Origin of the sequence: Kribbella sp. NPDC049584, assembly GCF_040675555.1 — a bacterium.
Lineage (GTDB): Bacteria > Actinomycetota > Actinomycetes > Propionibacteriales > Kribbellaceae > Kribbella.
On record NZ_JBFAPF010000013.1, the window covers coordinates 108,469 to 277,646 of the forward strand.

163 protein-coding genes, 3 tRNA genes and 1 riboswitch (1 of these 167 running past the window's edge) are annotated in these 169,178 nt (G+C 67.9%); of the genes, 89 read left to right on the forward strand and 77 right to left on the reverse strand.

Annotation, left to right across the window (positions count from 1 at the left end; translation table 11 throughout):
* Window positions 1–533 carry the 5' portion of an N-acetyltransferase gene (locus AB0J62_RS34720; protein ID WP_363880552.1) on the reverse strand. The gene continues 202 nt to the left of window position 1, outside the view, so only the first 533 of its 735 coding nucleotides appear in the window; its start codon is at window positions 531–533; the stop codon falls past the left edge of the window.
* 55 nt (window positions 534–588) lie between these two features.
* A complete protein-coding gene (locus tag AB0J62_RS34725) occupies window positions 589–1,986 on the reverse strand; it encodes a PLP-dependent aminotransferase family protein (protein ID WP_363880555.1) in 1,398 nt (465 codons plus the stop codon).
* A gap of 95 nt (window positions 1,987–2,081) precedes the next feature.
* Between AB0J62_RS34725 and AB0J62_RS34730 the strand changes: the two genes are divergently transcribed.
* Genes AB0J62_RS34730 through AB0J62_RS34740 form a run of 3 tightly spaced genes read left to right on the forward strand, consistent with a single transcriptional unit; the run spans window position 2,082 to window position 4,255 of the window.
* Window positions 2,082–3,368, forward strand: coding sequence for an FAD-binding oxidoreductase (locus tag AB0J62_RS34730; protein WP_363880558.1), 1,287 nt, complete (start codon window positions 2,082–2,084; stop codon window positions 3,366–3,368).
* A gap of 16 nt (window positions 3,369–3,384) precedes the next feature.
* Window positions 3,385–3,744, forward strand: a complete 360-nt coding sequence (locus tag AB0J62_RS34735) for a DUF1622 domain-containing protein (protein WP_363880561.1) — start codon at window positions 3,385–3,387, stop codon at window positions 3,742–3,744.
* A 7-nt stretch (window positions 3,745–3,751) separates the two neighbouring features.
* Complete coding sequence (locus AB0J62_RS34740; RefSeq protein WP_363880564.1) at window positions 3,752–4,255, forward strand: tetratricopeptide repeat protein; 504 nt, start codon at window positions 3,752–3,754, stop codon at window positions 4,253–4,255.
* Window positions 4,256–4,318: 63 nt separating this feature from the next.
* On the opposite strand, the gene AB0J62_RS34745 is transcribed toward AB0J62_RS34740, so the two are convergent.
* The 3 genes from AB0J62_RS34745 to nhaA form a co-directional block, all read right to left on the reverse strand.
* Complete coding sequence (locus AB0J62_RS34745; protein WP_363880567.1) at window positions 4,319–5,167, reverse strand: SAM-dependent methyltransferase; 849 nt, start codon at window positions 5,165–5,167, stop codon at window positions 4,319–4,321.
* A 114-nt stretch (window positions 5,168–5,281) separates the two neighbouring features.
* Window positions 5,282–5,719: a rhodanese-like domain-containing protein gene (locus tag AB0J62_RS34750; RefSeq protein ID WP_363880570.1), complete on the reverse strand. Its 438-nt coding sequence runs from the start codon at window positions 5,717–5,719 to the stop codon at window positions 5,282–5,284.
* 65 nt (window positions 5,720–5,784) lie between these two features.
* A complete protein-coding gene (nhaA, locus tag AB0J62_RS34755) occupies window positions 5,785–7,671 on the reverse strand; it encodes a Na+/H+ antiporter NhaA (protein WP_363880573.1) in 1,887 nt (628 codons plus the stop codon).
* A gap of 245 nt (window positions 7,672–7,916) precedes the next feature.
* Here nhaA and AB0J62_RS34760 point away from each other — a divergent pair, with 245 nt between their 5' ends.
* From AB0J62_RS34760 to AB0J62_RS34770, 3 genes are all read left to right on the forward strand, one after another.
* Window positions 7,917–8,615, forward strand: coding sequence for a GAF and ANTAR domain-containing protein (locus AB0J62_RS34760; protein ID WP_363880576.1), 699 nt, complete (start codon window positions 7,917–7,919; stop codon window positions 8,613–8,615).
* 249 nt (window positions 8,616–8,864) lie between these two features.
* The gene (locus AB0J62_RS34765) at window positions 8,865–10,010 is read left to right on the forward strand and encodes an ROK family transcriptional regulator (protein ID WP_363880579.1); all 1,146 of its coding nucleotides are present in this window, start codon (window positions 8,865–8,867) and stop codon (window positions 10,008–10,010) included.
* A 36-nt stretch (window positions 10,011–10,046) separates the two neighbouring features.
* Entirely contained in the window at window positions 10,047–10,697 is a 651-nt protein-coding gene (locus AB0J62_RS34770; protein WP_363880582.1) for a GNAT family N-acetyltransferase, read from the forward strand.
* On the opposite strand, the gene AB0J62_RS34775 is transcribed toward AB0J62_RS34770, so the two are convergent.
* Entirely contained in the window at window positions 10,641–11,177 is a 537-nt protein-coding gene (locus AB0J62_RS34775; protein WP_363880585.1) for a CGNR zinc finger domain-containing protein, read from the reverse strand. The genes AB0J62_RS34770 and AB0J62_RS34775 overlap by 57 nt on opposite strands.
* Before the next feature lie 148 nt (window positions 11,178–11,325).
* On the opposite strand from AB0J62_RS34775, the gene alr reads away from it, so the two are divergent.
* The 9 genes from alr to AB0J62_RS34820 all read left to right on the forward strand — a co-directional run bounded on the left by alr (window position 11,326) and on the right by AB0J62_RS34820 (window position 20,958).
* Window positions 11,326–12,456 carry an alanine racemase gene (gene alr / locus AB0J62_RS34780; RefSeq protein ID WP_363880588.1) on the forward strand — a complete coding sequence of 377 codons (1,131 nt, stop codon included), beginning with the start codon at window positions 11,326–11,328 and terminating at the stop codon, window positions 12,454–12,456.
* A complete protein-coding gene (locus AB0J62_RS34785; RefSeq protein ID WP_363880591.1) occupies window positions 12,453–13,418 on the forward strand; it encodes a D-alanine--D-alanine ligase family protein in 966 nt (321 codons plus the stop codon). Before alr ends, AB0J62_RS34785 begins: the two co-directional genes overlap by 4 nt.
* A complete protein-coding gene (locus AB0J62_RS34790; RefSeq protein WP_363880594.1) occupies window positions 13,415–14,035 on the forward strand; it encodes a M15 family metallopeptidase in 621 nt (206 codons plus the stop codon). The genes AB0J62_RS34785 and AB0J62_RS34790 overlap by 4 nt, the downstream gene beginning before the upstream one ends.
* Window positions 14,036–14,106: 71 nt before the next feature.
* Window positions 14,107–14,601 (forward strand): NAD(P)H-dependent oxidoreductase subunit E, encoded by a 495-nt coding sequence (locus AB0J62_RS34795; RefSeq protein WP_363880597.1) that lies wholly within the window; start codon window positions 14,107–14,109, stop codon window positions 14,599–14,601.
* The gene (locus tag AB0J62_RS34800) at window positions 14,598–16,109 is read left to right on the forward strand and encodes an NADH-ubiquinone oxidoreductase-F iron-sulfur binding region domain-containing protein (protein WP_363880600.1); all 1,512 of its coding nucleotides are present in this window, start codon (window positions 14,598–14,600) and stop codon (window positions 16,107–16,109) included. The genes AB0J62_RS34795 and AB0J62_RS34800 overlap by 4 nt, the downstream gene beginning before the upstream one ends.
* Window positions 16,106–18,928: a formate dehydrogenase subunit alpha gene (fdhF, locus tag AB0J62_RS34805; RefSeq protein WP_363880603.1), complete on the forward strand. Its 2,823-nt coding sequence runs from the start codon at window positions 16,106–16,108 to the stop codon at window positions 18,926–18,928. The genes AB0J62_RS34800 and fdhF overlap by 4 nt, the downstream gene beginning before the upstream one ends.
* On the forward strand, window positions 18,925–19,146 hold the full coding sequence (locus tag AB0J62_RS34810) for a formate dehydrogenase subunit delta (RefSeq protein ID WP_363880606.1): 222 nt from the start codon (window positions 18,925–18,927) through the stop codon (window positions 19,144–19,146). The genes fdhF and AB0J62_RS34810 overlap by 4 nt, the downstream gene beginning before the upstream one ends.
* 68 nt (window positions 19,147–19,214) lie before the next feature.
* Window positions 19,215–20,420: a molybdopterin molybdotransferase MoeA gene (locus tag AB0J62_RS34815; RefSeq protein ID WP_363880609.1), complete on the forward strand. Its 1,206-nt coding sequence runs from the start codon at window positions 19,215–19,217 to the stop codon at window positions 20,418–20,420.
* Between the two features lie 37 nt (window positions 20,421–20,457).
* On the forward strand, window positions 20,458–20,958 hold the full coding sequence (locus tag AB0J62_RS34820) for an SRPBCC family protein (RefSeq protein ID WP_363880612.1): 501 nt from the start codon (window positions 20,458–20,460) through the stop codon (window positions 20,956–20,958).
* Here the strand turns inward: AB0J62_RS34820 and AB0J62_RS34825 are convergent.
* A complete protein-coding gene (locus tag AB0J62_RS34825; protein WP_363880615.1) occupies window positions 20,942–21,367 on the reverse strand; it encodes a MerR family transcriptional regulator in 426 nt (141 codons plus the stop codon). The two genes, AB0J62_RS34820 and AB0J62_RS34825, sit on opposite strands and share 17 nt — an antisense overlap.
* 27 nt (window positions 21,368–21,394) lie before the next feature.
* Window positions 21,395–22,429, reverse strand: a complete 1,035-nt coding sequence (locus AB0J62_RS34830) for an aminotransferase class V-fold PLP-dependent enzyme (RefSeq protein WP_363880618.1) — start codon at window positions 22,427–22,429, stop codon at window positions 21,395–21,397.
* Between the two features lie 65 nt (window positions 22,430–22,494).
* On the opposite strand from AB0J62_RS34830, the gene AB0J62_RS34835 reads away from it, so the two are divergent.
* From AB0J62_RS34835 to AB0J62_RS34865, 7 genes are all read left to right on the forward strand, one after another.
* Window positions 22,495–22,695 carry a hypothetical protein gene (locus tag AB0J62_RS34835; protein ID WP_363880621.1) on the forward strand — a complete coding sequence of 67 codons (201 nt, stop codon included), beginning with the start codon at window positions 22,495–22,497 and terminating at the stop codon, window positions 22,693–22,695.
* Window positions 22,696–22,732: 37 nt separating this feature from the next.
* Window positions 22,733–23,743, forward strand: a complete 1,011-nt coding sequence (locus AB0J62_RS34840) for a LacI family DNA-binding transcriptional regulator (protein WP_363880624.1) — start codon at window positions 22,733–22,735, stop codon at window positions 23,741–23,743.
* 212 nt (window positions 23,744–23,955) lie between these two features.
* Complete coding sequence (locus AB0J62_RS34845) at window positions 23,956–25,245, forward strand: extracellular solute-binding protein (protein WP_363880627.1); 1,290 nt, start codon at window positions 23,956–23,958, stop codon at window positions 25,243–25,245.
* A gap of 13 nt (window positions 25,246–25,258) precedes the next feature.
* A complete protein-coding gene (locus AB0J62_RS34850) occupies window positions 25,259–26,140 on the forward strand; it encodes a sugar ABC transporter permease (RefSeq protein ID WP_202871793.1) in 882 nt (293 codons plus the stop codon).
* On the forward strand, window positions 26,137–27,036 hold the full coding sequence (locus AB0J62_RS34855; RefSeq protein WP_363880632.1) for a carbohydrate ABC transporter permease: 900 nt from the start codon (window positions 26,137–26,139) through the stop codon (window positions 27,034–27,036). Before AB0J62_RS34850 ends, AB0J62_RS34855 begins: the two co-directional genes overlap by 4 nt.
* A 25-nt stretch (window positions 27,037–27,061) precedes the next feature.
* Entirely contained in the window at window positions 27,062–28,564 is a 1,503-nt protein-coding gene (locus AB0J62_RS34860; RefSeq protein ID WP_363880635.1) for an alpha-N-arabinofuranosidase, read from the forward strand.
* Window positions 28,565–28,671: 107 nt separating this feature from the next.
* Window positions 28,672–29,289, forward strand: a complete 618-nt coding sequence (locus AB0J62_RS34865; protein ID WP_363880638.1) for a TMEM175 family protein — start codon at window positions 28,672–28,674, stop codon at window positions 29,287–29,289.
* Here the strand turns inward: AB0J62_RS34865 and AB0J62_RS34870 are convergent.
* Both AB0J62_RS34870 and AB0J62_RS34875 read right to left on the reverse strand, forming a co-directional pair.
* Entirely contained in the window at window positions 29,273–29,818 is a 546-nt protein-coding gene (locus AB0J62_RS34870; RefSeq protein WP_363880641.1) for a response regulator transcription factor, read from the reverse strand. The two genes, AB0J62_RS34865 and AB0J62_RS34870, sit on opposite strands and share 17 nt — an antisense overlap.
* Window positions 29,819–29,899: 81 nt before the next feature.
* The gene (locus AB0J62_RS34875; RefSeq protein WP_363880644.1) at window positions 29,900–30,571 is read right to left on the reverse strand and encodes an ATP-binding protein; all 672 of its coding nucleotides are present in this window, start codon (window positions 30,569–30,571) and stop codon (window positions 29,900–29,902) included.
* A 236-nt stretch (window positions 30,572–30,807) separates the two neighbouring features.
* On the opposite strand from AB0J62_RS34875, the gene AB0J62_RS34880 reads away from it, so the two are divergent.
* Both AB0J62_RS34880 and AB0J62_RS34885 read left to right on the forward strand, forming a co-directional pair.
* Window positions 30,808–32,643, forward strand: a complete 1,836-nt coding sequence (locus AB0J62_RS34880; RefSeq protein WP_363880647.1) for an ABC transporter ATP-binding protein — start codon at window positions 30,808–30,810, stop codon at window positions 32,641–32,643.
* 108 nt (window positions 32,644–32,751) lie between these two features.
* Complete coding sequence (locus tag AB0J62_RS34885; protein ID WP_363880650.1) at window positions 32,752–33,585, forward strand: serine/threonine-protein kinase; 834 nt, start codon at window positions 32,752–32,754, stop codon at window positions 33,583–33,585.
* Here AB0J62_RS34885 and AB0J62_RS34890 read toward each other — a convergent pair.
* Window positions 33,533–34,012, reverse strand: a complete 480-nt coding sequence (locus tag AB0J62_RS34890) for a GNAT family N-acetyltransferase (RefSeq protein ID WP_363880653.1) — start codon at window positions 34,010–34,012, stop codon at window positions 33,533–33,535. The genes AB0J62_RS34885 and AB0J62_RS34890 overlap by 53 nt on opposite strands.
* 10 nt (window positions 34,013–34,022) lie before the next feature.
* Window positions 34,023–34,727 carry a siderophore-interacting protein gene (locus tag AB0J62_RS34895; RefSeq protein ID WP_363880656.1) on the reverse strand — a complete coding sequence of 235 codons (705 nt, stop codon included), beginning with the start codon at window positions 34,725–34,727 and terminating at the stop codon, window positions 34,023–34,025.
* Window positions 34,728–34,816: 89 nt separating this feature from the next.
* Between AB0J62_RS34895 and AB0J62_RS34900 the strand changes: the two genes are divergently transcribed.
* From AB0J62_RS34900 to AB0J62_RS34910, 3 genes are all read left to right on the forward strand, one after another.
* The gene (locus tag AB0J62_RS34900) at window positions 34,817–37,417 is read left to right on the forward strand and encodes a GNAT family N-acetyltransferase (protein WP_363880659.1); all 2,601 of its coding nucleotides are present in this window, start codon (window positions 34,817–34,819) and stop codon (window positions 37,415–37,417) included.
* 108 nt (window positions 37,418–37,525) lie between these two features.
* Window positions 37,526–38,260 carry a Type 1 glutamine amidotransferase-like domain-containing protein gene (locus tag AB0J62_RS34905; protein ID WP_363880662.1) on the forward strand — a complete coding sequence of 245 codons (735 nt, stop codon included), beginning with the start codon at window positions 37,526–37,528 and terminating at the stop codon, window positions 38,258–38,260.
* Window positions 38,261–38,389: 129 nt separating this feature from the next.
* Entirely contained in the window at window positions 38,390–39,181 is a 792-nt protein-coding gene (locus tag AB0J62_RS34910) for a phosphotransferase (protein ID WP_363880665.1), read from the forward strand.
* Here AB0J62_RS34910 and AB0J62_RS34915 read toward each other — a convergent pair.
* Entirely contained in the window at window positions 39,178–40,014 is an 837-nt protein-coding gene (locus AB0J62_RS34915) for an aminoglycoside phosphotransferase family protein (protein ID WP_363880668.1), read from the reverse strand. The genes AB0J62_RS34910 and AB0J62_RS34915 overlap by 4 nt on opposite strands.
* A gap of 71 nt (window positions 40,015–40,085) precedes the next feature.
* Here AB0J62_RS34915 and AB0J62_RS34920 point away from each other — a divergent pair, with 71 nt between their 5' ends.
* The gene (locus AB0J62_RS34920) at window positions 40,086–40,925 is read left to right on the forward strand and encodes a nucleotidyltransferase domain-containing protein (RefSeq protein WP_363880671.1); all 840 of its coding nucleotides are present in this window, start codon (window positions 40,086–40,088) and stop codon (window positions 40,923–40,925) included.
* A gap of 42 nt (window positions 40,926–40,967) precedes the next feature.
* Here AB0J62_RS34920 and AB0J62_RS34925 read toward each other — a convergent pair whose 3' ends face one another.
* From AB0J62_RS34925 to glgX, 5 genes are all read right to left on the reverse strand, one after another.
* Complete coding sequence (locus tag AB0J62_RS34925; protein ID WP_363880674.1) at window positions 40,968–41,783, reverse strand: SAM-dependent methyltransferase; 816 nt, start codon at window positions 41,781–41,783, stop codon at window positions 40,968–40,970.
* Window positions 41,784–41,963: 180 nt separating this feature from the next.
* Window positions 41,964–42,155, reverse strand: coding sequence for a hypothetical protein (locus tag AB0J62_RS34930; RefSeq protein WP_363880677.1), 192 nt, complete (start codon window positions 42,153–42,155; stop codon window positions 41,964–41,966).
* A 156-nt stretch (window positions 42,156–42,311) separates the two neighbouring features.
* Window positions 42,312–44,039, reverse strand: coding sequence for a malto-oligosyltrehalose trehalohydrolase (treZ, locus tag AB0J62_RS34935; RefSeq protein WP_363880682.1), 1,728 nt, complete (start codon window positions 44,037–44,039; stop codon window positions 42,312–42,314).
* A 1-nt stretch (window position 44,040) separates the two neighbouring features.
* Window positions 44,041–46,437 carry a malto-oligosyltrehalose synthase gene (gene treY / locus AB0J62_RS34940; RefSeq protein ID WP_363880685.1) on the reverse strand — a complete coding sequence of 799 codons (2,397 nt, stop codon included), beginning with the start codon at window positions 46,435–46,437 and terminating at the stop codon, window positions 44,041–44,043.
* On the reverse strand, window positions 46,434–48,551 hold the full coding sequence (gene glgX / locus AB0J62_RS34945) for a glycogen debranching protein GlgX (protein ID WP_363880688.1): 2,118 nt from the start codon (window positions 48,549–48,551) through the stop codon (window positions 46,434–46,436). Before glgX ends, treY begins: the two co-directional genes overlap by 4 nt.
* Window positions 48,552–48,810: 259 nt before the next feature.
* On the opposite strand from glgX, the gene AB0J62_RS34950 reads away from it, so the two are divergent.
* The 3 genes from AB0J62_RS34950 (at window position 48,811) to AB0J62_RS34960 (ending at window position 52,254) form a co-directional block, all read left to right on the forward strand.
* Window positions 48,811–49,260 (forward strand): hypothetical protein, encoded by a 450-nt coding sequence (locus AB0J62_RS34950; protein WP_363880691.1) that lies wholly within the window; start codon window positions 48,811–48,813, stop codon window positions 49,258–49,260.
* Window positions 49,257–51,389, forward strand: coding sequence for a glycosyltransferase (locus AB0J62_RS34955; RefSeq protein ID WP_363880694.1), 2,133 nt, complete (start codon window positions 49,257–49,259; stop codon window positions 51,387–51,389). Before AB0J62_RS34950 ends, AB0J62_RS34955 begins: the two co-directional genes overlap by 4 nt.
* A 103-nt stretch (window positions 51,390–51,492) precedes the next feature.
* A complete protein-coding gene (locus tag AB0J62_RS34960; RefSeq protein ID WP_363880697.1) occupies window positions 51,493–52,254 on the forward strand; it encodes a serine protease in 762 nt (253 codons plus the stop codon).
* 6 nt (window positions 52,255–52,260) lie between these two features.
* Here the strand turns inward: AB0J62_RS34960 and AB0J62_RS34965 are convergent, their stop codons facing one another.
* Entirely contained in the window at window positions 52,261–52,482 is a 222-nt protein-coding gene (locus AB0J62_RS34965; RefSeq protein ID WP_363880700.1) for a hypothetical protein, read from the reverse strand.
* A gap of 67 nt (window positions 52,483–52,549) precedes the next feature.
* Here AB0J62_RS34965 and AB0J62_RS34970 point away from each other — a divergent pair, with 67 nt between their 5' ends.
* Complete coding sequence (locus AB0J62_RS34970; RefSeq protein WP_363880703.1) at window positions 52,550–52,945, forward strand: cupin domain-containing protein; 396 nt, start codon at window positions 52,550–52,552, stop codon at window positions 52,943–52,945.
* Here AB0J62_RS34970 and AB0J62_RS34975 read toward each other — a convergent pair.
* On the reverse strand, window positions 52,911–53,330 hold the full coding sequence (locus AB0J62_RS34975; RefSeq protein ID WP_363880706.1) for a VOC family protein: 420 nt from the start codon (window positions 53,328–53,330) through the stop codon (window positions 52,911–52,913). The genes AB0J62_RS34970 and AB0J62_RS34975 overlap by 35 nt on opposite strands.
* Window positions 53,331–53,582: 252 nt before the next feature.
* Between AB0J62_RS34975 and AB0J62_RS34980 the strand changes: the two genes are divergently transcribed.
* Window positions 53,583–54,836, forward strand: a complete 1,254-nt coding sequence (locus tag AB0J62_RS34980; protein WP_363880710.1) for a hypothetical protein — start codon at window positions 53,583–53,585, stop codon at window positions 54,834–54,836.
* Window positions 54,837–55,302: 466 nt separating this feature from the next.
* Here the strand turns inward: AB0J62_RS34980 and aceB are convergent, their stop codons facing one another.
* The 6 genes from aceB to AB0J62_RS35010 are packed head-to-tail and all read right to left on the reverse strand — an operon-like array spanning window position 55,303 to window position 63,421.
* Window positions 55,303–56,868: a malate synthase A gene (gene aceB, locus AB0J62_RS34985; RefSeq protein ID WP_363880713.1), complete on the reverse strand. Its 1,566-nt coding sequence runs from the start codon at window positions 56,866–56,868 to the stop codon at window positions 55,303–55,305.
* 11 nt (window positions 56,869–56,879) lie between these two features.
* Window positions 56,880–58,886 carry an alpha-amylase family protein gene (locus AB0J62_RS34990; protein WP_363880716.1) on the reverse strand — a complete coding sequence of 669 codons (2,007 nt, stop codon included), beginning with the start codon at window positions 58,884–58,886 and terminating at the stop codon, window positions 56,880–56,882.
* Between the two features lie 20 nt (window positions 58,887–58,906).
* A complete protein-coding gene (locus tag AB0J62_RS34995; protein ID WP_363880719.1) occupies window positions 58,907–60,370 on the reverse strand; it encodes a hypothetical protein in 1,464 nt (487 codons plus the stop codon).
* Complete coding sequence (locus AB0J62_RS35000) at window positions 60,367–61,182, reverse strand: carbohydrate ABC transporter permease (protein WP_363880723.1); 816 nt, start codon at window positions 61,180–61,182, stop codon at window positions 60,367–60,369. The genes AB0J62_RS34995 and AB0J62_RS35000 overlap by 4 nt, the downstream gene beginning before the upstream one ends.
* Window positions 61,179–62,114, reverse strand: a complete 936-nt coding sequence (locus AB0J62_RS35005) for a sugar ABC transporter permease (RefSeq protein ID WP_363880726.1) — start codon at window positions 62,112–62,114, stop codon at window positions 61,179–61,181. Before AB0J62_RS35005 ends, AB0J62_RS35000 begins: the two co-directional genes overlap by 4 nt.
* Window positions 62,115–62,119: 5 nt before the next feature.
* Window positions 62,120–63,421, reverse strand: a complete 1,302-nt coding sequence (locus tag AB0J62_RS35010) for a sugar ABC transporter substrate-binding protein (protein WP_363880729.1) — start codon at window positions 63,419–63,421, stop codon at window positions 62,120–62,122.
* A 136-nt stretch (window positions 63,422–63,557) separates the two neighbouring features.
* Here AB0J62_RS35010 and AB0J62_RS35015 point away from each other — a divergent pair, with 136 nt between their 5' ends.
* The gene (locus tag AB0J62_RS35015; RefSeq protein ID WP_363880732.1) at window positions 63,558–64,562 is read left to right on the forward strand and encodes a LacI family DNA-binding transcriptional regulator; all 1,005 of its coding nucleotides are present in this window, start codon (window positions 63,558–63,560) and stop codon (window positions 64,560–64,562) included.
* On the opposite strand, the gene AB0J62_RS35020 is transcribed toward AB0J62_RS35015, so the two are convergent.
* The 3 genes from AB0J62_RS35020 to AB0J62_RS35030 form a co-directional block, all read right to left on the reverse strand.
* The gene (locus AB0J62_RS35020) at window positions 64,559–65,416 is read right to left on the reverse strand and encodes an LLM class F420-dependent oxidoreductase (RefSeq protein ID WP_363880735.1); all 858 of its coding nucleotides are present in this window, start codon (window positions 65,414–65,416) and stop codon (window positions 64,559–64,561) included. The genes AB0J62_RS35015 and AB0J62_RS35020 overlap by 4 nt on opposite strands.
* Complete coding sequence (locus AB0J62_RS35025; protein WP_363880738.1) at window positions 65,413–65,976, reverse strand: TetR/AcrR family transcriptional regulator; 564 nt, start codon at window positions 65,974–65,976, stop codon at window positions 65,413–65,415. The genes AB0J62_RS35020 and AB0J62_RS35025 overlap by 4 nt, the downstream gene beginning before the upstream one ends.
* A gap of 95 nt (window positions 65,977–66,071) precedes the next feature.
* Window positions 66,072–68,954, reverse strand: coding sequence for a S8 family serine peptidase (locus AB0J62_RS35030; protein ID WP_363880741.1), 2,883 nt, complete (start codon window positions 68,952–68,954; stop codon window positions 66,072–66,074).
* A 437-nt stretch (window positions 68,955–69,391) separates the two neighbouring features.
* Here AB0J62_RS35030 and AB0J62_RS35035 point away from each other — a divergent pair, with 437 nt between their 5' ends.
* Together AB0J62_RS35035 and AB0J62_RS35040 are read left to right on the forward strand one after the other, a co-directional pair.
* A complete protein-coding gene (locus AB0J62_RS35035) occupies window positions 69,392–70,462 on the forward strand; it encodes a glycosyltransferase (RefSeq protein WP_363880744.1) in 1,071 nt (356 codons plus the stop codon).
* Window positions 70,446–71,609: a hypothetical protein gene (locus tag AB0J62_RS35040; protein WP_363881023.1), complete on the forward strand. Its 1,164-nt coding sequence runs from the start codon at window positions 70,446–70,448 to the stop codon at window positions 71,607–71,609. The genes AB0J62_RS35035 and AB0J62_RS35040 overlap by 17 nt, the downstream gene beginning before the upstream one ends.
* Here the strand turns inward: AB0J62_RS35040 and AB0J62_RS35045 are convergent.
* Window positions 71,580–72,149 carry a TIGR03086 family metal-binding protein gene (locus AB0J62_RS35045; protein WP_363880747.1) on the reverse strand — a complete coding sequence of 190 codons (570 nt, stop codon included), beginning with the start codon at window positions 72,147–72,149 and terminating at the stop codon, window positions 71,580–71,582. The genes AB0J62_RS35040 and AB0J62_RS35045 overlap by 30 nt on opposite strands.
* A 164-nt stretch (window positions 72,150–72,313) precedes the next feature.
* On the opposite strand from AB0J62_RS35045, the gene AB0J62_RS35050 reads away from it, so the two are divergent.
* Window positions 72,314–73,261: an aldo/keto reductase gene (locus AB0J62_RS35050; protein ID WP_363880750.1), complete on the forward strand. Its 948-nt coding sequence runs from the start codon at window positions 72,314–72,316 to the stop codon at window positions 73,259–73,261.
* A 22-nt stretch (window positions 73,262–73,283) separates the two neighbouring features.
* Complete coding sequence (locus AB0J62_RS35055; protein ID WP_363880753.1) at window positions 73,284–73,628, forward strand: YciI family protein; 345 nt, start codon at window positions 73,284–73,286, stop codon at window positions 73,626–73,628.
* On the opposite strand, the gene AB0J62_RS35060 is transcribed toward AB0J62_RS35055, so the two are convergent.
* The 9 genes from AB0J62_RS35060 to AB0J62_RS35100 form a co-directional block, all read right to left on the reverse strand.
* On the reverse strand, window positions 73,625–74,056 hold the full coding sequence (locus AB0J62_RS35060; protein ID WP_363880756.1) for a GNAT family N-acetyltransferase: 432 nt from the start codon (window positions 74,054–74,056) through the stop codon (window positions 73,625–73,627). The genes AB0J62_RS35055 and AB0J62_RS35060 overlap by 4 nt on opposite strands.
* Window positions 74,053–74,340, reverse strand: a complete 288-nt coding sequence (locus AB0J62_RS35065) for a hypothetical protein (protein ID WP_363880759.1) — start codon at window positions 74,338–74,340, stop codon at window positions 74,053–74,055. Before AB0J62_RS35065 ends, AB0J62_RS35060 begins: the two co-directional genes overlap by 4 nt.
* 10 nt (window positions 74,341–74,350) lie before the next feature.
* Window positions 74,351–75,499, reverse strand: a complete 1,149-nt coding sequence (locus AB0J62_RS35070; RefSeq protein WP_363880762.1) for a VWA domain-containing protein — start codon at window positions 75,497–75,499, stop codon at window positions 74,351–74,353.
* Window positions 75,496–77,664 carry a DUF5682 family protein gene (locus AB0J62_RS35075; RefSeq protein WP_363880765.1) on the reverse strand — a complete coding sequence of 723 codons (2,169 nt, stop codon included), beginning with the start codon at window positions 77,662–77,664 and terminating at the stop codon, window positions 75,496–75,498. The genes AB0J62_RS35070 and AB0J62_RS35075 overlap by 4 nt, the downstream gene beginning before the upstream one ends.
* Window positions 77,661–78,755 (reverse strand): AAA family ATPase, encoded by a 1,095-nt coding sequence (locus AB0J62_RS35080; protein WP_363880768.1) that lies wholly within the window; start codon window positions 78,753–78,755, stop codon window positions 77,661–77,663. Before AB0J62_RS35080 ends, AB0J62_RS35075 begins: the two co-directional genes overlap by 4 nt.
* On the reverse strand, window positions 78,752–80,155 hold the full coding sequence (locus AB0J62_RS35085; protein WP_363880771.1) for a DUF5691 domain-containing protein: 1,404 nt from the start codon (window positions 80,153–80,155) through the stop codon (window positions 78,752–78,754). The genes AB0J62_RS35080 and AB0J62_RS35085 overlap by 4 nt, the downstream gene beginning before the upstream one ends.
* A 22-nt stretch (window positions 80,156–80,177) precedes the next feature.
* A complete protein-coding gene (locus AB0J62_RS35090; RefSeq protein ID WP_363880774.1) occupies window positions 80,178–81,461 on the reverse strand; it encodes an SWIM zinc finger family protein in 1,284 nt (427 codons plus the stop codon).
* A 177-nt stretch (window positions 81,462–81,638) separates the two neighbouring features.
* On the reverse strand, window positions 81,639–84,098 hold the full coding sequence (locus AB0J62_RS35095) for an MDR family MFS transporter (RefSeq protein WP_363880777.1): 2,460 nt from the start codon (window positions 84,096–84,098) through the stop codon (window positions 81,639–81,641).
* 269 nt (window positions 84,099–84,367) lie between these two features.
* Window positions 84,368–85,240, reverse strand: a complete 873-nt coding sequence (locus AB0J62_RS35100) for a LysR substrate-binding domain-containing protein (RefSeq protein ID WP_363880780.1) — start codon at window positions 85,238–85,240, stop codon at window positions 84,368–84,370.
* Between the two features lie 78 nt (window positions 85,241–85,318).
* On the opposite strand from AB0J62_RS35100, the gene AB0J62_RS35105 reads away from it, so the two are divergent.
* Both AB0J62_RS35105 and AB0J62_RS35110 read left to right on the forward strand, forming a co-directional pair.
* Complete coding sequence (locus tag AB0J62_RS35105) at window positions 85,319–86,218, forward strand: TIGR03564 family F420-dependent LLM class oxidoreductase (RefSeq protein ID WP_363880783.1); 900 nt, start codon at window positions 85,319–85,321, stop codon at window positions 86,216–86,218.
* Window positions 86,219–86,257: 39 nt separating this feature from the next.
* The gene (locus AB0J62_RS35110) at window positions 86,258–87,319 is read left to right on the forward strand and encodes a serine hydrolase domain-containing protein (protein ID WP_363880786.1); all 1,062 of its coding nucleotides are present in this window, start codon (window positions 86,258–86,260) and stop codon (window positions 87,317–87,319) included.
* A 29-nt stretch (window positions 87,320–87,348) separates the two neighbouring features.
* On the opposite strand, the gene AB0J62_RS35115 is transcribed toward AB0J62_RS35110, so the two are convergent.
* The gene (locus AB0J62_RS35115; protein ID WP_363880789.1) at window positions 87,349–87,525 is read right to left on the reverse strand and encodes a hypothetical protein; all 177 of its coding nucleotides are present in this window, start codon (window positions 87,523–87,525) and stop codon (window positions 87,349–87,351) included.
* A 127-nt stretch (window positions 87,526–87,652) separates the two neighbouring features.
* On the opposite strand from AB0J62_RS35115, the gene AB0J62_RS35120 reads away from it, so the two are divergent.
* Window positions 87,653–88,144: a DNA polymerase ligase N-terminal domain-containing protein gene (locus tag AB0J62_RS35120; protein ID WP_134105855.1), complete on the forward strand. Its 492-nt coding sequence runs from the start codon at window positions 87,653–87,655 to the stop codon at window positions 88,142–88,144.
* Here AB0J62_RS35120 and AB0J62_RS35125 read toward each other — a convergent pair whose 3' ends face one another.
* The 4 genes from AB0J62_RS35125 to AB0J62_RS35140 all read right to left on the reverse strand — a co-directional run bounded on the left by AB0J62_RS35125 (window position 88,145) and on the right by AB0J62_RS35140 (window position 90,933).
* Window positions 88,145–88,792, reverse strand: a complete 648-nt coding sequence (locus AB0J62_RS35125) for a nitroreductase family protein (RefSeq protein ID WP_363880793.1) — start codon at window positions 88,790–88,792, stop codon at window positions 88,145–88,147. It abuts the gene before it with no gap.
* 32 nt (window positions 88,793–88,824) lie between these two features.
* On the reverse strand, window positions 88,825–89,442 hold the full coding sequence (locus AB0J62_RS35130) for an L-threonylcarbamoyladenylate synthase (protein ID WP_363880796.1): 618 nt from the start codon (window positions 89,440–89,442) through the stop codon (window positions 88,825–88,827).
* A gap of 19 nt (window positions 89,443–89,461) precedes the next feature.
* Window positions 89,462–89,986 (reverse strand): class F sortase, encoded by a 525-nt coding sequence (locus AB0J62_RS35135; RefSeq protein WP_363880799.1) that lies wholly within the window; start codon window positions 89,984–89,986, stop codon window positions 89,462–89,464.
* Between the two features lie 131 nt (window positions 89,987–90,117).
* A complete protein-coding gene (locus tag AB0J62_RS35140) occupies window positions 90,118–90,933 on the reverse strand; it encodes a DUF4397 domain-containing protein (RefSeq protein ID WP_363880802.1) in 816 nt (271 codons plus the stop codon).
* 340 nt (window positions 90,934–91,273) lie between these two features.
* Here AB0J62_RS35140 and AB0J62_RS35145 point away from each other — a divergent pair, with 340 nt between their 5' ends.
* A complete protein-coding gene (locus AB0J62_RS35145; protein WP_363880805.1) occupies window positions 91,274–91,939 on the forward strand; it encodes a hypothetical protein in 666 nt (221 codons plus the stop codon).
* A gap of 4 nt (window positions 91,940–91,943) precedes the next feature.
* Window positions 91,944–93,437 (forward strand): MFS transporter, encoded by a 1,494-nt coding sequence (locus AB0J62_RS35150; protein ID WP_363880808.1) that lies wholly within the window; start codon window positions 91,944–91,946, stop codon window positions 93,435–93,437.
* A gap of 15 nt (window positions 93,438–93,452) precedes the next feature.
* Here AB0J62_RS35150 and AB0J62_RS35155 read toward each other — a convergent pair whose 3' ends face one another.
* Window positions 93,453–94,226, reverse strand: a complete 774-nt coding sequence (locus tag AB0J62_RS35155) for a DNA alkylation repair protein (RefSeq protein WP_363880811.1) — start codon at window positions 94,224–94,226, stop codon at window positions 93,453–93,455.
* Window positions 94,178–94,921 carry an SDR family oxidoreductase gene (locus tag AB0J62_RS35160; protein WP_363880814.1) on the reverse strand — a complete coding sequence of 248 codons (744 nt, stop codon included), beginning with the start codon at window positions 94,919–94,921 and terminating at the stop codon, window positions 94,178–94,180. Before AB0J62_RS35160 ends, AB0J62_RS35155 begins: the two co-directional genes overlap by 49 nt.
* Window positions 94,922–95,116: 195 nt before the next feature.
* Here AB0J62_RS35160 and AB0J62_RS35165 point away from each other — a divergent pair, with 195 nt between their 5' ends.
* From AB0J62_RS35165 to AB0J62_RS35210, 10 genes are all read left to right on the forward strand, one after another.
* Window positions 95,117–95,500, forward strand: coding sequence for an STAS domain-containing protein (locus AB0J62_RS35165; protein WP_363880817.1), 384 nt, complete (start codon window positions 95,117–95,119; stop codon window positions 95,498–95,500).
* A 52-nt stretch (window positions 95,501–95,552) separates the two neighbouring features.
* Complete coding sequence (locus tag AB0J62_RS35170; RefSeq protein WP_363880820.1) at window positions 95,553–97,283, forward strand: MBL fold metallo-hydrolase; 1,731 nt, start codon at window positions 95,553–95,555, stop codon at window positions 97,281–97,283.
* Between the two features lie 10 nt (window positions 97,284–97,293).
* Window positions 97,294–98,952 (forward strand): hypothetical protein, encoded by a 1,659-nt coding sequence (locus tag AB0J62_RS35175; protein WP_363880823.1) that lies wholly within the window; start codon window positions 97,294–97,296, stop codon window positions 98,950–98,952.
* Window positions 98,953–98,962: 10 nt separating this feature from the next.
* Window positions 98,963–100,021 (forward strand): LacI family DNA-binding transcriptional regulator, encoded by a 1,059-nt coding sequence (locus tag AB0J62_RS35180; RefSeq protein WP_363880826.1) that lies wholly within the window; start codon window positions 98,963–98,965, stop codon window positions 100,019–100,021.
* A gap of 130 nt (window positions 100,022–100,151) precedes the next feature.
* Window positions 100,152–101,522 (forward strand): extracellular solute-binding protein, encoded by a 1,371-nt coding sequence (locus tag AB0J62_RS35185; RefSeq protein WP_363880829.1) that lies wholly within the window; start codon window positions 100,152–100,154, stop codon window positions 101,520–101,522.
* A gap of 5 nt (window positions 101,523–101,527) precedes the next feature.
* Window positions 101,528–102,496, forward strand: a complete 969-nt coding sequence (locus tag AB0J62_RS35190) for a sugar ABC transporter permease (protein ID WP_363880832.1) — start codon at window positions 101,528–101,530, stop codon at window positions 102,494–102,496.
* Complete coding sequence (locus AB0J62_RS35195) at window positions 102,496–103,326, forward strand: carbohydrate ABC transporter permease (RefSeq protein WP_363880835.1); 831 nt, start codon at window positions 102,496–102,498, stop codon at window positions 103,324–103,326. Before AB0J62_RS35190 ends, AB0J62_RS35195 begins: the two co-directional genes overlap by 1 nt.
* Window positions 103,327–103,328: 2 nt before the next feature.
* A complete protein-coding gene (locus AB0J62_RS35200; RefSeq protein WP_363880838.1) occupies window positions 103,329–104,273 on the forward strand; it encodes an ROK family protein in 945 nt (314 codons plus the stop codon).
* On the forward strand, window positions 104,270–104,863 hold the full coding sequence (locus tag AB0J62_RS35205) for an SIS domain-containing protein (RefSeq protein ID WP_363880841.1): 594 nt from the start codon (window positions 104,270–104,272) through the stop codon (window positions 104,861–104,863). Before AB0J62_RS35200 ends, AB0J62_RS35205 begins: the two co-directional genes overlap by 4 nt.
* Entirely contained in the window at window positions 104,860–107,313 is a 2,454-nt protein-coding gene (locus AB0J62_RS35210; RefSeq protein ID WP_363880844.1) for a glycoside hydrolase family 38 C-terminal domain-containing protein, read from the forward strand. Before AB0J62_RS35205 ends, AB0J62_RS35210 begins: the two co-directional genes overlap by 4 nt.
* Window positions 107,314–107,362: 49 nt before the next feature.
* Here AB0J62_RS35210 and AB0J62_RS35215 read toward each other — a convergent pair whose 3' ends face one another.
* Window positions 107,363–108,208 carry an aldolase gene (locus tag AB0J62_RS35215; RefSeq protein ID WP_363880847.1) on the reverse strand — a complete coding sequence of 282 codons (846 nt, stop codon included), beginning with the start codon at window positions 108,206–108,208 and terminating at the stop codon, window positions 107,363–107,365.
* On the reverse strand, window positions 108,205–109,548 hold the full coding sequence (locus tag AB0J62_RS35220) for an FGGY family carbohydrate kinase (protein ID WP_363880850.1): 1,344 nt from the start codon (window positions 109,546–109,548) through the stop codon (window positions 108,205–108,207). The genes AB0J62_RS35215 and AB0J62_RS35220 overlap by 4 nt, the downstream gene beginning before the upstream one ends.
* Window positions 109,549–109,606: 58 nt before the next feature.
* On the opposite strand from AB0J62_RS35220, the gene AB0J62_RS35225 reads away from it, so the two are divergent.
* Complete coding sequence (locus AB0J62_RS35225) at window positions 109,607–110,332, forward strand: polyprenol monophosphomannose synthase (RefSeq protein WP_363880853.1); 726 nt, start codon at window positions 109,607–109,609, stop codon at window positions 110,330–110,332.
* 15 nt (window positions 110,333–110,347) lie between these two features.
* On the opposite strand, the gene AB0J62_RS35230 is transcribed toward AB0J62_RS35225, so the two are convergent.
* Window positions 110,348–110,695, reverse strand: a complete 348-nt coding sequence (locus AB0J62_RS35230) for a metallopeptidase family protein (protein ID WP_363881026.1) — start codon at window positions 110,693–110,695, stop codon at window positions 110,348–110,350.
* Between the two features lie 20 nt (window positions 110,696–110,715).
* Window positions 110,716–111,636 (reverse strand): hypothetical protein, encoded by a 921-nt coding sequence (locus AB0J62_RS35235; RefSeq protein ID WP_363880856.1) that lies wholly within the window; start codon window positions 111,634–111,636, stop codon window positions 110,716–110,718.
* Window positions 111,637–111,755: 119 nt separating this feature from the next.
* Between AB0J62_RS35235 and AB0J62_RS35240 the strand changes: the two genes are divergently transcribed.
* From AB0J62_RS35240 to AB0J62_RS35255, 4 genes are all read left to right on the forward strand, one after another.
* The gene (locus AB0J62_RS35240) at window positions 111,756–112,937 is read left to right on the forward strand and encodes a hypothetical protein (protein ID WP_363880858.1); all 1,182 of its coding nucleotides are present in this window, start codon (window positions 111,756–111,758) and stop codon (window positions 112,935–112,937) included.
* A gap of 178 nt (window positions 112,938–113,115) precedes the next feature.
* A tRNA-Glu gene (locus AB0J62_RS35245) sits at window positions 113,116–113,188 on the forward strand.
* A gap of 59 nt (window positions 113,189–113,247) precedes the next feature.
* A tRNA-Asp gene (locus tag AB0J62_RS35250) sits at window positions 113,248–113,324 on the forward strand.
* Between the two features lie 46 nt (window positions 113,325–113,370).
* Window positions 113,371–113,443 (forward strand) — tRNA-Phe (locus AB0J62_RS35255).
* Between the two features lie 327 nt (window positions 113,444–113,770).
* On the opposite strand, the gene AB0J62_RS35260 is transcribed toward AB0J62_RS35255, so the two are convergent.
* The gene (locus AB0J62_RS35260; RefSeq protein ID WP_363880861.1) at window positions 113,771–114,031 is read right to left on the reverse strand and encodes a hypothetical protein; all 261 of its coding nucleotides are present in this window, start codon (window positions 114,029–114,031) and stop codon (window positions 113,771–113,773) included.
* A 174-nt stretch (window positions 114,032–114,205) separates the two neighbouring features.
* Here AB0J62_RS35260 and AB0J62_RS35265 point away from each other — a divergent pair, with 174 nt between their 5' ends.
* On the forward strand, window positions 114,206–114,724 hold the full coding sequence (locus tag AB0J62_RS35265) for a hypothetical protein (RefSeq protein WP_363880864.1): 519 nt from the start codon (window positions 114,206–114,208) through the stop codon (window positions 114,722–114,724).
* A 120-nt stretch (window positions 114,725–114,844) separates the two neighbouring features.
* Here the strand turns inward: AB0J62_RS35265 and AB0J62_RS35270 are convergent, their stop codons facing one another.
* Both AB0J62_RS35270 and AB0J62_RS35275 read right to left on the reverse strand, forming a co-directional pair.
* Window positions 114,845–115,156 (reverse strand): hypothetical protein, encoded by a 312-nt coding sequence (locus tag AB0J62_RS35270; protein WP_363880867.1) that lies wholly within the window; start codon window positions 115,154–115,156, stop codon window positions 114,845–114,847.
* A 420-nt stretch (window positions 115,157–115,576) separates the two neighbouring features.
* On the reverse strand, window positions 115,577–116,047 hold the full coding sequence (locus AB0J62_RS35275; RefSeq protein ID WP_363880870.1) for a hypothetical protein: 471 nt from the start codon (window positions 116,045–116,047) through the stop codon (window positions 115,577–115,579).
* A gap of 1,259 nt (window positions 116,048–117,306) precedes the next feature.
* On the opposite strand from AB0J62_RS35275, the gene AB0J62_RS35280 reads away from it, so the two are divergent.
* The 5 genes from AB0J62_RS35280 to AB0J62_RS35300 all read left to right on the forward strand — a co-directional run bounded on the left by AB0J62_RS35280 (window position 117,307) and on the right by AB0J62_RS35300 (window position 120,857).
* The gene (locus tag AB0J62_RS35280; RefSeq protein WP_363880873.1) at window positions 117,307–118,083 is read left to right on the forward strand and encodes a hypothetical protein; all 777 of its coding nucleotides are present in this window, start codon (window positions 117,307–117,309) and stop codon (window positions 118,081–118,083) included.
* A gap of 698 nt (window positions 118,084–118,781) precedes the next feature.
* Window positions 118,782–119,087, forward strand: coding sequence for a hypothetical protein (locus AB0J62_RS35285; protein WP_363880876.1), 306 nt, complete (start codon window positions 118,782–118,784; stop codon window positions 119,085–119,087).
* Window positions 119,088–119,468: 381 nt separating this feature from the next.
* Window positions 119,469–120,218: a hypothetical protein gene (locus tag AB0J62_RS35290; protein WP_363880879.1), complete on the forward strand. Its 750-nt coding sequence runs from the start codon at window positions 119,469–119,471 to the stop codon at window positions 120,216–120,218.
* A gap of 106 nt (window positions 120,219–120,324) precedes the next feature.
* Window positions 120,325–120,615 carry a DUF6247 family protein gene (locus AB0J62_RS35295; RefSeq protein WP_363880882.1) on the forward strand — a complete coding sequence of 97 codons (291 nt, stop codon included), beginning with the start codon at window positions 120,325–120,327 and terminating at the stop codon, window positions 120,613–120,615.
* Window positions 120,612–120,857, forward strand: a complete 246-nt coding sequence (locus AB0J62_RS35300) for a hypothetical protein (RefSeq protein WP_363880885.1) — start codon at window positions 120,612–120,614, stop codon at window positions 120,855–120,857. Before AB0J62_RS35295 ends, AB0J62_RS35300 begins: the two co-directional genes overlap by 4 nt.
* A 40-nt stretch (window positions 120,858–120,897) precedes the next feature.
* On the opposite strand, the gene AB0J62_RS35305 is transcribed toward AB0J62_RS35300, so the two are convergent.
* Complete coding sequence (locus AB0J62_RS35305; protein WP_363880888.1) at window positions 120,898–121,635, reverse strand: phosphotransferase; 738 nt, start codon at window positions 121,633–121,635, stop codon at window positions 120,898–120,900.
* A gap of 333 nt (window positions 121,636–121,968) precedes the next feature.
* Here AB0J62_RS35305 and AB0J62_RS35310 point away from each other — a divergent pair, with 333 nt between their 5' ends.
* Both AB0J62_RS35310 and AB0J62_RS35315 read left to right on the forward strand, forming a co-directional pair.
* Entirely contained in the window at window positions 121,969–123,099 is a 1,131-nt protein-coding gene (locus AB0J62_RS35310) for a hypothetical protein (RefSeq protein WP_363880891.1), read from the forward strand.
* Window positions 123,096–124,325, forward strand: a complete 1,230-nt coding sequence (locus tag AB0J62_RS35315; protein WP_363880894.1) for a hypothetical protein — start codon at window positions 123,096–123,098, stop codon at window positions 124,323–124,325. The genes AB0J62_RS35310 and AB0J62_RS35315 overlap by 4 nt, the downstream gene beginning before the upstream one ends.
* Here AB0J62_RS35315 and AB0J62_RS35320 read toward each other — a convergent pair.
* From AB0J62_RS35320 to AB0J62_RS35340, 5 genes are all read right to left on the reverse strand, one after another.
* Complete coding sequence (locus AB0J62_RS35320) at window positions 124,260–124,748, reverse strand: GNAT family N-acetyltransferase (RefSeq protein WP_363880897.1); 489 nt, start codon at window positions 124,746–124,748, stop codon at window positions 124,260–124,262. The two genes, AB0J62_RS35315 and AB0J62_RS35320, sit on opposite strands and share 66 nt — an antisense overlap.
* An 88-nt stretch (window positions 124,749–124,836) precedes the next feature.
* Window positions 124,837–125,175, reverse strand: coding sequence for a hypothetical protein (locus tag AB0J62_RS35325; protein ID WP_363880900.1), 339 nt, complete (start codon window positions 125,173–125,175; stop codon window positions 124,837–124,839).
* A gap of 12 nt (window positions 125,176–125,187) precedes the next feature.
* Window positions 125,188–126,264 (reverse strand): serine hydrolase domain-containing protein, encoded by a 1,077-nt coding sequence (locus AB0J62_RS35330; RefSeq protein WP_363880903.1) that lies wholly within the window; start codon window positions 126,262–126,264, stop codon window positions 125,188–125,190.
* 78 nt (window positions 126,265–126,342) lie between these two features.
* Window positions 126,343–126,960, reverse strand: coding sequence for a tyrosine-protein phosphatase (locus tag AB0J62_RS35335; protein ID WP_363880906.1), 618 nt, complete (start codon window positions 126,958–126,960; stop codon window positions 126,343–126,345).
* 40 nt (window positions 126,961–127,000) lie between these two features.
* The gene (locus AB0J62_RS35340; RefSeq protein ID WP_363880909.1) at window positions 127,001–128,425 is read right to left on the reverse strand and encodes an MFS transporter; all 1,425 of its coding nucleotides are present in this window, start codon (window positions 128,423–128,425) and stop codon (window positions 127,001–127,003) included.
* A 92-nt stretch (window positions 128,426–128,517) separates the two neighbouring features.
* Here AB0J62_RS35340 and AB0J62_RS35345 point away from each other — a divergent pair, with 92 nt between their 5' ends.
* On the forward strand, window positions 128,518–129,180 hold the full coding sequence (locus AB0J62_RS35345) for a TetR/AcrR family transcriptional regulator C-terminal domain-containing protein (RefSeq protein ID WP_363880912.1): 663 nt from the start codon (window positions 128,518–128,520) through the stop codon (window positions 129,178–129,180).
* A 95-nt stretch (window positions 129,181–129,275) separates the two neighbouring features.
* Window positions 129,276–129,461, forward strand: a complete 186-nt coding sequence (locus AB0J62_RS35350) for a YegP family protein (protein ID WP_363880915.1) — start codon at window positions 129,276–129,278, stop codon at window positions 129,459–129,461.
* 86 nt (window positions 129,462–129,547) lie between these two features.
* Here the strand turns inward: AB0J62_RS35350 and AB0J62_RS35355 are convergent, their stop codons facing one another.
* Window positions 129,548–129,910 carry a YciI family protein gene (locus tag AB0J62_RS35355; protein ID WP_363880918.1) on the reverse strand — a complete coding sequence of 121 codons (363 nt, stop codon included), beginning with the start codon at window positions 129,908–129,910 and terminating at the stop codon, window positions 129,548–129,550.
* Window positions 129,911–130,010: 100 nt separating this feature from the next.
* Between AB0J62_RS35355 and AB0J62_RS35360 the strand changes: the two genes are divergently transcribed.
* The 3 genes from AB0J62_RS35360 to AB0J62_RS35370 all read left to right on the forward strand — a co-directional run bounded on the left by AB0J62_RS35360 (window position 130,011) and on the right by AB0J62_RS35370 (window position 132,709).
* A complete protein-coding gene (locus AB0J62_RS35360) occupies window positions 130,011–130,964 on the forward strand; it encodes a pyridoxal-phosphate dependent enzyme (protein WP_363880920.1) in 954 nt (317 codons plus the stop codon).
* Between the two features lie 275 nt (window positions 130,965–131,239).
* A riboswitch (cyclic di-AMP (ydaO/yuaA leader) is annotated at window positions 131,240–131,431 on the forward strand.
* A complete protein-coding gene (locus AB0J62_RS35365; RefSeq protein ID WP_363880923.1) occupies window positions 131,431–132,279 on the forward strand; it encodes an NlpC/P60 family protein in 849 nt (282 codons plus the stop codon). (Overlaps the previous riboswitch by 1 nt.)
* Before the next feature lie 193 nt (window positions 132,280–132,472).
* Window positions 132,473–132,709, forward strand: coding sequence for a hypothetical protein (locus AB0J62_RS35370; protein ID WP_363880926.1), 237 nt, complete (start codon window positions 132,473–132,475; stop codon window positions 132,707–132,709).
* Here AB0J62_RS35370 and AB0J62_RS35375 read toward each other — a convergent pair.
* Together AB0J62_RS35375 and AB0J62_RS35380 are read right to left on the reverse strand one after the other, a co-directional pair.
* Window positions 132,706–133,362, reverse strand: coding sequence for a response regulator transcription factor (locus AB0J62_RS35375; protein ID WP_363880929.1), 657 nt, complete (start codon window positions 133,360–133,362; stop codon window positions 132,706–132,708). The genes AB0J62_RS35370 and AB0J62_RS35375 overlap by 4 nt on opposite strands.
* Window positions 133,359–134,567 carry a histidine kinase gene (locus tag AB0J62_RS35380; RefSeq protein ID WP_363880932.1) on the reverse strand — a complete coding sequence of 403 codons (1,209 nt, stop codon included), beginning with the start codon at window positions 134,565–134,567 and terminating at the stop codon, window positions 133,359–133,361. The genes AB0J62_RS35375 and AB0J62_RS35380 overlap by 4 nt, the downstream gene beginning before the upstream one ends.
* A 143-nt stretch (window positions 134,568–134,710) precedes the next feature.
* On the opposite strand from AB0J62_RS35380, the gene AB0J62_RS35385 reads away from it, so the two are divergent.
* From AB0J62_RS35385 to AB0J62_RS35395, 3 genes are all read left to right on the forward strand, one after another.
* A complete protein-coding gene (locus AB0J62_RS35385; RefSeq protein ID WP_134105887.1) occupies window positions 134,711–135,601 on the forward strand; it encodes an ABC transporter ATP-binding protein in 891 nt (296 codons plus the stop codon).
* Between the two features lie 33 nt (window positions 135,602–135,634).
* Window positions 135,635–136,444 carry an ABC transporter permease gene (locus AB0J62_RS35390; RefSeq protein ID WP_363880937.1) on the forward strand — a complete coding sequence of 270 codons (810 nt, stop codon included), beginning with the start codon at window positions 135,635–135,637 and terminating at the stop codon, window positions 136,442–136,444.
* 194 nt (window positions 136,445–136,638) lie between these two features.
* Window positions 136,639–136,824, forward strand: a complete 186-nt coding sequence (locus tag AB0J62_RS35395) for a DUF3073 domain-containing protein (protein WP_130387089.1) — start codon at window positions 136,639–136,641, stop codon at window positions 136,822–136,824.
* A gap of 172 nt (window positions 136,825–136,996) precedes the next feature.
* Here AB0J62_RS35395 and purM read toward each other — a convergent pair whose 3' ends face one another.
* Entirely contained in the window at window positions 136,997–138,070 is a 1,074-nt protein-coding gene (gene purM, locus AB0J62_RS35400; protein ID WP_363880940.1) for a phosphoribosylformylglycinamidine cyclo-ligase, read from the reverse strand.
* An 82-nt stretch (window positions 138,071–138,152) separates the two neighbouring features.
* Window positions 138,153–139,715 carry an amidophosphoribosyltransferase gene (gene purF, locus AB0J62_RS35405; RefSeq protein ID WP_363880943.1) on the reverse strand — a complete coding sequence of 521 codons (1,563 nt, stop codon included), beginning with the start codon at window positions 139,713–139,715 and terminating at the stop codon, window positions 138,153–138,155.
* A 421-nt stretch (window positions 139,716–140,136) separates the two neighbouring features.
* Between purF and AB0J62_RS35410 the strand changes: the two genes are divergently transcribed.
* On the forward strand, window positions 140,137–140,991 hold the full coding sequence (locus tag AB0J62_RS35410; RefSeq protein ID WP_363880946.1) for a LuxR C-terminal-related transcriptional regulator: 855 nt from the start codon (window positions 140,137–140,139) through the stop codon (window positions 140,989–140,991).
* 467 nt (window positions 140,992–141,458) lie between these two features.
* Here AB0J62_RS35410 and AB0J62_RS35415 read toward each other — a convergent pair whose 3' ends face one another.
* The 4 genes from AB0J62_RS35415 to AB0J62_RS35430 are packed head-to-tail and all read right to left on the reverse strand — an operon-like array spanning window position 141,459 to window position 145,630.
* Window positions 141,459–142,829 carry an NAD(P)(+) transhydrogenase (Re/Si-specific) subunit beta gene (locus AB0J62_RS35415; RefSeq protein ID WP_363880949.1) on the reverse strand — a complete coding sequence of 457 codons (1,371 nt, stop codon included), beginning with the start codon at window positions 142,827–142,829 and terminating at the stop codon, window positions 141,459–141,461.
* Complete coding sequence (locus AB0J62_RS35420; RefSeq protein ID WP_363880952.1) at window positions 142,826–143,131, reverse strand: NAD(P) transhydrogenase subunit alpha; 306 nt, start codon at window positions 143,129–143,131, stop codon at window positions 142,826–142,828. Before AB0J62_RS35420 ends, AB0J62_RS35415 begins: the two co-directional genes overlap by 4 nt.
* A complete protein-coding gene (locus AB0J62_RS35425) occupies window positions 143,131–144,252 on the reverse strand; it encodes an NAD(P) transhydrogenase subunit alpha (protein ID WP_134105894.1) in 1,122 nt (373 codons plus the stop codon). The genes AB0J62_RS35420 and AB0J62_RS35425 overlap by 1 nt, the downstream gene beginning before the upstream one ends.
* A gap of 43 nt (window positions 144,253–144,295) precedes the next feature.
* Complete coding sequence (locus tag AB0J62_RS35430; RefSeq protein WP_363880956.1) at window positions 144,296–145,630, reverse strand: dipeptidase; 1,335 nt, start codon at window positions 145,628–145,630, stop codon at window positions 144,296–144,298.
* 117 nt (window positions 145,631–145,747) lie between these two features.
* Between AB0J62_RS35430 and AB0J62_RS35435 the strand changes: the two genes are divergently transcribed.
* Entirely contained in the window at window positions 145,748–146,695 is a 948-nt protein-coding gene (locus tag AB0J62_RS35435; RefSeq protein WP_363880959.1) for a hypothetical protein, read from the forward strand.
* Here the strand turns inward: AB0J62_RS35435 and AB0J62_RS35440 are convergent.
* Window positions 146,692–148,119, reverse strand: a complete 1,428-nt coding sequence (locus AB0J62_RS35440) for a serine/threonine-protein kinase (protein WP_363880962.1) — start codon at window positions 148,117–148,119, stop codon at window positions 146,692–146,694. The two genes, AB0J62_RS35435 and AB0J62_RS35440, sit on opposite strands and share 4 nt — an antisense overlap.
* Window positions 148,120–148,291: 172 nt before the next feature.
* Here AB0J62_RS35440 and AB0J62_RS35445 point away from each other — a divergent pair, with 172 nt between their 5' ends.
* The 9 genes from AB0J62_RS35445 (at window position 148,292) to AB0J62_RS35485 (ending at window position 157,601) form a co-directional block, all read left to right on the forward strand.
* Window positions 148,292–149,449, forward strand: a complete 1,158-nt coding sequence (locus tag AB0J62_RS35445) for a hypothetical protein (RefSeq protein WP_363880965.1) — start codon at window positions 148,292–148,294, stop codon at window positions 149,447–149,449.
* A 1-nt stretch (window position 149,450) separates the two neighbouring features.
* The gene (locus AB0J62_RS35450) at window positions 149,451–150,668 is read left to right on the forward strand and encodes a hypothetical protein (protein WP_363880968.1); all 1,218 of its coding nucleotides are present in this window, start codon (window positions 149,451–149,453) and stop codon (window positions 150,666–150,668) included.
* Window positions 150,669–150,723: 55 nt separating this feature from the next.
* Window positions 150,724–151,455 carry a metallophosphoesterase family protein gene (locus tag AB0J62_RS35455; RefSeq protein ID WP_363880971.1) on the forward strand — a complete coding sequence of 244 codons (732 nt, stop codon included), beginning with the start codon at window positions 150,724–150,726 and terminating at the stop codon, window positions 151,453–151,455.
* Window positions 151,456–151,472: 17 nt separating this feature from the next.
* Window positions 151,473–152,597, forward strand: a complete 1,125-nt coding sequence (locus AB0J62_RS35460) for a histidine kinase (protein ID WP_363880974.1) — start codon at window positions 151,473–151,475, stop codon at window positions 152,595–152,597.
* 9 nt (window positions 152,598–152,606) lie between these two features.
* On the forward strand, window positions 152,607–153,353 hold the full coding sequence (locus AB0J62_RS35465) for a LytTR family DNA-binding domain-containing protein (protein ID WP_134105903.1): 747 nt from the start codon (window positions 152,607–152,609) through the stop codon (window positions 153,351–153,353).
* Window positions 153,354–153,366: 13 nt separating this feature from the next.
* Window positions 153,367–153,747, forward strand: a complete 381-nt coding sequence (locus AB0J62_RS35470; protein ID WP_363880978.1) for a hypothetical protein — start codon at window positions 153,367–153,369, stop codon at window positions 153,745–153,747.
* Between the two features lie 164 nt (window positions 153,748–153,911).
* Window positions 153,912–155,450, forward strand: coding sequence for a cation acetate symporter (locus tag AB0J62_RS35475; RefSeq protein ID WP_363880981.1), 1,539 nt, complete (start codon window positions 153,912–153,914; stop codon window positions 155,448–155,450).
* A gap of 175 nt (window positions 155,451–155,625) precedes the next feature.
* Window positions 155,626–155,958, forward strand: a complete 333-nt coding sequence (locus tag AB0J62_RS35480) for a DUF485 domain-containing protein (RefSeq protein ID WP_130446014.1) — start codon at window positions 155,626–155,628, stop codon at window positions 155,956–155,958.
* Window positions 155,959–155,969: 11 nt separating this feature from the next.
* Window positions 155,970–157,601: a cation acetate symporter gene (locus tag AB0J62_RS35485; RefSeq protein WP_363881029.1), complete on the forward strand. Its 1,632-nt coding sequence runs from the start codon at window positions 155,970–155,972 to the stop codon at window positions 157,599–157,601.
* Between the two features lie 118 nt (window positions 157,602–157,719).
* Here AB0J62_RS35485 and AB0J62_RS35490 read toward each other — a convergent pair whose 3' ends face one another.
* Genes AB0J62_RS35490 through AB0J62_RS35500 form a run of 3 tightly spaced genes read right to left on the reverse strand, consistent with a single transcriptional unit; the run spans window position 157,720 to window position 160,176 of the window.
* A complete protein-coding gene (locus tag AB0J62_RS35490) occupies window positions 157,720–159,207 on the reverse strand; it encodes a CYTH and CHAD domain-containing protein (protein ID WP_363880985.1) in 1,488 nt (495 codons plus the stop codon).
* Window positions 159,208–159,238: 31 nt separating this feature from the next.
* Window positions 159,239–159,379 (reverse strand): hypothetical protein, encoded by a 141-nt coding sequence (locus AB0J62_RS35495; protein WP_363880988.1) that lies wholly within the window; start codon window positions 159,377–159,379, stop codon window positions 159,239–159,241.
* The gene (locus tag AB0J62_RS35500; RefSeq protein ID WP_363880991.1) at window positions 159,376–160,176 is read right to left on the reverse strand and encodes a methyltransferase; all 801 of its coding nucleotides are present in this window, start codon (window positions 160,174–160,176) and stop codon (window positions 159,376–159,378) included. Before AB0J62_RS35500 ends, AB0J62_RS35495 begins: the two co-directional genes overlap by 4 nt.
* A gap of 28 nt (window positions 160,177–160,204) precedes the next feature.
* On the opposite strand from AB0J62_RS35500, the gene AB0J62_RS35505 reads away from it, so the two are divergent.
* Window positions 160,205–161,782, forward strand: coding sequence for a PLP-dependent aminotransferase family protein (locus AB0J62_RS35505; protein ID WP_363880994.1), 1,578 nt, complete (start codon window positions 160,205–160,207; stop codon window positions 161,780–161,782).
* On the opposite strand, the gene AB0J62_RS35510 is transcribed toward AB0J62_RS35505, so the two are convergent.
* From AB0J62_RS35510 to AB0J62_RS35520, 3 genes are all read right to left on the reverse strand, one after another.
* Window positions 161,770–162,738 (reverse strand): hypothetical protein, encoded by a 969-nt coding sequence (locus tag AB0J62_RS35510; RefSeq protein WP_363880997.1) that lies wholly within the window; start codon window positions 162,736–162,738, stop codon window positions 161,770–161,772. The two genes, AB0J62_RS35505 and AB0J62_RS35510, sit on opposite strands and share 13 nt — an antisense overlap.
* Before the next feature lie 13 nt (window positions 162,739–162,751).
* Complete coding sequence (locus AB0J62_RS35515; protein WP_363881000.1) at window positions 162,752–164,038, reverse strand: MFS transporter; 1,287 nt, start codon at window positions 164,036–164,038, stop codon at window positions 162,752–162,754.
* A 135-nt stretch (window positions 164,039–164,173) separates the two neighbouring features.
* Window positions 164,174–164,518 (reverse strand): sterol carrier family protein, encoded by a 345-nt coding sequence (locus AB0J62_RS35520; RefSeq protein ID WP_363881032.1) that lies wholly within the window; start codon window positions 164,516–164,518, stop codon window positions 164,174–164,176.
* A gap of 89 nt (window positions 164,519–164,607) precedes the next feature.
* Between AB0J62_RS35520 and AB0J62_RS35525 the strand changes: the two genes are divergently transcribed.
* Entirely contained in the window at window positions 164,608–165,240 is a 633-nt protein-coding gene (locus AB0J62_RS35525; protein ID WP_363881003.1) for a hypothetical protein, read from the forward strand.
* On the opposite strand, the gene AB0J62_RS35530 is transcribed toward AB0J62_RS35525, so the two are convergent.
* Together AB0J62_RS35530 and ricT are read right to left on the reverse strand one after the other, a co-directional pair.
* Complete coding sequence (locus AB0J62_RS35530) at window positions 165,237–166,778, reverse strand: alpha/beta hydrolase (RefSeq protein ID WP_363881006.1); 1,542 nt, start codon at window positions 166,776–166,778, stop codon at window positions 165,237–165,239. The two genes, AB0J62_RS35525 and AB0J62_RS35530, sit on opposite strands and share 4 nt — an antisense overlap.
* Window positions 166,775–167,857, reverse strand: a complete 1,083-nt coding sequence (gene ricT / locus AB0J62_RS35535) for a regulatory iron-sulfur-containing complex subunit RicT (protein ID WP_363881035.1) — start codon at window positions 167,855–167,857, stop codon at window positions 166,775–166,777. Before ricT ends, AB0J62_RS35530 begins: the two co-directional genes overlap by 4 nt.
* A gap of 168 nt (window positions 167,858–168,025) precedes the next feature.
* On the opposite strand from ricT, the gene AB0J62_RS35540 reads away from it, so the two are divergent.
* Both AB0J62_RS35540 and AB0J62_RS35545 read left to right on the forward strand, forming a co-directional pair.
* Window positions 168,026–168,523, forward strand: coding sequence for a SigE family RNA polymerase sigma factor (locus AB0J62_RS35540; protein ID WP_363881009.1), 498 nt, complete (start codon window positions 168,026–168,028; stop codon window positions 168,521–168,523).
* Entirely contained in the window at window positions 168,520–169,083 is a 564-nt protein-coding gene (locus tag AB0J62_RS35545; RefSeq protein ID WP_363881012.1) for a hypothetical protein, read from the forward strand. Before AB0J62_RS35540 ends, AB0J62_RS35545 begins: the two co-directional genes overlap by 4 nt.
* Window positions 169,084–169,178: the final 95 nt, after the last annotated feature.

Sequence of the window (169,178 nt, forward strand, 5' to 3'; positions counted from 1 at the left end):
GTGTCGTCGACGAGCGCCAGCCGGCCGATCGCCTTCACCTGCTCGCCGTCGGGGATGCTCGCGTAGAGAGCCTTGCCGCGGGCAAGGATCTGCTCGGCCGTGGTCCGGTTGGCCGTGCCGCCGCGGCCGTCGACGCTCCACCAGCAGTCCATCCAGGCGGCGGACGGGGTCGTGGAAATATTCACCTCGTCCGCCGTTACGGGCAGCTTCGCGAGTACGTCGGGGAGCGCCGCGCACTGCACGAGCGTGGGGTTGCGCGCGGCATACCCACGGGCTTCGAGGTGGGCGTCGAGGTCGCTCGGCTGGACCGCCGGGCTGATCTGGAACGATGGCGTGATGCCATGCGCGAGATACAGGTTTTCGACGTAGTCCAAGGCTCGCTGGACGTCGAACGGTGCGTTGGCGGGCAGCACCGAGTTGGCTCGGAGGGTGACGCCTGCGTTGCGGCGGACCAGCCAGCCGTCCAGCTCTGTGTTGTCGGCGGCGGGCCAGGCCTGGTTCATCAGCGAATCCATGCGAGCTTCGGCGATCACTTCACCAAGAGTAGAACCGTCCGGATCGAATTGCAACGAAATGGATATTTATTCATCATCCGCGGAGCGCCGCGATCGTGTCCGCGAGCAGTTCGATGCCCTCGACAACTTCTTTCTGGGTGAGCGAGCCGTACCCGAAGACCAGCCCGGCCGGCCCGGATCCGGCCACCCAGTACGGCGCCAGCCCGTACACGCCGAGCCCGCGCTCCAGCGCCGCCGCCCGCACCGCGTCCTCGGTGAGGTCGGGCGGCAGGAACGTCATCACGTGCAGACCGGCCGAGACCCCGACCGGCTCGAGCTCCGGGATCCGCGCCGCCAGTTCGTCGACGAGCGTGTCCCGCAACAGCCGGTACCGTGGCCGCATCCGCCGCAGGTGCCGATCGAACTCACCCCGCGCCACGAAGTCCGCGAACGCCAGCTGATCGAACACCGGCGACCCGCGATCGTCCATCAGCTTCGCCTGCGCCATCGGTTCGACCAGCCAGGCCGGAAGGATCAGCCAGCCCAGCCGCAGCCCGGGCGCAAGCGTTTTGCTCGCCGTCCCGGCGTACGCCACGCGCTCCGGCGCCAACCCCTGCATCGCGCCGATCGGCTCGCGGTCGTAGCGGTACTCCGCGTCGTAGTCGTCCTCGATCACCAGCCCGTCGCGGCTGGTCGCCCATGCGACCAGCGCCGCTCGCGTCTCGGCCGAGGTCACGGCACCTGTCGGGAATTGATGGGCAGCGGTCACCAGCACCACATCGGCACCGGACCGCTCAAGCGCGTCAACATCGACCCCCGATTCGAGCACCGGTACGCCGATTGTCTCGAGCCCCGCCGCCGCGGCAACCTCACGAAGGTCGTTGTCGGACGGGTCCTCCACGGCCAGTCGCTTGTACCCCTGCGCCGCGAGCACCTGCAGCAGCAGCCGTGATCCTTGCGCGAACCCGTTGCAGACCAGCATGTTCTCCGGGCGCGCCGCCGTACCGCGGACTCGATTGAGGTAATCGGCGAGCGAAGTACGCAGCTCGACCGTGCCGCGACCGTCGAGGTACGCGAGGCTCCGGTACGGCGTCTCGTTCAGCACCCGGCGTATCGATCGGAGCCAGGCTGCGCGGGGGAACTGCGAGACGTCCGGCCGGCTGTAGCGGAAGTCGATCCGCGGAGGACCGCTCGCGGACCTCAGCGCAGCCGTCGGCTCGACCACGGCGATGTCCGCGACCTGCGTATAGCCGCCGCCCCGGCTGACCAGGTACCCCTCGGCGACGAGTTGCTGATAGGCCTCGACGACCACGCCGCGGGACAGTCCGAGGTCCTGCGCGAGCGCGCGGGTAGACGGCATCACCGTGTCCGGCCGCAGCAGACCGGCCCGGATCCGCGTCCGGATCCCGCTCTCCAACTGCTGATGCAGCGGTACGCCGTTGTCGCGCTGCAGCTCGACCAGAAGCTCTCCGGTCCCGGAACTGGTCCTCATTCGGCTCACGCAACTGGACCTTATCGGAGTACCGCTTCGCTGTCAGGGTTGTGGACAGACCAGAACGACAGAGGAACGACAGGGAGTTGAGGGCGATGACCACGATGCTGCGCACCGGCGACGCCGGCTACGACGAGGCCCGGACCGTCTGGAACGCGATGATCGACCGCCGTCCGGCCGCGATCGCCCGGTGCTCGAGCACCGCGGATGTCGTCGAGGCAGTGCGGTTCGGCCGCATGGCCGGGCTGGAGATTGCGGTCCGCTGCGGCGGTCACAACATCGCCGGCCTGTCCGTCCCCGATGGTGGGCTGATGATCGACCTGACACCGATGAACGCAGTACATGTGGACCCCTCGCAGAAGCGTGCCTGGGTGCAGGGCGGCGCGTTGCTCGGCGAGCTGGACAAGGCGGCGCAGGAGTACGGACTGGCGACGACCGCGGGGAACGTCTCGCACACCGGCGTCGGCGGACTGACGCTCGGCGGCGGGATGGGGTGGCTGGCCCGCCGGTTCGGCCTGGCCTGCGACAACGTCGTGTCCTACGAGGTCGTGACCGCGGACGGTTCGGTTGTCCGGGCCAGTGCGGACGAGAACCCCGAGCTGTTCTGGGGGCTGCGCGGCGGTGGCGGGAACTTCGGGATCGTCACACGGTTCGAGTTCCAGCTCCACGAGATCGGGACGCGGGCGCTGATCGTCGAGCTGACCTACCCGGCGTCGGCAGGCTTCCACGTGCTGCGCGGGTGGCGTGACCTGAACGAGCAGGCGCCGCGCGAGGCGACGTTCACTGCGAGCATCAAGCCGGACTCGGTGACGGTCGGATACGTGTGGGTCGGCGAGGGCGGGTACAGCCTGCTGCCGGCGCTCCGCGCGCTCGGGCCGGTCGTCGGCGAGGTGGTCGAGGAGACGACGTACCTCAAGCTGCAGACCCGCGACGACAGCATTCAGGGTCACCGGTACCGGCGCTACTGGAAGGGCCACTACTTCAAGTCGCTGCCCGACGACGCGATCCGCGCCTTGCTGCGTACGCCGGGTCCGTCCGCGAGCTTGCAGGCGTACGGCGGCGCGATCGCCGACGTACCGGATGGGGATGCGGCGTTCAGCCACCGCGAGACGCTGTTCGAGTTCGTCACTGCTACTCGGTGGGAGGACGCGGACGAGGATCAGGCTCGGATCGCTCAGCTGCGCGAGTACGCCGCGACGCTGGCGCCGTACGCGAGCGGGGCGTACGTGAATACGCTGAACGGCGACCCGATCCAGCGCGCGTTCCCGCCGGCGAAGCTGGAGCGGCTGGTGGCGCTGAAGACGGCGTACGACCCGGCGAACGTCTTCCACCTCAACCAGAACATCTGCCCCGGCGAGGCGGGTGCGGAGAGCGCCGCCTGACTGGTACCTCTGGAGGGTGGACTTCGAGTCGGTGTTCGCCGCGGTCGCCCGCGTGATCGAAGGCGCCGGCGTGGTCATCATGACCATCGGCCTCGCCGCCGTCCTCCTCCGGTACGTGTACGACCTGTTCCGCCAGGGCGCGGGTAGCTACCGCGATCTGCGGGTGAACCTGGGCCGAGTGATCCTCCTCGGCCTGGAGATCCTGATCGTCGGGGACATCGTCCGCACGATCATCGTGGAGACCTCCGTCGAGAGCGTGCTGGTGCTCGGGCTGATCGTGGTGATCCGGACCGTGCTCAGCTTTGCGCTCGAAGTGGAGATCTCCGGGTCCTGGCCGTGGCAGCAAGGACGTACCGACCAGTCCGACGCGGCATGATGGAGCTGTGACCACAGAACTCACGCCGGAACTGGCGGCGACGATCGAGGAAGGGTTCTCGAAGCGGGACCGGGCGAACATGGGCCCGACGATCGCTTTCTTCGAGAAGCTGCTGAGCGAGCATCCGGACAACCCGCACGTGCTCTACGAGGTCGGCGGGTCGTACGACACGGCCGGCCTGGAGGAGAAGGCAGTCGGGTACTACGAGCGGGCCCTGCCGGGGCTGACCGGGGAGACGCGCCGCAAGTGCCTGCTGCAGTACGGCAGCACGCTGCGCAATCTCGGCCGATTCGACGAGTCGCTGGCGGTGTTCAAGGACGCGTGCGCGGAGTACCCGGAATCGGACTCGCTCAGGGTCTTCAAGGCGCTGACGCTGCACGCTGCCGGGAAGAACGACAAGGCGCTGGCGACGCTGCTGTTGGTGATCGCCGACAAGGTCGACTCGGCCGAGATCAAGCGCTACGAGGCCGCGATCCGCGGGAACGCGGACTACCTGGCCAACCTGAGCTAGCTCCAGGCTGGTTCCGGGCTGGTTCCCGGCCTGCTCCGGGCTGCTCTCGGGCCAGTCCCGGGGTTAGCTCGAGGCTTTGCGGCCGACCGCGCCGTAGATCGCGTCGCGGATGTCGGGCGGGTGCTCCTCTTCGACCCGGCCGCCGGGCACGTGCCACTCGCCCAGCGGGACGACGCCCGGCTCGAGGATCTCCAGGTCGCCGAACAGCGACGAGATCTGCTCGGCCGAGCGGAACGCCAGGGTCGGGAACGCGTCCTTCACGTTCTCGAGCAGCTCGGTCACGAGCACGTCGACCGGGCCGCCGTCGCCCGGGTTGCACGCGTGCGTGATCGCCAGATACGACCCCGGCGGCAAGGCGTCGACGTACTTGTGGACGATCTCCCGCGTCTGCTCGTAGTCGGCGATGTGGTGCAGCATGAGCGCCATCACCAAGGCGACCGGCTCGCCGCCGGCCAGCAGGTCCCTGATCCCAGGGTCCGCCAGCACCTCGTCGGGTTTGGTCAGATCCGCGGCGGTGAAGTGCGTCCGATCGTTGTCCAGCAGTAGGGCCCGTCCGTGGGCGACCACGGACGGGTCGTTGTCGATGTAGATCACCGAGGCGTCGGCGCTGACCTTCTGGGCGATCTGGTGGGTGTTCTCCGCGGTCGGCAGGCCGGAGCCCGCGTCGATGAACCGCCGTACGCCGGCCTCGTCGGCCAGCCAGGTGATCACCTCGCGGAGCCAGGCGCGGTTCGCCCGGGCCCAGACGGGTGTCTCCGGCGCGATCTTCATGATCTGCCGGTACAGCGCGCGGTCGGACTCGTAGTTGTCCTTGCCGCCGAGGGCGTAGTCGTACACCCGCGCCACGCTCGGACGCGTGGTGTCGATCCCGTGCGCGACCAGCCCACCGTCGTTCACCGGCTGATCGGTCACACTGTCTCCTCGCGTCGAGGCGTCGTCACGCCCGCTACGAGGGTAACGCACAGAGAGTCAGCGTTTCGCCACGGCGAGTTCGATCTGTGTAAAACCTCAAGATTTACAGGGTTTTCAGCACGCGCACGCAACTCCGCGTGGCGCGGTGAGCGGATCCGGTAGCCGGCGATCGATGCCTTCGGCGGTCTCGACCGGCAGCCCTTCGCGGGTCCAGTACTCGAACCCGCCGATCATCTCCTTGACCGGATATCCCAGTTTCGCGAACTCCAGCGCAGCGCGGGTCGCGCCATTGCATCCCGGCCCCCAGCAATACGTCACGACGGCCACACCTTCGGGTACGACGGACGCCGCGCGGGCCGCGATCTCCCTCGTCGGCAGGTGGACCGCACCGGGTACGTGCCCCTGGTCCCAACTCTCCTGACTGCGGCTGTCGATCAGCACCCAGCCCGTCACCCCGCCGCCGATGTCCGAGGCAACATCCGACACGTCTGTCTCGTACGCCAGCCGCTCCGCGAAGTGTGCGACGGCGGCCTGGTCGATCTGTTTGGTCATGCAGCCAGGGTCAGGCATGCGACATTGCCGCGAACAGTGGCAGAAATGCCCTAGTGCATCAAAATTCAGCCATGGCGTTGGGTGATCTTGGCCCGCGCGCGAGCCACCTTGATCGCCGCCTTGAGCGACTCCACGTCGTACGCGCCGTAGTGCCGCTGACCGTTCACGAAGAACGTCGGCGTACCGGACACGCCGCTGGTGTCGGCGGACTCGACATCCTGCGCGACCCGGGCCGCGGCCACGTGCCGCTTCACGTCGTCGTGCAGCCTGTCCGCGTCGAGGCCGAGCTGCTCGGCGTACCGGATCAGGTCGGCCGGCTGCAGGTGGTCCTGGTTCGCGAGGAGCAGGTCGTGCATCTCCCAGAACGCGCCCTGCGCGGCCGCCGCCTCCGACACCTCGGCGGCGATCTGGGCCCTGGGGTGTACGTCGGACAGCGGAAGGTGCCGCCAGACGAATCGGAGGTCGTCGTCCTGCATGATGGCGCGGACGATCGGCTCGGCCCGGCCGCAGTACGGGCATTCGAAGTCGCCGTACTCGACCAGCGTCACCGAGGCGTTCTTCGGACCGCGGATGTGGTCACGCTCCGGATCGACCGGGTCGCTCAGGTCTTGCAGCTGCTCCGCGTTGCCGAGCAGGGCGTACGCCTTCTTCGGCGGGGAGAGCAGCTTGGCCGCGCGGAACACCACCCAGGTGAGCGCCGACGCGATCACCACCGCCGACAGCAGACCGACCTTCGCCTCGGCGAGCTGCGGTCCGTCGAACGCGATCGTTGCGATCAGCAACGAGACGGTGAACCCGATCCCGGCGATCGTCCCGCTGCCGAGCACCGCGGCCCAGCCGACGCCCGCCCGGATCCGGCCGGCGCTCAGACGCTCCAGCAGCCACGACACCGACGTCACCGCGACCGGTTTGCCGACCACGTACCCCAGCAGGATGCCGAGCGTGATCGGCGACGTGAACGCTCGCCCGAGGAACGCCATGTCGATCGTCACGCCGGCGTTCGCGAGGCCGAAGAGCGGCACGATCAGATAGCTGGTCCACGGGTGGTAGAGGTACTGGAGGCGCTCGTTCGGCGAGATCGTCGTGGTCAGGCCGACGGTCGCGGAGCGTGCGAGCTCCGGCGTCGGCTGCTCGCGGAACAGGCGGAACAGGCCGGTCGCCTGCTCGAGCTCTTCTCTTCCGGGGGAGTACGCCGGGGCGGTCAGGCCGATCGCCAGTCCGGCGACGACCGGGTCGACACCGGACTTGAGCAGGGCGGCCCACATGAGCACGCCAAGCACGGCGTACAGCCAGGTTTTGCGGACGTGGAACAGCGAGAGGGTCAGCACGACGGCGAACGCGATGATCGCCAGCACGAGCGGCATCAGCTGGATGTCCTCGCTGTAGACGACCGCGATGACGACCAGTGCGAGCAGGTCGTCGACGACGAAGACGGTCAGCAGGAACACGCGCACGCGATCCGGTACGCCGCGACCGACGAGCGCGAGCAGACCGAGGGCGAGCGCGGTGTCGGTGGACATCGCGACACCCCAACCGTGCGCGCCCGGGCCGCCGGCGTTGAAGGCGAGATAGATCAGCACGGGCGCGACCATGCCGGCGATCCCGGCGAGCATCGGCAGGATGAACCGGGTCCGGTCGCGGAGGTCACCGAGATCGAACTCGCGACGCGCCTCCAGCCCGACCACCAGGAAGAACAGCGTCATCAGCCCGCTGTTGATCCACTCCCGGAGATCCAGGCTGAGTACGCGGTCCCCGAGACCGATCGAGAGATGGGTGCGCCAGAGGTCGTCGTACATGCCCGGGAACAGGTTCGCCCACAGCAGCGCGAGAACGATCGCCGCCGCGAGTACCCCGGAACTGCCCGCCTCGGTCCGAAGAAAGGACCGCATCGGCGCGGCAACCTCCCGCCGCCAGTTAGTCCGCCCACTCAACAGACCAGTCAAGTCCGCCACACGCCAAACTGTAACCAGCCCCACCAGCAAATAAGTCGACCAGCCGGGAAGATCCCATCGCGGCGCTACGCGCGCCTCCTCCGTCGCGCGGAGCACCGCGGGGGTCTTCGCCGCGGTGCCCGGGGGTCTGCAACAATCTGCTTGGATTTCATGCATGGTCTCGTTTCGGTGGAGTGGCTAACGCTTGGGGGGCTGGGGGCTGCATGATTACCGTGCCTATTGCACGACCATGCCCTGGAGCCCCTGTGACAGAGCCTGACCTCGCTACGTCGGCGGATACGTTTGCCCGGCTGGCGATCGAGTTGCACGATGCGCCTGGTGTCGAGGAGACCATCGATGCTGTTGTGCAGTTTGCGTTACAGGCTCTTAACTGCACGTACGCGGGCGTGACCCTGTACACCCGTGGTTCGCGGGCGGAAGTCGCCGCGGTCACCGACCCGGTGGTCGCGGATGTGTACCAGCTGCAGATCGACACCGACAACGGTCCGCTGGTCACCGCGCTCCGCGAGCGTACGCCGATCCTGATCCGCGACACCGATACCGACGACCGTTGGCCCGAGTGGGCGGCGAAGGTGTCGGCGCTCGGAGTACGCAGCGTTCTCGACGTACCGCTCGCGACCGGTGACGCAACGCGACAGACCGTCGGCGTGCTGGGGTTGTACAGCCCGTTCCCGGACGCGTTCACCCCGGACGACGAGGCGATCGCGCACATCCTCGCGCGGCACGCGTCGGTCGCGGTGGCGTCCGCGCGGCACGAGGAGACGATGGCGCAGGCGGTCGACGCGCGGAAGCTGGTCGGCCAGGCGATGGGCATCCTGATGGAGCGCTTCGACGTGGACGACGATCGGGCCTTCGCGATCCTCAAGCGGTACTCGCAAGACACCAATACCAAGCTCCGCGACGTCGCCCAGCACCTGATCGACACCCGGAAGCTCCCGCGCTGACGGGCGGGGCACAATCTGACACCGTTGTCCAGGCTCCACGGCGCGAAATCCGTTGCATACTTCGATGAGAGTTGGGTACTGCGCCTGCACGGTGTTCACTCGATCCGAGTGGTGTGGACATCTGTCTGTCATTGGGTGAGCTTGACGCCGGGATTTGTGCGGCCAGAACCGCGGACCGGGTCACGTCCCGGCGTCCTCACCCCTAGCGCCATCGACTCGTCCGGCTGATTCCCCGGTTACCCTGACCGAGTGGGTGCCTGGCAGCCGTTGTCCGGCCCGTCACGGCAGGTAGCGCTGGAGATCCTGCTGGACGGGCCGTTGTCGCGCGCCGAGCTCTCCCGCCGCGTCGGCCTGTCCCCCGGCAGCCTGACCCGCCTGACGAAGCCGATGGTCGAGTCGGGCCTGCTCGTCGAGGTCGAAGGCGGTCCCACCGACGCCAGGGTCGGCCGCCCGTCGCAACCGCTCGATCTCGACGCGAACGCGCACCATTTCGTCGGCATCAAGCTCACCGGCGACTCAGCGATCGGCGTACTCACGACGCTGCGCGCGGACGTGATCGCGAGCGTCGAGCGTCCGCTCACCGACCCGACCCCGTCTGCGGTGGCCGATCTGGTCCTCGAGCTCCTGGACGAGCTGGAGGTCCAGGTTCCGGGCGGTACTGCGATCACCGGGCTCGGCGTCTCGCTCGGCGGTCGCGTCGCCGACGGATCCGAGGTCCGTTGGGGCCCGTACCTCAACTGGGTCGACGTGCCGTTCGGCGAGATCCTCTCGGCGCACACCAGCGTCCCGATCGTGGTCGCGAACGACCTGACCTCGCTGACCGAGGCCACGCACTGGTTCGGCGCCGGCCGCAACTCCGACCGCTTCGTCCTGGTCACGATCGGCGCCGGCGTCGGGTATGGGCTCGTCGTCCACAACCAGGTCGTCGACAGCCCCGACGTCACCATCGGCCTGATCGGTCATCACCCGCTCATCCCGGACGGCCCGCGCTGCGACCGCGGTCACCGTGGCTGCGCGCTCAGCCTGCTGACCGTGGGTGCCATCACCGACCAGGTCGGTACGGCGATCGGCCGGCCGGTCGGATACGACGAGGCGCTCGATCTCGCCGCGAAAGGTGATCCCGCCGCGCGCGAGGTGATCAGCCGCGCCGGCCGCGCTCTCGGCAAGCTGATCGCAGCCGCGGCGAACTTCACGATGCCCGAACTCGTCGTCCTCGGCGGCGAGGGCGTCCGGCTGGCCGAGGTCGCCCACGACGACCTGTTGGCCGGCCTGCACGCCGACCGGCACCCGTCGGCCGCGGAGCTGCCGATGGTCCTGCAGCCTGCCGACTTCAGCGAGTGGGCCCGCGGCGCCGCTGTCGTCGCGATCCAGACCTTCGTCCTCGGAACGACGTAACTGACTAATCCACGATAAACAGTTACACTCACGGCCATGGACCTCGTGAGGCGATGGGTGGAGGGCTGGCGGCTGTGCCGCGGGCTGGAGCCGGTGATCGAGTACGACGACGCCTACGCCGCCGTACTGCGTTTGCCCGGCCGCGAGCGGGAATTGTTCGCGCGCAGCGACGACCCCGAGACGGTGGATCGGCTCGTCCGGGGGCTCACCCCAGACACCTGGCTGACTGTTACCACACACGACGGCAACGGCATCGCGCGTCGACTCGCGGCCGCGGGGGCGCGGCCGTTCGAGGAGCAGAAGACGCTGATGTCGATCGACCTACACGAACACTCCTTGGCGGCCGCGGAGTGCGAGTCGGTGGGTCCGCTGGAGTACGCGCGGGTGCTGATCGACGGCGCGGTCGCGGCCCACGGCATGGTGGCGATCGTGGGCGACGATGCAGTGATGCATGACATCCAGACCGACCCGGCGTACCGGCGGCGCGGCCTCGGCAGCATCGTCATGGGTGCGTTGAGCCGGCGGGCACTCGAGCGCGGCGCGAGGACCGGTTTGCTGATGGCGACCACCGACGGGTTCCACCTCTACCGCAAGCTCGGCTGGTTGCCCGAGGCAACCATGGTGACGGCGTCAGGAGACACGCGCGCGGTGAGCGGCGACCTTGGTGCGGTTCTGACAGGCCGTTGAGCAGAACCGCTGCGTGCGGTTGCGGGTCGAGTCGAGGAATACGTCTTCACAGCGAGTGGCCTCGCAGCGTCGCAGGCGCTCGACCTCGTCGCTGCCGAGGAGCATCGCGACCGCGGTAGCGAGTTCGGCCAGCCAGCCGGCGGCCTCGTCCGCGCTGCCGAAGTGCAGGTGCCACGGTGCGCCGTCGCGGCGCACAAGTTGCGGCGCTGCCTTGGTCTCGCGGAGCAGCCTGTTGACCAGGTCGACGGCACCGTCCACGTCCGGCAGGAGGCGCAAAGCGTCGTACAAGATCTTGGCGCCGGCCGCGTAATCGGCGGCGTCGATCTCCGGCACGCGGTTGGTCGTCAGCCGGAGCGCGGCACTGACCGCTTCGGCGCCGGGAGTCGTCGCCGGACGGCCCTGGCGCGGGTCGGATCCGAAGGTGTTCGCCAGCGCGATCGCCGCGGACAGCGACGCCTTCAGGTGATCGGTGGCCTCCACTCCACCAGTATCCCCCGGAAAGTTCGGTCACCGGGACAAGTTCATTCATGTGGAGGAGGCCGGTCATACCAGGGTCGTAGACAGCGGCTGCGCAGATCCGTCCGCGCTCCGATGAAGCGGATCGTTGCCGGAAACAACAATGACTGACATGTTCCTGGTTCAGTCCCGCCACCGCCCGGCGCCACGTGGGATCGCCGGATTGTCGGAGGCCGTCGTCGACCTGTCCGCCATTCGCGACAATGTCCGGACGTTCCGGCAGCGAGTGCCGCAGGACGTCCTGGCCGTGGTCAAGGCCGACGCCTTCGGCCACGGTGCCGTACCGGTGGCTCGCGCGGCGGTCGAGGCCGGGGCGACCTGGCTCGGCGTCGCACACGCCGACGAGGCATTGCAGCTGCGCGCGGCCGGGCTGACCGTACCGATCCTGACGTGGTTGTACGACGCCGCGGAACTGATGCTGCTCGGCGATATGGACGTGGACGTCAGCGTCTCGACCGTCGCCGAGTTGCAGCGGGTCGTCTCCATCCCATCCGTCCAGTCTGTGCACCTCAAGCTGGACACCGGTCTCCACCGGGCCGGCAGTGCACCTGACCAGTGGATCGAGCTCACCCGAACGGCGGCGCACTACGAGGCGCTCGGCGCCGTCACGGTCCGCGGGATCTGGTCGCATCTCTCGCACGGCGATTCCGCCGACGCCGTGCAGAGCACGCGGCAGTTGCAGCTCCTGCGGACCGGGGTGGGTCTAGCGCACCGGGCGGGCCTACGCCCCAGCGTCGTACATCTCGCGAATTCGGCCGGCGCGATCACGCTCGACGCGCCGGATTGCAACCTGGTCCGGATCGGCGCCGGCCTGTACGGGATCGACGAAGTCGGCCTCGGGCTGCGGCCGGCGATGCGGCTGGTGAGCAAGCTGGCTCAGGTACGGCGGATCCGCGCGGGCGAGGGGGTTTCGTACGGGCACGACTTCGTGGCGGAGCGGGACACCACGATCGGACTCGTCCCGATCGGGTACGCAGACGGCATCCCGCGAGTACGGCAGGCGAGTGTGCAGTGCCACGGCGTACGGATGCCGGTGATCGGGCGGATCGCGATGGACCAGTTCGTCGTCGATGCCGGTGATATCGCGGTCGAGCCGGGTGAACCGGTCACGATCTTCGGCGACGGATCCGCCGGCGAACCGGCCGCCTCCGATTGGGCCGGCTGGGCGGGCACCATCCCGCACGAGATCTACTGCGGCATCGGATCGCGGGTGCCTCGTCGCTATGAGGAGGGCAACCGATGAAGATCGCGGTCGTGATGGGCGGGGCGAGTCCGGAGCATCAGGTTTCGCTTGCCAGCGGCAAAGGGATCGTGAAGGCGGTCGAAATCCTCGGCCATATGGCGATCCCGATGGTGATCGATGCTGATGGCAACTGGGTGGACGGGCAACACGAGGCGATCGAGATCCTGCAGGCGTGCGACGTCACCATCCCGGCGTTGCACGGTGAAGGCGGCGAGGACGGCCGGCTGCAAGGGTTTCTCGAACAGCTGCACATTCCGTACGTCGGCAGCGGTATCGCCGCGAGCGCTGTCGGTCTGGACAAGCATCTGACCAAGGCGGTCCTGCGAGCGCACGGAATCCCGGTCACTCCGGGCGTCACACTTCGCGGGGCCGAGTTGACCGACACCGAAGCAGGTCTTCAGAAGGTGAAGGCGGCCGGGCTGGACTTCCCATTGTTCGTGAAGCCGGGCAACGGAGGATCGAGTTTTGGGGTGTCCAGGGCAACGGACCTTCCGACGCTGCTCGTCGCGATCGCGGACGCCGCAGTACTCGATCCGCAGGTGCTCGTGGAGCGCGAGATGGTCGGCCGCGAGATCGATCTGGCGGTGCTGGAGTTCCCGGACGGGCGGATCGAGACCGCGCCGGCGTTGGAGATCCACCCCGACCCGCGGCAACCGTTCTTCGACGCGACGGCGAAGTACGAGAGCGCCGCGACGCGATTCGTCGTACCGGCGCCGCTGGATCCCGAGCTCGCCGAGCGGTTGCGGCGTACGGCGATCGACGTCTTCGAGGTCCTCGGGTGTGCGGGGCTTGCCCGGGTGGACTTCTTCGTGCCGAGCGAGGGAGACCCGGTGGTCAACGAGATCAACACCTTCCCCGGATTCACGCCGGCGTCGCAGTTCCCGCGGATGTGGGCCGCGGCCGGGCTGTCGTACGCCGAGGTCGTCGACACGCTGATCCGTACGGCGGTGGCGCGCGGATGACCGTATTACTGAGCGACGACCGGATCACGAGCATCCCGGCGATCGAGAACGGCGAACCGCTGGTCGAGCTGTTCTCGCGGGATGTGGCGACGACCGGTCGGCAATTCGCGCGGGAGAGTGTCGCGGACCGACTCGCGCTGGCCGACACGTTCCTGCCGGTGGGGATCCCGTTGCACGTCGTCGAAGGACTCCGCCCGGTCGAGAGCCAGCAGGAGATCTACGACCGCTACCGCGCCGAGCTGGAACGGCTCCATCCCGGCATCTCCGACCACGACGTGCACGTGCTTGCCAGTCGGTTCGTCTCACCGATCGAGGTCGCGCCGCACGTGGCCGGCGCAGCAGTCGATCTCACCCTGGTCGGCGCCCATGGCCCGCTCGACCTGGGCACCTCGATCGACGCCACCCCCGAAGAGAGCAACGGCGCCTGCTTCTTCGCGGCCCCCAACATCAGCCGCGAGGCCCGCACGAACCGCGCCCTGCTGGCCGACGTACTGACCGCCGCCGGCCTCGTCAACTACCCCACCGAGTGGTGGCACTGGTCCTACGGCGACCGCTACTGGGCCTACACCGAAGGCCACCCCGCCGCGCTCTACGGACCGGCGTACTGCACGACGTGATAGCTGCTGCCTATCGCGCGATAGGCAGCATTGCTTTGACCGGGTGGCGTTGGCGACGGAATGTTGTATACATGACGAGTGAGGTCGTGGTTGCCGCCCCCGTCCCGGCTCCCGGGCGTGCCCAGCGAGTGCGGGAGATTGCCGGTGAGCTGCGGGGGATGCGTGGGGCGTTAATCCCGATTCTGCATGCGGTGCAGGAGGAGCTCGGGTACGTTGCGCAGGACGATGTTGCGGTGGTGGCCGACGTACTTAACTTGTCGGTGGCCGAGGTGCACGGGGTGGTCACGTTCTACAAGGACTTCAGGCGGACCGCTCCGGGGCGTACGACGGTGGCCGTCTGTCAGGCGGAGGCCTGTCGGGCGGTGGGGGCGGTCCAGTTGGCTGACTACGCCCGGCTGCGTACCGGTTGCGGATTCGGCGAGACCTCTGTCGACGGGCGTATCACGCTCGAGGAGGTCTTCTGCTTCGGGAATTGTGCGCTGGGGCCGACGGTGCAGGTCGGTGAGAAGTTGCACGGGCGGGTCACACCGGCTCGACTGGATGCGCTGCTGGGGGAAATGCGATGAGGGTCTATGTACCGCGCGACTCGGCGGCTCGCTCGGTGGGAGCGGACGAGGTGGCTGAGCGGATCGCGGCGACCGGGGCGAACGTCGTGCGGACCGGATCTCGCGGGATGTTGTGGCTCGAGCCGTTGGTGGAGGTGGAGACGGCCGCGGGACGGGTCGGGTACGGACCGGTGGCTCCTGAGCATGTGGATGGGCTGATCGCGGCCGGGATGCTCGCCGGCGAAGGCGAGAGTCTCGGGCTGGTGGAGGAACTGCCGTGGATGCGGCGGCAGGAGCGGTTGACGTTCAAGCGGGTCGGCGTGATTGATCCGTTGTCGGCCGAGGACTACGAAGCGCATGGCGGGATGAGCGGGTTACGACAAGCGCTCGCGATGACGCCGGCCGACGTGGTCGAGGCTGTGGTCGAGTCGGGTTTGCGCGGACGCGGCGGCGCGGGGTTTCCGACCGGGATCAAGTGGCGGACCGTGCTCGGCGCCGAGGCGGATCTCAAGTTCGTGTGTTGTAACGCGGACGAAGGCGATTCCGGCACGTTCGCGGATCGGATGCTGATCGAGGGCGATCCGTTCACGTTGATCGAGGGGATGACGATCGCGGCGTACGCGGTCGGCGCGGCGGAAGGGTACGTGTACCTGCGCTCGGAGTACCCGGACGCCGTCGCGACGCTCAAGGCAGCGATCGAGCGGGCGCAACAGGAAGGCTGGTTGGGGCCGGACATTCTGGGCTCAGGGTTCGGCTTCGACCTGCACGTCCGGGTCGGCGCGGGTGCGTACATCTGCGGCGAAGAGACCTCGATGCTCGAGAGCCTGGAGGGCAAACGCGGCATGGTCCGCGCCAAGCCTCCGATCCCTGCTTTGCAAGGGCTTTTCGGCCGTCCGACCGTGGTCAACAACGTGTTGTCCTTGGCAACAGTCCCGACGATCCTCGCGCACGGGGCCAAGACTTACGCCGCCTACGGCTCCGGTCGATCACGAGGTACCAGCGTCTTCCAGCTGGGCGGGAACGTCGCGCACGGCGGGATCGTCGAGACGGCGTTCGGCATCACGCTCGGCGAACTGGTGAACGACTTCGGCGGCGGAACTGCCAGCGGACGGCCGACGCGAGCCGTTCAGGTCGGCGGCCCGCTGGGCGCCTATCTCCCGGTCGAGCAGTTCGGCCTGCCGATGGATTACGAGGCGTTCGCACAGGCCGGCGCGATGGTCGGGCACGGCGGGATCGTGGTGTTCGACGACACCGTGGACATGGCCGCGATGGCGCGGTTCGCGTTCGAGTTCTGCGCGGCCGAGTCGTGCGGCAAGTGCACGCCGTGCCGCGTCGGCGCGGTCCGCGGCGTCGAAACCATCGACCGGATCGTGACTGCAACAAACGGGACCGACCGGGACAAGAACCTGGTGGTCCTCGAGGACCTGTGCGAACTGATGACCGACGGCTCGCTCTGCGCGATGGGCGGCCTCACCCCGATGCCCGTACGCAGCGCCGTCCGCCACTTCGGAGAGGACTTCACCGCATGACCTTGCTCAAGGAACCAGACTTCGGTACTCCGGCCCGCCCCGGCGCGGCAACCATAGAGCTGACCGTCGACGGCGTGCCGGTCAAGGTTCCACCGGGTACGTCGGTCATGCGTGCCGCGAAGCAAGCCGGTGTCGACGTACCGAAGTTGTGCGCGACCGACAACCTCGAGGCGTTCGGGTCGTGCCGGCTGTGCGTGGTCGAGATCGACGGAGTCAAAGGCACTCCAGCCTCATGTACGACGCCGGTCCGTGACGGCATGAACGTCCGCACCCAGAACGAGCGGCTCGGCAAACTGCGCCGCGGCGTGATGGAGCTCTACATCTCCGACCACCCGCTCGACTGCCTGACCTGCTCGGCCAACGGCGACTGCGAACTGCAGGACATGGCCGGCGTCACCGGACTGCGCGAGGTCCGCTACGGCTCAGGCGTTCAAGCCGGCGCGAATCACATGGATCTCGAGACCGACACCTCCAACCCGTACTTCGACTTCGAGGCGTCCAAGTGCATCGCCTGCTCGCGCTGCGTCCGTGCCTGCGACGAAGTACAAGGAACTCTGGCGCTGACGATCGAGGGGCGTGGGTTTGATTCCAAGGTCGCGGCCGGTGCCGGGGTGCCGTTCTTCGAATCGGACTGCGTGTCGTGCGGCGCGTGCGTACAGGCGTGCCCGACCGCGACGCTGCAGGAGAAGTCGGTGGTCGAGCTCGGGATGCCGACGCGGACCGTCCTGACGACCTGCGCGTACTGCGGTGTCGGGTGCTCGTTCAAGGCCGAGCTGCGCGGTGACGAGCTGGTCCGGATGGTCCCGTACAAGAACGGCGGCGCGAACGAGGGCCACTCGTGCGTGAAAGGCCGGTTCGCGTTCGGGTACGCATCGCATCCTGACCGGGTGCTGGAGCCGATGGTCCGCGACACGATTGCCGACGAGTGGCGGACCGTGTCCTGGGAGGAGGCGATCGCGTTCACGGCACGCCGGCTGCGCGAGATCCAGGCGCAGTACGGCCAGGGGTCGATCGGTGCGATCACCTCGTCGCGGACGACCAACGAAGAGGTGTACGCCGTCCAGAAGATGGTGCGAGCCGTTTTCGGCAACAACAACGTCGACACATGTGCGCGCGTATGTCACTCGCCGACCGGGTACGGGCTGAAACAGACCTTCGGCGAATCCGCCGGCACGCAGGACTTCCGGTCGGTCGACGAGTCCGACGTGATTCTCGTGATCGGTTCGAACCCGACCGACGCGCACCCGGTGTTCGGGTCGCGGATGAAGCAGCGGATCCGCCAGGGCGCGAAGCTGATCGTGATCGACCCGCGGCGGATCGACCTGGTCCGATCGCCGCATGTGGAGGCCGCGCACCACCTCGAGCTGAGGCCGGGGACGAACGTCGCGATCATCAATGCGCTCGCTCACGTCATCGTCACGGAAGGACTTGTGGATCGCGACTTCGTCACGAGCCGTTGCGAGGACTTCGAGACGTGGGAGGCGTTCATCGCACGGCCCGAGCACAGTCCCGCGGCCATCGCCGAGATCTGCGGCGTACCGGCTGAGGAGATCCGGGCCGCGGCGCGGTTGTACGCGACCGGCGGGAACGCGGCCATCTACTACGGTCTCGGCGTCACCGAGCACAGCCAGGGCTCGACGATGGTGATGGGGATGGCCAACCTCGCGATGGCGACCGGCAACATCGGCCGCGCCGGCGTCGGCGTGAACCCGATGCGCGGCCAGAACAACGTGCAGGGTTCGTGCGACATGGGTTCGTTCCCGCACGAGCTCCCCGGGTACCGGCACGTGTCCGACGACGACGTACGGTCGATCTACGAGCACCTCTGGGGTACGCCGATCCTCAACGAGCCGGGGCTGCGGATCCCGAACATGTTCGACGCCGCGATCGACGGATCGTTCAAGGCGCTGTTCGTGCAGGGCGAGGACATCGCGCAGTCGGATCCGAACACGCAGCACGTCTTCGCGGCGCTCGGCGCGCTGGATCTGCTCGTGGTGCAGGACCTGTTCGTCAACGAGACCGCGAAGTTCGCCCACGTTCTGTTGCCGGGAACATCGTTCCTGGAGAAGGACGGGACGTTCACGAACGCCGAGCGGCGGATCAACCGGGTGCGGCCGATCATGGCGCCGCGGACCGGGAAGCAGGAGTGGGAGATCGTCTGCGAGATCGCGCAGGCGATGGGATACCCGATGCACTACGACTCGGCCGCGCAGATCATGGACGAGATCGCACTGACGACGCCCACGTTCATGGGCGTCTCGTTCGCGAAGCTGGACGAGCTCGGGTCGATCCAGTGGCCGTGCAACGTCGAGCACCCGGACGGTACGCCGATCATGCACGCCGACGAATTCACCCGCGGCAAGGGCCGGTTCATGGAGACCATGTACGTGCCGACGTCCGAGCGCTCGACCCGGAAGTTCCCGTTGATCCTGACGACCGGGCGGATCCTCTCGCAGTACAACGTCGGTGCGCAGACCCGTCGTACGGCGAACGTCGCGTGGCATGCCGAAGACGTGCTGGAGATCCATCCGCACGATGCCGAGGTGCGCGGCGTGACGGACGGCGACCTGGTCGCGTTGTCGAGCCGCGTCGGGCGGACCGAACTGCGGGCGAAGATCTCGGACCGGATGCCCGTCGGCGTCTGCTACACGACGTTCCACCACCCGGTCAGCGGGGCGAACGTCGTCACCACGGAGAACTCGGACTGGGCCACCAACTGCCCGGAGTACAAGGTCACCGCGGTCCAGGTGGATCTCATCCCGGCTTCGGTCGCCACGGACGCCGTACCCGAGCCAGTCGTTGCAGGAGGCAACCGATGAGCGGCGGCGTGCCGCCGTACGTGCGATTGGCGAATGAGATCGCGGCCCAATTCGCGCACCGCTCTCCCGAGGACGCGGCGGCCGTGATCGCCAACCATATGAAGGCGACGTGGGATCCGCGGATGAAGCAGGCGCTGATCACGCACGCCGAGTCCGGTGCCACCGACCTCTCCCCCGCGGCAGTCCTGGCTGCCCACCGCCTCCAGGCCGCTCGGTGACCCATCCCACACAGTCCGGCGGGCCGGATGCGTTCGACAACCGGGTGTGGGTTGGAGAGGGTAGTCGTGTGGAGGACGAGGGCCGCGGTCTTCGAGCCCGGCGAGCAGCCGTGGCCTGGGATCTGGCCCGGGTACTGGCTCACGCCGCGGCGCGACCTGGCAAGGCGGTTTCGCGCGGGCTGGCCGAGGCGGACGGCTGCGTCCTGGGTACGCCGTTGGTGTCGCCGGGCGCGGTCCCTCCGGTGGACCGGGCCGCGATGGACGGGTACGCCGTACGTGGCCCTGGTCCTTGGCAGGTGAACGGACATGTGGAGGCCGGCGCGGCCGATCCAGGGACGTTGGCGGACGGGCAGGCGACCGGAATCGTCACCGGAGCGGCGCTACCGACCGGCACGACCTCCGTGGTGCGCTCCGAAGACGCGGTGGTGACCGGCGATCGGCTGGAGGGACCGGCCGAGGACGGCCGCCACATCCGGCGAGCAGGTGAGGAGTGCCGGCCGGGCGAACAACTGCTGCCGGCCGGCGTCGTCGTCGACCCGGCGGTGCTCGGACTGGCGGCAACTCTCGGGCTCAACCGGCTGACTGTCATCCCCCAGCCAACTGTCGCCGCGCTCGTGACGGGCGACGAACTGGTCCACCGCGGACCGTCCGGCCCGGGGCGGGTGCGGGACGCGATCGGACCGATGTTGCCGGGTCTGATCACGCGCGCGGGCGCGCAGCTGGTCGGCTCCGGCGTGCCGTCTGTGAGGCATCTGCCGGACTCGCTGGACGAGCTCACCAAGGCGCTCAGCGAGACACGAGCTGACCTGACCCTCGTCTCCGGCTCGTCGGCCGCGGGGCCTGCCGATCATCTGCGGCCCGCGCTCACCTCGCTCGGTGCGGAGTTCGTCGTGGACGGCGTCGCCTGCCGCCCCGGTCATCCCCAGGCGCTGGCGCGGTTGGCCGACGGACGTCTCGTCCTGGGACTGCCCGGCAACCCCTTCGCCGCCCTCGTTGCCTTCCTGACACTCGGCGTCGCGACCATCACCCGCATGCGGGGCCTCCGGCTTCCCGAGCTCGGCCATATCGCCGTACCCGGCGGTGTCAGCTGTCACCCGACCAGCACCCGGCTCGTCCCAGTCCGGCTCACGGCACACGGCGCCGTACCGATCGGCCATGGCGGCTCCGCCATGCTCCGCGGGCCTGCTGTCGCCGACGCCCTGGCCGTCGTCGCCCCCGGTCCAGCGGAGGCGATCGCGGCCCGGCTCCTCCCCCTCGATCCGGGAATCACGTAAATGTCGAGGCCGGCGAGAGGCGTCCGACGTCCCGGGCATGAATGACTACGGAGTGACCGGCTCGACCACCGACGTCGAGGTATTGATCAAACTGCCGATCCGCGAGCTGTGGTCCGGCATCACCGCGATCGACCGGTACGGCGAGTGGAGCCCGGAGTGCTATTACGGCGCCTGGCTCGACGACCGCATCGAGAAGGGTGCCCGCTTCGAGGCACGCAACCGCTTCAGGGACGGGTTCGAGACCTACGTGACCTGCACGGTGACCGTCGCGGAGGCGCCGTACCGCTTCGGCTGGGACGTGTACGGCGACGAGGACGTGCCGCTCGCGCACTGGGAGTACGAGCTGGAGGACCAGGGCGTCGAGACGCTCGTGCGGCAGACGTTCGTCCACGGCCCCGGCGAGAGCGGCCTGCGGATGGGCGCGGCCCAGAACCCGGAGCGCGCCGCTGAAGTCATCCAGGGCCGGCTCGATGAACTGGCGGCGAACATGCGATCGACGCTCACCGCCATGGAGTCAGCACTCAGGAAGCCTCGCTAGTGCCGGCCCGGGACGGCCCCACCCACAGACACTCGGCCGTGCCGGCCTCCAGGTGCTCTTCGTAGACGCCGACCTTGTGGCTGATGACGTTCAGGCACTCGGTCAGGTCCTGGATCTGGGACGTGACGTGATCCTGATGGCTGCGGAGCAGGGCCAGCCGGTCCTGCTCGTTGCCAGGGCCTTGCCGGACCAGGTCGGTGTACTTGCGGATCGTGTCGAGCGGCATCCCGGACGAGCGGAACTTGATGCACATGTCGAGCCACTCGACGTCGTCCTCGGTATACACACGCCGGCCGTTCGACTCACGCCGGACCGGATCGGCCAGCAGGCCCTCACGCTCGTAGAACCGGAGGGCGTGCACGCTCAACCCGGTCCGCTCCGCCACCTGCCCGATACTCAATCCACGCATGGGGCACCCTAACGCCCGGACCGGCTCTCAGAGCAGGGGTTTGAGGGCCTCGAGAGCGTGCTGTACGTCGTCATCCGTCGAGTAGATGTGGAACGAGGCGCGCAGCTTCCCATCCCGTACGGCCGCCCGGATGCCCGCGTTCGCGAAGGCCTCCTGCGCTCCGGGGAGGCTGGTGCTGACGATCGCACTGTTCGACGGTTCCAGGCCGAGGCCGGCGCGGAACGCGTTCGCGAGGTCGAGGTTGTGGCGGTTGATCGTGTCGACGCCGATCTGTTCGATCAGCTCGAGCGCCGGCGCCGCGCCGACGAAACTGAACCAGGCCGGCGACTGGTCGAATCGCCGCGCGCCCGGGTCAAGCTCCATCACGGGTCCGTAGTACGAACTGTGGACGTCGCGGGCGGCGTACCAACCGGCGGCGACCGGGCGGCAACGCTCCTGTAGGCGCGGCGAGAGATACCCGAGCGTCGCGCCACGCGGTGACATCAACCACTTGTAGCTGTGCGCGATCAGCGCGTCGATGCCGTCGACCCGCATCGGCAGCCAACCGAGCGCCTGCGACGCGTCGATCACCACCCACGCGCCGATCTCCTTGCTGGCGGCAATGACCGCCGGCAGGTCGAGCACGACGCCGGTGGAGGACTGCACCGCGCTCACGGCCACCAGGTCGATCCCCGGCTTGATCGCCGCCACCAGCTCGGAGCCCGGTACGGCGATCACCTCGATGCCGCGATCCGCGTGCACCTGCCACGGGAACACGTTCGACGTGAACTCGACGGCGTCGGTCAGCACCTTCGCGCCGTCCGGCAACGCCGCCGCGATCGGCACCAGCGCCGCGGACACCGTGCTGCCGACGAAGACGTCCACGGCGTCCGCCCCGATCAGCCGGGCGAACGACTCCCGGGCCCGTGTCGTCGACTCGTCCCACGGCTCCCAGCTCGTCCTACCGACCCGCCAGTCCGCGAGCGCGGCCTGCAACGCCTCCCACGCCGGTTTGGGCGGCAGCCCGTAGGACGCGGTGTTCAACCAGCCCGGCTCCGGATCCCACAGCCCTGCAATGTCCATGCCCGCTACTTTAGGAAGATCCGCAAGTATCGTGGCCTCACGAACCAACTGCCAGGGAGGGCGCGATGAGTTTCGACAGGCCAGGTCTGCCACATCCCGGTCACGAGATGGATCCTGCCGTGGACGACGTACTGCGTGAGGAGGGGGTGGAGCTGGACGACGACGACGAGCCGGACATCCCCGATCACCCGGGGAGCCGGTCGGCCGGCCCGCAGCCGAACCCGCCACGCCGTCCGTCGCACGACGAGGCGGCCGCGCAGGAGTGAGCTCTGCACTACCGTGGCTGCCCATGAGGGAGATGCCATGGCAGTGACGATGCGCGACGTCGCGCGCGAGGCCGGCGTGTCTCCGAAGACGGTCTCGAACGTGATGAACGGCTATCCGTACATCCGCGCCGAGACGCGGACCAAGGTGCTCGCGGCGATCGATGCCCTCGGCTACCGGATGAACATCTCCGCCCGGAACCTGAAGTCCGGGCGGACCGGCGTCATCGGCCTCGCCGTACCGGAGCTGAGCAATCCGTACTTCGCGGAGCTCGCCGACGCGGCGATCGCGGCCGCCGGCGAGCACGGCCTGACGGTGATGATCGAAACCACCGGTGCCGACCGTGAACGGGAGCTGACCGCGCTGGCCCGGCCGCGCGGGCACCTGGTGGACGGCCTGCTGTACAGCCCGCTCGGTCTCGGCCCGGAGGACGTCGATCAGCTCCGCACGCACACACCGATGGTGCTGCTCGGCGAGCGGATCTTCCACGGCCCGGTCGACCACGTGATGATCGACAACGTCGAGGGCACCAAGGCCGTCGTACGGCATCTCCTCGACCAGGGCCGCCGGCGGATCGCGGTGATCGGCATCCGGCCCCGGGAGCGCGTCGGCACCGCGGCCATCCGGTACGGCGCCTACGCCGAGACGCTGGCGGAGTACGGCGTTCCCGTGCCGGAGGAGCTCGCCGTATCGGGCGGGAAGTGGCATCGGTCGAGCGGGGCGGACGCGATGGCGGAGCTGCTCGGGACCGGGCAAGAGTTCGACGCCGTCTTCGCTCTCAACGACACCTTGGCGCTCGGCGCGATCCGGGCCCTCGCCGCGCGCGGCGTGCGGATCCCGGACGACGTGGCGGTCGCCGGCTTCGACAACATCGACGAGGCCAGCTACAGCAGCCCGACCTTGACCACGGTCGATCCGAGCCGGGTTCACATCGCCCGGACCGCGGTCGAGCTCCTGGTCCAGCGGATGGCGGGCGACGCCTCGGAGCATCACGAGATCGTCGCACCCTACGAACTCCACACCAGGGAATCCACCCTCGGCCCGAACTGAAGTCTTGACGGTCCCGGAGCACTCGGGCATCCTCTCTACACCGATGTAGTACATCGGTGTAGGAGTCGTGCTCCACTCCGCCCTGGAGGACAGATGACTGTACTGATGCCACGCCTCCGGCGAGGCGGGCCATGCGGCTGTAACTCCCGGTCTTCCCTCGTCGCTCCGGTCGCTTCGCTCCCTCCGCTCCTCAGTCCAGGCCGGGAGGCCGCATGACCAGTGACGCCCCGCCCTTCCGACCGGGGCGCCGAGCAGTTCTTGGTGGTCTGCTCGGCGCTCTCACCCTGACCGGCTGCGGCGCTCTCGGCTCCAAGCCGAGAGTCCGCGAATGGAACCTGTTCGGCGGCGGCGACGGCGCCCGCCTGCTGCAGATCCACGACCAGTACGTCGCCGAGCACCCCGACGTCGCGTTCCAGGCGCACACGCTGGCCTGGGGCCCGCCGTTCTACACCAAGCTCGCGATGTCGGCGGCCGGTGGCCGCGCACCCGAGGTCGCGACCATGCACATGTCCCGGCTGAAGGGCTTCAGCCCGACGACGATGCTCGACCCGATCCCGGTGGATCTGCTCGAGAACGCCGGCGTCCGCCAATCCGACTTCCTGCCGGCGACCTGGGACCGCTGCGTCATCGACGGCAAGCTGTACGCCGTACCGCTGGATCAGCATCCGTTCGTCCTCTACTACAACCTGGAGATCTGCAAGAAGGCCGGGTTGCTCGGACCGGACAACAAGATCAAGCCGGTCAAGGGCGTCACCGCGTTCCTCGACATGCTCCGGGCGGTCAAGGAGACCACCGGCAAGTACGCCGTCTCTGTCGACACCACCAGCCCGTGGCGGCTGTGGTGGACGCTCTACGGCCAACTCGAAGGCAAGTTCTTCAGCCCTGACGGCAAGGAACTGGTGATCGACGATGCCAAGGCACTCGAGGCCCTGGACCTGATCGCCAAACTCGCGAGCGAAGGCCTGTCGCCGCGGTCGGCGAACTACTCGGCAATGGTCGCCCAGTTCAGCAACGGCGAGGCCGGGCTGAGCTTCAACGGCGAGTGGGAGGTCACGACGTACCAGACCGCGAAGCTGCCGTTCAGCATGGCGCCGTTCCCGGTCGTGTACGACGTACCGAAGTTCCAGGGCGACTCGCACACGTTCGTGTTGCCGCACCAGGCGCACCGCAACGCCGACGACACGAAGGCGACGGTCGAGTACATCGCCTGGATGCTCAAGCACAGCGTCGAATGGGCGGCCGGCGGCCACATCCCGGCGTACCAGCCGGTGGTGAAGAGCCAGGAGTACCTGGATCTCAAGCCGCAGGCGGAGTACCGCAGCGTCGCTCCGAACGTGTTCTACGACCCGGATGCCTGGTTCAGCGGGTCGGGAGCACAGCTGGAGAACGAGTCCGCGGCGGCCTTCAGCGGGATCGCGACCGGTCAAGCCACGCCCAAGTCTGCGCTCGCGCAGTTCAAGGCTGCCACCCAGAAGCTCCTCGACACCCCGTCCCCGGTCTGACAGGAGAACGCCCATGCAAGGACCGGATTGGAAACAACGCTGGGGCGGCCTGTTCTTCGTCGCGCCGTTCCTGCTGCTGTTCGCACTGTTCATGCTCTGGCCGATCGCTTCCGGCTTCTGGAACAGCTTCTTCAACACGAGCCTGGCCGGCGTCAAACACGAGTTCCTCGGCCTGCAGAACTGGCGGGACCTGTTCGGCGACCCGGCCGTCTGGTCGTCGCTGAAGAACACGCTCGTCTTCACCGCGATGAGTACGCCGCCGCTGGTGATCATCGCTCTACTCATGGCCCTGCTGGCCAACCGTAAGGGCATCCTCGGCTGGCTGCTGCGGTTCTCGTACTTCGCTCCGTTCGTCCTGCCGGCCACCGTGGTGACGCTGATCTGGGTGTGGATCTACCAGCCCGGATTCGGCCTCGTGAACGGACTGCTGACGGCCGGCGGATTCGCGGAGATCGACTGGCTGAACACCGAGAACCGGGCAATGCTCGCGGTGGTGATCACGACCGTCTGGTGGACGGTCGGGTTCAACTTCCTGCTCTATCTCGCCGCCCTGCAAGGGATTCCGGCGCAGGTCTACGAGGCGGCCGCGATCGACGGGGCGAACGGCCGGCAACAGCTGTTCCGGATCACGCTGCCGTTGCTGAGCCGGACCACCGGGCTGATCGTCGTACTGCAACTGGTCGCGTCGTTGAAGATCTTCGACCAGATCTACCTGATGACCAACGGCGGCCCGAACTACGCGACCCGGCCGATCATCCAGTACATCTACGAATCCGGCTTCACCAGCTACCGGATCGGCTACGCGTCGGCGATCTCGTACCTGTTCTTCGCGATCATCGTGATCGTCGCGGTCGCCCAGTTCAAACTGTTCTCCGGACGGGGGGAGGCGGCATGACGACCACGACGATGCCGACCGAACGGCGGTCGGCCGCACCCGCGACCAAGCCTGCCCGCAGCGGTCCGGTGAAACCGCGTTGGACCTTCGCCGGAACGGCGACCGCGGTCGGCGCGGTCATCCTGGCGGTCCTCTGGCTCGTGCCGCTGCTCTGGGCTCTCGACACGTCGCTGAAACCGGAGCCGGAGACCACCCGGGCCCCGATCACCTGGTTGCCAGAGGCACCGACCGGCGACGCCTACCGGAGTGTCATCGAGCAAGGGGATCTGATCCGCTGGTTCCTCAACAGCACGGTCGTCTCGATCCTCGTGACCGCGCTGACGCTGTTCGTCTCGGTCCTCGCGGCGTACGGCTTCTCCCGGACCACGTTTCCCGGGCGGCGCGTGCTCTTCGGGATCATCATCGCCGGCATCCTGGTGCCGCCGCAGGTGCTGATCGTGCCGCTGTTCCAGGAGATGACCGGCCTCGGCCTGGTCGACACCTACTGGGGCATCGTGCTGCCGCAGGTGGTCGCACCGGTGATGGTGTTCGTGCTGAAGAAGTTCTTCGACGGCATCTCCCGCGACTACGAGGACGCCGCCCGGGTCGACGGCGCGTCCCGGTGGCGGATCGTCTGGAGCGTGATGGTGCCGATGTCGCGGCCGATCTTGGTTGCCGTCGGCATCTTCACGTTCATCGGGGCCTGGAACAACTTCCTCTGGCCCTTCATCGTGACCACCGACCCGTCAATGATGACGATCCCGGTCGGCCTGGCCAACGTGCAGGGCTCGTACGGCCTGCGCTACGCCCAGATCATGGCATCGGCCGTGCTGGGCGGCCTTCCGTTGCTGATCGTCTACGCCCTGTTCCAGCGCCACGTCGTCCGCGGTGTGGGCGACGCGGGGATCAAGGGCTAGGCAAAACCATGACAGGAGCCACCTGGTGCCCGCTGCCAACCTGACCATCGACCCTGCGTTCACGATCGCGCCCGTGAACCGCCGCACCTTCGGGACGTTCGTCGAGCACATGGGCCGGTGTGTCTACACCGGTATCTACGAACCCGGCCACGCGACCGCCGACGAGGACGGCTTCCGCAAGGACGTCCTCGAGCTGACCCGTGAGCTCGGCGTGTCCGTGGTGCGTTACCCCGGCGGCAACTTCGTCTCCGGTTACCGCTGGGAGGACGGTGTCGGCCCGCGGGAGGAACGACCGCGCCGGCTCGACCTGGCCTGGCACAGCGTCGAGACCAACGAGTTCGGTCTGGACGAGTTCAGCAAGTGGTGCGCGAAGGCCGGCGTCGAGCCGATGATGGCGCTCAACCTGGGCACGCGGGGTGTCCAGGAGGCGCTCGACCTGCTGGAGTACACCAACCACCCGGGCGGTACGGCGTTGTCCGATCTGCGCGAGCAGCACGGCGCATCGCCGTACGGGATCAAACTGTGGTGCCTGGGCAACGAGCTGGACGGGCCGTGGCAGGTCGGTCACAAGACGCCGACGGAGTACGGGCGGCTCGCGGCCGAGACCGCGCGGGCGATGCGGATGATCGAGCCGGATCTCCAGCTCGTCGCGTGCGGATCGTCGTCGTCGAGGATGCCGCTGTTCGGGACCTGGGAGCGCGACGTACTGCGGGAGACGTACGAGTTCGTCGAGTACATCTCCTGCCACGCGTACTACGGCAACGACGACGGCGACACTGCCTCGTTCCTGGCGTCCGCGGTGAACATGGACCGCTTCATCGAGTCCGTCGTCGCGACCGCCGATCACGTCGGCGCGGAGCTCAAGAGCAGCAAGAAGATCGACATCTCGTTCGACGAGTGGAACGTCTGGTACGGCGAACGCTCCCGCCGTACCGACGGGCCCCACGACCAGTGGGAGGTGGCGCCGCGACGGATCGAGGACGAGTACAACGCCACCGATGCCGTTGTCGTCGGCAACCTGTTGATCTCGTTGCTCCGGCACAGCGACCGGGTCGGGGTCGCCTGCCTCGCCCAGCTCGCGAATGTGATCGCCCCGATCATGACCGAGCCCGGCGGCGCGGCCTGGCGGCAGCCGACGTTCCACCCGTTCGCGATCACGTCCCGGCTCGCGGCCGGCCAGGTCCTGCGGGTCGAGACCGACTCGCCGCTCACCACGACCGAGAAGTACGGCGACGTAGCGGCGGTCGACGCGGTCGCGACGTACGACGACGGCAAGGTCGCGATCTTCGCCGTCAACCGGTCGACCGAGGGCCCGATCGAGGTCACCGTCGACGTCAGCCGCACCGGCGTCACGACCATTGCTGAAGCGCTGATCATGCATGCCGCGGATCCTCTGGCCGTCAACTCGGCCACCGACCCCGATCACGTGGTCCCGCAACAGCTCGAGACGGCCACCCTCGTCGACGGCAAACTCACCGTCACGCTCCCGGCCATCAGCTGGACAGCTGTTTCACTGACGACTGACTGACCCCTGCGGCGTCGGACTGGGTGCCCTTGGGCACCCAGTCCGATTTCGCTCAAGGCGGACCAGCACGACGGTCCGTTCACCGGTGTAGTAGGTCAGACTGTGTGCCCGTGAACACTCAGTCCGACCTCGCGGAGACCAACCGCCTGGAAGCGTTCAGTGACGGCGTCTTCGCGATCGCGATCACCCTTCTGGTCCTCGAGTTGCACAGTCCCGAGCTCGAGGAGGGGCAACGGCTGTGGCCGGCGCTGCTGGACGAGTGGCCGCAGTTCGCGGCGTACCTGACCAGCTTCGCGATCCTCGGCATCATGTGGGTCAACCACCACTCGATGTTTCGCCAGATCCAGCGCGCGGATCGCGGACTGATGTTCCTCAACCTGTTGCTGCTGTTGTGGGCGACGCTGCTGCCGTTCCCGACCAGTCTGTTCGCCGAACATCTCGAGGACCACTCGATCAACGCGAACGTCGCAGCCGCCGTCTACAGCGCGAACCTCACGCTGGCGGCGATCGCCTTCAGCCTGATCTGGTGGTACGTCCTGCGCCACCACCTGGTCGAGCACGACATGACCAAGTCGCAGATGCGCAGATCCCTGATCCGCTATTCGATGGGGACGGTGATCTACGGAGCCTGCATCGGCATCTCGTTCATCTCGGCGCAGGTGACGCTGCTGATCGTCTTCCTGCTCGCGCTGTACTACGGCTTCGAGCAGGTCAGGACCCGCGCTTGAAACGAGTGTGCCGTTGGGCCCAGAGCGCGGCCTGGGTTCGATCGGAGACGCCGAGCCGATGAAAGATGCTGGTCAGGTGCGCCTTGACGGTCCGTTCACTGATGCCGAGGCGCTGGGAGATCGTCCGGTTCGGCAAACCGGAGCCGAGCATCTCGAGGACCTCCTGCTCGCGGGTCGTGAAGGTGATCTCCTGAGCTGAGTGGCGCCTGCTGGTCAGGAACTCATGGGCCGCCTTGGGATCCAGCGGCGATCCGCCGGCGGTCACCTGGCGGATCGCGGTGAGGATCGTGTCGGTGCTGCTGTCCTTGAGCAGGTAGCCCTCCGCGCCCGCGTCGAGTGCGGCCATGATCCGTTCGTGGTCGCTGAATGACGTCAGCACCAGCACATGGGTGCCGGCATTCTCGGTGACGATGCGCTCGGTGGCCGTGACGCCGTCGGTACCCGGCATCGACAGGTCCATCAGGACGACGTCCGGACGCAGCTCGGCAGCCATCGCGACGCCCTCGTCGCCGTCTGCTGCCGTGCCCACCGGGTCGAGATCCTCGGTGCCGGCCAGCAACTGGCAGCCCGGTGCGGACGATGTCGTGATCGTCCACGACCAGGACGCGAATCATCCGACCGGGACCTCGACGTTCACGCTGGTGCCCTGGCCGGGCGCGGCCCGGACCCGCAGTACGCCGCCGCAGGCAGTCACCAGATCACTGGTCGACTGCAGACCGAAATGCCCGGCCTCGTGGCGTTCCAGCAGTCGGGCACGGTCGAAGCCCTGCCCGTCGTCCTCGACGAGGAGCGTCGCCTGCCCGCGCCGGCGGCCGGCCCTGATCAGTACTTCGTGTGCTCCGCTGTGCCTCGCGACGTTCCGGACGGCCTCCTGGGCTGCCCGGAAGATGAGAGTCGAGGTGCCGGGTGGCAGGCACTCTGTCCGCGACACCTCGAGCCGTACTTCCATGCCGAGACATTCGAGGGTCTCGGCCAGACGCTCGAGCGCGAGACCGAGTCCTTCGTCGCCCAGGTCGGGCGGGTAGTTGTCGAGCAACAGAGTCCTGAGGTCTCCGATGCTGCGTCGCAGCCGCAGTGCACTGTCGGCGATCACCTCGCCGTGCTGATCGGCGGACACCCCGCCCAGCCGCAGCCGTTCCAACGCGTAGTTGATTCCGGCGAGATCCTGGATCACCCCGTCGTGCAGCTCACCGATGAGCCGCCGGCGCTCGAGATCGCGGACGTACTGATCGCGGCGGCACAACCGCGCGCGCCGCATCCGGCGGATTCGTTCGAGCAGCACGCCACCTACGAGAATGGCCGGTCCTGCAATTACGGTCCGGCCCCAGAAAATAGCTCCCATCGTTCAGTCCCCCATTGTCCCCACTTCGGATGATAGGCGCATTCCTTCCGGCTGAGCAGTTGCCGGACGATTACGGATCGGCTGTGACTAGGGGTTCACGGCAAGCAACAGAATCCGCGAGGTGCTAGCCCAAATGTGCAATGGCGCAAGGGCGATCGCACCGGGATGGTGGAAAGATGAAGGCGCCGTTGAGCCTCAGCGTGGCGGGCCCATCGGTCCGTCATCACTCCCCGGCGCTGGCTGCTGCCGCGATTCTCGTCGTACTGCAGGTGGGCATCACGCTGTTGCGTCCGTGGCCGCTGGCTTTGGCAGTGGATTACGCCCTCGGCGGCAAACCGCTGACCGGACGCTTCGCATTCCTTTCCGGGACGGCGCCGGCCCGGTTGCTGGTGCTCGCGGGCGCCGCGTCCGTCGTTCTGATCGTGGTCGACGGCCTGCTCGAGCTGGTGATCATGCGAACCGCCGAAGGCGCGGCCGAGCGGATCGGCACCGCCCTGCGGGCGAGCATGTTCGAGCGGGCGATGACCCGATCGCTGCGGTGGCACGACCGGATGCGCAGCGGTGAGCTCGTGTCCCGGCTGACTACCGACGTGGGCCGGGTCCTGGACGGCGTGGTCGCGATCACCACCTCGTTCTTTCCCGACGCCGTCATGCTGGTCGGTGTCCTGGTCCTGCTACTGGCCTTCGATCCCGGTCTGCTCCTGATCGGCCTGGCGGTCGTGCCGGTGCTGGCCGGACTGGCTGTGCGGCAGCGAGCTCGGATCAGAGCCGCCCAGCAAGCCGCCCGGGCGGAGTCAGGCCGGCTGGCCGGAACGACCACAGACCTGCTGCGCAATGTTCGCGCGGTCCAGGCCTTCGGCCGGATCGACCACGCGACGGGCGAGTTCGCTCAGCGCAACCGCGCCGTACTCGATGCCGAACTGCATGCGATCAGGGTGGACGCCCGCTGGACCCCGGTTGCCGATGTGCTGCTGGCGATCGGATCCGCGCTGGTGCTCGTCGTCGGAGGTATGTCCGTGCTGAACGGCGCGCTGACCGTCGGCGAGCTGCTGGTGGTCACCGCTTACCTGCGCGATCTCTATTCGCCGGTCCGTGGACTGACTCGTCTGTCGGCCGTTCTGGCCAAGGCCGCCGCCAGTGCCACCCGGGTGCGGGAGGTGCTGGACTGCGACGAGGCAGTCACCGACCGCGTTGGCGCCTGGACCGCGCCGCCACTCGTCGAGGACGTCCGGTTCGAGCATGTCGGCTTCCGGTACGACGCGGACCAGCCGGTGCTCGACAACTTCAATCTCCGGGTCGCGGCCGGCGAGACGGTCTGCCTGATCGGGCCTAGTGGGATCGGCAAGAGCACGGTCCTCCATCTCCTGCTCCGGCTGTACGACGTCAACACCGGCAGGGTTCTCATCGACGGCGTGAACGTGCGCTACTGCAAACAACTCACGGTCCGCAGCCGGTTCGCCTACGTGCCGCAGGATCCCTGGCTGCTCGACGCGACGGTCGCGGAGAATATTGCCTTCGGCAACCCAGCGGCCACCCGGGCCGACGTACTCGAGGCCGGCCGGAACGCTCAGGTGGACGAGTTCATCGGCCGGTTGCCGCACGGCTACGACACGCCTCTCGGGGAGAACGGCGTCCGGCTGTCGGGCGGTCAACGGCGCCGGATCGCCATCGCCCGCGCCGTGGTGTCCTATGCGCCGATGGTGCTGCTGGACGAGCCGACGGCATCGCTCGACCCGCGGTCCGCCGCCGCCGTGGTCAGAGCGATCAAGACCGCCACGGCGCATCGCACGGTCCTGGTCGTCACCCACGACCGGGAGCTGGCCGCCATCGCGGACCGCGTCGTGAGCCTCGCCGGCACGACTGTCCAGGACCGCGTAGTGAGCTCTCGATCGTCACAGATGTCCGACACCGCACGGCAAGCGGAAGGGGGTGAACGTCATGCCGCGAATCGCACCGACGATGTACAACAAACGGCACCACAAGCACGGTGGCTCACGGAGCCGCAGCTGTAGCCGTAGTCGCAGCCGTAGTCGCAGCCGTAGCCGCTGCTGAGGTTCGGCGGACCGCCGGCCGGCGGGGTTCGTCGGCCGGCGGTCCACGTCCGTGGTTGGAGGAAGAACATGGTCGACCCTGAGGACGGCCTCCCTGTCTGGGAGTTCGCGGAGGGTTCTCCGCTCCCGGGCGGGAACCTCGCGATCGAACGGATGGGCGTGGGGGTGCGGTGTGAGACCTGGCTCGTCTGGAATCCCGGCCTGTGGAGCCCGGCTGTGCTCAAGCTGGTCCGTCCCCACCAGCTAGATCACCCGCGCGGATTGCGAACCTTGTGCCGGGAAACGGCCGCCCTGTCGGGAAACCTGCACCCCTCGGTGCCACGCTTGCTCGCGGACGGCACGAGGGATCAGGTGCCGCACATCCTGGTCGAGTACGTCGACGGGCCGGCACTGGACGAGGAGATCGACGAGAACGGCGCGCTCACGGCGGAGGAGGCCGCCATACTCGGTGCTCAACTGCTGCCCGCTGTCACCTCGCTGCACCAGCGAGGTCTGGCCCATCTCGACCTCAAGCCGGCGAACGTCGTACTGCGTGACGCCCGGCCCATCCTGCTGGATTTCGGGACCGCGCGGCCGATCGGCTCGCCACAACCTGCTGGTCATCCGGTCGGCACCAGGGGCTACGCCGCACCGGAGCAGGAGGCATGCGAACCGGTCTCGGCCGCGATGGACCTTTACGGGGTGGGAATGGTGCTGGCCGAAGCGGTGGCGGGCGTACCGCTCGCGGACGGGGGCGAACTCCCGCAGTCGCCGCTTGCCCCTGTCATCCGTCAGTTGCTCGCCGAGCAACCCGGTGAGCGCGGCACGACCGCTGACCTGCTGGTCGCCCTCGCGGAGGTCGCCGGCGAGCTCAGGCCCTGGCCGAAGTGGCTGGATCGGTACGCCGCCGGCGGAAGTGTGTGATCTGCGTTCCCGGCGCGATCGTGGTGCGGCCGCTCTCGACGTACCCGCGCGACTTGTAGAGATTCACGGCCGGGGTGTTGGCCGAGCCGGTCGAGACCAGGCTGATCGGTCGGGGTTCGAGCTGGTCCAGGTAGTCAAGGAGGGCCCTGCCGTGGCCGCGGCGGGCGTGGGCCGGATCGACGACCAGGCGGGAGATCTCGACCGTGTCGTCGTCCGGGAACTCATAAGCGACCGCGCCGACCAGCGTGCTTCCGTCGTACCTGCCGAGCCAGTGCTCCGTGGACTGCATGAGTCCGGCGAGGTCTTCCTGGAGAGGCGGGATGCCGTCGAAGCCGATCAGCTCGGCCTCTATCGCGTACGCGGCGTGCTGGATCTGCAGCAACCCCTCGGCGAGGGCGTGGTCGGTGACGTCGAGCGGCGTGATCACGCCGGCAAGGTTACGCGGCCTTCCAGTAACCGAGGGACTTCACGCGGTGCTTCGGCACGGCGAGATCCTTCAGGACGTACGACGTGAGCGTGCGCGTCGTCGCCGTGTCGCACGCGATCCAGACGAACGTGTCGGGGCCGACTTCGTCTTTGAGCTCCGTCGTCACCTGCTCGACCAGCTGCGCCCGCGGGACGGTCCTCAGGTCGTGGTGCTCCTCGGTGCGGAACGGCAGCTCGCGGTCCAGGTCGTGGGTGGTCTCGAACCAGATCGTGGCCGGCAGCTTCGGGGCGGCCGCGAGCAGCGAGTTGATCGCGGGCAACGAGGCAGGGTCGCCGATCACCAGCATCCGCGGCGGCAACGGGTCCGGCACCTCGAAGCCGGTCCCCTGCACGGTCGCCTCGATCGTGTCGCCGGGCTCGGCCTTCCGGGACCAGTCGCTCGCACATCCGTCGTGCAGCGCGAACTCCAGGCTGAACGTGCCGGCCTCGAGCTCCGGATCGACCAGCGTGTACGCACGCTGGTGCGGCCTGCCTGCGTTGTCGAACCAGAGCCGCACCCACATCGTGGGGTGTACGCCGATCGCCTGCAGCAGACCGCCGTCGGTGAAATGCACCCGGCGGTAGCGCTCGGTGACCTGTTCGGCGCCCGTCACGGTGAAGACGAAGTCCTTCCCGCGGAACAGCTTGAGCACCACGCCTTCCCAGCCGTGCCCCACTCCACACCTCCAGCGACAATTGCCCTTGCGGCGTCAAGTCGTTGCTGCGTAAGTTAGTGCAGCCTAACCTAACTGAAGCGAGGCGCGTTGTGAATGCGAGAGTGTTCCGGGACACGTACGGCGTGCCGCACCTCCAGGCCGGCGATCCTCTCGCGTTGGTGTATCTCCAAGGGGTCAACGCCGCCCGGGACCGCGCCTGGCAGATCGAGCTCGAACGCCGCAGGTACCTCGGGACGAGCGCCGCGTTCCTCGGCCCGGACGCCGCCGGATGGGATGTCTTTGCGCGACAGGCCCGGCTGGCTGACACGGCCCAGCGGTGCTTCGAATCGCTCGACGACGAGACGCGCGAGTGGGTCACGGCGTACGTCGAAGGCGTGAATCATGCGCTGCCGGGCGGGGCCTCGCGGGCGCCGGAGTTCGCCGAGACCAGGTTGACGCTGCAGGAGTGGGAGCCGTGGACGCCGCTCGGGATCTGGCTGGCGGTCCATGTGCTGTTCGCCGGCTTCCCGACGAAGTTGTGGCGGACCCATGTCGCGCGGCAGCTCGGCGAGGACGCGTTGGATCTGTTCACGTCCGAGGGGCCGCATGGTGCCGGAAGTAACGGGTGGCTCATCCCTGGGTCGCATACCGCGTCGGGTCAGGCGATCGTGGCAGGTGATCCGCATCGGTACATCGAGAGCCCGGGCGTCTACCAGCAGATCCGGCTGACCTGTCCGGAGTACGACGTACTGGGTCTCGCTGTGCCTGGCATTCCCGGTCTGGCGCACTTCGGTCACACAGGCGGTGTCGCGTGGGCGATCACGAACGCGATGGCCGATTACCAGGATCTGTACGCCGAGCGCCTCCGTCGAACGGCTACTGGGGTGGAGGCACTGTGCCCGGACGGTTGGAAGCCGGCCGCCGCACATCGTGAGGTGGTCGAGGTCGCCGGGGCGGACCCGATCGAGGTCGAGGTGATCGAGACCGAGCGTGGCCCGATCATCCAGGACGGCATCAGTCTGCGGTATCCACCTCGGGTGACCGGTCGGCTCGGGTTCGAGGTGATGGCTAAGTTGCTGCGGGCAACCACTGTCGCAGACGTCGATTCCGCGTTCGACGAGTGGGTCGAGCCGGTGAACGTGGTCCTGGCGGCTGACACCGCGGGTGGGCTGCTGCATCGGACGGCCGGGCTCGTGCCGCAGCGGCATGCGAGCAACCGGATGCGCGTCGTACCGGCTTGGGAGGCTGAGCATCAGTGGGAGGGGTGGTACGACCCGATGCCGCGGGAGGACGTGAACGGTCCCGTGGTGATGGCGAATGCTCGTGAACTGGCGGCGCCGTTGGGCGTCGAGTTCGCGGCGCCGCACCGTTCGGACCGCATCCGCGAGCTGGTCAACGCTCGCGATGACTGGTCTGTCGACGACATGCCGTCGATCCACAAGGACACGTTCCTCGGCTCAGCCGGCTTCGTCCTCGACCTGCTGATCGACCTCGAAGACCTCTCCACGCAAGCCGTTGCCCTGCGCACCGAATTGCTCGCCTGGGACCGCCACATGGACGCGGAGAGTACGACGGCCTCGTCGTACGCCGCGCTCCGCAAGGCACTGATCGCGCGACTCACGGATCACTTCACGATCCTCGAGGACGCCGAGGTCGCGGAGCTGTTCGCGCCGTGGATGGATCCGTTGACGCACGTCTCCTACGCGCTCGAGAACCTGGTTGCGGCGAACCTCCCGGAGATCAACTTCGGCTGGCTGGCGCGGGAGGCGCTGGAGGAGGTTGCCGCGCACAAGCCTCGGCCGCCGTGGGGTGAGACGCATCAGCTCTCGCCGCTGCACGCGTTGCGCGGGCCGGTGTTCGCGCGGGACGAGGAGCCGTACGACCTGGCGCTCTCCGGCGATCACCACTGCGTTATGTCCACGTCAAGCCTGCCGGGGCTCACCGACATGTGCATCCGCGCGTCGGCGGCGCGGTACGCCTGGGATCTTGCCGATCGTTCAGCCAGCAGGTGGGTCGTGCCGCTCGGCGCGTCCGGCGTACTCGGAGATCCACATCATCACGACCAGCTGCCGTTCTGGTTGAGCGGATCGTTGGCCCCTGCGGTCGCTGCGACCAGTCGTGAGGATCGCGGTTACTCGGTCGAGGTGGACGGGTTCGGCACGGTCCGGCTCGAGGAGGCCGATCCGGAGCGGGACCTCGACCTGATTCACGAGTGGGTGACGGCGGAGCGGGCGACGTACTGGGGTATGGGCGGGCTGTCGCGCGACGAGATCGCGGCCACGTATCGCTTCCTGGATTCGGTGCCGACGCATCACGTGTACGTCGTACGGCTGGACGATGCACCGGTGGCGCTGCTGCAAACCTACGACCCGCAGGCGGATCCGGCCGGTGCGGCGTACGACGTCAAGGCCGGCGATCTCGGGCTGCATCTGCTGATCGCGCCCGGTGATCCGCAGCCGGGCTTCACCGGCAATCTGCTGCAGGCCCTTGCGGAGTTCGTGTTCGTGCAGCTCGGGCATCCGCGCCTGGTGGTCGATCCCGACGTACGCAACACCCGCGCTATCGACCGCTTCCACCGCACCGGCTTCACGCTCGGCCCGGAAGCCAAGATCCCGCAACCTGACGGCTCGACCAAGACAGCGCAGTTCGCCTTCCTTACGAAGGCGCAGTTCCTGAGCTCCAAGCGTTCGGGGACACGGGACTACAGCTAGCACGGTCCTGGACGAATTCTTGGTGGCGGTGTCGGATCGGGGCGGGGCTGTTCGTTGCAGAGTTGAGCGGCCGCACGCTCCACCGCACGGACAATCAAGGAAGGCGCCATGAAGCTTCTGCTGACTTCTGCCGGGATCCACAATCCGAGCATCCAGGACGCGCTGGTCGAGCTGCTGGGCAAGCCGATCGCCGAGTCGACTGCCCTCGTCATCCCGACCGCCATCTACCCGTTCCGCGGCGGGCAGTTCGCGTCGTACCGGATGATCACCGGCAACGGTCCGTCGCATCTGGCCGATCTGGGCTGGAAGTCTCTGGGAGTCCTCGAGCTGTCGGTGCTGCCGAGCATCGAAGAGGATGCCTGGGTGCCGACGGTCCGCGAGGCCGACGCCTTGCTGTTCTGGGGCGGCGACCCGCTGTTCCTCGCCAACTGGATGCGCCGTTCCGGCCTCGCCGACCTCCTGCCGACGCTGCGCCCGGAGGCGGTGTACGTCGGGGTGAGCGCCGGGAGCATCGCCGCGACATCGACCTTCGTGGAGACGTACACCGAACAGCCCCGCGGCACCGACGGACCGCTGAAGTCGGAGGACATCGTCTTCAGCACTCCGGAAGGCGACCTCCACCGCCTGCTGGTCACCGGCGAAGGAGCCGGGCTCGTCGACTTCGCGGTCATCCCGCACTTCGAACACCCCGACCACACCGACGCCTCGTTGGCCAACGCCGAGAAGTGGGCAGCACACATCCCCGCGCCGACATACGCGATCGACGACGACTCGGCCATCAAGGTCGTCGACGGCACAGTGGAGGTCGTCTCCGAAGGTCAGTGGAAGCTGTTCACGCCCTAGACCCCTGCCCGGTCGCGTGCCAGGATCTCCGAGTGCGGGACGGGTAGAGGTGCAGGCGGCGCGCAGCCGACCGAGCGGACAGTGAACTGGGCCGTCGATTCGATCGGCGGCGGTGCCACGATCAGATCGGTGCAACCGCTCCACGACGATCAAGGCCCCTGGCGGCTGAGTGTCGACGTACGTGGTCGTGCGAGGCATTTCGTGCTGCGTTCGATCACTCCGCGCATCGATGCCGGGTTGATCGCTACGGGTGCGGCCGCGCTCGAGGTTGCCGAAGTACACCGGTTGCGAGCTCCGCGGCTCGTCGCGAAGGACCTCGCCGGCCGCGCGGCCGGCGTACCGGCAACCCTCGAGACTGTTGCTTCAGGCAACACAACCTGGCCGCGAACGCTGCCTGTCGCACGCCTACGCGCCGCCGGCGCAGCACTCGCCCAGGTCCATGCGATCCGGCTCGCCCCCGGCCCTCACCTACCGCTCCGGACACGTCCCATTGCGGTCGACGATTTCGCCGGAGACCGGCGGCTGGGTCGGATGCCGACGTCGCCACTCCTCAGACAAGCAGACGAGATGATCCGGAGCATCCCCCAGCCGCAGGGCGACAACGTCTTTGTGCACGGCGATGTCTGGCCCGGCAACATGGCCTGGACGGACGATGTCGGCTGCACGTTGATCGACTGGAAGACGGCCGGTGTTGGCAACCCCGGCGTCGATCTGGGTGAACTGCGCAAGCAGATTGCCATCACGTACGGCGCGACGACCGTGGACATCGTGGACGCCTGGGAAGAAGCCTCCAGTACGGCGGCCGCCAACATCCCGTACTGGGACGCCGTCGCCGCACTCAACACCCCGACAACTCTGTACAGCCGCGAGGCGACCGCGCGACGTGATGCGTTCCTGCAGGCAGCCCTCGACCAGCTCTAACGCGATGAGTCGAGTGCTTCTCGGAGCTCGGCGAGGCCGTCGAGACCCATCTGTCGGCCGTTCGGGAACTGGTCTCCTCGATCCCAGCGCCACGTTGTGACCATCGCCAGGACGAGGATCCGGCAGACGCTGACCAAGTCTTGATCCGCACCCGGGTACTGCGCACTGACTTCCTCCGGCGCATGAGCGACATCGAATTCGATCGGCCCACGACAGCACGTCTCGAGGTCGATGAAGAGAGGCCCGTGCTTCGTGTTGAGCAGATTTCCCGGGTGCGGTTCGCCGTGCAGCAGCTGCTCCGGCGCGCCGCGCTCGACGATCGTCCGCCGGAGGTAGCGCAATGCGTCGTCGAGAAGCTCCCGGCCGGCGTCGTCGAGCTCCGGCGTACTGTCGCGGTTCGCCACGAGTTCCTGGGCCTCTGCGATCCGATCCGTGAAATGCGGCGACGGGAGATCGACCTTGCGCATACCGGCATGCAGCCGTTCGAGCGCGTCGGCGTAGTCGGCCGGCGCGATCGCGTCGGGCGCCACGGACTCGTAGTACGTCCAGAACGTGACCACGAAGCCATCACGCTGATAGGCCCGCGGCTCCACACGAGGCTCGAGAGCCGCCATCGGACTCGCGAGTTCGACGAGCTGCTGCGCGAGATCGATCTCGAACTGTGCATTCTGCTCGTCCACAGGCGCCACGCGGGCCATCACGTCACAAGGCAGCAGGCGAAGCGCCAACTTGTTCGAGTTGTGCAGAAAGCTCACATCGTCCACTGCCAGATCCAGCGACGAAGCGATCACCTTGACCGCATCCACCGCCCGCACAACCTCAGCCGCCTCCATACCGCGCCGTACCCCTATCAGTCGCTACGCTCCCCGGAAAAGCCAGAAGCCTAGGAGCATCATGGACGCTCATGACTGACAATGCTCGCGAATATTCGGCACGCAGCGGCGCGGCGGACCCGCGCCAGCAGGCCCTGATCGAACGGGCCGAACACGTTCTCAGCCAGGACGATCGAGTGCTGGGCGTGTGGCTGGTCGGTAGCTTCGGCCGGGGGACGGACGATCGGTTCAGCGACGTCGATCTGTGGGTCGTCGTCGCCGCGGACGATGTCGACAGCTTCTGCGACGACTGGCCGAAGACCTCGGACGAGATCTCGCCGACGGTGTTCCGTCGCGCGCTCGGCCCGCGGGTCTTCAATCACATCACGCCGGAGTGGGTTCGCTTCGACGTCTCAGTCGGTACGCCGGACGCGATCGGCAGCCGCACCCGGTCGACCGCGAAGCCGCTGTACGACCCGCACGGCCTGAGTGCTGATCTCGCGGCACCGGGCGCACCGAAACAGCCGGACCCTGCGCGTGTCGAGTTCATCACCGTGGAATTCCTCCGCGTACTGGGCCTGCTTCCGGTCGCCATCGGACGCGAGGAGTACGTCGTCGGCGAGTCGGGCGCCGGTCTGCTGCGGCAGATGCTGATCGACCTGATGCTCGAAGACGTCGCCGTCGAAGACCGCGGCGGCGTCCTGCACCTCGACCGCCTACTACCCGCCGACCGTCAGCAGATCCTCGCCGGCCTTCCACCGCTCCAGGCCACCCGCGAATCGGTCGTCACCGCCAACATCACCTGCGCCACGCACTTCCTGCCGCTGGCCCGCGCCCTCCACGCACGATGCGGCCTGCCCTGGCCCCAAGAGCTCGAAACGGCAGCCCGCCAACACCTGTCCACATCCCTCGCGATCGACCTACCTGCGTAGTTCGATCACCGCGCTGAGGTGGGTGCGCGGCGGCGCTAGCACCTAGTTCTTGCGGGCCAGCACCGCGGCGATCAGGCGCTGGTAGTCGTTCGGGTCTTCGGGGGCGTCGTCGTTGCGCCACTCCGACGCCGGCACCAGGCCGGGCTCCAGGACCGTGAAGCCGTCGCCGAACAGCGCGAGGATCTGGTCGTCGGTGCGCCAGCGGCCGCGGCCGAGCGAACCCTGGAGGAGGGCCTCGAGCTCCTGGCTCCGGGGGTCGTTCTCGCTGCGGAAGTGGCTGATGAAGACGAGGCTGCCGGACGCGATCCGGTCGTGCCAGAAGCGGACGATGCCGGCCGGGTCCTCGTCGTCGTTGACGTGGTGGAGGGTGGCGCTGAAGATCACGCCGACGGGCTTGCTGAAGTCGATCAGCCGCACGGTGTCGGGGTGCTCGATGATCGCCTTCGGCTCGCGCAGGTCGGCCTGGATGACGGTGGTGTTGTCGTTCTCGGCGAGCAGCGCCCGCCCGTGGGCGAGCACGATCGGGTCGTTGTCGACGTACACGATCTTCGCGTCCGGGGCGTACCGCTGGGCGACCTGGTGCACGTTGTCGGCGGTCGGCAGGCCGCTGCCGAGGTCGATGAACTGCCGCACCGGCGTGTTCGTGACGATCTCCTGGACCGCCCGGATCAGCGCGCCGCGGTTGTCGTACGCGATCATCCGCGAGCCCGGCAGTTCGTTGATGAACCGGTCCCCGAACGCGCGGTCCACCGCGAAGTTGTCCTTGCCGCCGAGCAGGTAGTCGTACGTCCGGGCGATACTCGGCTTCGTGGTGTCGAAGGGGTACGGCGAGTCCACCTGGTCGTCTGCGTCAGCCATCGCGCGGAGTCCTTCCTCTCGAGACAGCTGTCACTCTATGCGACGCGGAAACTACCTCGCTCCGGACCCCGGCCAGTCATGTCGTCAGCGGCCGTCCGGGTGAGTCCAGGACGGCCGCTCAGGCGGCTGTTTCAGAACGGTGACCTGGTCTGGCGGGCCCTGCCACCGGTTGTCGTCAGTTCAGCGTGGTTTCGGTACGTCGTGGTCGCGGCCGGACGCGCGCCGCTCGTGGGTGGTGTCGTGCACCGCGTGGTCCGCGGTACGTGGGGCCGGGCACACCGGGCCGCGACGGATCGGGCCGCCACCCAGCCTCCGGCTCTTCCACTGCTTCTCTTCGTAGTCGTAGTAAGTGTCGACGCCTCCGACGGTCATCCGGACCTCCCTGTGACCCCCCGTCCCCTGCTGGCCCATCAACGGTCCGTCACAACCGCGTCACCAGACAAGCGATTCCGGGAATCACCACGGATCAACACGCTCGAACGCCGGGATCTGTTGGTTTGCCCTACATATGTGCAGCGTTGGAAAGTCTCAGACGGAGACGATCGCGACGCCGTGACCGGGCAACCACAGGCCGCCCTCGGCCAGTTCGGCCGCTCCGAACGACATCACCAGGTACTCCGGGGGCACGTCCACCGGCACGATCGCGTCGTCGGCGGACAGGTTCGCCACTACCCGCAGGCTGCCGCGCGTCACCACGAGCCAGGCCCCGGCGGGGTCGAACGAGATCCCGACGGACTCGAGCCGGTCGTCGCGCAGCTCCGGCATCCGGGCCCGGAAGGTGAGCAGGTGCCGGTACCACATCAGCACCTCGCGATGCGGTGACTCGTCCGGCTCCGACCAATCTAGGACCGAGCTGCGCCAGGTCTGCGGATCCTGCGGGTCCGGGATCTCGTCGGCGTCCCAGCCGAACTCGGCGAACTCCCGCCGGCGCCCGGTCCGGACCGCCTCGGCCAGCTCCGGCTCACCGAAGTCGGTGAAGAACCGCCACGGTGTCGAGGCGCCCCACTCCTCGCCCATGAACAGCATCGGGGTGTACGGCGACGTCAGGACCAGCGCGGCGCCGATGGCGAGCTGCCCCGGCGTGAGCGCCGGCCGGTCACCGAGAGCCCGGTTGCCGATCTGGTCGTGGTTCGACGTGTAGACGAGGAACTGACCGCCGTGTTCCTTCTGCGGATCGACCGGATGTCCCCAGTTCTTGCCGCGGAACGTCGAGTACGTCCCGTCGTGCATGAACACCCGCGTCAGCGTCTTCGCGAACACCGCCGGGTCGCCGAAGTCCACGTAGTACCCGAAGCGCTCGCCGGTCAGCAGCGAGTGCAGGGCGTGGTGGAAGTCGTCGCTCCACTGTGCGGTCATGCCCATGCCGCCCTTGGACACCGGCTCGACAGTGCGCGGATCGTTGAGGTCGGACTCGGCTACCAGGCCGAGCGGTCGTCCGAGCTCCTGCGAGAGCTCCGCGGTCTCGTCCGACAGTTGCTGGAGCAGATGCTTCGGGCTGTCGTCGACCAGCGCGTGTACGGCGTCCAGTCGCAGCGCGTCGAGGTGGAAGTCGCGGAACCAGCGGAGTGCGTTGTCGCAGATCCACCGGCGTACCTCTGTGCTGCCTGTGTCGTCGAGGTTGACCGCCGGACCCCATGGCGTCGAGTGGCGGTTGGTGAAGTACGGACCGAAGTTGGCGAGGTAGTTCCCGCTCGGGCCGAGGTGGTTGTAGACGACGTCCAGACAAACGGCCAGTCCAGCCTCGTGACACTGGTTGACGAACCGCTGCAATGCCTCCGGTCCCCCGTACGGCTCGTGGACGGCGTAGAGGTCCACACCGTCGTACCCCCAGCCTTGTACGCCGGGGAACGCGGCGACCGGTAGCAGCGAGACGACCTCCACGCCCAGCACGGCCAGGTAGTCCAGGTGCTCTGCGGCCGCGTCCAGCGTGCCGTCTGCGGTGAAGGTGCCCAGGTGCAGCTCGTAGAAGACGGACCCGCGGACGTCGCGACCGGTCCAGTTGTCGTCGGTCCACTCGAAACGGTCCGGCTCGAAGACCCGGCTGAACCCGTGGACGCCGTCCGGCTGCCACGGGCTGCGTGGATCGGGCATCGGGTCGCTGCCGTCGACGGAGTACGCGTAGTCGGTGCCGTGATGGGCCTCGACGACGTGCCGTTCCCACCAGCCGTCCGGCGCGAAGCGCATCGGCAGCACGCCGTCACGCAGGACCAGGTCGACGTTGGTTGCCTCAGGCACCCAGACGCGGAAGTTGTGCATGTCAGCTCCTGACCAGCAGGGCCACTGGAAGGTCTGTCAGCAGGTCTTCGATTCTGGCAGCACCACTGCCGACCTCGCGACCGGTCAGCACGTTCTTCCACTGCCCGCTCGGCAGCACGACCGTGCTGTCACCCCAGCCACCGAGACGCTGCAGTGCGGCCGGCAGTCTGGTCGCCACGGTGATGACCGCGTCGCCACGCGCGAAGGCGACCGCATGCCCGTTGGAGGTCGGGAGCGGCGTGTAGCTGCCGGCGAAGGCCTCCGGGTACTGCCGGCGGAGGCGCAGGGCACGTGAGGTGATCAGCAGCTTCTCGTCGGACAGGTCCTCCGGCTTGCCACCACCATCCAGGTGCTGCAGCCTCTCGATGCGTCGCTGGTAGTCCACCGGCCGCCGGTTGTCCGGGTCGACCAAGGACAGGTCCACCAGCTCGGTGCCCTGGTAGACATCCGGTACGCCGGGCATCGTGAGCTGCACGAGCTTCTGCCCGAGGGTGGCTGCCCTGATGTAGCCGGTCTGGTCGTCGGCGAAGCGGCGTACGGAGTCGAGCACGCTCTCGTCGTGCAGGACACCGCTGACGAAGGCAGCGACCGTTTGCTCGTACTCCTCGTCCGGTGAGGTCCAGGATGTGTTGCGCTTCGCCTCGCGGATCGCCTTGAGCAGGTAGGCCTGCATGCGGTCCTCAGCGAGCGGTCCGTCGTCCCAGGTGCCGAAGAGGGTCTGCCAGAACAGGTACTCCGTGCTGCCGTCCAGCAGGGGACTGCGGTGGTCCTCCGACAGGCGACGCCATTCGCGGACTGCCTCGGACCACGCGGCGGGCTGCTCGGACAGGACGCCGAGTCGCGCACGCACGTCCTCGGAGCGCTTCGTGTCGTGAGTCGACAGCGTGGTCATCGTCTTCGGCCAGTTCTTGTTCAGCTGGGTCGCGTACGCGTGGAACTCCTCCGGCGTGACGCCGAAGTGCTCCGGATCCCCACCGACCTCGTTCAGCGACGTCAGCCGGAACCACCGGTAGAACGCGGTGTCCTCGACGCCTTTCGCCATCACCGGACCACAGGTCTGCTGGAAGCGCACGATCAGCTCGGCCCGCGCGCGCTCGTCGATCGTGCTGGTCTCCCGGCCGAGCAGGAGGTGCAGCACGAGGTCGAGCGTGGCCTGCCGGTCCTCGTCGAGATTGCTGCGTGCCTTCTCCGCTGCCCGCTCCATCGCAGCCACTGCGGTCGGTGACGGCTCCTCCCCCGGTACGACGTACGCGCGGTAGACGTCGAACTGCACCAGCAACTCAGCCACGACCTCGTGGAACGCGCGCCGGGTGTGATCACGCAGCCGTACGTCGTCCTGGCAGATGCGCGCGAGCAGCTCGACGAGACGATGCACCTCGGCGTACTGCCCGTGCTGGACGATCTCGCGCTTCGCCTCCTCGACGATCGGCGCGAAGTCAGCTGGAGCGCCAGTGAGCTCGGAGTGCAGGGCGGTGAGTGGTGCGGCACCGGAGGGGTCGACGAACAGACCTCCGACGCGCAGGAGAGCGTCGTACCCGGTCGTACCGGCGCAGGGCCAGTCGCGCGGGAGCTCTTCGTCGCCCTCGAGGATCTTCTCCACTACTACCCACGCGCCGCCGGTGCGTTCGGCCAGTCGACGCAGATAGCCGCGCGGATCGGCCAGACCGTCCGGATGGTCGATGCGGAAGCCGTTGAGCTTGCCTTCGTTCAGCAATGCCAGCAGGAGCTGGTGGGTCGCGTCGAAGACCTCCTGCGTCTCCTGACGGATCGCAGCGAGGGTGTCGACGTCGAAGAAGCGCCGGTAGTTCAGCTCCTCGTCGGCGACCCGCCAGTGCGCGAGGCGGTACCACTGCTCGGTGACCAGCTCAGCGATCGGCAGGTCCTCGGTCCCCGGGCGGAGCGGGTACTCGTGGTCGTAGTACCGCAGTACGCCGTCCTCGACGGACAGCTCACCGTCGGCCAGCACCTTGCCGATCCGCTGACCCAGCACCGCCATCAACAGCGGCTGGTTGCCCGAACCCCAGTCGACATCGAACCACTCCGCGTACTGCGAACCCGGGCCGAGCCGCAGTACCGACCAGAGCGCCTTGTTCAAGCTGGCCGGAGTCGGTACGGCGACATGGTTCGGCACGACGTCCGCGATCGCGCCCATACGGCTCTCGGCCAACCGGGCCGACAACCGCTCGAACGCCGGCCGGCCGCCCATCGGCTCGGACAGCCGGCTGTGGTCCACCACGTCGTACCCGTGCGCGGAACCGGGCGCCGCCTGGAGGATCGGGGACAGGTACGCGTGGGAGATCCCGAGGCTCTCCAGGTACGGGACTACCGTCGCGGCGTCGTCGAAGCCGAACTCCGCGCGGAGCTGAAACCGGTAGGTGGCCTGTGGGACCCCCCTCATCCGGCGGCCTGCCTCGGGCGGGTCAGGACCAGGGTGCTGCGCGCCTCCAGCTGGATGGTGTTGCCGGCCACGTACGGTTCGGTGGTCACTCCGCCGGTCGCCTTCGTCGTGTCCACAGCCACCGTCCAGCTCTCGCCGTACTCCTCCGGCGGAAGGAGGAAGTCGACGGGCTCGTAGTTGCTGTTCATCAGGATCAGGAACGAGTCGTCGACCACCGGCTCGCCGCGGGGATCCGGCTCGGAGATCGCGTCGCCGTTCAGGAAGACCCCGATCGCGCGAGCGTCGTTCTGCTGCCAGTCTCCGTCCTGCATCTCGGTGCCCTTCGGCGTGAACCAGACCAGGTCACCGAGCCCGTCGACGCCGGTGTCGCCGTGGAAGAACCGGCGGCGACGCAGCACCGGGTGGTTGTTGCGCAGCCGGACGACGGAGCGGGTGAACTCGAGCAGGTGCTTCTGCGGTTCGGTCAGCTCCCAGTTGACCCAGGAGAGCTCGTTGTCCTGGCAGTACACGTTGTTGTTGCCCTGCTGCGTCCGGCCGAGCTCGTCGCCGTGAGCGATCATCGGCACGCCCTGCGAGATCAGCAGCGTGGTGAGGAAGTTGCGCTGCTGGTTGGCCCGCAGTCGCAGTACCTCGGGATCGTCGGTCGGGCCCTCGACGCCGCAGTTCCAGGAGCGGTTGTGGCTCTCGCCGTCGTTGCCGCCCTCGCCGTTCGCCTCGTTGTGCTTCTCGTTGTACGAGACCAGGTCGTGCAGCGTGAACCCGTCGTGGGCGGTGACGAAGTTGATGCTGGCCAGCGGCCGGCGACTGTCGTCCTGGTAGAGGTCCGACGAGCCGGTCAGGCGGGACGCGAACTCGGCCAGCGTGTACTGCTCACCACGCCAGAAGTCGCGCACCGTATCGCGGAACTTCCCGTTCCACTCGGTCCACAGCGGCGGGAAGTTGCCCACCTGGTAGCCACCGTCGCCGACGTCCCACGGCTCGGCGATCAGCTTCACCTGACTCACCACCGGGTCCTGCTGGACCAGGTCGAAGAACGCCGACAGGCGATCGACCTCGTGGAACTGACGGGCCAGGGTGGCCGCGAGATCGAAGCGGAAGCCGTCGACGTGCATCTCCGTGACCCAGTAGCGCAGCGAGTCCATGATCAGCTGCAGCACGTGCGGGTGCCGCATCAGCAGGCTGTTGCCGGTGCCGGTGGTGTCGTAGTAGTGCCGCTTGTCCTCGTCCACGAGCCGGTAGTACGCCGCGTTGTCGATGCCCTTGAACGACAGCGTCGGACCGAACTCGTTTCCCTCAGCAGTGTGGTTGTAGACCACGTCGAGGATGACCTCGATGTCCGCCTCGTGCAGCGCCTTCACCATCGCCTTGAACTCGGTCACCTGCTGGCCGAGCATGCCGGTCGAGGAGTAGGCGTTGTGCGGCGCGAAGAAGCCGATCGTGTTGTAGCCCCAGTAGTTGGACAGACCACGCTCCTGCAGCGTCCCGTCCTGGGCGAACTGGTGCACCGGCATCAGCTCGATCGCCGAGACCCCGAGCTCCTTGAGGTGCTCGATCGTGGCGGGGTGACCGATACCGGCGTACGTCCCGCGGATGTCCTCCGGGAGACCCGGGTGGGTCTTGGTCAGGCCCTTGACGTGCGCCTCGTAGATGACGGTCTCGTGGTACGCGTGGCCCGGTGGGCGGTCGTTGCCCCAGTCGAAGAACGGGTTGGTCACCACGGAGTGCATGGTGTGCCCGCTGTTGTCCATCGTGTTCAGCTCGTCCGGCTTCTCGAACCGGTAGCTGAACAGCGACTCGTCGCTGTCGATCTGCCCCTCGATCGCCTTGGCGTAGGGGTCCAGGAGCAGCTTGGACGGGTTGCAGCGGTGCCCCTCGGCCGGGTTGTACGGCCCGTGCACACGGAAGCCGTACCGCTGCCCAGGCTGCACTGCCGGCAGGTACGCGTGGTGCACGAAGCCGTCCACCTCGGTCAGCGGCACCAGCTGTTCGGCGCCGTCGTCACCGATCAGCGCCAGATCTACTCGTTCAGCAACCTCCGAGAAGAGCGCGAAGTTCGTCCCGGCGCCGTCGTACGTGGCGCCGAGAGGGTAAGGACGACCAGGCCATTTCTGCACCTGACGACAGTAGCCACCTCCACCCCCAGACGCGGCATCGCGGGGTGATTTCCGCCCAGAGTTCGATACGCAGACAGTTGCAGCAAGCTGCAATAGGCCGAACGTCCCAAAACTGTCTCGACTCGGTTAAGCTCTCGCGCTTGTGAGACCGCCTTCCGCTCGGCGGCCCGTTTTCCTCGATTCGACCGGGCGACGCCGCCGTACCATCCGCAGAACCGGCGCACTCCTCGCGGTGCCTACCGTCGGTTACCTCATCCTCATGGGCAGTAGCCTTCTCGGCGGACCGCGCCTGGACACGCCGCTGATCCCGCTCCCCGAGGCCGCCAAGACTCAGCACCGCCCGGCCACACCACCTGCCGAGGCCGCAGGTCAGACTCCGCGGCCGACCGGCAACCAGACCGTGACACCAGGTGACGGACCGACCGAGAGTTCCTCGACGCAGCCGTCGTCGACCACCGACTCCACGACCCCGACCGGCGCTCCGACGAGCGTCCCGACGACCGGGGCCTCCACGCCCGTCGTCCCGCCGGGGACCGTTGCGCCTCCGACTCTGACCGTCGCCCCGACGACGGCACCGACGGCATCGACCACGCCGCCCGGCCGGACCAACTCACCGACAACCGCGGCCCCCACGGCGACGACGACCACCACGCACGGGAACAAGCCGACCACACCGCCCGGGCGGACCAAGACGCCGAACAAGCCGTGAGCAGACCGGTCGCACGGCGGGCCAAGCAGGTCCCGCTCCGCACGCATTGGATCGTGCTGACGATGCTGCTCGTCTGCCTGTCCACCATGCTGCTGCTGAACGGCTACACGCACCACATGTTCGGCGCGGAGCCCGACGGCGCGGTCAAGTCGGCCGGCGGATCCAGTACGGTCCCGCGGTCGATCGTGACCGGTGGACCGGTCATCGACGCCGGCCCCGGCACCCCGCGCTCGGTGTCGCCGCACGCTCGTACCATCGCGCTCACGTTCGATGACGGGCCCGACCCGGTCTGGACGCCCAAGATCCTCGATCTGCTCCGCGCGCAGAAGGTCCACGCGACCTTCTTCGTCGTCGGTACGGCGGTCGCCGCGCACCCGGACCTGGCCCGCCGGATAGTCGACGAAGGCCATCAGATCGCCGTCCACAGCTTCACCCACGCGAATCTGTCGACCACCGCGGGCTGGCGGCGCTCGCTCGAACTCCGCCAGAGCCAGCTCATCCTCGCCGGCGCCACCGGGGTCAGTACGACGCTGCTCCGTCCGCCGTACTCGTCGGAACCCAGGGCGCTGACGGATCGCGACTGGGCCGCGCTGCAGCAGATCCGCCAGGCGGGATACCTCACTGTCCTGACCAGCCAGGACAGTGAGGACTGGCGGCGGCCGGGGACCGACCAGGTGATCGCCAACTCGATGCCGCGCAGCACTGCCGGACAGGTGCTGCTGATGCACGACGCGGGAGGCGACCGCAGCCAGACCGTCGCGGCGCTGAGCAAACTGTTACCCCGGCTGAAAGCCCGTGGCTTCCGGTTCGCCACGGTCAGCGATGCGGTCGGTCTGCCGGACCCGACGCGCCATGCCGGTCTGCTCGACCGCGGCCGCGGTCTTGCGGTGATCTGGGTGATGCGGATCAGCGATGCGGTCCTGTCGTTGCTCACCTGGCTCCTGTACGCCGCCGGCGCGCTGAGCGTGTTGCGTGCGATCACCACCGTCGTCGCAGCGCGGCGGCACGCCCGGATGCGCGACTGGACCTGGGGACCACCGGTCACCGAACCGGTCAGCGTGATCGTTCCGGCGTACAACGAGAGCGCGGGGATCGAGGCGGCCATCCGGTCCCTGGTCGCCTCGGACCATCCGGTCGAAGTGATCGTCGTCGACGACGGGTCGACCGACGGTACGGCGGACCTGGTCGAGGCGCTGATCAGGGACGAGGGCCTGCCCTGGGTCCGGGTGATCCGGCAGCCGAACGCGGGCAAGCCGGTCGCACTCAACACCGGCCTACGCGCCGCGCGGTACGAGTTGATCGTCATGGTCGACGGCGACACGGTCTTCGAACCCGACGCGGTCCGGAATCTCGTCCAGCCGTTCGCGCATCCGGGTGTCGGGGCGGTGTCGGGCAACGCCAAGGTCGGCAACCGGCGCGGCCTGCTCGGCCGCTGGCAGCACATCGAGTACGTGATCGGGTTCAACCTCGACCGGCGGCTGTTCGACCTGGCCGAATGCATGCCGACCGTTCCCGGTGCGGTCGGCGGATTCCGCCGTACGGCGCTGGAGCGGATCGGTGGGCTGAGCGACGTGACCCTCGCGGAGGACACCGACCTCACCATGGCGCTGTGCCGGGACGGGTGGCGGGTCGTCTACGAGGAGAGCGCGGTGGCATGGACCGAGGCGCCTGCCTCGCTCGGCGCGCTGTGGCGGCAGCGGTACCGCTGGTGCTACGGCACTCTGCAGGCGATGTGGAAGCATCGCGGCGCGATGGTGCAGCGCGGTACGGCCGGGAAGTTCGGGCGACGCGGGCTGACCTACCTGATGCTCTTCCAGGTGCTGCTTCCGCTGCTGGCGCCGGTAGTGGACGTGTTCGCGATCTACGGCCTCGTGTTCCTCAACCCGGTCCGCGTCCTGTCCGTGTGGCTCGGCTTCGTGCTCCTGCAACTGGTCATGGGTTTCTACGCGTTCCGTCTGGACGGCGAACGTGCCGGTCCGCTGTGGACGCTGCCGCTGCAGCAGTTCGTCTACCGCCAGCTGATGTACCTGGTCGTCATCCAGTCGGTCTTCACCGCCCTGGCCGGCACCCGCCTCCGCTGGCAACGCATGGAGCGCTACGGCAGCCTGCAGGCACCGACCACTTCGTGACTGCTGCCGCAGGACTGCCTGGAGCGCGGCGTGGGGGCTGTGGGCGATTGTGCTCGGCGTGGGAGTTTACTTGCAGCGATCATTCTCTCACGTGGAGTAGTAGATGTTGAAGCGAGCTGCACTTGTTGTCGGGGTTCTGCTGGCCGTCACGGCCGGCGCTAAACCAGTCGTCGTCGGCGGGACGCTGGCGAGTGCCACCGAGGCGCCGTGGGCGATCGCGCTGAACAACACGCAGTCCGCGTCGTCCAGCGGGCGGTACTGCGGCGCCGTGCTCGTGAAGCCGAACAAGATCGTCACGGCAGCACACTGCATGGACGAGGACATCTCGACGTACTACGCCGTCCAAGGGCGGGCGAATCTCGCTGACGACTCCGTGGGGCAGACGTCGGCGATCAGCAAGGTGTGGATCCATCCCGGGTACAACACGAAGGACAACCGCTACGACTTCGCCGTACTGACGCTGGCGAAGCCGTTCACCGGAGTGCCGGTGCTGCCGCTGGAGACGCGGGCGCGGGCGGACCGCAACGGCGTCGTACCGACGGTCTACGGGTGGGGTGACACGGAAGGGACGGGGATGGACGACACGCTACAGAAGGCGGCGGTCCCGGACCTCGGGGACAAGACCTGCCTGGCGGTGAAGAGCTACGTCACCAACGGGTACGCCGCCGCGACCAACGTCTGCGCGGGCTACCTCAACGGTGGGATCGACGCCTGCCAGGGCGACTCCGGCGGCCCGCTGGTGCTCAACGGCCGACTGCTCGGCGTCGTCTCGTGGGGACAGGGTTGCGCCCAGCCCGGTAAGCCCGGCGTGTACGCCGAAACCGCCGCCGTCGCGAAGGCACTCGCGCCGCAGTTGGCTCGCTGAGCCGGGTTACAGCACCGCGCCGCGTGGAGCGATCTCCAGAGCCGCGACCCCGCGCGCGTACAGCACGAGAAGCCGGTCGCCGTGTCTGCACCGGAGCGTGCCGGTATCGCCGGAGAGTGCTGTGATGGCGTGCTCGACCACAACGTCGTCCGCCACCTGCGGCTCCTCGAAGGTGACGTCGAGCTGGTCACCGCTGATGAGCCGAACTCGCAACACAATGCTCGCCATCTCCGCAGCCTATGCCGTACACACTCACCGACGTGCCCACTTGAGCCGGACGGAGGAGACTGACCCTATGGCTGAACCTGTTCGCGTGATCAAGGCCGGCGACCTCGTCGCCGCCGATCCCACCGACGGCATGCTCCGGATGCGAGCCTTCGAACTCCCGATCCTGTGGGCCGGCCAGGTCATCACCCAGCCCGGCGCGATCTCCGGCTGGCACCACCACGACAAGAACGAGAGCAGCCTCTACATCGTCCGCGGCGTACTCCGCCTCGAGTTCGAAGGCACCGACGAGTACCTCGACGCGGTCGCCGGGGACTTCGTGCATGTCCCCGCCTTCACCATCCACCGGGAGAGCAACCCCAGCTCGGACCCGTCCTTCGCAATCATCGCCCGAGCCGGCGGCGGCATCCCCACCGTCAACGTCGACCCGCCTACAGCAGGCCCGTCGTCTGACCGATCTCGATGAGGTATCCGTCGGGGTCACGCAGATAGCACCGCACCTCCGCCTGGCGGTCGATCGGCGCGGTCAGGAACTGCCCGCCCTTGGCAACGGCGTCCGCGTAGAACGCGTCGATGTCGGCGACCCGGACGTTGAGGAACGCCGACACCGGGTCACCCGGCTCAGGCGCGGTCAGCGTCACGTCGGGTTTGTCCGAGGTCGGTCCGCCGCCCGGGTTCATGATGATCCAGGTGTTGGCGACCTTGACGGTCGCCGGATTCTCGGCGCGCACGACCGTCCCGCCGAAGATGTTCGCGTAGAACTCCCGCGACACGGCGACATCGCGCACCGTCAGGAAGTGCGTGACCAGCAGTCCCTCCACTGGCGCGGGGAAGTCGTTGCCGTCTGCCATCGATATCTCCCAACGTCGGGTCCTCTCCAGTAAAGACCGAACGCCACCACCTTCTGTGACCGGCCCGGTCCGCTGTCTGTGCGTGCAAGGGTGTCGGCGGATGGTTCGGCGCGGCGGACCACGTCGTACTAGCGGAAAGCGCCATGTGGACGTCCCCGCGTGCACCTCCCCCTCTCGCCGGTGCTCTGCCGTCACCGATCGACGTAGCTGTCGTAGTCTTGCCGTCCCTGCCTACGTTTCAGGAGCCCGCTGATGGATGACGAGATTCAGCTGATCAGTGACGGCGAAGGGTTGGCGGTCATCGGGGATCCGGCGGCCGTCGAACGCTTTCTCGTCTCGGAGGGACTGCAATCGAAGGACCTCGGACTGCCGCGGCTCGGATCCGTCCTCAGTACGGGAGCTGCAGCCGCACAGGCAGGTTCAGAGATTGCGGCCAACTCGGGTCGCTGGTTAAAGATCACCAAGGACTCCGCGCGGCTTATCGAGAAGCACGGGCTGAGGAAGAACTCGAAGACGGGTCTCGACACCGCTGTCCTGAAGGGGAGCCACGGCCAGATCAAAGGGTTCGTCGAGTTCGTGAAAGGGCCTGGCGCTCTTCTGACCAACCCGGCGCTTCTGGCCGGTGCGGCGGGGATCATGGCGCAGCTTGCTATGCAGCAAGCTATGGACGAGATCACCGACTACCTCGCCACGATCGACAAGAAAGTCGACGACGTACTCCGCGCCCAGAAGGATGCCGTGTTCGCGGACCTGATCGGCGTGGACTTCGTGCTCCAGGAAGCGATGACCATCCGGGAGCAGGTAGGCAGGGTCTCAGAGGTCACGTGGTCGAAGGTGCAGTCCACCACGCTGACGATCGCATCAACCCAGGCGTACGCGCTGCGTCAACTCGATGCACTTGCGGAGAAGATGGAAGGCGAGTCCAAGATCGGTGAGCTCGCCAAGACGGCCAAGGAAGCGAAGGCCAAGGTTCAGGAATGGCTCGCCGTTCTGGCCCGCTGTTTCCAGCTGCAGGACGCGATCGCGATACTCGAACTCGACCGCGTCCTGGACGCCTCTCCGGACGAACTGGACCGGCATCGCCTCGCCCTCCGCGCCGCACGCACCAACCGGTTGGATCTCATCTCACGGAGCACCGAGCGCCTGATGGCTCGCATGGATGCGGCCGCTGGTACGGCCAACACAAAGGTGCTGCTCCACCCGACCTCCTCCCGGGAGGTGGTGGACTCGAGCAACCATGTCGCGCAGAACGTCGTGGAGTTCCACGGACGGCTAGGGATCGAGCGCGGTCGGGAGTCATTGGAAGCGAGACGGTGGACGGAGGCAGCCACGGAGGTGCGAGACAAGGCCTTCGACGCTGGAGCAGACGGCGTCGATGCCGCCCGACGCCTCGGCAACGAGACCTTCGACCGAGCCAAATCCACCACGGGCAAACTCTCCAGCCACCTCACCAACCGAGTACGCCGCCGCCACACAGACAACGAGGAAGCCGACCAGGCAGAGTGAATCCGCGCCAGCTCTGAGTAAGTCAAGGCTGGAGTTGATGTGCGGCGAGGACACCCCCGGTGGGCTAAAGCCCGCAAGTCCCGCGATAGCGGATGATCCCGGTATACGCCGGCACGTCCGCGACAGCGGGGAGATCCCCGCCGGAAGGATGCACGGGCGATGAGCCGGCGGGTGGGTGGGGAGCGCGCGGAGCGGTCGCGCCGAGCAGCGAAGCGACGAGAGGCGACCGCGGAGCACGCGGGGCTTCCACCGGCGGTAGCCGGAAGATCCCGGCGGTAGCCGGAAGATCCCGGCGGTAGCCGGAGAGGATGCACCGGCGATGAGCCGGGGGGCGGGCGGGTGCGGGCGTAGGGGGCGCGCCGAGGAGCGGAGCGACGAGAGGCGACCGCGCAGCACGCGGGGGGCTTCCCTGGCGGGGGGCTTCCCCGGCGGAAGCCCCCGCGGTTCCGAAAGGCGGTGGATCTTGTCAGTTGAAGCGTTCGTATGCCGGGAGGGTCAGGAAGTCGATGTACTCGTCGGCGAGGGCGACCTCGAGGAACAGGGAGCGGGCTGCCTCGTAGCGGGCGGGGTTGCCGAGCTTGTCGATCTCCTCGTCTGCGATGCGCTCGACGAGATCCGTGGTTACGGTCTCGCCGGTGTCGAGGACGACCTCGTTGCGGCGCCACTGCCAGATCTGCGAGCGGGAGATCTCGGCGGTGGCCGCGTCCTCCATCAGGTTGAAGATGCCGACGGCGCCGGTGCCCTCGAGCCAGGCGGCCAGATACTGCACGGCGACGCTGACGTTGTTGCGCAGGCCGGCCTCGGTGACCTCGCCCGGCGTGGAGGCGACGTCCAGCAGCTGATCGGCCGTCACAGCAACGTCCTCGCGGAGCTTGTCGAGCTGGTTCGGCTTGTCGCCGAGGACCGAGTCGAACACGGTCCGGCAGGTCTCGACCATGCCGGGGTGCGCGACCCACGAGCCGTCGAAGCCGTCGCCGGCCTCGCGGGTCTTGTCGGCCTCGACCTTCGCGAACGCCTGCTCGTTGACCGCCGGGTCCTTGCTCGGGATGAACGCCGCCATCCCGCCGATCGCGTGCGCGCCGCGCTTGTGGCACGTCCGCACGAGCAGTTCGGTGTACGCGCGCATGAACGGCACCGTCATCGTGACGCTGTTGCGGTCCGGCAGCTGGAAGTCCTTGCCGCGGGTCCGGTGCGTCTTGATCACGCTGAACATGTAGTCCCAGCGCCCGGCGTTCAGCCCGGCGGAGTGGTCGCGCAGTTCGTACAGGATCTCTTCCATCTCGAACGCGGCCGGGTAGGTCTCGATCAGCACGGTCGCCCGGATCGTCCCGCGCGGGATCCCGATCGTGTCCTGCGCGGTCACGAACACGTCGTTCCAGAGCCGCGCTTCGAGGTGCGACTCCATCTTCGGCAGGTAGAAGTACGGTCCTTGCCCGCGCGCGATCTGCAGCTCCGCACACGCGGCGAAGTACAGCGCGAAATCGACCAGCGAGCCGCTGACCGGCTCCCCGTCGACCTGGATGTGCTTCTCCGGCAGGTGCCAGCCCCGCGGCCGTACGACGATCGTCGCCAGCTCCTCGTCCGGCTTCAGCGCGTAGCTCTTCGCGTCGGTGCTGAAGTCGATGCGCCGGCTGATCGCGTCGAGAAGGTTCAGCTGGCCGCCGACCACGTTCTCCCAGGTGGGCGTGTTCGCGTCCTCCTGGTCGGCCAGCCAGACCTTGGCGCCCGAGTTCAGCGCGTTGATCGTCATCTTGCGGTCGGTCGGGCCGGTGATCTCCACCCGCCGGTCGACCAGGCCCGGAGCGGCGGGCGCGACCCGCCACTCCGGGTCGTCCCGGACGTCCTTCGTCTCCGGCAGGAACCCCAGCGACGCCCCGGCCGCGATCTCCGCGACCCGCTGCTCGCGGCGCTCCAGCAGCTCCTTGCGCCGCCCGTCGTACGTGCGGTGCAACGTCTCGATGAGTCCGAGCGCACGCTCGGTGAGAATCTCGTCGTACCGCTCGTTCATCGGGCCGGTGACGTCGATGGACACGTGGCGCTCCCTTAGCTCAGTACTAGGACTTCATGATCGGTGATCCGGTCTACCTCGACCGTAATCCAGCCGTTCTGCTCCTTCACTTCTACCTCATCACCCGAGACGAGAAGTCGCGCTCGCGACCCGGTCACCCTGACCGACACAGTGAACGGTCCCGCGGGCGTGAACTCCTCCAAACGACCGCGCCAGGCGCCACCCTGATCGAGATTGACCAGGTGCAGGATGTGCCGGTCACCCTGCTTGTAGAGCTGACAATCCAGTACGCCGGCACCGTCCACGCGCAGCGGGATGCCGTCGTGCCGGACCAGGTTCGCGAGCACCTTGCCGTGATCCGGGTGGTGATGCTTCGCGTACTGCCGATCAAGGTCCGCCGCGAGGTACGCCGTACGCTCGCCGAGCACCAGCGCCGGGGTATCGCTGCGCGGCTCCTCCATCCACGACTTCTCCGGCGGATAGATCGGGAACGGCGGGATCCAGGTCAGCGCAGGCTTGCCGGCCTCCACCACCTCGACCACCTCCAGCTGCCCGCCGAACGGCAGTACGTCGGTGTCGCCGTCGAAAACCGATCGGTCCTCGATCCGCAGGTAGCTGTGGCTGTCGTAGTTCTCCCAGTCGTTCACCGTCCCATCGCCCAGCCGCTTGCCCGCGTGCCGGACTCCCAGCAGGTCACCCAACGCCCAGTCGTCCCGGCGGTCGCCCCACTCGTCGTAGAGCCCCGATTCCCCGGTCACGACAAGGCGGCCGCTGTAGGTCTGCAGCTGGGCGATCTGCTCGTCGGTCAGCACACCCACGTTCGGCACGACAAGCACCTTGAAGCGTTCATCAACCTCAGTCGTGGGCAAGTACGGGATGCGTGCCCGGACCAGCGCATCCACCCACCCACGGTAGGGCAGCTGACTCACCGTCTCCGGCTCGTCCTTGCCGTGGAAGTCCACACTGCGCTGACTCCACAACAGCCCGACAGTAGCAACCGGCTCGCGATCGACGAGAAACTCCTCATTGGCCTCATGCCATTCGAAGAGCGGCTGCGCCGTCGCATATTGCCGCCGATCGTCATGCACCGATCCGATGTGGTGCCACCACGGCTGGATCCCGCCGGCCCACCCCTCGATCGCCCACATCCGTGCCTCCGGCTCGGGCTTACTCCCGAGCCGGAACGTCGGTACGCCGGCGTCGTACATCGCCGTGCTCTCCGGGATCAGCGTGTCCCAGCCGAGCAACCCGTGCAGGCGCTTGCCGGAGTCCGCGTTCGCCTGGAACCCGGACTCCTCGTGCCGCCACTGCGAGTCCAGCATGAAGATCGACGCCCGCTTGCAGATCTCGACGTCGTCGCGCAGCCTCTTGCTCTGGGCAACGACCTCGCCCCCGTTCATCCCGATCCACAAGCAGTCCGGACCGCCCGCGCGCCGCGTCACCTCGTTGTTCAGGTCCCAGACCGCGAGCCGCTGGTCGTAGCTCCAGCGAATCCATTGCCGATAGACCGGATCGGCCCAGTCCGGCGACGTCGGCAGGTCCTGCCCGAAGCTGTCGCGACAGTTCGGGCAGTAGCAGATCGAGTCCCGGCCGAGGCCGCTCCAGCTGTTGTCGGTCAGCCCGTCCGGCGAAGTCCGCTCGATGATCTCCTCGAGGATCCCGGTCAGGAAATCCTTGTAGTACGGGCCTGTGACGCAGGCGACGTACAAGTTCCCGGCCCGATAAGGGTTGCCGTCGGCATCGATCGCGAACCAGTCCGGATGCGCGTCGTACAACGGCTGGTGCGCCCGGTTGGAGTCCATCCGGGCCAGCACCGTCAGCCCGTCCTCCTGCGCGAGCTTGGCGATCTCGCCGTACAGATCGCGATCACCGAGGTACTCCGCCCGGTGCTGCAGCTCGAACTTGCTCGGGTAGTACGCGACGATCCCGCCGGCGTTGACGATCACTCCCTGCACCTTGGTGCGACGCCAGTGCTCCCGCCACCACTCGGCGTCGTACCGGGCCGGATCCTTCTCGGTGAGATTCGTCTGCGCCCACCTCAAAGTCCTTTGGTACCAAGGCTTCACGGGAGACTCCGGACCGCGTCGCCGGCTCCGGACAGGTTCTCCAGCAGCATCTCGGAGTACTTGCGGCTGAGTACGACGCCCTCCGCGCCGCCTTCGAACGCGGCCAGCGTCGCGTCCCGCACGGACTCGCGCGTGCAGGCGGTCAGCTCGCCCTCGTTGTCGTCCCAGTTGATCTTGGTGCCGACGTCACGCGGCTTCTCCAGCCCGCGCTGCTTCGCGACGCCGACCGGGATGTCGATGTCGATGCCCGGGTAGATCGCGCTCTGCCCGCCGACACCGGCCACGGCCCGCTCGGTCTCCCGGCGTACGTAGTCCGCGGTGAAGCCGGTCTGCGGCAGCTTCTCGTACGCACCCTCGTCGAGCTGTAGCAGCTTCATCATCAGCGGGTACACGTCCTCGGGCTCCGCGTCCGCGAACAGCGCACCGCAGATGCTCTTCACCCAGGTGAAGAACCGCGGGCCGGCGCAGTTGTTGTAGATGACGACCTTGATGAAGTCCGAGAACTTCGCCATCTCCGTGTAGTCCTGGTCCGCCCGGTAGAACGGGCTGAAGGAGATGTTGTGGTAGACGTGCCAGCCGACCTGTACCTCGGGCGAGATCGCCTTGGCGACACCGTAGATGTCGCGGTACAGCTGCCGCTGGCTCTCGGTCCACAACGTCTGCCAGGCCAGTACTTCGGGGAAGTTGAGCAGGATCCGCCAGAACGTCACGAACGCGCCGTCCACCGGCCGCTCGCCCGCGCCGACCCGCTGGTTCCACTCGACCAGCTCGCGGTATCCCTGCATCGCCTTGTTGACGTCGATGCCACGCTCGCGCGCAACGGCACGGCAGTGCGGGCAGAAGCAGCCGATCTCGGACACGTCGACCGTGCCCTGCATCAGCATGTTCAGCGGACCGGGCCGCTCCGAGCACCAGGCCAGGCCGTCGAGCTCGTAGCTCTGCACGTAGTCCTCGACGAACCCGAGGTGCCAGTTGCGGTAGTCCGGGTTGTTGAAACACGGCCGTCGGCCCGGGCGTCCCCAGGCGTCGACCTCGAGCACCTTGGCGAAGTTCGGGTACGTGCGCAGTTCGCGCGCGCCGCCGCTCTCCTCCATCCACGCGAACGACTTCATGCCGCGCTCGCGGGCCTTCGGGATCACCTCGCCGAGCAGGTCCAGCTCGGGGTGCTCGGGTGCACGGCCGACGTCGCCGAGCACGGTGTTGCCGTAGTACTGCGGATGCGGGGTCGCGTAGTTCCCGCCGACCCAGCCGAGGTCGTACTCCTGGACGCCGTGGTCGGGGATCGGGTAGCCCGGAATCTGCCGGCCGCCGGTTCCCCGGGTCCAGGTCGGTGTGGCCAGGAACAGCGCGTTGACCGCGCCGCGCTCGGCCAGGATGTCGAGTGTCTGGTCGACGCCTTCGTCGACGAACGAGATGGCTCCGATCTGCATGGCAACGACCCGATCGGGCACGATGCTCACCCCTTCATTCCTGTCATCGTGATGCCTTGGATGAAATAGCGCTGGGCGAAAAGGAAGACGGCGATGACCGGTACGACGGAGATCGTCGCGCCTGCCATCAGCAGACTGATCTTGGTGAAGTACTCGCCCTGGAACTGCGCGAGTGCCACCGGCAACGTCTGCAGGTTCTCGGACGTGATGTAGATCAATGGACCGAACAGGTCGTTCCACGATTCGAGGAACGTGAAGACCCCGATCGCGGCGAGCGCCGGTTTGGTCTGCGGCAGCATGATCCGCCAGTAGATCCCGAACGTCGAGGCACCGTCGATCTTCCCGGCGTCCTCGAGCTCGTTCGGAATGGTCAGGAACGACTGCCGCATGAGGAAGGTCGCGAACACCGGTGTGAGCACCTTCGGCACCCACAGCGGGTACTGCGTGTCCACCCAGCCGATGTGCTGGAAGACGATGTACTGCGGGATCAGGTACGCGATACCGGGGATGATCGACGTGGCGAGCAGCACCATGAACGCGATGTCCCGGCCGGCGAACCGCAACCGCGCGAACGCGTAGCCGGCCATCGACGCGACGATCAGAATGCCGATCACGTTCAGCCCGGCGAGTTTGACGCTGTTCCACAGGAACACCGGGATCAGGTCGAACACCTCGCCGTAGTTGCTCCACTGCGTGTCCGTGGGCAGGAATTTCGGCGGCGAGCTGAGCACCTTCGCCTCGGGCCGCAACGATGCGCTGATCATCCAGACCAGCGGCGTCAGGAACGCCACCGCGAACAACGTCATCACGACGTACTGCGAAGTCTTTCCGACGATTCTCATGTGTAGAACACCCACCTCTTCTGCAGCTTCCACTGCAGGAAGGTGACGGCCGCGATCACCACGAACAGGATCCATGCCATCGCCGAGGCGTAGCCGACCTTCCCGTAGCTGAACGCGTTCTGATAGATGTTGTAGATGTAGACGCTGGTGGCGTGGCCGGGCCCGCCCTTGGTCATCACGTAGATCAGGCCGAACACCTGGAACGACGAGATGAACTGCGTGATCAGCAGGAACAGGAAGTGCGGCGTCAGCAGCGGCAACGTGATGAACCGCAGCCGCTGCCATGCCCCGGCGCCGTCGATCTTCGCCGACTCGTAGAACTCGTTCGGCAGGCCTTGCAGGCCCGCGAGCAGGATGATCATCGGGTAGCCGATGCCCTGCCAGACGCTGACCAGGATCACCGCCGGCATCGCCCAGCTCGAGCTCGACAGCCATTGCGGGCCGTTGATCCCGACCTGACTGAGCAGACCGTTGATCACACCGTTGTCCGGCTGGAAGAACCAGAACCAGACGAACCCGATCGCCACCACATTCGTCACGTACGGCGCGAAGTACGCCGTCCGGAAGAAGGCGACGCCGCGGATCGGACGAGCGCACAGCAAGGCCAACACCAGGCCGATGCCGATCGTCAGCGGGATGCTCGCGAGCGTGAAGTAGACCGTGTTCTTGAACGTCTGCAGGAACAACGGGTCGTCGGTGAACATCTCGCTGAAGTTCTTCAGGCCGATGAACTTCGGCGCCGAGATGCCGTTCCAGTCGGTCAGCGACGCGGCGATCGAGACCAGGATCGGGAAGAACTGGAACGCCACCACCCCGACCACGATCGGGCTGATGAACAGCCAGCCGGTCAGGTTCTGCTTCCGGCGAGCCCGGCGTACGTCGGCTGTGTTGACGGCGTCGGAGGTGCCGCGCGTCATCGTGATGGTTGCCATCGACATCAACCCTTCAAGGCGTTCTCCACCTGTGATTTGACGCCTTGCAGAACGTCGGCGACCGGCTTCTCGCAGTTGTAGGCCGTGTCCAGCGCGGGCCGGTACAGCTCGCGGGCGCCGATGGTGTTCTTGGTCTGGTTGGTCGCGGTCAGGTGCTTCGCGGCCTCGGCGAACAGCCCGATGTGCGCGGGCGCCTTCCCGTTCGGCGCCAGCCCGGCCGCCGCCTTGAGGTTGATCGGCGTGAACGCGCCGCCCTGCAGCAAGATCTTGCCGCCTTCCTCACTGGCGAGATACTTCAGCAGGTCCCAGGCCGCATCGGGGTTCTTCGCCTTCTTCGGGATGCAGAACACGATCACGCTGGACTCGGTCTTCTGCTCCACCTCACCAGGCGGCGGAGCGACGTCCCAGGTGAAGTCCTTGACGGTCTGCCGCATGTAGGGCACGGTGCCGAAGGTCGCGAACATCATCGCGATCTTGCCCTGGGCAAACATCTGGTTCTGGATGTTGTCCTGCTGCAGCGCGGACCACGGCGGCTGCACCTTGTCCTTGCAGGTCAGGTCGGTCGCCCACTGCAGCGCCTCGGACTCCTTCGGGTCCGACAGCGTGAACTGCGTGCCGTCCTTGGAGAAGATGCCCGTCTGGCTGCCGTGGTTCACCGTGAACGTCTGCTCGTAGCCGGTGTCCAGGTAGACCAGCGCGCCGTACTGCTTCTTCGCCGGGTCGGTGAGCTTCTTGGCCTTCTCTTCGAAGTCGGACCAGGTCCAGCCTTCGTCCGTCCAGGTTGTCGGCGGCAGCGGCACTCCGGCCTGCTTGAACAGATCGACGTTGTAGAAGATCAGCCGCGGCTCGTAGCCGAGGACCCACGCGGTGTGCGAACCGTCGGGCTGTTGCGGGAAGTCGAACGTCTCCTTGGCGAACTGCGACGTGTCGAGCTTGTCCTTGTCGATGTACGGCTTCAGGTCCAGCAGCGCTCCCTGCTGGGAGAAGCCGCGGACGAAGTCGTCGTTGATCCGCATCACGTCCGGCGGACTGCCGCCCGCGATCAGCGTGCGCATCTTGGTGTCGTACTCCTGGGTGACAGCGGGCTGGATGGTGACCTTGGTCCCCGATTCCTTCTCGAACGCCTGGATCGCCTGCTCCAGCGGGTTGCCCTTGACCTGCTCCCAGTTGAGGAAGGTGAGGCTCTTGCCCCCACCACCACCTGCATTGCCGTTGCCACCACAGCCTGCCAGTACTCCGGCGGCCGTGAGTCCCGTCAATCCGGCGAGAAACCTGCGGCGGCTCACGTTGGAGAGTTGTGTCTGCACCGGAATCTCCCATCCACTTAGGGATGAATACGTATACAATGAATACGTATACACACTGGCTTCGGCGTGGTCAACGGCTTGGGGCGAGACTCTTGAGTAGGGTTCAGCATTTGGACGATGAGGGGAGGCGGGGTCGATGGCACGACCACCGACGAGCAGGGACCTGGCCCGGCTGGCAGGGGTTTCGCAGGCGACGGTCTCGCGGGTGCTGACCAACAACCCGAAGGTCAACCCGGAGACCCGGGCGCGGGTCCTGCAGGTGCTGAAGGACGCGAACTACACGCCGAACGCGTTGGCGCGCGCGATGAAGACCGGACGGACCGACACGATCGGTGTGTTCATGACGCGCGTGACCAGCCCGTTCCACGCCGAGCTGCTCGACGAGATCGGGCGCGTGCTCAGTTCGATCGGTCTGCACATGATCCTGTGGAACATCGAGCACGATCGGGAGGAGACGGTCGCCGAGGTGCTCCACCAGCGCCTGGTCGACGGGTTCCTGCTGACGTCGGCGACGTACGACTCGAAGCTGCACACGATGGCGCTCGCCTCGGGTACGCCGACCGTGCTGGTGCATCGCGGGATCGACGGGCTCGACTGCGACCAGGTCGTCGGCGACAACTGGCAGGGCGCGTACGACGCGGGGAAGTATCTCGTCGACCACGGCCATACCGACATCGGACTCGTCACGCTCGTTCCCACCGGGAACACGTCCCGCGACCGCGACCTCGGTTTCCGCGCGGCACTCGCCGACGCCGGCGTGAAGATCAAGCCGAGCAACGTGGTGACGGTCGGCGTACCGCACGCCGACGGCCACGCCGCCGCGAAGAAGCTCCTGTCCCGGAAGAATCCACCGACCGCGATCTACACCGTCACGGACCTGCTCGCGTTCGGCATCCTCGACGGCGCCCGCGCGGTCGGCGCCCGAGTTCCCGACGACGTCTGGGTGATCGGCTTCGACAACACCGAGATGGCCGCCTGGGAAGCCTTCGACCTCACCTCGGTCGACCAACCCACCCACACCATCGTCGAAACCGGCGTGGACCTCCTCCGCCAACGCATAGCCGACCCCGACCGCCCCACCGAGGTCGTCACCCTCCCCTGCCCCCTGGCAATCCGAGGCTCAACAGCCAACCGGCACTAGCCCAGCTTCGGCAGCACCTCGGCGAGAACGTTGGCGTGGTCTTGTGGTGTGGCCAAGCCCATGTTCATCGTGTTCACGCACAGGTGGGTGGCGCCGAGGTCGCGCCAACCGTCGACGAAGGCTTCTCGGTCCTGTTCGGGGACGGCGGCGAGAGTGAGTCTTGCCTCGATGCCGATGGATTGCGGATCGCGGCCGGCTGCCTCGGCTGCTTCGCGGATCATTGCGATCTGCTGTTTCGCTCGGTCGTCGGGTGGTGATTGCGGCATCCACCCGTCGCCGATCCGGCCAGTACGTCGCAGTACGGCATCTGCGCTGCCGCCGAACCAGATCGGGATCTCCCGGCCAGGCAACGGGTTGAGGCCGGCCTCGACGACCTCGTGGTACCTGCCCTGGTAGGAGATCACCGGCTCGGCCCACAGCCGGCGCAGGAGGTCGACCTGCTCTTCCAGTAGTGCCCCACGCTGTTTGAACGGCACGCCGAGCGCCTGGTACTCGACCTGGTTCCACCCGATGCCGACACCTAGGCGCAGCCGGCCGTTGGACAGCACATCGACCTCAGCGGCCTGCTTAGCCACCAGCGCCGTCTGCCGTTGCGGCAGGATCAGTACGCCGGTCACGAGCTCGAGCTCGGTGGTGATCGCCGCCATGTACCCGAACAGCACGAAAACCTCGTGGAACAAGGACTTGTCGGTATACCCGGTCCAGCCCGGACGGTTCGTGGGATCCGCGCCGAGCACGTGGTCGTAGGCGAGCACATGGTTGTACCCGGCCTGCTCCACGGTCGTCGTCCAGTCGCGCACGACCTTCGGATCCGCGCCGATCTCGAGTTGGGGGAACACCGCACCTATCTTCACTTCGTAGCCTCCGGCAACAAGTCGATCAATCCCTGGACAGCCAGCTCGAACGGCTCCACCGAGCCCGCCGCACGAGCCAGCACATACCCACCTTGCAGGACGGCCGCAACCGTCGCCGCGATCCGCTGCGGATCCAGCGAATCCGGGTACTCACCCGAACGCTTGCCCTCCGCAACCACCTCGGCCAGCCGCGTCCGCAACCACTCGAACGTCTCCGCAACCGGTGCCCGCAACATCGGATCCGCAATCACGTCAGGATCCGCGGTCAACCGGCCGACCCGGCATCCCTTGAGCACATCCCGCTCCCGCTGGAGATACCCCGCGATCCGCTCACTGGCCGACCCTTCGCCGGCCAACTGCACCTCAGCCGCAGCCCTGAGCTCAGCCCCCGACCGCTCGATAGCAGCCTTCGCCAACTCCGCCTTCCCCGCGAAGTGGTGATACATACTCCCCTGCCCGGCGTCGGCCGCCCGCTGAATAGCCTTCGGCGAGGTCCCGACGTACCCCCGCTCCCACAACAACTCCTGCGTACTCCGAATCAAGCGCTCCACCGTCTCCACCCCGCCCACTGTACCCACAGGTACAGCCGCGGGAAATGAAGCTGGGGAGGATCCTGCGCCTGAATCGGAACAGGATCCTCCCCACCTCGTTGACGTCAGCTGACGGTGACGATCTTGTTGACGGTGTACGCCGGGGCGTGATCGGCATCGCCGGGGAAGTACACGCGATAGGCGATCTGACCGCGAACGGCCGGCTTGATGCCGAAGGCGTACTTGCCGGAGGTGCTGAGCTTGACCGAAGCGATCGACTTCCACACCTTGCTGCCGTACTGCTGCAGGTAGACGGTCTGGCCGTAGTGCGCCGGAGCGACGTACCCGCTGAACGCGGTCGTCCCGCCGAGCCGGATCGACGCCGGCGACAGGGTCGCCGAGATCGTCGGCTTGACCTGCACGGTGATGTCCGCCGTGCGGGTGCCCATCAGGTCGGCGTTGCCGGGGAAGGTGAGCATGTACACCGACGACACCAGCGGCTTGTGCGTGAGCGCGAGCGTGCCCGTCGACGACGTCTTCAGCGCCGCGAGCAAGGTGAACTTGGTCGAGTTCTTCGGCCGCACGTACACGTTCACCGGCAGACCGGCGTACGCGACGTTGTCGATCCGCAGCGTGCTGCCCTTGATCGTGATCGACCCGCCGTAGTTGATCAGCGTGGACGACGTCGAGATCCCGGACTTCATCCCGAGGAACGGCTTGGCCACGGGCAGCCCGTACTGCCCCTTCCGGTCCCTGGCCCAGGCGGCGTACGTGTACGTCGTCCCCTGCGCCAGCCCGGTGTCCTTCACCGACGTCCCGGTGCCCGCGTAGACGAGCGTGCCGGTCGTCAGCGACGGCGCCTTTCCGCCGGCGATGCGCCGCACGATCACCTGGTCGAGGTCAGGCGTCGGCGGGATCGTCCAGGTCAGGTTGGCCGCCAGGTACGCGCCGCTGCCGCCGAACCCGATCAGCTTCTTCGGCGGGTCGTCGGACGTGAGGAAGACACTGCTCCACGGCAGCAGGTTCGTGTCGGAACCGGCATGCCGCACACCGTTGACGTCGATCCGGTACGGCGTGCCTTCGAGCAGCGGCGCCGTCGGGGTGATGACGACCTGGCGGGTGGCCGGGTCGTACGCGCCGAGCGTGGTCGGCACCACCGCGCCGGTCTTCCCGTTCAGCAGCCTCACCGTGTTGGTCCCGATCGAGAACGCGTCCATGTCCTGGGCGAACGTCACGCTCAGCGTCGAGCTCACCGAGACCTCGAGCCGGTTGTCGTCGGGGACGACGTTGCGCATCTGGTACGCCGGCGGAACGGCGCCCGGGTTGAGGGTGCCGCCTTCGGAGTAGCTCAGGGTGTACGGCCGGACGTCCCGCGAGCCGTTGTCGTTGCGCACGGCGATGAAGACCTCGCCGGCCGGCGCCGTGACCGTGGTGCTGGCCGTCTGCGGTCCCCAGATCGGCATCTGGGTGTTCGGGTCGATGTCCGGGTACGCCTTCACGGCCGAGCCCAGCCCGTTCAGGTTGGCGTCGTACACCTCGATCCGCGGGCCGAAGTTGACCGAGTAGTTGTCCTCGTTGAACTCCGGCCCGGTCAGGGTCAACTGGAGCGTGCGGGGCGCGGTCGGCGGCACGCGGTACCAGTCGACCTCGCCTTCGGTGTTGATCGTCGAGCTTCTCGTGCCCGGCGAGATCGTGATCGCGCGTGCGGGCTGGTCGTTGCCGTCCGGCTGGTTGACGCCGAAGTCCGTCGTCGTCTTGCCACCGAGAGCGGCGTACGCGTCGACGATGCCGTGTCCGTAGTACGGGTCGATGCCGCGCGGGCCGGCGTCCCGGGACAGGACCTCGAGCCGCTGCGCGATCTGCGCCGGGGTCAGCGTGGGCCACTTGTTCTTCACCAGGGCCGCGATGCCGGTGACGATCGGCGCCGAGCAGGAGGTGCCGGTGCAGTACCAGTACGGCTCGTAGCCGGGCGGGGTCAGCGCCCGCGAGCCGGTGGTGAGGATGTCCCAGCCGGGCGCCGCGACGTCGACCCAGTTGCCGTACGAGCTGAAGTCGGTCAGCACGCCGCCGGCGTTCGTGGCCGCGACGGCGATCACCTCGGGGTACGCCGCCGGGTACTGCATCGCGTCGGTACCGTCGTTGCCAGCCGCAACAACCACTGTGACGCCGCTGTTCACCGCGTTGATCACCGCGTTGTGCAGGACCGCGTTGTCACCGGGGCCGCCGAGCGACATGTTGATCACCTTGGCGCCGTGGGCAACGGCCCAGTCGATGCCTTCGGCGATGTCCGCGTCGTAGCCCGAGCCGTCGGCGCCCAGCACCTTGACCGGCATCGCCTTCATCACGTTCCAGCCCACCCCGGCGACGCCGGCGCCGTTGTTCGCGGCGGCGGCGATGATGCCGAGCGTCATCGTGCCGTGGCCGTTGTCGTCCACCGGGTTCGGCCGGGTGCTGGACACCGCGTTGTACCCCGGGACGAGGTGGCCGACGAGATCCGGGTGGCCGGCGTCGACGCCGGTGTCGAGTACGGCGACGATCTGGCTGCCGGTGGTCTTGGACACGTCCCACGCCTGGGGCATCCGGACCGTGTTCATGTACGTCTGCTGGTCGGTGCCGTAGTACTCGTCGTTCGGGACGGCCGAGATGTAGCGCTTGTAGTTCAGCGAGGCGAGCTCGACCGCCGGGTCGGCCTTCATCTTCTTCAGCAGGTCCGGCGCGGACTGCTCGCCGGTGATCTTCACGATCGGCGACGTGACCGCGTCCTCGGCGGTCGCGCCGGCCTTCGAGACCGCGGCCCGGCGCGCCGAGGACGTCGCCTTCGGCTTGAACTTGACCATCACCGCGTTCGGTTCGAACTCGGCCTTGGCGCCGTGCGGCCGCGAGGCGAAGGGCGGCCGGTAGGCGCCGGGCTCCGCGGCGCTACCGGACGAACCGGTAACCGCGACCACCGACCCCGCGACCAGGGCAGCCGGCACAGCCAGCCGCAGCAAACGAGCAGTACGGAACACCAAAACTCCCATGAATCGGGCGGACGGGACCAGACGTGGTCCCGGCCATAAATCGCGCGATTGACTACCGGCGTTACAGCTCCTGCAGCTTCCTGCAATTCACCCATACGAACCGGCCCGTCCGACCCGGCGCGGCGGCATGGGCCCCCGCACCGCGGCGCCCGAGCGCGGGTTCGCAGGCCGCGCCCAAGGCGCCGCTAGAACTGCCTGCGCGAAGCGGCGACCACCATTCGGCTCAACCACCTCCCCTCGCCGAACAGCCGAGCGCCTGTCCAGCGTCCGCGCAGCGCCGAAGGCGCCAACAGAACAGCCGCCGCGGAGCGGTGTCCTTTCTGCGTGGCGGAGCGGTGTCCTTTCGCCTTTCTCGCGCGCCGTCCGACCGATCTGACACCAGTTGGATGGGCGGTGGTTGGGTGGGACCGATAGTCTCGGGCGCCATGAGCACCAGCGTCGCCATTGCGGTGATTACCTTCAGGCGACCTGCTCTGTTGCGGGGGTTATTGACCAGTTTGCAGGCTCAGGAGCTGCCCGCGGACTCCGATTATGCGATCCGGATCGTGGTTGTGGACAACGACGCGGACGGGTCGGCGGCGGCGGTGCTGGAGGAGTTCGGCGAGGGTACGCCGTACCCGATCGAATCGGTGGTCGAACCGGAGCCAGGAATCCCCTTCGCCCGTGAGAAATCGGTTGAGCTGTGCTGGAACGACGACGCTCTGATCTTCGTGGACGACGACGAGACCGCCCCTCCCGGCTGGCTCGAGAAGCTCCTGCACGCCTGGGAGTCCACCGGGGCCGACGTCGTCACCGGCCCGGTGAAGGGCAACCTCCCGCCCGGCGCCCCGCCGTGGAACCACTACAGCGACGTCCATGACTCGACCGGCAAGCACACGACCGGCGAGGAGCTCCGCAAGGCGTACACGAACAACACGCTGGTCAGCCGCCGCGTCTACCACACCGTCACGCCCGGATTCCATCCCGCGTTCCGCTACACCGGCTCCAGCGACCTGCACTTCTTCCTCCGCGTACACCGGGCAGGGTTCCGCATCGTGTGGTGCGAGGAGGCGTGCATCGCGGAGGAGGTGCCGGTCGGCCGGACCACTCTGCACTGGCTGGTACGCCGTGCCTTCCGCTCCGGCTCCGGCGACACCATCAGTCGCCTGCTGATCCGCCCGGGCGCAATCAGCTACGTGCTAGTGCTGGCCTATGCTTCGGCCCGGGTGATCTCGGCGGTCGGGTTCGCCCTCGCCGGGCTGCTGCTCGGCCGGAAGACGCACCTGCTGAAGGCTGTCCGCCGGTTCTTCTCGGGCGTCGGCAGCCTCGCGGGGATAGTAGGGATCAACCATGACGAGTACCGGGAACGGCACGGGTCCGGCCACGGCCCCGGGCCGGCCGACGGTGGCGGGGCTGTGCCGGGCGATCTGGCAGGTGGAGACGGAGCTGGGGCTGCTCGAGTGGCAGACCAAGGGCGCTCACCCCTGGCCGATCATCCGGATGCGCGTCTTCCATGAGCTGACTCGCCGCACCGGCATCCACGGCGCCCCGCATCCGGTACGACGCACGCCGTACGACAACGCCGCTCTGGTCGCGAGGCATGTCGCCGGGATCGTCACCCGCTCGCCGTTCCCCGGCCGGTACGACGCCCTCGTCGTACCGCACCCGCGGAAACCGAACGGTGTCGAGATCTACACCGACGTACTCCGCGCAACGCTCGGCGACGACGCCCTGATCCTCGACTCGGGGATCAACGGCACCCCGCTCCCCGGCAGCAAGAATCTCGACTTCTTCACGTCCGCGGCCGGCGCGATCCATCCCCGCACGACGGACGACCGAGGCATCGGCGCAGCGCTGGAGAAACTCACCGGTGCCCGCGTCCCGGTCGGCGCGATCCTCGCCCGCGAAGTACCGAAGCACGTACGCCTGCGCGCCTTGTACCGCGCGCTGCTCAGGCGGCACCGGATCAAGACCGTGTACGTCGTCGTCGCATACTTCCACCAGCACATCGTCGGCGCGGCTCGCGACCTCGGGATCCGCGTGGTCGAGCTGCAGCACGGCGCGATCAGCCCGTTCCACCTCGGCTACAGCTACCCCGGCCGGCCGACGGTCGCGGATCAGCCGGACGAGCTGTGGTGCTTCGGGTCGTACTGGACCGATGTCGCGGACCTGCCCGCCGGCATGCGGACCGAGGTGATCGGCGCGACGTTCCTGCCGACGCCGGGGCCGAAGGATCCGCGGCGGGTCGTGTTCCTGTCACAAGGCACCGTCGGGGCTGAGCTCGTCCAGGTCGCGGACGCGGTGGCGAAGGAGGATCAGGACCTGGACGTCGTCTACCGGCTGCACCCGAGCGAACGCCCGGAGGACTACACGATCCCGTCCGGCGTACAGCTGTCGACCGGCGGCAGCACGCTCGAGCTGCTCGCGACAGCGACGTACCAGGTCGGTGTCTCGACGACGGCGCTCTTCGAGGGCATGGCGCTCGGCTGCCGTACGGCGGTCGCGGACCTGCCCGGGCACGAGTATCTGGCCCCGGCAATCGCCCGCGGCCACGCCGCACTGATGACTCAGCCGTCCGATCTGCGCCAGGCCCCGCTCTGCCCTACTCCCGAGATCTACTACGCCCCCAGCCGGCTACGGCTGGCGACCGAGCAGCCCCAATAGACGATCCTGCAGCGGGGCGTCCGGCGGGACAGGCACTTCGGCGCCGTAGACCTCGATGCCTTCGCCGAACGCGCCAGGCGTCCGGTACTTCGCCATCAGGTCCGGCGGGATCGTGACCGCGGTCGCCCAGAGCCGTTCGATGTCGACCGGCTCGATCGTCTCGTCCTGATCGGTCGCGCGGGCCAGATCCCAGCCGTGCAGAACGAGGTCGTCGGAGACCACCTGGTCGATGTGCTGCTCGACCGTCATCCGCCCGCCCGGTGTATCGCTCTCCGTCAACGCGGCAATCGGGTCGTCCAGAACGTCCTCGATCGCAGCACGCGCCTCCTGGAACGCGGTCAGCGGATCGTCTGCCGGCACCAGCTTCCGGAAGACCGGCGTCAGCATCACGCCGTGCATGGTGACGACGTGCTCGACCACGTCCCGCGCGGTCCACTTCGCGCACGGCGACTGGTTCTCCCACTGGTCCGGCGCCACGGCCGCAACCTTCCGCTCGAACGCCTCGGCCCGCCGCCGATACCGCTCCGCGATCTCACCCATCCCCGCATCTTCCCGCCCGCCGCAACCCGGCGGAAGAGTGCGGATCGCTACGCCATCACAATCGCCTGGCACCCGCCGAGCCCGCGGAGAGGCGCGTCGATCGCCCGGTTGTGATGGCCTGGGGATCCGCCGAACTTGTCGGTGGGGCCGCATAGCGTCGCGGTATGCGGACGGTGGAGCTGGGGCGGACGGGGTTGCGGGTCAGTCAGTTGGGATTGGGGCTCGCGTCGATCGGGGGGATGTTCGCGGCCGTTCCGCAGCTGCAAGCGGTGGCGACGATCGATCGGGCTTGGGAGCTGGGCGTTCGTCTGTTCGACACCGCGCCGGTCTATGGCTACGGCTTGTCCGAACAGCGGGCCGGCCTGGCCTTGCGCGGTCGATCACGCGGCGAGTTCGTGCTCTGCAGCAAGGTCGGGCGACTGATCGAACCGGGCGGCCCGGATCTCCAGCCGATCTGGGCCGAGCCGCCGGCCGGGCTCGGCCCGAGGCTCGATTTCTCGTACGCCGCGACGATCCGCTCGTTCGAGGCGAGCCTGGAGCGGATGGGCATCGACCGGATCGACATCCTGCACATCCACGACCCCGACCTCGACTACCTGACCGCGTCGACCGAGGCGTTCCGCGCGCTCACCGAGCTCCGCGGACGCGGCACGATCGGGGCGATCTCGCTCGGCGTCAACCACGCGGACGTGGCGGCGCGATTCCTCCGCGAGACCTCAGGAGTCGACTGCGTCCTGCTCGCCGGTCGGTACACGCTTCTCGACCAGACCGGCGAGGACGAGCTCCTGCCACTGTGCGAGAAGCTCGATGTCGCGGTGCTCGCCGCCGGGGTGTTCCATGGCGGCGTCCTCGCCGACACCGCGAACGGCGCGCCGCACGGATACGAGCGGGTCCCGAAGGACGTGCTCCGACGCATCGACGGACTGCGTGAGCTCTGCCGGCGGTACGACGTATCGCTGCTGGCTGCCGCAGTGCAGTTTCCGCTAAGGCATCCCGCCGTACCGGCGGTGGTCGTCGGGGCGCGGAGCCCGCGGGAGATCACCGAGATCGCGGCGTGGCTCGATTATGAGATCCCTGACGCGTTCTGGGGCGCATTAGGTCCTGTCTGGTGATCCAGCGCCTAAGGTCTCGGCTATGAGGTACATGCTGCTGCACAAGACCAATGACAGTCTCGAGGCGGGCAACCCGCCCGATCCGGAGATTCTGGAGCGGGCGGACGCCGTACTCGAGGAGATGCGTCAGGCCGGAGTCCTGGTGCTCGGTGAGGGGCTGATGCCGAGCTCGCGTGGTGCGCGGGTCACGTTCCCGGTGCCGGGTCAGCCGCGGGTGATCGACGGCCCGTTCGCCGAGACCAAGGAGCTCGTCGCAGGCGTCTCGATCATCCGCGTCGACTCCAAGGAGGAGGCCGTCCAATGGGCCCTCCGCTTCGCCGAGGCCGACCCGTACACGCCGATCGATATCCTCGAGATCGCCGACTAACGCTTCAGGTGCAGGATCGGGTAGGGCTTGCCGGTGGAGTCCTTCCCACTGCGGGAGACCTGCACGAAGCCGTGGTGCTCGTAGAAGCCGATGGCCTGCGGGTTCTGTTCGTTGACGTCGACCGAGGTGGCGGCGAAGTGCGCGAACGCGTGCTCGAGCAGCAGACTCCCGCCGCCTTGACCGCGGTACGCCGGGTCGAGGAACAGCATCTCGACGTTGCCGTCCTCGACCCCGATGAATCCGATCAGCAACCCGTCGTCGGTCCGTAGCCCCGCGAGCTGCCCGATCTCGCCGAACGACGCCCGCACCAACGGCCGGAAGACATCCAGATCCGCCTCGGTGACGAAGCCGTGCGTCGCTCGCACCGACGCCTCCCACAACTCGGCGGCGCGGTCGAACTCGGCTGGCTCAATCCTGCTGATCTTCACCCGGCAAGAGTGCCCTCTTCGGCCACGACGAGCGAGTCAATTGCTGCGAAGAACCGAGCGATCCCGGGCAGGTTCGGGCCCTTCTCGCGCGAGGCAGCAAAGTCCTCCGGCGTCGCCCAGTCGACGATGTCCAGCCACTCGTTGTCCGGCAGCCGCACCAGCCGCGCGCCCAAGAACCCGGTGCGGTCGCCCTCGAAGTCCTTCAGCATCTCTGCGCGAGCGGCCAGCAGTTCCTCGGTCTTCTCGGCCAGCACGCGGAAGCGGGTCAGTTCGACGGTGCTCATCGGATTCCTCTCACGTCAGGTTTGTGGATGCCCAGTTGGTGATGTCCTCGTGCCGGATGGCAGCGGCCATCAGGTCCGGGAACAGGTCCGGTGTGCAGGCGAACGTCGGTACGCCGAGATCCGCCAGCGCCGCGGCGTTCTCGGCGTCGTACGACGGGGTGCCCGAGTCCGCCAGCGCCAGCAGAGCAATCACCTGTACGCCGGACTCCACCAAGGAACGCGCCCGCCGCAGCATCTCTTCCCGTACGCCGCCCTCGTACAGGTCCGAGATCAGTACGAGCACCGTCTCGGCCGGCTTCGTCACGAGCTCCTCGCAGTACGCCAGCGCGCGGTTGATGTCCGTCCCGCCGCCCAACTGCGTGCCGAACAGCACGTCGACCGGGTCCTCGAGCTGATCCGTCAGGTCAACCACAGCGGTGTCGAAGACGACCAGCGACGTCCGCAGCGTCCGAATCGAGCCGAGAACGGCGCCGAACAGCGAGGCATAGACCACCGACTCCGCCATCGAGCCCGATTGGTCGATCGCCAGCACGATGTCCCGCTGCACGCTGTGGTTGCGCCGCGCGTAGCCCACCAGTCGGTCCGGCACGATCGTGCCGAGCGTCGGCGAGAAGTGCTTCAGGTTGACCTGGATCGTCCGGTCCCAGTCGATATCCGAGTGCCGCGGCCTCGACGTACGGCCGGCCCGGTCGAGGGCGCCCGTGACCGCGGCCCGCGTCCGCTCCGCCAGGCGAGCCTCGAGTTCGGCGACGACCCGGCCGACCACCTCCCGCGCGGTCTGCTTGGTCTCCTCGGGCATCACCTCGTTGAGCGCAAGTAGCGTGCTGACCAGGTGTACGTCGGGCTCGACCGCGCCGAGCAGCTCCGGCTCCATCAGCATCCGCGTAATGCCGAGCCGCTCCACCGCGTCGCGCTGCATGACCTGTACGACGGTGCTCGGGAAGTACTGCCGGATATCGCCCAACCACCGCGCCACCCGCGGCGCCGACGAACCCAACCCCGACGACCGCTGGCTGCCGGCCTCGCCCTCCGCGGCGTCGTACAAGGCGGCCAACGCGGCGTCGACGGAGCGGTCCTCGGACGACAGCGTCGTACCTGTCTCTTCCTCGGCCTCGCCTCCCAGCACGAGCCGCCAGCGCCGCATCCGCTCGTCGTTCATGAGACCCCCAAGAGCTGCGCAACGACCGGCAGCGCCGTCGCCGCCAACTCGGCGTCCAGGTCGTTGTCATCAGCAACGACGATCGAGGCCGGATCCGCCAGCACCCGAGCCCTCGCGCCGATCGAGCGCCGCTCCGGCGCCGCGAAGGTCCCGAAGGTACGGCGCAACAGCGGCAGCACCTCGACGAACGCATCGTCCGGGATCGCGCCCAGCCAGTCATCCACCAGCGCGAGCAGCCGCTCGTCGTGCACGAGCAACAATCCGCCGCCGGCAAGGAATCCCTGGACGTACCCGGCCGCCTCCGCGGTCGCCGTACCGGGAGACAACGCCCGCCCCAAACGCAGCGTGACCTCATGATCCGGCAACCGCGACGTGTCCAGCATCAACCGCGTCAACCGACCCCGGATCAGCGGCGGCACCGAAGCGCGATCGCTCAACCCCTCCAACGTGTTCAGCCACTCGGCGCGCACGTCCTCGGCCAGCAGCACCGTCGCGTCCTGCACCCCGTCGATCAGCTCTTGTACGGCGGTCGCCGCATCCGGATCGAGCCCGTGGACCGTCCGGCCGAGCCCAGCGCACACCCGCGACACCATGCGCCCCGCGACCAAGGCGAGTCCGGCGGTATCGGTCCCGCGTACGTCGCCGTACCTGGAGGCTCGCGCGAGAGCAGGGAGCGCAGCCATCAGGTGGCCGACATCCGCATCGGCGGCTGCACGGGTGTCGATCCCTCGGAGCAAGGGTGGAAGTGCGTCGGCAAGATCGGCCAGCAGCGACCTCTCCAGCGCGGCCGTGACGTCGGCCAGCGTTGGCGAGTCGGCGGCCTTCAGCATCACGGTCGTCGCGGCGCCGAGGACCGTCGTACCGTGCGCGCCGGCGGCAACCAACTCGACCTCGAGTCCCGGATCCCACGCCAGGCGCCACATCTCGCGGAACGTGCCCTGCGCCCGCCGTTCGTCGACGGCCGGAACGCCCCAGTGCACACCGAGAATCCTCAACCTGTGCAGGAGTCTGGACTTCTCCAGGTCGTTCGACTTCCGCAGGTCGAGTTCGATCACGCGCTCGGTCGCGTCCCGCTTCATCCGCAGCCGCCGCGCGTGCGCGGCCAGGTCTGCCGCGACCGGCGCCTGCGGCGTCTCACCCGGCACGGACCCGAGCAGCTCACCAACAACGGCTTCCCGCGTGACGAGATCCAGCAGTACGTCATTCCCGCCGCAGAGCACAGCCCGGGTCGCCTCGGTGACCTCGCTCAGACCGGCGAGCGGGCGTTCCCTCAAGGCTGCCAGGGTGTCCGCTAGTCGCACCGCCTCGATCACGTGTGCGCTGGAGACAGGCAAATCCTCGTCCCGCAATACCTGGGCGACCTTCGACAGCCAGCGTGTGGTGATCTGATCGGGGGCGGTGAACAGGTGGTGGTACCAGCCGGGTGACGTGATGCCAGCGCCGTACCCGCTCGTTGCCGCCAGCCGCCCATGCGTCCACGGCACCCAGGTGCAGGCGACCTTGCGCTTCGGCATACCTTTGAGGATCCGTTGATCATGTGTTGCCGGAGGCAACGGCAGTTCGAGGGCGGGGACGTGCCAGGCGCCGCAGACCACCGCGATCCGCTCGAAGCCCTCGCGAATCGCCTTGCGCAACACGGTCCGCATGTAGGCTTCGCGCTGCGCTTCGCGGCCTTTCGCCTCCGAGTCGCGACGCAGTTCGCGCATCGCATCGGCGATCACCGTGAACGGCTCGGCGCCGTCGCGGCGCGACTCGATGACGTCGTCCCACCAGCGCTCGGGATCGTCGTACCCGCCTGCCTCGGCCAACGTCGCCAGCGGATCCATCGACGCGGACCGCCCACCGCTCGAAGCGAACATCTGCGCCGCCGGCAGGTCGCAGAACCGCACCGGGACCCCGGCCGCCAGTCCGTACTTGATCGCCTGCCACTCGGGACTGAACACCGCGAACGGCCAGAACGCGGCCCGCGTCGAGTCGTCGACGGCGTACGCGAGCAGCGCGACCGGCGGCTCCATCTCCTCCGAGGCCGCCAACTCGACGATCTTGTCGGCCTCCGGCGGTCCTTCGATCAGCACCACGTCAGGCTGGAACTCGGCCAGCGCGGTCGCCACCGCGCGCGCCGATCCCGGCCCGTGGTGCCGGATCCCGAGCAGGTGAACGGTCATCCGGAGATCTCTCGGCAGGCCCGGTAGAACGGCGCCCAGTCGTCGCGCTCGCGCACCACGGTCTCGAGGTACTCCGACCAGACGACCCGGTCCGCGGCAGGGTCCTTCACCACCGCACCAAGGATGCCGCCGGCAACATCCGTCGGCCGCAGTACGCCGTCGCCGAAGTGGGCGGCGAGGGCGAGGCCGCCGGTGACGACGCTGATCGCCTCCGCCGTCGACAAGGTGGCCGACGGTGACTTGACCGCCGTCCGTCCGTCCTCGGTCCGGCCGGAGCGCAGCTCGCGGAAGATCGTCACCACGCGGCGGATCTCCTCGAGCGCGTCGTCCGGCTGCGGCAGCTCCAGCGCCGAACCCAGCTGCGCGACCCGGCGCGAGACGATCTCCACTTCGTCGTCCGCGGATTCGGGCAGCGGGAGTACGACGGTGTTGAACCGCCGGCGCAACGCCGACGACAACTCGTTGACGCCCTTGTCGCGATCGTTGGCGGTGGCAATGACGTTGAATCCCTTACGGGCTTGGACTTCCGTGGCCAGCTCGGCGATCGGCAGAGCCTTCTCGGACAGGATCGTGATCAGCGCGTCCTGTACGTCGGACGGCATGCGCGTGAGTTCCTCGATCCGCGCGATCTTCGCCTCGGCCATCGCGCGCTGCACCGGACTCGGCACGAGCGCGGCCTCACTGGGGCCCTGGGCAATCAACTGGGCGTAGTTCCACCCGTAGCGGATCGCTTCCTCGGCAGTGCCCGCCGTACCCTGCACGAGCAATGTCGAGTCCCCGCTGATGGCGGCCGCGAGATGCTCACTCACCCAGGTCTTCGCCGTTCCTGGTACGCCGAGCAGCAGCAGCGCCCGATCCGTGGCGAGCGTGGCAACCGCGACCTCGACCAGTCGCCGCGGTCCGACGTACTTCGGTGAGATCTCGGTGTCGCCCGCCTTGCCGCCGAGCAGGTACGTGACGACAGCCGACGGCGACAGCTGCCAGGCAGGCGGACGTGGTTTGTCGTCGGCGGCCTTGAGCGCCTGCAGTTCGTCGGCATACTCGACTTCCGCGTGCGGGCGAAGGACTTCGGTGGTCGCCAACTCTGTCATGAGAGCTCCTCGTACATTTCGCGGCGGAAGGTCAAGGTCTCGACCAGGCGGCGACGCCAGGTGTCTTCCTCGCCGGTGGATTCGCGGGTGATCGGATGGTCGAGTACGTCGGGTGGTACTGCGCGGGCCGCGATGCTGGCGAGGCGGGCCCAGGCGCGGTTGGAGCCGACCTTGGCGAGCTGGTCGAGGATCATGCTCGCCAGCGACGCCGGCCAAGGGACCGGCAGCCCGCCGACGAGCTCGGTGACGTCGACGGTCTTCCGCAGTACGTCGACAGCGCGGGCCCACTCGTCGGCGGGTAACAAGCGCAGGAGCTCCGCGGGGCTGCGGTCGCCGGTCGAGGCTTCCGACTGCAGGAGGGCACGCGCCCACTCGGCGGACCCTTCACGGATAGCAGCCTCGGTCCAGCCCGCTTGGAGAATGTCGGGCGCGCAACCTTCGACAGGTGTCTGCAACCAGGCGAGCTCCATCGCGGACAACGGTGTGTTGGCAACGATCTGCAGGAACCACCAGGCGCGTTTGCCGATACCTTCCGGATTCTGCGAGTCGATGCCGTCGCGTTCCATCGACTGCGACAGCCTCTTCGGCAGATCGACCGCGAGTACGCCCTGGCTCGGGACGAGGTGCGAGTGCAGACGCTCGGTCATGCGTTCGCCGTACTTGGAGCCTGGTATGCGGGCGAGCAGGCGCGCGGCGCCTCGACGTACCTCACGGGAACGATCGTCAAGCGCTGACTCCAGGAAGTCTTCGTCCTGCAAGGACAAACCGTCGGTGAGCAGGCCGAGGAAGTCGGCTCGGGTTGCCGCGGATTCGGTCGGCCAGACCTCCGCCAGGGCCTCGCGTGCCGCGTGCGGGTCCTGCTGGCGGAGGGTCCGCAGCCAGGTGCGTCGCTGGATGGCGTTTCCGTGGGTCCAGTACTCCGGGTCGTTGCTCTCAGCAACGGCGGCGTGGAGGTAGCGCCACTCGGGGTTGAGATCGGCGAGCCAGCGAGCACGCCGACCGGCGGCTGCGATCACGAGCGGACGATACTCGGCGCGATGACGGGCGTAGTCCGCGAGTGCAGGCAAATGCTCGGGTGGCACACCCCAGCCACGGGCGTCGGCCGCACGCAACCACTCGCCGAGCGCGGAGGTCTGGAACCCGCCGAGCATCGCAGCGAGCCGCCGGATCGCCACCGGCCGCGGCAACGGCCGGTCTTCGCCTGGCGCGGCGGGGATCGGTTCGAGTTCGCGAAGCGGCTTCCGGCCGGCGCGCTTGTACACCGTCGCGAGCGCCGCGGCGTCGAGGAGGCCGCCGTCGCCGAGACGCTCCTGGATGTGCTCCGGGAGCTCCTCGAAGTGTGCCGGCCTGCGGTCGGTGCCGAGCAGCGCCGAGCTGACCAGACCGTCCCAGCCCTTCACGATCGCCCCCGCCGATCTGCGCTCACAGGATCACCGGCCGGTCGTCGCGCCAGCACGTCATCGGTCGGAGTCCGGCGCGGTTCCACTCGCCCGCGACCGTGATCGGGTCACCGGCGGACACCGCCAGCAGTTTCCATGCGTCCCATGCTGGCAGGAGCTCTAGCCCATCACCGTCCGCGTCGACCAAGGCCCACCCGTCACCATGCGCGGCCGGTCTTACGTCCTGGAGGACCAACGGCCAGCGTTCGTTCCACGGGTCGGCGGCGAGCGATTCGACGTACGACGCCAGCGCTTGGTGGGCTGTGAGACCGGTCGGGCGGGGTGCGGGTTGGCGGGAGTCGGTCTGGGTGAGGAGGGCGCGCATTGGGAGGGCGCCCGGGTAGAACGAGAGCGTGCCGGGGACGTACTCGCCGGGCCGGGCGGGGAGTGGGTCCAGTGGGCGGCCGGCTGCGGCGAACGTGAGGATCAGGCCGAGGCGGCCGGTTGTTGCCCCGCGCAACCAGACGCGGCGGACGGTGAGGCGGTCGTCGGGCTCGATGACGCGACCGAGCACGAGCCAGTCGTCCTGGACCTTCTCGCCTTCCGCGAGGACGCGGGCGGTCTCGGTCGACCAGCCGATCCTGCTCAGCACGGTGTCGGCCAGCGAGGGCGGGAGGTCGGCGAGACGGTCGTGGGCGGAGACGATCAGGTGAACGAGGGAGAGCTCCTCGAGTAGCTCGCCCGGCCATCCGTGACCGCGTCCGACGACGCCGGCTGCACGGCGTACAGCTCCTGCGACGCCTGGCGCTTGGGCGTCGACCATGTGGGCGGCGAGGCGGCTGAGCTCGGTGTACGCACGCTGGTCGAACCCGCCGAGGCCGACGCGGACCTGATCGTCCAGCCAGCCTTTCAGCTCGGCCATGCCGCTCGAGACCCGATCCGCACGACGTGCGGCGCGCTGCTGTGCCGCTATCGGGTCGGCGACCTCGCCGGGCTTCCGCTCCGGCTGGTCGGCGCGGGCGGCACGCTGGTCCACCCAGGTCTTCACCCAGTCGACCTCATCAGCCGACCGCACCTCACCCGCCGCGTGGAGCAGCAGCAGTCCTAGTGCGTGTTTGCAGGGGAACTTCCGGCTCGGGCACGAGCACTTGTACGCCGGTCCGCTCAGGTCGACCGCAGTCTGGTACGGCTGCTTGCCACTCCCCTGGCACAACCCCCACACCGCCCGGTCGGACGACCCGGCCTCCGTCCACTTCTCTACCCGAGCCAGCCCCTGCCCAGCCTTCGCGGACGCAGCATCAGGCGCCAGCCCAAGCACCTGCTCCACGTCCCACAACCCCACACCCCTCCTAACCACCGCCGTACCCGAAGCATGCCACCCCCCACCGACACCCCCACCCGACCACCCCACACGACCGGCCCGCGGTCCGGCCGGCGGTCGAGTCGGGGTAGCCGTTGCCAGCCGAGCGCGGAAGGTACAACGCCGAGCCGCCTGGACTGAGGCTCAGCCGAACGGCTGGCGGTCCGGGCTGGCGGTGGGGTCGGGGTAGCCGTTGCCGGTGGCGTGCGGAAGATACGGCGCCGAGCCGTCCGACGGGAACGGAGGCGGCGTGTTTGACGGCGAGTCCGTTGGCGCAGGCTGAGTGGCCGGGTCGGCCGCCGCAGCGGACGCGGTGCCCGGCGTACTTGGCGTGGATGGTGGGGGTGGGGTGGTGGAGAGGGTGTCGCGGACGGTGGCTAGGAGGCGTTCTTCGACTAGTTGGAGTTCAGTTATGCGGGCGCGGATTTCTTGTTCCTCGGACTTGGCTTCGGAGAGGAGTTGGTCGGCTTCGGCGCGGGCGGTGGCTCGGAGGTGGTCGGCGGTGCGCTGGCTGGCGCTCAGGACGCTCAGTTCGTAGCGGCGGAGCTCGTCGACCAGCTCGCCCTGGGGGCGCTGGGAGTCGAGGATCGCGGCGGCGGGTTGCGGGATCGCGGCGCCGGGGAGCGTGTCCTCGAGGTCCGCGATCTGCTGGTCGACGCGGGTGAACAGGTCCTTCACGTCGGTACGCATCTGCCGGATCACGGTCGCGGCCGCCTGCACCCGCTCGTTGGCTTCGCGCTCACGCTCACGCGCCGTCCGCTCCGCCGACGTGATGACGTCGAGCGCCACCACCGCCGCACGTTCGGCGGGGTCATCCGAAGCCGCGGCCGCGCCGCCCATGCCCGAAGCCGCGCTCGCGCCAGCCGTGCCCGAAGCCGACGTCGCGCCAGACAGGCCCGAAGCCGACGTCGCGTCCGACAGGTCCGAGGTCGGGTCCGACGCAGTACCGTCCGCGCCCATCGCGACAGTCTTCCGCAGCGGCACCTCGCGGATGAACAGCACCGCCAGCAGACTCACCACCGCAGCACCAGCCGCGATGACGAAGATCCGCCCGGTCGCGTCGCCGTACGCCTGCCGCACGATCTCCGCGACCGGCGCCGGCAGCGAGTTCACGTCCAGCACGCTCCCCGACCCACCCTGCGCCGCGGCGGCCGCCGCCGGACCGAGCTGGCGAAGGTGCTCACTGATCAGATCCGTCACCCGCGTCGCCAGCACAGCGCCGAGGACCGACACCCCGACCGCACCGCCGAGGCTGCGGAAGAACGTGACCGACGCGCTCGCCGCACCGACCTCGCTGACGTCGACAGTGTTCTGTACGGCGAGCACCAGGTTCTGCATCATCATGCCCATCCCGATGCCCATCGAGAGCATCCCGAGCCCGATGTACCAGTACGGCGACGTGTGGTCGATCGTCCCGAGTACGCCGAGCCCCGCGGTCAGGAACAACCCGCCGAGCACCAGGTACCGCTTCCACTTGCCGAACCGCGTGATCAGCTGCCCCGACCCGACCGACCCGAGGAACGACCCGAACATCATCGGGATCGTCAGCAACCCGGCCTCGGTCGCGCTGTACCCGCGCGCCACCTGGAAGTACTGCCCGAGGAACACCGCGCTGCCGAACATCGCGATCCCCACCGAGAGGCTCGCGAGGATCGCCAAGGCGGTCGTCCGCTCCCGCACCACCCGAACCGGTACGAGCGGCTCACGCGCATGCACCTCGACGACCACGGCCAGCAGCGCGAGCACCGCCGTACCGCCGAGGTATGCGCCGGTCTCCCACGACCACCAAGGGAAGTGCTCGCCCGCGAACGATACCCAGATCAGCGGCAGGCTGGCGGCGCCCGCGATCAGCAGCGCACCCAAGTAGTCCATCTTGACCTTGCGCTTCACCACCGGCAGGTGCAGGAACCGCTGCAGGACGATCAGCGACAGTACGGCGAGGGGCACGCACACGTAGAAACACCAGCGCCATCCCAGCCACGAGGTGTCCACGATGACGCCACCGACGAGCGGCCCGGACACGGTCGCGAGCGCCATCACGGCACCCATGTAGCCCGAGTACCGGCCGCGGTTCCGCGGCGGGATCGCCGCGCCGATGATCGCCTGCGCGAGCGCCATCAGCCCGCCCATCGCGAGCCCCTGCAGGACGCGCGCGCCGATCAGGAACGGCACGTTCTGCGAGGCGCCGGCCAGCACCGAGCCGGTGACGAACATGACGATCGCGAGCTGCACGAGCAGCTTCTTGCTGATCAGGTCCGACAGCTTGCCCCACACCGGCGTCGACACGGTCATCGCGAGCAGGCTGGCGGTGACGACCCACGTGTACTGCGTCTGCGAGCCCTCGAGGTCCGCGATGATCGTCGGCAGCGCGTTGCTGACGATCGTCGAGCTCAGCACCGCGGTGAAGAGTGCGGCGAGCAGCCCGGCGAGGATCTCGAGGATCTCCCGGTGCGAGAGTTCAGCGGCGGCCGTCGGCGGAGCCGGAGGTGGTGGGGGTGGCGCTGCCGGCGTGGGGTCCGGCTCTCCCTCGGCGTACCGGGAGCGATAGCGGTGCGGTGTGCCGGCCGAGGGTGTGGCCGGCGAGGTCTGGGTGGTGGCAGACATCAGTTTCCGTTCGTACGGCGGGATCGCGACGACCGAGGCAGTGCCGTGCACTGTCCCGGGGCGGAAACGGCTGACTTGTCCTCACACCAGCCCGATATTTTGGTTGCAACTACCAACAATATCCCCGCAGCGTCAGCAACCGCTCACCGGGAGCCAGCAACCGTTCGCCGAAAGAGCGTGGCTAATTATGAGACGAGGCCTCCTCGGAACAGGCTTTCCGCCGTACGATCCCGTGTTTGTTGAGTAATCAACACCCCTCGGCGGAGCTGTCAGGGCCCGCCGGGGGGCTCATCGCCGAACGCCTCGGCGAGGACGCGAGCACACTCATTCCGCCCGGCCCGAGCTACCAGGTTGCCGGGCGCGGTGCCCGCCGGATTCAGCCGGCCCATCCACAGCGCACCCTCGGCAGATTCACAGGCTGTCCCGTAGACGACGGTCCAGGCCGGCAACCCCGTCGACATCTCAACGACCGCCGATTCGAAGTCCTCGATCGGCCGACCGATCAACGGCTCGAAGCCGGCCTCACGGCATGCGGCCACCAGGTGGTCGCGCAGCCAGGTGTCCTCGGCAGGCACCCGGAGCGGGAGCCCCGCGAGGTCGATCAGCTTCACGCCGTCGTCCGACCGGTACGCCGTCGGGACCAGAACGGACAACGGATCGCGCCAGAGCTCGATGACCTGCAGATCGGCGGCCGCGACGTCGCCGCGGACGAAGGCGATGTCCAACTCCCCCGAACGCAGCGCAGCCAGGTACTCCGCCGTCGAGCCGACGCTGAGCTTGATCTCGAGGTCGGGCGTGCGGACCCGGAGGGCAGCCAGACCGCGTTCCAGCCGGTCCCGCAACCCTGGCGCGGTGCCGATGCGGAGTACGCCGGAACGCCCGGAGGCGAGCTCCGCGGCGACCTCCGCGGCTCGGTCCGCGGCGGACAGGACAGCGCGGGCCTCGCGCAGCATCCGTTCGCCGTCGCCGGTCAGCCGCACGTGCCGCGACGATCGGTCCAGAAGTCGCAGGCCGAGTTCGCGTTCGAGGCGGGCGACCTGCTGGCTGACCGCGGGCTGCACGATATTCAGTCGCTCGGCGGCCCGCCCGAAGTGCAGTTCCTCGGCGACGGTGACGAAGTACCGCAACTGACGCAGCTCCATCAGCGATCACGACTCCTTATCGCTGTACAGCGTAACTGCGTCTGGGTCGGCGGCCTCGAGCCTCGTTGACTGGTGGACATGAGGATCGGACTGTGGATCGACGAAGAGGGCAAGACCATCGACGAGATCGGCGCCGCCGCGAAGGCCGCCGAGGACAACGGCATCGACCGGGTCTGGTTCAGCCAGCGACTCGGCTGGGACGCGCTGACGCTGATCGCCGGCGTCGCGCCGTACACCTCGACCATCGGGTACGCCGTGGGCGTCGTTCCGGTGTATCCGCGCCACCCGCTCGCTCTCGCGGCGCAGGCGCTCAGCGTGCAGGCGCTGGCCGGCAACCGGCTGACACTCGGCGTCGGCGCGAGCCACCCGCACATGGTGGAAGGGATGCTCGGTCTCTCGATGGACCGCCCCGCCGCATACGTCCGCGAGTACGTCGAAGCGCTCGGACCACTGCTCGCCGGTCAGCCGACCGACTACTCGGGCGAGCGGCTGACCGCCCGCGGCCGGCTCGCGATCGCCGGCGCCGAGGCGCCCGAACTCATCCTGGCCGCGCTCGGCCCGCGGATGCTCAAGACCGCCGGCGAACTCACTGCCGGTACGACGACCAGCTGGGCCGGTCCTGAGGTCATCGAGAGCTTCATCCGCCCGACGATCGACGCAGCGGCGACCGCCGCCGGGCGGCCGCAGCCCCAGGTGATCGCGGGCGTCTGCGTCGCGGTGACCGACGATCCGGACGCGACACGGAACTGGATCGGGTCCCACTACGGCGCGGCCGGCGACATGCCGTCGTACCGCGCAGTCCTCGATCGCGGCGGCAAGGCCGGACCTGAGGAGACCGCAGTACTGGGCGACGAGGAGACGGTGGCCAAGGAACTCCAGCGCTACGAGGACGCCGGTACGACGGAATTCCTGGTCTGCCCGGTCGGGACGGACGCGGAGGTGGAGCGCACGGTCAGGTTCGCGTTGGATTATGCATAGATGGTGTCAAAGGCTCCGGACCCGCTCCGACGTACCTGTATGGAACTTCAGGAGGTAGTGCAGAGGCGGATCGACGAACTGGTCGAGACGGAACTCGGGCTGCAGGTGGCCGTGTACCGGCACGGTGAGCTGCTGGTAGACGCTGTCGCCGGCGAGGGCGTGACCTCGGAGACGTTGTACTACGCGGCCTCGACCGGGAAGGGAGCGTCCGCAACGGTCGCGAACGTGCTGGTGGATCGCGTGGTGCTCGACTACGACCAGCCGATCGTCGACATCTGGCCCGAGTTCGGTGCGCACGGGAAGGACAAGGCGACGCTGCGGCACGTGCTGACGCACTCGGTCGGCCTGCCTGCGCTGCCGCCGGACGCGACCCACGAGTCGTTCCCCACGATCCCCGCCTACCTGGCTGCCGCAGAGCCGTGGTGGGAACCCGGCACGAAGATGACGTACCACGCGGAGACGTTCGGCCTCCTGGTCGGTGAGATCGTCCGGCGCGCGACCGGCCGGTCGATCTCCGACGTACTGCGGGAGCTGATTACCCCGCTCGGCATCGAGAACGATGTGTTCTTCGCGCTCCCGTCGGACCAGCGGGACCGGCTGATGCCACTGGTCGAGCCCGAGGGGGCCGACGAGACGTTCGCGATGCTTGCCGGGATGTTCAGCAAGGTTGTGCCGCCGTCGATGCAGCCGCGCGCCGCCGGGCTGAACCGGCCCGAGCAGCTGGCGATCGAGGACCCGTCGAGCGCGATCCTGACCGCCCGCGGCATCGCCACGTTGTACGCCGGGCTGATCGGCGAGGTGAACGGCGTACGGCTGGTCCGCCCCGAGGCGGTGCCTGTGATCACCGGCCCGGCTCTGGTCGCGCCGGACGAGTTGCTCGGCAATGCCGCGACGATGGCGCTCGGCTACTCGATCGGCCGGCTGGGATCCACGGCGGAGGAGAGCCCGGCGACGTTCGGGTGGCCGGGCATGGGCGGCAGTATCGCCTGGGCTGACACGCGCTCAGGCGTTGCGTTCGCACTGACCAGGACGCTGTTCGACCCGACCGGTTCGGCGTCCGCGGTCGAGATCGGCAACCTGGTTGCGAAAGCTCTTTGCTGAAACCCCTTAACCGTAAGGGCTTTCAGCTTTCAGGACTCGCGGACAGAACGCTGGTCGACCCAGACGAGATGACCGTGGTGGCTGACGAGAACCTCGTCGGCCCCGGTCGTCCCGGTCCGTCGACCGAGCTCCTGGCCTGCGATCCAGCGTCCGGCGATCAGGATCTGGACGGCGATCGGCCGCGCCGGTGAGGGGGCTACGGGCATGGCACCTGCTTCTGGACAGGGGCGGATGTGATGGGAAGGTTGTGGGGGCTGGTTTCCCAACCAGACGCAAGCCTACAACTGCATCACGACCGACCGTTAGTTGTAATTCAAAATCCTCAGGAGCCTGATGCCGAAGCCGATTTTCGTCGTTCAGCTGCACGATGCGAGGCGGCTGCACTACGACGTACGGCTCGAAGTGGACGGGGTGCTGAAGTCCTGGGCGGTGCCGCGCGGTCCGTCGCTCGACCCGATCGTCAAGCGGCTCGCGGTGTTCACCACGGACCACGATCTCGAGTACGCGTCGTACGAGGGCGTGCACCGCGACGCGCAGTACGGCAGCGGTGCCGTGATCGTCTGGGACGCCGGCGTCTACACGAATCTGACCCGCGACGACCGGCACCAGCTCGTCGATCCGGCCGAGGCGATCGAGCGCGGGCATTTGAAGGTGCAATTGCACGGCGTGAAGCTCAACGGCGCCTGGGCCTTCACCCGGACCGGCGCCGATTGGCTGCTGGTGAAGGTGAAGGACGCGGACGCCGATCCGGGGCTGGACCTGACGGTGACCGAGCCCCGTTCGGTGCTGAGCGGGCTGACCATCGAGGAGATGGCCGCCTCGTGATCACCAGCCGTCGACGTGGAGAACTTCGTCGAGCGGCTGGCGCGCGGCCGGCTTGAAGTCGGTCCCGATCGTGTACGCCGTCGGGATCAGCACCGTCTGCCGGATGTCTTCCGGAAGACCGAGCAGCTCGGACACCTCCTGCTCGAAGCTCAGGTGCAGCGTGGTCCACGCCGTACCGAGAGCACGGGCGCGGGCGGCCAGCATGTAGCTCCAGGCGGACGGCAGGATCGAGCCCCAGAGACCGGCCTGGTTTCCCGCCGGCAGCGAACGGACCTTCAGACAGGGGATCACCAGGACCGGGACCTGGCCCATCCGCTCGCCCAGGTAGGCCACGCTGTCGCCGACCCGGCGCTGGACCGGGCCACGCTCGGGGTCGTCGGCGTGCAGTTTGCCCGCCGCACCGGGACCGGCCAGGTACTCCTCGACCGAGCGACGGTAGTACTCGCCGATGGCTGCACGCTTCTCGGCGTCGGTGATCACCAACCAGTGCCACGTCTGCCGGTTGCTCCCTGACGGCGCCTGCAGGGCGATCTCGATGCACTCCCGGACCAGCTCCATCGGCACGGGTCGCTCGAGGTCGAGGCGCTTGCGGACGGTCCGGGTGGTCGTCAGCAGCTCGTCGGGGTTCAGGTCCAGGGTGTAGGTCACGTCGGACAGTGTGTCAGCAGAACTGCGAGGCCTCACTCGAACGGGGCCGGGTCTCCAGCGCCGACGCGGACCAGTTCCGGGACGTCCTCGGAGAAGTCGACGACGGTGGTCGGCTCGGTGCCGGCCTCGCCCTCGATGACGGCGTCGATCTGGTTGTCGAGCTCTTCCTTGATCTCCCAGCCCTGGGTCATCGGCTCCTCATGGCCGGGGAGGAGCAGGGTGCTGGAGACGAGCGGTTCACCGAGCTCCGCGACCAGGGCCTGGGTGACCACGTGGTCGGGGATGCGCACGCCGACGGTCTTCTTCTTCGGGTGCAGCAGCCGGCGCGGGACCTCCTTGGTGGCCGGGAGGATGAACGTGTAGCTGCCCGGCGTGGCCGCCTTGATCGAGCGGAAGACGGCGTTGCTGATGTGCACGAACTGCCCGAGCTGGGCGAAGTTCTCACAGACCAGCGTGAAGTGGTGCCGGTCGTCCAGCTGCCGGATCGTCCGGATCCGCTCGATCCCGTCCCGGTTCCCCAGCTGGCAGCCGAGCGCGTAGCAGGAGTCGGTCGGGTACGCGATCAGCCCGTCCTCGCGGAGCAGGTCCACCACCTGCCCGATCGACCGCCGCTGAGGGTTCTCGGGATGGATGTCGAAATACCTGGCCATGACCGGGGAGCCTACCGGTCTACTTGGCCAGGCCGATCGGTGTCGCGGTGACTACCAGGTTGTCCTCGTAGCCGCCTTGGGAGGCGTCGTAGGCGCCGGTGCAGGTGATGAGGACGAGGCGATGGTCGACGGTCTGGTCGAAGGCGCCGCTCTTGGTCGCGAGGGCGTCCTTGCGGACCGACTCGATCGACACGACCCGGTACGCCGCCGTGTGGCCGGAGCCGTTGAGCACGACGGTCTCGCCCCGACGTACGCCGAGGAGACGGGCGAAGAAGCCGAGACCCTGATTCTTCGAGTCGACATGACCGGCGAGCACGACCGAGCCGAACGGGTCACCGGCCTCGGCGCCGCCGTCCCACCAGCCGACCCATTGCGGTTTTGACGGCACCTGGAGCTGCCCGCCGACGGTAGTTGCCGGCAGTACCGGTGCGTCCTTGCCGCCCGGCAGCACGACCTGTTGCGGGACGAAGCGCACGCGCTGACTCGGAGCGGGCGTGCCGATCCGTCCCGGCGGTGCGGACAGCGGCTCCGTCGGAGTTGGCACAGCGGACGGTGTGCCCGCGAACGTAAAGCCGAACGTCGGGGTCGGCGTGGGCGTCGACACCGCGCCGTCTGCCCCGGCGGCACAACCCGCCAGGGCAAGACAGCACAGCGCCGTACCGACCAGTCCGCTCTTCAGCGGCGGACCACCTTCCGGGCAGTGACTACCGCGACACCCAGTGCGGCGAGGAACACCACGACCCACAGTCCGGACTGCCCGGCAGGGCTCTGCGCCTGGTCGAGCCCTGCTGCCTGTCCACCTGTTCCGGTATTCACCACACCCGGTTTCGCCGACCCGGTGGCCGGCACCTTGATCGTGCCCAGGGCAACGGTCATCGTCTTCTGGCTCGGTGCGCCGATCGCGAACACCCGGGTCAGGTAACCAGCTTTCACCGGCAGGTCCAACGGACCGAGAACAACGGGTGACGTTGCGCCGGTAGGAACGATATCCACCTTGTAGGTAGCCGCCGGAACGACCACGTCGAGTGATTCACCGTTCGCTACGTTACGGAATAGCACCTTTCCGTTGACCCGAATGTCGGCCGGCCCGACCGCCGCGTCGTGCGCGACCCGCAAGCCGGCTTTGTCCGCCGGCACCGCGGTCAGCTTGTTCGCGTACGTCGTGATCAGCGGCTGGCCCGTCGGCGACACCGGCTGGTGGATGACGACGTCCAGACTGGCCCCGGAACCGGCCGAGACCTCACGCTGGACGACCACCTTGCCGCCTTGCTTCGCCGTGATCATCCGCTTGCCGGACGCAACGCCGAAGGGCCCGACCAGCTTCCCACCCGCGACTCCGGCGGCGACCCGGTGACCGTCGACGCTGATGTCCAGACTGCGTCCGGGCAGACCCTGGACGAAGTACAGGTTGGCCCCCGCGGCAGCCTGCGCCGGCCCCGCCAGGACTGCCGGCGCCGCCGCCACCGTTACGGCGAGCAGCAGCGACAACACCCTGCGAATTACCGGACCTCGAATTCTCGAAATACCTAGGGATACCGCCCGGAATTGCCCGGACACGCTCCGTTCCTGCATTTCCTTCCCCCTCCGACGTTCGCCAAGAAATAGCGTAAGCATTTCCCTGCCCCACGAATTCGGGCGTATCGTAAGCGCAAGTCCGACCTGTCCGGAAGGGGCCGCGCTGGTCTCGATTATGGCCAGGTCCGTTATGGGGAGACGGTGACTCGTGTCAGGACCTGGCTCGCGGCTGTTTCACGGGTTCCTCCCCGAGCGGACATCGGGGGCGGAGGAGACCGGACGGACGGGAGTTCGAATCCTGGCGACGGTCGCGCTGATGCTGGGGTACAGCGCGACCGTCGCTTGTTCGGGGGCCGGTGCGCTCCCGGTCGCGCCGAGTCCGGGGCTGAACAGTTCGCGGCCGTCGGGCAGTACTCCGGCGCCGAGGCCGACCACGCCCGGGCCGGGCGAGACCGTGCCCGGTATCCAGCTGATCGCCGTACCGCAGCGAAACGGCTCGTTCGATATGACCGAGAACGTGATGTTGCCCGCGGCCACCGACATCCTGCCGCTGCAGCTGCCGTCGTCCGGCGACCACCTGCCCGGAATGATGGCCCGGACAACACCGCGCGTCACCAACCTGAAGGTGGTCGCCGACGACCAGGCGGTGCCGATCCAGCACACCACAGTCACAGCCCCGGGTGACCTGCCGCTGACCGTCTCGGCCACCCGGATCAAGCTCACGTACACGCTGTCCGGATCGGCCGTCCTCGCCACTCCGTCGACGTCGACGCGAGCCGGTGCAGCCATCCGGCCGTTGACCTCTGCCGCCGGTGGGAACCTGCCGACCGACGTCACCGTGACCAGCGGGCTGCTCAACGCGGTCTGCCCGCTACTGACCGAGACCCGGTGTGCCGTCGGCGATCCACCCATCCTCGGGATCCAGCCCGGCATCCCGGCAAGCAAGGCCCTCGTCGTCCTCCAACTGGATCTGCCACGCTGACTACATGACGGATGAGCGGATCGCTCTGGGTACAGCCCGGGGCCGATGGGTGCTGGCGGCGACGGCGCTCGGGTCGGGAATGGCGTTCCTGGACGGAACGGTCGTCAACGTCGCGCTCCCGGCGATGGGCGAGGACCTGAACGCGGACGTCGCGGGCCTGCAGTGGATCGTCAACGGTTACATGTTGATGCTCGCCTCGCTGGTGCTGCTCAGCGGTTCGATCGGCGACCGGCTGGGGCGACGCCGGACGTACGTCGTCGGGGTGATCTGGTTCGCCATCGCGTCGGTCGTGTGCGCGATCGCGCCGACCCTCGAGGTGATGATCGCCGGCCGGGTCCTGCAAGGCATCGGCGGTGCGCTGCTGACACCGGGCAGCCTGGCCATCCTGCAGACCTCGTTCCAGCACTCCGACCGCGGCAAGGCGGTCGGCGCCTGGTCCGGCCTGACGTCGGTCGCGGCGGCGATCGGACCGTTCGTCGGCGGCACCCTGGTCGACAGCGGCTACTGGCAGCTGATCTTCCTGCTCAACGTCCCGATCGCTCTCGTCACCGTCCTGGTCACGCTCCGCCATGTGCCCGAGAGCCGCGACGAGAGCGCCGGCGGCAAGCTCGACGTCAACGGCGCGATCCTGGCCACCCTTGGCCTGGCCGCCCTCACGTACGGCCTGATCAGTGCCGGCGACCACGGTTTCGGCGATCCGGTCGTCCTGGCCAGTCTGGCGATCGGTGTCCTGTCCTTCGCGGGGTTCATCGAGGTGGAACGCCGCAGCTCGCATCCGATGCTGCCGCTGAGCATCTTCGCGAACCGGCGCTTCACCGGCGCGAACCTGGTCACCGTCGTCGTGTACGGCGCGCTCGGAACGGCGACGTTCCTCGTCGTGGTCTACCTGCAGACCGGACTGCACTACTCCGCATTGTGGGCCGGCGCGTCGTTGCTGCCGATGACCCTGCTGATGTTCTTCCTGTCCGGATACGCCGGCGGTCTGTCGGACCGGATCGGCCCGCGCATCCCGATGACGGTCGGACCGTTGCTGATGGCGGGCGGGTTCTTGCTGATGCTGCGGATCGACGACGAGTCCAGCTACTTCGGTGCCGTGCTGCCGGCCGTCGTACTGCTCGGGCTCGGTCTGGTCGCGACCGTCGCACCGCTGACCGCGACCGTCATGTCATCGGTCGCGGACCACCACGCGGGTATCGCCTCCGGCGTGAACAACGCGGTCGCCCGGTCGGCACAGCTGATGGCCGTCGCCGCGATCCCGGTGGCGGCCGGCATCACCGGCAATGCGTACCGCGATCCCGTTGCCTTCCACAACGGATTCGGCAAGGCCCTGTGGATCTCGGCGGTGCTCGCGGCGTCCGGCGCCCTGATCGCCTGGATCACCCTCGGCGACCGTTCCGGGAAGCGCCATGTCCTGCCGGCCGAGCATCACCACCGGCACTGCGCGCTCGAGGCGCCGCCGCTCGCCGACGCCCACGCCAACCTTCCGCGTCCGAGCTGATTTGTCGACTTTTGGTCAGCGCAGCCCGAGGTAGTGCTTGCGGCTGACCTGGTCGAGACGTTCGATCGCGTAGCGGAGCATCGTGCGTGGCATCCGGGTCGCGTACTCGTCGAGGAAGTCGCGGAGCTCGGCCTCGGAGACGCGTTTGCCGGCCTCGCGCAGCATCCAGCCGGACGCCTTGTGGATCAGGTCCTCCCGGTCGTCGAGGACCTCGGCGGCCAGCTTGAAGGTGTCGTCGATCTGGCCTCGACCGATCAGGAGCTGCGTGGCGACGAGCGCGATCCGGCGTTCCCACAGGCTGCTCGAACGGATCAGCGTGTACAGCTCGTCCCGGGGCTTGTCGAGCAGGTACCCGCCGACGACCTGCGGAGCGCTGCAGTCGACGAGATCCCAGTTGTTGATGTACGCCGTACTGCGGAGGTACAGGTCGTGGATCGCGGCGAGCTCGTCCGGGTTCGCCGTACGCGGCTTGAGGGCGCGAGCGGCGCGATCGGCCAGCAGGCAAAGGACTGCCAGGCGATGCTCGTGAATCGGACTGGTCAGGGCGTGTTCCAGCTCGGGCAGCGGCAGACCGACCTGCAGGTACGGCTTGAGGATGCCGCGGATCGTCGACAGCTTCACGCCGACCATCTGGTCACCGTGGCCGTAGCCGCCGGGCTGGAGCTGGAAGTAGCGCGCGAGCACCTCCGCCACGGCCGGATCGGCGGCGGCGTCGACTGCCTCGAGCAGATCCTTGGTGATCAGACCAGCATCCCTCCGGACGCCCGGAGGTTCTGACCGGTCATCCACCGGGCGTCCGGGCCGGCCAGGAACGCGACCACGTCCGCCACCTCGGCGGGCTCGCCCATCCGGCCGAGCGCGGTGATGCCGACCAGCGCATCCTGGACCGGCGGCGGGTTGTGATCGTGGAACATGTCGGTGTCGGTCGCTCCCGGCGACACCGTATTGACGGTGATCGCGCGCGGACCGTACTCGCGGGCGGCGATCTTCACGAATTGCTCGAGGGCCGCTTTGCTCGCGGCGTACAGCGAGATCCCGGGACCGGGCACCACCGTGTTCAGCGTCGACAAGGCAATGATCCGGCCGCCGTCGGGCAGGACGCGGCCGGCCCGCTGGATGGCGAAGTACGGACCTTTGACGTTGGTCGCGAACAGCTGGTCGTAGTCCTCGACCGTGACTTCGGCGATCGGCTTCACCATCGCCTGCGCCGCGTTGCAGACGAAGATGTCCAGCGTCCCGGTCGGGTCGGCCGCCTGCTCGAACAGTCTGTCGATCCCGGACAGGTCCGACTGATCCGCCTGTACGGCGATGGCCTCGCCACCCGCGGCTTTGACGTCGGCGACCACCTGGTCTGCCGCGTCCGCGCTGCTCGCGTACGTGAACGTGACGACGGCGCCGTCGGATGCCAACCGGCGTACGATCGCCGCCCCGATGCCCCGCGAACCGCCGGTGACCAATGCCGCCTTGCCGTCGAGAACGCCCATAGCGCCTTGTCTATCACCGTCGTGGGTCTGACGTTTGCTTTACTCTGAAGCGCTTCCGGAGTGAGGTCACGCTCCGGGGTCGATCACCCGGACACCCGTTGTGACGGCTGTGCGTTGGGGCATACGGTGAGACGAAGGGCAGTCCAGTTTCCGCCAGGACCCGCGTTCATGGCGCTACCCGGGGGAGATACCCGCGTGACAAGCAATCCAGACCCGCGGGACGGCGACATGATCCGGACCACCTTCGACGCTGTCACCGACCAACTTGAGCCGGGTGTCCTGCTCGTCCGGATGTCCGGTGAGATCGACATCGCCACCACCGACTTCGCCGCCGAATCGATCCGCGCCGCGGTCGCCCCACCGGCCCGCGTGGTGCTGATCGACGTCTCCGCGGTCACGTTCTGCAGCTCCGCCGGCCTGGGCAATCTGGTCGAGGCGCGCAACCTCGCGGGCCGGCACAACATCACGCTGGCACTGGTCGGCGTCGGCCGCCCGGTCGACCGGCCACTCAGCGTCACGGGCCTCGGCGGTCAGTTCCGCATCTTCGCGACGGTGGCGGAGGCGCTGCGCGAGCTGTGAGCGGCTCCGGCCGAGTGGAATCGATTCCAGGTCTGCCCGTAGGGTGATGGGCGTGCTGGTCCACGCCATCGAGGACACCTGCGTCGTGTACCTCCTCGTCGATCCCTCGTCGCGGACGGCGGTAGCGATCGACGCCGGAAGTGGACGCTGGCTGGAACGGCTCTCGTCGTACGGCGTCGACCGCGTGACCGATGTGCTGGTCACGCACCACCACCGCGACCAGGTCGAAGGGCTGCCGTTGCTGGCGGCCACCGGGACGCGGATCTGGGTCCCGGAGAACGAGGCCGAACTGATCGCGGACGTCGATCAGCACTGGCAGCGCCGAAGCGTGGTGAACAACTACGACCTGCACACAGACAGGTTCTCCTTGCTCGAATCGGTGCCGGTGGCAGGGGTCATGAAGGACTACAGCACCTCCCTGATCGGCGGGATGGAGGTCCGCACTCTGCCGACGCCCGGGCACACACCGGGCAGCGTCAGCTATCTGATCGACGGCTACGCCTTCACCGGCGACCTCATCCACAGCGCCGGCAAGGTGTGGTCAGCAGCCGCCCTGCAGTGGTCGTACGTCGGCATGGAGGGCGCCGCGATGACCATGGCCTCGCTGATGCAACTGCTCGACCACTCACCCCGGGCGTTACTGCCCAGCCATGGTTCCCGGATGGACAACCCGGTGGAGGCCGTACGGGCGACCTGCGCGGCGTTGCAGGACCTCATCACCGTGCGACTCGGCACGCCGAGCGGTCTGCTCGACAAGCTCGAGGCTCCGTACGTCGAGCTCAGTCCGCACCTGCTGATGAACCGCACCAGTGAGTCCCGCAGCTACGTCCTACTCAGCGATTCCGGTACGGCGCTGTTGATCGACTATGGCTACGACCTGACCACCAGCATCCCCACCGGTGGTCCGCGGCATCTGGTCCGGCCGTGGTTGCCGAGCCTGCGCGCGCTCCGGCGGGATTACGGGATCGACCGCGTCGAGGTCGCTGTCCCGACGCACTACCACGACGACCACGTCGCCGCGTTCAACCTGATGCGCGACGTCCACGGCACCGAGGTGTGGGCCTCGGATCCAGTCGCACATGTGCTGGAGAATCCGACGCACTATGACCTGCCCTGTCTCTGGTACGAGCCGATCCCCTGTGCGCAGCACATCGCGAACGGCGCCGGGACCCGGTGGCGTGAGTACGAGCTGTCGTTCCACGCGCTACCGGGCCACACGCTGTATGCGTCGGCCATCGGGTTCGAAGTGGACGGACTCCGCGTGCTGGCGACCGGTGACCAGCAGACCGGCAGCTGGGAGCCCGGTGGCGCCGCGGAGGTCCCGAACTTCCAGTACGCGAATGCCTTCGCCGCCTCGGACTACGCGGCATCGGCAGCCCTCTATCAGCGGTTGCAGCCGGAGCTGATGATCTCCGGTCACTGGGACCCGCGGACCGTGACGCCGTCGTACCTCGATGAGCTGACCCGGCTGGGCGACGAGGTGGCCCGGGTTCATCATGCGCTGCTGCCGGCGTCGGACCCGGTGTTCGCGGGTGCGGTCCGGATCTCGCTGTACCGGGTGCGGGCGGTCAACGGTGTGCCCTTCACGGTGCGCGTCAGCGTGCCGGCCGACCTGGTGGTTCCCCCGGGATGGGAGTGCCGGCGGGTCGACGCTTTCGAGTTCTCAGTGGTGCCCCGGGTGGAGCATCCGGTACGCCGGGCGCGGATCGCAGCCGGCATCACCCGGGACGGTGTCTACCTCGGTCAGCTCGCCGAGGCTCTGGTCGACGTACACCTTTCGTGAGAGGAACCCTGTGGACTACTCCGTCGACGTGAACGCCGCGAAGGCGTACGCCACCATCAGCCGGCACGGGCAGGTGCTGTTCAACCTGCGGCTGTTCGCCTCGCTCGACACCGTCGGCGGGCTTGACGACAGCGCCTCGCTGGACGTCGACACCTCGTCGAACGACGTCGTCACCGTGACTGCGCACAGCTCGGTCTGGGAGAGTCGCGTGACGACGACCCGCTTCTTGCCGGACCGGATCGAGACGCAGACCACCGTGACCGGGCAGGGGCGCCTTACGGACGTGCATCTGCTCGGTGGCCGACGTACGCCCCGCGGGTTCCTGCCGAGTGGGTCGCGGTTGCAGTGGGTGTACTCACCGAACCCGGATCGTCCGTCACGGGTCACCCGGCCGGCGGTGGAGCCGGCCACGATCAGCGTGTGCGGTGAGGGCGGTGAGCCGGGGATCGAGCGCTGGCTGTTCACTCCGGCGCCGTGGTGCTTCGCGGCGGCGGTCGACTCGGACTGGGTCGGCTTCAGCCTGGTGGAGCCGATTGCGGCGCAGAACTTCACCAGCTATCACTACCAGCCGGTGACCGGGGGTTTCAGCCTTCGGCTGGACTACGAAGGCCAGACCGCTGTCGACGGCACCTTCACGACGCCACTGCTCGTCGTGCACCTTGGTGGCGAGTCGCCGGAAGATGTGCTGGTCCAGCATCGTGCGTTGCTGGATGCGGCGGGCGTCGTACCTCCGCGGACCGCTGAGCGACCGGAGTGGTGGTCGGGGACGATCTTCTGCGGGTGGGGCGCGCAGTGCGCCCTCGGTGTCCGGACCGACCGGGCGCCGCAACCGTTGGCCACCGAGGCGAACTACGACTCCTTCCTGGAGACTCTGGCCGCGCGGGGGATCGTGCCCGACACCGTGGTGATCGACGACAAGTGGCAGGCGTCGTACGCGACCTGTCGACCCGATCCAGCGAAGTGGACGGACCTGAAGGGGTGGATCGCCAAGCGGCACGCAGGCGGGCAACGGGTGCTGCTCTGGTGGAAGGCCTGGGATTACGAGGGCGCACCGCTATCGGCTTGCGTGACCGATGCGCTGGGCTCGCCTGTCGGCCTGGATGCCGAGTCACCGGCCGGCATCGAGCTGATCACCGATGCCGTCTCGTACATGTTGTCGGCCGACGGACTGGACGCGGACGGGTTCAAGATCGACTTCACCGCGCGGACCCCGTCCGGATCGTCGTTGCGGCACGCGGGACCGCGCTGGGGCGCCGCATTGCTGCACGAGCAGCTCCGACTCGTCTACGACACCGCCAAGCAGGTCAAGCCGGATGCTTTGGTCGTCACCCACACGCCGAACCCGTCGTACCTCGACGTAACGGACATGATCCGGCTGAACGACGTACTGCACGACCACGAGGCCGAGCCGGGCTATGTCGCTCGTCACATGGCCTACCGGGCCGGAGTGGTGCGTTCGGCGCTGCCGGAACTCGGCATCGACACGGACGGCTGGATGATGCCCAATCATGCGGAGTGGCGTAGCTACCTGCAGATTCAGGACTCACTGGGAGTGCCGGCGCTGTACTACGTGGATGGCACCGACACAGATCGCTATGACTTCCGCAGCGAGGACTTCGACGCCGTGAAGGACACGTGGAGCCGGTACAGAGCGCGACTGAGCATCTAGACTGCGGGCCATGAGTCCCCGGGGGCAGGCAGCACGGGCGATGCCGCAGCCGGCAGAGCCGCCGGTCCGCCGTCCCACTGTGCAGGACGTCGCCCGGGAGGCCGGCGTCTCGCCCTCGACCGTGTCCCGGGCACTCCACACCCGCGGCTACGCATCCCCTGCGGTGCGGGCCCGCGTGCAGGCGGCGGCCGAGCGGATCGGGTACGTGGCCGACCACAATGCCCGCAACCTGCGCAGCCGGACGTCGACGTCGATCGGTGTGCTCATCTCGGACCTACGGAACCCGTTCTACGCGGACCTGGCCGCGGGGATCGAGGAGGAGCTGCGGGCCGCGGAGTACCAGATGGTGCTCGTGAACGACAACGGCGACCCGGCCGAGGAGATGCAGGCCGCTGAGACGCTGCTGGCGATGCGGGTGCCCGGGGTGATCGTGACGCCGGTGACCGCGAAGTGCCCACAGGTGCTGCAGGACAACGGGGTTCACGTGGTCTGTGCGGACCGCGAGCTCGGCCGGTCGAACAGTGACGTCGTACTGAGCGACAACAAGGCCGGTGCGCTGGAGCTGACCGAGCACCTGATCGCCCTCGGTCATACCCGGATCGGGATGCTGATCGACGAGACCAAGTGGTCGACCGGGGCCGGCCGGCTTGCCGGATTCCGTGCCGCGCATCTGGACAACGGGCTCGTGATGAACGAGGACCTGATCGCCTACACCAGCTTCGACGCGAACGCGGCCCGGCAGACGACCCGCAGGCTGCTGAACGACCACGAGGTCACCGCGATCATCTCGGCGAACAATGTCCTCGCGCAGGGTGCGCTGGCGGAGCTGAAGGACCGCCGGGTGAAGATCCCGCGGCAGATCAGCCTGGCGGCGTACGACGACGTGCCGTGGATGTCGCTGGTGCAGCCGGCGTTGACGACTGTCGACCAGAGCACGGTCGAGATGGGCCGCAGTTGCGCGCGACTGCTGCTGGCCCGGATCCGCGGTGAGCTGCCCGCGAAGCGCCGCATCGTCAAGGTGCCGGCCCGGCTGATCGTCCGCGGCTCCACCGGTCCCGTGCCGCGCTGAGTTGTCCACAAGGCCGTCGCCGACGTCTTGACGAGCCGCCGATCCCGCACTTACGGTTCCTGCAATCCGGGAATGTGGCATCGATGCCACATTCCGCCGCTCGTCCCCTGTCGACGTTAGGAGCAACTCCATGAAGCACCTGCGCGTTCCCGTGGTGCTCGCGGCCGGAGCGCTGGCCCTCACCGCCTGCGCGGGCGTCGGCAAGAAGGACGCCGGCAGCACGAGCGGCGATCAGGCGTCTGCCGGCGCCACCCCGTCCGGGACCCTTAAGGTGATGGGTTTCAGTGGCGAGGACGAGGTCGCCCAATCCCGCATCACCGCGTTCAAAACCGCCTTCCCCGGCGTCACGGTGCAGAACAACAAGGGCGACTTCGACGCCCAGCAGTTCCTCACGGCAGTGTCGAGCGGCAACCCGCCGGACGTCGTCTACATGGACCGCAAGCTGGTCGGCACCTATGCCGCGAAGGGTGCGATCCAGCCGCTGGACGACTGCATCAAGAACAGTGGAATCGATACCACACAGTATCGCGACGCCGCGATGAACGAGGTCAAGCTGAAGGACAAGACCTACGGCATCCCGGAGTTCTACGGCGTCTCGACGAACCTAATCAGTCTCCCGGCGCTGAAGTCCGCCGGGGTGGCCGTCAGCGACATCCAGACGACCGACTGGACCAAGCTCGAGCAGACCGTGAAGAAGCTCTACAAGGCCAAGAACGGCAGGCCGGCCCGGATCGGGTTCGACCCGAAGATGCCGGAGTTCTTCCCGCTCTGGGCGATGGCGAACGGCGCCGAGCTGGTCAAGCCGGGCGGCGAGCCGAATCTCAACGACCCGAAGGCGGTCGAGGCCCTGCAGTACACGCTGACGCTGATCAACGACCAGGGCGGCTGGTCCAACTTCAAGACCTTCCGCGACACCTTCGACCTGTTCGGCGCGAAGAACCAGTTCACCAAGGACCAGCTGGCCGCGTTCCCGATCGAGAACTGGTACTTGAACGTCCTGCTGGATGCGCGGGCCAACGGGTTGCAGCTGCAGTCGACGCCCTTCACCGACAAGCAGGGCAAGCCGATCAGCATGCTCGGCGGCTCGGCCTGGGTGGTGCCCAAGGGAGCGAAGAACCCGAACGCCGCCTGCCAGTGGGCCAAGACCATGACGTCGGTGGAGACCTGGCACAAGGCCGCCGAGGCGCGGATGCAGACCGTTGCCAAGAACAAGAGCTTCTTCACCGGCCTGTTCACCGGGAACAAGAAGGCCGACGACGAGATTAAGGCGCAGTACCTGAAGCCCACCGGTGACGAGGGCTTCGACGCGGCGATCAAGAACTACTACGACGTGCTGGAGACCGCGAAGCCGCTGAACCCGTCACCGGCCGGCGCCGAGATCGACGCCGCCTGGCAGAGCGCGGTCGCCAAGGCCCTCGCCGGGAGTGCCACTCCGCAGGCTGCGCTCGACCGGGCGCAGGCAGACGCCAAGGCCGCGTTCGACAAGGTCAGCCAGGGCTGATCGCAATGACGACCACTGTCGAACGTCCGACGGCGCCCGGGCACGCTGAGCCCGAGCGCCGGCGGCGGCCGAAGCGGAGTCCGTTGGCCAAGCGGGAGGACCGGGCGGGCTGGCTGTTCATCTCCCCGTGGGTGATCGGGTTCCTGATCTTCACCGCGGGGCCGATGATCGCCAGCCTGGTGCTGTCGTTCACCGACTACCAGATGATCCAGGCACCGCACGCGGTCGGCCTGGACAACTACCGCCAACTGTTCGACGACCCCCGCGTGCTGAAGTCGCTCAGCAACACCTTCGTGTACGCGGCGATGTTCGTGCCGCTGGGCACGATCTTCGCGCTGGTGCTCGCGCTGATGCTGCAGCGCGTCGGCCGCGCCGGGGGCTTCTTCCGGACGGCCTTCTACCTGCCGGAGATGACGCCCGCCGTTGCCGCCGGGGCGATGTTCCTGCTGCTGCTCAACGGTCAGCAGGGCTTGGTCAACAAGGTCCTCGGCTGGTTCGGCATCAACGGGCCCAACTGGACCGCGGATCCGAACTGGCTGAAACCGTCGCTCGCGATCGTCAGTCTGTGGACCGTCGGCGGCACCGTCGTCATCTACCTCGCGGCGTTGAACGGCGTGCCCAAGCAACTCTACGAAGCGGCCGAGCTCGACGGTGCCGGCCCGGTGACCCGCTTCTTCAGGATCACCGTCCCGATGATCTCCGGAGCGTTGTTCTTCACGGTGATCACCCACACGATCGCCGCCATGCAGATGTTCGACCAGGCCTACACGATGTTCTACGGACCGCAGCAGAAGGCGACCGCGTCCGACGAATCGCTGGTGTACATGGTCTATCTGTTCCAGAACGCCTTCCAGTTCTTCAAGATGGGCTTCGCCTCGGCGATGGCCTGGCTGCTGTTCGTGATCATCATGGCGATCACCTTCATCCAGGTCCGGATCGGCAACCGCTATGTCTACTACCACGGGGAGCGCTGATGGCGATCCGTTGGCGGCGGCTGCCGTTCTTCGTCTTCCTGACGCTCGCGACGATCGCGTTCGTGTATCCGCTGGTGTGGCTGGTGTCGGCGTCGTTGAAGCCCCGGTCGCAGGTGTTCGACAACCGGCTGATCCCGGAGATCTTCCAACCGTCGAACTACGCCCAGGTCTGGAACGCCGCACCGGTGCTGCGGTGGCTGACCAACTCGTTGACCGTCGGATTCATGGCCGCCGCAACCGTGACGCTGTCGAGCGCGTTGGTCGCGTTCGGGTTCGCGTACTTCCGGTTCCGCGGGCGAAACATCCTGTTCGGCGTGGTGCTGTCGACGATGATGCTGCCCGGCGCGGTGACGATGATCCCGGTCTACCTGATCTGGAACAAGCTGGGCATGATCGACACCCAGATCCCGCTCTGGGCGCAGAACCTGTTCGGCTCCGCGTTCTACATCTTCCTGCTGCGCCAGTTCTTCCTCGGCATCCCCCGCGAACTGTTCGAGGCGGCCCGGGTGGACGGCTGCGGGTACTTCGGTCTGTTCCGGCGGATCGCGTTCCCGTTGTGCAAACCGGCCTTGGTGATCGTGTTCGTCTTCGAGTTCAAGGCGAGCTGGTCGGACCTGATGAAACCCCTGATCTACCTGCAGACCCCGGAGTACTTCACGATGCCGCGCGGCCTGAAGCAGATCATCGACTCCTTCGCCCTCTCCGGCCATTACGAGTGGGAGATCGCGGTCGCCGCCAGCGTGATCGCCGTGGTGCCGATGATCGTCCTGTTCGCCTTCGGCCAGCGCTACATCCTCGACGGCGTGGCCACGACCGCGCAGAAAGGCTGAGTGTGACCCAGCCACAGCCCGTTCTCGCCCTCGACGTCGGCGGGACCAAACTCGCCGCCGGCGTAGTCGCCCCCGACGGCGCCGTCCGGTCGTTCGTCCAGATCGAGACCGCGGTCGACGAAGGTCCGACCGCCGTCGTCAAACGCCTCCTCGACCTGGGCGAACAGGCTCTCGCCGAAGCCGGCGGATCGGTCGGCGCGGTTGGGGTCGGATGCGGCGGCCCGCTCGATCCGGCTACCGGGGTGATTCTTGGCCCACCGGGCTTGCCCGGGTGGGACTCGGTGCCGCTCGGGCACCTCGTGGCTGAGCGTTTCCAGCTCCCGGCGTACGTGGAGAACGACGCGACCGCGGCGGCGCTGGGCGAGTACCGCTGGGGCGGCTGGGACGTCGAGAACCTCGTCTATCTGACGGTGTCCACCGGCTTCGGCGGCGGGATCGTTGCCGACGGCCACGTCTTTCACGGCGCCGCGGGACAGGGCGGCGAGCTCGGCCACGTGGTCGTCGACTGGCAAGGTCGGCAGTGCGGATGCGGCGCCCGCGGCTGTGCCGAGGCTTACGTTTCCGGTACGTCGATCGCGCGCCGGGCCACCGAGGCCGTCGCCGGATCGGACTCGACCCTCGCCGGTCTGACCATCACGGCGAAGGACGTCGCAGAGCAGGCGCGCGCGGGCGACCCGATCGCCCGGGACCTGTGGGACGAGACGACCGCGATGCTCGGCCGGATGGTCGCCGTACTCATCAACGTCTGTGAACCGCAGCTCGTCGTCCTCGGCGGCGGCGTGACCCGGGCCGGGGCACAGCTCCTCGACCCGGTGCGGGCCGCCGCGTTGCGGCAGGCGATGCCTCCGGCCGCGCGCGCCTGTGACGTCGTGCTCAGCAGGCACGGCGATGCGGTGGGCGTGCTGGGCGCTGCCGCGATCGCCTACGAACAACTGGAGACATCGTGACCACGAGCTTGCACGGTCTGCTCGACGGCCAGCTGGACCGGCACTCCGAAGTCGCGGAGGCGATGCGAGCGCAGCTGCCACAGGTACAGGCCGTCGCCGACGAGCTCATCCAGCGGCTCGGGCGCGGCGGAGTGCTGTACACATTCGGCAACGGCGGCTCCGCGGCCGACGCCCAGCACCTGGCCGGCGAGCTGATCGGCCGCTATCTCCGCGAGCGGCGACCGCTGCCCGCGGTCGCCCTGATCGGCGATGCCGCAGTGGTGAGCTGCATCGCCAACGACTACACGTACGACGAGGTGTTTGCCCGCCAGGTCAGCGCGCTCGCTCGTCCACAGGACATGGTCATCGGATTCAGCACCTCGGGCACGTCGCCCGGGGTGGTGAAGGGTCTTGCGGCCGCGCGAGCTGCCGGGGCATGCTCGGTCGCGTTCACGTCGATCCGCGGGAAGGATCTCGCCGCGGCCGCCCACCTCGCAGTCGTCGTACCGGCCGAAGAGACGGCGCGGATCCAGGAGATGCACGTCCTTGCCCTACACCTGGTCAGTGAGCTTGTCGACCGCTGGGCGTCCAACCACGGGGAGCATGCATGACGGCACGCGGACCGTTGTACATGATCGGCAATGCGCACATCGACGCGGTGTGGCTCTGGCGGTGGCAGGAGGGGTATCAGGAGGTCCGGGCGACGTTCCGATCGGCACTCGATCGGATGGACGAGTATCCGGACTACGTCTTCACGGCCGACTCGGTCGCGTACTTCAGCTGGATCGCGGAGCATGATCCCGGCCTGTTCGAGCGGATCCGCAAGCGCGTCGCGGAGGGCCGCTTCGAGATCGTCGGCGGATGGTGGGTCGAGCCCGACTGCAACATTCCCGGCGGTGAGGCGTTCGTCCGGCATGCGCTCTACTCGCAGCGCTGGCTGGCCGAGCATCTCGGCGTGATTGCGACCGTCGGGTGCAACGTCGACCCGTTCGGCCACAACGCCACGCTGCCGCAGCTGCTCAGCAAGTCCCGCCTCGACTCCTATACCTTCCTGCGACCGCAGAAGCACGAGCGCGAGCTGCCCGGCCAGAAGTTCTGGTGGGAGGCGGCGGACGGGTCGCGAGTGCTTGCGTACCGGATCCCTCACGAGTACTGCTCTCCCGGCGGCGAGATCTCCGGTCACGTCGCCAAGGCGCTCCAACAGTTGCCGGTGACAACCGACCCGCTGATGGTGCTGTACGGCGTCGGCAACCACGGCGGTGGCCCCACGATCGAGAACATCGAGTCGATCAAGCAGCTCGCCGAGCGGGATCTCTACCCGGACATGTTCCCGTCCACGATGCGCCGGTTCTTCGACGAGGCGCGGACCTTCGACGACCTGCCGGTGCACGCGACCGATCTGCAACCGCACGCGATCGGCTGCTACGCCGCGCACTCGGGCATCAAGCGGCAGAACCGCCTCGCCGAGCAGGCGCTGCTCGCGGCCGAGAAGTGGGCCACGATCGCCTCCGTGGTGAGCGGCATGCCGGATGCCACCGCCGAGCTGACGCACGCCTGGAAGCAGGTGCTGTTCAACCAGTTCCACGACATCGCGGCCGGCACCGCGATCGAGCCGGCGTACGACGATGCGCGCGACCAACTCGGCGAGGCGAAGTCGATCGCGGCCCGGCTGGCGAACCGCTCGATCCAGTCGATCGCTCGCCAGGTCGACATCCCGGCCGAGTCCGCGATGGTGCCGATCGTCGTCTTCAACCCGCACGCCTGGCCGGTGACCTCGACGGTCGAGCTCGAGCTGGGTTATCCGGCTCCGTTGCGTGGTGCGATCGCGCTGCGGGAAGGGCTCGACGGACGGCTGCTCGAGGTACAGGAGGTCCGGTCCGCAGCGACAGCCAACGGACGACGACGGATCGCCTTCACGGCCGGCGTGCCGCCGCTCGGGTATCAGCTGTTCACGATGCGTCCCGACGAGGCGTCGTATCACCTTGGTCAGCCTTCGGACGACCGGCTTGTCCTCGACAACGGACGCGTCCGGGCGGAGGTCGACCGACGCACGGGTTGGCTGTCGACGCTGGCCTGCGGCGACGGGCCGAACCTGCTGGCCTCCGGAGTTGCTCATGCCCAGGTGATTCACGACGACACCGACACCTGGAGCCACGGCGTCAGGTCTTTGTGGAAGACGATCGACTCGTTCCACGTGACCCGGGTTCGACGGCTCGCCGACGGACCGGTGCGGCAGCTGATCCGGGTGGAATCGGCGTACGGCGACTCGCGACTGATCGAGGAGTTCGTCCTCGACGCGCAGGCCGACGCGGTCGAGGTCCGTGTGACCGTCGATTGGCGGGAGCAGTTGAAGGCGCTCAAGCTGTGTTTCCCCTTTGCGATAAAGCGCTCCGAGGCGACCCACGAGATCCCGTACGGACATCTGGTTCGCGAGCAGAACCGGGAAGAGGTCCCGTCACACGCGTGGGTCGACATCTCCGGACCTGACGGCGGCGTCGCGGTACTCAACGACGGGAAGTACTCCTTCGCCGTCGACGGCTCTACCGCCGGCCGGTCCGTGCTGGCAATGACCGCGGTGCGATCCCCGGTCTACGCCTGGCACGACCCAAGGGGACTGGACGACGACGGCGTCTACTCCTATGTCGACCAGGGCATCCAGCACTTCACCTACCGCCTGCAACCCCACGCAGCTGACTGGCGAGCGGCCCAAGTGGTCCGCCGTGCCTCCGAGCTGGGCCAGCCGCTGACGCCTCTCATCGAGTGCTTCCACGACGGCCCGCTCCCGGCCACCCATTCGTACCTGAGCGTTGCGGGCGCCGACCACGTGATCGTCTCCGTCCTCAAACGCGCGGAGGACAACGACGGCGCCACGATCCTGCGCGCCTACGAGACCGCCGGCCGGCCGGCCGAGGTGAGGATCGAGCTGCCGTTGCTCGGTCATTCGTTCGAAGCGACCTTCGATCCGCACGAGATCAAGACCCTGCGCCTGCCACCCGACGGCCCGGCAACGGAGCTCGACCTGCTCGAGTGGGATCCGGCCAAGCCGCCGCCGAGTGAGTGAGATGCGGGTATCCCTCGACCGGCCAGCGTCGCCCGGGAAATGACGACCGTCAACTGGTGACCTTCTGCCATGGACGCGCGTGGGTGTGGACGATGTCGGCGATCAGGGACAAGCGCTCGCGGCAGGTCGTGGAGAGCGACGCGACCGCATCGTCGGCTTCCAAGGCGGGGGTCCACAGAGCCCGCCCGGCCAGAGTGCCCGAGGCGCCGCCTTGGCAGGCTAGTTTGACGGCGTGGGGGAAATCGTCGCGGGCGACACCGTTGGACAGGACGACCCAGGGGGTCGGCAGAGTGTCGGTAAGTTGCTGGCAGGTGGCGATGATTGCGGCCGGATCGCCGATGCCTCGGCTCGGGACCTGGGCCTTGTACAGGTCGGGTCGCAACCGTCCGAGAGCTCCGGCTGCATCGAGGATTGCCGTGTCCAGGTCGAAGTCGTCCTCATCGGCGGGCTGCGCGACCGGCTCCAGGACGGACAGCAGACCGGCTGCCGCACAGCGCCGGACGAACTCTTGCGCCATCTCCACTCGGCGCGCCTGCTGACCGTCGCGCTTCCAGATAACCAGCAGTTTCAAGGCGACGGCGCCCGCCTCACGTGCTGCCACGGGATCCACGGAGTCGTCGAGGTGCGTGTCGGTGACGGGGCCGCCGCGTTCCTGGGTCAGGGTGTCGACGGCGAGAATCCAGCCGGGTCGCCGGGGAGCGTCGTACCCCTTGTCGATCAGGAAGCCGGAGGCCAGTGGCGCCAGGTGCTCGGCGACGGCGGCCTTGAAGGCCCTGATCGCCTCCGGGTCGTCGAGGCGGCCGTGATCGGCGAGCATCGTCCGCAGACTCTCACGTTGATCCATCGCCACCATGGCGAACGTGCCGTCCGGGTACGCGAGTGCATCCAGGCTCATGTCACCAGCTTATGGAATCGATGCCAGAACGCGCCATCCCAGATCTCACCCAGATGTGGACCAACCTCCACAACCCTTGCGCGCAAGGGTTTGTCCACCACCCCGGACACCACCGAGGCCGCCATCGACGCGGCACCCTGCGCAGCGGTCGCGGCGCCGTCGAGTACGGCGAAGGCCCGGCCGCCCGAAGCATGAGCTTTCCGTTCCATCCATCCGCCCAATCGCACCGGGCCTCCGAACGCGACGGTGCTGCGCCAGTCGATGCCGAGCAATCGGGTCTGTTCCTCGGCCATCCACCGGGCATGGAAGCTGAGCGCATCCGCCAAGGCCCGCAGCTCCTCAGCCGGATCGTCCGCCGGCCGGCTCACGTCGTACGTCGACGTCGGATCCGGCTCCGGCGCCTGGCGACCTTGTGGATACGGGGCGATGAAGATCTCGCTCGGCTCGCCGACGGGCCGGAGTACGTCCTGCAGCCAGGAGTAGGAGCGCCCGAGCGCGGCGAGTCGCTGCTCAATCAGTCCCCCGGCGGCGCCGTTCCCGGAGACTGCGCAGGCGTCTTGCCCGTCGACGTACCAGCCCATAGAGATGCCCTGCCGGCGAAGTTCGTCGTCCAGGACCAGCCCCGGACTCGGCGTGATGATCGCCTCTGCCGTACCAAGGCTGTCCGCCACCTGCCCCGGCTCTCGCACCCCAGCCGCCCAAGCGCCGACCAGGTGGTCGTGGCCGCACAGCACGACGGGTACGCCGTCCGGCGTCGTCCCAGCCACCGTCATCGGCTCCACGACCTCGGGCAGCCGATCCAGGCCGCCGAACCGCAGCAACTCCTCGTCCCAGACGCGCCGACGCAGATCCAGTACGCCGAGACGCTGCGCGTGCGTCAGATGCATCGCGAACCGGCCTGTGAGCGCCGCGAGCGCCAGATCGGGCGCACCGGCCCACAACCGCGTCCGAGCCAGCAACTCCGGCCGCGTCTCCAGCAGCCACCGCCACGTCACCACGGGCAGCTTCGGGCTCGTCCGTAGGCCGGTCCGCGCGTAGAACGCCTCCGGACCGACCTCCGACGCCAGCCGACGGGCCTGCGCCACCCCGGGTTGGTCACGCCACGTGATCAACTCGGTCAGCGGCTTCAGGTCCCGGTCCAGCGGTACTCCGGTCTCCGCCATCGCCGTTATGCCGACAGCATCGATGCGCTGTCCCTCGGACAGTTCCGCCACCAACCGCCGTACGTCGTGCTGCAAGGCGTCGGCGTCGTCCGGCGTACGGACCGAGCGCATCGAGCCGTCGGGAACTCGGTGCACCTTCAGGTTCGTCGTACCGATATCGACACCGAGTGCTATCACCTGCACGACCCTAAACCGGAGATGCGATAGCGTCCGGTGTCTCCGACAAAGGAAAGTCATGGGTGAGCTAGCCAAGATCGTGGTCGTGGTGCCGACCTACAACGAGCGGGAGAACCTGCCCGTGCTGGCCGGACTCCTGTCCGACCTGAACCTGCCCGGCCTGGAGCTTCTCGTTGTCGACGACAACTCCCCCGACGGTACGGGCGACATCGCCGACGAACTGGCGAAGGAGTCGCCGGAGAAGGTCGGCGTACTGCACCGGACCGTCAAGGACGGCCTGGGCCGCGCGTACGTCGCCGGGATCACCCGTGCGCTCGACGAGGGTGCCGACATCGTCATCCAGATGGACGCGGACCTGTCCCACCCGGCGTCGGTGATCCCGACCATGGTCGAGATGCTGCGGACGACGGACGCGGCCGTGGTGATCGGCTCGCGGTACGTCCCGGGCGGATCCGCGGCCGAGGAGTGGGGCTGGCACCGGCGGGCGCTGTCCGCCTGGGCGAACTTCTACGTGAACGCGATCCTGCGGCTGCACGTGAAGGACGCCACGGCCGGCTTCAAGGCGTGGAAGGCGGACACCCTGCGCTGGATCGACGTCGCGTCGATCGGGAGCAACGGGTACTCGTTCCAGGTCGAGATGAACTACCGGACGGTCAAACGCGGGCTGAAGATCGCCGAGACGCCGATCCGCTTCGAGGAGCGCACCGAGGGCGTCTCGAAGATGTCGCTGAAGGTGCAGCTCGAGTCGGCGCTGATGCCGTGGAAGCTGCTCTTCAACCGCTGAGCCTGCTCAGCCCACTTAGCCGTAGCCGAGTTGGTGGAGCCGGGCGTCGTCGATGCCGAAGTGGTGCGCGATCTCGTGCACCACTGTGACGTTCACCTCGTCGAGAACCTCGCCGAAGGTCTCGCAGATCCGGAGCGTCGGGTTGCGGTAGATCGTGATCCGGTCCGGCAGCACGCCGCCGTACTCGTGCCCGCGCTCGGTCAGCGGGATGCCCTCGTAGATCCCGAGCAGCTCCGGATCGCCCGTCGGCGGATCGTCCTCGACGAACACCGCCACGTTCTCGATGAACGCCGCGAGCTCCTCGGGTATCTCGTCCAGCGCCTGCGAGACCAGCGCCTCGAAGTTCGCCCGGCTCATCTCCATCACGGGTCCAGCGTAGTGACCTACAGCCAGCCCTGACGCGACGCTTGTACGCCGAGCTGGAACCGCGTCTGCGCTCCGAGCGCCTCCTGCAGCCGGCCGATCCGGCGCGCGATCGTCCGCTCGCTGACGCCGAACTCGCGGGCGATCGACTCATCGGTCAGTCCCGCGCTCAGGTACGTCAGCAGCCGCTTCGACTCCAGGCTCGGCGCGGCGTTCACGTCGTTCAGCTCGGTCCCACCGGTGATCGGTACGGCGATCCGCCACAACGCCTCGAAGATCCGGGCGAACCCGCTGAGCAGCGGGGAGTCGTGCACCACCAGAGCAACGAACCCGGGGCCTTTCTGCCCTTCCGCCCTGGCTCCGACCAGGGCCCAGCGGTCGTCGACGATCGTGATGTTGAGCGGCACGTGCGGGAACACGCGGGCCTGCTCGCCGGCCTCGATACAGGACTGGACCAGGTGCAGCGCGTTGACGTCCTGGAGGACGTGCGCGCCGTAGATGACGTCGTACCGGACGCCGCGCTCGAGCGCCTCGAACATGCCCTCGACGATCCGCAGTTCCCGCGCGGCGAGGTTGCCCATCGTCATCGCGCGGACTTGCTCGCGGGCGTCGTCCTGAACGCTGTTGAGAACCGCTTGCGAGGCGGCGTACGTCGGGAGCACCTCCAGGTAGTCCTGCTTGCCCGCAGCGGCCTTCCAGAGCTCGTTGAGCATCTCAGCGCTGTCGCGGGCGAGCGCTGCCTGCCTGGTGTGACGCTCGGCGAGCGCATCCATCGCCCGTCGGGGCGGGCGGATCACCAGCTCACCGTCGGACCGCTCGACCAGGCCGAGGGTGAGCAGCTCGGCGACGGCCGCCTCGTCGTCCACCGGCTTGTCGTGCAGGAGGTCGACGTACGCCGTCTCCGCCTCGGCCGACAAGCCCAACGCCCGCAGCGGTTCCATGCCCCTGTGTACCACCGGGCGACAGATTCCCGCCATGCCGGATTCTGACAGCGCCAAACGCTCGTAGCGGGCTCCTGGGGCTGCTGATACTGAGGCCTCCCCCGTCCATAGGAGTTTGTATGAGGAAGAGCATTGTCTGGTCGGCCGTCGCCGGTCTGGGCCTGTCGCTCGGCCTGCTGACCGCCCCGGCCTCTGCGGTTGGCGTCGCTGCCGCTGCTTCACCGGTGGCCGCTGCTTCACCGGTGTCTGCCGAGGCTCAGCAGGTGATCGACCACCTGCCGGAGATGCGCGCGCAGGCCGACGCCGTCCGGGAGCGGCTCGGGCTGCCGGACAACCCGGTCCGCGACGCGTTGCTGAACGCGATCGACCCCACGCAGTACGAGTGCTCCACCGCGACCCCGGCGGTGCTGACCGCGATCCTGCCCGACGTGGCGTCGATGACGACCGACCAGCTGACCGCCCTGCTGACCATCGTGATCTACGACATCCCGCTGATGGATGCGCTGTACTTCCCGCAGCAGGGCCCGTTCACCTTCGGCGCGCGAGGTGAGTTCACTCACACGGTGAACAAGACCTTCCAGGGCCTCAAGGGGTTCTGGGACATCCCGTCGAGCGACGTCGAACTGGTGCCCGCACACGGCCGGATCATGCTGGACGCCGAACGCGACTACCGAGTGTTCACCGTGCTGTACGGCGCGAACCCGGCGCAGTCGCGATTCTCCGCCGACCTGATCGCGCGGGAGCTTCGCAGCCCCGTGCTCGGGTGGGGCGACCTGCCGATCTTCTCGTTCAACGCGTTCGCGGCGCCCGGCGGCGAGGACGTTCCGGGGTACGGGAAGTCGCACCGGCGGATCGCGTACGGCGACGGCGTACTGGACGGGTTCGCGCTCGTTGGCCTGGCCGATGTGGCGCCGTCGGCCATCCTGGCGCACGAGTTCGGCCACCAGGTGCAGTTCTCCGACGGGCTCATGCGGCCCGAGCTGCCGGCGCCCGAGGCGTCACGCTGGGCCGAGCTGGAGGCGGACGCGTTCAGCGCCTACTTCCTCACCCATGCGCGAGGCGAGTCGATGAACTGGAAGCGGGTGCAGGACTTCGGCCAGATGTTCTACCAGCTGGGCGACTGCGGGTTCACCAGCGCGGGCCACCACGGAACACCGAACCAGCGGATGCGCTCGGCACTGTGGGCCGCCGGACTGGCCGCCTCGCTCCGGCCGCGGGGCTTCATCCTGCCGTCGCGGACGTTCAACGACTACTTCACAACGCAGTACCCGCAGCTGATCGCGCCTGACGCAACCACCTGACGTCAGGCGCTTCCCGGCCGGACGTCTCCCCCCGGCCCAGGGCGCCGTACGCTTTTCCCGGCGTACGGCGCCCTCGTTCTTGTCGTGTGCGTCACCCGCCCGGAACTCGTTTTGGACAGGCGGCCCAACTCCTCTATGCTTACGGCTGTCCCTGGAGCTTCGGCTCCCGCGGGTCCGAGTCCCCATCGTCTAGTGGCCTAGGACGCTGCCCTTTCAAGGCGGTAACGCGGGTTCGAATCCCGTTGGGGATACGGCCGAAAGGCCGGTGCAAAACCTAGCTCGAAGATGCTGTACGATCGTCGAGTCATTTGGCCCAGTGGCGCAGTTGGTTAGCGTGCCGCCCTGTCACGGCGGAGGTCGCGGGTTCGAGTCCCGTCTGGGTCGCCAGGAGAAGGCGGCGGTGTCCACAACACCGCCGCCGCCGTTTCTCCCCGGTCAGGTAGCTCAGCTGGTAGAGCGTCCGCCTGAAAAGCGGAAGGTCGGCGGTTCGAGACCGCCCCTGACCACCCTGCTGACCTGCACGTTTGCGTCGGAGACGATCCGAATCACTCACCCTACTGCAGCAACGACGTTGCTGCAGTAGACCGCAGATGAGGGTTCCTGCAGCCGCCCGAGGGCTTCTCCTGCGGTGACGCGTGCGCACAGGGCGTCCGGTCTCCTTCAAGGTGCGGTGCAGTCCGTGAGCTTGGCGCTCTCGACTCGAAGATCCTCGACCCAAGTTCCTCAGCGGCTAAGCCGTGCGACTCATACACAGCCGCTCGCTGCGCGACGTGATTAGGCGGCCCCTCGTTCCGGATCGCGGCAGTTGAGTGCGTTAGCCGCGCCCGAGCGGGTCAGTGCGTTTCGACGTGCGCGAGCAACAGCTCGGCCGCCTCTAGGAATCCCGACCCCTCGCCCGACCAATCGTCATCGAGGCAAAGCACGGTGACGGTCGAGCCGTCCTGCGCCGGAATGAAGTGGGCGCGAGCTCCCCGAGACTCGATCGCGTCGTAGGGGATGGACGTCTTCGAGCCGTTCGGCAGCCGCACCAGCGCACGACCGTTCCTATCCTCAATGAACGTCGCGACCACACGGCACAGTTGCCCAGGCTTCACGCCGCGACTCTCTCACGGTGCCGAGGCGCGTGCTCAACCATCGGCAGTTCCGAGCTTCTCCGACAGCGGCAGATCCGGACGTTTCGCGATGCCGCAGTCCACGGGCATGCTATTGCGATGAGCGGGACTGAGGATCCGGCGGGTGACGGCCGACGCCAGGCCATCAAGGACGGGTTGGTCGACCTGCTCCGGTTCGATGAGCACCACCGCGGCCGGTGGCTGGACCGTCGTCAGCCGGCGCCGAATGAGCGAGCCAACTGGTGGCTGTATCTGTTGTTGGTCATCGATCAGCAGATGGATGGGCAGTCGCGCCGACGGGCGGAATGGACCGAACTCAAGCTCTGGCTGCTGCGCCAGGGGCAGGCACGGGCTGTGTTCACCGAAGCAGACAGCGCCGAGCAGCTTGCGTACTTCACGATGAGGATGCGGCGTGCGGGTATCAACTTGGCGGTGCTGCCATCGGCTGACGAGATCGTCCGGGCGTGCCTAAACGCCCTCCCGGTCCATCTGGACGATGTCGCGTTACTTGCTGACCGGCGCGACCTGAGCGGCCTTGACCGTGCGCAAATGCGCCAGTCCCGGCAGGCGAAGAAGCTGGTCAGCGCCGCCCAATGGCACCTGGACGAAGTCCAGGACGCGGCGCTCGCCTCTCTGCTGCGCGAATGGATCGTCGTCAAGTCGCAGCTCGTGTAGCGACCCGCGTCGTCCGAGCGCGTTCAACGGGAGCCCTCGCCCTGGTAAGTCGCTCGATTGGCTTCGAGCGTCCCGCTCGCGCGTGATCCCGTCGCACTGTCTGCGGCATGTGCGGATGTTTCAGCCCGGAACGTGGGCTAGCGCCTCGGATGCCAGGAGCCGGAGTCTGGACCACCGGGCGGCTTGGAGGTCTTCGCTCCACAACGGGTCGCCCGGCGGGACCGACAGCTCCGCGCTGATGAGGTCCAGCACATGCCACGCGACTGGATCCAATTCATCGCCTCGGGCCTGAGAGACCTCGTAGGAGTTTGCGAAGTCCAAGGCCAGTTCGTCGCGGATTACCATCCCCGCCAGCCGCTGCTCTTGTACATCGGGCTCTGCCGCGAGGTCCATCAGCGCCTCGCACAGGAGCCCAAAGGATTTGCCGGCCATCGACCCAGAATGACAAACGGAGGCGCTGCTCTTCGCACGCACTCAGCGGCCGATCGCATCATCCGCGGTGGTCGGCCGAGGGACTCGGTTCAGGTGCTCTCCGGTGAGTAGATGGTTGGCGGCCACTCACCAAGGCCGTCCCAGAAGACGTGAAGTCGTCCGCACTGATCGCATCGGTACGCGAATCTGCTTCGCCTTTCGACGTCGTCGGGGCTGACGTCCTGTACGTGATCGTCGAAGAGTTCACTCAGATCGGCGTCGGAAAGAAAGTGCCACTCCTGCGGGTTTGGGATCGCGCCACTGGACCTGATCTGGTTGCCGCACGGGCAGAGCCACTTCGCCATGCGGCGATTATCCAGGTGTTCGCACGGCGCGTCCGCGCATGGCCAGTCGCGGATCGCGGCATGAGCGGGCGTTCGCCTAGCCGTTCGACGGCGCGACGAGGTCGAGCCTGGTGTCGTCGTTATCGGCTGGTGCGGCCGCCTTCACGAGCCAGTCGGCCCGCGATTCATCGAGCGCGAATGCCTCCCACTCGCACTCGCCGACCACCGTTAGGCGTCCTGTCACCGTCACCCGAGACCCGGTCGGCACATCACGTGCCCAGCCGTCCGTATCCACTTGGTATCGGTCAGACCCGACTGTTAGGACGAACTCAGCGCCAGCGTGCTGTCTGCCACGTCCGGTGTCCACGTCAAAGTCCCTGGGCGCACCCGCTCGGCCGGTCAGCCGGTACATGACCTCATGTGGGTGCCCGTCCTGGGCCTCGGCGATTCCATCCGGCGAGTCGGGTGGTGCAGCAGTCACTTCACCATGCACCTGTAGACCAACACCCGTGAGGAGGGAGCCGACGTTTGGCAACGGAGGTTCCCCGTCGGCGATCATCCAGTTCATCAGCCGAACCCACATATGCCCATCATCGTGCGTATTGCGGATCGCCCGCACATCGGCAGATCCGGACGAGTGCTGTGGCCTTCAATCTCCTGGTTACGTCTCGTCGGTCCGCTCCGGGTGCGGTGAGTTGGTCGGCGGCCGGACACCTGAGGTTCTCCATGCGCGCTGGAAGTCGTCGCTTGTGAATCGGTTCGGGATCCGGCTTGGACAGCCTTGACGACCTGGGTCGGGCCCAGTTCGCCAGCGCCAACGACGTTGCGCACGCGCTCCTTGATGATCACGTTGCTGCCACCCTCGCTCCCCTATGTCCCAGCCATCGCTGGCCAAGGGCTGGAACATAGGAGAGAGATGAGCGGCAGGTGTAGCAGTCGGTGTAGCAACATAGGACTACTGCTGCCCCTCTTCCTGACCGCCCAGCGACCGCAGCCGTAGTCATCGCCGAGATGGTGCGCCAGGGTTTCGCGACCTGAAAAGCGGAAGGTCGGCGGTTCGAGACCGCCCCTGACCACCACCACCCTCTCCGCTTCACCCGGGGAGGGATTTTTCTTTCCCACGCCCGCTACGCGGGTGCTTCCTTCGTCGCTCCGCTCCTCAGCGCACCTGCTTCCCGAGCTCCCACCCACCCTCCGGCTCATCGCCGGCATCTTGCGAGCTATCGCTCGGTCTTGCGGGCTTATCGCCGGCATGCACGCGCTCATCGCGCGACCGACGACGCATGCCAAGCAACCCCGCACCGTGAAGCTGATCACGCCCAACGCAGGCTGTCCCGCGAGCCGATCACGCGCCTTCCGCTGGACCTCCAAAGAAGCGCGGTCGTAAACCGTCATCGTCACGTGAACGCCCGCGTGCCCGACGATCGCTTGGACGATGTGCGGCGGTACACCGAGCCGCGGCAGCAACGTCACACACGTGTGCCGGAGATCGTGGAGGCGCATCACGCCCAGCCCGGCCGCCTCCCGCAGCGGATACCTTCGCCGACCCCAGTGGGAAACCGGGTCGTCTTGTGGGAGACCGCAAGGTGACCGGACTGAGTCGGTCAGCGCACCAAACCTCGCTGCTTGAAGGGTCGAGAAGGGGAGCGGATACTCGGCGCCATGGTGGGGAAGGTGTGGTTGGGGGTGGTGCTGGTGCTCGCTCTCGGAGGGTGTGGGTTCGAGGCAGCCCCGGGCTCTGGGCCTAGTAATAAGTCGTCCCCTCGGCCGGCGTGGAAGACACCGGGCGGTGATCTGGTGCCGCAAGCTCAGCCCACACAAGCGTTTGTGGAGCGCGCGGGAGTGGTGGCGCGGGTCGTGCGGGCAGCGGGGATTCCGGCGCCGGTGACCGGGATCTTCTTGTACTCGACGCGGACGCCGGGGCTCGGGTTCGACACCTGGCAGCAGAAGAACTCGTGGTCGTCCGGACGGGTTGCCTTCGCGGACGGGGTCCAGTTCGCGGCAGGTGGTACGACGCGGGTCGATTTCGCGGATGGGTCGAACGAGACGATGCAGGTGCTCGCAGCTCAGCAAGCTCTGACCGAGGCGATCGGGCCGCCGAACGACATCTGCGAGAGGATGCCGAGCTGCGAAACGCTCACGATCACCGGCGGCTCCTTGACGACGACCGACGTGGAGACCAGCCATGGTCAGGCGACCGTGCCGGCTTGGTCGTTCACGGTGCAAGGCCTGTCGAGACCTGTTGTCGCCGTCGCAGCCCCCGCGGGCGTGCTCAAGTCGCTGCAGTGGCCGAACCCGCTACCCGGTCTCGCCCGGCTCGAGCAGGGTCTGCTCCGCGTCGGCGTTCTCGACTGGGTCGACGGCAAGACCCTCAGTTTCGAGTTCAGCCACGGACTCTATGAGACCGACCTCCGGGCCCACGTCGTTGAGTACGACGATCTGGTGGTCATCGGCGGCAGTCACGGTCCATTGCTCCCGGGCGGTGCGGACGTCGGGAAGACATCGACCGCGGTCGTCACCCTCGGCAAGCCGCTCGGCGACCGGGCCGTCATCGCCGCGGACACCGGCGTACGTCTCACGCCGTACCCGTACCTCAGAAAGTGATGGAGGTGAAGACTCAGGTTTGGTCGGTGAGGGGCTCGTTCGACGGGGAGGCGTCCAGGGAGGAGGCGCCGTAGAACCGTGGATGCCGGTGGTTGTGCGGAGGACACACTCGACGTAGGCGGGTTCGGCGACCGGGCCGGCGCAGACCAGGGCTCGGATCTGATGACCGCAACCGGGACCGCAACAGCTGGCGACCGCAACCATCCGAGCCGACCGATGAGCCTTGCTCTGCAACACCCGTTCCATGGAGCCCAAGGGCCGCTGTCGAACTGAAACCGAAAGGTCGGCGGTTCGAGACCGCCCCTGACCACCACCGCCCTCTCCGCTCCAGCTGCGGAGGGATTTTTCTTTCCCACGCACCCTCCGGCTCATCGCCGGCATCTTGCGAGCTATCGCTCGCGTCTTGTGGGCTCATCGCCCGCCCGCCCGCGCTCATCGCGCGACCGACAACGCATGCCAAGCACCCCCCACGGTGATGCTGATCACGCCCAACGCAGCCTGTCCCACGAGCCGATCACGCGCCTTCCGCTGGTCCTCCGGAGAAGCGTGAATGCAAGCTGCATCGCCAAATGAACGCTCGAACCATGCGCGGCGGTACGTCAAGCCATAGGAGCAACACCACGGCTTGCGATCAACGCGTGCGCGCCATCAGCGGAAGGCGAATGCATCGTACGGTCGCCTGATGCGACACTGCCCGCGTGCGGATGGAAGTGAGGAACCAGGTCACCATGCTCGGCAACGCGGTGGCCGCCGAGGTCGTACAGGAACGCCAGTCTCACCGTCGGTGGATGTGCCTCAGTCCCGTTGACGAAAGGGTCCTGTTCGTAGAGGTCGAGGTGCCCGTTGGAGTGGATCCAGTCGAATGGCCCAAGGATGACGACGACTACGTCGTGGTGGCCCAAGTACGTTTCGATTCGCTCGACATGGCGCTCGACTTCGTACGAGGGCCCGGCATCAACACTGATACTTTCGATGCGCTCTGGAAGTCGGAGAACCCGTTCTGATCGCACGCCCTCCATTCGGCATGCGCGTGCGTTAATTGGTACGCCACCAAGCTTCGACCCTGCCGCACATCCGTTGGCAGGCAGAGGTAGCGGATGTGTTTGTTGCGTGTTCCCAGCCAGCTTGGTGGACGTCCGGCCACTCGTATGGCGATCTCTCTCAAGCACGTAACTGCCCGCCTCTGCGCGCGTATCGCGTAGCTGGCCACGCGCGGCGACCGCGTCGGGCACGGCTCGAACTCTGGGGTGGGTTTGGGCATCCCATAGGTGCGGGGCGTGGGTCTTGTGGCGTGGTGGATGGGAGGACTTGTGGTTTTGCCCGGGCCGGTGCGGGATTTGTGTGAGCGGTATGTGGGGTTGGTTGAGCAGGAGTTGCCTGGGTTGGTGACTGGAGTTTATTTGCGTGGTGGGGTGGTGTTCGGGGAGTGGGCGCCGCGGCAGTCTGATGTGGACTTTGTGGCGACGGTTGCTCGGCGGCTGGAGGCGGCTGAGGTCGAGGTGTTGCGGGGCGTGCATGCGCAGCTGGCGGCGTACTCCTCTGTTCACTTTGATGGGCCGTACTTGCTGGCCTCTGATCTGGCGTCTGATCCGCGGACGGTGCCGCCGGTGCCGGAGATGATGCATACCGGGAAGCTCGAGGTGCTTGCGTCGCCGACGTGGATTATTGCCTGGCATGAGCTGGCGCGGGCCGGGATCACGATCTCTGGACCGGAGCTGTCCACACTCGAGATCTGGACTGACGAGAAGGCCCTGCGTGCGTACACCGTGGAGAACCTCGACACCTACTGGCGCCGCAACGCCGAGGGGCTGACCCGCGCGACTCCTGCCGACCTCCCGACGGATGAGCGGGAGCGGGACTATCTGCTCTCACACTGCATCGTCGGCTCGGTGCGCCTGCACCACCTGCTGGTCACCGGCGAGATGACCGCAAAGTCCCGCGCCGCCCGCTGGGCACTGACCTGTTACGACGAGCGCTGGCACCGGGTGCTGACCGAGGGCCTGCATCTACGCGAAGGCACCGGCGCCTCGACGTACGACGACCAGACCGAACTACTCGCCGACATCCGCGACTTCCTGGCGTACGTCGTTGAGGCTGGCACTGGCCGGCCTGTGGTGCCGGCCGACGCCCAATGACGAGCCACCTCGGCCAGTTGTCGGTCCAACCTGGAGCCGAACAGATGCATCGCAGTGGTGTGGATAACTTCGGTCCGTGGCGCGTTGGCTCGGATAGTCTGTTGGTATGACAGCTCAGCCGATGCAGAGCTCGCCGGATGATCCGAGCGAGATCCTCCGGCTGCTGCCGGCGAGGTGGCATGAGCAGTTCCTGGCTGAGTATCACAGCGCGCTCGACGCAGCCCACGAGGTCTGGCGTTTTCAGCAGTTGCGCGACGTCTTGCAACTCTGGCATTTGCGAGCAGTCGCCTACTCTGCTCCGGGCTTCGACGAGGCGATGCAGGCCGCCCGGGACGATCGCTCCGACGAGTTCGTCCCTGCCGAGCAAGTGATCCCAGGCTGGTCCGATCGCCAGTGACCTATCGCGTGGAGTTTCACGCGTCTGCATTGGCCCAACTACAAGGACTGCCTCCGTCGGCATTCGACGGCTTGGTAGAGCGTGTCACCACGCTGGTTGGCGCTCCGTGGGAGACGCAGATCCTCGATCAGGATGAGCCGAACTTCCGCCAATGCATCTTCGGTGGACTTGGGCTGCTGTCATTCCACGTCGACGACAGCCGAGAGCTGATCAGGATCTTCGACGTGACTTGGGCCGGTTGAGGCCTGGCTGGGCTCCGGGGTGCGGATGTCAGGTCGGTGGTTACATTCGGGCTCGGAGTACGTCGAATTCGCAGCCTGGGGAGTTGGGGTCGAAGCCGTGTTCTACGAGCCAGCGGGAGGCTCCTAGGCTTCGGAGGGACCACCAGCCGCGGATTACGTCTAGGTCTACGTCGGTGCCGTAGCCGGCTAGGAGGTCGGGGAGGCATTCTTCGTGGCCGAGGGTGAGGGTGGCCAGGTCGAACAGGGCGTCGCCTTGGCTTGCCTCGGACCAATCGATGATGCCGGTGACCTTGTCGTCCTGGACGAAGATGTGGGTGATCTGCAGGTCTCCGTGGATGAAGACCGGCGTCCACGGGCGGAGTGCGGCCTCGGCGACTTCGCGGTTGCGCTTGACCAGGTCCGCGGGAAGGGTGCCGCTCGAGATGAGCCAGTCGCATTCGCTGTCGAGGTGCGCGGTGATGTCGTCGAGGTTCTTCCCGGGCCAAGGTGGCAGTGGCGCGTCGTGCAGTTTTCGGATGGCGGCGCCGGCCGCGGCCCATGCGGCCGGCGACGCGGGCGACGGCTCACCCAGCACGCCGAGCGCCATCCCGCGGACGGCTCCGAGCGCGAGTACTGGAGGCTTGCGCCACAAGATCTCCGGAGTCGGGACCGGCGCGAGCGCCATCGCCTCGACCTCGACATCGATATTCGTCTGATCGGCGTCGATCTTCAGGAACACGTCACCGACTCGCAGCGTCGCTCGTTCGCTATGGGCAACGACAACCTTGACCTCATCCACGCGCGCCATCCTCGCGGTTAGGACCACCGGCGTCACTGGAATATCGGGCCGACTGCTGAGACAGGCCCGAGATGAGGGCGGATTTCGGCGTATTGTGCGGGTTCAGTTGGATTCAGGTCGAGTTCGGTACTACGGTAGAGCGATGGTGTACTGCGCTCGGGGTGCACACACTGTGATCGGGGAAACGCAGGGAGTCGACGAATCTGAGGCTCGCGGGGCATCGGAAGATCTTCAGTGCGGGGTTCAGATGTAGTCAGTGAAGTCGGGTAGAGCGGGTATAGGATCAGCCGGATCCGTGAGCCCGTCGTTGGCTGAGCAGATTCGGGAGTGACAGTGGCCCCCTCACCAGAGGCCGTACGACTCGCCAGGAGACTCCGGGAGCTCCGGGAGTCGCAGCGATTGACCCAGAAGGATCTTTCGCTTGCGCTCAGCTCGGACACGCGCGTGGCGGTCGCGACGATCAGCTCGTGGGAGTCACAGGGCAACCCGAAACTGCCACCGGAGGAGCGGCTGCGGTCGTATGCGCTGCTCTTCGCGAAGTCCGTCGTACCAGCCGGCACGACCCGACTGCCACGTGAACAGGACCTGACCGCGGCAGAGCGAGAGCGGTTCAACACTCTGCAGCGTGAGCTCGTCGCACTGCGGGACTCTGTGCGCCATCAAGCTGACACCTCACCTGTTGGCGGCTCATACACGTTCGACTTCGAGACCGGGCCGATCACCCTGGTCTGTCCGGAAGCTCCGGTAGATGGACGTTCTCCGCTCGCCGACGAGGACAACCCGAACTACACACGGCTGTACAGATACGCCGATCTCGACGCACTGATCGAGATGTGGGGCCATGTGCGCGCCTCCAACCCCGAGCTGCGTACACAGCACCTCATCCCTTCCGAGGTGAGTGCGGACAACCTCTCCGGTCACCTCATCCTGCTCGGCGGCATCGCCTGGAACCAGGTCACGGGCCGCCTGCTCCGAGTGCTGGATCAATTGCCGATCCGGCAGATGGCCGTGGCGGACCTTGCCGACGGCGAGATCTTCCGATCGCGCGACGGCCGTGAATACCGGCCGGTGTGGGAAGAGCGGAAGGATCTCGACCTCGACGCTCCGTCGCAAGAGGAGCTCGAGGCGGTCCAGGCGCAGGACGCCTGGAAGGGCGAGACTCCTCGGGAGCTGATCGAGGACGTCGCTCTCCTCGCACGGCTCCGCAACCCGTTCAACCACAGCCGGACCATCACCATTTGCAATGGCGTCTACAGCCGCGGCGTCCTGGGCTCAGTACGCACGCTCACCGACAATGCCGTCCGCGAACGTAACGAGGCCTATCTGGCCAACAGGTTCCCGGGCGGGATCTTCGGTTTGCTCCTGCGCGTGCCAGTGATCAACGGCGAGGCCATTACCCCTGACCTGGAAATCTCGGAGAACCGCCTCTATGAGTGGTCCCCCGAGGAGGAGGACGACGAATGAGCCGTCAGCTCACGCACGGCCCGTCCCACGAGTCGCTGTTACGCGATGTCTCCGCAGCCGCGACACCGGTGGCCCGCAGTCGGCTGGACGCGATCGTGGTCCCTGCTGCCCGCCCGGCATCGGCCCTGCAAGACGTCATCACCCTGTCTGCCACCCTTTCCGTGCCGCTCGTCATCCTGTGCAGCCGGCAGGCACAGGTCGGACAGGTCGTACGTCGGGTGGAACGGACATTCGGCGCCAGAGCACTTGTCGTCGACGTGCCTGAGAACTACAAACTTCCGTACGACGCTCCGCTGACGTCAGGCCCCGAGTTCAAGATGGCCTCGGCCGGCCGCTCGAGCGACCTCAGCGCCAAGCGGAACATCGGCCTGCTGCTCGGCCGGATGCGCGGCTGGAACAAGATCCTGTTCGTCGATGACGACATCAGCCAGTTCAACCCGTGGGATGTCGAGCGGCTGTCCGGGACCCTTGACCGGAACCCGGTCGCCTCGATGGTCAGCCGGCACTTCCCCGACAACTCAGTGGTCTGTCATGCGCGACGGCTCGCCGGCTTCAAGCAGGACGTGTTCGTCAGCGGAGCAGCACTGGGAGTCAACCTTCAGCAGCCGGGTTTGTCGTTCTTCGCCGACGTCTACAACGAGGACTGGTTCTTCTTCGCGCGGCACGCGGCCGAGCGGTCGCTGCCGAGGATCGGTGAGGTACGGCAGGCGAAGTACGCACCGTTCGCGGACCCGGGACGTGCGGATCGCGAGGAGTTCGGCGATCTGCTGGCAGAGGGCCTGTATGCGCTTTTCGAAAGCACACCGAACTGGACCTTCAAGGAGCAGCTGGCGGCCGCTACCCGGACGAGTCTGTGGCAAGAATTCATCGATGTCCGGCTGGAGACGATCGAAGAGACAATCGCTGCGTTGTCCCGCGCCCAGCTCTCAGCCAACCCAGTCGAATACCTGCGGATGCTGGACGCGCACGAATCCTTGCGAGTCGCAGAGAAGCGGGCCTCGAGCATCAGCCCGGACCTGTGCGTCGACTTCATCGAGAAGTGGCAGGAAGACGAACTGTGGTGGGAGCAGGTGCTGTGGCGCTACACAGGCGACCTTTCCGACCGCGACGCCTTGGCCGAGCTCGGGCTGCAGACCTGGGCCTCATGTGGGTACGGCGTATCAGCCACATCCGCGCGGGGCATCGAAGCGCAGACGAATCTCCAGCCGACCGGAACCGTCGGCTAGCGGCTGCCACTCACCTGTGGGGCTGAAGCCGAGACGCTCATAGACCTCGCGCGCCACGGAATTCGTATCCAGCACCCACACCCGCCACTCCGTGACGTCGGGCTCGACCTCGGTCAGATACCCGAAGATCGCCCGCAAGATCCCGGTACGCCGGTGCCGCGGATCGACCCACACCGACTCGACGTGCCGCTCGCACGGCGGCCGGCCGTCGACCCGGACCGAGCTCGCCAGTCCGATCACGCGCGCCTGCTCCCGGGCGACGACCCATCGCATCCGGGTGAACCGTTCCCGCCAGCCGGATTCGCCGACGGCCACCTCGTCCTCGTACTCCGAGATGTACGCCGACGGGGAATCCTTGAGCGCCCGGAGGCGAACTTCCCGGGCGATGGGCCAGTCGTCGGCATCGAGCGTGGCGAGTTCCAAGGTCCCGGTCCCCCTCGGTCGACGGCAGCAACGCATCCATCCCAGTGTCGCCGTTTCGCCGAGCGGCCAAACCGATTGCCGGACAATCTCACATTCCCAGGGCATCTCCCGGGAAGCTCCGGGTGGGGTGGATCCGGTAGGTGAACACACCTGCTCGCACCCCAGGATCGTCGTCCATGATCCGTCGTACGTCGTCCGCCGTACCCGGGAAGATGCCGACACCGCAGAGCGTCGAGTCGTCCCGGATCGGCAGGACGATGTTCAGCAGACCGTCCGCGCGCAGCTCGAAGTTGCGTCGGCCGTGCTCCCAGATGATCGCGTCGGCCCCTTCGGTGCCGTACTGCGGACCTTCCTCGAGGAGCACGACCGTGTACTCCCGGGTCGTGCTCATCGCTGCGCGCATCTGCTCGTCCGTGAATCGGGTCATGCGGTCAACGTGTCACGAGCAGAACGCCTTGTCGAGGAACGTGTTGACGGTGTCGTCCGGGTTGGTCGGCAGGTGCGGCGTGACGGCAACGGTTGCCTGCCGGCGCGTGTCGGCCGTGGAGAACGAGTAGGCCTGGTAGGCGAGGGCATCGCCGTCGTTGCCGTAGACACGGATATGGCAGGCGGTGTCGTGCCACGACAGACCGAGGCCGTACGCATTGGTCTCGGTGCCTGGCGTCTTCATTGCCTGGAGCAGCCGCGCCGGGAGCAGCTGCCCACCGAGCAGGGCAGAGAAGAAGCGGTTGAGGTCGTGAGTCGTCGAGATGATGTCGCCGCCGGCGCCGAAGAGGGTCGGGCTCATCTCGGTCCAGTCGAGCTGCCCGCCGTCCTTGGGTACGTATCCGTGCGGATGCGGACCCGGGATGCGCGTCGACGTCCGCGGCATGGTCGTACCGTGCAGTCCGAGCGGGCGGATGATGCGGCGCTCGATCTCGTCGGAGTACGTCCGGCCGGTGACCTTCTTGATGATCTCGCCGACGAGCAGGTAGTTGGTGTTGGAATAGTCGTACTGCGTACCCGGCTCGTCGAATACCGGCGGATGCGCCAGCGCCCGCTCGATCTGCTCGCTCGCCGTCCAGGTCCGGTACTGCAGCGCGTAGAACTCCTCGTTCGGCGGCATCGGCAGCGTGTTCTTGTAGTCGTACAAACCGCTGGTGTGGTTGAGCAATTGGCGCACGGTGATGTTCTCGCCGTTCGGCACGACGCCCGGCAACCAACGCTCCACCGAGTCATCGAGCCGGATCCGTCCTTCGGCAACCAGTTGCAGTACGACGGTGGCGACGAATGTCTTCGTGATGCTCCCGGCCCGGAATCGCCCGTCCACCGGAACCTTCCGGGAGGTCCCCAACTCCGCGACCCCGCTACTGCCACGCCAAACCTGCGCCCCGTTCCGCACCTCGGCCAGCGCCCCGATCGCCGCCACCCCATCAAGGCTCTTCTGCAATTCACCACCTCTGGAAGGCGAAGCCGCGGCCGGCACCACCGCCGTCATCGCAGCCGTCACCAACGCAACCATTCCCCGAACCAGCATCCCGATCTCCTCTTGTCCGTCCGAGCCTCCAACCCTCCCTTCGACGGACAACACAAACATCGGGGATCGCCCGGGGATTCACCCCGTCAGTCGACCGCTCAACCCATCCAATTGCTCAGTGGTTGCCCCGGAATTCAGCAGATAGGCAGCCGTCCCGCCGTACTGCGTCCGCACGTGATCGAGCACCCGCACGATCGTCTCGCGGGACGCCCCGGAAGCTTCGTAGTCAGCGGCAACCAATTCACGGGGCACCCCGACCAGAGCAAGCGTCAACGCAACGACGACCCCGGTCCGGTCCTTACCTGCATGACAACTCACCACCACACATCCAGGCGGCGCATCCGCGATCGCCACGATGGCCGCCGCGACCCGCTCGGCGTAGTCGTCGAGGAGAATCCGGTACTGCTCGAACAACCCGAGCTCCGATATGTCCGGGTCGCCTGGGTCCCAGAGCGGTACATTCACCAGCCGCGGATCGTCGACATACGGAGATCGGAACGTCTCGCACTCCCAGGCACTGCGGAGATCCACGAACCGGCTGATCCGAGCAGCGTGTACGGCGGCGAGGCCGGCGGGGGTGAGCTGGTCGAGATTGTCGCTGCGGATCAGGCGGCCCGTCCGGATCTCACCACCCGTCGCCGGTAGTCCGCCGAGATCCCTTGTATTGCGGCAGTCCGGCCAGGCTAGGGGTTGCATGGCAACCACCGTAGTCGGGCCGGACGTTGCTGCGGGCAACTTATGCGGCGGCTGTGGCCTCGGTGAGTTGTTCTGAGGTGGGCTGGAGTTGGGGCGTTGCCATGGTCAGGAGGACGTTGGCGACGGCGAAGGCGGCGGCTGCCAGCAGGCCGCGTTCGTAGCCTGACTGCAGGGCCTGCAGCTGAGTCGCGCCGTGAGTGAGCTCGCTGGTCGTGTGGCTGATGGACAGGGTGGTGACGATCGCCAGACCCAGCGCACCACCGACCTGGTACATCGCGTTGACCACACCGGACGCCGCACCGGCCTCAGCGGGCCGGACCTCCGACACCGCGTTGATCTGACCAGGTACGCCGACGCCGATGATGCCGAAGCCGAAGATGATCAGACCGGGCAGGAGCTGCGAGCTGTAACTGCCGGACGCGTCAGCCTGCGAGAGAAGGAGCAGGCCGATGACGCTCAGGACCGCACCGGCCATCTGGACGGTCCGCGTGCCGAGTCGCTGGACCAACTGCGACGCCAAGACCGCACCGACGATCGCCGCGCCGCCCATCGGCAGGAAGTGAACGCCGGCCTCGAGCGCACTGTCGCCACGCACCTGCTGCAGGTAGATGGCAGTCAAGAAGAACATGGACAGGAACCCAGCGCCGTTCAGCGCCAGTGTCGCACCGGACACGCTCAGCGCCCGCGACCGGAACAGCCGCAGCGGCACCAGCGGAGCAGCCGACCTCGACTCCACCACCACGAACGCGACCAGCAGCAGCACCCCGGCGGTCAGTACGCCGACAACCTCGAACGATCCCCACCCGGACGGCTCAGACCGCACCACGCCGTACACGACCGACATCAAACCAGCCGTGCCGAGCACCGCGCCGAGGGTGTCGAACGTACGTCGACCCGTCGAGTGCCGCAGGTCCGGGACGAAGACCGGGATGAGGGCGATCAGTGCGATCACGATCGGCACGTTCACGAAGAAGACCCACTGCCAACTGAGGGAGTCCACGAGTACGCCGCCCGCAACCACGCCGAGCGTGCCGCCGAGACCGGCGAGACCGCCCCAGACGCCCATCGCGATGTTGCGCTCGCGTCCGTGCGCGAAGGTCATCGTCAGGATGGCCAGCGCCGCGGGTGACAGCAACGCTCCGCCGAGGCCCTGGATCGCCCGGGCGCCGATGAGGAACTCCGGCGAGTTGGAGAGGCCGGCGACGAGGCTGGTCGCGCCGAAGAGCACCAGACCCGCAGTGAACACCCGGCGCGGACCGAGCAGGTCGGCCATCCGCCCGCCGAGGAGCAGGAAGCCTCCGAAGAGCAGTGTGTACGCGTTGATGACCCACTGCAGGGAATCGGCGGAGAAGTGCAGATCCGCCTGGATGTGGGGCAACGCGACGTTCACGATCGTCACGTCGAGCACCACGATGAACTGCGCTAGAGCCAGCACCGCCAGGGTGGCCCAAGGACTGCGTCGCATTGCCGTACCTCGCTCAGTTGAGAGTCTACGCTGTATGTATACGCCGTAAGCTTACGGAGTAGACACTAGGTCTACGGTGTAGACTTGTCAACGTGATTACCAAGGAGACCTCCCGCCGCCTCGATCCGGAGAAGGTCGTCGACAGCGCGCTGGCCATCGCCGACGACGAAGGACCGGCCGCGGTCTCGTTCCGGAAGCTGGCCGCGCAGCACGACGTCACGCCGATGGCGCTGTACCGGCACTTCAAGGACAAGGACGACCTGCTGGCCGCGATCGGCGACCGCATCCTGGCCGACGTCGTTCTCCCGGCGCCGAACGACGAGCGGTGGGACGAGCAGCTCCACACCCTGCTGACCGCGTTCGTGACCGCGCTCCGCGGACACCCGCGCCTTGCAGACCTGACGCTGCCGCGGATCCTGATCACCGAGCCCGGCCTGGCGCTGTCCGAGCGCGCACTGGAACTGCTCGTCCAGGGCGGATTCACCGTCGACGACGCGGCCGAGGTCGGCCGGCAGGCGATCTGCTCACTGATCTCACTGGTGACCACGGACCCGATCGCCCGCGAGGTCAGCGACCCCGAGGCTCGCGAGGCCTCCCTGCGGCGCAAGCGCGCATCCTTGGGCGCGCTGTCCCCCGAGCGCTACCCGCTGATCACCTCCGCCGCCGGCGCACTGATCTGCCCGGAGTCGAGGGACCGGTACTACGAGATCGGCCTCGACCTGGTCGTCGCAGGCATCCGCGGCATCCGCGAGTAGGCAGACGCTCTCGTAGGCGTGTACGCACCCCACCATCGGCCGGAGGGGACTACGCTCCGAAACGGAGTGATCACATTTTCTATGGAGGTACACCGATGGCGGGGAAGTTCGAGCTGTACGAGGACAAGTCCGGCGAGTTCCGGTTTCGCCTGAAGGCCGGCAACGGCGAGGTGATCGCGACCAGCAGCGAGAGCTACAAGACCAAGGCCTCCGCGCTGAACGGGATCGACTCGATCAAGCGGAACGCCGCCGACGCGAACATCGACGACCAGACCAGCTGAAACCTCAACAAAACAAGGGGGTTCTCCACAGTCCGTGGAGAACCCCCTTCGTTGCGGAGCGGTCAGAGAGCGGTCAGAGCGAGCGGTCAGAGACCGTCCGCGAACTCGACCCCGCGGACCTCGACACCGAGGCCCTCGATCGCCGCGTCCGGGATCATCGCGGCCAGCTCCAGCGCGCGCTCCCGGGACGCCACGTCCACCAGGTAGTAGCCGCCGAGGAACTCCTTCGACTCCACGAACGGCCCGTCGGTCACCGCCGGCAGACCGCCCCGGACCGTCACGACCGCGGACTGGGCCGGCTGCTGCAGCGCGACCGTGCTGTGGAACTCGCCCGACGCCTTGATCGTGTCCATGAACTTCTGGTGCCCGGAACCGATCGCCTCCTGCTCGGCTTCGGGCAGCGCGGCGATCACGTCGGGGTTGATGTTCAGAACCAGTAGGTACTTCACGGTTTCTCCTTCACCCGCGGCCCCCGGAGTGGGTGCCTCTCGTCCATCAGTACGGAGCGGGTCGGCGCACTTTGACATCGCCCGCGGATAACGTCGGATCGTGCTGAGTCTCACAGATGTCCGGGCCGCCGCTGAGCGCCTGAAGGGTGTCGCCCACCGTACGCCGGTCCTCACGTCGCGGACGCTCGACGACCGGGTCGGGGCTGAGGTGTTCCTGAAGGCCGAGAACCTCCAGCGGATCGGTGCCTTCAAGTTCCGGGGCGCGTACAACGCGATCAGCCGGCTCACGGCGGAACAGCTCGACGCGGGCGTCGCGGCGTACTCCTCCGGCAATCATGCGCAGGCCGTCGCGCTGGCGGCGCAACTCGCCGGGACGACCGCGGTGATCCTGATGCCGGAGGACGCGCCGCCGACGAAGGTCGCGGCCACCCGCGGGTACGGCGCCGAGGTGGTCACGTACGACCGCTACACGCAAGATCGGGCCGCCCTCGCGCAGGAGCTGGCGACCGAACGCGGGCGCACGCTGATCCCGCCGTACGACAACTACGACGTGATGGCCGGGCAAGGGACCGTCGCGCTCGAGTTGCTCGAAGAGGTCGGGCACCTCGGCGCCCTGCTTGTCCCGGTCGGCGGCGGCGGGCTGATGGCCGGTTGTGCGACCGCGGCGACGCTCATCTGCCCCGGGATCCGGATGATCGGGGTCGAGCCGGCGGCGGGCGACGACCACGCCCGCTCACTGGCCGCGGGCGAGCGGGTGGAGATCGCCGTACCGCGAACGATCGCGGACGGGCAGGCGATCTCGACGCCCGGCGAACTGACGTTCGCGGTGAACCGGCGGCTGGTGGAGTCGTTCGAGCTGGTCAGCGACGAGGAGATCGTGGCCGCGATGGCGTTCGCGTTCGAGCGGTTGAAGATCGTGCTGGAGCCGAGCGGGGCGAGCGCACTGGCCGCAGTGCTGGCCGGACGGATCCACGGGATGCCGGAGCGCGTCGGAGTGGTCCTGTCGGGCGGCAACGTGGGCCTGGAACGGTTCCCCGAGCTCCTCGGAAAATAGCTGAATTCGCAAGGATTTTAGGGTGCCCTGACCACCCTCTGTGCTCGTTGTCACAGATAGCCACCACCAATTGTGACCGAGCTCACACCGAATCCCTCATTTCCCGCCTGAGCCCCGCTCAGACGCGCTCAGGACCCCTGGTGTTCACCCAGGCTCGCTGATCCGTCAGATGCCCTCTCAGGAGCTTTTGAGAGGGTCTTTGTGGATCTGAGGGTTTGCGTCGTGATCGTTCTGTTATACAGTCGTCGGCGGTTCGGTAAACAACACGAACCGCACGTGGGTCAACGCCGAGCCCTGCCAGGGCCCATGTGCTCCCCTCGAACACCATGGCAGGGGTGGGGGACCCAGGAAGTTGGGTCTCGACCGTGAGTGGTCGAAACCCTGGGGTGAAGTCCGCGGGAGCGGACCGGGCTATGAATCCCAGCCCGAACCCGACAGCTAACTTCACAGGCGTCGGGAGACCACCATGCCCGTCACTGCCCGACGGACGTCGCTTTCGCGCGCCGTCACCCAGCTTGCCAGTACCGACCGGCCGACCGGCCGGACCCTGGCGAAGCACCGTAAGACCAGCAAGCCCAGCGCCGCACCTCGCGCCGCAGCCGCCGTTCTGTCGGTCGGCCTCGCTGTCGGCGGTGGAGCCGCCCTCAGCATCACCGCCAGCCCGGCGACCGCCTCGGCGACCACCATGACCGCTGCCCAGCAGCGCGGCCACATGAGCATCCCGAGCCGGCCGTTGCTCCGGCTGGGTGACTCCGGTCCGACCGTGAAGTACGTCCAGAGGGCCTTGCACCTCGGTCCGGACGGCTACTTCGGCAGCAGCACCGTCCGCGTTCTGAAGAAGTTCCAGACGTCGTGGGGCCTGAAGGCCACCGGCTACACGGACAAGAAGACCTGGGGTCGGCTGACCTGGGCCGCGAAGCACAAGGTGCTGTACGGCAACCACGCCGCCGCGAGTGGCACCACCACCTTCCGGGCCAAGGTGCTCCGGGAGGCCGCGAAGCTCAAGGGCACGCCGTACCGCTACGGCGGCACGACCACCCGCGGCTTCGACTGCTCCGGCTACACCGGGTACGTGTACAAGAAGGCCGGTCACAAGCTGCCGCGTACGTCGCGCCAGCAGTACAGCGCGACCAAGCACATCAGCCGCAAGGCCGCCAAGCCGGGTGACCTCGTGTTCTTCCGCAGCGGTGGCGGCGGTGTGTACCACGTCGGCATCTACGCCGGCGGGAACATGCTGTGGCACGCCTCGAAGCCGGGTCGCCCGGTCGCCAAGGCGAAGATCTGGACCAGCAGCGTGGCCTTCGGCCGCATCTGAGTCCTGACCGGTCGGCACCCCTCCCCCCATCGGGTGCCGCTGGTCGTCAGCGTCCTATCCCCCCAGGCGCGCTGACCATGAAACCGGCCGGGCCGTCGACCCCCCACCCCTCCGACGGCCGGGCCGGTTTCCTTTGTGCACGCCTGCCGTTCACCCGACTTCCCTACGCTGCCCGCGAGGCAACGGAGGGTCGATGCGGCGACTGATGGTCCTGCTGTGGGTCGTCACAGTTTCGACGGGTTTCTACGGCACGGTCCGGGGCGTGTCCGAGAAGGCCGAGGAGACCGGGAAGTCCTTCTGGCGGGTCTTCTTCTCCGGTCAGGAGAACTTCGTCTGGCACGCTGCGCCGGGGTGGTACTACCCGGTCTGGATCGCGCTGACGCTCGTCACGGTGGCCCTCACCGCCTGGTACTTCTTCTCGCGCGACTAGTTGTCGAGCAGACCGGCTTCGTACGCCAGAATCGCTACCTGCACGCGGTTCGTGGCATCGAGTTTCACCAGGGCTCGGGAGACGTGCGCCTTCACGGTGGCCTCGCTCATGAAGAGCTTCCGGCCGATGTCGGCGTTCTGCAGGCCGCGGCCGACCTCGACCAGCACCTCGCGCTCGCGGTCGGTGAGCTTGCTGATCCGCTCTCGCGCCACCCGCCGCCGGTCCGTCCGAGGGTCGCCGGCGAAGTGCCCGATCAGACGCCGCGTCACCGCGGGCGACAACATCGCGTCCCCTGCCGCGACGACCTTGATCGCCTGCACCAGCTCGCGCGGCGGCGTGTCCTTGAGCAGGAACCCACTGGCCCCGGCCTGCAGAGCGCGGAACACGTAGTCGTCCAGGTCGAAGGTCGTGAGTACGACGATCTTCGGCGGATCCGGCAGCGCCTGAACCTCCCGGGTCGCGGCCAGCCCGTCCAGCCGCGGCATCCGGATGTCCATCAGTACGACGTCCGGCCGATGCTCCTTCACCATCGCGGCGGCGTCCGCGCCGTCCTCGGCCTCGGCGACCACTTCGAGCTCGTCGTCCGACTCGAGGATCATCTTCAGCCCGGCCCGGACCAGTGCCTCGTCGTCCACGATCAGCAGCCGCGTCATCGTTCCCCTTCGTCGCGATTCGACGCCGTGTCCACGAACACCGGCTCGGCATCTTGTTTGCGGTCATCCCACGGCAGCCAGGCCTCGACCCGCCAGCCGCCCTCGACCGTCGGTCCGGTGGTCAGCCGGCCACCGACCAGCTGCACCCGCTCGCGCAGCCCGACCAGGCCCGCACCGGCGCCAGGGAGCAGTGAATCAGCAGCCACCGGCCGCACGTTCGTCACCCTCACCGTCACGCCCTCGCCCAGAGCGCCGTGGACCCACACTTCGGTCGCTGCACCGCGCGCGTGCTTGTGCACGTTGGTCAGCGACTCCTGCACCAGCCGATAGACGGTCCGCCCGAGCGAATCCGGTACGTCGGCCGGCAGCGCAACGTCGTACCCGACGGTCACGCCGGCTTCGCGGGAGGCCTCGATGAGCCGCTCGAGATCCGCGGCGTGCGGCACGGGCGACAGGTCCGCACCGGCCACGCTGACGTCGGACCGGAGTACGCCGAGGACTTCGCGGAGGTCCTCCATGGCCTGCCGGGCGGTCTCGCGGATGAGCTTGGCCGAGCCTTCGACCTTGTCCGCGCCGACGGCCGGGTTCACCTCGAGACCGCCTGCGTGCAAGGCGATCAGCGAGACCTTGTGCGCGAGTACGTCGTGCATCTCCTGCGCGATCCGGGATCGCTCGCCGAGCCGGGCCTGCTCGCTGCGCAGCTCGCGCTCGGCCTCGGCACGCTCGGCCCGGTCCCGCAGCGATGCCATCAGGTCGCGGCGCGCACCGACGTACGCGCCGACCGCGATCCAGCTTCCGACCAGGAACGGCCCGGTGAAGATCGAAACCCAGATCGATCCCTTGCCACCCCAGGTGTTCAGTACGTAGGCGGCGTACGACGCGAGACCGAGGATCGCCAGGGCCAGGTCGCGGCGACGGATGGAAAGGGTCAGCAGGGCGAGACCCATCGGAACGAAGATCCCGCCGGTCAGCATCGCGACAACGGCGATCGCGGTGACCGTGACAGGGAACCGCCGGCGCCAGAGCAGCGCCACCGAGGCGACGATGCCGGCGCCGAGGACGTACCAGTCCTTGGGGCTCCAACCGCCTCCGCCGGACGCGGCCTGCGCGACGATCGTGAGCAGACTGAAGGCGACGTACAGGAAGTCGCGCACGCGCGGGGCATGCCTGACCCACCAGGCGTACCACCGGCGCAACCGTCGCATTCCGTCACTGTAGTTCGACGGCCGATGCGATCACGTCCCCCTTCCGGGTGGGTTCCGGGGGTATCCCGGACGACTTTCGTAGGGGGTCGCCGCAGCCCCTCGTCCGATGTGCGAGGGGGGTCGCCGACGGTTGACTCGATGTCATGATCACCGTCGAGAACCTGACCAAGCGCTACGGCAGCACCACGGCTGTCCAGGACGTGTCGTTCACCGTGCAGCCCGGCAGCATCACCGGCTTCCTGGGCCCGAACGGCGCCGGCAAGTCGACCACGCTGCGGATGCTCACCGGCCTGACGCCGCCGAGCTCCGGCACCGCCACCATCACCGGCAAGCGGTACGCCGACCTGCCGAACCCGGGCCGGGTCGTCGGAGTCATGCTGGATGCCGCGGCGCAGCACCCGGGCCGGACCGGCCGCGAGACGCTGCTCCTGAACGCCAGCCTGCTCGGCGTGCCGAAGACCCGCGCCGACGAGATGCTCGAGGCGGTCGGACTCAGCCACGCCGCGAAGCGCCGCGTCGGTCAGTACTCGCTCGGCATGCGGCAGCGGCTCGGGATCGCGGCCGCGCTGCTCGGCGACCCCGCCGTACTGATCCTCGACGAGCCCGCCAACGGGATGGACCCGGAGGGCATCCGGTGGATGCGCGGGCTGCTGCAGGACTTCGCCGCCCGCGGCGGCACCGTGATCCTGTCCAGCCACTTGCTCGGTGAGGTGCAGGCGACCGTCGACCGCCTGGTCGTCATCGGCGGCGGCCGGATCGTCGCCAACGGCTCGCTGGACGAACTGCTCGCCGGGACCGGCACTCTCGTCCGCGGCCTCGACCCGATCCGCCTGAACGAGGCCCTGACCGCGGCCGGCCTGAGCCTCGAGCCGCTCGCCGACGGCTCGCTGCGCGTCGATGCCACCGCCGAGCAGGTCGGGCGCGCCGCCGCCGCTGCCGGTCAGATCCTGATCGAACTCCGCCAGAGCGACGGCGCCGGCCTGGAGGACCTGTTCTTCCAGTTGACCGCAGCGCCGACCGCCGCGGCCGCCTGATCACACCCACTTCTTCTTCTGGAGCTCATCGCTATGACCACCGTGACCGAAGACATCCCGACCACTGCGCCGGCCAAGCACCGGGCCGAGGTAGCGACCACGCTGCCGCCCGCCCGCGGCCAGTCGTTCCTGAAACTGGTCGCCATCGAACTCCGCAAATCCGTCAACACCCGCAGTGGCCGGGTCCTGATCGCCGCGATCCTGCTGATCGCGGTGGCCGCCCTGACCTGGCAGATCACCCACCTGCCGCAGGGCGCAGCCGGCTTCGACGGCTTCCTCGGCGCCGCGTCCACCGGCGTCATGTTGTTGCTGCCGGTGATCGGCGTGATGGCGATGACGTCGGAGTGGACGCAGCGGACCGCGCTGACCACGTTCACGCTGTCGCCGCGCCGGGTCCGGGTGCAGCTGGCCAAGTTCGTCTCTGCCGTCGTACTGAGCGTGGTCGTGATGACCGGGGTCGTCGCGCTGGCTCTCGCCAGCACCGCGCTCGCCGGTGGCATCACCGACCACGCTGCGTCGTACGCCGGCCTGGGCGGGCAACTGGCCGGCGCCTATCTGACTGTGGCGCTGAATGTCGTGATGGGTGCCGCTTTCGGTGCGGTCATCCCGCAGACCGCGGTCGCGATCCTGGCCTTCTTCATCGCGCCGACGGCGTGGTCGCTGGCCGGGCCGGCACTGTTCAAGGACAACGCGAATTACCTGGACGTGTTCGGCGCGTTCGGCCGGATCGCGGAGCGGGATCTGCACGGGATGGTGCCCGAGACGCTGACCGCGGTCGGGGTCTGGATCGTCCTTCCGACGATCGTCGGACTGTGGGCTAGCTCACGTCGCGAAGTGAAGTAGCGGGGGCCGGACGCGGTGAGGTGGGCCGGTTTGAGGGGATCGGCCCGCCCGCCGATGCTGTGATCGGACCTCTGGGCGGGGGCGGTGCGTGTGTCGATCCCGCGCTCCGGGTATCCTTGAACCACGATTACTGACGACTGATCCGTGGGCGCCACGCAGCGTACCCGGTTGACTTGTGCGAGGGGGTCGACGCTATGGGGCGCGGCCGTGCAAAGGCCAAGCAGACGAAGGTCGCACGCGACCTGAAGTACCGCACCTGGGACACCGACTTGGACCAGCTCAAGCGTGAGCTGTCCGGTGACCAGGGTGGCGACCGTTCTGCGAACGGCGAGAACGACGGCGACGGAGACGACGCCGACGACTACCACCCCCGTCGGTAAGCATCAGCCCGGCTGAGCTGCTCAGGCGCCCTTCGGGGTGACTGAGCAGTTCACCGTGCGTCCGACGAGAACCACCACACCAGCACCACCTGGGAGCGGCTCTGGAACGAGCTGCCCGAGGCGTCGGACAGCTCGTTCCAGAGCCGCTCCCAGGTGGTGCTGGATGCGTGCCTTACTTGGCGTAGGCGCCTTCGAGGGTGACGGTGCCGCCTGGCGTCGCAGTGACCTCGCCGCATACCCAGGCGGGGATGTCGCGGGCGGCCAGCGCCTGGATCGCGCCATCGGCCGCCGACGGGTCGAGCACTGCGACCATGCCGGCGCCCATGTTCAGCGTCTTCTCCAGCTCCGGCAGCGCCACATCGCCGAGCAGGCCGACGAGCCCGAAGATCGGCGCCGGCGTCCACGTCGACCGGTCGATCCGGACCGACAGCTCGGCCGGGATCACGCGCGCCAGGTTCGCGGCGAAGCCACCGCCGGTGATGTGCGACATCGCGTGCAGCGGCCGCCCGTCCCCGTCGTTCAGCTCCTGGATCAGCTCCAGGCAGTGCTTGGCGTACACGCGGGTCGGCGTCAGCAGTACCTCGCCCAGCGTCGTACCGAGCTCGGGCACCTCGCGGTCCAGCGTCCACTTCGCACGGTCGAAGAACACGTGCCGCACCAGGCTGTACCCGTTCGAGTGCAGTCCCGACGACGCCATCGCCAGTACGACGTCCCCTGCGCGCACCCGCTCCGCGCCGAGCACCTCGTCCGCCTCGACCACGCCGGTCGCGGCGCCGGCCACGTCGTACTCGTCTGCCTTCAGCAGACCCGGGTGTTCCGCGGTCTCGCCGCCGACCAGCGCCGTACCGGCCTCGACACACGCCTCCGCGATGCCCTTCACGATCTGCGCGATCGTCTCCGGGACCACCTTGCCGGTGCAGATGTAGTCGGTCATGAACAGCGGCTCCGCGCCGCACACGACCAGGTCGTCGACGACCATCCCGACCAGGTCGAACCCGATCGTGTCGTGCTTGTCCAGCTTCTGCGCGATCGCGACCTTGGTCCCGATCCCGTCCGTCGAGGTCGCCAGCAACGGCCGGCGGTACGACGTCAGCGCGGTCGCGTCGAACAGGCCGGCGAACCCGCCCAGCCCGCCGACCACCTCGGGGCGGGTCGCCTTCGCCACCCACTCCTTCATCAGCTCGACGGCGCGGTCACCGGCCTCGATGTCGACCCCGGCGGACGCATAGCTCGCGCCTTCGCTCACGTTCTTCTCCTCGGTACGGCGGTACTCCGGGCGCCCGGCGTACCGCCGTCTTCCCGGGGACTGGATTACGGGCTGGTCAGCATCACGGACGGCTGAGGGCGTCGGCGGCACCGCCACCGCCGGAGACCGTGGCCAGGCCGTCGGCGTCGGTGGCAACCGGCAGCTCGAGCAGGTGCTTGCCGAGCTGCTCCGGGTCAGGCAGGGCGACCGGGTACACACCGTCGAAGCAGGCGCGGCAGAGCTTGTCCATCGGGACCGTGGTCGCCTCGACCAGGTTGTCGAGGCTGATGTAGCCGAGCGAGTCGGCGCCGAGCGAACGGCAGATCTCCTCGGTGTTCAGCCCGTTGGCGATCAGCTCGGCCCGGCTGGCGAAGTCGATGCCGTAGAAGCACGGCCATTTCACCGGCGGCGCGGTGATGCGGACGTGGATCTCCTTGGCGCCGGCCTCGCGGAGCATCCGGATGACCGCGCGCTGGGTGTTGCCGCGGACGATCGTGTCGTCGACGACGACCAGGCGCTTGCCCTCGATCACCTCGCGCAACGGGTTCAGCTTGAGGCGGATGCCGAGCTGGCGGATCGTCTGGCTCGGCTGGATGAACGTGCGGCCGACGTACGCGTTCTTGACCAGGCCGGAGCCGTACGGGATGCCGGACTCCTCGGCGTACCCGATCGCGCCCGGCGTGCCGGACTCGGGGGTCGCGATGACGAGGTCGGCCTCGGCCGGGTGCTCCTTGGCCAGCTTGCGGCCGATCTCGACGCGGGTCGAGTAGATCCGCTGGCCGGAGATCTGGGTGTCCGGGCGGGCCAGGTACACGAACTCGAACAGACAGCCCTTGGGGTCCGGCTGGGCGAACTTGGTCGAGCGGAGACCGTCGGCGTCGATCGCGACGATCTCACCCGGCTCGACCTCGCGGATGAACGAGGCGCCGACGATGTCGAGGGCCGCGGTCTCGCTGGCGACCACCCAGCCGCGCTCGAGCCGTCCGAGAACGAGCGGGCGGATGCCTTGCGGGTCGCGGGCGGCGTACAGCGTGTTCTCGTCCATGAAGATCAGGCTGAACGCGCCCTTGACCTTCGGCAGGATCTTCGCGGCGGCCTCTTCGATCGTCAGGTCCGGGTATCCGGCCAGCATCGAGGTGAGGATGTCGGTGTCGGACGACGCACCGTGCTTGGCGTTCGCCTTCGCGTGGTCGACGTCGGCGTCGAGACCGAGATCCAGGTCGCCCTCGCCGTTGAGGCTGGCGGCCAGCTCGCTGGTGTTGGTCAGGTTGCCGTTGTGCCCGAGCGCGATCGAGCCGGTCGCCGTGGACCGGAACGTCGGCTGCGCGTTGGCCCACACGCTGGAGCCAGTCGTCGAGTACCGGCAGTGGCCGATCGCGATATGCCCCCGCAGCGAGGCCAACGTCGCCTCGTCGAAGGCCTGGCTGACCAGCCCCATGTCCTTGTAGACCAGAATCTGCGACCCGTTACTGACCGCGATCCCCGCCGACTCCTGCCCCCGGTGCTGCAAGGCATAGAGTCCGAAGTAGGTGAGCTTGGCAACCTCTTCACCAGGCGCCCAAACCCCGAACACCCCACAAGCATCCTGCGGACCCAGATCCTGCGGGTCGAGTTCATGAGTAAGCCGACCATCGCCACGAGCCACAGGAGCAGTCTACGGGACGCCGGACAGTGGCCCGCGTCACACGGCCTCAGATCGGCTCAGCACCGCATGCGGTCACCAGCAGGTGAGGATGCCGCACGCGGGCTCAGCGCCGGCCGCGGCCACCGCGGGCACTGAAGCACCAACGGCCAACACCAGACTCAGGCCAACTACGGCCAGCAGCTTCTTGATCACAGCGCGTCCCTTCAGAAATAATCCGGAACCTCTTTTGAGTGCTCTTTGTCGACGCTCTCTGTATATGGTCGGTTCCGACAAGTTTCTGGAGGAGGAGATCGTGTTAGAGCCGCTGGGGGTGGACGAAGCCACCTTTGCGGTCTATCACGCCCTTCTCAGCCACCCAGACAGTACGCCCGACCAGATTGCCGCGCTAGCAGACTTGTCCCCTGAGGTTGTCCTGGAACTGATGGACAGACTGCGGAAACTCGAACTGCTGGTGCCGACCTGGACGAATCCCGGCGGAGAGCACGCGGTCCACCCGCGAGTAGGACTCACCGGCTTGGCCGAGAGACGTCGCAGTGAGCTCAACCGGCAACTCAGCGAGCTACGCGAAGCCGAGGCGTCAGCCGAGGTCGTGGCAGAGCAGTACAACGAGCTCCTGACCGCCCGCAGCAGCGGTGACGTCGAGATCCTCAAGGGTCGGTCGAACGCCTCGCGTCGGATCGAGGAGCTGGCACTGAAGGCGCGCGACACCTTCTGGGGACTCGTCCCGAGCCACATCGACGACTCGATCCGCTCGATCGACGATTCACCGGACCTGCCGCTCATCGAGCGCGGAATCAAGCTGCGTACCGTCTACCTGCAGAGCATGACGGCGTCGAAGCAGGCGATGGAGTACGCCGCTGCGGTCCACCGACTCGGATGCGAAGTCAGGGCGACCCCGACGCTCCCGATGCGACTCCTGATTCTCGACCAGGAGATCGCAATCATGCCGATGGACCCGGACAATCCGACTGCGGGCGCGGTCATTCATCGCAGCCCGGCCGTGGTGTCGGTAGCGCTCGCACTCTTCGACTCCTACTGGTCGAAGGCAACCGAACTGTTCGACCCCGACGACCGCGATGACGACGCTCCGCTGACCCCGCACGAGGCCGAAGTACTGCGGCTGCTGGCCGGCGGGGCCAAGGACGAGCAGGTTGCGCGTCTTCTCGGCATCTCTCTCCGCACCGCCCGTCGCATCACCGCCAACCTCTCCGAACGCCTCGACGCCGCCAGCCGCTTCGAACTCGGCGTAGCAGCCGCCAAGCGCGGCTGGGTCTGAGTGCCCCGACCGGCCGTTCCTTGAGAGCGGTATTGATGTGCGTTACCTCGTAGCTGAATCCCAGCCGAAGAATTGCGCACCCAGGGATGGTTATTCCTATTAGCTTCAGCAATATGACGCAATGGTTCGTACTGCTCCGTCGACACCGATGAATTCAGTCGGCGCGGTCGTTCATCACGGCCGGGCGGTCGTTAATCTGGCACAGGAATTGTTTCTGAAGTATTGGGCGGCTGCAGACGACGCATTCATCCGCTCGGCGCCACGCGAACGCGACGGGATCCCAAGCTGATTGACTGAGCAGGTGGGGGCTTCGGGGCGGTTGACCGGGGGTGACCAGGGGGTGCTGGGCTGCTTACCGGACTGGACCTGAGTGGGGGCATTTCGGGCAGGAAGGTGTCAGGTGGTTGCGCGAAAAGGGCGCGGTGTGGTTTAGTACGCGGCTTTTCGGATGACAGCGTTTTCCGGGGTCAGACGGTCTTGAGGGCGCCCAGGAGTTTTGTGAGGGAGTCGCGGGCGTCGCCGAACAACAGGGTTGTTCGGGGGTCGTAGAGGAGTTCGTTCTCGATGCCGGCGAAGCCGGGGCGCATCGAGCGTTTGAGGAAGATGACGCGTTGGGCCTCGTCGGCGTTCAGGATCGGCATGCCGTAGATGGGGGCCGACGGGGTGTTGCGGGCCGCCGGGTTGACCACGTCGTTGGCGCCGACGACCAGGACCACGTCCGTGGTCTTGAAGTCGCCGTTGATGTCGTCCATCTCGCGGAGCTGCTCGTACGGGACCTGGGCCTCGGCGAGCAGGACGTTCATGTGGCCGGGCATGCGGCCGGCGACCGGGTGGATCGCGTAGTCGACCTTCACGCCGCGCGACTGCAGCTCCTCGACCAGATCACGCAGGACGTGCTGCGCCTGGGCGACCGCGAGACCGTACCCGGGCACGATGATGACCTTGTTCGCGTACCCGAGCAGGATCGCCACGTCCTCCGGGCCGCCCGAGATCACCGGTCGATCGGACGCCGTACCTGCACCGAGCGTCGACCCACCCCGGATCGCGCCGAAGAGGATGTTGAACACGGACCGCCCCATCGCGTCCGCCATCAGCTTGGTCAGCAACGTACCGGCGGCGCCGACCAGCGTGCCCGCGATCAGCAGCAGCGTGTTGCCCAGCACGTAACCGCCCGCGGCCACCGTCAGACCGGTGAATGCGTTCAGCAACGAGATGACGATCGGTACGTCGGCACCACCCACCGGCAGCACCAGCATCACACCGATCGCGAGCCCCACCAGACAGAGCAGTACGCCGACCCACACGCGCGGGTCCGACACCAGCCAGACACCCAGCGCCAGCCCGCCGAGGATCGAGGCGACGAACAGCACCGGCAGACCGGGGAACGTCACCGGCCGCGTCGTCATCAGCTCCTGCAGCTTGGTGAACGTCACCACCGATCCGGAGAAGCTCACCGCTCCGACGAGGATCGTGAACGCCGAAGCGATCGCCGCCACCGTCGCATCGGACGAGACCTCGTCGAGCTCGAGCAGGGCGACCAGCGCGGCCGCGCCGCCGCCGACACCGTTGAACAAGGCAACAAGCTGCGGCATCTGGGTCATCTGCACCCGCCGCGAACCGATCACACCGCCGATGGTGCCGATCACCAGCGCGATCAGGATCGGCGCGAGGTGGTCCGGCTTGTACGCCGCGAACGTGATGAGGACCGCGAGCACCGCGCCGGCGGCACCGATCAGGTTGCCGGTCCGGGCGCTGCGCGGCGACGACAGTGCCTTCAGCGCGACGATGAAGCAGACCGCGGAGACCAGATAGCCGATCTGGGCCCAGGTGGGGATCACTTGTGCAGCTCCTTCTTACGAGCCGCCGGACCTTTGAACATCTCCAGCATCCGGTCGGTGACCACGAACCCGCCGACCATGTTCACGGTCGCGAGGACGACGGCCAGCAGCCCGACGATCACCACGATGGCGGAGTCGGCCGAGCCGGTGACGATGATGGCGCCGACCAGGATGACACCGTGGATGGCGTTCGCCCCGGACATCAGCGGGGTGTGCAACGTCGAGGAGACCTTGCTGATCACCTCGACCCCGACGAACGCCGCGAGGACGAAGATCGTCAGCAGCGCAATGGACTCGGTCATCAAGCCTGGCCTTTCAGGAGCTCGCGGGTGGGCTCGTGGAGCACGCTGCCGTCGTGGGTGACGCAGCAGCCGCGGACGATCTCGTCGTCGAAGTCGGGGTCGAAGGCGGCGTTGCGGGTCATCAGCCGGATCAGGTTCGCGATGTTCTGACCGTAGAGCCGCGATGCCGGACCGGCCATCTGCGACGGCACGTTCGCGCCGCCCCAGACGAGCGCCTGGCCGATGGTCAGCTCGGTCCCGGCGACGGATCCTTCGACGTTGCCGCCCTGCTCCGACGCCAGATCGACGACGACCGATCCGGGCTTCATCTGCTCGACCATCGATCGCGTGACCAGCAGCGGCGCAGTACGACCGGGCACGGCGGCTGTGGTGATGAGTGCGTCCGCTGCGGCGATGTACGGCGTGAGCAGTTCTCGCTGGAGCTGTGCGCGTTCGGGTGTCATCTCGCGGGCGTATCCCCCGGGTCCGTCGAGGGTGCCCAGTTCGAGCTCGATCGGTACGGCGCCCATCGACGCGATCTCCTCGGCGGCCGCGGTACGCACGTCGTACGCCTTCACCACCGCGCCGAGGCGTTTGGCGGTCGCGATCGCCTGCAGACCGGCGACGCCGGCTCCGAGTACGACGACCTGCGCCGGCGGGACTGTGCCGGCCGCGGTCATGTTCAGCGGGAAGAACCGCGGGAGCCGTTCGGCGGCGACGATCGCGGCCCGGTACCCGGCGACGAGCGCCTGGGAGGACAGCGCGTCCATCGACTGGGCCCGGGAGATCCGCGGGATCAGCTCCATCGCGAACGCGGTCAGCTTGGCGCGAGTCGCGGTCCGGACCACGTCCGGCGGGTTGGTCGGCAGGAACGACATCAGCGCCGTACCGGCGTGCAACCGCTGCAGGCGCTCGCGTTCCAGCGGCTGGACCGATGCCACGATCGTGGCCGCGTGGTCGGCGCCCCAGGCCACTTCGGCGCCGGCATCGCGGTACTGGTCGTCGGAGAACAGCGCGCGCTCACCGGCGGCCGGCTCGACCGCGACCGTGTAGCCGAGCTCGATCAGTTTCGCGACTTGTTCCGGCACCAGCGCGACCCGGCGCTCCGCCGGTCTCGTCTCCCGTACGACTGCGATCTTCACTCGCCGAAACCTATGCCAAACACTGGGTCGCCGGAAAGCCCGCTCACGCCTGGTTGGCCAGGTTCTGAAGCAAGAGGGCTTCTGCGAGGCACACCTTCGAGAACTCGGCGAGGTGCAGGCCCTCGTCGATTCCGTGGGCGCGGGTGTCGGGATCCTCGACACCGGTGACGAGGATCGTTGCCTGTGGGAACGTCTGCTGGAACTCCGCGATGAACGGGATCGAGCCGCCCATCCCCATGTCCACAGGCTCCACGCCCCAAGCTTCCTGGAACGCCGAACGGGCCGCTTCGTAGCCGGCGCCGCGCGCGTTCACACTGCACGGCTGGCCGTTCTGGCCCTCGGTCACGGTCACCTGCGCACCCCAGGGCGCGTGGTTCTCCAAGTGTTCACGCAATGCTGCGCTGGCCTTGATCGCGTCGTCGCCGGGCGCGACCCGCAGGCTCACCTTGGCCCGGGCGACCGGCACCAGCGTGTTGCTGGCCTCCGCAACGGACGGCGCGTCGATACCGACGACTGCAACGGCCGGGCGCGTCCACAGCCGGTCCACGAGCGAACCCGAACCGGTCAGCCGGACGGAATCGAGCACCGAGGACTCGGCCCGCAGCCGGTCCTCCGGGTAGACCACATCCGCCGCGCGGGACGCGTGCAGCCCATCGACCGCGACATCGCCCTTGTCGTCGTGCAGGGTGGCAAGCAGCCGGCACAGCGCCGACAGCGCGTCCGGGATCGGCCCACCGAAAAGACCGGAGTGTACGGCGTGATCGAGCGTCCGCACCTCGACGTACGCCTCGACCAGGCCGCGCAGCGAGACGGTCAGGGCCGGCGTACCGACCTCCCAGTTGCCGGAGTCCGCGATCACGATCGCGTCCGCGGCGAGATCCTCGGAGTACTCGTCGAGCAGTTGCAGCAGGGTCGGCGAGCCGATCTCCTCCTCGCCCTCGACGAACACCGTCACGCCCACCGGCAGATCGTTGCCGAAGGCCCGTACGGCGGCGAGGTGCGCGGCGATCCCGGCCTTGTCGTCGGCGGCGCCGCGGCCGTACAGCCGGTCCTCGCGCTCGGTCGGCTCGAACGGGTCCGAGGTCCATTGCTCGACCGGTCCGGTCGGCTGGACGTCGTGGTGCGCGTACAGCAGCACGGTCGGCTTGCCGGCCGGGGCCGGCTTCTTCGCGATCACCGCGGGCGCGCCGTCGCCGGCGCGCACGATCTTCACCGTGAAGCCCTCGGCCTCGAACAACGCGGCGGTCGCCTCGGCGGACCGCTGGACGTCGGCCGCACGGGCCGGTTCGTAGCTGACCGACGGGATCCGGATGAGGTCCTCGAGGTCGGCACGGACGCTGGGCAGAACGCGGTCGATCGCCGCGGACAGATCGGTCATGCGACAACCGTACGGCGTCCGTTCGCCGATCTGCCGCCCGGTGAGCCCTCGCTTGTTACTCACTGCCGATTTACTCTGAGTTTCTCGTAGGTTTCCGCCCAACCTCCAGAGGTCACCATGCGCATTTTCGCCCTCCCGACCGCCCTCCTCACCACCGCCGCCGCCCTCACCGCAGCCCTCACCTCAGCCCTGCCGGCGCACGCCGCGATCAGTTGCGACACCGCTACTACCGGCGGCGCCACGTTCTACGACGGGCCGTCCGCGTCGAAGAAGTACGACGCCCGGTTCAGCAACAGTGCGAGCATCCCGAACCTCAGCACGTACACCCCGCAAGGTGCGGGCACTTGGTACAACTGGGACGGCTCCGGCAAGGATCTGCTCCTCGTCGCGGCGTACCGCGAAGGCGCCGACTCCGAGATCTACGGCATCGACCCGTCCACTGGCTCGACGGTCGGCGTGGTCGCGATCGCAGAGTCGCACGTCGGTGGGATCACCGTGAGCAAGGGCTGGGCCTTCGTGGCCGGTCAGGGCAGCAGCATCCGCAAGTACCGGCTGACCGAGCTACGCGACGCCCTGAAGGCCGCGGGTACGCCGTACCTCGCACAGGTCGGCACTGCGCGCGATGTCGCCGGCTCGTCCTTCATCGGGAGCTACGGCGACTCGCTGTTCGCCGGGACGTTCAACGACACCGGCCGCGGGACCATGTACGAGTACAAGATCGCCGACGACGGCACGCTGACCACTCAGTCCGGTGCGTGGGAGATCCCGACCAAGACACAGGGCCTGACCGTCACCGCGAACCACTTCATCTACAGCACGTCGTACGGGCGTGGGAACCGCAGCAACATCTATGTGGTGAAGCGTGGCCAGAAGGACCTGGACGCGGCCGCGCTGAGCTGCTTCCGCGCGCCGAGCATGACCGAGGGCATCACGGAGTACAACGGGACGGCGTACCTGGTCTACGAGTCCGGCTCGTACCTGTACGCGTCCGACCCGGCCACGCTGAATGTCATCCCCCGCCTGCACAAGGCATCCATCTCGTCGCTGACGTCGCTGGTGCCTTAAGGCTTGTACGCCGCTGAGTCGAGCACGTCGGTCCGGGTCTTCTCGTCCGATGCTCGCACCTGGATCCGGAGCAGCGTGCTCGCGTTGACCTGTCGGTACTGCTCGACGATGCCCGGGTTGGATCCGCAGCTGAGCTGGAATGTGACTGCCGCCTGACCGCCGATGGTCTTCTGGTCTCCGGAGCTCGCGGTGCAGCCGTCAGGCGCCGTGACGCTCGTCGGCAGCGACGTCGCGTTCACCACGCCGACGAAGACGCCCTCGACGCTGGAGTTGGTCTGCCACGTGGACGTATTGGTGCTGACCAGGAGCGACTGCTGTCCGTCAACTGCCTTCTGCTTCCACGAGCGTGGGACCTCTACCGACAGCGGTTTGTCGTCCACCTTGATCGGGCGGGTCAGGACGTACTCGTAGCCGCCGTACCCACCACCTGCCGCAAGAACCAGCGCCGCGAGCGTGGTGATCACTGCAGCACGCCTGCGGCGCTTGGGCTTCACCGGAACGGTTGGCTCGTTCGAGCTGGCCAGTGCGGTCGCCTGGTCGACAGGAGCGGCCGGCGGTGCAGGTGCAGGCATCTCCGCGGCCGGAACCAACCCAGCCGGGACCTTGCCCGTGGTGTGAGCTTCTCGCAGCGCATTGAGGAAGCTGTCGAGGTCAGGCCAGCGCTGATCGCGGTCCGGCTCGAGAGCACGCCGTACGACGACATCGATCGCGTCCGGTACGTCCTCGCGAAGCGTGGTCATCGACGGCGGCGGTGCGTCGATCTGCATCACCGCACCCAGGCTGGCAACGCCATGCGGCGCCTGGCCAGTGAAGGCGGCGTACGCGACGGCGCCTAGTGAGTACAGGTCTGCCCGGTGGTCCAGCCGGTCGCCCATCACCTGCTCCGGGGCGACGTACGCCGGAGTGCCGCCGGGCATCGTGATCCGCGACACCTCGGCCAGCGACTTGCCCAGTCCGAGGTCGGACAGCATCGCACGATCGCCTGCGGCGGAGTCGGTGCGGAAGAGTACGTTGGCCGGCTTCACGTCCCGGTGCAGTACGCCGCGGGCGTGCAGGTGCTTCAGGCCGCGCCCGACCTGCGTGATGATCCGGACCGCCTCGCCGAATTCGAGCGGCCCGGCCTTGATCCGCTCGGCGAGCGTGCCGCCGTCGGCGTACGTCAGCACCATGAACGGGCGGCCGTCGTCGGCCTCACCGATGTCGTGGACGCCGACGACGTACAGCGAGTCGACCTTGCGCAGGAAGCGGCCCTCGGCCAGGAAGCGACGGCGGACGTCCTCGTCCTCGACCCAGTTCTCGGACAGGATCTTGACCGCGACCTCGGCGTCCAGCTGCTCGTCCCGCGCCAGCCAGACGGTCGCGAAACCTCCGGCACCCACCCGGCGGACCAGGGAGTACCGGCCGATCCGGGGTGGCTGGTCCATGGCGCAATTATGCTCGATCCGTCCTGCGACTCGTTCGCTGGAGTGAACAAAGCGGTGTTTCGTGACGTCAGATCCCCCGACAGCGGGCCCCTGGGTCCCGCCCGGCCGTGGTCCCGCCGCACGGTCCCCACCAGCCGTGCCATGACCAGGTTCGTTTGTTAGGAGATCGCCGATGCGAGTGCAGAACGGCCGCCTCGTCGCCCTCGTCGCAGCCGTCGCGGTGGGTGCTATCGCGAGTGGCGGAGCTCTCGCCTACCGACAGGGCCCGCAGACCGCCGAGGCCGAGGCGGCCCCGCTCTCCACCTCGCCGTCCCCCGCCGCCGGCAACCCGACGACGGCCAAGCCGACACCGACGCCCTCCAAGACGCCGACGCCGAGCAGTGCGCCGGCCGGACCGTTGAAGACGAAGATCGTCCTCGACAAGCTGCCGACCGGCCGGGCGCCGCAGATCGCATATCTCACCGGCCGGACGATCCGCGGCGGCGCCGGCGGAGACGTCAAGGTCCCGGGCACCGCCGACATCCAGGAGGTCGCCCGGCTCGGCTCGTCGGCCCTCGCTGTGGTCGCCAAGGGCTACGGCACCGAGATGCTGACGATCGACACCGACGGCAGGATCACCGCCAGGACCCCGGACATCACCCAGATCGTCACCACCGACGACGGCCTCGGCGCGGCGTACATCGGCTCGCGTCTGAAGGACACCGGCGAGTCGATGGCCGGAGCGACCATCTACGCCGCGCAGGACCAGGGCCGCGCCGGCGTACAGAAGGTCTCTGTGCCGGGCGTGTGGAACACCTCCCTGCTGGGCTATCTCAACGGCAAGGTGTACTTCGACGCCGGGACGACCCAGGACGGTGCGACGAGCCTGTACGAGTGGTCTCCGGGTGAGTCGAAGGCGACGCCGCTCAAGTCAGTCCCGAGCGCGATGGCTGTCTCCAGCGTCGGTACGGCGGGCTCGCTGACCACGCTGGCCGACCAGAACAGCTGCAGCAGTCTCCTGACGGTCCCGGGAGGCAAACGGCTCTGGCGTACCTGCGACTACCAAATCGTCGGCTTCACCCCGGACGGCGCGACCGCGATCGCCGGTCCGATGTACCAGGACGGATACGGCAACGGCATCGCGGCCGCACTGGACGCCAAGAAGGGCACTCTGCTGCACGAGTGGTCCGGAGTGTTCCGCCAGTGGGTCCCCGAAGACGACCAGCACCTGCTCCTACTTGCCGACACCGGTGAGGACACCCCTGCTTCCATCATCCGCTGCACTGTCTCTACCGGTGCTTGCGAACTCGCCACGCCCCTTGCCAAGGGCGCACTACTGATCGGGGACTGAGTTGACGACTCCGCCCAAGCGGCAGCCGAACGGCCGTCTGATCGCTGTCGTCGCGGCCATCGCTGTGGCTGCTGTCGCGGTCGGCGGAGCCCTCGCCTACCGCCAGCGCCCCGAGGCAGCCGCCTCGGCCCTCGCCGCACCACTGGGCGGCGCCCCGAGCCCCACACCGTCACCGACGCCCTCGATGCTCACCTCGACGCCGGTCGTCTTACCCAAGCCGACCCCGACGCCGAAGCCATCACTCACGCAGAAGTCGACGACGACACCAGAGACGCCCTCAGGCCCGGTCGCTCTCGAGGCGGCCAAGCTGACGCAAGGCAAGAGTCCGCAGCTGACGTACTGGGTCCACCGCACGGTGCTCGGCGCCGGCAAGGAACTCAAGGTCCCAGTCAGTGCAAGCCTGATGAGCGTCGTCCGGCTGGGCAGCAGCGTGCTCGCAACCAGCGCCGGCGGTGAGCTGCTGAAGGTCGACTCCACCGGAGCGGTGGTACGCCGTACGCCGCAGGTCATGACGCTCACCGGGACCGCCGATCAGACGGCGGCGGCGTACGCGGCAACCCCGCCGGTGGTCGTCGGAGAGCAGACGTACGGCGCGACGCTCTACTCGGAGACCGGTGGCTCGCAGCAATCCGTGAAGCTCCCGGACGTCCAGAGCATCCACGTGCTCGCGTACGCGAAGGACAAGATCTACTACAAGGCCAACGTCAAGGGCGCCTTGACAACCATGAAGCTCTACAGCTGGACGCCGGGCGCCGCGAAGCCCGTTCTGATGAAGACCGTCACCGGAGACGTGATGGCTGTCTCGGACGACGGTCGCCTGGCGTCGACGCAGCCGTGGAACAGCAGCGCTGACGGCTGCTCCACAGTGGTCGAGATCGCCACCGGCAAGAAGCGATTCACGACCTGCGACTACCACGTCACCGGGTTCACGCCCGACGACGCCGTCGCGATCGGCACACCGGCGTACGGCGACAGCTACTGCAGCAACATCATCACCGCGCTCGACTCGCACAGCGGCGCCGTCGGACGCCAGTGGAGTGGCTGCTTCTACCGGGCTGTTGCGGAGGACGACCAGCATCTTCTGATGTCCACGGTGGTGACCGGGGGTGGTCAGGACCCGAACACCAAGACCACTGTCGTTCGCTGCACCCTCGATACCGCGAGGTGCGAACGGGCGACCGACGTCGTCGCCGCCAACCTGATCGACTTCGCCCGGTGATCTGCTCTGAGCAGATGTCCCTTCGTAGCAAAGGTTTTCGCGGCAGACTGCGGGCATGACGACGATTGCCGTACTGGCTGACATTCATGGGGTGCTGCCTGCACTGGAGGCGGTGCTGGCCGACGCTCAGGATGCTGATGTGATCGTGCTGGCCGGGGACATCGCCAGTGGGCCGCAGCCGGTGGAGACGCTGGATGTCTTGACGGCGCTGGGCGATCGGGCGGTGTGGGTGCGCGGCAACGCGGACCGGGAGCTGGTCGAGATGGCTCGGGGGACGTACGACGCCAAGCCGCCGGACGAGGTGAGCCGGTGGGCTGCCGAGCAGCTGCGGCCGGATCAGGTCGAACTGCTGGCCGGACTGCCCACGACTGTGACGATCGGAGACGCGCTGTTCTGTCACGCCACTCCGCGCGACGACGAGGAGATGGTGCTGGCCGACAGTCCGATCTCGCGCTGGTCCACGGTCTTCAGGGGTTTGCCGGCCGACGTCAGGACGGTGGTGTGCGGTCACACGCACATGCCGTTCGCGCGTCAGGTCGATCGGCGCCTGGTAGTGAACGCGGGCAGCGTCGGCATGCCGTACGGCGCACCCGGTCCGAGCTGGGCGCTCCTCACCGCAGACGGCGTGCAACTGCGTCGATCCGCGCTGGACGCGGCTGCGGCCGCCGACCGGATCGTGCGCGAGTCGACGTACCCAGGACGGGAGGCGTGGGTTGCGGAGTACCTGCTGAGCACGTACTCCGACACGGAGGCGCTGGAGGCGTTCAGGCCGCGTGCGGAGGGCTGAGCGGTTACCGTCAGGGGGTGTTCGCGCGGCGGAGGAAGCATTTCGGGACTCCGGCCGACAAGGCGACGTATGCGACCCTGCATACCGCCTCGTTGGCCAGTCCGCACCTGCGCGAAGGCCTGACCCCCGCAGCGGCAGGCAAAGCGAGCCGCCACCTCAGGGACCTCCTCGGTACGGCGGCCATCGCGATCTGCGACTCGTCCGGCGTACTCGCGTGGGACGGCGTCGGTGGAGCGTACGAGAGCAATCACCGTCGTGACGCCAAGGACCGCGCGGCGCCTACACTCCGCTCGGGCCGAACCGCAGTACTAGGTGCACATGACGTGGCCTGTGGCGATCCACAGTGCCCGATCCGTACGGCGGTGGTCGCACCGATCGTCACAGAGGAGCGCGTGGTCGCCGCGCTGGTCGCGTACAGCAACAACACCTCCGCTGCACTGGTCAGGGCGACCGAAGAGGTCGCCCGGTGGGTGTCCGGCCAGGTGGAGCTTGCCGAGCTCAACAAGGAACGTACGCGGGCTATGGAGGCCGAGCTGCGGGCATTGCGCGCCCAGATCAGCCCGCACTTCATCTACAACGCTCTGGCCGCTATAGCGTCCTTCGTCCGCACTGACCCCGAGCGGGCGCGTGAACTGCTGCTGGAGTTCGCCGACTTCTCCCGCTACGCACTGCGGCGTGGCGGCGAGTTCACCACGCTTGCCGACGAGCTACGCAACGTGGAGCGTTATCTGGTGCTGGAGCAGGCCCGCTTCGGTGATCGGCTCAAGGTGTCGCTGCAGATCGCGCCGGAGGTGCTGCCGGTGGTCATCCCGTTCCTGGTCGTCCAGCCGCTGGTGGAGAACGCAGTACGGCACGGGCTCGAGGCAGGGGCCGGATCGATCACGATCCGCGCACGCGACCGGATCAACGAGGCTGAGATCAGCGTGGAGGACGACGGCGCCGGCAGCGACCCCGAGGTGATCCGGGCCGCCCTGTCCGGCGAGACCGGCAGCGACTCGGTCGGCCTGGGCAACGTCGACGCCCGGCTGCGGCAGGTCTACGGCGACGCCTACGGCCTGGTCGTGGAGACGGCCCTGGACGCCGGAACGAAGGTAACTTTCCGAATCCCCAAATACTCCTCAGGAGTGCATGCCTCGCCGTAGTGTTCGCCTATGGCCGACACTCCGCTGCGCGCACTGGTCGCGGACGACGAGGAGCCCGCCCGTGCCGAGCTGGTGTACCTGCTCAGCCAGGACCCCCGGATCGGTGACATCCAGACCGCATCCGACGGCCCGGAGGCACTGAAGATCCTGCAGGCCTCCGACCTGGACGTGGTGTTCTGCGACATCAAGATGCCCGGTCTGGACGGCATCGACCTGGCCAGCGTGCTGTCCAAGTTCCGCCAGCCGCGTCCTCGGATCGTCTTCGTCACCGCGTACGACGAACACGCCGTGGCCGCCTTCGAGCTCGACGCGGCCGACTACGTCATGAAGCCGGTCCGGGCCGAGCGCCTGGCCGAGGCGGTACGCCGCGTGGTCACTGCCGGCGCACCGGCTGCGCTCCAGTCGCCCGACGAGACCGAGGACGAGACGATCTCAGTGGAGCTGGCCGGCGTCACCCGGTTCGTCCAGCGCTCCACAGTCCGGTACGTCGAGGCGCAGGGCGACTACGCCCGCCTGCACACGGGCCAGAACTCGCACCTCGTCCGCATCCCGCTCAGCACTCTGGAGGAGCGCTGGCGCGACGCCGGATTCACACGGATCCACCGCAGCACACTGGTCGCCCTGGCCCACATCGACGAGATGCGCGTCGACGGCGGCCGCTGTGCGGTCCGGGTCGGCAGCGACTGGCTTCCGGTGAGCCGACGGCACACGCGCGAGCTGCGCGACCTCCTGGTCCGATCGACCTCGCTGCGATGAGACGGCGTCGTAGATGAGTACTCCGGAGGGACCGCGTCGGGTCCGGGTCACCAGCCCGCGGACCAGCGCGGCACGGCGTCCGATCATTCCCACCGGCACCCGCGAGATCGACGAGCAGACCAGGCTCGGTGAGATCTACATGCTCTCGCTGGTGCAGTCGCAGCTGCGGCTGACGCTGGCCGTCATCGCCGGCGTACTGCTCGTCCTCGGCAGCCTCCCGCTGCTCTTCTGGCTCGTCCCGCCGACCCGCACCCTGTCCATCTTCGGCCTGCCGCTGCCCTGGGTGATCCTCGGCATCCTGGTCTATCCGGTCGTGTACGTCGCCGCCCGCGTCTACGTCCGCAACGCCGAGCGGATCGAGGCCGAGTTCACCGAGTTCGTCGGACGGAAATAGTGCCTGCCGGCGGGGAGGGTTCGAGCGATTGCGGTGGTCAGGTGCGTGCATCGGGGTGCTTGAGGAGCGTCCTCGATGCGGAGCATCGTGGGCGGTCCTCAAGTGCCGCGAGGTGCGTGCCTGGGCGCCGCAAGCGCCGAACCATCCCCGCCGGGAGGCACTAAATGTCGCCGGCAATTAGTTTGAGTGCGATCGGTTTGGTGGTCGCGGCAACGATCGGGATCGGGCTGTTCGGGCTGCGGATCTCGCGGACGACGAGCGACTTCTACGTCGCCAGCCGCGCGGTCAGCCCGCGCTGGAACGCCTCGGCGATCAGCGGCGAGTACCTGTCGGCCGCGTCGTTCCTCGGCGTCGCCGGTCTGGTGCTGGTCAACGGCGCCGACATGCTGTGGTTCTCCGTCGGCTACACGGTCGGCTACCTGATGCTGCTGGTCCTCGTCGCGGCTCCCCTCCGCCGGTCCGGTGCGTATACCTTGCCCGACTTCGCCGAGACCCGCTTCGAGTCCGACGCCGTACGCCGGATCTGCGCCGGTCTCGTGGTCGGGATCGGGACGCTCTATCTCCTACCGCAGCTGCACGGAGCCGGTCTCGCCGTCCAAACCGTCACCGGCGCACCGCCGCAGGTCGGGGCGATGATCGTCGCGGTGATCGTGGTGATCAACGTCGCCGCGGGCGGGATGCGCTCGATCACGTTCGTCCAGGCGTTCCAGTACTGGCTCAAGCTGACAGCGTTGGCAGCGCCAATCTTCGTGATCCTGCTCGCGTGGCACCAGCCGACCGGCGTACTGGACTCACTGCACGGCGCGGCCGCCGCCTGGGCCGAGCCGCTGTCCCGCGCGGGCGGTCGCGACCATCCGCTGTACGCGACGTATTCGTTGCTCTTGGCCCTTTGTTTCGGGACGATGGGGCTGCCACATGTCCTCGTCCGCTTCTACACCAACCCGGACGGCCGCGCGGCCCGGCGTACGACGGTCGTCGTGCTCGCGTTGCTCGGCCTGTTCTACCTCTTCCCGCCGATGTACGCCGTACTCGGGCGGACGTTCGCGCCCGATCTCGTGGCCAGCGGCGGGGACACCGTCGTACTCGAGCTGCCTGGGCGAGTTTTCCCTGGTACAGCAGGGGATCTGCTCGGTGCACTGGTCGCTGCCGGAGCGTTCGCCGCGTTCCTGTCGACGTCGTCGGGGTTGACGGTCGCGATCGCCGGGGTGATCGACCAGGACCTGTTGCGGAGCCGGTTGCGCGAGTGGACCGGCGGCGATTACGTCGCGGTGAACAGCTTCCGGATCGCGGCGCTGATCGCGATGGTCGTGCCATATCTGGCGTTCACGGTGACGGGTGCGTTGAGCCTCGCGGACACCGTCGGGCTCGCGTTCGCCCTTGCTGCGTCGACGTTCTGCCCGCTGCTGGTGCTGGGGATCTGGTGGCGGCGGATGTCCACCACAGGAGCGGCGGCCGGGCTGGTCGTCGGCGGGATCGCGGCCAGCGCCGCCGCTCTGATCCACGTGGCCGGTGCACCGCAAGGAGGCTGGCCGCGGGCGCTCGTCGGTCAGCCGGCCGCGTGGACGATGCCGCTCGCGTTCATCACTGTCATCGTGGTCTCGAAGCTCACCCCGGACCGCATCCCGGCCGGGACTGCCCGCAGCATGGTCCGCCTGCACACCCCGGAGGCCGTCGACGTCGACCGCGGCCTGCCACCTCGCTGAGACCGTTCGTCGTGTGATTCCTACCGCTCGGCGCAGTCGAGTGATCCACCGAACGACTGGTCTGCTCCGCTGAGCGCTCGATGCCTGCCGGTGCTGTCGCGGCCGCCGTGACCCAGGCCACAGTACGACGCAGCCGGCCTCTTCCGCCCGGCTCGATCCCTCCTGGAGGCTCGCGATGAGTGATACACGCGATCCGGACCTGACGACCTATCGGGACGTCCAGCTTTCGCCGGACTTCTCCGAGCTGCGTCGCAGGTTCCGGCGATTCGTGTTCCCGATGACCGCACTGTTCCTGGTCTGGTACTTCGTCTACGTCCTGCTCGCCGACTACGCACACGGCTTCATGTCGCACAAGGTCGGCGGCAACATCACCGTCGCCCTGCTCTTCGGACTCGGCCAGTTCGTGTCGACGTTCGCGATCACGCTGATCTACGTCCGCTGGGCCGACCGCCGGCTCGACCCCGACGCCGAGAAGCTGCGCCGCCAGATCGAGGGAGAAGCACAGTGACCGCCCCATTGATGTTGCCGCTGGCAACTGACATCGGAAACCCGACCGTCAACATCATCATCTTCGCGTTGTTCGTCGTGGCCACGCTGGCGATCGTGTTCCGGGCCTCCCGCAACAACAAGACCGCGGCCGACTTCTACGCCGGCGGCCGGTCCTTCACCGGCCCGCAGAACGGCATCGCGATCTCCGGCGACTACCTGTCCGCCGCGTCGTTCCTCGGCATCGCGGGCGCGATCGCGCTGAACGGGTACGACGGCTTCCTGTACTCGATCGGCTTCCTGGTCGCGTGGCTAGTCGCACTGCTGCTAGTTGCCGAGCTACTGCGGAACACCGGCCGCTTCACGATGGCCGACGTGCTGTCGTTCCGGCTCAAGCAGCGGCCGGTCCGGATGGCGGCCGCGATCTCGACCCTCGTCGTCTGCTTCTTCTACCTGCTGGCGCAGATGGCGGGTGCCGGCGGTCTGGTCGCGCTGCTGCTCGGCGTCAGTCACCGGGCCGGACAGAGCATCGTCATCGCCGTGGTCGGCATCCTGATGATCACGTACGTCCTGGTCGGCGGCATGAAGGGCACCACCTGGGTGCAGATCGTCAAGGCCGTGCTGCTGGTCATCGGCGCCGGCATCATGACGATCTGGGTGCTCGCGAAGTACACCTTCAACCTGTCCAGCCTGCTCGGCGCAGCGGTCGACAAGAGCCCGGCCGCCGGCGAGAAGCTGCTGTCGCCCGGCCTGCAGTACGGCGCCACCGGCGTCACCAAGCTCGACTTCATCTCGCTGGCTCTCGCGCTGGTGCTCGGCACCGCCGGTCTCCCACACGTGCTGATGCGCTTCTACACGGTTCCGGATTCGAAGGAAGCCCGCCGCAGCGTCAGCTGGGCGATCTGGATCATCGGCATCTTCTACCTGTTCACCCTGGTCCTCGGGTACGGCGCTGCCGCGATCGTCGGACCGGACCGGATCAAGGCCGCGCCGGGCAAGGCGAACTCGGCCGCCCCGCTGCTCGCCTTCGAACTCGGCGGCGAGGTCCTGCTCGGCGTCATCTCCGCGGTCGCCTTCGCCACGATCCTCGCCGTGGTGGCCGGGTTGACGATCACCGCGAGTACGTCGTTCGCGCACGACATCTACGGTCAGATCATCAAGAAGGGCCAGATCAGCGGCGACGGCGAGGTCCGCGTGGCGCGCTACACCGCGGTCGTGATCGGCATCGTCGCGATCATCGGCGGCATCTTCGCGAACGGCCAGAACATCGCGTTCCTGGTGGCGCTCGCGTTCGCGGTCGCGGCGAGTGCGAACCTGCCGACGATCCTCTACTCGCTGTTCTGGCGGCGCTTCAACACCCGCGGCGCCCTGTGGAGCATCTACGGCGGCCTGGCCTCGACGATCATCTTGATCGTGTTCAGCCCGGTCGTCTCCGGCAAGGTCGACAAGAAGACCGGCGCGAGCCTGTCGATGATCACCGACACCGGCATCGACTTCCACTGGTTCCCGCTCGACAACCCCGGCATCGTGACGATCCCGCTGGCCTTCGTTCTCGGCTGGCTGGGAACCATCACCAGCAAGGAGCCGGTCGACGTCGACCGCTTCGCCGAAATGGAGGTCCGCTCCCTCACCGGAGCCGGCGCCGAGAAGGCAGTCCAACACTAAGACCTGTCAGGCAGGCCCTGCTGATTCGACGCGGACCTGCCTGACAGCCCCAACCCCAGACTCCGGGCGGCCAGGTAGGCGAGTACCTGACCGCCCGGCTCACGTTCCTGCAAGACCGTCAGAACTTGAGGGTCGGCCAGAGTTCGTAGAAGGCGGCCCGAGAGGTGTTGCCGCAGGCTTCTTCGATCGCGTGCAGGCGGCCGAAGGTGAACGGGTTGCCGCCGTCGGCGAAGACTTCGAGGGCGAGGCGGTGGAGGAGGTCGCGGGAGACGACGGAGTCCTGGTGTTCGCCGAGGATTTCCTGGACCTCCTCGGCCCGAGCAGCCAGCTTCGTCGCGTCATCGCCCAGGACGGGTTCGGCGGACTCCGCGGCGTACCGCAGGCGCTTGGCGGCCTTGCGGACCTCGTGAAGCTCATGGTCCTGCTTGGCGACGGTCTCCGCGGCCTTCGAGCGCTTGACCGCCTTGCGCATACGTTTGCGGTCATGGGCGAGGATGTCGTCGATCTGTTTGCTCGCCTTGCGGTCGTCGCCGGTCACCGGCGGCTTCGCGAGCAGTTCGTCCAAAGCATCGAGCAGCCGGAAGTACCGCGGGCTCTCCAGCGCCGCGAGCGCACCCGCGCGGCCGTTCTTGTAGACCCCGCGCAGGTGATCGTCGATCCGCCCGGCCACGCGGCCGATGACCAGTTCGACCGGCTGCGCAGCGACCTCGGCCGCGAAATGTTCGCGCTGCACCTCCGCATCGCGCGCGACGCCGAGTTCGCCCGCCAGCCACTTGAGCTCCGTGCGGATCTCGTCGCCGGCCTCGCGGTCGATCACCGGACGGTACGTCGCGAGCGCCGACCGCAGTCGCCGCGTCGCGACCCGGAACTTGTGGATCGAGTCCGGAACATCACGCCGTACCTCGGGGTCGCGCTCGTGGATCGCCTTCACCTGCGCAGCGGCGTACGCGCGGAACAGGTCCGAGGTCAGCGGCTTCTTCGGCAAGCTGATCGACTCGGTCGACGGCACCCGGTTGCCGAGCGCCCGCGCCAACTTGCTCGGACCGCTCGCGGGACGCGCGCCGGCCGACTTCAGCAGCTCACCGGCGTCCTCGAGCAGCAGCCTGTCACCGTCGACCAGCTCGACCTCCCACTCGCGCCAGCTCTCCGGCTCGTCGCCCTCGACCGTCGCGGTCACGTTGTCATCGGCGACCTCCGCGAGTACGTCGCCGTCCGCGTCGAGCAGGCGGTGGACGACGCGTCTCGTCTGCAACCTCACGACCGGGACGAGTGCGCGGTCGCGCACATACACGCGGACCGTGCGAACGACCGCACTCGGCACGCTCTGCACCGATCGGCCCAGTGGGTGATGAACCTCGAGTCGTTCGCCCGACGAGACCGGGAACTTCACATGCCAGCCGTCGTCCTCACCACCGGTCCGGCGGCGCAGCGTCACCTTGTTCGCGGCCAGGTCCAGGTCGGCGGTGTCGTAGTACACCGCCTCCAGGTCGAGCTCGACCGGTTGAGCAACGCTAGCGACGCCGGGCAGTTCGTGCATCGCCGGCAGGATCACGCTGTCGTCGACGTCGTACTTCGTCTCGATCTCTAGCTGCTCAGTCGGGGCCATACTCCCTGTTTACCAGGCGTTCATGAACTGGTCAGCTGAGTGCGCGCAGATCGGCCACAAGCCGTTGCAGGTCACGGTCCTCCATGCCGTTGAGCATCGGGCGGATCTGCCTGCGCTGGTTGCGATTCAGGGCCCGGCAGACCGCGGCGACGAGGACGAGCAGAGCGATCATGTTCGACCAACTCCCTTGAAGAACGTGTAGTGGAAGGTGCCGCCGGGCTCGGCGGTCTTCTCGAGGTCGCGGATGCCCGCTTCCCATTCGGCCTCGGTCCGTCGGCCGGCCGCGAGCGCGCGTTCCCGGACCGACTCGACCATCGCGATGAACGTCTTGCGGGTGAAGCCGTCGACGAGATGCGGGAGCGTCCGATCTGCGTACACGGTGCGCGGCTCGACGTGCACGTCGTCGTACCCGGCGTGTTCGAGGAGCGGCTGGAGGCGTCGGCCGATGAGCGAGTCGCCGCCCGCTTCGGCCTGAAGGTCGACGAGGCAGTCGACGGCGGCTTGGGCCGACGTACTGCGCGGGTGGTAGATGGCGGAGCCGTGGTCACCTTCGATCACCGTGATCGTGCCGCCGGGGGTCAGGAGGTCGCGCAGGCTGACGAGAGCCTTGCCCGGATCGGCGAGGTGCTCGAGGACGAAGCAGACGAAGATGTGGTCGAACTTCTCGCCGCGCAGGTCGTGGAGGTCTGCGTGGCGCCAGTCGACGGTGACGTCCGGAGCGTGTACGGCGACGCGGGCCTTCGCCTGGGCGAGCGAGTCTTCGGAGACGTCCACCGATACGAGCTCGATGCCGGGGCTGCGGGTCACCAGCTGTACCGTCTGCGCGCCGACTCCGCAGCCCGCTTCCAGGACTCGGCTGCCGGGTGGGTAGGTGGTGCCGCCGTGGAGGAGGTCGGCGAGCGTTCCGGCCTGGTCCGTCAGGCGGCGGGTCTCTGCCGGGGTGTACCCGTGGACGTAGTCGGTTTTCATACCTCTACGGTCCGGCCACAATGGTCCTGTGAACAGGTCCAATCCGGGGAGAAGTGGTCGGTCCAAAACAGGCGCGGACTTCCTTCAGTTGGACCCGGCCGAGGCGCCGCCCGGCGGCCTCGCCGACTGGCTCACCGACCGCCTCCGCACCGCGATCGCCACCGGCCACCTCCCGGTCGGCACCCGCCTCCCCGCCACCCGCACCCTCGCCACCGACCTCGGCATCTCCCGAGGCGTGGTCACCGAGTCCTACCAACGCCTAACCGAAGACGGCCACGTAACAACCCACGGCCGCTCCGGCACCCAAGTAGCCCGAACCCCCCTCACACCAACCCGCCCCTCCCCGGCAACGCCGCATACCCAACCCCGCACACCCCAGACGACCCCGGACGCCGCCCACCAGCCCCATCCACCGGCCGGCACTCCCCAACCCCCACCACCCGACGGCACCCACCCAGCCCCGCCACCGGCCCAGGGCGGCCCAGGGCTCGACGTGTTTGATTGGCTGCGTGGGGAGCAGGCGCGGATCGACCTGACCCCGGGAGTGCCGGATCTGGCTGCGTTTCCGCGGGCGGCCTGGTTGCGGTCTGAGCGGGCGGTGTTGAGTGACCTGGAGTCGGCCAGCTTCGGGTACGGCGATCCGGCGGGGACTCCGGCCCTGCGACGAGCCGTCGCCAACTGGCTCGCGCGCAACCGCGGCATCGCAGCCGATCCGGAGGACCTGATCATCGTGGCAGGTGTCGCGCAGGCGATCGGGCTGGTGGCGCAGGTGCTCGCGCAGCGCGGCGTACATGAGATCGCCGTCGAGGATCCCGGCTCGCTCGGATCCCGGCAGCACCTGCAGAACTGGGGCATGCAGACCCCGCCTATCCCCGTCGACGACTGCGGCCTACAGGTCGACGTACTCCGAGAATCCACCTCCAAGGTGGTCATGGTGACGCCGGCACACCACTTTCCGACCGGCGTAGTGCTCGACGGTGAACGCCGTCGGGAGCTGATCCAATGGGCCGCGGACGGCGGGCTGATCATCGAGGACGACTACGACGCCGAGCACCGCTACGACCGCCCGCCAGTGCCGGCAATCCGCGCGATGCTCGCCGACCATGTGATCTACGCGGGCAGCATCTCCAAGCTCCTCGCCCCGTCGCTGCGGATCGGCTGGATGCTCGCGCCCCCGCAGTACAAGGACGAACTGATCGGCCGCAAACGCCTAACCGACCTGGGCAACGCGGCGCTCCCGCAACTCACGCTCGCCCACCTGATGGAGTCCGGCGAGCTCGAGCGCCACCTCCGCGTCCTCCGCCGCCGGCACCGCGTCCGCCGCGACGCGATGGTCACCGCCATCCACAACTACTTGCCCACCGCAACCATCCACGGCGCCGCCGCCGGCCTGCACCTCACGATCACCTTCGACGATTCCACCGACGACGTCGACCTGGCCGCGTCAGCCCTGGCCAAAGGCGTCAAAACCCACCCTCTGTCCTGGCACAGCCAACTCCCGCACGCCCCCGGTCTGGTCCTGGGCTACGCCGCCCGAACCCCCACCGAGATCAGCGAAGCGATCGCCACCATCGCCGAGGCCCGAGAACTGGTTCAACGGGTGTAGAGCGAGGACATCGCGAGGGCGAACTGGGTCATCAGGTCCGGGTTGATCGCGCGCGCCGGCAGCGGCACGAGGTCGACGATCTTGTCGTCGCCGACGCGGATCGTGGTGCGGCCGGTCGCGGTGTCGACGTACCCCTCGTCGCCGAGCGGGAGGGACTGCGACGTCGCGGCCTTGCGGATCGGGACCATCAGGGCCTTGGCCTGCGAAGTACGGCGTACCGAGGTGTACAGCACGCTCGTCGAGGTGACCCAGCCGCAGACCGGATCGCCGAGGGTCGTTTCACCGTCCCGCCGGACGATCGCCGGCCCGCCCATCACCTTCTCGGCCGCGGACGAACCGCGCTCACAGTCCTGCCGGGTGATCTCCAGCTGCGGCTCCGGCAGGCCCGGCGCCTGCCGGATCACGTCCTGCCCGAGCACGACGTACTTCGCGAGCGTGGCCTTGGGCCCGGCGATCCGGTAGAGCCTGCCGCCCAGCAGGAATACGACGAACGTGCTCGTCCCGTACCCGCCGTCGCCCAGCAGTGCGGGCTTGGCAGGCTCGCGCTTCGTCGCCGCGTACGCCTTCTGGGTCGCCGCCAGCGTCGCTTTTGTTGCCGGAAGCACCGAAGTTTCGACGTTCAGCACCGGCCCGTTCGGAGCCGTGCTGAGGGTCAGCTGACAGACGTCGTACGTCGGGATGCCGAAGTCGACCGGCGGCGTCTCCGGATGGATGTTCGCGACCGGCACCGCAAGCGTCGACTGCACCAACGAGGCGTCCATCCGCACGCACAGCGTCTCCGCGAGCTTCGAGCTCGACGACGGTGTCTCGGACGGCGTTTCCGACGGGGTTTCCGAAGGCAGCTGCGAAACCGACACCAGCGGCGGCGCGCTCGGCGCGTCCTCCTGACCGGGACCGCTACAGCCCGCGAGCAGTACTGCGGCCAGCCCGGCGGTCACTACACGGCGGATACGCATGATGACTCGAAGCCTAACGGGCCGCTCGGAGGTCCCTTTCGCGGACGGCGTGTTCGTCTGTGCGGGCGTCGTACCGCCAGAACTCGCGCAGCCAGGCAGCGGTGCCGACCACTCCGATGACACACAGAGCACCGCCGCTGACGATCGCAGTACGGACGCTGGTGAGGTCGGCGACGAGACCGGAACGCGCCTGGCCGCCGAGCGGGCCGAGGGAGTATCCGAGCATTTCGATCCCGGCCAGCCGGCCGCGCATCTCGTCGGGGATCGTCTGGTTCCAGATCACCGAGCGGAACAGCACCGAGACCATGTCGGCCGCCCCGGCCAGGGCGAAGAACCCGATCGCGAACCAGATGTTCGGCGCCAGCCCGGCGATGCCGACCGAGGCGCCCCAGCCGATCGTGGCCAGCACCACCGCCCGGCCCTGGTGATGGACGTGTTTCGCCCAGCCGCTGGTCAGGCTCGCGCACATCGCGCCGATCGCCTCGGCGCTGTACAGGAGACCGAGCAGTTTCGGCTCCTTCAGTACGTCCGTCGCGAAGGCCGGGAACAGCACGATCGGCATCGCCAGGAACATCCCCACCATGTCCACCAGGTACGTCGCCAGCAGGTCCTTGCGGCGGTACGCGTACATGATCCCGCCGCCGATCGCCCGCAGACTCGGCGCGGTGGTGTGGTCGCCCGCCTTGTACGAGCCGAGCCGGGTGTAGAGCAACGTCGCGAACACGATCCCGGTCAGCTCGACGGCAAACGCCCAGGTCACGCCCACAGAGCCGACCAGTACACCACCCAGCGCCGGACCGGCGAGCTGGCCGACCTGAGCGGTCAGCGAGCTCAGCGCGACCGCCGCCGGGATCTCCTGGTGACGGACCACACGCGGCAGGAGCGCCTCCCGGGAGGGCCGCTGCAGTGAGGAGGCGATGGCGTTCAACGCGCCGCACACGTAGATCAGCCAGATCTGCGGATGGGCCAGCAGGGTGTTGGTGACCATCAGCGCGGAGATCACGACCTGGGCGATCCCGGTGCCGACGAGCAGTTTCCGCCGTTCGACGTGGTCGGCCAGCGCACCGCCGTACAGGCCGAAGACGACGAGTGGGGCGATCGTGACCAGGCCCATCGCGCCGACGGCGAAGTTCGACCCGGTGAGTTGGTACAGCTGGTACGGCAGAGCGACGTACCCGACCATTCCGCCGAGGAAGAACACCGATCCCGAGACCAGCAGGATGCGGAAGTCACGGGAACCACGCCACGGGGTCAGATCGACACGCAACCGGGCCAGTCGCGTGCGGAGACTTGCTGCCACCGCAACATAGTGACAGGTCCTACCGGTAGGAACGAACCTGGTTTCCGGTCACCCTTTCGATCACCGTCGAATCTTCCGGCCGCGACCCTCCGAGCGTCGTGGCGTGGCACCGATTGGTTGCCCAGGGCGTCAATCTCACGCCCGGACCAGAGGTAGCAGGCCGGTCAGGTCCGTGCGCTCGCCGCTGGCGCGAAGTCTGCCGGTCAATCGGGCTTCGGCCCAGGTCGTGCGGCCCAGTGCGACGTCGATCCACAGGTCCGGCGGGAGTTCGATCACGGCGCCCGGCGTACCGCGGGTGTGTCGCGGACCTTCGATGCATTGCACCGCGCCGTACGGCGGGACGCGCACCTCGACGGCGTGACCTGGCGCCTTTGCCACCAGGATTTTCAGCAGTTCCTTGGTGAGCAGTTTCAAGTCGGCGCGCTCCGCCGTACCGTTGTCGTAGCGCTGCAACGCCTGCTGGAACGCGGGTTCGGACATCTCCACGACGTGCCAGCGTACGCGCGGGTTTGCGGTGACGCCCCTCTCGTCAGCGATAATCGGCCGGGAGAGAGGGAAGCGAGGTCGGGATGCTCACGCCCAGGCACCAGGCGCTGCTGATGACGCTGGCGGGAATGACCGTCGGCGTAGCCGTGTTCGGCGCGGTGCTCGCCATCAACGGCGGCAATCCGTTCGCCACCGACAACAGGACCTCGGTGGGGATCGTGAGCTCGGCCCCACCCAAAACTCCGACCTGTGCCGGTTGTCTCGAGCCGGGCTCGCTGCACTACGTCGTGCAGGACTTCGGCACCGACGACGACCCGGTGTCGGCAGAGGTCCCGGCCGGCTGGAAGAGCGCCCAGGCCGGCACCCGGCCGAAGTTCCTCGACCCGACCGGCGTCTGGCAGGTCCGGTTCGACACGCGCGGCAGCAAGCAGACGCCGGATCAGCTGGTCGCGGGTCGCGAGCACAGCATCGACGAGCGCAACCTGAAGGTGCTCAGCCGCGACAACGGCACGCTGGTCTACACGTACACCGACCAGGCCCGCGGGCCACGGATGGGCCTCTCACGCTGGATTTCGCTCGACGGCGGCAAGACGTCAGCCGTGGAGATCACCGTCGGGGGCCGCCCGCAGGACGAGGCAGGCCTCCGCGCCGTACTCGAGCATGCGACCGACACCCTCAAACTGCCGGTCGCACCGGGCGACACCCGCCCCAACTAACACTTGATGTCGGTGGCCGGGGTGTTGCCCTGCACCAGGTAGCTCTCGACGACGTTCTTCACACACGCGTTCCCCGAGAGGTACGCCGTGTGCCCGTCGCCGTCGCGCGTGACCAAAACACCGCTTTCCAGCTGGTGTGCCAGCCCGACGGCCCACTCGTACGGCGTGGCCGGGTCGCGCGTCGTACCGACGACCATGATCGGTTTCGCGCCGGCCGCCTTGATCTTGTGCGGCTGGTTGACCGGCTTCACCGGCCAGTTCGCGCACGACACCGACGACCACGCGAGGAACTCGCCGAACCGCGGTGACGCCGTCTTGTACGCCGGCAGGTTCGCCTCGATCTGCGCGATCGAGGTGAAATCGGGGTGATCGAGGCAGTTGATCGCGATGTTGACCTCGTTCGAGTTGTCGGCGTACCCGCTCTTCTGACGGTCCGTGTACTCGTCGGCGAGCGCGAGCAGGCGGGCGCCGTTCCCGGCGAGCCCGTCGGCGACGGCGTCCTCGAGCCGCGGCCAGAAGTCCTTCAGGTACAGCGGGTAGATCAGGCCGAGGATGACCAGGGCCTGCGTGACCTTGCGGTCCCCGTCGCCGGGCAGCGGATTCGCGTCGCTGTCCTTGATCAGCTGATCGACCTTCGCGAGCACCTCGGTCTTGCTGCTGCCGAGCTTGCAGGACCGCTGCGCGCAGTCCTCCGCGAACGCGTCCAGCGCCTTGTCGAAGCCCTTCGCCTGCGCGATCCCCATCTGCTCGTTGGTGATCGACGGGTCGACCGCGCCGTCCAGCACCATCCGGCCGACGTTCTTCGGGAACAGCTCGGCGTACGTCGCTCCGAGGTACGTGCCGTACGACATCCCCAGGTAGTACAGCTGGGGGTCGCCGACGATGCCACGGAGTACGTCGATGTCGCGGGCGGCGTCCTTGGTCGACACGTGCGGCAGGAGCCGGCCCGAACGTGTTTCACAAGCGGCGGCGAAGGTCTTCGCCTCCTTGTCGAGGTCCGCGATCTCGGCCGCGTTGTCCGGGCTGCCGTCGGCGGCGATCATCGTGTCCAGCTGCTCGGTGTCCAGGCATTTGACCGGCGTGGACTCCCCGACGCCGCGCGGGTCCCAGCCGATGATGTCGAATTTCCGCAGCAGCGAGGCGCCGAACAGCAGCGGTGCCTGCCCGGCGAACTCCTGCCCCGAGGCGCCCGGACCGCCCGGGTTGATGAACAGCGTGCCGAGCCGACCGCCGCGGTCCCGGGCCAGCACCTTCCGCGCCCGCAGCTCGATGGTCTGACCGGCCGGCTGGCTGTAGTCGAGCGGGACCAGGATGGTCGCGCACTGCTGGTTGGAGCCGCAGCGTTCCCAGTCGGGCTTCTGCTGGTAGAACTTCTCCAGCCCGGCGGGGATCGGGCCCACAGGTGCACTCGGCGGGTTGCTGCCGATACCGGGCACCTCGGTGCCGCTACCCGCGTTCTGCGCGCGACTGGCCACCCCGCATCCGCTCGCCAGGACCGCAAGAGTTGCCACCAGTACGGTCGACCTGCGGAATCTCACTGCCCGGTTTCTCCCTCGTCGTCATGGTGCAGGCGGCGGCGCCGGCGCGGTTTCCGGACCCGCCGCTCCTCGCGGGTCTCGTCCTCATGCTCTCCCGGTACGACGTCCTCGGCGGGCGCCGGGTCCTTCTGGGGCTCGGCATCCCTTCGGGGCGCGTCCTTTCGGAGCGTCGCGTTCGTTCGGGGTGCGGTATCCGTCTGGGGCGAGGCTTCCGGCGTACCGACTGGTTCGATCGGGGCGGCGTCCGGGGTCGTCGTACTGGATGCTTCGTACTGCTGCCGCGGCGAGCACACGTCCGCGCGACTGCAGGCGCAGCGCCGGCCCGAGGCTGCCAGCCGGACGACCACGGTGTCGCTCGGCACGTTGTGCCCGACCACCACTCCATCACCCGCGGGGGTCTCCACCGCGGTCCCGAGGGCCGGGGCCTTCGCGTTGAACTCCTGGTAGAGCGGGTGCTCGTACTTCAGGCAGCACATCAGCCGGCCGCACGCACCGGAGATCTTCAGCGGGTTCAGCGGGAGGTCCTGGTCCTTCGCCATCCGCACGCTGACCGGCTCGAAATCCTTCAGGAACGTCGCGCAGCACAGGTCCCGCCCACACGGCCCGATCCCGCCCTGCAACCGCGCCTCGTCGCGGGCACCGACCTGCCGCAGCTCGATCCGCGCCCTGAGCGCCCGCGCCAGGTCCCGTACGAGCTCGCGGAAATCCACCCGGTGCGGCGCCGAGAAGTACACGATCACCAACTGGTCGACATCCGGCCGCCGGTCGACGAAATCGATCCCGACCACCTTCATCGGCAACCCGTGCTGCCGGATCGTCCGCTTCGCAATCACCCGCGCATCAGCCCGCCGCTGCCGGTTCTGCTCGTCGCGATCCAGGTCCTTCGCGGTGGCGATGCCCTCGCACAGCGGCAGCCCACCAATCTCCTCGGTGACGTACTGCGGCGCCCACACGCACTCAGCCACTTCAGGCCCGTCGTCAGTAGGCACGAGCACCTTGTCCCCCACCCGGGGCCGAAACTCACCCGGGTCCAGGTAATAAAGCCGCCCGTACCGCTCGAACGACACCGCCATCACCATACCCACGCCGTCAGACTACTTGCAGAACCACAATCCGCGACCCCAGCCAGCCCCCGCGCGCAACCAACAGAAGGACAGTCTGCTGAGGACCGGGCTGAGAATTGTTCGGCTAGCCCCCCAACGTCGTGGGTGGGTTGTTCGTCTGGGTGGGTGAGAGGGGGTGGGGTGGTGGCTGACTGGGAGCCTGCGTTTCGGGCGTTGGTGGCTTCGCGGGGTGGTGCGCTTCGGAGCTATGCCTATCTGCTGACCGGCGACGCGACTACAGCCGGCGATCTGGTCCAGGAAGCGCTCACGCGGGTGTTCAGTCGGCGGCGGATCGGTGGGGACGTCAACGAACTCGAGGCGTACGTGCGGCGCGCGATGCTCAACCAGTACATCGACAGCCGCCGCCGACTCAGGCGCTGGAACGCGACCCGTCACCTGCTGGTCGACCTCCAACACCACGACGACGACCGCCTGGCGGTGGCCGACGAGGTACGCCGGGCGCTGGCGACCCTGTCACCGAAGCAGCGGGCATGCGTCGTACTGCGCTACTACGAAGACCTGCCGGTCACCGAAATCGCGGACGAACTCGGCTGCGCCGAAGGCACCGTGAAGCGTCACCTGGCCGACGCAAGAGCAAAGCTCGCCACGCAACTCGGCGTCACCGAGGAGAGCACGCCATGACAGACCTACAAGCCCTACTCCGAGCCACAGCCGCCGAGGGAAGCGACGCCGTCGACCTAGCGGAGGACGCCGTCGCCGACCGCATCCGACACCGCCGCACCCGAACCCGACGCCTCACGATGGGCGGTACGACGCTCGCCGCCGCCGTGGTGATCGCGGGTACGACGTGGGCCGTCCACCCCGGCGCCGAACACCCGCCGACAGCAAGTGGGCCGTCGGCAGCAGCTGTCCCACCTCGGATCGTCACGTCCGACGTCGCTGGTCCTAGCGGCATGGAGGCGCTCCTCGTAGGCACCCTGACCGCCGACGCGAACGGCTGCGTTCGAGCGCAGGCGGGCCAGTCCATGGTGACTCTCGTATGGCCCCGCGGGTACACCGTCCGCGGAGACTCGCAATCTTTCGAGATCCTCGACGCCATCGGCAAGGTGGTCGCGCGATCCGGCGTACCACTCAGCATCGGCGGCGGAGCCGCAGACAGATTCCAGAACACCTGGACAGGCCGGGAATGCGCCACCGGCGGCCACCTGTGGATGGTCGGCACCATCAGCACCCGGCGCTAGCTAGCTGTACTGACCAGGCAGGTTAGTTAAGCGGGTGATGGGTGGGACTTTGCCGATCGCGGTGTGGGGTCGGTGGTGGTTGTAGTGGTGCAGCC

Coding starts and splice junctions, on each gene's coding strand:
- AB0J62_RS34725 (WP_363880555.1), bottom strand. CDS start 1,986: ATGAGGACCAGTTCCGGGACCGGAGAGCTTCTGGTCGAGCTGCAGCGC.
- AB0J62_RS34730 (WP_363880558.1), top strand. CDS start 2,082: ATGACCACGATGCTGCGCACCGGCGACGCCGGCTACGACGAGGCCCGG.
- AB0J62_RS34750 (WP_363880570.1), bottom strand. CDS start 5,719: ATGACCAAACAGATCGACCAGGCCGCCGTCGCACACTTCGCGGAGCGG.
- AB0J62_RS34770 (WP_363880582.1), top strand. CDS start 10,047: ATGGACCTCGTGAGGCGATGGGTGGAGGGCTGGCGGCTGTGCCGCGGG.
- alr (WP_363880588.1), top strand. CDS start 11,326: ATGTTCCTGGTTCAGTCCCGCCACCGCCCGGCGCCACGTGGGATCGCC.
- AB0J62_RS34785 (WP_363880591.1), top strand. CDS start 12,453: ATGAAGATCGCGGTCGTGATGGGCGGGGCGAGTCCGGAGCATCAGGTT.
- AB0J62_RS34790 (WP_363880594.1), top strand. CDS start 13,415: ATGACCGTATTACTGAGCGACGACCGGATCACGAGCATCCCGGCGATC.
- AB0J62_RS34795 (WP_363880597.1), top strand. CDS start 14,107: ATGACGAGTGAGGTCGTGGTTGCCGCCCCCGTCCCGGCTCCCGGGCGT.
- AB0J62_RS34800 (WP_363880600.1), top strand. CDS start 14,598: ATGAGGGTCTATGTACCGCGCGACTCGGCGGCTCGCTCGGTGGGAGCG.
- fdhF (WP_363880603.1), top strand. CDS start 16,106: ATGACCTTGCTCAAGGAACCAGACTTCGGTACTCCGGCCCGCCCCGGC.
- AB0J62_RS34810 (WP_363880606.1), top strand. CDS start 18,925: ATGAGCGGCGGCGTGCCGCCGTACGTGCGATTGGCGAATGAGATCGCG.
- AB0J62_RS34820 (WP_363880612.1), top strand. CDS start 20,458: ATGAATGACTACGGAGTGACCGGCTCGACCACCGACGTCGAGGTATTG.
- AB0J62_RS34825 (WP_363880615.1), bottom strand. CDS start 21,367: ATGCGTGGATTGAGTATCGGGCAGGTGGCGGAGCGGACCGGGTTGAGC.
- AB0J62_RS34830 (WP_363880618.1), bottom strand. CDS start 22,429: ATGGACATTGCAGGGCTGTGGGATCCGGAGCCGGGCTGGTTGAACACC.
- AB0J62_RS34835 (WP_363880621.1), top strand. CDS start 22,495: ATGAGTTTCGACAGGCCAGGTCTGCCACATCCCGGTCACGAGATGGAT.
- AB0J62_RS34840 (WP_363880624.1), top strand. CDS start 22,733: ATGGCAGTGACGATGCGCGACGTCGCGCGCGAGGCCGGCGTGTCTCCG.
- AB0J62_RS34845 (WP_363880627.1), top strand. CDS start 23,956: ATGACCAGTGACGCCCCGCCCTTCCGACCGGGGCGCCGAGCAGTTCTT.
- AB0J62_RS34850 (WP_202871793.1), top strand. CDS start 25,259: ATGCAAGGACCGGATTGGAAACAACGCTGGGGCGGCCTGTTCTTCGTC.
- AB0J62_RS34855 (WP_363880632.1), top strand. CDS start 26,137: ATGACGACCACGACGATGCCGACCGAACGGCGGTCGGCCGCACCCGCG.
- AB0J62_RS34880 (WP_363880647.1), top strand. CDS start 30,808: ATGAAGGCGCCGTTGAGCCTCAGCGTGGCGGGCCCATCGGTCCGTCAT.
- AB0J62_RS34885 (WP_363880650.1), top strand. CDS start 32,752: ATGGTCGACCCTGAGGACGGCCTCCCTGTCTGGGAGTTCGCGGAGGGT.
- AB0J62_RS34905 (WP_363880662.1), top strand. CDS start 37,526: ATGAAGCTTCTGCTGACTTCTGCCGGGATCCACAATCCGAGCATCCAG.
- AB0J62_RS34915 (WP_363880668.1), bottom strand. CDS start 40,014: ATGGAGGCGGCTGAGGTTGTGCGGGCGGTGGATGCGGTCAAGGTGATC.
- AB0J62_RS34920 (WP_363880671.1), top strand. CDS start 40,086: ATGACTGACAATGCTCGCGAATATTCGGCACGCAGCGGCGCGGCGGAC.
- AB0J62_RS34925 (WP_363880674.1), bottom strand. CDS start 41,783: ATGGCTGACGCAGACGACCAGGTGGACTCGCCGTACCCCTTCGACACC.
- AB0J62_RS34930 (WP_363880677.1), bottom strand. CDS start 42,155: ATGACCGTCGGAGGCGTCGACACTTACTACGACTACGAAGAGAAGCAG.
- treZ (WP_363880682.1), bottom strand. CDS start 44,039: ATGCACAACTTCCGCGTCTGGGTGCCTGAGGCAACCAACGTCGACCTG.
- treY (WP_363880685.1), bottom strand. CDS start 46,437: ATGAGGGGGGTCCCACAGGCCACCTACCGGTTTCAGCTCCGCGCGGAG.
- AB0J62_RS34950 (WP_363880691.1), top strand. CDS start 48,811: ATGGGCAGTAGCCTTCTCGGCGGACCGCGCCTGGACACGCCGCTGATC.
- AB0J62_RS34960 (WP_363880697.1), top strand. CDS start 51,493: ATGTTGAAGCGAGCTGCACTTGTTGTCGGGGTTCTGCTGGCCGTCACG.
- AB0J62_RS34965 (WP_363880700.1), bottom strand. CDS start 52,482: ATGGCGAGCATTGTGTTGCGAGTTCGGCTCATCAGCGGTGACCAGCTC.
- AB0J62_RS34970 (WP_363880703.1), top strand. CDS start 52,550: ATGGCTGAACCTGTTCGCGTGATCAAGGCCGGCGACCTCGTCGCCGCC.
- AB0J62_RS34975 (WP_363880706.1), bottom strand. CDS start 53,330: ATGGCAGACGGCAACGACTTCCCCGCGCCAGTGGAGGGACTGCTGGTC.
- AB0J62_RS34980 (WP_363880710.1), top strand. CDS start 53,583: ATGGATGACGAGATTCAGCTGATCAGTGACGGCGAAGGGTTGGCGGTC.
- AB0J62_RS35000 (WP_363880723.1), bottom strand. CDS start 61,182: ATGAGAATCGTCGGAAAGACTTCGCAGTACGTCGTGATGACGTTGTTC.
- AB0J62_RS35005 (WP_363880726.1), bottom strand. CDS start 62,114: ATGGCAACCATCACGATGACGCGCGGCACCTCCGACGCCGTCAACACA.
- AB0J62_RS35015 (WP_363880732.1), top strand. CDS start 63,558: ATGGCACGACCACCGACGAGCAGGGACCTGGCCCGGCTGGCAGGGGTT.
- AB0J62_RS35035 (WP_363880744.1), top strand. CDS start 69,392: ATGAGCACCAGCGTCGCCATTGCGGTGATTACCTTCAGGCGACCTGCT.
- AB0J62_RS35040 (WP_363881023.1), top strand. CDS start 70,446: ATGCGCGTCTTCCATGAGCTGACTCGCCGCACCGGCATCCACGGCGCC.
- AB0J62_RS35045 (WP_363880747.1), bottom strand. CDS start 72,149: ATGGGTGAGATCGCGGAGCGGTATCGGCGGCGGGCCGAGGCGTTCGAG.
- AB0J62_RS35050 (WP_363880750.1), top strand. CDS start 72,314: ATGCGGACGGTGGAGCTGGGGCGGACGGGGTTGCGGGTCAGTCAGTTG.
- AB0J62_RS35055 (WP_363880753.1), top strand. CDS start 73,284: ATGAGGTACATGCTGCTGCACAAGACCAATGACAGTCTCGAGGCGGGC.
- AB0J62_RS35065 (WP_363880759.1), bottom strand. CDS start 74,340: ATGAGCACCGTCGAACTGACCCGCTTCCGCGTGCTGGCCGAGAAGACC.
- AB0J62_RS35070 (WP_363880762.1), bottom strand. CDS start 75,499: ATGAACGACGAGCGGATGCGGCGCTGGCGGCTCGTGCTGGGAGGCGAG.
- AB0J62_RS35075 (WP_363880765.1), bottom strand. CDS start 77,664: ATGACCGTTCACCTGCTCGGGATCCGGCACCACGGGCCGGGATCGGCG.
- AB0J62_RS35080 (WP_363880768.1), bottom strand. CDS start 78,755: ATGACAGAGTTGGCGACCACCGAAGTCCTTCGCCCGCACGCGGAAGTC.
- AB0J62_RS35095 (WP_363880777.1), bottom strand. CDS start 84,098: ATGTCTGCCACCACCCAGACCTCGCCGGCCACACCCTCGGCCGGCACA.
- AB0J62_RS35100 (WP_363880780.1), bottom strand. CDS start 85,240: ATGGAGCTGCGTCAGTTGCGGTACTTCGTCACCGTCGCCGAGGAACTG.
- AB0J62_RS35105 (WP_363880783.1), top strand. CDS start 85,319: ATGAGGATCGGACTGTGGATCGACGAAGAGGGCAAGACCATCGACGAG.
- AB0J62_RS35110 (WP_363880786.1), top strand. CDS start 86,258: ATGGAACTTCAGGAGGTAGTGCAGAGGCGGATCGACGAACTGGTCGAG.
- AB0J62_RS35115 (WP_363880789.1), bottom strand. CDS start 87,525: ATGCCCGTAGCCCCCTCACCGGCGCGGCCGATCGCCGTCCAGATCCTG.
- AB0J62_RS35120 (WP_134105855.1), top strand. CDS start 87,653: ATGCCGAAGCCGATTTTCGTCGTTCAGCTGCACGATGCGAGGCGGCTG.
- AB0J62_RS35130 (WP_363880796.1), bottom strand. CDS start 89,442: ATGGCCAGGTATTTCGACATCCATCCCGAGAACCCTCAGCGGCGGTCG.
- AB0J62_RS35145 (WP_363880805.1), top strand. CDS start 91,274: ATGCTGGGGTACAGCGCGACCGTCGCTTGTTCGGGGGCCGGTGCGCTC.
- AB0J62_RS35150 (WP_363880808.1), top strand. CDS start 91,944: ATGACGGATGAGCGGATCGCTCTGGGTACAGCCCGGGGCCGATGGGTG.
- AB0J62_RS35160 (WP_363880814.1), bottom strand. CDS start 94,921: ATGGGCGTTCTCGACGGCAAGGCGGCATTGGTCACCGGCGGTTCGCGG.
- AB0J62_RS35180 (WP_363880826.1), top strand. CDS start 98,963: ATGAGTCCCCGGGGGCAGGCAGCACGGGCGATGCCGCAGCCGGCAGAG.
- AB0J62_RS35185 (WP_363880829.1), top strand. CDS start 100,152: ATGAAGCACCTGCGCGTTCCCGTGGTGCTCGCGGCCGGAGCGCTGGCC.
- AB0J62_RS35190 (WP_363880832.1), top strand. CDS start 101,528: ATGACGACCACTGTCGAACGTCCGACGGCGCCCGGGCACGCTGAGCCC.
- AB0J62_RS35195 (WP_363880835.1), top strand. CDS start 102,496: ATGGCGATCCGTTGGCGGCGGCTGCCGTTCTTCGTCTTCCTGACGCTC.
- AB0J62_RS35210 (WP_363880844.1), top strand. CDS start 104,860: ATGACGGCACGCGGACCGTTGTACATGATCGGCAATGCGCACATCGAC.
- AB0J62_RS35215 (WP_363880847.1), bottom strand. CDS start 108,208: ATGAGCCTGGATGCACTCGCGTACCCGGACGGCACGTTCGCCATGGTG.
- AB0J62_RS35225 (WP_363880853.1), top strand. CDS start 109,607: ATGGGTGAGCTAGCCAAGATCGTGGTCGTGGTGCCGACCTACAACGAG.
- AB0J62_RS35230 (WP_363881026.1), bottom strand. CDS start 110,695: ATGGAGATGAGCCGGGCGAACTTCGAGGCGCTGGTCTCGCAGGCGCTG.
- AB0J62_RS35235 (WP_363880856.1), bottom strand. CDS start 111,636: ATGGAACCGCTGCGGGCGTTGGGCTTGTCGGCCGAGGCGGAGACGGCG.
- AB0J62_RS35240 (WP_363880858.1), top strand. CDS start 111,756: ATGAGGAAGAGCATTGTCTGGTCGGCCGTCGCCGGTCTGGGCCTGTCG.
- AB0J62_RS35270 (WP_363880867.1), bottom strand. CDS start 115,156: ATGGCCGGCAAATCCTTTGGGCTCCTGTGCGAGGCGCTGATGGACCTC.
- AB0J62_RS35275 (WP_363880870.1), bottom strand. CDS start 116,047: ATGAACTGGATGATCGCCGACGGGGAACCTCCGTTGCCAAACGTCGGC.
- AB0J62_RS35295 (WP_363880882.1), top strand. CDS start 120,325: ATGACAGCTCAGCCGATGCAGAGCTCGCCGGATGATCCGAGCGAGATC.
- AB0J62_RS35315 (WP_363880894.1), top strand. CDS start 123,096: ATGAGCCGTCAGCTCACGCACGGCCCGTCCCACGAGTCGCTGTTACGC.
- AB0J62_RS35325 (WP_363880900.1), bottom strand. CDS start 125,175: ATGACCCGATTCACGGACGAGCAGATGCGCGCAGCGATGAGCACGACC.
- AB0J62_RS35330 (WP_363880903.1), bottom strand. CDS start 126,264: ATGCTGGTTCGGGGAATGGTTGCGTTGGTGACGGCTGCGATGACGGCG.
- AB0J62_RS35335 (WP_363880906.1), bottom strand. CDS start 126,960: ATGCAACCCCTAGCCTGGCCGGACTGCCGCAATACAAGGGATCTCGGC.
- AB0J62_RS35340 (WP_363880909.1), bottom strand. CDS start 128,425: ATGCGACGCAGTCCTTGGGCCACCCTGGCGGTGCTGGCTCTAGCGCAG.
- AB0J62_RS35350 (WP_363880915.1), top strand. CDS start 129,276: ATGGCGGGGAAGTTCGAGCTGTACGAGGACAAGTCCGGCGAGTTCCGG.
- AB0J62_RS35365 (WP_363880923.1), top strand. CDS start 131,431: ATGCCCGTCACTGCCCGACGGACGTCGCTTTCGCGCGCCGTCACCCAG.
- AB0J62_RS35370 (WP_363880926.1), top strand. CDS start 132,473: ATGCGGCGACTGATGGTCCTGCTGTGGGTCGTCACAGTTTCGACGGGT.
- AB0J62_RS35375 (WP_363880929.1), bottom strand. CDS start 133,362: ATGACGCGGCTGCTGATCGTGGACGACGAGGCACTGGTCCGGGCCGGG.
- AB0J62_RS35380 (WP_363880932.1), bottom strand. CDS start 134,567: ATGCGACGGTTGCGCCGGTGGTACGCCTGGTGGGTCAGGCATGCCCCG.
- AB0J62_RS35385 (WP_134105887.1), top strand. CDS start 134,711: ATGATCACCGTCGAGAACCTGACCAAGCGCTACGGCAGCACCACGGCT.
- AB0J62_RS35390 (WP_363880937.1), top strand. CDS start 135,635: ATGACCACCGTGACCGAAGACATCCCGACCACTGCGCCGGCCAAGCAC.
- AB0J62_RS35395 (WP_130387089.1), top strand. CDS start 136,639: ATGGGGCGCGGCCGTGCAAAGGCCAAGCAGACGAAGGTCGCACGCGAC.
- AB0J62_RS35410 (WP_363880946.1), top strand. CDS start 140,137: ATGGACAGACTGCGGAAACTCGAACTGCTGGTGCCGACCTGGACGAAT.
- AB0J62_RS35420 (WP_363880952.1), bottom strand. CDS start 143,131: ATGACCGAGTCCATTGCGCTGCTGACGATCTTCGTCCTCGCGGCGTTC.
- AB0J62_RS35430 (WP_363880956.1), bottom strand. CDS start 145,630: ATGACCGATCTGTCCGCGGCGATCGACCGCGTTCTGCCCAGCGTCCGT.
- AB0J62_RS35435 (WP_363880959.1), top strand. CDS start 145,748: ATGCGCATTTTCGCCCTCCCGACCGCCCTCCTCACCACCGCCGCCGCC.
- AB0J62_RS35440 (WP_363880962.1), bottom strand. CDS start 148,119: ATGGACCAGCCACCCCGGATCGGCCGGTACTCCCTGGTCCGCCGGGTG.
- AB0J62_RS35445 (WP_363880965.1), top strand. CDS start 148,292: ATGCGAGTGCAGAACGGCCGCCTCGTCGCCCTCGTCGCAGCCGTCGCG.
- AB0J62_RS35455 (WP_363880971.1), top strand. CDS start 150,724: ATGACGACGATTGCCGTACTGGCTGACATTCATGGGGTGCTGCCTGCA.
- AB0J62_RS35465 (WP_134105903.1), top strand. CDS start 152,607: ATGGCCGACACTCCGCTGCGCGCACTGGTCGCGGACGACGAGGAGCCC.
- AB0J62_RS35470 (WP_363880978.1), top strand. CDS start 153,367: ATGAGTACTCCGGAGGGACCGCGTCGGGTCCGGGTCACCAGCCCGCGG.
- AB0J62_RS35475 (WP_363880981.1), top strand. CDS start 153,912: ATGTCGCCGGCAATTAGTTTGAGTGCGATCGGTTTGGTGGTCGCGGCA.
- AB0J62_RS35480 (WP_130446014.1), top strand. CDS start 155,626: ATGAGTGATACACGCGATCCGGACCTGACGACCTATCGGGACGTCCAG.
- AB0J62_RS35485 (WP_363881029.1), top strand. CDS start 155,970: ATGTTGCCGCTGGCAACTGACATCGGAAACCCGACCGTCAACATCATC.
- AB0J62_RS35490 (WP_363880985.1), bottom strand. CDS start 159,207: ATGGCCCCGACTGAGCAGCTAGAGATCGAGACGAAGTACGACGTCGAC.
- AB0J62_RS35495 (WP_363880988.1), bottom strand. CDS start 159,379: ATGATCGCTCTGCTCGTCCTCGTCGCCGCGGTCTGCCGGGCCCTGAAT.
- AB0J62_RS35500 (WP_363880991.1), bottom strand. CDS start 160,176: ATGAAAACCGACTACGTCCACGGGTACACCCCGGCAGAGACCCGCCGC.
- AB0J62_RS35510 (WP_363880997.1), bottom strand. CDS start 162,738: ATGCGTATCCGCCGTGTAGTGACCGCCGGGCTGGCCGCAGTACTGCTC.
- AB0J62_RS35520 (WP_363881032.1), bottom strand. CDS start 164,518: ATGTCCGAACCCGCGTTCCAGCAGGCGTTGCAGCGCTACGACAACGGT.
- AB0J62_RS35525 (WP_363881003.1), top strand. CDS start 164,608: ATGCTCACGCCCAGGCACCAGGCGCTGCTGATGACGCTGGCGGGAATG.
- ricT (WP_363881035.1), bottom strand. CDS start 167,857: ATGGTGATGGCGGTGTCGTTCGAGCGGTACGGGCGGCTTTATTACCTG.
- AB0J62_RS35545 (WP_363881012.1), top strand. CDS start 168,520: ATGACAGACCTACAAGCCCTACTCCGAGCCACAGCCGCCGAGGGAAGC.